This is a genomic window from Amycolatopsis sp. lyj-346, assembly GCF_046548975.1.
Taxonomy (GTDB): Bacteria; Actinomycetota; Actinomycetes; order Mycobacteriales; family Pseudonocardiaceae; genus Amycolatopsis.
Window position 1 is genome coordinate 450433 of the sequence record NZ_JAJPWT010000003.1, and the last position, 230686, is coordinate 681118.

General features: G+C 71.3%; 185 protein-coding genes, 4 tRNA genes and 1 pseudogene (2 of these 190 running past the window's edge). 50 read left to right on the forward strand and 140 right to left on the reverse strand.

What is annotated here, in order from left to right:
* The 4 genes from ACLJQE_RS13795 to ACLJQE_RS13810 all read right to left on the reverse strand — a co-directional run.
* Positions 1-389 carry the start of a WXG100 family type VII secretion target gene (locus ACLJQE_RS13795; RefSeq protein ID WP_410639577.1) on the reverse strand. 2134 nt of this gene lie to the left of the window's left edge, so only the first 389 of its 2523 coding nucleotides appear in the window; it begins with the start codon at positions 387-389; the stop codon falls past the left edge of the window.
* Positions 389-703, reverse strand: a complete 315-nt coding sequence (locus ACLJQE_RS13800; protein WP_410639578.1) for a hypothetical protein — start codon at positions 701-703, stop codon at positions 389-391. The genes ACLJQE_RS13795 and ACLJQE_RS13800 overlap by 1 nt, the downstream gene beginning before the upstream one ends.
* Positions 704-857: 154 nt before the next feature.
* Positions 858-1118, reverse strand: coding sequence for an acyl carrier protein (locus tag ACLJQE_RS13805; RefSeq protein WP_410639579.1), 261 nt, complete (start codon positions 1116-1118; stop codon positions 858-860).
* On the reverse strand, positions 1111-2652 hold the full coding sequence (locus ACLJQE_RS13810; protein WP_410639580.1) for a fatty acyl-AMP ligase: 1542 nt from the start codon (positions 2650-2652) through the stop codon (positions 1111-1113). Before ACLJQE_RS13810 ends, ACLJQE_RS13805 begins: the two co-directional genes overlap by 8 nt.
* A 30-nt stretch (positions 2653-2682) precedes the next feature.
* On the opposite strand from ACLJQE_RS13810, the gene ACLJQE_RS13815 reads away from it, so the two are divergent.
* A complete protein-coding gene (locus ACLJQE_RS13815) occupies positions 2683-3567 on the forward strand; it encodes a cytochrome P450 (RefSeq protein WP_410639581.1) in 885 nt (294 codons plus the stop codon).
* Here ACLJQE_RS13815 and glmM read toward each other — a convergent pair.
* From glmM to rplM, 3 genes are all read right to left on the reverse strand, one after another.
* Positions 3553-4887, reverse strand: a complete 1335-nt coding sequence (gene glmM, locus ACLJQE_RS13820) for a phosphoglucosamine mutase (RefSeq protein WP_410639583.1) — start codon at positions 4885-4887, stop codon at positions 3553-3555. The genes ACLJQE_RS13815 and glmM overlap by 15 nt on opposite strands.
* A gap of 176 nt (positions 4888-5063) precedes the next feature.
* Positions 5064-5606 carry a 30S ribosomal protein S9 gene (gene rpsI, locus ACLJQE_RS13825; RefSeq protein ID WP_410639584.1) on the reverse strand — a complete coding sequence of 181 codons (543 nt, stop codon included), beginning with the start codon at positions 5604-5606 and terminating at the stop codon, positions 5064-5066.
* A gap of 14 nt (positions 5607-5620) precedes the next feature.
* The gene (gene rplM, locus ACLJQE_RS13830; RefSeq protein ID WP_308669948.1) at positions 5621-6073 is read right to left on the reverse strand and encodes a 50S ribosomal protein L13; all 453 of its coding nucleotides are present in this window, start codon (positions 6071-6073) and stop codon (positions 5621-5623) included.
* A gap of 262 nt (positions 6074-6335) precedes the next feature.
* On the opposite strand from rplM, the gene ACLJQE_RS13835 reads away from it, so the two are divergent.
* Together ACLJQE_RS13835 and ACLJQE_RS13840 are read left to right on the forward strand one after the other, a co-directional pair.
* Positions 6336-7229: a hypothetical protein gene (locus ACLJQE_RS13835; RefSeq protein WP_410639585.1), complete on the forward strand. Its 894-nt coding sequence runs from the start codon at positions 6336-6338 to the stop codon at positions 7227-7229.
* Positions 7230-7258: 29 nt separating this feature from the next.
* Positions 7259-7993 carry a DUF4333 domain-containing protein gene (locus ACLJQE_RS13840; RefSeq protein ID WP_410639586.1) on the forward strand — a complete coding sequence of 245 codons (735 nt, stop codon included), beginning with the start codon at positions 7259-7261 and terminating at the stop codon, positions 7991-7993.
* A 93-nt stretch (positions 7994-8086) separates the two neighbouring features.
* On the opposite strand, the gene ACLJQE_RS13845 is transcribed toward ACLJQE_RS13840, so the two are convergent.
* The 5 genes from ACLJQE_RS13845 to eccCa form a co-directional block, all read right to left on the reverse strand.
* Positions 8087-8380 carry a WXG100 family type VII secretion target gene (locus tag ACLJQE_RS13845; protein ID WP_410639587.1) on the reverse strand — a complete coding sequence of 98 codons (294 nt, stop codon included), beginning with the start codon at positions 8378-8380 and terminating at the stop codon, positions 8087-8089.
* Between the two features lie 58 nt (positions 8381-8438).
* On the reverse strand, positions 8439-8756 hold the full coding sequence (locus tag ACLJQE_RS13850; RefSeq protein WP_410639588.1) for a WXG100 family type VII secretion target: 318 nt from the start codon (positions 8754-8756) through the stop codon (positions 8439-8441).
* Positions 8757-9013: 257 nt separating this feature from the next.
* Complete coding sequence (locus tag ACLJQE_RS13855; protein ID WP_410639589.1) at positions 9014-9361, reverse strand: hypothetical protein; 348 nt, start codon at positions 9359-9361, stop codon at positions 9014-9016.
* A gap of 14 nt (positions 9362-9375) precedes the next feature.
* A complete protein-coding gene (locus ACLJQE_RS13860) occupies positions 9376-11376 on the reverse strand; it encodes an Hsp70 family protein (RefSeq protein WP_410639590.1) in 2001 nt (666 codons plus the stop codon).
* 115 nt (positions 11377-11491) lie between these two features.
* Positions 11492-15505, reverse strand: coding sequence for a type VII secretion protein EccCa (gene eccCa / locus ACLJQE_RS13865; RefSeq protein ID WP_410639591.1), 4014 nt, complete (start codon positions 15503-15505; stop codon positions 11492-11494).
* 313 nt (positions 15506-15818) lie between these two features.
* Between eccCa and eccD the strand changes: the two genes are divergently transcribed.
* Both eccD and ACLJQE_RS13875 read left to right on the forward strand, forming a co-directional pair.
* The gene (gene eccD, locus ACLJQE_RS13870) at positions 15819-17183 is read left to right on the forward strand and encodes a type VII secretion integral membrane protein EccD (protein WP_410639593.1); all 1365 of its coding nucleotides are present in this window, start codon (positions 15819-15821) and stop codon (positions 17181-17183) included.
* Positions 17184-17203: 20 nt separating this feature from the next.
* Positions 17204-18826: a S8 family serine peptidase gene (locus tag ACLJQE_RS13875; RefSeq protein WP_410639594.1), complete on the forward strand. Its 1623-nt coding sequence runs from the start codon at positions 17204-17206 to the stop codon at positions 18824-18826.
* Between the two features lie 13 nt (positions 18827-18839).
* Here ACLJQE_RS13875 and ACLJQE_RS13880 read toward each other — a convergent pair whose 3' ends face one another.
* From ACLJQE_RS13880 to eccB, 3 genes are all read right to left on the reverse strand, one after another.
* Entirely contained in the window at positions 18840-19940 is a 1101-nt protein-coding gene (locus tag ACLJQE_RS13880) for a WXG100 family type VII secretion target (protein ID WP_410639595.1), read from the reverse strand.
* Positions 19937-20254, reverse strand: coding sequence for a hypothetical protein (locus ACLJQE_RS13885; RefSeq protein ID WP_410639596.1), 318 nt, complete (start codon positions 20252-20254; stop codon positions 19937-19939). The genes ACLJQE_RS13880 and ACLJQE_RS13885 overlap by 4 nt, the downstream gene beginning before the upstream one ends.
* Positions 20255-20318: 64 nt before the next feature.
* Positions 20319-21947: a type VII secretion protein EccB gene (gene eccB / locus ACLJQE_RS13890; protein ID WP_410639597.1), complete on the reverse strand. Its 1629-nt coding sequence runs from the start codon at positions 21945-21947 to the stop codon at positions 20319-20321.
* Between the two features lie 711 nt (positions 21948-22658).
* Between eccB and eccE the strand changes: the two genes are divergently transcribed.
* On the forward strand, positions 22659-23894 hold the full coding sequence (eccE, locus tag ACLJQE_RS13895) for a type VII secretion protein EccE (RefSeq protein ID WP_410639598.1): 1236 nt from the start codon (positions 22659-22661) through the stop codon (positions 23892-23894).
* Positions 23891-24610: a hypothetical protein gene (locus ACLJQE_RS13900; RefSeq protein ID WP_410639599.1), complete on the forward strand. Its 720-nt coding sequence runs from the start codon at positions 23891-23893 to the stop codon at positions 24608-24610. Before eccE ends, ACLJQE_RS13900 begins: the two co-directional genes overlap by 4 nt.
* Positions 24611-24671: 61 nt before the next feature.
* Here the strand turns inward: ACLJQE_RS13900 and truA are convergent, their stop codons facing one another.
* The 40 genes from truA to ACLJQE_RS14100 all read right to left on the reverse strand — a co-directional run bounded on the left by truA (position 24672) and on the right by ACLJQE_RS14100 (position 49645).
* Positions 24672-25610: a tRNA pseudouridine(38-40) synthase TruA gene (truA, locus tag ACLJQE_RS13905; protein ID WP_410639600.1), complete on the reverse strand. Its 939-nt coding sequence runs from the start codon at positions 25608-25610 to the stop codon at positions 24672-24674.
* Positions 25576-26160, reverse strand: coding sequence for a 50S ribosomal protein L17 (rplQ, locus tag ACLJQE_RS13910; RefSeq protein WP_410639601.1), 585 nt, complete (start codon positions 26158-26160; stop codon positions 25576-25578). The genes truA and rplQ overlap by 35 nt, the downstream gene beginning before the upstream one ends.
* 44 nt (positions 26161-26204) lie before the next feature.
* The gene (locus ACLJQE_RS13915) at positions 26205-27275 is read right to left on the reverse strand and encodes a DNA-directed RNA polymerase subunit alpha (protein ID WP_364723168.1); all 1071 of its coding nucleotides are present in this window, start codon (positions 27273-27275) and stop codon (positions 26205-26207) included.
* 105 nt (positions 27276-27380) lie between these two features.
* Positions 27381-27986: a 30S ribosomal protein S4 gene (gene rpsD, locus ACLJQE_RS13920; RefSeq protein ID WP_410639602.1), complete on the reverse strand. Its 606-nt coding sequence runs from the start codon at positions 27984-27986 to the stop codon at positions 27381-27383.
* A 23-nt stretch (positions 27987-28009) separates the two neighbouring features.
* Positions 28010-28417, reverse strand: a complete 408-nt coding sequence (gene rpsK / locus ACLJQE_RS13925) for a 30S ribosomal protein S11 (RefSeq protein WP_004558885.1) — start codon at positions 28415-28417, stop codon at positions 28010-28012.
* 18 nt (positions 28418-28435) lie between these two features.
* The gene (locus ACLJQE_RS13930; protein ID WP_020643221.1) at positions 28436-28621 is read right to left on the reverse strand and encodes a hypothetical protein; all 186 of its coding nucleotides are present in this window, start codon (positions 28619-28621) and stop codon (positions 28436-28438) included.
* Positions 28618-28998, reverse strand: a complete 381-nt coding sequence (gene rpsM, locus ACLJQE_RS13935) for a 30S ribosomal protein S13 (protein ID WP_034285908.1) — start codon at positions 28996-28998, stop codon at positions 28618-28620. The genes ACLJQE_RS13930 and rpsM overlap by 4 nt, the downstream gene beginning before the upstream one ends.
* A gap of 205 nt (positions 28999-29203) precedes the next feature.
* On the reverse strand, positions 29204-29317 hold the full coding sequence (rpmJ, locus tag ACLJQE_RS13940; RefSeq protein WP_004558882.1) for a 50S ribosomal protein L36: 114 nt from the start codon (positions 29315-29317) through the stop codon (positions 29204-29206).
* A gap of 37 nt (positions 29318-29354) precedes the next feature.
* Positions 29355-29576: a translation initiation factor IF-1 gene (gene infA, locus ACLJQE_RS13945; protein WP_004558881.1), complete on the reverse strand. Its 222-nt coding sequence runs from the start codon at positions 29574-29576 to the stop codon at positions 29355-29357.
* 260 nt (positions 29577-29836) lie between these two features.
* The gene (gene map, locus ACLJQE_RS13950) at positions 29837-30613 is read right to left on the reverse strand and encodes a type I methionyl aminopeptidase (RefSeq protein ID WP_410639603.1); all 777 of its coding nucleotides are present in this window, start codon (positions 30611-30613) and stop codon (positions 29837-29839) included.
* 44 nt (positions 30614-30657) lie between these two features.
* Positions 30658-31212 (reverse strand): adenylate kinase, encoded by a 555-nt coding sequence (locus ACLJQE_RS13955; RefSeq protein WP_410639604.1) that lies wholly within the window; start codon positions 31210-31212, stop codon positions 30658-30660.
* A complete protein-coding gene (gene secY / locus ACLJQE_RS13960) occupies positions 31209-32516 on the reverse strand; it encodes a preprotein translocase subunit SecY (protein ID WP_410639605.1) in 1308 nt (435 codons plus the stop codon). Before secY ends, ACLJQE_RS13955 begins: the two co-directional genes overlap by 4 nt.
* 254 nt (positions 32517-32770) lie before the next feature.
* Entirely contained in the window at positions 32771-33385 is a 615-nt protein-coding gene (locus ACLJQE_RS13965) for a LysE family translocator (RefSeq protein WP_410639606.1), read from the reverse strand.
* Positions 33386-33404: 19 nt separating this feature from the next.
* Positions 33405-34142, reverse strand: a complete 738-nt coding sequence (locus ACLJQE_RS13970; RefSeq protein WP_410639607.1) for a hypothetical protein — start codon at positions 34140-34142, stop codon at positions 33405-33407.
* A gap of 487 nt (positions 34143-34629) precedes the next feature.
* Positions 34630-35076 carry a 50S ribosomal protein L15 gene (rplO, locus tag ACLJQE_RS13975; protein WP_410639608.1) on the reverse strand — a complete coding sequence of 149 codons (447 nt, stop codon included), beginning with the start codon at positions 35074-35076 and terminating at the stop codon, positions 34630-34632.
* Entirely contained in the window at positions 35073-35258 is a 186-nt protein-coding gene (rpmD, locus tag ACLJQE_RS13980) for a 50S ribosomal protein L30 (RefSeq protein ID WP_155548877.1), read from the reverse strand. Before rpmD ends, rplO begins: the two co-directional genes overlap by 4 nt.
* A gap of 1 nt (position 35259) precedes the next feature.
* Positions 35260-35907, reverse strand: a complete 648-nt coding sequence (gene rpsE, locus ACLJQE_RS13985; protein ID WP_013222614.1) for a 30S ribosomal protein S5 — start codon at positions 35905-35907, stop codon at positions 35260-35262.
* A gap of 34 nt (positions 35908-35941) precedes the next feature.
* Complete coding sequence (rplR, locus tag ACLJQE_RS13990) at positions 35942-36340, reverse strand: 50S ribosomal protein L18 (protein WP_410639609.1); 399 nt, start codon at positions 36338-36340, stop codon at positions 35942-35944.
* A 2-nt stretch (positions 36341-36342) separates the two neighbouring features.
* Positions 36343-36882: a 50S ribosomal protein L6 gene (rplF, locus tag ACLJQE_RS13995; protein ID WP_410639610.1), complete on the reverse strand. Its 540-nt coding sequence runs from the start codon at positions 36880-36882 to the stop codon at positions 36343-36345.
* Positions 36883-36898: 16 nt separating this feature from the next.
* Positions 36899-37297 carry a 30S ribosomal protein S8 gene (gene rpsH, locus ACLJQE_RS14000; RefSeq protein WP_020643211.1) on the reverse strand — a complete coding sequence of 133 codons (399 nt, stop codon included), beginning with the start codon at positions 37295-37297 and terminating at the stop codon, positions 36899-36901.
* 84 nt (positions 37298-37381) lie between these two features.
* Positions 37382-37567: a type Z 30S ribosomal protein S14 gene (locus ACLJQE_RS14005; protein WP_004558870.1), complete on the reverse strand. Its 186-nt coding sequence runs from the start codon at positions 37565-37567 to the stop codon at positions 37382-37384.
* Positions 37568-37571: 4 nt separating this feature from the next.
* The gene (gene rplE, locus ACLJQE_RS14010; protein ID WP_410639611.1) at positions 37572-38135 is read right to left on the reverse strand and encodes a 50S ribosomal protein L5; all 564 of its coding nucleotides are present in this window, start codon (positions 38133-38135) and stop codon (positions 37572-37574) included.
* Positions 38135-38449: a 50S ribosomal protein L24 gene (gene rplX, locus ACLJQE_RS14015; RefSeq protein WP_013222610.1), complete on the reverse strand. Its 315-nt coding sequence runs from the start codon at positions 38447-38449 to the stop codon at positions 38135-38137. The genes rplE and rplX overlap by 1 nt, the downstream gene beginning before the upstream one ends.
* The gene (rplN, locus tag ACLJQE_RS14020) at positions 38449-38817 is read right to left on the reverse strand and encodes a 50S ribosomal protein L14 (protein WP_004558867.1); all 369 of its coding nucleotides are present in this window, start codon (positions 38815-38817) and stop codon (positions 38449-38451) included. Before rplN ends, rplX begins: the two co-directional genes overlap by 1 nt.
* A 90-nt stretch (positions 38818-38907) precedes the next feature.
* Positions 38908-39186 (reverse strand): 30S ribosomal protein S17, encoded by a 279-nt coding sequence (rpsQ, locus tag ACLJQE_RS14025; RefSeq protein WP_013222609.1) that lies wholly within the window; start codon positions 39184-39186, stop codon positions 38908-38910.
* Positions 39183-39431, reverse strand: a complete 249-nt coding sequence (gene rpmC, locus ACLJQE_RS14030; RefSeq protein ID WP_410639612.1) for a 50S ribosomal protein L29 — start codon at positions 39429-39431, stop codon at positions 39183-39185. The genes rpsQ and rpmC overlap by 4 nt, the downstream gene beginning before the upstream one ends.
* Entirely contained in the window at positions 39431-39850 is a 420-nt protein-coding gene (gene rplP / locus ACLJQE_RS14035; RefSeq protein ID WP_004558864.1) for a 50S ribosomal protein L16, read from the reverse strand. The genes rpmC and rplP overlap by 1 nt, the downstream gene beginning before the upstream one ends.
* Before the next feature lie 3 nt (positions 39851-39853).
* On the reverse strand, positions 39854-40681 hold the full coding sequence (gene rpsC, locus ACLJQE_RS14040) for a 30S ribosomal protein S3 (protein WP_086842942.1): 828 nt from the start codon (positions 40679-40681) through the stop codon (positions 39854-39856).
* Positions 40681-41100 (reverse strand): 50S ribosomal protein L22, encoded by a 420-nt coding sequence (rplV, locus tag ACLJQE_RS14045; protein ID WP_410639613.1) that lies wholly within the window; start codon positions 41098-41100, stop codon positions 40681-40683. The genes rpsC and rplV overlap by 1 nt, the downstream gene beginning before the upstream one ends.
* A gap of 31 nt (positions 41101-41131) precedes the next feature.
* Positions 41132-41413 (reverse strand): 30S ribosomal protein S19, encoded by a 282-nt coding sequence (gene rpsS, locus ACLJQE_RS14050; protein WP_003102083.1) that lies wholly within the window; start codon positions 41411-41413, stop codon positions 41132-41134.
* Between the two features lie 18 nt (positions 41414-41431).
* Entirely contained in the window at positions 41432-42268 is an 837-nt protein-coding gene (gene rplB, locus ACLJQE_RS14055; RefSeq protein WP_003102084.1) for a 50S ribosomal protein L2, read from the reverse strand.
* Positions 42269-42283: 15 nt separating this feature from the next.
* Complete coding sequence (gene rplW, locus ACLJQE_RS14060; protein WP_003102087.1) at positions 42284-42595, reverse strand: 50S ribosomal protein L23; 312 nt, start codon at positions 42593-42595, stop codon at positions 42284-42286.
* Complete coding sequence (gene rplD, locus ACLJQE_RS14065; protein WP_410639614.1) at positions 42592-43281, reverse strand: 50S ribosomal protein L4; 690 nt, start codon at positions 43279-43281, stop codon at positions 42592-42594. Before rplD ends, rplW begins: the two co-directional genes overlap by 4 nt.
* A complete protein-coding gene (gene rplC, locus ACLJQE_RS14070) occupies positions 43278-43934 on the reverse strand; it encodes a 50S ribosomal protein L3 (RefSeq protein WP_410639615.1) in 657 nt (218 codons plus the stop codon). Before rplC ends, rplD begins: the two co-directional genes overlap by 4 nt.
* A 33-nt stretch (positions 43935-43967) precedes the next feature.
* Complete coding sequence (gene rpsJ / locus ACLJQE_RS14075; RefSeq protein ID WP_003102098.1) at positions 43968-44273, reverse strand: 30S ribosomal protein S10; 306 nt, start codon at positions 44271-44273, stop codon at positions 43968-43970.
* Between the two features lie 406 nt (positions 44274-44679).
* Entirely contained in the window at positions 44680-45873 is a 1194-nt protein-coding gene (gene tuf, locus ACLJQE_RS14080; protein WP_360279848.1) for an elongation factor Tu, read from the reverse strand.
* Positions 45874-46006: 133 nt separating this feature from the next.
* A complete protein-coding gene (gene fusA, locus ACLJQE_RS14085) occupies positions 46007-48106 on the reverse strand; it encodes an elongation factor G (RefSeq protein ID WP_410639616.1) in 2100 nt (699 codons plus the stop codon).
* A 63-nt stretch (positions 48107-48169) separates the two neighbouring features.
* Complete coding sequence (rpsG, locus tag ACLJQE_RS14090) at positions 48170-48640, reverse strand: 30S ribosomal protein S7 (protein ID WP_003102106.1); 471 nt, start codon at positions 48638-48640, stop codon at positions 48170-48172.
* Positions 48640-49014 (reverse strand): 30S ribosomal protein S12, encoded by a 375-nt coding sequence (gene rpsL, locus ACLJQE_RS14095; protein WP_003102113.1) that lies wholly within the window; start codon positions 49012-49014, stop codon positions 48640-48642. The genes rpsG and rpsL overlap by 1 nt, the downstream gene beginning before the upstream one ends.
* A 475-nt stretch (positions 49015-49489) precedes the next feature.
* Positions 49490-49645: a hypothetical protein gene (locus ACLJQE_RS14100; RefSeq protein WP_410639617.1), complete on the reverse strand. Its 156-nt coding sequence runs from the start codon at positions 49643-49645 to the stop codon at positions 49490-49492.
* A 158-nt stretch (positions 49646-49803) separates the two neighbouring features.
* Between ACLJQE_RS14100 and ACLJQE_RS14105 the strand changes: the two genes are divergently transcribed.
* The 4 genes from ACLJQE_RS14105 to ACLJQE_RS14120 are packed head-to-tail and all read left to right on the forward strand — an operon-like array spanning position 49804 to position 52548.
* Positions 49804-50343, forward strand: a complete 540-nt coding sequence (locus ACLJQE_RS14105; protein WP_410639618.1) for a YbaB/EbfC family nucleoid-associated protein — start codon at positions 49804-49806, stop codon at positions 50341-50343.
* Positions 50343-50690: a hypothetical protein gene (locus ACLJQE_RS14110; RefSeq protein ID WP_410639619.1), complete on the forward strand. Its 348-nt coding sequence runs from the start codon at positions 50343-50345 to the stop codon at positions 50688-50690. Before ACLJQE_RS14105 ends, ACLJQE_RS14110 begins: the two co-directional genes overlap by 1 nt.
* An 11-nt stretch (positions 50691-50701) precedes the next feature.
* Positions 50702-51928 carry a hypothetical protein gene (locus ACLJQE_RS14115; protein ID WP_410639620.1) on the forward strand — a complete coding sequence of 409 codons (1227 nt, stop codon included), beginning with the start codon at positions 50702-50704 and terminating at the stop codon, positions 51926-51928.
* A gap of 2 nt (positions 51929-51930) precedes the next feature.
* The gene (locus ACLJQE_RS14120) at positions 51931-52548 is read left to right on the forward strand and encodes a hypothetical protein (protein WP_410639621.1); all 618 of its coding nucleotides are present in this window, start codon (positions 51931-51933) and stop codon (positions 52546-52548) included.
* Here the strand turns inward: ACLJQE_RS14120 and ACLJQE_RS14125 are convergent.
* The 6 genes from ACLJQE_RS14125 to ACLJQE_RS14150 form a co-directional block, all read right to left on the reverse strand.
* A complete protein-coding gene (locus ACLJQE_RS14125; RefSeq protein ID WP_410639622.1) occupies positions 52529-52753 on the reverse strand; it encodes a hypothetical protein in 225 nt (74 codons plus the stop codon). The genes ACLJQE_RS14120 and ACLJQE_RS14125 overlap by 20 nt on opposite strands.
* Before the next feature lie 73 nt (positions 52754-52826).
* Positions 52827-53057, reverse strand: coding sequence for a hypothetical protein (locus ACLJQE_RS14130; RefSeq protein ID WP_410639623.1), 231 nt, complete (start codon positions 53055-53057; stop codon positions 52827-52829).
* A 17-nt stretch (positions 53058-53074) separates the two neighbouring features.
* Entirely contained in the window at positions 53075-53281 is a 207-nt protein-coding gene (locus tag ACLJQE_RS14135; protein WP_410639624.1) for a hypothetical protein, read from the reverse strand.
* Positions 53282-53306: 25 nt separating this feature from the next.
* Positions 53307-55019, reverse strand: coding sequence for a hypothetical protein (locus tag ACLJQE_RS14140; protein ID WP_410639625.1), 1713 nt, complete (start codon positions 55017-55019; stop codon positions 53307-53309).
* 5 nt (positions 55020-55024) lie between these two features.
* Positions 55025-56872, reverse strand: a complete 1848-nt coding sequence (locus tag ACLJQE_RS14145; protein WP_410639626.1) for a hypothetical protein — start codon at positions 56870-56872, stop codon at positions 55025-55027.
* Positions 56873-57251: 379 nt separating this feature from the next.
* Positions 57252-57965, reverse strand: a complete 714-nt coding sequence (locus tag ACLJQE_RS14150; RefSeq protein WP_410639627.1) for an MFS transporter — start codon at positions 57963-57965, stop codon at positions 57252-57254.
* 555 nt (positions 57966-58520) lie between these two features.
* Between ACLJQE_RS14150 and ACLJQE_RS14155 the strand changes: the two genes are divergently transcribed.
* The gene (locus ACLJQE_RS14155) at positions 58521-59021 is read left to right on the forward strand and encodes an Lrp/AsnC family transcriptional regulator (RefSeq protein ID WP_410639628.1); all 501 of its coding nucleotides are present in this window, start codon (positions 58521-58523) and stop codon (positions 59019-59021) included.
* 81 nt (positions 59022-59102) lie between these two features.
* Here ACLJQE_RS14155 and ACLJQE_RS14160 read toward each other — a convergent pair whose 3' ends face one another.
* The 5 genes from ACLJQE_RS14160 to ACLJQE_RS14180 form a co-directional block, all read right to left on the reverse strand.
* A complete protein-coding gene (locus ACLJQE_RS14160) occupies positions 59103-60872 on the reverse strand; it encodes a hypothetical protein (RefSeq protein ID WP_410639629.1) in 1770 nt (589 codons plus the stop codon).
* Between the two features lie 167 nt (positions 60873-61039).
* Positions 61040-64951 carry a DNA-directed RNA polymerase subunit beta' gene (locus tag ACLJQE_RS14165; RefSeq protein ID WP_410639630.1) on the reverse strand — a complete coding sequence of 1304 codons (3912 nt, stop codon included), beginning with the start codon at positions 64949-64951 and terminating at the stop codon, positions 61040-61042.
* An 87-nt stretch (positions 64952-65038) separates the two neighbouring features.
* Complete coding sequence (locus ACLJQE_RS14170; protein WP_410639631.1) at positions 65039-68542, reverse strand: DNA-directed RNA polymerase subunit beta; 3504 nt, start codon at positions 68540-68542, stop codon at positions 65039-65041.
* Positions 68543-69465: 923 nt separating this feature from the next.
* Entirely contained in the window at positions 69466-70680 is a 1215-nt protein-coding gene (locus ACLJQE_RS14175) for a response regulator transcription factor (RefSeq protein WP_410639632.1), read from the reverse strand.
* A 648-nt stretch (positions 70681-71328) separates the two neighbouring features.
* Entirely contained in the window at positions 71329-71766 is a 438-nt protein-coding gene (locus ACLJQE_RS14180) for a type II 3-dehydroquinate dehydratase (RefSeq protein WP_410639633.1), read from the reverse strand.
* Positions 71767-71999: 233 nt separating this feature from the next.
* Between ACLJQE_RS14180 and ACLJQE_RS14185 the strand changes: the two genes are divergently transcribed.
* Complete coding sequence (locus ACLJQE_RS14185; protein WP_410639634.1) at positions 72000-73265, forward strand: cytochrome P450; 1266 nt, start codon at positions 72000-72002, stop codon at positions 73263-73265.
* Positions 73266-73460: 195 nt separating this feature from the next.
* Here ACLJQE_RS14185 and ACLJQE_RS14190 read toward each other — a convergent pair whose 3' ends face one another.
* The 3 genes from ACLJQE_RS14190 to ACLJQE_RS14200 are packed head-to-tail and all read right to left on the reverse strand — an operon-like array spanning position 73461 to position 75894.
* Positions 73461-74372 carry a transketolase family protein gene (locus ACLJQE_RS14190; protein ID WP_410639635.1) on the reverse strand — a complete coding sequence of 304 codons (912 nt, stop codon included), beginning with the start codon at positions 74370-74372 and terminating at the stop codon, positions 73461-73463.
* Positions 74369-75061, reverse strand: coding sequence for a thiamine pyrophosphate-dependent enzyme (locus ACLJQE_RS14195; protein WP_410639636.1), 693 nt, complete (start codon positions 75059-75061; stop codon positions 74369-74371). The genes ACLJQE_RS14190 and ACLJQE_RS14195 overlap by 4 nt, the downstream gene beginning before the upstream one ends.
* A gap of 14 nt (positions 75062-75075) precedes the next feature.
* Positions 75076-75894, reverse strand: coding sequence for a 27-O-demethylrifamycin SV methyltransferase (locus ACLJQE_RS14200; RefSeq protein ID WP_410639637.1), 819 nt, complete (start codon positions 75892-75894; stop codon positions 75076-75078).
* 280 nt (positions 75895-76174) lie between these two features.
* On the opposite strand from ACLJQE_RS14200, the gene ACLJQE_RS14205 reads away from it, so the two are divergent.
* Genes ACLJQE_RS14205 through ACLJQE_RS14220 form a run of 4 tightly spaced genes read left to right on the forward strand, consistent with a single transcriptional unit; the run spans position 76175 to position 80983 of the window.
* A complete protein-coding gene (locus ACLJQE_RS14205) occupies positions 76175-77449 on the forward strand; it encodes a cytochrome P450 family protein (RefSeq protein ID WP_410639638.1) in 1275 nt (424 codons plus the stop codon).
* A 24-nt stretch (positions 77450-77473) separates the two neighbouring features.
* Positions 77474-78253 (forward strand): thioesterase II family protein, encoded by a 780-nt coding sequence (locus ACLJQE_RS14210; protein ID WP_410639639.1) that lies wholly within the window; start codon positions 77474-77476, stop codon positions 78251-78253.
* Complete coding sequence (locus ACLJQE_RS14215) at positions 78250-79470, forward strand: phthiocerol/phthiodiolone dimycocerosyl transferase family protein (RefSeq protein WP_410639640.1); 1221 nt, start codon at positions 78250-78252, stop codon at positions 79468-79470. Before ACLJQE_RS14210 ends, ACLJQE_RS14215 begins: the two co-directional genes overlap by 4 nt.
* Positions 79471-79477: 7 nt before the next feature.
* A complete protein-coding gene (locus ACLJQE_RS14220; protein ID WP_410639641.1) occupies positions 79478-80983 on the forward strand; it encodes a bifunctional 3-(3-hydroxy-phenyl)propionate/3-hydroxycinnamic acid hydroxylase in 1506 nt (501 codons plus the stop codon).
* Between the two features lie 156 nt (positions 80984-81139).
* On the opposite strand, the gene ACLJQE_RS14225 is transcribed toward ACLJQE_RS14220, so the two are convergent.
* Positions 81140-82489 (reverse strand): NDP-hexose 2,3-dehydratase family protein, encoded by a 1350-nt coding sequence (locus tag ACLJQE_RS14225; protein ID WP_410639642.1) that lies wholly within the window; start codon positions 82487-82489, stop codon positions 81140-81142.
* A 264-nt stretch (positions 82490-82753) separates the two neighbouring features.
* On the opposite strand from ACLJQE_RS14225, the gene ACLJQE_RS14230 reads away from it, so the two are divergent.
* Positions 82754-83746 carry a Gfo/Idh/MocA family protein gene (locus ACLJQE_RS14230; protein ID WP_410639643.1) on the forward strand — a complete coding sequence of 331 codons (993 nt, stop codon included), beginning with the start codon at positions 82754-82756 and terminating at the stop codon, positions 83744-83746.
* 25 nt (positions 83747-83771) lie between these two features.
* A complete protein-coding gene (locus ACLJQE_RS14235; RefSeq protein ID WP_410639801.1) occupies positions 83772-85070 on the forward strand; it encodes an aspartate aminotransferase family protein in 1299 nt (432 codons plus the stop codon).
* A gap of 63 nt (positions 85071-85133) precedes the next feature.
* On the opposite strand, the gene ACLJQE_RS14240 is transcribed toward ACLJQE_RS14235, so the two are convergent.
* Both ACLJQE_RS14240 and ACLJQE_RS14245 read right to left on the reverse strand, forming a co-directional pair.
* Complete coding sequence (locus tag ACLJQE_RS14240) at positions 85134-85328, reverse strand: DUF397 domain-containing protein (protein ID WP_410639644.1); 195 nt, start codon at positions 85326-85328, stop codon at positions 85134-85136.
* 2 nt (positions 85329-85330) lie between these two features.
* On the reverse strand, positions 85331-86182 hold the full coding sequence (locus ACLJQE_RS14245; protein ID WP_410639645.1) for a helix-turn-helix domain-containing protein: 852 nt from the start codon (positions 86180-86182) through the stop codon (positions 85331-85333).
* 116 nt (positions 86183-86298) lie between these two features.
* Here ACLJQE_RS14245 and ACLJQE_RS14250 point away from each other — a divergent pair, with 116 nt between their 5' ends.
* Genes ACLJQE_RS14250 through ACLJQE_RS14265 form a run of 4 tightly spaced genes read left to right on the forward strand, consistent with a single transcriptional unit; the run spans position 86299 to position 87679 of the window.
* Positions 86299-86574: a hypothetical protein gene (locus ACLJQE_RS14250; protein WP_410639646.1), complete on the forward strand. Its 276-nt coding sequence runs from the start codon at positions 86299-86301 to the stop codon at positions 86572-86574.
* Complete coding sequence (locus ACLJQE_RS14255; RefSeq protein ID WP_410639647.1) at positions 86564-86851, forward strand: hypothetical protein; 288 nt, start codon at positions 86564-86566, stop codon at positions 86849-86851. The genes ACLJQE_RS14250 and ACLJQE_RS14255 overlap by 11 nt, the downstream gene beginning before the upstream one ends.
* Before the next feature lie 34 nt (positions 86852-86885).
* Positions 86886-87209 carry a helix-turn-helix domain-containing protein gene (locus tag ACLJQE_RS14260; protein ID WP_410639648.1) on the forward strand — a complete coding sequence of 108 codons (324 nt, stop codon included), beginning with the start codon at positions 86886-86888 and terminating at the stop codon, positions 87207-87209.
* A complete protein-coding gene (locus ACLJQE_RS14265) occupies positions 87206-87679 on the forward strand; it encodes a Scr1 family TA system antitoxin-like transcriptional regulator (RefSeq protein ID WP_410639649.1) in 474 nt (157 codons plus the stop codon). The genes ACLJQE_RS14260 and ACLJQE_RS14265 overlap by 4 nt, the downstream gene beginning before the upstream one ends.
* A 152-nt stretch (positions 87680-87831) precedes the next feature.
* On the opposite strand, the gene ACLJQE_RS14270 is transcribed toward ACLJQE_RS14265, so the two are convergent.
* Together ACLJQE_RS14270 and ACLJQE_RS14275 are read right to left on the reverse strand one after the other, a co-directional pair.
* Positions 87832-88455 (reverse strand): dTDP-4-dehydrorhamnose 3,5-epimerase family protein, encoded by a 624-nt coding sequence (locus ACLJQE_RS14270; RefSeq protein WP_410639650.1) that lies wholly within the window; start codon positions 88453-88455, stop codon positions 87832-87834.
* 94 nt (positions 88456-88549) lie between these two features.
* Positions 88550-89761, reverse strand: a complete 1212-nt coding sequence (locus ACLJQE_RS14275) for a glycosyltransferase (RefSeq protein WP_410639651.1) — start codon at positions 89759-89761, stop codon at positions 88550-88552.
* 136 nt (positions 89762-89897) lie between these two features.
* Here ACLJQE_RS14275 and rfbH point away from each other — a divergent pair, with 136 nt between their 5' ends.
* The 3 genes from rfbH (at position 89898) to ACLJQE_RS14290 (ending at position 92886) form a co-directional block, all read left to right on the forward strand.
* Positions 89898-91205 carry a lipopolysaccharide biosynthesis protein RfbH gene (rfbH, locus tag ACLJQE_RS14280; protein ID WP_410639652.1) on the forward strand — a complete coding sequence of 436 codons (1308 nt, stop codon included), beginning with the start codon at positions 89898-89900 and terminating at the stop codon, positions 91203-91205.
* A 74-nt stretch (positions 91206-91279) separates the two neighbouring features.
* Positions 91280-92545, forward strand: coding sequence for a cytochrome P450 family protein (locus tag ACLJQE_RS14285; protein WP_410639653.1), 1266 nt, complete (start codon positions 91280-91282; stop codon positions 92543-92545).
* An 11-nt stretch (positions 92546-92556) separates the two neighbouring features.
* Positions 92557-92886 (forward strand): non-heme iron oxygenase ferredoxin subunit, encoded by a 330-nt coding sequence (locus tag ACLJQE_RS14290; RefSeq protein ID WP_410639654.1) that lies wholly within the window; start codon positions 92557-92559, stop codon positions 92884-92886.
* 126 nt (positions 92887-93012) lie between these two features.
* On the opposite strand, the gene ACLJQE_RS14295 is transcribed toward ACLJQE_RS14290, so the two are convergent.
* The 5 genes from ACLJQE_RS14295 to ACLJQE_RS14315 form a co-directional block, all read right to left on the reverse strand.
* A complete protein-coding gene (locus ACLJQE_RS14295; protein ID WP_410639655.1) occupies positions 93013-94335 on the reverse strand; it encodes a cytochrome P450 family protein in 1323 nt (440 codons plus the stop codon).
* Positions 94336-94677: 342 nt separating this feature from the next.
* A complete protein-coding gene (locus tag ACLJQE_RS14300; protein WP_410639656.1) occupies positions 94678-95178 on the reverse strand; it encodes a nuclear transport factor 2 family protein in 501 nt (166 codons plus the stop codon).
* 233 nt (positions 95179-95411) lie between these two features.
* Positions 95412-96230 carry an SAM-dependent methyltransferase gene (locus tag ACLJQE_RS14305; RefSeq protein ID WP_410639657.1) on the reverse strand — a complete coding sequence of 273 codons (819 nt, stop codon included), beginning with the start codon at positions 96228-96230 and terminating at the stop codon, positions 95412-95414.
* 57 nt (positions 96231-96287) lie between these two features.
* Positions 96288-97469 (reverse strand): cytochrome P450, encoded by a 1182-nt coding sequence (locus ACLJQE_RS14310; RefSeq protein ID WP_410639658.1) that lies wholly within the window; start codon positions 97467-97469, stop codon positions 96288-96290.
* A gap of 151 nt (positions 97470-97620) precedes the next feature.
* Complete coding sequence (locus ACLJQE_RS14315) at positions 97621-98208, reverse strand: TetR/AcrR family transcriptional regulator (protein ID WP_410639659.1); 588 nt, start codon at positions 98206-98208, stop codon at positions 97621-97623.
* Between the two features lie 91 nt (positions 98209-98299).
* Here ACLJQE_RS14315 and ACLJQE_RS14320 point away from each other — a divergent pair, with 91 nt between their 5' ends.
* Both ACLJQE_RS14320 and ACLJQE_RS14325 read left to right on the forward strand, forming a co-directional pair.
* Positions 98300-99769 (forward strand): MDR family MFS transporter, encoded by a 1470-nt coding sequence (locus tag ACLJQE_RS14320; RefSeq protein WP_410639660.1) that lies wholly within the window; start codon positions 98300-98302, stop codon positions 99767-99769.
* 275 nt (positions 99770-100044) lie between these two features.
* Positions 100045-101253, forward strand: coding sequence for a cytochrome P450 (locus ACLJQE_RS14325; protein WP_410639661.1), 1209 nt, complete (start codon positions 100045-100047; stop codon positions 101251-101253).
* A 41-nt stretch (positions 101254-101294) separates the two neighbouring features.
* Here the strand turns inward: ACLJQE_RS14325 and rifN are convergent, their stop codons facing one another.
* The 31 genes and pseudogenes from rifN to rplJ all read right to left on the reverse strand — a co-directional run bounded on the left by rifN (position 101295) and on the right by rplJ (position 176446).
* Positions 101295-102221 (reverse strand): kanosamine kinase, encoded by a 927-nt coding sequence (gene rifN / locus ACLJQE_RS14330; protein ID WP_410639662.1) that lies wholly within the window; start codon positions 102219-102221, stop codon positions 101295-101297.
* 4 nt (positions 102222-102225) lie between these two features.
* Positions 102226-102924: an HAD-IA family hydrolase gene (locus ACLJQE_RS14335; RefSeq protein WP_410639663.1), complete on the reverse strand. Its 699-nt coding sequence runs from the start codon at positions 102922-102924 to the stop codon at positions 102226-102228.
* A gap of 14 nt (positions 102925-102938) precedes the next feature.
* The gene (locus tag ACLJQE_RS14340; RefSeq protein WP_410639664.1) at positions 102939-104015 is read right to left on the reverse strand and encodes a Gfo/Idh/MocA family protein; all 1077 of its coding nucleotides are present in this window, start codon (positions 104013-104015) and stop codon (positions 102939-102941) included.
* Positions 104012-105178 carry a 3-amino-5-hydroxybenzoate synthase gene (gene rifK, locus ACLJQE_RS14345; RefSeq protein ID WP_410639665.1) on the reverse strand — a complete coding sequence of 389 codons (1167 nt, stop codon included), beginning with the start codon at positions 105176-105178 and terminating at the stop codon, positions 104012-104014. Before rifK ends, ACLJQE_RS14340 begins: the two co-directional genes overlap by 4 nt.
* 136 nt (positions 105179-105314) lie before the next feature.
* Positions 105315-106106, reverse strand: a complete 792-nt coding sequence (locus tag ACLJQE_RS14350) for a shikimate dehydrogenase family protein (protein WP_410639666.1) — start codon at positions 106104-106106, stop codon at positions 105315-105317.
* Positions 106107-106243: 137 nt separating this feature from the next.
* The gene (locus tag ACLJQE_RS14355; protein WP_410639667.1) at positions 106244-107578 is read right to left on the reverse strand and encodes a 3-deoxy-7-phosphoheptulonate synthase class II; all 1335 of its coding nucleotides are present in this window, start codon (positions 107576-107578) and stop codon (positions 106244-106246) included.
* Positions 107575-108630 (reverse strand): 3-dehydroquinate synthase family protein, encoded by a 1056-nt coding sequence (locus ACLJQE_RS14360; RefSeq protein ID WP_410639668.1) that lies wholly within the window; start codon positions 108628-108630, stop codon positions 107575-107577. The genes ACLJQE_RS14355 and ACLJQE_RS14360 overlap by 4 nt, the downstream gene beginning before the upstream one ends.
* Positions 108627-108815 (reverse strand): hypothetical protein, encoded by a 189-nt coding sequence (locus ACLJQE_RS14365; protein WP_410639669.1) that lies wholly within the window; start codon positions 108813-108815, stop codon positions 108627-108629. Before ACLJQE_RS14365 ends, ACLJQE_RS14360 begins: the two co-directional genes overlap by 4 nt.
* Before the next feature lie 19 nt (positions 108816-108834).
* Positions 108835-109611: an arylamine N-acetyltransferase gene (locus tag ACLJQE_RS14370; protein WP_410639670.1), complete on the reverse strand. Its 777-nt coding sequence runs from the start codon at positions 109609-109611 to the stop codon at positions 108835-108837.
* A 16-nt stretch (positions 109612-109627) separates the two neighbouring features.
* A complete protein-coding gene (locus ACLJQE_RS14375; RefSeq protein ID WP_410639671.1) occupies positions 109628-119899 on the reverse strand; it encodes an SDR family NAD(P)-dependent oxidoreductase in 10272 nt (3423 codons plus the stop codon).
* A 48-nt stretch (positions 119900-119947) separates the two neighbouring features.
* Positions 119948-125206, reverse strand: a complete 5259-nt coding sequence (locus ACLJQE_RS14380; RefSeq protein WP_410639802.1) for a beta-ketoacyl synthase N-terminal-like domain-containing protein — start codon at positions 125204-125206, stop codon at positions 119948-119950.
* Positions 125207-125285: 79 nt separating this feature from the next.
* Positions 125286-130556, reverse strand: a pseudogene (locus tag ACLJQE_RS14385) (beta-ketoacyl synthase N-terminal-like domain-containing protein); the annotation flags it as partial.
* Positions 130557-130602: 46 nt separating this feature from the next.
* Positions 130603-145827, reverse strand: coding sequence for an SDR family NAD(P)-dependent oxidoreductase (locus tag ACLJQE_RS14390; RefSeq protein ID WP_410639672.1), 15225 nt, complete (start codon positions 145825-145827; stop codon positions 130603-130605).
* Between the two features lie 33 nt (positions 145828-145860).
* Positions 145861-160110 carry a type I polyketide synthase gene (locus ACLJQE_RS14395; protein ID WP_410639673.1) on the reverse strand — a complete coding sequence of 4750 codons (14250 nt, stop codon included), beginning with the start codon at positions 160108-160110 and terminating at the stop codon, positions 145861-145863.
* A 41-nt stretch (positions 160111-160151) separates the two neighbouring features.
* Positions 160152-161342 carry a cytochrome P450 gene (locus ACLJQE_RS14400; protein WP_410639674.1) on the reverse strand — a complete coding sequence of 397 codons (1191 nt, stop codon included), beginning with the start codon at positions 161340-161342 and terminating at the stop codon, positions 160152-160154.
* A 22-nt stretch (positions 161343-161364) separates the two neighbouring features.
* Positions 161365-161580: a DUF5988 family protein gene (locus tag ACLJQE_RS14405; RefSeq protein ID WP_410639675.1), complete on the reverse strand. Its 216-nt coding sequence runs from the start codon at positions 161578-161580 to the stop codon at positions 161365-161367.
* Between the two features lie 213 nt (positions 161581-161793).
* On the reverse strand, positions 161794-162576 hold the full coding sequence (locus tag ACLJQE_RS14410) for a Gfo/Idh/MocA family protein (RefSeq protein ID WP_410639676.1): 783 nt from the start codon (positions 162574-162576) through the stop codon (positions 161794-161796).
* Positions 162573-163565, reverse strand: a complete 993-nt coding sequence (locus tag ACLJQE_RS14415) for a Gfo/Idh/MocA family protein (RefSeq protein ID WP_410639678.1) — start codon at positions 163563-163565, stop codon at positions 162573-162575. The genes ACLJQE_RS14410 and ACLJQE_RS14415 overlap by 4 nt, the downstream gene beginning before the upstream one ends.
* Before the next feature lie 62 nt (positions 163566-163627).
* A complete protein-coding gene (locus tag ACLJQE_RS14420) occupies positions 163628-164599 on the reverse strand; it encodes a hypothetical protein (RefSeq protein ID WP_410639803.1) in 972 nt (323 codons plus the stop codon).
* 80 nt (positions 164600-164679) lie between these two features.
* Positions 164680-165255: a hypothetical protein gene (locus tag ACLJQE_RS14425; protein ID WP_410639679.1), complete on the reverse strand. Its 576-nt coding sequence runs from the start codon at positions 165253-165255 to the stop codon at positions 164680-164682.
* A 36-nt stretch (positions 165256-165291) separates the two neighbouring features.
* Entirely contained in the window at positions 165292-166557 is a 1266-nt protein-coding gene (locus tag ACLJQE_RS14430; RefSeq protein WP_410639680.1) for an MCE family protein, read from the reverse strand.
* Entirely contained in the window at positions 166557-167729 is a 1173-nt protein-coding gene (locus ACLJQE_RS14435) for an MCE family protein (protein ID WP_410639681.1), read from the reverse strand. The genes ACLJQE_RS14430 and ACLJQE_RS14435 overlap by 1 nt, the downstream gene beginning before the upstream one ends.
* Positions 167726-168928 carry an MCE family protein gene (locus tag ACLJQE_RS14440; protein WP_410639682.1) on the reverse strand — a complete coding sequence of 401 codons (1203 nt, stop codon included), beginning with the start codon at positions 168926-168928 and terminating at the stop codon, positions 167726-167728. The genes ACLJQE_RS14435 and ACLJQE_RS14440 overlap by 4 nt, the downstream gene beginning before the upstream one ends.
* Complete coding sequence (locus tag ACLJQE_RS14445) at positions 168925-169911, reverse strand: MCE family protein (protein WP_410639683.1); 987 nt, start codon at positions 169909-169911, stop codon at positions 168925-168927. The genes ACLJQE_RS14440 and ACLJQE_RS14445 overlap by 4 nt, the downstream gene beginning before the upstream one ends.
* Positions 169908-170936, reverse strand: a complete 1029-nt coding sequence (locus tag ACLJQE_RS14450) for an MCE family protein (protein ID WP_410639684.1) — start codon at positions 170934-170936, stop codon at positions 169908-169910. Before ACLJQE_RS14450 ends, ACLJQE_RS14445 begins: the two co-directional genes overlap by 4 nt.
* Positions 170933-172258: an MCE family protein gene (locus ACLJQE_RS14455; RefSeq protein ID WP_410639685.1), complete on the reverse strand. Its 1326-nt coding sequence runs from the start codon at positions 172256-172258 to the stop codon at positions 170933-170935. The genes ACLJQE_RS14450 and ACLJQE_RS14455 overlap by 4 nt, the downstream gene beginning before the upstream one ends.
* Entirely contained in the window at positions 172255-173091 is an 837-nt protein-coding gene (locus tag ACLJQE_RS14460; RefSeq protein WP_003060266.1) for an MlaE family ABC transporter permease, read from the reverse strand. Before ACLJQE_RS14460 ends, ACLJQE_RS14455 begins: the two co-directional genes overlap by 4 nt.
* Before the next feature lie 4 nt (positions 173092-173095).
* Entirely contained in the window at positions 173096-173848 is a 753-nt protein-coding gene (locus ACLJQE_RS14465) for an MlaE family ABC transporter permease (protein ID WP_410639804.1), read from the reverse strand.
* A 38-nt stretch (positions 173849-173886) separates the two neighbouring features.
* Entirely contained in the window at positions 173887-175056 is a 1170-nt protein-coding gene (locus ACLJQE_RS14470) for an ABC transporter ATP-binding protein (protein WP_410639686.1), read from the reverse strand.
* Between the two features lie 401 nt (positions 175057-175457).
* Positions 175458-175841, reverse strand: coding sequence for a 50S ribosomal protein L7/L12 (gene rplL / locus ACLJQE_RS14475; protein ID WP_410639687.1), 384 nt, complete (start codon positions 175839-175841; stop codon positions 175458-175460).
* Between the two features lie 50 nt (positions 175842-175891).
* Positions 175892-176446 carry a 50S ribosomal protein L10 gene (gene rplJ / locus ACLJQE_RS14480; protein WP_410639688.1) on the reverse strand — a complete coding sequence of 185 codons (555 nt, stop codon included), beginning with the start codon at positions 176444-176446 and terminating at the stop codon, positions 175892-175894.
* Between the two features lie 310 nt (positions 176447-176756).
* Here rplJ and ACLJQE_RS14485 point away from each other — a divergent pair, with 310 nt between their 5' ends.
* Positions 176757-177620 carry a hypothetical protein gene (locus ACLJQE_RS14485; RefSeq protein WP_410639689.1) on the forward strand — a complete coding sequence of 288 codons (864 nt, stop codon included), beginning with the start codon at positions 176757-176759 and terminating at the stop codon, positions 177618-177620.
* Here ACLJQE_RS14485 and ACLJQE_RS14490 read toward each other — a convergent pair.
* From ACLJQE_RS14490 to ACLJQE_RS14515, 6 genes are all read right to left on the reverse strand, one after another.
* Complete coding sequence (locus ACLJQE_RS14490) at positions 177617-178390, reverse strand: alpha/beta fold hydrolase (protein WP_410639691.1); 774 nt, start codon at positions 178388-178390, stop codon at positions 177617-177619. The genes ACLJQE_RS14485 and ACLJQE_RS14490 overlap by 4 nt on opposite strands.
* Positions 178391-178460: 70 nt before the next feature.
* Positions 178461-179180 (reverse strand): 50S ribosomal protein L1, encoded by a 720-nt coding sequence (gene rplA / locus ACLJQE_RS14495; RefSeq protein WP_086842353.1) that lies wholly within the window; start codon positions 179178-179180, stop codon positions 178461-178463.
* A gap of 81 nt (positions 179181-179261) precedes the next feature.
* Positions 179262-179699 (reverse strand): 50S ribosomal protein L11, encoded by a 438-nt coding sequence (gene rplK / locus ACLJQE_RS14500; RefSeq protein WP_043781763.1) that lies wholly within the window; start codon positions 179697-179699, stop codon positions 179262-179264.
* Between the two features lie 74 nt (positions 179700-179773).
* Positions 179774-180640 carry a transcription termination/antitermination protein NusG gene (nusG, locus tag ACLJQE_RS14505; RefSeq protein WP_410639692.1) on the reverse strand — a complete coding sequence of 289 codons (867 nt, stop codon included), beginning with the start codon at positions 180638-180640 and terminating at the stop codon, positions 179774-179776.
* Between the two features lie 74 nt (positions 180641-180714).
* A complete protein-coding gene (gene secE / locus ACLJQE_RS14510; protein ID WP_410639693.1) occupies positions 180715-181155 on the reverse strand; it encodes a preprotein translocase subunit SecE in 441 nt (146 codons plus the stop codon).
* Between the two features lie 26 nt (positions 181156-181181).
* A tRNA-Trp gene (locus ACLJQE_RS14515) sits at positions 181182-181254 on the reverse strand.
* A 206-nt stretch (positions 181255-181460) separates the two neighbouring features.
* Here ACLJQE_RS14515 and ACLJQE_RS14520 point away from each other — a divergent pair.
* Positions 181461-182387, forward strand: a complete 927-nt coding sequence (locus tag ACLJQE_RS14520) for a TIGR03619 family F420-dependent LLM class oxidoreductase (protein ID WP_410639694.1) — start codon at positions 181461-181463, stop codon at positions 182385-182387.
* A gap of 71 nt (positions 182388-182458) precedes the next feature.
* Positions 182459-183364, forward strand: coding sequence for an SGNH/GDSL hydrolase family protein (locus tag ACLJQE_RS14525; RefSeq protein WP_410639695.1), 906 nt, complete (start codon positions 182459-182461; stop codon positions 183362-183364).
* Positions 183365-183381: 17 nt separating this feature from the next.
* Here the strand turns inward: ACLJQE_RS14525 and ACLJQE_RS14530 are convergent, their stop codons facing one another.
* From ACLJQE_RS14530 to ACLJQE_RS14555, 6 genes are all read right to left on the reverse strand, one after another.
* A complete protein-coding gene (locus ACLJQE_RS14530; protein ID WP_410639805.1) occupies positions 183382-183762 on the reverse strand; it encodes a MaoC family dehydratase in 381 nt (126 codons plus the stop codon).
* A 194-nt stretch (positions 183763-183956) separates the two neighbouring features.
* A complete protein-coding gene (locus ACLJQE_RS14535; RefSeq protein ID WP_410639696.1) occupies positions 183957-184406 on the reverse strand; it encodes a MaoC family dehydratase N-terminal domain-containing protein in 450 nt (149 codons plus the stop codon).
* A 76-nt stretch (positions 184407-184482) separates the two neighbouring features.
* Complete coding sequence (rpmG, locus tag ACLJQE_RS14540) at positions 184483-184647, reverse strand: 50S ribosomal protein L33 (protein ID WP_005152047.1); 165 nt, start codon at positions 184645-184647, stop codon at positions 184483-184485.
* Positions 184648-184697: 50 nt separating this feature from the next.
* Positions 184698-184770, reverse strand: a tRNA-Met gene (locus ACLJQE_RS14545).
* A 139-nt stretch (positions 184771-184909) separates the two neighbouring features.
* Positions 184910-184982: transfer RNA gene (locus ACLJQE_RS14550), tRNA-Thr, on the reverse strand.
* Positions 184983-185062: 80 nt separating this feature from the next.
* A complete protein-coding gene (locus tag ACLJQE_RS14555) occupies positions 185063-187702 on the reverse strand; it encodes a putative bifunctional diguanylate cyclase/phosphodiesterase (protein ID WP_410639697.1) in 2640 nt (879 codons plus the stop codon).
* A 228-nt stretch (positions 187703-187930) separates the two neighbouring features.
* On the opposite strand from ACLJQE_RS14555, the gene ACLJQE_RS14560 reads away from it, so the two are divergent.
* The 3 genes from ACLJQE_RS14560 (at position 187931) to lon (ending at position 192308) form a co-directional block, all read left to right on the forward strand.
* Entirely contained in the window at positions 187931-188878 is a 948-nt protein-coding gene (locus ACLJQE_RS14560) for a GNAT family N-acetyltransferase (protein WP_410639698.1), read from the forward strand.
* A gap of 72 nt (positions 188879-188950) precedes the next feature.
* On the forward strand, positions 188951-189805 hold the full coding sequence (locus ACLJQE_RS14565) for an SAM-dependent methyltransferase (protein WP_410639699.1): 855 nt from the start codon (positions 188951-188953) through the stop codon (positions 189803-189805).
* A gap of 100 nt (positions 189806-189905) precedes the next feature.
* Positions 189906-192308 carry an endopeptidase La gene (lon, locus tag ACLJQE_RS14570; protein WP_410639700.1) on the forward strand — a complete coding sequence of 801 codons (2403 nt, stop codon included), beginning with the start codon at positions 189906-189908 and terminating at the stop codon, positions 192306-192308.
* A gap of 223 nt (positions 192309-192531) precedes the next feature.
* On the opposite strand, the gene ACLJQE_RS14575 is transcribed toward lon, so the two are convergent.
* Positions 192532-192613 (reverse strand) — tRNA-Tyr (locus ACLJQE_RS14575).
* A gap of 128 nt (positions 192614-192741) precedes the next feature.
* On the opposite strand from ACLJQE_RS14575, the gene ACLJQE_RS14580 reads away from it, so the two are divergent.
* Positions 192742-193233 (forward strand): YajQ family cyclic di-GMP-binding protein, encoded by a 492-nt coding sequence (locus ACLJQE_RS14580; protein WP_410639701.1) that lies wholly within the window; start codon positions 192742-192744, stop codon positions 193231-193233.
* 34 nt (positions 193234-193267) lie between these two features.
* Here the strand turns inward: ACLJQE_RS14580 and ACLJQE_RS14585 are convergent, their stop codons facing one another.
* Positions 193268-193921, reverse strand: a complete 654-nt coding sequence (locus ACLJQE_RS14585) for a hypothetical protein (RefSeq protein ID WP_410639702.1) — start codon at positions 193919-193921, stop codon at positions 193268-193270.
* A gap of 133 nt (positions 193922-194054) precedes the next feature.
* Here ACLJQE_RS14585 and ACLJQE_RS14590 point away from each other — a divergent pair, with 133 nt between their 5' ends.
* On the forward strand, positions 194055-195182 hold the full coding sequence (locus ACLJQE_RS14590; protein WP_410639703.1) for a sialidase family protein: 1128 nt from the start codon (positions 194055-194057) through the stop codon (positions 195180-195182).
* 52 nt (positions 195183-195234) lie between these two features.
* Positions 195235-196116, forward strand: coding sequence for a glucose-1-phosphate thymidylyltransferase RfbA (rfbA, locus tag ACLJQE_RS14595; protein WP_410639704.1), 882 nt, complete (start codon positions 195235-195237; stop codon positions 196114-196116).
* Here the strand turns inward: rfbA and htpX are convergent.
* Entirely contained in the window at positions 196113-196967 is an 855-nt protein-coding gene (htpX, locus tag ACLJQE_RS14600; RefSeq protein ID WP_410639705.1) for a zinc metalloprotease HtpX, read from the reverse strand. The genes rfbA and htpX overlap by 4 nt on opposite strands.
* A gap of 135 nt (positions 196968-197102) precedes the next feature.
* Here htpX and ACLJQE_RS14605 point away from each other — a divergent pair, with 135 nt between their 5' ends.
* From ACLJQE_RS14605 to ACLJQE_RS14660, 12 genes are all read left to right on the forward strand, one after another.
* Positions 197103-198071, forward strand: a complete 969-nt coding sequence (locus ACLJQE_RS14605) for a YncE family protein (RefSeq protein ID WP_410639806.1) — start codon at positions 197103-197105, stop codon at positions 198069-198071.
* A 259-nt stretch (positions 198072-198330) separates the two neighbouring features.
* Complete coding sequence (locus ACLJQE_RS14610; protein WP_410639706.1) at positions 198331-199563, forward strand: class I SAM-dependent methyltransferase; 1233 nt, start codon at positions 198331-198333, stop codon at positions 199561-199563.
* A 1-nt stretch (position 199564) separates the two neighbouring features.
* Positions 199565-200356 (forward strand): glucose-1-phosphate cytidylyltransferase, encoded by a 792-nt coding sequence (locus ACLJQE_RS14615; protein WP_410639707.1) that lies wholly within the window; start codon positions 199565-199567, stop codon positions 200354-200356.
* Entirely contained in the window at positions 200353-201000 is a 648-nt protein-coding gene (locus ACLJQE_RS14620; protein WP_410639708.1) for a PIG-L deacetylase family protein, read from the forward strand. Before ACLJQE_RS14615 ends, ACLJQE_RS14620 begins: the two co-directional genes overlap by 4 nt.
* Positions 201001-201005: 5 nt before the next feature.
* Entirely contained in the window at positions 201006-202025 is a 1020-nt protein-coding gene (locus tag ACLJQE_RS14625; protein ID WP_410639709.1) for an NAD-dependent epimerase/dehydratase family protein, read from the forward strand.
* Positions 202025-203299, forward strand: coding sequence for a DUF4910 domain-containing protein (locus tag ACLJQE_RS14630; RefSeq protein ID WP_410639710.1), 1275 nt, complete (start codon positions 202025-202027; stop codon positions 203297-203299). The genes ACLJQE_RS14625 and ACLJQE_RS14630 overlap by 1 nt, the downstream gene beginning before the upstream one ends.
* A gap of 5 nt (positions 203300-203304) precedes the next feature.
* A complete protein-coding gene (locus ACLJQE_RS14635; protein ID WP_410639712.1) occupies positions 203305-204630 on the forward strand; it encodes a hypothetical protein in 1326 nt (441 codons plus the stop codon).
* 7 nt (positions 204631-204637) lie between these two features.
* Positions 204638-205582, forward strand: coding sequence for a glycosyltransferase family 2 protein (locus ACLJQE_RS14640; RefSeq protein WP_410639713.1), 945 nt, complete (start codon positions 204638-204640; stop codon positions 205580-205582).
* A complete protein-coding gene (locus tag ACLJQE_RS14645; protein ID WP_410639715.1) occupies positions 205579-206763 on the forward strand; it encodes a polysaccharide pyruvyl transferase family protein in 1185 nt (394 codons plus the stop codon). The genes ACLJQE_RS14640 and ACLJQE_RS14645 overlap by 4 nt, the downstream gene beginning before the upstream one ends.
* Positions 206760-207308 carry a dTDP-4-dehydrorhamnose 3,5-epimerase family protein gene (locus ACLJQE_RS14650; protein ID WP_410639716.1) on the forward strand — a complete coding sequence of 183 codons (549 nt, stop codon included), beginning with the start codon at positions 206760-206762 and terminating at the stop codon, positions 207306-207308. The genes ACLJQE_RS14645 and ACLJQE_RS14650 overlap by 4 nt, the downstream gene beginning before the upstream one ends.
* Before the next feature lie 8 nt (positions 207309-207316).
* A complete protein-coding gene (locus tag ACLJQE_RS14655; RefSeq protein ID WP_410639717.1) occupies positions 207317-208633 on the forward strand; it encodes a glutamate-1-semialdehyde 2,1-aminomutase in 1317 nt (438 codons plus the stop codon).
* Positions 208634-208726: 93 nt separating this feature from the next.
* The gene (locus ACLJQE_RS14660) at positions 208727-210208 is read left to right on the forward strand and encodes a right-handed parallel beta-helix repeat-containing protein (protein ID WP_410639718.1); all 1482 of its coding nucleotides are present in this window, start codon (positions 208727-208729) and stop codon (positions 210206-210208) included.
* A 211-nt stretch (positions 210209-210419) separates the two neighbouring features.
* On the opposite strand, the gene ACLJQE_RS14665 is transcribed toward ACLJQE_RS14660, so the two are convergent.
* The 14 genes from ACLJQE_RS14665 to ddaH all read right to left on the reverse strand — a co-directional run bounded on the left by ACLJQE_RS14665 (position 210420) and on the right by ddaH (position 229902).
* Positions 210420-211034, reverse strand: a complete 615-nt coding sequence (locus ACLJQE_RS14665) for a maleylpyruvate isomerase family mycothiol-dependent enzyme (protein WP_410639719.1) — start codon at positions 211032-211034, stop codon at positions 210420-210422.
* A 428-nt stretch (positions 211035-211462) separates the two neighbouring features.
* On the reverse strand, positions 211463-212110 hold the full coding sequence (locus ACLJQE_RS14670; RefSeq protein ID WP_410639720.1) for a phosphatase PAP2 family protein: 648 nt from the start codon (positions 212108-212110) through the stop codon (positions 211463-211465).
* A complete protein-coding gene (locus ACLJQE_RS14675; RefSeq protein WP_410639722.1) occupies positions 212107-213276 on the reverse strand; it encodes a glycosyltransferase family 4 protein in 1170 nt (389 codons plus the stop codon). The genes ACLJQE_RS14670 and ACLJQE_RS14675 overlap by 4 nt, the downstream gene beginning before the upstream one ends.
* Positions 213273-214460: an O-antigen ligase domain-containing protein gene (locus ACLJQE_RS14680; RefSeq protein ID WP_410639807.1), complete on the reverse strand. Its 1188-nt coding sequence runs from the start codon at positions 214458-214460 to the stop codon at positions 213273-213275. Before ACLJQE_RS14680 ends, ACLJQE_RS14675 begins: the two co-directional genes overlap by 4 nt.
* An 82-nt stretch (positions 214461-214542) precedes the next feature.
* Positions 214543-216069: a right-handed parallel beta-helix repeat-containing protein gene (locus tag ACLJQE_RS14685; RefSeq protein ID WP_410639723.1), complete on the reverse strand. Its 1527-nt coding sequence runs from the start codon at positions 216067-216069 to the stop codon at positions 214543-214545.
* 9 nt (positions 216070-216078) lie between these two features.
* Positions 216079-218127, reverse strand: coding sequence for an alginate lyase family protein (locus ACLJQE_RS14690; protein WP_410639724.1), 2049 nt, complete (start codon positions 218125-218127; stop codon positions 216079-216081).
* A gap of 52 nt (positions 218128-218179) precedes the next feature.
* Positions 218180-220357, reverse strand: coding sequence for a bi-domain-containing oxidoreductase (locus ACLJQE_RS14695; protein ID WP_410639725.1), 2178 nt, complete (start codon positions 220355-220357; stop codon positions 218180-218182).
* Positions 220354-222264 (reverse strand): asparagine synthase (glutamine-hydrolyzing), encoded by a 1911-nt coding sequence (gene asnB, locus ACLJQE_RS14700; RefSeq protein WP_410639726.1) that lies wholly within the window; start codon positions 222262-222264, stop codon positions 220354-220356. The genes ACLJQE_RS14695 and asnB overlap by 4 nt, the downstream gene beginning before the upstream one ends.
* Before the next feature lie 33 nt (positions 222265-222297).
* Positions 222298-224058, reverse strand: coding sequence for a Wzz/FepE/Etk N-terminal domain-containing protein (locus tag ACLJQE_RS14705; RefSeq protein WP_410639727.1), 1761 nt, complete (start codon positions 224056-224058; stop codon positions 222298-222300).
* Entirely contained in the window at positions 224055-225413 is a 1359-nt protein-coding gene (locus ACLJQE_RS14710) for an exopolysaccharide biosynthesis protein (RefSeq protein ID WP_410639728.1), read from the reverse strand. The genes ACLJQE_RS14705 and ACLJQE_RS14710 overlap by 4 nt, the downstream gene beginning before the upstream one ends.
* Before the next feature lie 109 nt (positions 225414-225522).
* Positions 225523-226713, reverse strand: coding sequence for a glycosyltransferase family 4 protein (locus tag ACLJQE_RS14715; protein ID WP_410639729.1), 1191 nt, complete (start codon positions 226711-226713; stop codon positions 225523-225525).
* Positions 226694-228010: a nucleotide sugar dehydrogenase gene (locus ACLJQE_RS14720; RefSeq protein ID WP_410639730.1), complete on the reverse strand. Its 1317-nt coding sequence runs from the start codon at positions 228008-228010 to the stop codon at positions 226694-226696. Before ACLJQE_RS14720 ends, ACLJQE_RS14715 begins: the two co-directional genes overlap by 20 nt.
* Positions 228011-228314: 304 nt before the next feature.
* Positions 228315-228974: a polysaccharide deacetylase family protein gene (locus ACLJQE_RS14725; RefSeq protein WP_410639731.1), complete on the reverse strand. Its 660-nt coding sequence runs from the start codon at positions 228972-228974 to the stop codon at positions 228315-228317.
* An 82-nt stretch (positions 228975-229056) separates the two neighbouring features.
* A complete protein-coding gene (gene ddaH / locus ACLJQE_RS14730) occupies positions 229057-229902 on the reverse strand; it encodes a dimethylargininase (protein ID WP_410639732.1) in 846 nt (281 codons plus the stop codon).
* Between the two features lie 74 nt (positions 229903-229976).
* On the opposite strand from ddaH, the gene ACLJQE_RS14735 reads away from it, so the two are divergent.
* Positions 229977-230423 carry an Lrp/AsnC family transcriptional regulator gene (locus ACLJQE_RS14735; RefSeq protein ID WP_410639733.1) on the forward strand — a complete coding sequence of 149 codons (447 nt, stop codon included), beginning with the start codon at positions 229977-229979 and terminating at the stop codon, positions 230421-230423.
* Between the two features lie 217 nt (positions 230424-230640).
* Here the strand turns inward: ACLJQE_RS14735 and ACLJQE_RS14740 are convergent, their stop codons facing one another.
* On the reverse strand, positions 230641-230686 hold the final stretch of the coding sequence (locus ACLJQE_RS14740) for a hypothetical protein (RefSeq protein ID WP_410639734.1). Its footprint extends 344 nt past the window's final position; 46 of the gene's 390 nt are visible here — the last part of the coding sequence; its start codon lies beyond the right edge, outside the window; the stop codon is at positions 230641-230643.

Consider the following 230686-nt stretch of genomic DNA (forward strand, 5'->3'; position numbering starts at 1 on the left):
GCGAGCATGTCGACGGCGACGTTGCCCTGGTCGAGCTGTTCGTCGGAACTCTTCGCGCCGGCCCCGAGCGTCGGCGTGGCGATGCCGTCGAGGTTTTTCTTCGCCTGGTCGCGCTGGGCGGTGTCGCGATCGTGTTCCTGCTTCTTCGCCGCCGCTTCCTGCTGGGCTTCCTTCAGCGCTTCGTCGACATCGGACGACGACCCCGGCAGCCAGTCGTCGTTGATGGAGACGCTGTCGGTGTAGTTCTCGATGTACTTGGCGGCGTACGCCTCTTCTTCGTCATTGAAGTTGATCGTGTCCTCGCTGTACTCCTCCATCAGCTTGGACTTGGTTTCCATCGAGACGTTCGGGTCGTCGAGGACCTTCTTGATGTCAGCCCATTCGGCCATCAGCGGTTACCCCCGGCCTGGTTCGCCGTCGCGCCGGCGTTCGCTTCCTGCGCGGTGTACTTGGAGCCGGCCGACCCGATCCCGCTGCCGAGGTTCAGAAGGGCGTTCGACAGCCCGGTCATGCCCGCACCGATCTCGTCGAACCCGGCCTTGTACTTGCCGAAGCTCTCCTGGTGCACGCGACCGAAGTCGGCCGCGGCGATCTCGGTCGGCGCGACCTTCTTCGCTTCGTTCGCCGGGTCGTCGGCGACGTCCGCCAGGCGAACCTGCGCCCGCGTCATCGCCTCCGAACTCGCCTCATACCCGTTCGGCATGGTCGCTGCCCCCTTCGATCCCACCGTGCGCTCGCTGACGTTCCGGGACTGTGACGCGCCCGGACACCGATCGGTGCCGTCGCAGATGCACACAGAGTCTAGCGTCCGCCCGGGCGGCGGACCTGGGCTTCCGCGAAGTGCACCCGCCCGGGACCTACTCCCGGAGGCGCTGCGCCGCGACCGCCTCGGAGATCACCTCGGCAACGCCGCGGATGTCCACCAGCCGGTCGAGCTCGTCGATGTCGACCGAGACGCCGTAGGTCACCTCGACCCGCGACAGCAGCTGGATCCGCTGCCGGGACGTCAGGCCGAGGTCGTCGAACGGCGTGGTGTCGGTGAGCCGCTCGGGCGGGATCTCCAGCGTGAAGCCGATGATCCGCCGGATCTCGTCGACGTAGGTGCCCGGGTCAGCCATGCCGCTCATTCTCGCCCCACCAGCGTTCGCGGGCCGCGGTGCGGGACACCTTGCCGCTGGAGGTCCGCGGCACCTCGCCCGGCCGCACCAGCCACAGGGCACGCAGCGGCAGGTCGTGGGCCGCCGAGACCGCCCGCCGCACGGCCGTCTCGACCGACTCGTCCGGCGTGACGCACCCGGCCACGACCGCGACACCTTCGCCGTGGCCGTCCCGCACCGCGAACGCGGCGACGCGGCGGACACCCGGGTGCGCGGCCTCGACGGTGGCCTCGATGTCCTGCGGGTGGTGGTTGCGGCCGTCGACGATGATCAGGTCCTTGCGCCGTCCGGTGACGTACAGCTCGCCGTCGTGGACGAAGCCGAGGTCGCCGGTGCGCAGCCAGCCGTCCTCGGTGAACGTCTCACCGAGGTCCGGCCGGCCCCAGTAGCCGTCGGCCACGTTGGGCCCGGACACCCGGATCTCGTCGTCGACGACGCGGATCCGCTGGCCGTACGGCCGCCCCACCGACACGCGCGGCTCGCCGCCGTCGAACGTCCGCACGGTGGGGCCCTCGGCGCCCGCGCTCGTGACGAACACCGTCGCCTCGGCCAGCCCGTAACACGGCTTGTGCGCGGCCCGCGGCAATCCGAAGGGGGCGAAGGCGCGCTCGAAGGCCTCGACGGTGGCCGCGCGGATCGGCTCGCTGCCGTTGAGCACCGAGTTCACCCGCGAGAGGTCGACGGCTTCGAGGTCCCCTGCCACATCGGAAACCAGGTCGAAGGCGAAGTTGGGCGCGGCGCTGACGACACCCGGCTGCTCGGCCAGCAGCCGGATCCAGCGCAGCGGGTCGCGCACGAACTCCATCGGCGTGAAGAACACCGACCGCGACCCGAGGAAGACGGGGGTGGCGATGAGCAGGACCAGGCCCATGTCGTGGAAGAACGGGACCCAGCCGGCCAGCGGCGTCGACGCGTCGGCGCGGTAGCACCGCGTGGTCTGCCAGCAGCTGGCCACCAGGGCGCGGTGGGAGATCACCGCGCCGGCCGGGCGGCGCGTCGAGCCGGACGTGTACTGCAGGTACGCGGGATCGGTCATCGCCACGGCTGCGGGCCGTTCGGCGTCGTCGGGCTCGATGTCCTCGACGGCGAGCACGGCCGCCGGCGGGACCTTGTCCACCAGGTCCTTCGAGGTCAGGCAGGCCGCCGGGGCGGCGTCCGCGAAGGCCGACTCGATCCGGGCGCGGCCGGTGCGGCCGGTCGGGACGGACAGCGGCACCGCGATGCGTCCCGCGTAGAGCGTCCCGAGGAAGGCGGTGACGTAGCCGAGGTCCTGCCGGGCGACGATCGCCACCCGATCACCCGGCCGGGTGACGCGCCGCAGCTCGCGGGCGACACCGCGGACCCGGGCGAGCACCTGCGGCCAGGTCAGCGTGTGGTCGGCCGGTCCGGGGAAGGTGCGGCAGGTGAACGCGGGGCGGTCTTCGGCGGCGTTGCGGAGCAGGTAGTCCGTGAACGGCGTGGCCAGGACGTCATCCGGGACTGCTGCGGGCGGCACGGCCCCATCCTGCCCTACCGTGTCGAAGCGATGGACGAGTTCGAACGACACGGCATCGGCGTCGTCTCCGGCCGCGACGCGTGCGCGCGGGCCCTGCGGTCCCCCGAGCTGACGTCGGATCCCGGTGCCGGCTCGCCCAGCGTGCTGCTGCGGGACGGCGAAGAGCACACCCGGGTGCGCGCGGTGCTGCGGGAGGTCATCGCCGGGCTGGAGCCGTTCCCGCCTTCCCTGCGCGCGTCGATCGAGACGGTGGCGACCGGGCTGGGGACGTCGTTCGACCTGGTGCGCGACTTCGCGCGGCCGGTGGCGGGCGCGGTGACGTCGGCGGTGCTGGGCGTGCCCCTCGACGACGTCTTCCTGGACCACCTCGAAGCGACGACGGCGAACCTCGACGTCTTCGGCGGTACCGACCGGGCCGGGCAGGCGTCGGCGTTCCGGCTGGCCGTGCAGCTCAGCCGGACCGCGGCCGGGCCGGGCGGCCTGACGGCGCTGCGCGCGGCGCACGCGGACGGCAGGCTGGACGACGACGAGCTGATGTTCAACCCGGTCGTGCTGGCGCACGCCGCGTACGAGAACTCGCTGAACTTCCTGGCCTGTGCCGGCCTCGAACTCGCGACTTCGGGTTCGCGGAACGTGCGGGAGCTGGTGACGGCGATCTGCCCGGCCCGGTACGTCCTGCGGTTCGGCCCGGACGGCCCGGTGGCGATCTCGCTGACCGACGGCCTGCCGTTCGGCCTCGGCCGGCACGCGTGCCCCGGCTCCGGGGTCGCGGTGGCCGAGGGCGAGATCGCGCTCACGGCGCTGGCGAAGGTCCTCGGCGGCGGGTGCCGGGTGGGCGAAGTGCGCTGGAAGACCCACCCGGTGTTCCACGGCCTGGCGAAGGCCGTGGTCACCCTCGCGTCAGGAAACGGCTGAAACGACCCCGGCCAGGCGGTCGGCGGCGGCCTGGGCGGTGGACTGCGCCGTCGCCTCGACCATCACGCGGACCAGCTGCTCGGTGCCGGACGGGCGCAGCAGCACCCGGCCTTCCTCGCCCAGCTCGGCCTCGACCTCGCCGACGGCCGTGCGGACCTCGGAGGAGCCGGCGACCGCGGCCTTGTCGGCGACCGGGACGTTGACCAGCACCTGCGGCAGCCGGTTCATCACGGCCGCCAGGTCGGCGAGGGACTTGCCCGTCTCGGCCATGCGGCTCATCAGGCGCAACGCGGTCAGCAGGCCGTCGCCGGTGGTGGCGTGGGCCGGGAGCACCACGTGGCCGGACTGCTCGCCGCCCAGTGCGAAGCCGCCGGAACGCAGCTCCTCCAGGACGTAGCGGTCGCCCACCGCGGCCGTGACGACGGTGATGCCGTGCGCCTTCATGGCCAGGTGCAGCCCGAGGTTGCTCATCACGGTCGCGACCAGGGTGTCCTTGGTCAGCTCGCCGGTCTCGGCCAGCGCCAGCGCCAGGACCGCCATGATCTGGTCGCCGTCCACCAGCTCGCCGGCGGAGTCGACGGCCACGCAGCGGTCGGCGTCGCCGTCGTGCGCGATGCCGAGGTCGGCGCCGTGGGCGACGACCGCTTCGCGCAGCTTCTCCGGGTGGTTGGAGCCGCAGTGCTGGTTGATGTTGATGCCGTCCGGGTCGGCGTACAGCTCAACGACCTCGGCGCCGGCCCGGCGGTAGACCTCGGGCGCGGCGGCGAAGGCAGCGCCATTGGCGCAGTCGACGACCACCTTCAGCCCGGCGAGCGGGTGCGGCGTGGCGTCGAGCAGGTGCGCGGCGTAGCGGTCGAGGGCGTCATCGACGTCGGTGACGCGTCCCACACCGGCACCCGTCGGGCGGACGGCGTCGGCGGACAGGCCGGCTTCGATCTCGTCCTCGATGCCGTCGGGGAGCTTGTGCCCGCCCGCGGCGAAGAGCTTGATGCCGTTGTCGGGCATCGGGTTGTGCGAGGCGGAGATCATCACGCCGAGATCGGCCTCGAGCGCGCCGACCAGGTAGGCGACGGCGGGCGTGGGCAGCACCCCGACGCGGCGCACGTCGGCCCCGGCGGACGTGAGGCCCGCCACAACCGCGGCTTCCAGCATCTCACCGCTGGCGCGCGGGTCGCGGCCGACGACCGCGACCGGCCGGTGCGAGCGGTCGTGCGCGGCGAGCACGCGGGCGGCGCTGGCCGCCAGCGCCATCGCCAGCTCGGGCGTCAGCTCGGCGTTGGCCAGGCCACGGACTCCGTCGGTCCCGAACAGGCGTGCCATCGATCGACCTCCTCTGCGCGGCCACACCGGTGCGACCACCACGACAACCTAGCGATCCTGACGGACCGCGTTCCCCCGCCCCGGTGCTGCTGCTGGTTGGCAACCCGGGAAAAACGCCGGAGCGCCCATCCGATGGACGGATGGGCGCTCCGGTGGTTCGCGCCTGGAGGGCGCGATCAGCGCTTGCTGTACTGCGGGGCCTTGCGGGCCTTCTTGAGGCCGTACTTCTTCCGCTCCGTGGCGCGCGCGTCACGGGTCAGGAAGCCGGCCTTCTTGAGGGCCGGGCGGTCGTCGGCGTCGACCTCGATGAGCGCACGGGCGATCGCCAGGCGCAGCGCGCCCGCCTGACCCGAGACGCCGCCACCGTGCAGGTTGGCGAAGATGTCGAACGAGTCCGGCTTCTCGACCAGGACCAGCGGGTCCTTGATGAGCTGCTGGTGCACCTTGTTCGGGAAGTACTCCTCGAGGGTGCGGCCGTTGAGCTTGAACTGACCGGTGCCCGGGACGACCCGCACGCGGACGACGGCTTCCTTGCGGCGGCCGACGGTCTGCGCGTTGCCGCCGGCGGCCCGCGACGGGCGCGGCTCGGCAGCGGACTCGCTGGTCGCGACGGGAGTCTCGCTGGTCGCCACGGGGGTCTCGCTGGTCGCGACGGCGCCGGTCTCGGGCGCCTCGGTGGCCTCGACGACCTCGGGGGCCTCGGTCTCGGTGCTGGTCACAGACTGTTCCTCACTCACTGCGCGACCTGCGCGATCTTGGTGATCTCGCGCGCCTGCGGCTGCTGCGCGGCGTGCGGGTGCTGCGGGCCGGCGTACACCTTCAGCTTCTTCGCCTGAGCGCGGCCGAGCTTGTTCTTCGGCAGCATGCCCTTGACGACCTTCTCGAGAAGGTGCTCGGGCTTGGTGTCCAGCAGCTCGCCGAACGAGCGCTTCCGCAGGCCGCCCGGGTAACCGCTGTGCCGGTACGCGAACTTCTGCTCGCGCTTGTTTCCGGTGAGCGCGACCTTCTCGGCGTTGACGATGATGACGAAGTCACCGGTGTCCACGTGCGGGGCGTAGGTCGGCTTGTGCTTGCCGCGCAGCAGCGTGGCGACCTCGGTCGCCAGCCGTCCGAGCACGACATCCTCGGCGTCGATCACGTGCCAGGCACGAGTGACGTCGCCGGGCTTGGGGCTGTACGTGGGCAAGGGTCTACCTCGTCGTCAACATTGCGTGTGGGTTCTGTGCGGGCCTAGCGCTTACGCGCCGCAGCGCACAACGACATATGAAGATACCCCCACGGTCACCGCACCCGCGCATGGGGGGTGGTGGAAGCGCCCATAATAGGCTTCGAGCGGCCCGGGCGCAGCCGGGACCCTACCGGAATTTTCCCGCCGAAGCGCCGGCAAACGCCGCCGCGACACGCGAGGATGGGGGCCATCCGGGCGACACAGGTGAGCAGGGGACGGCATGAGCAAACGACCGAAGGCGATCTTCGTCCTGGGCGCCCTGCTGGTCCTGGTCAGCGCCTGCGGCCAGGCGAAGGCGGGCACCGCGCTGCCGAAGGGCGACGACGCGGCGGACTACGTCGGTGCCAAGTTCGAGCAGGTGATCGACAAGCTGGGCGACGCCATCACCGACACGCGCGACGTCACCAACTCGCTGGACGCCTACTTCAAGTTCGACGACAAGTGGATCCACAGCACCGTGACGTCGGCGCGCACCGGCAGCCCGGAGAGCCGGGCGGTGCGGCACCGGTCGCAGAAGCACCCGGACGAGATCATCGACACGTACACGCCCGCGGACGGCACGGTCGAGTACACCTACCTCGGCCCGGTGTACGTGCAGAAGGGCGTCTCGCCGACGGCGTGGGTGTCGATGCCGAAGCCGGAGGGCGGGCTGGTCCTGCCGTGCGCCTGGGGCGGCGTGCTGACGCCGTGCCGGATGGCGGACTCGACCGTGGACGCCTACCAGGCCGACAAGCGGGCCGTCCGCGGGGCGAAGAGCCTCGGTGACGGCAAGACCGCGCTGACGGTGAACGTGCCGTTCGAGATCTTCGTCAAGAACCGGGTCGAGATCCTGCCGCCGAGCATCACCGGCCAGATCGGACCCGAGCTGAACAAGGCCGCCGTCCCGGCCACGATCACGCTCAACCCGGACGGCAGCCTCGTCTCCTTCGCGATGGAGGCCAAGTTTGCCGGCGACGGCCACCAGCTCGAGCTCAAGTACGAGTTCCGGTTCACCGGCAAGGCGAGCCTGCAGGACATGCCGAAGCTGCCGGACGCGAGCCAGATCACGGTGCTGCCCGACCGGGCGGCGATGGACGACTTCTACCGGCGGCTCGGCGAAGCGCAGGGCAGCTGAGGCGTGACCACGACCCGAGGTGATCTCCGATGACAACGCCGACGCCACCGACGCCACCGTCCCAGCCACCCGACCCGCGGCAGCCGCAGTGGTGGCAGCCGCCGCCGAACCCGCCCGGCGCCCCCGCGGGGTGGCAGCCCGAGCAGCAGGCGACCGGCCCGCACGCCGGGCAGTGGCAGCAGCAGCAACACGCCGACCCGGCCACCGGGTCCTACACGGGCCAGTGGGACCCGGGGCAGCCGTCGGGCTCGTTCTCCGGGCCGTGGCAGCCGGGACAGCCGGGCGGCGGGCCGTGGCAGCCGCCCTCCCAGCCGACGCCGCAGCAGCCGCCGCCGACGCCCGGCCACGGTCAGCAGCAGTACCAGCAGCCGCAGCAGCAGTACGGCGGCGGGTTCCAGCCGGCGCAGTACGGCGGACTGGGCGCCTTCGCCGCCGAGCCGGAGAAGAAGCCGAAGTCGAAGAAGCCGGCGCTGATCGCCGGCGCCGCGGTCGGCGTGCTCGCGCTCGGCGTCGGTGCGGCGTGGCTGCTGGGCGCCTTCCGCGGGGACGTGCTGGACCAACAGTCCCTTCAGGACGGTGTGGTCAAGGTCCTCAACGAGAACTACGGCGAGCCCGACGTGAAGAACGCGCAGTGCCCGGCGAACGAAGCCGCGCAGAACGGCACGACGTTCGACTGCACGGTGACCATCGGCGGGCAGCCGAAGAAGGTGACCGTGCGGGTGCTCAACGACCGGCCCGAATACGAGGTCGGCGCCCCGCACTGAACTTTCGGCCGTCCGGTTTTCCTTGCTGGCCAACAGAAAACGGCGGGCCCCGCACCGGAGTGCGGGCCCGCCGTGGTTTCCGGGACTACCGGCTCAGAACAGGCCTTCGACGGCGTTGTCCGTGGCCTGGTAACCGTCGGCGATCTGCGGCAGGGCGGCGGCGATCTGCGCCAGAACCTGCTTCAGGTCCTCGAACTTCTGGTCCCAGTTGCGCTGGGCCTGGTCGTACTGCTCCTTCGCGGAACCGGTCCAGGTGGTGACCAGCGGCTTGAGGTCGTCCTTGAGGCGGTCGAACGCGGCCTGCAGCTCACCCCCGGTCTGCGTGCAGTCGTCCGCGGCCGCGCGGATGGTGGCGTAATTGACGACAATGCCGGCGCCATCAGGCATGATGTGCTCCTTTTGTGCTGAGGAAGTTCAGGTGAATGACGGGAGTTCGGGAACGAGATCAGCCGAGGGCGTCGAAGCCGCGGTTCACGGCGCCGAGGATCTCCTGCTGCTGCTGCTCGGAACGCTCGTACTTGGAGCCGGCCTCGCGGAGCAGCTCGGCGATGCGCTGCAGCGCCTGGTTCATGCCGCGGGCGTCCTCGTCGAAGCGGAGCATCACGTGGTCGAACGCCTTCTGCGCCTCACCCTGCCAGCCGGCGCGGGTGGCCTCGATGCGGTCGCGCAGCGTCGAGAGGTTCTGGTCCATCTGAGCGCGGACCTCGGTGACCTTGCCCTCGGCATCAGTGAACTGGGCGACTGTTCCCTGGAATCCAGCCATGCTGGAACCCCCTTCTTAAGAGTGGTGGTCGGCCGCAACCGTGCTTGTTCGTTCGTACGGCCCTACGACGCAGACATTGCCACGTCCGGTTCCCCCGTGTCGTGCTTTGCCCGGAAGTAGTTGCTTGCGTTAACGCCCGGACCGGGAACCGGTGGCCGCGAGTATCCGCGGAACGCCCCGAACCGGTGATGCGTCACCCGAAAAAGCGTTCTCCACCAGCGGAATTAGCACGCGCACAGCCGGCGGCCGGCGCGGCTTCACTGATCGCGCTGCATGATTCGCATCTGGGAAAAGTCTTCGTCGTCGTCACCCGATCGAGGGGGCCGGGCCGGAGGTTGCGAACGCGAAGGAACCGGATCGTGAACGGCGGGAACCACCAGCCCGCGGGCGCGGCGGAACCTTTCGGCGGCCGCGCGCAGCGTTCCCGGCGTCGGATCGCCGGACTTCGTGCCGCGCCCGCTCCGCTTCAGGAGGTCGGCGTTTTCGCTGTGGTGCCGCTGATTGCGCGCCTTCGCCGTCCCGGCGACGCGACGCGAGTGCGTCACCGCGTCCTGGCCGATGCGCTTGAAGGACGCCGCGGCGCTTTCGAATTCTTCGGACGGCACCGCGTGCCCTCCTCTCAGTTGAGGATTTCGACCGTGCGCACGGCCTGCGCGCAGGCCGCGGCGACCCGGTCCCGCAGCGGGGCCGTGGCGTACTGGCAGCCGACGTGGACGCGGATCCGGCCCTTCGCCACGACGTACCAGTCGACCTGGAGATCGGGCCGGTCCGGCTTGCTCTCGTGGTACCCGATCACCGTCTTGCCGGCGTAGGACAGGCTCGGGTTGTAGGCGCTCCAGCGCTCCGGCGCGCGTTCGGCGAGCTGCCTGAGCTCGTCGACGAGCTTCTGCGGGTCCGCGGTCGCGTCGTAGTCCATGACGTACTCCTGCGCGACCACGAGGTCGTTGCCGTCCCGGGAATCCTGCGGGTGGATCACGACCTGCTTCTGCGCCACCCGGTCGTCGGTCTGGACCCAGTCCTCCGGTGCGACGAACTTGAAGTCGTACTGCGAAAGCGTCCGGCCGCTTTCGGCCTGGTCCCCCGGGTTCTTGAACACGAAGATCCCGGCGACGACGAGGGCGGCCACGACGACCACCGCGACCGCGACGACGCCCCACAGCTTCCGGCGGCTCTTCCCGGCCGCCGGTTCGGGCGCGGGCCGGGCACCGGACGGGGGACCGGCCTGCGCGGGCTGCCCGGCGGGCGGCGTCCACGGGCGGCCCGACGGCCGGCCGTGGGGTGGAGTCGGCGGTGGCGCCTGCCGGTTCGCGTTCGGCGGGAAGCCACCCGGCGCGGGCGGGGTGCGCGGTGGTGCCGGGCGCGGGGCGACGTCGCCGGGGCGGACGATCTCCGTGCGCTGTGCCGCCGGGTTGGCGGCGCCGCCCGGCGTCGCACCCAGCCGCGCCATCGCTTCGCCGGGCAGCGCGCCGGTGCGGTCCGGGTCCACCAGCACCGCCCGCAGCGCGCCGCGCGCGACGACCGTCTCGGGCTGGTCGAGGCTCGTCGGCACGACGCCGGTGCGTTCGTGCACCAGCCGCGAGATCATCGGGATCCGGCTCGACCCGCCGACCAGGAAGATCGCCGTCAGCTGCTTCGGGCGCAGACCCGCGTCGCCGATCGCCGCGACCGTCAGTTCGACGGCCCGGCCCAGCGGGGCCGCGATCAGCCGTTCGAGGTCCTCGCGCGTGACGTGCGCGTCGGCGAACGGCGGCGGCATCGGCACGTCGGTGTAGGCGTGCCGGGACAACGTCTCCTTCGCGCCCCGCACGTCCTGGCGCAGCACGCGGCGACGCCGCCGGTCGGCCAGCGCGCGGCCTTCGACGAGCTCGCGCCAGGCACCCGGATCGGCCGCGGAGACCAGGGACCCGATGTGCTCCAGCAGCGCCTGGTCGATGTCCGCGCCGCCGAAGCCGGGATCGCCCCGGGTGGCGAGCACCTGGAAGCCGCCGCGCTGCGGACGGCCGGCACGGTCCCGTGCGGTGTCCGGCGGCAGCCGCCGCACCACGCTGACGTCGACGGTGCCGCCACCGAGGTCCAGCACCGCGAGCGCCTCGCCGGGACGGCCGCTGAACTCCACGGTGCGGTCGCTCGTCACGTCCTGCGGCGCGAACGTCGCCGCGTGGTAGACCGCCGCGGCGACCGGCTCGGGCACCAGCGCGACCTCGCGCGCCAGCCCGCCCGCGGCCTGCCGCAGCAGCCGCGTGCGGATCGCGCCCCAGTCCGCCGGGTGGGTCAGCACGAGCAGGTCGACCTCGGCGTCGCCGGCCAGGCGGCGCGCTTCGGACACCGCGCGCCCCAGCACGGCGTGCACGACGTCGGTCACCCGCAGGACGTTCTCGCCGAGCAGCAGCTCGCCCTCGTCGATCCGCCGCTTCGGGTTCGGCTCGTACCGCGACGGGTCGACCGCCGCCTGCCGCTCGGCCTCCTGGCCGACGAACAGCGTGCCGTCCGCCGCCGCGTACACCGCCGAGGACATCAGCGGCTGGCCGTCGATCACCACGACCTGGGGCTCACGCCCGTTCACCGAGGCGACGACACAGGTGCTCGATGTCCCGAAGTCCACCGCAACCCGGACCGTCACCAGCAGCTCCCGACTACCACACAGTTTTCGTCGCGTTCCCCCACGCCCCGCCGCCGGGACGCTCCCTCGGGGAGGAACCTACCCACCCCGCCGGGAGCACGTCCCGCCGCCGTCGTCAGTCGGGCTGGATCCACGACACCTGGATGAGCTGCTTGCCGTTCTTCCGGGTCAGCAGGTTGCCCCGGCCCGGCGGCATCGCGCTCGCCTTGATGTTGCCGACCAGCGCACCTTCGTCGCGCGAGCCGTTCATGACCATGCCCGGGGCCGCGATCTCCTTGAGCTTGCCGATGATCGGGTCGTACATCGCCTTGCTCGCGCCACCGGTGCGCCGCACGACGATCAGGTGCAGGCCGACGTCCTTGGCCTGCGGCAGGAAGTCGGAGATCTTCCGCAGCGGGTTGGTGGACGACGTGGCCACCAGGTCGTAGTCGTCGACGAGGATGAACAGCTCCGGGCCCTTCCACCAGGACCGCGTCTTCAGCTGTTCCTGCGTGACGTCCGGGCCCGGCAGGCGGCGCGTCATCGAGTTGAAGACGTCGCCGACCATGCTCTCCAGCTGCGCCGCCGACACCGCGTACCCGAGGAGCGAGTCGCCCTGGATGAAGCCGAGCATCGTGCGCCGGTAGTCGACCAGCAGGATGAGGGCTTCCTTGGCGGTGTAGCGCTCCGAGATGCCCCTGGCGATCTGGCGCAGCAGGTTCGTCTTGCCCGACTCGCCGTCCGCGAAGGCGTAGAAGTGCGGCTCGGCGTTGAAGTCGAGGTAGATCGGCTGCAGGTCCTCTTCGTTGACGCCGATCGGGATGAGCTTGGAGTCGCGGGCGCCGTCGAGCTTGAGCACGTCTTCGTAGCTGATCAGCTCCGGCAGCAGGCGGACCTGCGGCGCGACCCGGCCGCGCCACGCGCCCTTGATCTTCGCCACCGCGTCGGCCACGCCGGCCGCGATCGTCTCCGGGTCGCTGGAGCCGTCGATCCGCGGCAGGCCGCCCAGCATGTGCAGCTTCTCCCGGGTGAGGCCCCGGCCCGGCCGCCCGGCCGGGATGTTCACCGCGATGCGGCGGTCGATGTCCGACTCGGTCGGGTCACCGAGGCGCAGCTCGAACCGGGTGCCCAGCATGTCCTTGATCGCCGGGCGGATGTCGGCCCACCGGTTCGCGGAGATGATCACGTGCACGCCGTAGGACAGACCCTGCGTGGCGAGCCGGGTGATCGAGGTCTCGAGCTCTTCGAAGTCGTCGCGCAGGGCCCGCCAGTTGTCGACGACGAGGAACGCGTCGCCGAACGGGTCCTGGTCCGGCCGGATCTCGCCGCGGCGCTTGCGGTTGCGGAACTCGGTCATCGAGTCGATGCCCATCGCCCCGAACCGGCCTTCCCGCTCGGTGAGCAGGGTGGTCAGCTCGGCCACGATCCGGCGGGCCTTGTCCGGCTCGCGCCGGGCGACCGCGACGCCGCCGACGTGCGGCAGGTCCGCGAGGCCCGACAGCGTGCCACCACCGAGGTCGAGGCAGTAGAACTGGGCCTCTTCCGGCGTGTGGGTCAGCGCCATCGACATGATCAGCGTCCGCAGCATGGTCGACTTGCCGGTCTGCGGGCCACCGACGATCACGCCGTGCCCCGCCGCACCGGAGAAGTCGGCCCACAGCGGGTCGCGGCGCTGCTCGTACGGCCGGTCGATGATGCCCAGCGGCACCTGCAGCCGTCCGTTGCCGAAGTAGCCCACCGGGGACAGGCCGCGGTCGTCGGTCGGGTTCAGGTTGGGCAGCAGGGTGTCGAGCGAGTTCGGGTCCTTCAGCGGCGGCAGCCACACCTCGTGCGCCGGCGGGCCCTGGCCCACCAGGCGCGAGACGATCACGTCGAGCTCGCTGGGTTCGACCGCCTCTTCGGGCTGCCGCTGCTCCTCCTGCTTCGGCGCCTCGATCAGCTGCGGCTCGGGTTCCTTCGGCAGCTCGACGAAGTCCGGGACGAACAGCTGCGGCCGCTTGTCCGCGCGGACCACGGTCGCCGCCGGGCCCGCCGCCTTGAGGCCGGCCGGCCGGTACGGGCCCGAGACGTAGGACGCCTTGAACCGCACCAGGGTCGACGTGTCGTACTTGAGGTACCCGCCACCGGGGACCGAGGGCAGCTCGAACGCGTCCGGCACGCCGATCGCGGCGCGGGACTCCGCCGCCGAGAACGTCTTGAGGCCGATCCGGTACGACAGGTGGGAGTCCAGGCCGCGCAGCTTGCCTTCTTCGAGGCGCTGCGACGCGAGCAGCATGTGCATCTGCAGCGACCGGCCCAGCCGGCCGATGGCGACGAACAGGTCGATGAAGTCCGGCTTCGCCGACAGCAGTTCGGAGAACTCGTCGCAGACGATGAACAGCGCGGGCAGCGGGTCGAGGTCGGCGCCGTTTTCGCGGGCCTTCTCGTATTCCCAGACGTTCTTGAAGTTGCCGCCGTTCTTCAGCGCCTCCTGGCGCCGGTTCATCTCGCCGGCCAGCGCGTCCTTCATGCGGTCGACCAGCGTGACCTCGTCCGCGAGGTTGGTGATGACCGCGGAGACGTGCGGGGCCTTGTCCAGGCCCATGAACGTCGCGCCACCCTTGAAGTCGACGAGGACGAAGTTGAGCGTGCTCGACGAGTGCGTGGCCAGCAGGCCCAGCACCAGGGTGCGGAGGAACTCGGACTTGCCGGAACCGGTGGCGCCGATGCACAGGCCGTGCGGGCCCATGCCCTCGGCGGCGGCTTCCTTGATGTCCAGCTCGACCGGCTGCCCGTACTCGCCGACGCCGAAGGGGACGCGGTAGCGGTCGCGGATCGGCCGCGGCCGCCAGGCCTGCTGGACGTCGAAGGTCATCGGGTCGCCGGGGATGCCGAGCAGCTCCAGCAGCGACGGGTTGGACAGCAGCGGCTCTTCGTCGCCGACGTCCTGGCCCGCGGCGCCACCGACGCGGTACGGCGCGATGAGCCGGGCCAGCGACTCGGTTTCGACCAGGCTGAGCGTGTCCGGCTTGCCGAACCACTCGACGCCGCCGGCACTGCGGGCGCCCAGCCGGTCGGCCTCCACGACCAGCCGGAGGCCGCGGCGGGCGGCGAGGTTGCCGAGGGAGTCGGACAGGTCGATCAGCGTGACGCCGACCAGGCCCTCCTCCAGCACGATCTGCTCTTCGCGGGTGACCTCGGCGTCGTCGATGATGATGACGACGTGCGGCTGGTCCGGCGCCGGGGTGGCGTTGCGGGAGAAGCGCTGGCGGTCACGCAGTTCTTCGTCGAGCCAGTCTTCGATCTGGGCCAGCGAGCCGGCCATCATGCGGAGCTGGCCGATGCCGTCCGACAGCGTGGGGTGCTGGACGTGCGGCAGCCACTTCGCCCACTCCCACTCCTCCTTCGCCCGGCCCGCGGTGGCGACCGCGATCAGCACGTCGTCGGGGCTGTGGAAGGCGACGAGCTGCGCGAGCATGGCGCGGGTGAGGCCGCGGGTCAGCGCGCGGTCGCCCTGCATGCTGACCGCGGCGAACCCGCGGAGGGTGATCTGGGTCGGCAGGTCCGGCACGATCGAGTGCGCGCGCACGAACCGGCGCAGCGCGAGGGTGGCGATCGGCTCCAGCTCGTCGACCGGCCCGGTCTGCGGCGGGACCAGCCGCGTGGCGAGCCGGTGCGAGCTGCGCCCGACGCGCAGGTGCAGGAAGTCCTGGTCGTTCTGGCGGCGTTCCCACATGCGGCGGCTGGCGGCCAGCGACCAGAGGGACTGGGGGTCGGGGTGCACCCATTCCAGTGCGGCGCGCTGGTCGACCATGGCTTCGCGGGCGCGGTCGCGCATCTGGCCCAGGTAACGGAGGTAGTCCTTGCGGTCTTCGTCCATCTCGGCGCGCTTGGCGCCGCCGCCCTTGCCGCTGCCGCCCGCCATCATCCCGAGCGTCCCGACGACCATCATGCCGCCCATGGCCATCATCATCGGGTTCCGGTTGCTGGCCTGGAACATGAAGACCATCATCCCGAGCGACGCGACGATCATGACGATCGGAAGCGCCTTCATGACGACGTTGCCGGGGATGACCCGGGGCACCTCGGGCGGCGGCTCGAGGTGCACCTCGCCGCCCGGCGGCCGCGGTGCCGCCAGCCGCGGCGACTTCTTGAACTGCAGCGTGCTCATCGAAGGACCCCTCTTCAAACTCGACGATGGCGGCCACCGTTTTAGTGCGCAAGGTGCGCGGAACAACCTATCGAACGCCGCGGTGGAATTCCGGCGGATGCCGCAACACCTCGTGAGCCCGTCCTGACCTCGCCTGGCGAGTGTACGGCGGGGCACCGACAGTAATCGGTTCGTTCCGGTCGCGAGCTGCGGCCGGTGGTGAATTTCGGACGTTCGATGATGCCCGCGCTCGCGTTCGGTATAAGTTCCCCGGGAGCAGCATCGACCGAGCGGGGGCAGTGCAGTGGCTACGGGCACGACAGTATTCAGCAGGGTGACGGTCGTCGCGCCGTCCACCCGGATCGACGTGGCGCTGCCCGCCGACGTCGCGGTGGCCGATCTGCTGCCGATGCTGCTGGACATGGCCAAGGAGACCTCGCCCGACGGCGGCGCCCGCCACGGCGGCTGGGCGCTGGCCAAGCTCGGGGACGCCCCGCTCGACCCCAGCCGCACGCTCGCCTCGCTCGGGGTGGTCGACGGTGAGCTGCTCCAGCTGCGCAAGCGCAACGAGAACCCGCCGCCGCCGCTGTACGACGACGTCGTCGACGCCATCGCCGAATCGTCCCCGGACAGCTTCCGGCCGTGGACGAAGGAAACCGCCAACCGCTTCGGGCACGTCGCGGGCGGGCTGGCCTTGTTCGCCGCCGCCGTCGCGCTGTTCATGAGCGGCTCCTTCTACGGCGGCAGCGCGCTGGGCGCCGCCATCGCCGGCGGCATCGGCGCGATCGCGTGCGTCGCGATCGGTGCGACGCTCGCCAAGGGCTACCAGGCCGAGCCGACCGGGGTGCTGATCGCCGCCGCGGGCGGTCTGCCGCTGGCCTTCGTCAGTGGCTTCCACATCGTGCCCGGGCTGTCCCTGCGGGCGAACCTGCTGCTCGGCGCGGTCCTGGTGATCATCGTCGCCTCGGTCTGCATCATGGTCATCGGCGCCGGCATCACGACGTTCATCGCCGCGGCCACCGCGGGCACCTTCGGCGCGCTGGCCTTCCTCTTCGGGACGCTCGTCGCGCACCCGGCGGCCGGGATCGCGGCCGGCACCGTCGCGGTCGCCCTCGCCTGCATCTCGATCCTGCCGCGCGCCACGATCTGGCTCGCGAAGCTGCCGCTGCCGCACGTGCCGAGCAACGCCGAAGAGCTGAAGGAAGACTCCGGCTTCCCCGACTACCGGGCGATCGAGCGCCGCACGGCGGTCGCGCACAACTACATGACCGGCCTGATGGTCGGCTGCGGTGCCACGGTCGCCACCTCGGCGATCATCGCCGCGAGCGCGCCCGGGGCGTTCGGGATCATCCTCGGCGTCGTCGCGACGCTCGTCCTGCTGCTGCGCGCCCGCGCGTACGCCAACGGCAGCCAGGCGATCGCCCTGCTCACCACGGGCCTCGTCTCGGCCACCGGGATCGCCGCCGGCTGGCTGGTCTCGGCGAGCGCCCAGAACCGCCTGCTCTACGTCTTCGGCGTGCTGATCCTGCTCGCCGCGGGCGCGCTCGTCGTCGGCGTGATCTTCCCGAACCAGCGGTTCTCGCCGCCGCTGCGGCGCACGGTGGAGATCATCGAAGCGATCTGCATCGCCTCCGTGCTGCCCCTCGCCCTGGGTGTGATGGACCTCTACACCACCCTGCGGCACCTGAACTTCAAGTGACCGGATCGGGTGAATTTCCGATGGCAGCGACACGACGTCCCGGCACCACCCGGCGCACCACGACCGCCCTGCTGGCCGGCACGATCGGCCTCCTGTCGCCGCTGGCGCTCGCGGTACCGGCGTGGGCGCAGGCCGCACCGGCCGACGGCTACTTCGCGACGCCGCCGCCGGTCGACGAGGGCAAGCTGATCCCGGACTCCCGCCAGCCCGACAAGCGGTACAAGCAGACGAAGGGCTGCGTGCAGCGCAGCACCCTCGGCCAGAACATCGAGATCAAGAACCGGCCGTGGGGCCAGGAGTACCTGCAGATTTCGAAGGCGCAGGACATCGTCAAGGCGGCCACGGGCAGTGCCGGCGGCGGCGTCAAGGTCGCGGTGATCGACACCGGCGTGACGCGCCACCCGTGGTTCCAGGACCGGATCAAGTCCGGCGGCGACTACGTGGCCACGCCGACCAAGGGCCAGCCGCCGGGGCTCGAGGACTGCGACGGCCACGGCACCGAGGTCGCCGGGATCATCGGGGCGAAGCCGGACAACCCCGAAGTCGGGTTCGTCGGTGTCGCGCCCGACGCCACGATCGTGTCCTACCGCCAGCTGAGCGAGAACTACGAGCCCGACACGTCGACCCAGACGCCGCCGGCGAGCAACACCGGCGGGGGCACGCCGTCGTCGAGCACCAACCCGCCGTCCGGGTCGAACACGGAGCTGCCGCCGGGCGGTGGCGGCGGCGGTGCCGAAGGCGACGGGACGTCGCCCGGGCAGACCAACGGCGGCCGCCAGCTGGAGAAGGCGGGCACCGCGGGGACGCTGAAGACGCTGGCCGAGATCATCCGCGGCATCGCCGACCGGCGCGAGGCCGACATCATCAACATGTCGGTCGACAACTGCCGCCCGGCCACCGGGTCGATCACCGAAGGCGAGCAGCAGGTCCAGGCCGCGGTGCGGTTCGCGGCGCGGGCCGGCATCGTGATCATCGCCGCCGCCGGCAACGCGACGGACACGTGCCCGCAGAACGACCAGCCGGACGCGCGGAAGCCCAAGACGATCGTGACGCCGCCGTGGTTCGCCGACGACGTGCTGTCGGTCGGGGCGATCGACGAGTCCGGCGGCGTGGCCCCGTTCAGCGTGCACGGCCCGTGGGTCGGCGTCGCGGCCCCCGGCACGAAGATCATCTCGCTCGACCCCGCCGAGGGGTCCAGCAGCCTGGCGAACCTGACGTTCGAGAACGGCGACAAGGCCAGCGAAATCCAGGGCACCAGCTTCGCCGCACCGTACGTGGCGGGCTTGGCGGCGCTGGTCAAGGCGAAGTACCCGCAGCTCGACGCGAAGGGCATCGTCAACCGGATCAAGGAGACGGCCCAGCACCCGGCCGCCCCGGGCGGCCGCGACAACTTCGTCGGCTACGGGGTGATCGACCCGGTCGCGGCGCTGACGCAGGTCCTGCCGTCGGAGGTCGGGAACCAGGCACCGATCCCGCCCCCGCAGATGGCCCAGCTCCCCCCGGCGAACGACCACAGCTCGACGCCGATGATCGTGGCGCTGGCCGGCACCGCGGGCGGTGTCCTGGCCCTGCTGATCACGTTGTTCGTGATGCACACGATCCGCCGCAACCGCCCGGCCGAGAACCGCACCACCCGCCGCTGACGCCCGGCCGGGGTCACTTCGCGGGCGGGGCCGGTGGTTTCTTCTGCTGCGGGTTTTCGTCCTCGCCGATCACCGGGGGCGCCACCAGGCCGGGCTCGCCGAGCAGGTCCGACGACTTGGTCACCGGGCGGGCCTTCGACGGGCGGCGGGCCTGGCCGCCACCCGAGCCGAAGGCGCCGAAACCCATCATCGGCATCATCGGCACTCCGCCGGACGTGCTGTGGCCCCGTTCCGCGGGCGGGGACGGCGGCGAGGCGGCCGCGTCGGCGGGCTGGGCGGGATCCGGGGCGTCGGCGCCGGTGTGGCGGCCCTCCGCCGGACCGGCCGCCGAAGCCGGTGTCATGACCTCGTCGGCCGAAGCCGAAGCCGGTGCCGAGGCGGGTGACGCCGGTGACGCCGCCGCGTCCGTGGCCTGCTCGCCCGCGTCGTTCAGGGCGTCGTCGTGCAGCTTGAAGCGCTCCGGCGGGTACCGGTGCCGGATCTCGATGGTGCGGGACGCCGCGTCGGGGTCGTCGACGCCGTCGCACAGCCGGTCGAACGCCTCCATGACGTCGCGCGCGGTCTCGTGCAGTGCCTTCGCCGAGTCCTGCGTCTCCTGCAGCTGGGCGCGGGCTCGCTTGGTGCCGCCGCTCGGGAGCAGCATCGTCTCCGACGTCAGCTCCGCCGCGTCCACCAGTACCTCGACGAGGTCGACGACGACGTGCCGCAGGGTCGTCACCATCTCGTCCAGCGCGCCGGCCAGGGTGTCGAGCGCCTCACGGAGGTCGCCGCCCGCCGCGCCGATCGCGCGGATGTAGGCGACGAACGAATCCGCGTCCCGGCCCTCCCAGCCCGCGTCGAGCCGGCCGAGCTGGTCGTCCAGGCGCGCCGAAACCTCGGCCGCGACCGACGCCGCCTGGCGCAGGCGGTCCGCTTCGGCGCCGAGGTCGGCCCAGCGGCCGAGCAGCGGGCGGAAGTACGTCTCGACGGGGTCGAGCACGCCCAGCTGCCGCGAGAGGTCCGTGAGGTACGCCAGGTACGGCTCGGCGGCCGCCGTGATGTCCTCTCCCGCGGGCACCGGCACCGAAGCCGCCGGCGGGTGTGGAATGGACTCCGTCGAGCTCTCGGCCGTCATCCGTCGAGCCTTCCGGCCCGCTTGATCAGTTCCGCGGCTTCCTCGTCCTGGCCGCCGTGGCGGACCGTCACCTGCCGCAGCGCCTCGGCGGCCGAGCGCAGCGCCTCGGCGCCGTCGGCCAGCTGCCGCCGCAACGCCCCGGCCGCGCGGCCGTACGACTCGCCGAGGCCGAGCTGCGCCCCCAGCGTCCCGTAGGACTCCGCGGTGACGTCCCCACCGACCTCGGCCGCCGCCGCGTCCAGGTCGTCCGCGGCGGCCTCGGCCGTCTCGGCGTACCGGGCGACGACGACGCCGTCCATCTTCAAGCCGGCCACGGCACCTCCGCTCGCGAGAAAGACCTTCCGGCGTGGGACGTCCGCCGCGGGCCGCCGGTTCCGCTCAGTTCGCGGGCTGCGCGGTCGGGTACGAGCCGGCGTTCGGGTCGATCGGCACGGCGTCGAACTGCCGCAGCACGTCCTGGGTGTTCAGCGACGCCCCGGTCGGCAGCAGCCCGATGATCGACTCGGGAGCGGGCTGCCGGTTGTTCATGCCGATCGCGTCCGCGGTCTGGGCGTCCGGGACGCTGTAGCGGACGCCCCGGTCGGAGATCAGCTGGATCTGCCCCTTGCCGAAGCTGGCCTTGCCGGTGGCGGACTGGACGACCGCGGCGAACCCCGGCTTGAGGTAGAAGCCGTTGAGCGGCACCCGGTTCGGGCCCGGCGTGGTCACCGTCATCGGGGTGAACTTCTCGCCGGTGCTCTTCTGGCCGGGCAGCTGCGTGTCGACGTACACCGAGGTGTGCCCGTCCTGGTCCGGACCGGACCCGGTCAGCGACCAGCCCAGGCACGCGACCGACGAGTTCTTCGTCGCGTCGAGGACCGTCGGCACCGAGCGCGGGAAGTCGTCGACCGGGATGTAGTCCGGGTCGGTGGGCTGCAGGGTCCGCGCCCCGGCGAGCTTGTCGAGGCCCAGCGTCTGGATGCTGCTGGAGCTGCCGTTCTTCGCGACGCGGATGATGTCGGCGACGGCGCTGGACACCCGCTGGATGCCGGTCGTGGTGATCGCCCAGTAGTTCAGCTCCCGCTGACCGGCCTGCTGCGTGGCGAAGACGTCGCCGGCGGTCAGGCCGTCGAAGTCCGCCGGCGCCTGGCCGTTCTGGATCTTCGGCGGCGTCAGCTTCGCGACCTCGGGGATCGCGTTGAGCAGCCCCTGCGTGATCTTCCGCGGCGACGGCGGCAGCTGCAGCGCGGTCCGGACGGCGTCGTTCGGGTTGTCGACGTCGATCTCGGCGCGCACGGTGTTCGCGTTCGGCCGGTTCCGCGAGCTCGGCAGCCGGTAGACGAGGTAGGTCTTCCCGTTGTCGGCCTTGGCCAGCAGCGCCTCGTTCTCGCCCAGCTCGGTGCCGAGACCACTCGGCGCGATGCCGCCGAAAACGTAGGTGTTGGTCCGGCCCGTGTCGGGGTTCGGCAGCGAGGGATCGAGCTGAACCTGGTCGCAGACCGCCCAATTGGGGGAAATGCGCTGGGAATCCGTCGGGATCAGCTGCGGGCCGTCCGGAATTCCGGTCAGCTTGTCGCGCGGAATGTTCTTCAGCTGCTCGTCGGAAACGACCGTGGGATTCTTCACACTCGCCGGGCTCGCCGGTGCGGGTGCGGCGGGTGCCCCGGTCGCGCCGCCCGCGCCCGGCTGCTTCTGCTGCGCCAGCAGCAACAGCCGCGCCGACGCGAGGTTGAACGTCGGGATCAGCTTCTTCGGGTTGCCCGCCACGACGTAGACCGTGCCGGACTGCTCGCCGATCACGATGTTCCCGGCCTCGGGCACCGAGGGCGCCGGGCTGAGCAGGCCCCAGACGACGAAGACGATCATGGCGAGCGCGCCCAGCACCACCCCCACGATGGTGGCCCGCGTGTGGGTGCGCATCGGGTCGTGCAGCATCACGGCGTCCCGCCGGACCAGCGCCGACTGCATCCGCCGCAGGACGAACCGATACGCCTGGACCTGAGACTTAGTCGTGGGTGTTGATGGCATTCTCGACCTACAGCTCTCCCCGTCGCGGTACGGTTCCGCAGGATAGCCGTACGGGGACCGTCTGGTGTGGGGTTTCTACCAACTCAAGCTAGGGTCGGGCCCCCCGGGACCCGGCTTCCGGGTACGCAGCAAGCACGAGGGGAAGAGAAAGCGCGGATGTCCGTCACCACTCCTCCACGTCCGCCTGGCCCGCCCGGGCCCCCGCCCCCCGGTGGCCGCCCGCCGGGCCCGCCGCCGCGGCCGGGCAGACCCGGTGGTCCTGGCGGACCCGGTGGCGTTCCCGGTGGCCCTGGTGGCGTACCCGGTGGACCTGGCGGACCCGGTGGCGTTCCCGGCGGACCCGGTGGCGGCCCTGGTGGTCCCGGTGGTCCCGGCATGCCCCCGCGCGGTCCGGGTGGACCCGGCCCCGGTCCGGGCGGTCCCGGTCCCGGCGGCCCTGGTGGGCGTCCGGGAGGCCCCGGCGGTCCGGCTGGTCCCGGCGGCCCAGGTGGACCTGGTGGCGGCGGTCCTGGTGGACCCGGTGGACCCGGTGGCGGCGGTCCTGGCGGACCTGGCGGACCCGGTGGCGGCGGTCCTGGCGGACCTGGCGGACCCGGTGGCGGCGGTCCTGGCGGACCTGGCGGTGGCGGTCCCGGTGGCCCGGGTGGTCCCGGCGGCCCCCAGGGGCCCGACGACAGCGGCCCCGCCTCTCCCCCGCCCGGCCTGGCCCGGGTGGCTCCGCCGGCGCAACGCCGGTCCGCGAGCGTCACCCTCGGCCCGCTGCCCGTGGCCAACCTCGTCGTGCTCGAAGTCGGCCTCGCGATCGGCCTGGTGCTGCTCGCGATCGACATGTCGCTCAAGTACGTCGGCATCGGCATCCTCGCCTTCGCCCTCATCGTCGCGCTGCTGCGCTGGCGCGGCCGCTGGTTCACCCAGTGGGTCGGCCTGACGCTGCGCTACACCGCCCGCTCGCACGACCGGGTCGCGAACCCGCTGCCGCCGAGCACCGTCGAAGCCATGACCGCCGAAGAAACCACGGTCACCGGCCCCGACGACGCCCGCGTGAACCTGCTCCGCATCGCCGTGCCGGACCTCGTCGTCGCCCACGGCGTCGACCACGAACGCCAGCAGGTCGGGCTCGCCTGGAACGACGGCACGTGGACGGCGGTGCTGCTCGTCGAGCCGGCCCCGGCGTTGATCACCCAGGCGGACGGGGCACCGAGCCTGCCGCTGTCGGCGCTGGCGCCCTGCCTCGAAGACCGCGGGGTGGTCCTCGACTCCATCCAGACGATCTGGCACTGCTACCCGGGCAGCGCGGCGCTGCCGTCGGACTCACCGGCCCTGAGCTCCTACATGGAGGTTCTCGGGCCGCTGCCCGCGGCGGCGCGGCGGACGACGTGGGTGGCGATCCGGCTCGACCCGCGGCGGTGCCCGGCGGCGATCCGGGAACGCGGCGGCGGCGTCGTCGGCGCCCACCGCGCGCTGATCGGCGCGCTGTCCCGGGTGCGCAACGCGCTGGAGTCCCAAGGCGTGCCGACCCGGCCGCTGGACCCGGACGAGCTGCTGCGGGCGAGCATCTCGGCCGCGGAGCTGACCTCCGTGGCCGGTTCGCCCACCAAGGTGACGTTGCAGGAACGCTGGTCCGGCGTCACCGCGGCCGGGATCGGGCACGCGAGCTACGCCATCACCGGCTGGCCGAAGGGCAAGGTCACCAACAGCCTGAACGCGCTGACGAGCGTCCGCGCGCTGTCGGCAACGCTCGCGATGTCGATCTCCCCGGCGTCCGACGACGGCAAGATCGGGCTCCGCGGGGTGGTCCGGCTGAGCGCGCGGAACCCGCGTGAGCTCGAGGCCGCCGACCAGCGGCTGCACGGGCTGTCCGAGCGGCTCGGGGTCGACCTGACGCCGCTGCGCGGGCTGCAGGTTTCCGCGTTCGCCGCGACCTTGCCGATCGGAGGCACAGCATGACCTCGCGCGTCCGCGACGCCGGCCAGAACAGTGGCGTGGCACCGGAGTTCACGGTGGACCCGGCGATGCTCGACGCGGTCAGCCCGTCGGGTGACCGCGGGGGCATCGTGCTCGGCTCGGGCCTCAAGGGCGAGCCGCTGACGATCTCCGCGCTGCGCTCGACCCCCACCCGGATCGTGCTGGTGGGCGGGCTGTACCTGGCCCGCCAGGTCGCCATGCGCGCGATGGCGGTCGGCGCGTGGGTCGTGGTCGCGACCGGGCGCCCGACCGAGTGGCAGGTGCTGTCCCGGGCGGCAGGCAGCCGCGACGGGCGGCCGTCGCCGCTGGTGCAGATCCGCCGGCTGTCGCCGGTCGAGCTGCCGCGGCCGTCGGAGGACGCGCCGCTGCTGGTGGTGACCGACGGCGGCCCGACCCCGCAGGACCTGTTCCCGCCGCGCTCGCCGTGGCAGACGACGGTCTACGTGCTCCCGTACCTGCACCCGCAGGCAGGCGCCACGGCCAACGCGGCGGACCTGGTGCTGATGCAGCGCCTTCCGGCGGGCCAGGCCGAGCTGGCGGCCCGCATCTGGCGCCTGCCGCCCCAGATGATGCGCCAGCTGACGACGTTGAAGGACGACCAGGTGGTGGCCTTGGGCCGCAACCTCTGGCGCCCCCTTCGCCTGGTGACCACCGGCAAGGAGCAGCAGCTCCTCGGCCCGGTCCGCCGCGGCGATTGAGTCCTTTCCGGACGGCCGGAAGCGGGTGGTTCCCCTCGGGGAGCCACCCGCTTTTCGTTCGTCAGGGGGAGGTGCGGACGTTGCGGGTCTGCTCGGCGCGGGCGGCCAGTTCGGCGTCGGGTGGGTAGTCGACGCCCAGGAGCGTCAAGCCGTGGGCCGGGGCGACCGCGCTGTCGCGGATGCCGCTCTCCAGCACCTTCGACGGCCACGCGTCGGTGCGGCGGCCGTCGCCCACCAGGAGCAGGACGCCGACCAGGCTGCGGACCATCGAGTGGCAGAACGCGTCCGCCGAGACCCGGACCTCCAGCAGGTGCTCGTCCACCCGCTCCCAGACCAGGCGCTGCAGCTCGCGGATCGTCGTGCCGGTGTCGCGCTGCTTGCAGTACGCCGCGAAGTCGTGGAGCCCCAGCAGTTCGGCGGCCGCGGCGTTCATCGCGTCCGTCGACAGTGGACGGTTCCACGCCAGCGTGTCGTGGCGGCGCAGCGGGTCCACGCCCCACGGGGCGTCCGAGACCCGGTAGCGGTAGTGACGGCGGATCGCCGAGAACCGCGCGTCGAACCCCTCGGGGGCGACGCGTGCACCCAGCACCCGGACGTCACCGGGCAGCAGGCGGTTCCAGCGCCCCGCCATGCGCGTCAGATCCGGGATGCCCTCCGGAGACACCGGAACGCGGCCGGAGGCCCCCGGAGCGAGCGGGACGACGTCGGCGTGCACGACCTGGCCGGTCGCGTGCACCCCGGCGTCCGTGCGGCCCGCCACGACGACGGACTTCGGTACCGCGGCCCCCGGTGGCTGCCGCTGCAGGGCCTCCTCCAGGACGCCCTGGACCGTGCGGCGGCCCGGCTGCCGGGCCCAGCCCGAGAAGTCCGTGCCGTCGTAGGAGACGTCCAGACGCAGACGAACGAGCCCGCCCTCCCCGTGGGGAGCGGCGGGCTCGTCCGGTGTCGAATCGGCCGTCAGGACGTCAGTCCTTCTTGGCGTCCGCGTCTGCAGCCGCATCATCCTGAGCCGGAGCCCCGGATTCGGTCTCGGCGGTGGTGTCCTCGGCCTTGGCCTCGTCGGCCTTGGCCTCCTCGGCCGGAGCCTCGGGGGTCTCCTCGGTCGAGGTGGTCTCCTCGGCAACCGGAGCGGCGGCCTTCTCGTCCTTGGCGAACTTGGTCTTGCGCGCGCGCTCGGCCTCGCTCGTCACGGTCTTCTCGGCCACCAGCTCGATGACGGCCATGGCGGCGTTGTCGCCCTTGCGCGCCATCGTCTTGGTGATCCGGGTGTAACCGCCCGGCCGCTCCGCGAAGTGCGGACCGATCTCGGCGAACAGCTTGTGCACGACGTCCTTGTCACGGACGACCTTCTGCACCTGACGACGGTTGTGCAGGTCGCCCCGCTTCGCCTTCGTGATCAGCTTCTCGGCCAGCGGGCGGACCCGGCGGGCCTTCGCCTCGGTGGTCGTGATCTTGCCGTGCTCGAACAGCTGCGTGGCCAAGTTGGCCAGGATCAGCCGCTCGTGCGCGGACGACCCGCCGAGCCGGGCTCCCTTGGTAGGGGTGGGCATTGGTTCTCCTACTAGTTCAGCTCGCAGCGTCCAGGCACAGAGCCCTAGAGCTGCTCGGTCTCTGCGTAGTCCTGGCCATCGTCGTGGCCGTCCGAAATCCCGTCGGCGATGCCACCGACACCCTCCGACCAGCCTTCACCGTCGTAGCTGGCGGCAGCCGCGGTCGGGTCGAACCCGGGCGGGCTGTCCTTCAGCGCGAGGCCGAGACCGACGAGCTTGAGCTTGACCTCGTCGATCGACTTGGCGCCGAAGTTGCGGATGTCGAGCAGGTCCGCCTCGCTGCGCGAGACCAGCTCGCCCACCGTGTGGATGCCCTCGCGCTTGAGGCAGTTGTACGACCGGACGGTGAGGTCCAGGTCCTCGATCGGCATCGCGTAGGCGGCGATGGTGTCCGCTTCCTGCGGCGACGGGCCGATCTCGATGCCCTCGGCGTCGACGTTCAGCTCGCGAGCGAGGCCGAACAGCTCCACCAGCGTCTTGCCGGCCGACGCGACCGCGTCGCGCGGCGTGATCGACGGCTTGGTCTCGACGTCCAGGATCAGCTTGTCGAAGTCGGTGCGCTGCTCGACACGGGTGGCCTCGACCTTGTACGTCACCTTCAGCACCGGCGAGTAGATCGAGTCGACCGGGATCCGGCCGATCTCCGCGCCCGCCTGCTTGTTCTGCAGGGCCGGAACGTAACCGCGGCCGCGCTCGACGACGAGCTCGATCTCGAGCTTGCCCTTGCCGTTCAGCGACGCGATGTGCAGGTCCGGGTTGTGCACGGTGACACCCGCCGGCGGCACGATGTCGGCCGCCGTGACCTCACCGGGGCCCTGCTTGCGCAGGTACATGGTGACCGGCTCGTCCTCTTCCGAGGACACCACGAGCTCCTTGAGGTTCAGGATGACGTCGGTGACGTCTTCCTTCACCCCGGGAACGGTGGTGAACTCGTGCAGCACGCCGTCGATGCGGATGCTCGTCACGGCCGCGCCCGGGATGGACGACAGCAGCGTACGACGCAGCGAGTTGCCGAGCGTGTAGCCGAAGCCGGGCTCCAGCGGTTCGATGGTGAACCGGGAGCGGGTCTCGTTGACCGTCTCTTCGCCGAGAGCCGGCCGCTGGGAAATCAGCATTTCTTCCTAATTCCTTTCCAGACGACGCCCGCCATATGACGTCGAAGGGATGGCGCAGGCGGCGGCGCACCTGTTGCGCCGCCGCCCGGTCCGACCGGGGCCGGACTACTTCGAGTAGAGCTCGACGATCAGCTGTTCCTGAACCGGAACGTCGATCTGCGCACGCTCCGGCAGCTGGTGGACCAGCACGCGGAGGTTGGACTGGACGACCTGCAGCCACGCCGGGATGGGGCGCTCGCCGTAGGACTCCTTCGCCACGACGAAGGGCAGCATCGCGAACGACTTCGGCCGCACGTCGATGATGTCCCACTTCGAGACCTGGAACGACGGGACGTTCACCTTCTGGCCGTTGACCAGGAAGTGGCCGTGGCTCACCAGCTGACGCGCCTGACGGCGGGTGCGGGCGATGCCGGCGCGGTAGATCACGTTGTCCAGGCGGGACTCGAGGATCTGCAGCAGGTTCTCACCGGTCTTGCCGGGACGCCGGACGGCTTCCTTGTAGTACCGGACGAACTGACGCTCGAGAACGCCGTAGGTGTAGCGAGCCTTCTGCTTCTCCTGCGACTGCAGGAGGTACTCGGACTCCTTGATGCGCCCGCGGCCGTGCTGGCCCGGCGGGTAGGGGCGACGCTCGAAAGCCTGGTCGCCGCCGATGAGGTCAACCTTGAGGCGACGCGAGATACGCGTCGCGGGGCCGGTGTAACGAGCCATTTCTTCTTACTCCTCCCCGTTCCTCAGACCCGGCGCCGCTTGGGCGGGCGGCAGCCGTTGTGAGGCTGCGGGGTCACGTCCTGGATGGTGCCGACCTCGAGGCCGGCCGCCTGCAGCGAGCGGATCGCCGTCTCGCGGCCCGAACCCGGGCCCTTCACGAAGACGTCGACCTTCTTCATGCCGTGCTCGGCAGCCTTGCGGGCAGCGTTCTCGGCGGCCATCTGCGCGGCGAACGGGGTGGACTTACGGGAGCCCTTGAAGCCCACGTGACCACTCGACGCCCACGCGATCACGGCACCGGTGGGGTCCGTGATCGAGACGATGGTGTTGTTGAAGGTGCTCTTGATGTGCGCGTGACCGTGCGCGACATTCTTCTTTTCCTTGCGGCGGACCTTCTTGGCCCCGGCCGCAGTACGAGACTTCGGTGGCATGTTCTGAGGGTTCTCCTGTTAGCGCGCGTTTTCTTGGTGAGCGGCAACCGCTTCGGCCTGGCCGCGCCGGATGATCGATCCGGCGTCGGTGTACAGGTTGCGGAGCGCCATCGGGCGGGCGTAGAGCGCCTTGGGCGAGACACAAGCCGAGCCGCGACGCTGGGCGCCGCCCATCTGCACGACCTTCTTGCCCTGGACGCTCACTTCTTGCCAGCCTTCTTCTTGCCGGCAACCGTCTTCTTCGGACCCTTGCGGGTGCGGGCGTTCGTCTTCGTGCGCTGACCACGAACGGGAAGTCCGCGGCGCCAGCGAAGGCCCTCGTAGCACCCGATCTCGATCTTCCGACGGATGTCGGCGTTCACCTCACGGCGAAGGTCACCCTCGACCTTGAAGTTCTCTTCGATGTAGACACGCAGCTTCGCGAGGTCGTCATCGCTGAGGTCCTTGACGCGGGTGTCCGCGTTGAGCTCGGCAGCCTTGATGAGCTGCTTCGAGCGGGTACGGCCGATGCCGTAGATGTAGGTAAGCGCGATCTCCAACCGCTTTTCGCGGGGGAGGTCTACGCCAGCGAGTCGTGCCATTGGCGTTGATGCTCCTTCTTCGGTTTCATCTTCAGGTCTGCTCCCCGTCCGGTTCCGGGACCGACTCGCCTGTCGTGCCCTCGGCTTGCGCTTCGGGTGTCCCGGCCCCGGCCTGAAGCCCGGGGGTGAACCGGCCCACTCGCGTGGCCCGGCAGGTGCGGGGAGGTTGTGTTGCCGTCAATCCACTCTGGTCGAGTGCGGGAGATCAGCCCTGCCGCTGCTTGTGCCGCAGGTTCTCGCAGATCACCATGATCCGGCCGTGACGGCGGATCACCTTGCACTTGTCGCAGATCTTCTTGACGCTCGGCTGGACCTTCACGTCTTCTGCTCTCCTGCTGTTGAGCTGCTCTTCGTGATCACTTGTAGCGGTAGACGATGCGACCACGAGAGAGGTCGTAGGGCGACAGCTCCACGACAACCCTGTCCTCGGGCAGGATGCGGATGTAGTGCTGCCGCATCTTGCCGCTGATGTGTGCCAGGACCTTGTGACCGTTCTCCAACTCGACGCGGAACATCGCGTTGGGGAGCGGCTCGACTACGCGGCCTTCGACCTCGATGGCCCCGTCTTTCTTCGCCATGTCCTCCGCATTTCCTGTCGCATGTCACTACACTCTGTGACCAACCGGAGCACTAGTGCCGGGTTGGGTGGTGCGTCGGCACACCGGTGCCCGGGCCCCAAGACCGTGAATTCACGAGCGCGCAGGATCCGGGCGCGATAAGTGCGCCGACTTGACAGTGTACGCAACTCGTGTCGCGACCCCCAAACCGGGGGTGGCCATGCTAAAGGAACGTGCAGGTGGACGTGATGGCGATCACCTCGGAAGGGTGAATCCGCAGGTCAGGCGTCTTCCGCGGCAGTGAGCACCCAAGGACCGTCTTCCGTGATGGCGACGGTGTGCTCCCAGTGGGCCGCGCGGGAGCCGTCGGCCGTGACGACCGTCCAGCCGTCGTCCAGCTCGCGGGTCTCGCCGCCGCCGCCGGTGAGCATCGGCTCGATCGCCAGCGCCATGCCGGGCTTGAGCCGGGGGCCCTTGCCGGGCTTGCCGACGTTCGGCAGGAACGGGTCCATGTGCATCTGGCGGCCGATGCCGTGGCCGCCGTACTCGACGATCATCCCGTACTCGACGCCGTCGTCGCGGCCCGCGCGCTCGGCGGCGGACTGGACGGCGTAGGAGATGTCGGTGAGCCGGCCGCCGGCGCTGACCGCCTCGATGCCGGCCCACATCGCCGCCTCGGTCGCCGCGGACAGCGCGAGGTCGGCGTCGGAGACCTTGCCGATGGCCAGCGTCACGGCGGAGTCACCGTGCCAGCCGTCGAGGATGGCGCCGCAGTCGACGGAGATGATGTCGCCGTCGGCCAGCAGCTGGGTCTTCGCCGGGATGCCGTGGACGATCTGCTCGTTCACCGACGCGCAGATCGACGCCGGGAAACCGTGGTAGCCCTTGAACGACGGCACCGCGCCGGCGTCCCGGATCGTCTGCTCCGCCAGCTCGTCGAGCTCGGCGGTGCTGATGCCCGGTTTCGCCGCGTCACGGACCGCCGCGAGCGTGCGGGCGACGACGAGGCCCGCGGCCCGCATCGCCTGCAGCTCGTCCGGGGTCTTGACTTCGATCATGCGCCCACGCCGGAGCACTTGCAGAACACGCAATCCTCCGAGGTTCACGTGCGGTCGCGCAACGCTTTCAGCACGCGGCCGGAGATTTCCTCGACGCTGCCGACGCCGTCGACGGTCACCAGGATGTCGGCGTAGTACTCCAGCAGCGGCGCGGTGTCGGACACGTAGATCTGCTGACGGCGGCGGATGACCTCTTCGGTGTCGTCCGCGCGGCCGCGCGACATGAGCCGCGCGACGACGACGTCCTCCGGGACCTGCAGCTGGATCACCGCGTCGAGCGAAACGTCCGCGTCGCCGAGGATCTCGCCGAGGACCTCGGCCTGCTTGGTGTTGCGGGGAAAGCCGTCGAGCAGGAAGCCGACCTTGGCGTCCGGCTCGGCGAGCCGCTCGCGGACCATCTCGTTGGTCACCGAGTCGGGCACGAGCTCACCCGAGTCCAGGTAGCGCTTCGCCTCCTGGCCGAGCGGCGTCTCCTGGCCGACGTGGGCGCGGAACAGGTCGCCCGTGGAGATGTGCGGCACGCGCAGCTGCTCGGACAGGGCCACCGCCTGGGTGCCCTTGCCCGCACCTGGCGGACCGACGAGAACCAGGCGCGTCACTTCAAGAACCCTTCGTAGTTGCGCTGCATCAGCTGGCTTTCGATCTGCTTCACGGTGTCGAGGCCGACACCGACCATGATCAGCACAGCCGTGCCACCGAACGGGAAGTTCTGGTTGTTCCCGGTACCGGTCACCGACAGGAAGAAGTTCGGAAGGATCGCGATGATGCCCAGGTACAGCGAACCCGGCAGGGTGATCCGGCCGAGCACGAAGCTCAGGTACTCCGCGGTGGGACGACCCGGGCGGATGCCCGGGATGAAGCCACCGAACTTCTTCATCTCTTCCGCACGCTCGTCCACGTTGAACGTGATCGTGATGTAGAAGTACGTGAAGAAGATGATCAAGCCGAAGTACAGCAGGATGTGCACCCAGCTGGACTGGTTCACGATGTAGTTCTTGATGAACACCTGCCAGCCGGAGTTGGCGTTCTGGTCGCCGACGAGGCGGCTGATCAGGTCCGGCAGGTACAGCAGGGACGACGCGAAGATGACCGGGATGACACCGGCCTGGTTGACCTTGATCGGCAGGTAGGTCGACGTGCCGCCGTACATCCGGCGGCCGATCATGCGCTTGGCGTACTGCACCGGGATCCGGCGCTGCCCCTGCTCGACGAAGATGACGCTGGCGATGATCACCAGGCCGAAGACGCAGACGATCGCCAGGCCGACGCCACCGGCGTTGCTGAGGATGCTGCCGCCCTCGATCGGGATGCGCGCGGCGATGTTCAGGAAGATCAGGACCGACATGCCGTTGCCGACGCCGCGCTCGGTGATCAGCTCGCCCAGCCACATCATGACGGCGGTGCCGGCGGTCATGGTGATGACGATGATCGTCAGCGAGTAGACGCTGTTGTCCGGGATGACCGGCTGGTCGCAGTCGGGGAAGAGCTGCTTGCGGTCCGCGAGCGCGACCACACCGGTGGCCTGCAGGATCGCCAGCGCGATCGTCAGGTACCGGGTGTACTGGGTCAGCTTGCCCTGGCCGGACTGCCCTTCCTTCTTCAGCTCCTCGAACCGCGGGATGACCACGGTGAGCAGCTGGATGATGATGCTCGCCGTGATGTACGGCATGATGCCGGTCGAGAAGAGCGACAGCTGCAGCAGCGCACCACCGCTGAACAGGTTCAGCAGCTGGTAGACGCCCTCCTGCTGCGCCTGGGAGCTACAGGCCTGTACGGCACCGTATGAGATGCCGGGCGCCGGAATGGTCGCACCGATTCGGTAAACCGCGACGATGGCTAGCGTGAACAGGATCTTCTTGCGTAGATCCGGCGTCGCGAGAGCCGAGCGGAAGGCGCTGAGCACGCGGGGGACCTCCTCGGCGTCGTCGGCTGTCCTAACCGACGATCGGCTTGGCCGGCACGAGGCCGGCAGGAACACACAGCACTACTGGCACGCAAGCCAGGAACGCTTCGGGGCACACTCGTCCCGAAGCGTGTCGCCGACTCTAACAGCTTCACAGGGCGTGTCCGCAGTCCGTGTGCGTTTTCCGTACCAAGGTTGCTCCGGCGGGTTGATCCACATCGCCGCGTTGGCCGAATTCCTTGACAGGTTGTGGATCAAGCGTTCGACGTCGCGAGCACGCCGGCCAGGCCGACGAGCACCACACCGGTCCCCCGGTCGACGTTGCGCCGGGCCCGCCGGGACAGCTCGATCGTCTTCACCGCGGCGCCGACGCCGACGTAGACCGAGCCGGCCAGGAACTCGGCCAGCAGGTAGACCGCGCCGAGCACCGCGATCTGCCCCGAGAACGAGCCTTGACCTGCGTCGATGAACTGCGGGACGAAGGCGGTGAAGATCAGGATCGCCTTGGGGTTGGTGATCGCGACGCCGAACTCCTTGCGGGTGACGCGCCACGCCGTCGTGGGGGTCGAAGGCAGCTGCGTGCTGCCACTGGTGCCCCGGAAGGTGGACCGGAGCAGGCGGAGGCCGAGGTAGAGCAGGTAGGCGACGCCGGCCCACTTGATGATCGTCAGCGCGGTCTCGGAGGCGGCCAGCAGCTGCCCGAGCCCGGCCGCGACGGCGGCGATCAACAGGGTGAAGGCGGCCAGCCGGCCACCGAGCCCGGCGAGGCCGTGGCGAACACCGTGCGTCATCCCGTGGTGGAGACCGAGCAGGTTGTTCGCCCCCGGCGTAAGGGCGACGAGCACGGAGGCGCCGAAGAAGACCCACACGTGTTCACCGTAGCGGCGCTCAGGGGCGTTCGTCGTCCGGCGGCAGCACGGTGATGGCGATTCCGGACGGCGGCGTCGGGGTGTCGGCGTAGGCGGCGGCCGGATCGGCCCAGCCGGGTTTCCGGCGGGGCAGGTGGGCGAGCACCGCCGCGGCGGCGGCCAGTGCGGCGGCCACGATCAGCAGCCACATGCCGGGCTCGGTGGTGACCTCCACGTCCACTTCTCGGCCGGCGATGGCGGCCAGCTCGAACCGGCTCATGCCGACGGTGGTGACGACGCCGGCGGTGAAGACCGCCCCGGCCGAGAGCAGCCACCGGGTGAGGCCGCGGCCGGGCCGCGAGAAGCCCGCGAACGCGGCGACGGCCAGCACCACGACCGCGATGAACACGGGGATGCCGACGGGCGCCCCGGGCCGGTCGGTGACTTCCTGGCCGGAGACTTCGACGCGGTTGCCCCACGCGCTCTCGGTGATGGTCAGCCGGGCGCTGATGAACCCCTGGCGGAGATCGAGCTCCTGGGACATCTCGAACAGCGGCAGGAAGCACCCGACGGCGGCCAGCAGGGCGGCAGCACCGGCAAGCACCACCGGGCCGCGGTGGAGCAGCCGGGCCGCGGCCGGCGTGCCGAGGGGCGCGGGCTCGGGTTCGGGTTCGGCCACCGGAACGGGTCCGGGGACGGCGGCAACACCCGGCAGCTCGGCAACCGGGAACGGCAACGACTGCGGCGGCGCGGGCGGCAGGGCGGCGGCCGGCTCCACGGGAAAGAGCGGCGCACCAGCAAACGGCGACGCCGCAGGCGACGAGGCAGCCGCCGGCTCCACGGGAAAGAGCGGCGCACCAGCAAACGGCGACGCCGCAGGCGACGAGGCAGCCGCCGGCTCCACGGGAAAGAGCGGCGCACCAGCGAGCGGAAGAGCCGGCGTCGCCTCCGCGGGGAAAGCCAACGGGCCCGCCTGCCGGGGCACCGGGGCCTCCGCCGGGGAGCGCGCGGGCGCCCCCGCGCCTGGCTCGACGTCTGCGAGCTTCGGCGCTTCGACCGGGAAGCTCAGCGGCGAGTCCGCGGCGCCGGCCGGCTCGGGTGACTCCTGTGCGGGTCTGTCCACCTTGCGATCCTGCGCCCGGATCCGGCGTTCCGGCAAGGAAGTTCGGCGAGCATGTTCCGGCGGTCCCACCGCCACGACAAGGGCCACGCACGCCGAAGGCCCGCCTGGCGGAGCCAGACGGGCCTTCGAACGTGGTACGAGCTCAGTTGGTGGTGGCGGAGCCACCGGCCGCTTCGAGCTTCTCCTTGGCGGAGCCGGAGAACGCGTCGGCGGTGACGTTCAGCTTGACGCCGTTCACGTCGCCGTTGCCGAGGACCTTCACCAGCTTGCCCTTGCGGACCAGACCGCCCTTGACGAGCTCCTCGGCACCGATGGTGCCGCCGTCCGGGAAGACGCGGGCGATGTCGCCCACGTTCACCGGCTGGTACTCGGTGCGGAAGCGGTTCTTGAAGCCGCGCAGCTTCGGGAGCCGCATCTGGATGGGCATCTGCCCACCCTCGAACCGGGCCGGCACGTTCTTCCGGGCCTTGGTGCCCTTCGTACCGCGACCGGCCGTCTTGCCCTTCGAACCCTCACCACGACCGACGCGCATCTTCTCGCGCTTCGAGCCCGGAGCCGGGCGCAGGTGGTGGATCTTGATGGCCGTCATGCCTTGACCTCCTCGACCTCCACCAGGTGGCGGACGGTGTGGATCAGGCCGCGCACCTGGGGGGTGTCTTCACGCACGACGCTCTGGCGGATCTTGCGCAGCCCGAGGGTGCGCAGCGACTCGCGGTGAGCGTGCTTCGTGCCGATCTTGCTCTTGACCTGGGTGACCTTGAGCTCAGCCATGTCAGACTCCCTGGCCGGCACGCTGGCGCAGCATCCGGGCCGGAGCGACGTCCTCGAGCGGCAGGCCACGGCGGGCCGCCACCTCTTCGGGACGCTGCAGACCCTTCAGGGCCGCCACGGTGGCGTGCACGATGTTGATCGCGTTGTCGGAGCCGAGCGACTTCGACAGCACGTCGTGGACACCCGCGCACTCCAGCACGGCACGCACCGGGCCACCGGCGATGACGCCGGTACCGGCGGAAGCCGGGCGGAGCAGGACGACACCAGCGGCTTCCTCACCCGTGATCGGGTGGGGAATGGTGCCGCCGACGCGCGGGACGCGGAAGAAGTTCTTCTTCGCTTCCTCGACGCCCTTGGCGATGGCCGCGGGAACTTCCTTGGCCTTGCCGTAGCCGACGCCGACCTGACCGTCGCCGTCGCCGACGACCACCAGGGCGGTGAAGCTGAAGCGACGACCACCCTTGACGACCTTGGCGACGCGGTTGATCGTCACGACCTTCTCGAGGTGCGGGGTCTTGTCCTGGCCGGCCCCGCCACGGCCGCTGTCGCGCCGGTCCCGGCCGCCACCACGACGTTCATTGCGGTCGTTGCCGCCCTGCCCGCCGGGTCCGCCCTGGCCGCCGCCGAATTGCCGTGTACGTCCCGGCATCAGGCTTTCCTTCCGTTAACAAGCTTCTGCATCGTCAGAACTCCAACCCCGCCTCACGGGCGGCGTCGGCGAGCGCGGCGATGCGGCCGTGGTAGGCGTTGCCCCCACGGTCGAACACCACAGCCGAGATCCCGGCGTTCTTGGCCCGCGCGGCGACGAGTTCCCCGACCTTGGCGGCCTTGGCCTTCTTGTCGCCGTCGACCGACCGGACGTCCGCCTCGAGGGTGGACGCCGACACCAGCGTGCGGCCGGCGAGGTCGTCGATCACCTGCACGGCGATGTGCCGCGAGGACCGCTTGACGACCAGGCGCGGACGCTGGTCGGTGCCCGAGACCTTCTTGCGGAGCCGGAAGTGCCGACGGGCCTTCGCGACGCGGCGGCGGGTCGAGATGTCCTTGCCCACCGGCTTGCGCTTCGTAGTCGTGTCGCTCATGATCACTTACCCGTCTTTCCGACCTTGCGGCGGATCTTCTCACCCTCGTAGCGCAGGCCCTTGCCCTTGTACGGGTCCGGGCGCCGCAGCTTGCGGATGACGGCCGAGATCTGGCCGACCTTCTGCTTGTCGATGCCCGAGACCGAGAACCGGGTGGGGGTCTCCACCTTGAAGGTGATGCCCTCCGGGGCCTCGATCTTGACCGGGTGCGAGAAACCGAGAGCGAACTCGAGGTCCGACCCCTTGGCCTGCACGCGGTAACCCACGCCGTGGATTTCCATCTTCTTCTCGTAGCCGGCGGTGACGCCGACGACGAGGTTGTTCACCAGCGTGCGGGTGAGCCCGTGCAGCGCCTTGCTGGTGCGCTCGTCATCCGGGCGCTTGACCAGCAGCGTGCCGCTCTCGTCGCGCTCGACGGTGATCGGCTCGGCGACGGTGTGCTCGAGGGTGCCCTTGGGCCCCTTGACCTTGATGTGCTGACCGTCGATGGTCACCTCGACCCCGGAGGGGACGGCGACCGGCAGCTTTCCGATGCGTGACATGTCTGTGCCCCCTTCCTTACCAGACGTAGGCGAGGACTTCGCCGCCCACGCTGTTGCGCTTGGCCTGACGGTCGGTCTGGAGGCCGGAGGACGTCGAGATGATCGCGACGCCGAGGCCACCGAGAACGGACGGCAGTTCGGTCGATTTTGCGTAGACCCGCAGACCGGGCTTGGAGACGCGCCGCAGGCCGGCGATGCTCCGCTCACGGTTGGGGCCGTACTTGAGCTCGACGACGAGGTTCTTGTGCTTCTCGCCCGGCTCGTCGTGGTAACCCGCGATGTAACCCTCGCGCTTGAGGATCTCGGCGATGTTCGCCTTGAGCTTCGAGTGCGGGAGCTTGACCTCGTCGTGGTACGCCGAGTTCGCGTTACGCAGACGCGTCAAGAAGTCTGCGATGGGGTCGGTCATCGTCATGGTGACCTGTCAACCTTTCTCACCTGGTTCCCCGCTCCCAGAAGGAGCGGGGCCTGTGGCGAAGTGGGAGTTAAAAAGAAGCTCTTACCAGCTGGACTTGCGGACGCCGGGCAGCTCGCCCGCGTGCGCCATCTCGCGAAGGCAGATCCGGCAGAGCCCGAACTTGCGGAACACGGCGTGCGGGCGGCCGCACCGCTGGCAGCGGGTGTAGGCGCGCACGGCGAACTTCGGCTTCTTCGCGGCCTTGTGGACCAGTGCTTTCTTGGCCATCGGCTCAGTTCTCCTTGAACGGGAAGCCGAGCTTGCGCAGCAGCGCCCGGCCCTCGTCGTCGTTCGTGGCGGTCGTGACGACGGTGACGTCCATGCCGCGCGGGCGGTCGATGGAGTCGGGGTCGATCTCGTGGAACATCGACTGCTCGTTGAGACCGAACGTGTAGTTGCCGTGGCCGTCGAACTGCTTCGGCGAAAGCCCGCGGAAGTCGCGGATACGCGGCAGCGCGATGGTCAGCAGCCGGTCGAGGAACTCCCACATCCGGTCGCCGCGCAGCGTGACGCGCGCGCCGATCGGCTGGCCCTCGCGCAGCTTGAACTGCGCGATGGACTTGCGGGCCTTCCGGACCTCCGGCTTCTGGCCGGTGATCAGCGCGAGGTCCTTGACCGCGCCCTCGATCAGCTTGCTGTCGCGGGCGGCGTCGCCGACGCCCATGTTCACGACGACCTTCGTCACGCCCGGGATCTGGTGGACGTTGACGAAGGAGAACTCAGCCTGCAGCTGGCCCTTGATTTCCTCGCGGTACCGCACCTTGAGGCGCGGCGAGGTCTTCTCTGCGGTGGTCATCAGATGTCCTTACCGTTCCGGCGCGAGATCCGGACCTTCTTGCCGTCCTCGCCGATGCGGTAACCCACCCGGGCCGGCTTGCCGTCCGAGTCGACGACCATCACGTTCGAGACGTGGATGGGCGCCTCCTGCGTGACGATGCCGCCGGACTGCGCGCCGCGCTGGGTCTGGCTGATCCGCGTGTGCTTCTTGATCCGGTTCACGCCCTCGACCAGCACGCGCTCGCGCTCGGGGTAAGCCTGGATGACCTTGCCCTTGGCGCCCTTGTCCTTGCCGGCGATGACGACGACCGTGTCGCCCTTCTTCACCTTCATCACAGCACCTCCGGCGCGAGCGAAATGATCTTCATGAACTTTCGGTCGCGCAGCTCGCGGCCCACCGGACCGAAGATGCGGGTGCCGCGGGGCTCGTTGTCGTTCTTGATGAGCACGGCGGCGTTCTCGTCGAACCGGATGTAGGAACCGTCCGGACGACGGCGCTCCTTGACCGTGCGGACGATGACGGCCTTGACGACGTCGCCCTTCTTCACCCCGGCAGCCGGGATGGCGTCCTTCACGGTGGCGACGATGATGTCGCCGATGCCGGCGTAGCGCCGCCCGGAGCCACCGAGAACCCGGATGCAGAGGATTTCCTTTGCACCCGTGTTGTCGGCTACCCGAAGCCGCGACTCCTGCTGGATCACGTCAACTCCTGTATGTCGCGCCGGTTCTCGCCCGCTTGTGAGGTCCACATTGGCGAGCCTTGCGGAACTAAAGACTCCGAAGAGCCCTGCTTACTTGGCCTTCTCCACGATCTGCACCAGGCGCCACCGCTTCGTCGCCGACAGCGGGCGGGTCTCCATCAAGGTGACCCGGTCGCCCACGCCCGCCTCGTTGTTCTCGTCGTGCACCTTCACCTTGGTGGTGGAGCGGACGACCTTCGAGTAACGGGGGTGCTTCTTGCGGTCCTCGAGCTCGACCACGATCGTCTTGTTCATCTTGTCCGAGACGACGTAGCCCTCGCGGACCTTACGGTCGTTCCGGGCCGGCGTCTCGGTGGTGGGCTCGCTCATGCGGCACCTTCACTCTCGGCGTCGGGGGCAACGGACAGGCCGAGTTCGCGCTCGCGCATGACCGTGTAGATCCGCGCGATGTCCGTGCGGACGGTGCGCAGACGGCGGTTGTTGTCAAGCTGCCCGGTCGCCATCTGGAAGCGGAGGTTGAACAGCTCCTCCTTGTATTCCTTCAGACGCAGGACGAGCTCTTCCGCGGTGAGCTCACGCAGCTCCGATGCCTCAGCGGCACCTGCCTTCGCCATCAGAACTCACCACCTTCACGGGTCACGATGCGGCACTTCATGGGCAGCTTGTGGATCGCGCGGCGCAGCGCCTCGCGAGCCGTCTCCTCGTTCGGGAACGAGATCTCGAACATCACGCGGCCCGGCTTCACGTTGGCGATCCACCACTCGGGCGAACCCTTACCGGAACCCATCCGGGTCTCGGCCGGCTTCTTGGTCAGCGGGCGGTCCGGGTAGATGGTCGTCCACACCTTGCCACCACGCTTGATGTGACGGGTCATGGCGATACGAGCGGACTCGATCTGCCGGTTCGTCACGTAGCTGTGCTCAAGCGCCTGGATGCCGTACTCGCCGAAGCTGACCTTCGTGCCACCCTTGGCGGCGCCGTGGCGCTTCGGGGAGTGCTGCTTCCGGTGCTTGACCCTGCGCGGGATGAGCACGTCTCAGCCCTCCGTCTTTTCTGCGGTCTCGGTGGCCGGGGCCGCCTCGGTCGTGGCGGCAGCGGCAGCGCGACCGGCTTCGGTCGAGGTGGCGGTCGTGCCCGAGGCGCCGGAACGACGCGGGCGGGACGGCCGGTCGCTGCGGTCACGATCGCGACGCGGCGCGCGCTCGGCGGCGTCGCGGGCTTCGCGGGCCTTCAGGCCACCGACGAGCTCACCCTTGTAGATCCACACCTTGACGCCGATGCGACCGAACGTCGTCTTGGCCTCGAAGAAGCCGTAGTCGATGTCGGCGCGCAGCGTGTGCAGCGGGACGCGGCCATCGCGGTAGTGCTCGGAGCGGGACATCTCGGCACCGCCGAGACGACCGCCGCACTGCACGCGGATGCCCTTGACCTGCGGCGAGCGCATGGAGGTCTGGATCGCCTTCCGCATCGCGCGGCGGAACGCCACGCGGTTGGAGAGCTGCTCCGCGACCGCCTGGGCGACCAGCTGGGCGTCGGCCTCGGGGTTCTTGACCTCGAGGATGTTCAGCTGGACCTGCTTCTTGGTCAGCTTCTCCAGCGCGCCGCGGATCCGGTCGGCCTCCGCGCCGCGGCGGCCGATGACGATGCCCGGCCGGGCGGTGTGGATGTCCACGCGGACCCGGTCACGGGTGCGCTCGATCTCGACCTTGGAGATCCCGGCGCGCTCCATGCCCGTGGCGAGGAGCTTGCGGATCTTGACGTCCTCGGCCACGTACTCGGCGTACTGCTTGTCGGCGTACCAGCGCGACTTCCAGTCCGTGGTGATACCCAGGCGGAAACCGTGCGGGTTGATCTTCTGGCCCACTACCGGCCACCTGCCTTCTTCTTGCTCTGAGCCTTCTGCGCGACGGCCGGACGCGACTCCACCTCGACGGTGATGTGGCTGGTCCGCTTGCGGATCCGGTACGCGCGGCCCTGGGCCCGCGGACGGATGCGCTTGAGGGTGGGGCCCTCGTCGGCGTACGCGTTCTTGATCCAGAGCGTGTCCGGGTCAAGCTGAAGGTTGTTCTCGGCGTTGGCCACGGCGCTGGCGAGCACCTTCGCGACCGGCTCGCTGGCCGCCTGCGGGGCGAACCGGAGCACGGCCAAGGCGTCGGCGGCGCTACGTCCCTTGATGAGCTCGATCACCCGGCGCACCTTGGTCGGCGAGTCCCGGACGAAGCGAGCCCGCGCGTACGCCGTAGGCAGTTCAGCCTCGGTCGTCGCGTCGTTCTGGGCGTTCATCGCTACTTCCCTTGTTCTCTCTCGTGCCCGCTCAGCGGCGGCGCGACTTGCGGTCGTCCTTGATGTGGCCCTTGAAGGTCCGCGTCGGGGCGAATTCCCCCAGCTTGTGACCCACCATCGCCTCGGTGACGAACACCGGGACGTGCTTGCGGCCGTCGTGCACCGCGATCGTGTGACCCAGGAAATCCGGGATGATCGTCGAGCGGCGCGACCAGGTCTTGATGACCGTCTTCTTGCCCGATTCGTTCAGCGCGTCCACCTTCTTGAGCAGGTGGTCGTCCACGAAGGGGCCCTTCTTGAGGCTACGTGGCATGTTGTTCTACCTCCCTGCTCAGCGCTTGTTCTTGCCGGTGCGACGGCGGCGGACGATGAGGGCGTCGGACGCCTTGCGGCGACGCGTGCGACCCTCGGGCTTACCGTTCGGGTTGACCGGGTGGCGACCACCGGAGGTCTTACCCTCACCACCACCGTGCGGGTGGTCGACCGGGTTCATGACGACACCGCGGACCGTGGGGCGCTTGCCGCGCCAGCGGTTGCGGCCGGCCTTGCCCCAGTTGATGTTGGCGTGCTCGGAGTTGCCGACCTCGCCGACCGTGGCGCGGTTGCGCACGTCCACGTTGCGGATCTCGCCCGAGGGGAGACGCAGCTGGGCGTACGGACCGTCCTTGGCGACGAGCTGCACCTTCGCGCCCGCGGACCGCGCCATCTTCGCGCCGCCACCGGGGCGGAGCTCGATCGCGTGGATCACGGTGCCGACCGGGATGTTGCGCAGCGGCAGGTTGTTGCCCGGCTTGATGTCGGCCCGGGGGCCGTTCTCGACGGTGTCGCCCTGCTTCAGCTTCTCCGGCGCGATGATGTAGCGCTTCTCGCCGTCGGCGTAGTGCAGCAGCGCAATGCGAGCGGACCGGTTGGGGTCGTACTCGATGTGCGCAACCTTGGCGGGGATGCCGTCCTTGTCATTGCGACGGAAGTCGATGACGCGGTAAGCACGCTTGTGGCCGCCACCCTTGTGCCGGGTGGTGATCTTGCCGGACGAGTTGCGACCGCCCGAACCGCTCAGCGGACGAAGCAGCGACTTCTCCGGAGTGGAGCGGGTGATCTCGGCGAAGTCCGAGACGCTCGAACCGCGACGACCGGGGGTCGTCGGCTTGTACTTGCGGATGCCCATTGTCAGCTCAGTCCTTTACGCGGTGGGTCCGCCGAAGATCTCGATCGCCTTGCTCTCGGGCGAAAGAGTCACGATGGCGCGCTTGGTGTCCTTGCGCTTGCCGAAGCCGGCGCGAGTCCGCTTCCGCTTGCCCTGGCGGTTGGCCGTGTTGACACTGACCACCTTGACGCCGAACACCTTCTCGACCGCGATCTTGATCTGGGTCTTGTTGGCGTCCGGGCGGACGATGAACGTGTACTTGTGGTCCTCGAGCAGCCCGTAGGACTTCTCGGAGATGACCGGCGCGAGCAGGATGTCGCGGGGGTCCGGAATGGCGACCGAACTCACTTCTCGTCACTCCCTTCCGTGACCTCGCCCGACCGCGCGGAAGCCTTGACGGACTTACCGCGGACGGGGCCGGCGACGAACGCGTCGTACGCGGCCTTGGTGAACACGACGTCGTCGTTGACCAGCACGTCGTAGGTGTTGAGCTGGTCGGCCCAGAGGATGTGCACCTCGGGCAGGTTCCGCAGGGAAACCCAGCTCAGCTCGTCGGCCCGGTCCAGCACCACGAGCACGCGCTTCGCGGCCGTGACGGCGGCGAGGGCGACCTTGGCGGCCTTGGTCGACGGCTTCTCGCCGGTCACCAGCTCGGTGACGACGTGCAGCTGGCCGGCGCGCGCCCGGTCGGAGAGGGCGCCACGCAGAGCGGCGGCCTTCATCTTCTTCGGGGTGCGCTGGGAGTAGTCACGCGGCGTGGGGCCGTGGACGACGCCACCACCGGCGAACTGCGGCGCGCGGGTCGAACCCTGGCGGGCACGGCCGGTGCCCTTCTGCCGGTACGGCTTCTTGCCGCCACCGCGAACTTCGCCACGGGTCTTCGTGTCGTGCGTGCCCTGGCGCGCGGCGGCCTGCTGGGCCACCACGACCTGGTGCATCAGCGCGACATTGGCCTGCACGTCGAAGATCTCCCCGGGGAGGTCCACGGTGCCGTCGGCTTTACCGGCCGGGGTCTTCAGCTCGACGCTTGTCATTCGGAGTTACCACCCTTCGCGGCGCTGCGCACGAACAGCAGGCCGCCCTTGGGACCGGGCACGGCGCCCTTGATCAGCAGCAGGCCGTCCTCGGCACGCACGGCGTGCACGGTCAGGTTCTGCGTGGTGACCCGGTCGTTGCCCATCCGGCCCGCCATGCGCAGGCCCTTGAAGACGCGGCCGGGGGTGGCACAGCCACCGATGGAACCCGGCTTGCGGTGCACGGCCTGGGCACCGTGGCTTGCGCCCTGGCCCTTGAAACCGTGGCGCTTCATGACACCCGCGTAGCCCTTGCCCTTGCTGGTCCCGGTCACGTCGACCTCGGTACCGGCAGCGAACACCTCGGCGGTGATCTCCTGGCCGACCTCGTAGGTCTCGGCGTCGGTGGTGCGCAGCTCGGCGAGGAACCGGCGCGGCGTCACGCCCGCCTTGTCGTAGTGGCCGGTGCGCGGCTTGTTCACCTTGCGCGGGTCGACCGCGCCGAACGCCAGCTGCACGGCCTTGTAGCCGTCCTTCTCCTGGGTCCGAACCTGGGTGACCACGTTCGGACCGGCCTTGACGACGGTGACCGGGACAACCCGGTTCTGGTCGTCGAAGACCTGGGTCATGCCGAGCTTGGTGCCCAGGATGCCCTTCATCTGCCTGTCAGACATGAGTCTCTTATCTCCGCCGCTCGCCCGCCGCTACTACTGGATGTTGACGTCGACGCTCGCCGGCAGGTCGATGCGCATGAGCGCGTCGACCGTCTTCGGCGTCGGGTCGAGGATGTCGATCAGACGCTTGTGCGTGCGCATCTCGAAGTGCTCGCGCGAGTCCTTGTACTTGTGCGGCGAGCGGATGACGCAGTAAACGTTCTTCTCGGTGGGCAGCGGCACCGGCCCGACAACCCGGGCGCCGGTGCGCGTGACCGTCTCCACGATCTTGCGCGCCGAGGTGTCGATCGCCTCGTGGTCGTAGGCCTTGAGCCGGATGCGGATCTTCTGTCCCGCCATGGTGGCTGCTCGTTCCTTGTCGTCTCGTGCCGCTATCTCACAAACCCCGGCCGGATGTCCCCATCTGGCCCGGGTTTCCGCAGTTCAACGGCCCTGTCCCCGGTCCACGCGGTCGGGCGTGTCGCGCCCGACGCACAGACGGATCCCGTGGGATCGTCGTCTTGCCTGGTCTTCCTCAACGTGAGGAGGCTGTGAGCCGGCCCGCTTTTCCAAGCAATGTCGTCTCACCGCCCTTGCCCGCTCGCCTCACCCGAAGGAAAGAGCTCCGCGGACCGTGGCCACTCGCACCGGAGCGGCCGGATCCCCGAAGGGATCGGCCGCCCCAGGACGAGCAACCTGAATAGTGTCGCACACGTGATTTGACGCCCCGAACCCGGGGGTGTATTGCCCCCGATGGGCGCCTAAATCACTTGATGATCTTGGTAACCTGGCCCGCGCCGACGGTCCGGCCACCCTCGCGGATGGCGAAGCGCAGACCCTCGTCCATCGCGACCGGCTGGATCAGCGCGACCGTGATGTCGGTGTTGTCGCCCGGCATGACCATCTCGGTGCCCTCGGGGAGGGTCACGACGCCGGTCACGTCGGTGGTGCGGAAGTAGAACTGCGGGCGGTAGTTGTTGAAGAACGGGGTGTGACGGCCACCCTCGTCCTTCGACAGGATGTAGACCCGGCCCTCGAAGTCGGTGTGCGGGGTGGTGGTGCCCGGCTTCACGACGACCTGGCCGCGCTCGACGTCCTCGCGCTTGATACCGCGGACCAGCAGGCCCACGTTGTCGCCCGCCTGGCCCGAGTCGAGCAGCTTGCGGAACATCTCGACACCGGTGACAGTCGTCTTGGTCGACTTCTCCTTGATGCCGACGATTTCGACCTCTTCGTTGACGTTGATCTGGCCGCGCTCGACGCGACCGGTCACCACGGTGCCACGACCGGTGATGGTGAAGACGTCTTCGATCGGCATCAGGAACGGCTTGTCGAGCTCGCGCACCGGGTCCGGCACGCTGTCGTCGACGGCCGCCATGAGCTCGAGAACGGCCTCGGCCCACTTCTCGTCGCCCTCGAGGGCCTTGAGGCCGGACACGCGCACGACCGGCGCGTCGTCCCCGGGGAACTCCTGCGAGGACAGCAGCTCGCGGACCTCCAGCTCGACGAGCTCGAGGATCTCCTCGTCGTCGACCATGTCGGCCTTGTTCAGCGCGACCACGATGTAGGGCACGCCGACCTGGCGGGCGAGCAGCACGTGCTCACGGGTCTGCGGCATCGGGCCGTCGGTGGCGGCCACGACCAGGATCGCGCCGTCCATCTGGGCGGCACCGGTGATCATGTTCTTGATGTAGTCCGCGTGACCCGGGGCGTCCACGTGCGCGTAGTGGCGCTTCTCGGTCTGGTACTCGACGTGCGAGATGTTGATCGTGATGCCGCGCTGCTTCTCTTCCGGCGCGTTGTCGATCTGGTCGAACGCCCGCGACTCGTTCAGCTCCGGGTACTTGTCGTGCAGCACCTTGGTGATAGCCGCGGTCAGAGTCGTCTTGCCGTGGTCAACGTGACCGATGGTGCCGATGTTGACGTGCGGCTTGGTCCGCTCGAATTTCGCCTTCGCCACTGGAATGTCCTCCTGGACTGATTTCGCTTTGTGCTCGTGGGGCGGCGTGGCTGCCGCCCCACGATTGTTCCTTCGTCGGTGCTGCGGACGTTCAGGAGAGTCCCTTAATGCCCGCGAGCGCTGGGGGGAGGAGTTACTCCCCCGTCGCCTTCGCGATGATTTCCTTCGCGACGTTCGCGGGAACCTCGGCGTAGGAGTCGAACAACATGGAGTAGTTCGCCCGGCCCTGGGTGCGGGACCGGAGGTCACCGACGTAGCCAAACATCTCCGACAGCGGGACCAGCGCCTTCACGACGCGGATGCCCGCCCGCTCCTCCATGGCCTGGATCTGACCACGACGGGAGTTGAGGTCACCGATGACGTCACCCATGTAGTCCTCGGGCGTGGTCACCTCGACCGCCATCATCGGCTCCAGGATCACCGGGCCGGCCTTCTTCGCGGCTTCCTTCATCGCCATGGAACCGGCGATCTTGAACGCCATCTCCGAAGAGTCGACCTCGTGGTAAGCACCGTCCAACAGGGTGAACTTCAACCCGACGAGCGGGTAGCCGGCCAGGACGCCGTACTGCATCGCGTCCTGCGCGCCCGCGTCCACCGACGGGATGTACTCCCGCGGCACGCGACCACCGGTCACCTTGTTGTCGAACTCGTAGAGCGCGCCGTCGGTGCGCTCGAGCGGCTCCAGCTTCACGATGACCTTCGCGAACTGGCCGGAACCACCGGTCTGCTTCTTGTGGACGTAGTCGAGCTTCTCGACCGTCTTCTTGATCGTCTCACGGTAGGCGACCTGCGGCTTGCCGATGTTCGCCTCGACCTTGTAGTCGGACTTCATCCGGTTCACCAGCACCTCGAGGTGCAGCTCGCCCATGCCCGCGATGATCGTCTGGCCGGTGTCCTCGTCCAGCTTGACCTGGAACGTCGGGTCCTCTTCGGCCAGCTTCTGGATCGCCAGGGACAGCTTCTCCTGGTCGGCCTTCGTCTTCGGCTCGATCGCGACCCGGATGACCGGCTCGGGGAACGTCATCGACTCCAGCACGATCGGGTTCTGCGGGTCCGCCAGGGTGTCACCCGTGGTGGTGTCCTTCAGCCCGATGACCGCGTAGATGTGGCCGACCTGGGCGTCGTCGACCGGGTTCTCCTTGTTGGAGTGCATCTGGAAGATCTTCCCGATGCGCTCCTTGCGCTCCTTGGTCGCGTTGATGACCTGCGCGCCGGCCGCGACCTTGCCCGAGTACACCCGGATGTAGGTCAGCTTGCCGAAGAACGGGTGCGCGGCGATCTTGAACGCGAGCGCGGCGAACGGCTCGTCGACGGACGCCTTGCGGGAGGCCACGGTCTCGCCGTCGGACAGCAGGCCCTCGACGGCCGGGACGTCCAGCGGAGTCGGCAGGTAGTCGATGACCGCGTCGAGCATGGGCTGCACGCCCTTGTTCTTGAACGCGGAACCGGCCAGCACCGGGAAGACCTGGCTGGTGATGGTGAGCTTCCGGATGCCGGCCTTGATCTCGGCCTCCGTCAGCTCCTCACCCTCGAGGAACTTCTCCATCAGCGCGTCGTCCGCCTCGGCGACGGTCTCGACGAGCTTCTCGCGGTACTCCGCGGCCTTCTCGGCCAGCTCGGCCGGGATGTCCTCGACCGAGTAGTCCTCGCCCTTCTGGACCTCGCCGCGCCAGGTCAGCGCCTTCATGCGGACCAGGTCGACGACGCCTTCGAAGTCGTTCTCGGCGCCGATCGGCAGCTGGATGACCAGCGGGCGGACGCCGAGGCGGTCCACGATGGTCTTCACGGTGTAGTAGAAGTCCGCGCCCAGCTTGTCCATCTTGTTGACGAAGCAGATGCGCGGGACGTCGTACTTGTCCGCCTGCCGCCAGACCTGCTCGGACTGCGGCTCGACGCCTTCCTTGCCGTCGAAGACGGCGACCGCACCGTCGAGCACCCGCAGGTTGCGCTCCACCTCGACGGTGAAGTCGACGTGCCCGGGGGTGTCGATGATGTTGATCTGGTGGTCGTCCCAGAAGGTGGTGGTGGCAGCCGAGGTGATGGTGATACCCCGCTTCTGCTCCTCCTCCATCCAGTCCATGGTGGCGGCGCCGTCGTGGACTTCACCGATCTTGTAGTTGACCCCGGTGTAGAACAGGATCCGCTCGGTGGTGGTCGTCTTGCCGGCGTCGATGTGGGCCATGATGCCGATGTTGCGGACCTTGTTCAGGTCGGTCAGCACTTCACGTGCCACGAGAGTGTTCCCCTGTTCTCAAGCTTGGGGCCCGGCATGGCTTGGTCGACAGCCGGGCAGAAATCACCAGCGGTAGTGCGCGAAGGCCCGGTTGGACTCGGCCATCTTGTGCGTGTCCTCGCGACGCTTCACCGAGGCACCGAGGCCGTTGGAAGCGTCCAGGAGCTCGTTCTGCAGGCGCTCGATCATCGTCTTCTCGCGGCGGGCCTGCGAGAAGGAGACCAGCCAGCGCAGCGCCAGCGTCGTGGAGCGGCCCGGCTTGACCTCGATCGGCACCTGGTAGGTGGCACCACCGACGCGGCGGCTCTTCACCTCGATGGTGGGCTTCACGTTGTCGAGGGCGCGCTTCAGCGTGACGACCGGGTCGGTGCCCGTCTTCTCGCGAGCGCCTTCGAGCGCGCCGTACACGATGCGCTCGGCCAGGGACCGCTTCCCGTCCTTCAGCACCTTGTTCACCAGCTGGGTGACCAGCGGGGAGGCGTAGACGGGGTCGGAGATCAGCGGCCGCTTGGGGGCCGGACCCTTGCGGGGCATTAGCTCTTCTCCTTCTTCGCGCCGTACCGGCTGCGCGCCTGCTTGCGGTTCTTGACACCCTGGGTGTCGAGCGAACCGCGGATGATCTTGTAACGGACACCCGGAAGGTCCTTCACACGACCACCACGCACGAGCACCATCGAGTGCTCCTGCAGGTTGTGGCCCTCACCGGGGATGTAGGCGGTGACCTCGATGCCGCTGGTCAGCTTCACACGCGCGACCTTGCGCAGCGCCGAGTTCGGCTTCTTCGGGGTCGTGGTGTACACGCGAGTGCACACGCCACGCCGCTGCGGGCTCCCCTTGAGGGCCGCGGTCTTCTGCTTGGCAGCCTTGTCCTGGCGGCCCTTGCGGACCAGCTGCTGGATCGTGGGCAATGGACCAGCTTCCTGTCGTGATCTGCTTCTTCGTGTCTTCACCGGCCCCCGCGGTCGGGCGTGTCGGCCCGCGTCACGGTCTCGCGACCGGTAACTTCCCGGAGGGATTTCCGTCGGAACCCCGACCTGCCGAAGCCGGTGACCAGGTGCCGGAGCACCCCGTCCATGCGCACGGCACGCGGAGCGGCCCGACGCATGCCGGGCACGGTCTCCAAAGATACCCGCCCGGGTCCGGGAGGAACGCGGCGGGGGGTGCGAAGGTCGGAGAACCCCCAGCGTACCTCTCAACGCCCCGGGCCTGCGGGACATTCCAAACCTCGGGTCGCGGGGCCGGACGCCCGGCGCCGGGTGCGACCGGCGGTGGCGCGGCTTCGTCGTCGCGAATGACCCATCCGGCACGCCCGGAGGCCCGGGTGACTCACCCGCGACACCCGGCTCCGCGGCCGGGGATCCGGCCGTCCGGGACGCGCCGGGCTCAGTCCTCGTCCGGCTTGGCGTGGTCCGGCCGGCCCGGGTTCGGGTCGCGGGACAGGTCGATCAGCGGGTGCACGCCGGCGCCCTCCGGGGCGGCGTGGCTGCCCGTCGGCCGGGGTTCTTCGTCCGGGCGCCGGGCCCCTTCGGTGCTGGTCATCACACACTCCTCGCGCGTCGTCCCCTGCTTCCCTCTCGGCCGCAACCTACCCATTACCCGGTCGGGTGACGCAGTGGGATCGGATCGGCCGTTCCGTGCGTCACAGTGCGGTCGGCGGGTCACGATGGGTGCACCACGAAACGAACGGGAGCGAAGGCATGTCGGGCGAGTTCGAGCACCTGGTGGCCGAGTTCGAGCGGTTCCAGGCGGGCATCCGCAGCGCCGATGACCGGTTCGCCGGGCTGGGGGCCATGCAGCAGCAGCTGACCGAGCTGCGGGCGAGCGCGGCGTCGCCGGACGGGGGCGTCACCGTGGTCACCGGGCCCGGCGGGGCCGTCCTGGACGTCGAGTTCACCGAGGCCGCGCTGGCCAAGGGCCCGCGGGCGCTGTCGGCCACGCTCCTCACCACGCTGCGGGAGGCCGTCGGCGAGGCGGCGCGGCGGCAGGCCGTGATCGTCGAGGAGAACATGGGCGACGACCTCGGCCTGGTCGACCAGGTCCTGGAAACCCAGGCCGTGGCGTTCGGAACCACCGTCGAAGAACTGCGGTCGAAGCTCCCGGAAGCAGCACAGCCGCCGTCCGAGGACTTCCCGGAGCAGCGGGTGCTCCGCCCGGCCGACCCGCCGCCCGCACCACCGGCGAGCGGCCCTTCGGCGGGCGACCGCTTCCTGCGCACCCTGTTCGACGAGGAGGACTGATGCCCGACGGAGCCGGCGGTTACCGGGTTCGGGTCGACGCGCTGCACAAGTACGTCGGTGACCTGGAGAAATATCGCGACCAGGGCACGAAGATCACCGAGAAGGCCGCCCAGGCCGACGTCGGCGACAAGTCGTGGGGCGTGGTCGGCCTCTTCACCAAGAGCGGCTACGACGACACCCTCCGCGAGCTGCAGTCGCTGCTGACGTCCATCGCCGACGGGCTGGCCTCGGCGCAGGCGAAGCTGACCGACGCGGCGAACGTCTACCAAGGCGTCGAGGAGGACCACAAGACCTTCTTCGGCCAGGTCGAGGTCCTGCTCGACGGCCCGCCCGAGCCGAAGCACTGAAGGGGGACGCCGTGGCAGAGGTCGAAGACGTCGCGAGCGGGATCACCGTCAAGCCCGACGCCCCGAAGACGGTGCTCGGGGTCAACGTCGGCAACGCGGTCAAGGCGACGCCGTTCGCCGGGAGCGCGGTCACCGTCGGCAAGGACGCGGTCTCGGTGACGAAGGCCGTCTTCGCGCCGCAGCCCGACGGCGCGGACATCACCCTCGCGCTCGGCACGATCGCGACCGACACCGCGAGCTTCATCCAGTCGAGCTCGAGCACGATCACCGACATCGCCACCGACCCGCTCGGCTGGCTGGTCGGGCAGGGGCTGAACTTCCTGGTCAACGCCGTTCAGCCGATCCAGGACGCGATCCACTTCGTCAGCGGCGACGGCCCGGCGCTCGGCGTCGCGGCGGAGAACTTCGGCGCGATCGCCACCGGCCTGGACCGGCTGGCCAAGAACTTCGCCGAGGTCGCCGACGAGTCCCTCAAGGACTGGGAGGGCGACGCGGGCAACGCGGCGAAGACGGCGCTGGGCGAGTTCGCGCACGGCATCGAGGGCGTCGCCGGGAAGTCCGGTGACCTGGCCCGGATGCTGCAGCTCAACAGCATGCTCATGAGCTTCGTCGAGGACCTGGTCAAGGCCATCCTCACCGAGTTCGTCACCTGGCTGATCCTGCTGTGGGTGCCGGCGCTGGCCGCCGCGGTGCCGACCTGCGGCGCTTCGCTGTCCGCCGCCGCCCCGGTGACCGAGGTCAAGGCGGCCCAGACGACCGCGAAGACCACCCAGAAGGTGAACAAGCTGCGCGAGCTCCTGCAGAAGGTGCTCGACTGGCTCCGGAAGCTGCAGCAGAAGTTCGCCTCGACGACGCTGGGCAAGTCGCTGACGAAGATCGCGGAGGAGAACGAGGGCAAGGACCTCCTCCAGAAGGCCGCCGGCGACAAGGGCATGATCGGCAAGCGCTGGGCGAAGGCCTTCGAGAACCCGGTGCTCGACGCCGCCGGCAAGGTCGACTACCAGAAGACGATGCTCAAGGCCGGCGCCACCGAAGCGCTGAAGAAGGGCGGCGAGGCGGCGATCAAGGGCGTTCTCGGCTTCAACCCGGCCAACCCCGGCGACAACCCCGCCAAGACGGTGAACGACCACCTCGGCAAGCTCAACAGCCACGTCAAGAACGCGAAGAAGACGAGCGGCTACGACGGGACGGGCCGGGACCAGTCCGTCGAAGAAACCCGCGAAGACCTGGACTTCTGACGATGCAGACGCTCTTCACGATCGGCGTCCTCGTGGTCGTGGCCGCGGTGGCCGCGGCGATCTGGTGGCGGTCGCAGCGGAAGTCCGCCGCGAGCCGCGAGAGCCACTGGTTCAAGGCGTTCGCGGCGGAACGAGGAGGCACGTTCGGCAGCGGCGACGGCGGCCCGGGCCCGTCCTTCGGCGTGTTCCACCCGACCGGGCGGCCGCTGGCGGGCGCGCCGGAAGAGCCGTGGGTCGAGTTCCGCCTCGGCGACCGGCCGGTGCTCGGGATCGACACGCACGAGTCCTACCGGAACTTCGACGACCACATCCGCTTCCGCGACCTCCACGTCACCCAGGTGCGCGTGCCGCCGGGCCCGGAGCTGCGGATCGTCCCGGGCCGTCCGCTGTCCATGCCGACGCTGCCACCGGACTCCACGCTCGACGCCGAGCTGGCCCGGTGGCTGGCGGCGAACCCGCGGTTCGGGCAGCGGGAGGTCGTGATCGAGAACGGCGCCGCACGGACCTGGGGCCAGGGCTGCGCGACCCGGCAGAACCTCACCACGGAGGCCCAGTACCTCGCCGACTTGGCCGACCACCTGCCGCCGGCGCTGTGGAACCTCAGCGGCGGCGCGTCGTGAGGTGGGTCAACCCCGCCGACAGCGCGAAGACCAGGCCGAGGCCGACGACGTAGGGCCCGGCCAGCAGGGCGATCCCGGCGCCGATGTTGGCGTCGGGCCGGTCCGACGTCGCCCGGAAGCCGATCGCACCCAGCGAGAGCAGGATCGCGCCCGCGGTGATCAGCAGGACGGCGACCACCGTGAGGGTTTTGGTGACGGGCTTCATCCCTTCATGGTGCCCGTGACCGCCCGGATCCGCCGGACGGCGGCCGGGAGCACCGCCCCCGGCCGCCGTCGGGTCAGAACGAGGGCAGGAGCTTCCCGGGCACGCCGTTGATCGACTGGATCAGGCCGAGCACCGGGACCCCCAGCGGGGCGAACGTCCAGATGTTGTTCAGACCGCTCGTGTCCGGCTCGTCGACCACCACGACGCCGGGCGCGTCGGCCGCCAGTGCCGGGGCCGCCGCGGTGAACAGGGCCGCTCCGGCGAGGACCGCCGCGCCGGCCGCGCGGGCGAGGTTGTTCTTCATGGTGTGCACCTTTCTTCTCAGGAAACCGCGGTGATGAGGCCGAACACGGGGGCGAGCAGGCCGACCGGCTGGCCGAGCGGCCCCAGGACGCCGCCGAGGTCGATGCCGGGCACCAGCCAGACGGGACCGTTCGTCGGGTCGGCGCTCGCGACGCCGCCGGCCAGGCCGGTGAACGCCGTCGCCGCGGCGAGCGGCAGCAGGACGCGGGCAGCAATGCGTTTCATGGATTTTCCTTTCCTGGCAAGGGTTTCAGCGGAGAACCGCCGTGATCGGCACGACGGTTCCGTCGGGGACCCACTGGCCCGCGTAGTCGCGGTCCACCACCATTCCGGCGGCGTGGGGTTCGGTGGGGTCCATCGGCATGGCGTTGACCTGGGCGGCGGCGAAGATCTGGACGTCGCCGGCCGGGCGATCGGCGCCCAGCCAGGCCCGGAAGCCGCCGAGGGTGGGGCTTTCGCCGCCGAAGCGGTCGCCGGCCGCGACGGCGTACCCGACCGCGGCCGCTTCCCGCGGGTCGAACCGCAGCGGCAGCGACGCACTGGCGACGGCGTTGACGATCGGCCCGTTCAGCAGCCACGGCGCCAGGTACAGCCCGCACTGGTGGGTGGGTTCGAGGCGCTGCAGCTCGGCCGCCCGCGTCATCGCCGTGTACCCGGGACCCCACCCGGAGACGACGACGAGCGCGGTGCCGGGCCCGGCGTCCGGCCGCACCGCCAACCCCGTGCGCGCCGCGGTTTCCCGCACCAGCTTCGCCGCCGCGACGCCGCGCGGGGAGCTGTCCCCGACGAGCGTGAGCGCGGACGGCTTGCGCCCGGCGAGGAACTCGACCAGCTTGACCAGCGCTCCGGCGTCCTCCGGCACCAGCGCGTCGGACGGGCACGTGATCAGCACGTCGGCGCGGCCGGCGACCAGGCCGCCGAGCGCCGCCGACGCGCACTCCGGGGCGTCCGCGCCGTCGATCGGCGGCCCGGGCGCGGTGCCCGCGTCGACCTCGACGACCGTCGTCGTGCCGCCGCGGCGGATCTCCAGGTCGCTGCGCCCGGGCGGCAGCTCGACGTCGGCCCAGGTGCCCTCGGCGCCGGGGCGCGCGAAGGCCTTGGTGATCAGGCTGCCGCGGACGCCGGCGGAGAGGTCGTCGCCCGCGCTCGCCGGGAAGTGGACGACGTTGTGCCCCGGCCGTTGCGGGCTGACCAGCACGGGGAACCCCGGCTCGTCGGCCAGCAGCGGCACCCCCGGCACGGGCAGCGGCGGTGGTGCCGGGATCGCGCCGAGCGCACCCCACGCGAGGAACGCGACGGCCACCCCGGCCGCCCCGACGCGGTAGGCGCGGGCCCGCAGCACCGCCGCGAGCCCGCTGACCACGAGCGGGACCACCACGACCGCCAGCACCGCGAGCCCGCCGGGCGTGCCGACGAGCCGCCGGTCGAACCCCAGGCCGGAAAGGCCGAACCGCACCACACCGGCCAGGACCAGCAGGCCGCCGAGGGTGATCGCCAGCGGCCCGGGCCGCACCGCCGCCGTCGCCGGCACCGCCGGGCCGAACAGCGCGAAGCCGAACCACACCGCGGTGCCGGCGACGAACACGGTGCCGGCCGCGAACTCGGCCCCGGCACCGCCGAGCGCGGTCTCCAGCACCAGCAGCGCCAGCAGCGCGACCGACGCCCAGCGAGCGGCCGGCGGCCACCGCAGCAGCACCGGCACGGCCACCGCGAGCACGACGTGCGCGGTCAGGGCGACGACGTTGACGTCGGCCGCGACCGCCGAACCCACGGCGAGCAGGGCGGAACACCCGCCGAGGACGGACAGGGCGAGCTTCGTCCGGCGTGGTACCTCGGTCACCGACGGGCGCAGCAGGCCGCCGCCCGCGAGCAACGCCGTGGAAAGCAGCAGCGCCAGCCGGATGACCAGGGCCAGAACGTCCACTGTGGACGAGCCGGTGGCCGGCGTGTCGTGGTGGTCCATCGGCCCTACCTCAGGTCCGCGTCCGCGACCACGAACAGCTCGGAGTGCGGCTTGGCGTTGCCGAAGGCTCCGTGCGGCCAGGACTTGCGGTTGAAGTTGATGCCGACCTGACCGGTGAACTCGTCCCGGAAGTTCCAGTCGACCGAGATCTTCCCGTCCGGCCCGAGGTTCAGCAGGTTGACCTTGTGGTCACCGTCGAGCCCGGACCGCGCGACGAAGTAGTTCGACACCGCGAGGTGCTGCGGCGACGTCGTTTCGTGGTAGAAACCGTCGCTGCCGAGCGCGAAGTTGTCGTAGGCGCCCCAGTGCGGGCCCGCGCCCGGCGTGCCGGGGTTGACCGGGGCCGCGCCGACGACGGTCGGCAGGTCGCCGCCCCCGCCTTGCTGGGCCTTCGCCTTGGTGTCGATCCGGCCCTCGATGTCCTCGATCCGGTCGCCGGCGTTGACCAGCTTCTGGATGTCGAGGACGTAGACGCCACCGGTGGTGCCGGGATCGTCCGCCGACAGCGTGCCCTTCTGGCGTCCCTGGATGGCCCGGTAGAGGTACTTGTCGTCCGGGCTGGTCTGGATCCAGCCGCCGTTGGAGCTGCCGCCGTTGGAGTCGTTGTCCGGGTAGATCGCCTTGCCCGCGGCGCCGTCGTCGAACACCTCGATCCAGTGCGGCTCGGCCGCGGTGATGTCCGGGGTGTAGAACACCGCGCCGCCCTGCATGGTCTGGGCGAAGGCGCCCTTGTGGCCCGGCAGGTTGGTCACCGTGGTCTCCATGACCGCGCGGCTCTCGGCGTGCAGCGGGTCGGCCGGATCGGCGCGCGGGCCGTCCTGCAGGTACGACACCGACTTCAGCTTCGGGTGGTTGCGATCGGAGATGTCCCAGGTCCGCACGGTCGGACGGCGCAGGTACGGCGACGGCTGCTTCACCGGGTCGAGGATGATGTTGCGCGGCTCGGCGTAGTCGCTGGTGACGAGCGTGTTCAGGTCCTCGCGGGCCTGGATGCCGTGCGGGTTGGCGCAGGTCGGCTTGCCCAGCTGCGGCAGGTTGTCGCAGAGCTTCCGGTTGTCGCCCTGCGGGGTCGCCGCCGGGGACTCCGAAAGGACCTCGGCGTTCGGTCCGAAGTGGACAACCTCGCCGGGGCTGCCGGCGAAGCCGTTGCCGATCTGGGTGGAACCGTCGGCGTAGGTGTGCGGGCCGGGCACGACCGGGCCGCCCATGTACGTGCCGTAGGCCGTGCCGTCCTTGAGCACCCAGTAGGCGTCCGGGACGCTCCCGCCGAGCGTGTTCGTCGGCAGGCTGACGCCCTTGAGCTTCAGCTGCGGCAACGCGCTGACGTCGAAGGCGTACGTCGCGGCCGCGAACAGCGCCCCGGCGTAGATGGTGTCGCCCTTGTGCCACACGTACTGCATGTGGTGCGGCTCGTTCTCGACCAGCGGGCCGACGGTGGCGGTGTTGACGACCTTGCCGTAGGTCGGCGACCCCTGCGTCGCGTCGATCACGGCGAGGAAGTCCGGGCCGGGCAGGGCGTTCTTCAGCTTGTTGAGCCCGCCGCCGAGCGTGCCCGGCAGGTTCTTGACGTCCTTGACCAGCGTGTCGGCGATGTTCTCGTCGCCGGCCCAGACGAGCAGCCACTTCTTGGGCGTGCCGCTCTCCGCACGCGCGAGGTCCTTGGACACCAGGTGGTTCTGCACCCAGTACTGCTTGCCGTCGGACGCGGTCTTCGCGTCGGTGACGGTCTGGACGTCGGCGTAGGCGCCGGTGGCGGAACCGGTGTAGGTGACGGCGCCGGCCGCGAGCGCGAGGGCCGCGGCGCCGGTCACCACCTTCCGCCACCGGCCCGGGCGCAACGGGGTTGATCGCATGGTTCTCCCTGTTCTTCTTCCACGGGCGGGCTGTTGCTCGGACAAAAGGGCGCGCTGAACCGCCGGTTCACCAAGGAACCGTTGGGACACAACGGATGGCGTGGTCAGGGGCGGCCGGCGGGCACAGCGGAATGTTCGCCCCGACCGGACACAGCGTCCAGCAGTGATCAAAGAATGAGACGTGACCCGAGCGGGTGAATTTCCCACGACCCGGACCGAGTTGCCGAGGCCGATTGGGCCGAACAGGTGAGGAGCATGCCCCAGTGGCGGCTAGACCACTCGGTGGCGTGACGGTTGGTCACAATGACGCAGCCCCGGCGTCCGGACGCTGGGGCCCGCTCGTTACTCAGTCGTTATGAAATGCCGGGAACTCGCACCGCTACCGGCCGTCCCGCGGCACGAGCAGCACCAGCGGACACAGGGCCAGTACCCCGCCGACGACCGCGACGAGCGCGTACCCGCCGCCCGCGAACAGCTGACCGGACCCCAGGCCGGCCAGCGCGGACGCCGACCACACGACCGCGTCGACCGTGCCCTGCACCCGGCTGCGCGTCTCCGGGGCGAGGTCGCGGCTCAGCTGCGCGCTGCCGCCGACGAACACCAGGTTCCAGCCGTAGCCGAGCAAGAACAGCGCCGCCGGCAGACCGGACGTGTGCGCGGTCGGCGCCGCGAGTGCGGTCGCCGCCGCCAGTGCCAGCACGCCGAGCCCCGCGTTGACCGTCACCGCCGGGCCCCAGCGGTCGGCGATCCGGCCGGACAGCGGTGCCAGCGCGAACATGCCGATCATGTGCGCGCTCAGCACCCAGCCGACGGCGTCGAGGCCGTGCCCGTGGCTCTGCAGCTGCAACGGCGTCATGGTCATCACCGCGACCATGGCCAGCTGCGCGGAGACCATCGCGATCAGCGGCCGCACGACGGCGGGCGAGCGGACCGGGCCGCGGACCGCGGTCACCGGCGGCCGCGGCGGCGGGGTGTCCCGCGGCAGGACGGCCGCCGCCGACACCGCCGCCGCCGTGGCCACCACCGCGACCGCGACCGGCCCCGACAGCGGCGGCCAGCCGAAGCCGGTCGCGACGTGCGCCGCCGGTGCCATGAGCGCCGGGCCGGCGAGCGCACCGACCGTCCCGGCCCAGACGACGGTGGCGCGCGGCCGCGGCGCTGGGGCGGGTACAGGTCCGCGGCGAGGTAGCGGGACAGCTGGGCGCCGCCGTTGCCGACGCCGACCAGCAGAATCCCCAGCAGCAGCGGCAGCACCGACGTCACCAGCGCGGCGGCGAACGCGACCAGCGCGCCGAGCGCCGCGAAGCCGTACCCGGACACCAGGACGCGGCGGCGGCCGTGGACCGGCAGCAGCAGTCCCGCGGCGAGCGCGCCGCCCGCGGTGCCGAGCACGCTCGCGACGCTCGGCAGCCCGCTCCAGGCCGCGCCGCTGCCCTCGGCGACGATCAGCGTGGCCGCGGTGGTCGACCCGGCCATGGCCGTGTTGAGCAGTGCGACGCCGGCGAACAGTGCCCCCATGGACCGGGTCCGCCCGGTCACCGTCGAAATCCCCATGACCGGCAACACTAAGGATTTCCGGCCACGGTCCGAAGGCACGATGAACGGGATTTCGCTCGCCCCGCGCCCGCTTCGGAAGGAGGATGGGCGCATGACCTTTCGTTCGGAAAAGGCGCTGGACGACGTCGACTGGCGGTTGCTGGACCTGCTGCAGGCCGACGGGAGACTTTCGTTCAAGGAGCTCGGCCGCCGGATCAACCTGTCGGCGCCGGCGGTGGCCGAACGGGTGCGGCGGCTCGAAGAGACGGGCGTGATCACCGGGTACCGCGCCCAGGTCGACGCGCGGCGCGCGGGCCAGCCGCTGCAGGCGTTCGTCGAGATGCGGTGCGCGCTGAGCAGCTGCCTGCTGAAGACGTCGAAGTCCGAGGACTACCCGGAGGTCGTGGAGATCCACCGGCTCAGCGGCGACCACTGCACGATGCTGAAGATCCGGGCGGCCTCGCTCGAGCACTTCGAGGGCCTGCTGGAGCGGCTGGGCAAGCACGGCGAGCTGCGGTCGTCGGTGGTGCTTTCGACGCAGTTCCAGGGGCGGCCGGTGCAACCGCCATCGGACGACTTCCTGCGTGCGACGACGCCCGAAGGCTGGGCGTGACCGAAGTGCGGCCCGGCAGGTCTCCGCTGAACACAAAGCGCCCCCGGTCCACAGTGGACCGGGGGCGCTTTGCCGGTGACGTCAGGCGGTGGGACGGCGACGGCGGGCGCCGAACACCAGGCCACCGCCGAGCGCGAGGGCAAGCAGCGCCAGTGCGCCGAGACCGAGCGCGTCGACGCCGGTGCTGGCCAGCCCGGAGCTGCCGCTCTGGCCGCCGCCGGTGCCGCCGGCCGCGCCGGTCGTCGACGTCGGGACGCCGGCCGTGCAGTCCGCGGGGTTGGCGGGCACCGACGGGGTCGGTCCGGCACCCTCCTCGGCCTCGATCCGCCACGGGTAGTGGTTCTCCGGCGGGCCCTGGACGTCGATTTCCATCGGGTTTTCGTACTTGGTCTTCCAGCTCTTCGGCAGCAGGAAGTACAGCCGGTAACGCGGTCCGGGAGCCACGTCCTCGAACTTGAAGTGGCCCTTCGCGTCGGTCGTGCGCTCGCCGGTGACCGGGCAGTGCTGGTCGGAGACGAGCACGACCTTGGCCCCGGCGAGGGCCTGCTTCACGTCGCCCTGGTTGTCGAAGACACCGAGGGTGCCCTCGACAACGGCCTTGGCGCCGGGCACCCAGGCCTGGGCACCGGCCTCCGCGTGGTGGTCGATGTCGACCTCGGGGTAGCCGAAGTCGCAGGAGGCGGCGACGTAACCGCGGTTGAAGGCGGCCTCCGGCACCGTTTCGGTGACGTCGAACGTGCGCGTCTCCCCGGGAGCGATCGTCACGCCGGCGCCGGCCAGGTCACCCCAGCCCTGGCCGCGGCCGCTCAGGAGGTGACCGTCCCCGATGCGGTTGCACGCGGCCACGATGCCGGTGAGCGGGATCGGGCCGGAGTTCGACAGCGTGACGGTGACGTGGGCGAGCTCGCCGACCTGGTAGCTGTTCTTGGTGAACGCCATCGACGCCGTGAGCGCGCCGTTCAGGGGCGGTACGCCGCGAACGGTGAGGTCGGTGTCCGCGCCGATCCGGACGGTCCGCCACGGGATCAGCCAGCCGTCGACCACCTCGCCGCCGAGGTAGTACTCCGCGGCCGGGACGTCGGAGGAGTCGAGCCTCCCCTGGGCATCGCTCGTGATCGAGTACGTGATGTCACTGTGGACGTACCGAAGGGTCAGCTTGGCGCCGGGCAGCTCTTCACCGGTTTCCCGCGTGCCGTTGCCGTTCTTGTCGCCGTACACGACTCCCGTCAGGTGAGCGGGCGCCCGGACGACGGCCGCCGACGCCGTGAACTCGCCGACGCCGAAGCCGGTCGCGTCGAACACGACTCCGCGCAGGACCGTGGTGGCCTGCCTGATGTCCCGGATCTTCCCGGTGATCTCGAGCTTGAAGGCCGCGCCCGGCTCGAGGTCGAGCCCCGGCTCGGACGACGGCCTGAGCGGACCCCAGCCCGGGTCGTACGGGACCACCAGGTCGGTCGGCGCGGTGATGTCCTGGGCGACCGAGAGGCCGACCGCGCGGGTCGGGCCGATGTTCGTCAGCTCGAACGTGGCGTGGACGTCCTCGTCGGACGCATAGGCGGTTTTGCCGAGGACGGCCGACACCTTGATCTGCGCGCGCTCCGCGGGTTGCGCCGCGGCGGGCTTGCTCTCGGGCGCGGGGGAAACCGGCGCGGGAGGCGTCGAGACCGGAGGATCAGCCGGTACCTCCGATGTCGACGGCGCGGTGGACGGCGCTGCGGACGTGACCGGCGCCGGGGCCTCCGGCGCCGGGTCCGCGGTCGCCGGGCCGGCGAACACGCTGGTCAGCACGGCTGCGGCGGTCAGCGCGGCGAAACCGCGCGCGATGGATCTCGCGCTTCTGGATATGTTCACGAACAGTCACCCCTGATTACCCCGTTGGAACGCGCAAAGCCCCCGAACCGCGTGAACCGGATCACTCTAGCGGGATTCCAGCCGGGTGAATACCCGGTCGGGTGACGCCCGGGAAACGGGAAAGGCCCCCGCCGGAACCCGGCGAGGGCCTTTCCGTCAACTCAGCTTCAGCGGAAGTCGCGGCCGAAGTCGTAGTCGTCCAGCGGAACCGCGGCACCGGTACCCGTACCGAACACGTCCGGGGTGTAGTAGCCGTCGTCGTAGGACGGGATCGCGTACGCCGCGACCCGGGCCTCCTCGGTCGGCTGCACCTGGATGTTGCGGTACCGGTTGATGCCGGTACCGGCCGGGATCAGCTTACCGATGATCACGTTCTCCTTGAGGCCGACGAGCTTGTCCGAGCGGCCGTTGATGGCCGCGTCGGTCAGGACTCGCGTGGTCTCCTGGAACGAGGCCGCCGACAGCCACGAGTCCGTGGTCAGCGACGCCTTCGTGATACCCATCAGCACCGGACGGCCCGAAGCCGGCTCGCCGCCTTCGGCGACCGCGGCCCGGTTCGTCGCCTCGAACTTGGTCCGCTCGGGCAGCTCGCCCGGCAGGAAGTCCGTGCCTCCGGAGTCGATGACCGTCACCCGGCGCAGCATCTGCCGGACGATGACCTCGATGTGCTTGTCGTGGATCGACACACCCTGCGCCCGGTACACCTTCTGGACCTCGTCCACCAGGTGGATCTGCGCCTCGCGCGGCCCCATGACCCGCAGGACCTCGTGCGGGTCCGGCGTGCCCTCGAGCAGCTGCTGACCGACGTGGACGTGGTCACCGTCGCCCAGCGGGCCGTTCGGGGTGTTCGCGAGCCGCTGCCGCTTGGACAGCTTGTCGAAGACGATCTCCTCGCCCCCGTCGTCCGGGATGAGGGTGATCTTCCAGAACCGCTCGCTCTCCTCGATCCGCACGCGGCCGTCGACGTCGGCGATGGGCGCCTTGCCCTTCGGGACGCGGGCCTCGAACAGCTCCTGGACACGCGGCAGACCGGTCGTGATGTCGTCACCGGCGACACCACCCTGGTGGAACGTACGCATCGTCAGCTGCGTACCCGGCTCACCGATCGACTGGGCCGCGACGATACCCACGGCCTCGCCGACGTCGACGAGCAGACCGGTCGCCATCGAGCGGCCGTAGCAGGTCGCGCAGATACCGACGACCGACTCGCAGGTCAGCACCGAGCGGACCTTGACCTTCGCGATGCCGCTGGAGATCAGCTTGTCGATGGCCGGGTCGCCGATGTCGTCGCCGGCGTTCAGCACGACGTTGCCCTTGGCGTCCACCGCGTCCGTCGCGAGGTTCCGCGCGTACACGCTGGTCTCGACGTGCTGGTCGCGCAGCACCTTGCCGTCGCCGATGTCCTCGCCGATCGGCATCATGATGCCGCGGGTGGTGCCGCAGTCGGTCTCGCGGACGATGACGTCCTGCGAGACGTCCACCAGACGCCGGGTCAGGTAACCCGAGTCGGCGGTACGCAGTGCCGTGTCCGCCAGACCCTTCCGGGCACCGTGCGTCGCGATGAAGTACTCCGCCACCGACAGGCCCTCACGGAAGTTGGCCTTGATCGGACGCGGGATGTACTCACCCTTCGGGTTCGACACCAGGCCACGCATGCCGGCCAGCGACCGGACCTGCGTCATGTTGCCCGCCGCGCCGGACTTCACGATCATCGCGATCGGGTTGTCGTCCGGCAGCGCCGTCTCCATGATCTTGTGGACCTCTTCGGTGGCCTGCGTCCACACCTTGACGAGCTCGTTGTTCCGCTCGGCGTGCGACAGCTGACCACGCTGGTAGCGCTTCTCCACCTGGGAGGCCTTGCCCTCGTACTCGTCGAGGATGGCCTTCTTGCCCACCGGGGTGAGCACGTCCGAGATGGCGACGGTGACGCCCGACCGGGTCGCCCAGTAGAAGCCGGCGTCCTTCAGCCGGTCCAGGGTCTGCGCGACCTGGGTCATCGAGTACCGCTCGGCGAGGTCGTTCACGATCGCGGCCTGCCGCTTCTTCGGCATCGGCTCGTTGATGAACGGGTAGTCCGCCGGCAGCAGCTCGTTGAACAGCACGCGGCCCAGGGTCGTCTCGGCCAGCCACGCCTTGCCCGGCTCCCAGCCCTTCTCCGCGAGCCGCGCCTCGTCGGCCTTCGCCGGCTGACGGTCGGTGATGCGGATCTTGACCGGAGCGTGCAGGCTCAGCGCCTTGCGGTCGTACGCCATGATGGCCTCGGCCGTCGACGAGTACGCGTTGCCCGCGCCCTCGGCCGTCTCGGTGAGGCGGGTCAGGTGGAACAGACCCGTCACCATGTCCAGCCGCGGCATGGCGAGCGGACGGCCCGACGCCGGCGACAGGATGTTGTTCGCCGACAGCATCAGGATCCGGGCCTCGGCCTGCGCCTCGGCCGACAGCGGCAGGTGCACCGCCATCTGGTCACCGTCGAAGTCCGCGTTGAACGCCTCGCAGACCAGCGGGTGCAGCTGGATGGCCTTGCCCTCGACCAGCTGCGGCTCGAAGGCCTGGATGCCGAGGCGGTGCAGGGTCGGCGCACGGTTCAGCATCACCGGGTGGCCGGTGATGACCTCTTCCAGCACGTCCCACACCTGCGGCCGCGAGCGCTCCACCATCCGCTTGGCGGACTTGATGTTCTGCGCGTGGTTCAGGTCGACCAGCCGCTTCATGACGAACGGCTTGAACAGCTCGAGTGCCATGTCCTTCGGCAGACCGCACTGGTGCAGCTTCAGCTGCGGGCCGACGATGATGACCGAACGGCCCGAGTAGTCGACGCGCTTGCCGAGCAGGTTCTGGCGGAACCGGCCCTGCTTGCCCTTGAGCAGGTCGGACAGCGACTTCAGCGGCCGGTTGCCCGGGCCGGTGACCGGACGCCCGCGGCGGCCGTTGTCGAACAGCGCGTCGACGGCCTCCTGCAGCATCCGCTTCTCGTTGTTGACGATGATCTCGGGCGCGCCGAGGTCGATCAGCCGCTTGAGGCGGTTGTTCCGGTTGATGACCCGGCGGTACAGGTCGTTCAGGTCGGAGGTCGCGAAGCGGCCACCGTCCAGCTGCACCATCGGGCGCAGGTCCGGCGGGATCACCGGGACGGCGTCGAGCACCATGCCGCGCGGGTCGTTGCCGGTGGCCTGGAAGGCCGCGACGACCTTGAGCCGCTTCAGCGCGCGGAGCTTCTTCTGCCCCTTGCCGTTGCGGATGGTGTCGCGCAGGTTGTCGGCCTCGGCGCTGACGTCGAACTCGGTGGCCAGCTTCTGGATGGCCTCCGCGCCCATGCCGCCGGTGAAGTACTCGCCGTAGCGGTCGACGAGCTCGCGGTAGAGCAGCTCGTCGGCGATCAGCTGGCGGGTGTCGAGCTTCGTGAAGGTCGTCCAGACCTCCTCGAGGCGGTCCAGCTCGCGGCCGGCGCGGTCGCGCAGCTGGCGCATCTCGCGCTCGCCGCCCTCCTTGACCTTGCGGCGGACGTCGGACTTGGCGCCCTCCGCCTCCAGCGCGGCCAGGTCGGCTTCGAGCTTCTGCGCCCGGGCCTCGATGTCGGCGTCACGCTTGGTCTCGAGGTTCTTGCGCTCGACGCCGATCTCGTTCTCGAGGGTCGGCAGGTCGTTGTGGCGCAGCTCCGTGTTCACGCCGGTGATGACGTAAGCAGCGAAGTAGATGATCTTCTCGAGGTCCTTCGGCGCCAGGTCCAGCAGGTAGCCCAGGCGGGACGGAACACCCTTGAAGTACCAGATGTGGGTGACCGGGGCGGCCAGCTCGATGTGGCCCATCCGCTCGCGGCGCACCTTGGCGCGGGTCACCTCGACGCCGCAGCGCTCACAGATGATGCCCTTGAAGCGGACGCGCTTGTACTTGCCGCAGTAGCACTCCCAGTCCCGGGTCGGGCCGAAGATCTTCTCGCAGAAGAGGCCGTCCTTCTCGGGCTTGAGCGTCCGGTAGTTGATGGTCTCCGGCTTCTTGACCTCGCCGTACGACCACTGACGGATGTCGTCGGCCGTGGCGAGACCAATGCGGAGCTCATCGAAGAAGTTGACGTCCAGCACGTCTAGATCCCCTTGGGGTTGTTTCGGCTAGAGGGGTTGGCGGGCGAGCGGGGACCCACGGGAGGCAGGTCCCCGCTCAGCTCGCGATCAGTGCACGACGTCGTCCACCGAGGGCGACTCGTTGCGGGACAGGTTGATGCCGAGGTTGGCCGCGGCGCGCTCGAGGTCTTCGTCGTCGGAGTCGCGCATCTCGATCGCCGCACCGTCGCTGGAGAGCACCTCGACGTTGAGGCACAGCGACTGGAGCTCCTTGAGGAGCACCTTGAACGACTCCGGGATGCCCGGCTCGGGGATGTTCTCCCCCTTGACGATGGCCTCGTACACCTTGACGCGGCCGACCACGTCGTCCGACTTGATCGTCAGCAGCTCCTGCAGCGTGTAGGCGGCGCCGTACGCCTGCATCGCCCAGCACTCCATCTCACCGAAGCGCTGGCCACCGAACTGCGCCTTACCACCCAGCGGCTGCTGCGTGATCATCGAGTACGGACCGGTGGAGCGGGCGTGGATCTTGTCGTCGACCAGGTGGTGCAGCTTCAGGATGTACATGTAGCCGACCGCGACCGGGTACGGGTACGGCTCGCCGGAGCGGCCGTCCAGCAGCGTGGCCTTGCCGTTCTCCTTGACCATGCGCTCGCCGTCACGGTTCGGCTTGGTCGCGCTGAGCAGCCCGGTGAGCTCCTCTTCCTTCGCGCCGTCGAACACCGGGGTGGCGGTGTTCGTGCCGGGCGCGACGTCGCGGAGTTCCTCGTTGAGGTTCTTCGCCCAGTCGGGGTTGCCCTCGATCGTCCAGCCCTGCGACGCCAGCCAGCCCAGGTGCAGCTCGAGGATCTGGCCGATGTTCATCCGTCGCGGGACACCGTGGGTGTTCAGGATGATGTCGACGGGCGTGCCGTCCTCCATGAACGGCATGTCCTCGACCGGCAGGATCTTGCCGATGACACCCTTGTTCCCGTGCCGGCCGGCGAGCTTGTCGCCCGGCTGGATCTTGCGCTTCTGGGCCACGTAGACGCGGACCAGCTCGTTGACGCCCGGGGGCAGCTCGTCGTCGTCCTCGCGCGAGAACACGCGGATGCCGATGACCTTGCCGGTCTCGCCGTGCGGCACCTTCAGCGAGGTGTCGCGGACTTCGCGGGCCTTCTCGCCGAAGATCGCGCGGAGCAGACGCTCCTCCGGGGTCAGCTCGGTCTCGCCCTTCGGCGTGACCTTGCCGACCAGGATGTCGCCGTCGCGGACCTCGGCACCGATCCGGATGATGCCGCGCTCGTCGAGGTCGGCCAGGACCTCCTCGGAGACGTTCGGGATGTCCCGGGTGATCTCCTCGGCGCCCAGCTTGGTGTCGCGGGCGTCGATCTCGTGCTCCTCGATGTGGATCGACGTCAGCACGTCGTCCTGCACCAGGCGCTCCGAGAGGATGATCGCGTCCTCGTAGTTGTGGCCCTCCCACGGCATGACCGCGACCAGCAGGTTCTTGCCGAGCGCCACCTCACCGTTTTCGGTGGACGGGCCGTCGGCGATGACCTGGCCGGCTTCGACCCGGTCGCCCTCGTTGACGATCGGGCGGTGGTTGAAGCAGGTGCCGTGGTTCGAGCGGCGGAACTTGTAGAGGCTGTAGGCCTTCCGCGTCCCGTCGTCGTGCATGACCGTGATCAGGTCGGCGGAGAGCTCCTCCACCACGCCCGACTGCTCGGCGACCAGCATGTCGCCGGAGTCGATCGCGGCGCGCAGCTCCACGCCGGTGCCGACGTACGGCGCCTGGCTGCGGAGCAGCGGCACGGCCTGACGCTGCATGTTCGCGCCCATCAGCGCGCGGTTCGCGTCGTCGTGCTCGAGGAACGGGATCATCGCCGTCGCGATCGAGACCATCTGCCGCGGCGACACGTCCATGTAGTCGATGTCGAGCGGGTCGATCAGCTCGACCTCGCCGCCCTTGCGGCGGGCCATGACCCGGTCTTCGACGAAGGTGCCGTCGTCCGAGATCGGCGCGTTGGCCTGGGCCTTGACGAACCGGTCCTCTTCGTCCGCGGTCAGGTAGTCGACCTGGTCGGTGACCCGGCCCTCGACGACCTTGCGGTACGGCGTCTCGATGAAGCCGAACGGGTTGACCCGCGCGTACGAGCAGAGCGAGCCGATCAGGCCGATGTTCGGGCCTTCCGGCGTCTCGATCGGGCACATCCGGCCGTAGTGCGACGGGTGGACGTCGCGGACCTCCATGCCGGCGCGCTCACGCGACAGACCACCCGGGCCCAGCGCGTTGAGGCGGCGCTTGTGGGTCAGGCCGTCGATCGGGTTCGTCTGCTGCATGAACTGCGACAGCTGCGAGGTGCCGAAGAACTCCTTGATCGCCGCGCCGATCGGGCGGATGTTGATCAGGGTCTGCGGGGTGATCGCCTCGACGTCCTGCGTGGTCATGCGCTCGCGGACGACGCGCTCGGTGCGCGACAGGCCGACCCGGATCTGGTTCTGGATCAGCTCGCCGACGGTCCGGATGCGGCGGTTGCCGAAGTGGTCGATGTCGTCGGTCTCGACCGGGATCTCGGTGTTGTTCGCGGCGGTCATCTTGTCCTCGCCGGCGTGCAGCCGGACCAGGTACTCGATGATCGTGACGATGTCCTCTTCGGTCAGCGTCCCGTTGTCGATCGGCGTCGACAGGCCCAGCTTCTTGTTGACCTTGTAGCGGCCGACCTTGGCCAGGTCGTAGCGCTTCGCCTTGAAGAACAGGTTCTCCAGCAGGGTCTGCGCGCTCTCCTTCGTGGGCGGTTCGCCCGGGCGCAGCTTGCGGTAGATGTCGAGCAGCGCCTCGTCGGTGCCGGCGGTGTGGTCCTTCTCGAGGGTGGCGAGCAGCGTCTCCGAGAAGGAGAAGCGCTCGCGGATCGCCTCGGTGGTCCAGCCGAGCGCCTTCAGCAGCACAGTGACGGGCTGGCGGCGCTTGCGGTCGATGCGGACGCCGACGGTGTCGCGCTTGTCGACGTCGAACTCCAGCCAGGCACCCCGGCTCGGGATGACCCGGACGCTGAAGACGTCCTTGTCGCTCGTCTTGTCGATGTCCTTGGAGTAGTAGACGCCCGGCGAGCGGACCAGCTGGGACACCACGACACGCTCGGTGCCGTTGATGACGAAGGTGCCCTTGTCGGTCATCACCGGGAAGTCGCCGAGGAAGACCGTCTGGCTCTTGATCTCGCCCGTGTTGTTGTTGACGAACTCCGCCGTGACGAACAGCGGGGCCGCGTACGTCATGTCCTTGTCCTTGCACTCCTCGATCGAGGCCTTGACCTCGTCGAAGCGCGGAGCGGAGAAGGACAGGGACATCGAACCGGAGAAGTCTTCGATCGGGGAGATCTCGTTGAGGACCTCTTCGAGGCCACCGACCGGGTTCTCTTCACCTTCCTCGACACGGCGCTGGAACCACGCTTCGTCCCCGGTGAACCACTGGAACGACTGGATCTGGACGTCGAGCAGGTTGGGGGTGTTCAGGGGTTCGCGAATCTTTGCGAAGGAAACCCGCTTGGGCGCGCCGGGGATTCCCGTGGCCTCCGAGCGAGATTCAGCCGAGGTGGTCGCAGCAGTGGCCTGGTTCGCGGGAGAGACTGCCAAGATGCGTCCTTCCGGGGACAATGAGCGGTGACGGCCGCCATAGCAACAGCTATCAGCGACTGTCAAGGGTGCCGTGTGCCCACTATCCTAACTACCGGCTCCGGGCAGCCTGAAAGAGGGCAGCGCAAAGAGACAGTCTAGCCCGAACGTCGCAGCCTGTCCAGGGGGCACTCCCGATGGGGCCCAGCCTGCTTCGCAACGTCTTCAGGTATGCCTCCAGGCGACCCGGCCGACCCTCCCGCAAGGGCTTCCGGTTTCGCCGTCGGGAGTAAGCGTGAACCCAGCGGCGCTTCCAGTCAAGATGCCACACGGGGGTCCCGCCGGTTGGCGCAGCGTGGAAGAGGGTCAGCGGAGCGTGAGCGGCCGAATATCATTCCAGCTACCGGCCGGTAATGCCACCTTGCGGGCTCTACCTGGGGTTTCTTGGCCGCGGCGAGGGGTATGGCGAAGGCCACGAGGGCCCACGGAAGCCGGGCGTGTCGGGAGTGGCCGCCCGGGAACCGGGCCCGGCGGAAAGCGCTTGCGGACGGGCCCGCGGCGGGGTATCGCACCGCGGCGCGCAAGGCAAGCGGGAGCGCTCCATGGCACCCGCCGGAGCGACTGCGCCCGCACCGGGCGGCGAGACCGCTCCACGGGACCTGCCGGGACGACAGCACCCGCGCCGGGGCGTGCCGGGCCGGTGGGGCGCACAGCACCGGCACCAGCCGCCACGCACCACCACCTCACCGCGCCGGGAGGGTCAGGAGGGCCGGGCGCGCGGCAGGAGGCCGGTCAGCGCCTTTGCCGACCGGCCATCCCGCCACGCACGCCACCGCCTCCTCAGGGCAGCCGACACCAGCCCCTCAGGGGCCCACACCCGCCCTCTACTTGCGGCATGACCGCGCTTCGCGTCCGCCCGGGGATCACCGGCCCCTGCGATCCGCCTACGAAAACACCTTCCAGGCTGCCGCCAGCTCGACGCGGGAGGTGATGTGCATCTTCTGGAACACCTTCTTCAGGTGGAACGCCACCGTGTGCCTGGAGATGAACAGCTGCCTGCCCACCTCGTTGTTGGTGTGACCCTGGCTCACCAGCTCGGCGACCGCGAACTCCGTGTTCGTCAGCCCGTGCGGTGCCGCGCCTTCGCGCTCCACGACGCGGGTCGTGCCGCGGCGGACCCCGTGCTCGCGGAGCTTGTTCACCACCCTGGCCGCGTCACGGGTGGCACCCACCGCCGTGTACGCGTCCAGCGCCGACTCGAGGAAGCGGACCGTGCGCTCGCGCTCGGAGTACCGCTTCGCCAGCAGGTCGCCCAGGTCCTCCAGCGCCGACGCCCGGCACCACCGATCCGGGTGGATGTCGGCCGCCTCGTGGAGCTTGCCCGGGTCCTGCGTCGACAGGCCCGCCGCGTGCAGGGCCGATCCGCGGATCACGCTGAACTCCGACTGCTCGGCGCCCGCCGCCGAAGCCGCCGACACCACGACCTCCGCCAGGTCGTGCGCGCCCAGCTTGCCGCAGACGCGGACCAGCCACGGCGCCGCCGCCGGCTCCGACACCAGCAGCTGCCGGAGCACCAGCGGGTTCGTCACGATGCCGGCGATGAGGCTCGCCGCGCTCTCCACCCCGCTGCGGGCTTCGACGGCCTGCGCAGCCACCCACGCGCCCGGCGCCTGCCCGAAGTAGCCCAACAGGGCCTCGTCGGCCAGCTTGTCCACGAAGTGCCGGCACGCCCGCATGTCCGCCCGGCGCAGCGCGCCGAGCGCCAGCACGACGTAGCTGGGTGGCCGCAGGGAACGGTCGCCGCACCCTTCGGCGATCCGCAGCCCCGTGCCCACCTCTTCCATGGCCTCGTCGACGTTGCCCATCGCGAACAGCAGGTTGCCGCGGACGTTGTGCGACACGGCGGTCATACGCTCGGAAGCGGAGCCCTCCCGGCTGTTTTCGACCGCGTCGAGCACCCGGCGGCCCGCTTCGAGGTCACGGGCCTTGATCAGGAGACCGACATACCAGAATTGAGCCATTTCGTAGAGTTCGCGGGATTCCTGGCGGCCACCTGCCGCAGCCGCCTTGGCGCACTGCAGCCCCGTGTCGAGCCGCCCGTTGAACCACGAGTACGCGGACCGCCGGAGGAACCCGGCAGTGTCACCCGCCTCCTGCATGAAATCATCACCGAATCCGGTGAACGGATTTTCCGGTAGTCGAAAAGTAGGTACGTCGAGCATCTTTCGGCTATCCCCCAGGCATAGACGAAACGAAATACAATCCACGGCACGCCGCTCTTCGGCGAATTCACGCAACCCGGACCGGCACGGCACAGCCGGGCGCGAACGCCCGGCCATTGTTGATCACACCGCACTGAACAGCGCTGTCCACTGGGACCCGGTGACCTCGGTCAGCGCATGGCGCACACCGACCGAGGAAAAGCGCACGTAACAACAACCTCCCCAGGCAGGCTTGTTAATGATTAACAGCTTGCAACCCTGACGATAGCTCCGCCCCGAGCCTCCGTCATCGCCCCTGTGACTCAGGTCACAGGGGGGTGGAATACGTGGGGATTTCGACTTTCACCTGGTCAAGCGGTGATTTAACACGGTCCTGACGCCCGAATCAGCCAGCTAGCCTAACGAGCGTCCTGTTAGCGTTCAACTAACTACCCAGCGCCCGCGATGCGCCCCGAAGAATGACAGCGCGTCGAACCGAGCCGCGCCCCACGTGCGGCCGTCACCCGGTTGGCTGCGACCCGATCGGGCACACACTGCGCCCGGTCACCCAGGCGACGCGCCCGATTCGGACAATACGGAACTAACTCACGCCGGGGATAAATGCAGCAGCGCCTGCGCCGCGAGGCGGTAGCCGAAAGCGCCAAGGCCGACCACGACACCACTCGCCAGTGGCGCAATGACCGACTCGTGCCGGAACTGCTCACGCGCCCACACGTTGCTGAGGTGCACTTCGATCCAGGGCGGCGCGTAGCTCGCCAACGCGTCGCGCAGGCTCCAGCCGGCGATCATCAGTGCGCCGGGGTTGACGATGGCGCCGACCGTGGTGTCGCGGTGCTCGTGGACCGCACCGACCAGCTCACCCTCGCCGTCACGCTGGATCGACACGACTTCCCAGCCCCGGCCGGCCACCTCGTCGGCGACCGCCTTCTCGATGTCGGCGAGCGTGTCGGTGCCGTAGATCTCCGGCTCGCGATAGCCCAGCGCACCCAGGTTGGGACCGTTCAACAGGAGGACAACGCTCAACGGGACACACCTCATTCACCCGGCAACCACTTCGGCTCACCCATGGTCTTCACGCCGCGCGGCAGGCACCACCCCAACTTTGATAGTCGGGCGGAGTCCTATCAGACCGAGGGATGCCCGGCCCGCCGCAGCGCTCCTACGCTCCGAGGCGACCAGGCAAGTCGCGGGATCGGCACCTGTCCCCCATCGATCGCCGTTCGGCCCCGCGCGATTCGAATGGAGCTGGCGCCGCAGTGACGACCAACGCGACCGAGAACCCGCCGAGCAACGCAGCGCTGCGGTCACCCCTCCCCCAGGAGTTCGTCCAGCGCGACGACCCGTTCACCGTGCCGCCCGCCCTGCTGGCGGTGTCCGCGCGCGGCCCGATCGCCAAGGCGACGCTGGCGTCGGGCGATCCGTTCTGGCTGGTGTCCGGGTACGAGGAGGCCCGTGTGGTGCTGACGGACTCGCGGTTCTCCTCCGACCGGTTCCGCTACCACCCCAGGTTCAAGGAGCTGCCCGCGGAGTTCCGGGAACGGCTGCGGGACGACAAGGCGCGCGCCGGGTCGTTCATCAACATGGACCCCCCGGAGCACACCCGGTACCGCAAGCTGCTCACCGGGCAGTTCACCGTCCGCCGGATCCGCGACCTCGGCGCGCAGATCGAAAAGATCATCGGCGGGTTGCTGGACGCCATGCTGGCCAAGGGCAACAGCGCCGACCTGATGACCGACTTCGCGTTCCCGGCCCCCTCGCTGGTCATTTGCGAGCTGCTCGGCGTGCGCTACGCCGACCGGGCGGAGTTCCAGCAGCGCGCGGCGGCCCTGCTGCAGCTGGACGCCCCGGTCAAGGAGGCGGTGGAGAACGCCGACGCCCTGCGCGAGTTCATGCAGCGGCTGATCACGGACAAGCGCGCACACCCCGCCGACGACCTCATCTCCGGCCTGATCCACCACGCCGGCGCCGACCCCGCGCTCACCGACGACGAGCTCATCAACATCGCCAACCTGCTGCTCATCGCCGGCTACGACACCACCGCAAGCATGTTCGGGCTGGGCATGTTCGTGCTGCTGCAGCGCCCCGAGCAGCTCGCCGCGGTGCGCGACGACCCCGCCCGCATCGGTGATGCCGTCGAGGAGCTGCTGCGCTTCCTGGCCGTGATCAACCCGGGCCTCTTCCGGTTCGCCAAGGAGGACCTGGAGCTCGGCGGCGAGCACATCCCGGCCGGCTCGACCGTCGTGGTCTCCGTGGTGGCCACCAACCGGGACGCACGGCAGTGGGCGGACCCGGAGACGCTGGACGTGACGCGGGCCCGCGGCCCGCACCTGGCCTTCGGCCACGGCGTCCACCAGTGCCTCGGGCAGCAGCTGGCCCGCGTGGAGATGCAGGTCGGCTACGCCGAGCTGCTGCGCCGCCTGCCCGGCGTCCGTCTCGCGGTGCCGCCGGAGGAGGTCCCCCTGCGCAACGACATGCTCACCTACGGCGTGCACTCGCTGCCGATCACCTGGGACACCCCCTAGGACGCAGAGACAAAGGCCCGGACCGGCGATGGCGTCCGGGCCTTTGCGTGTGGGCGAGCCCTCCGGGAAGGCACTACGCGTGATTGGAGAGACGACACGCGTGATTGGAGGGGCGGCACGACGGAAACCGGCTCCACACTGCACCGCCTGGGGGTACGCGGTGCGGCGTGGAGCCGGTGGGTTCCGCCTCCGGCGTCAGCCGACGAAGCGGGCGATCGAATCCGCCAGCGACTCGGCGTCCACGCCGAACAGGCGGTCGTGTTCCTCGGCCGTGCCGTAGACACGGGCCTCGCGGTCGCGCCACGTGCCGAACGACCTCAGGCGGTGCGGCACGTCGGCCAGCGCTTCGGTCACCTCGAACGCCGACGTCCCGCGCAGGTACGGCTCGACCAGCACCACGTTCGGGGCGGCCGCGTGCACCGCCGCCCGGAGGCCCTCGTGGTCGAACGGGCGGATCGTCGACGCGTACAGCACCGTCACGTCCGCCGTGGCCGTGGCCGCCAGCACCTGGTCCAGCACCGGGCCGACCGCGACCACCACGCCCGCGCTGCCCTGGCGCAGCACCGTGAACTTGTCCGAGACCGGCACCGCTTCGCTGTTGGCGCGCTCGGACAGCCGGACGTAGACCCGGTTGTCGCCGGCGATGGCCTGGCTCAGCAGCGGGGCGACCTCGTCCTCGTGGCCCGGGACGTGCACGGTCCAGCCGGGCAGCGTGTCCAGCAGGGCCACGTCGCCGGGTGCCTGGTGGGTGCGGCCCCACGACGGGTCGTCGTAGGACGCGCCGACGCTGACCAGCACCGCGCCGACGTCCTGGTGGCCGAGGCCGATCTTGAGCTGCTCGAACGGGCGCTCGATCAGGAACGGCGCGTAGGTGTGCACCACCGGCCGCTGGCCGGCCAGCGCGAAGCCGCCGGCGATGTCGATCATCGCCTGCTCGCGGATGCCGAAGTTGTGCACGCGCTCCGGGAAGTCCTTCTTCACCTCCCAGAAGAACCACGACGAGATGTCGGCGGTCAGCATGACCACCCTCGGGTCCGTGGCCAGCGACTCGATCACCGTCTCGGCGAAGACGGTCCGCATCTGCTTCCTGGTCACCTGGGCGGTCATGCGGTGCCCCCTTCCTCGATCGGGAGGATCTCCGCGACGACGGCACGCGGCCGCCCGTCGGTCTCCGCGGTCAGCGCCTTCTCCAGCGCGTCGTGGTCGCGGCCGTCGACCGTGGTCGCGGCCCAGCCCTCCAGCTCGAAGCGCCCGGCGATGCCGCCCGGCCAGCCGAGGCTCGCCGTCTTGTTGTCGATGACGATCGCGGTGAGCCGGTCCAGCCCGAGCCGTCCGGCGATCGCCATCGTCTCGTGGTTGCTGCCCTCGTCGAACTCGCCGTCGCCCATCAGGACGAACACCCGGGCGTCGCGGCCCTGGGCACGCAGCCCGAGCGCGGTGCCGACGCCGAGCGGGAGCCCGTGGCCGAGCGAGCCGCTGCTGATCTCCACGCCGGGCGCCAGGTTGCGGTCCGGGTGCATGCCGAGCGGCGAACCCCACTCCCGCCAGGTGTCCAGCGTCTCCGGCTCCAGGAAGCCCTTCGCGGCGAGGACCGCGTAGTAGGCCATCGGACCGTGCCCCTTGGAGAGGTAGAACCGGTCCCGGTCGGGGTCGTCGATGTTCGACGGCGACACGTTGAGCACGCGTTCGTAGAGCACCCAGATCGCGTGCAGCGTCGACGCCGCGGCCCAGCCGTGCTTCTCGTCCCCCGTCATCCGGCCGAACAGGCCGCGGAGGTTCTCTTCGGTCATCTGCATGGTTTCGGGCTTCCTCAGTCGGGCTTGCGCGCGGTCAGGAGGACGTATCCCAGCGACGGTTCCTCGCTGAACGCGCGGAACCGGCCCAGCGTGACCTCGAACTGCGCGGCCTCGATGTGCTGGAGGGCCTGTTCGCGCAGTTCCTCGAACCGCTCCGCCGCCTTGGCCCACGACGGCCGGGTGTACTGGCTGACGTCTTCGGCGGATTCGGGCTCGAGACCGGCCTCGCGGAGGTGGGCCTGGTACTCGTCGAGCGAGACGACCGACACCACGCCCTTGCCGACCTCGCGGACGCGCTCGCGGTCGGCTTCCAGCCCGGCGGGGCCGGGCACGAGCAGGAAGTCGCCCAGTGCCAAGCGCCCACCCGGCCGCAGCACGCGGGCCGCCTGGCGGATCACGTGCCAGCGGTCCGGCATGTGGTGCAGGGACTCCAGCGCCCAGACGAGGTCGAACGAGCCGTCCTCGTAGGGCAGTTCCATCGCGTCGGCGTACTCGAAGACGACCCGGTCGTCCACGTCGGCCTTGTACGCGCGGTCGTTCGCGCGCTCGACCTGCTTCTCGCTGATCGAGATGCCGGTGACCATGACGTCGTTCGCCACGGCCATCCGGATGGCCGGCTCACCGTTGCCGCAGCCGATGTCGAGCAGCCGGTCGCCCGCACGCAGCGGCAGCATCGCGGCCAGCCGGTCGGTCAGCCGGGTGGTGGCCTCTTCGAGCGTCGCGGACTCGTCGTCCCAGTAGCCGTGGTGCAGATTTTCGCCCCAGAGCTGGTCGAGCAGGTCCGCGAAAGCGTCGTAGCCCTTACCAATCTCGTTCGGAGTCGGCTTCGTCACCAGTACCCCTAAGCATCGTTTCGCGTGACCGCGTGTCGATCAACGCCTGGCCTGCAAGGTCTTTCGGAGACTAGGTCAGGCCCGCCCGGCCGGGCATCCCCCGTTCTGATAGCGCCGGTGCCGGACCGTCCACAAGGGACATAGCAGCGGCCCGGCCGGGGCGAGCACTGTCAGGTTGGGGGATGGCCCACCGGCCCGCCCTTCCCTACCGTCCGAACCCGGGGGCCGCGGCGTGCCCGCCCCACGCGAGCGGAACCGCCCGCGTCGGCACCAGGAAGGGATGGCCATGACCGCCACCGCCAAGCCTTCGGCCAAGCCGGTCGACCTGTTCTCACCGGAAGTGGTCGCCGATCCGTTCGGCTGGTACGCGCGGCTGCGAGAGGAGCCGTCGCCGGGCACCGGGACGCTGAACATCGGCACCATGATGGGCGGGCCGGACATGTGGCTGGCCACCCGCTACGAGGACGTGCTCACCGTCCTGACCGACCCGCGGTTCCTCACCAACCCGCCGGCCGACTCGCCGCTGGCGGACATCCGCGACGGCGTCTTCAAGGCGATGAACTTCCCCGAAGACCTCATCCCGTGGATGGCCAACAAGCTCAACACCGCCGACGGCGAAGACCACACGCGGCTGCGGAAGCTGGTTTCGTACGCGCTGACCGCACGCCGCGTCAACGCGCTGCGGCCCCGCGTCGAAAAGATCACCGAGGACCTGCTCGACCGGATGGCGGAGCTGGGTGCCGACGGCTCGCCGGTCGACATCGTCGAGGAGTTCTGCTTCCCGCTGCCGGTCACGGTCATCTGCGAGCTGGTCGGCATCGACGAGCCCGACCGCGCGGCCTGGCACGCCTGGGGCAACGCGATGGCGACGATGGACGGCCCCAGCATCCCGCCCGCCCTGCGCAAGTGCATCGAGCTGTCGCGCGAGCTGATGGCCCGGCGGCGCGTCGAGCCGAAGGACGACCTGGTCACCGCGCTCGTGCAGGCCCAGGCCGAGGACCCGAGCCGGGTGTCCGACGACGAGATCGTCGGGATCCTGTTCAGCCTCGTCACGGCCGGGCACCAGACGACGACCTACCTGATCGGCAACTCGGTGCTCTTCCTGCTGGAGCACCCCGACCAGCTCGCGCGGCTGAAGGCCGAGCCGTCGCTGTGGGTGCAGGCCGTGCGGGAGCTGCAGCGGCTGGGCCCGCTCCAGTTCACGCAGGCACGCTTCCCGTCGGAGGACGTCGAACTGGGCGGCGTCACGATCCCGCGCGGGACGCCGGTCGCGCCGCTGCTGCTGGCCGCCAACACCGACCCGCGCAAGTTCTCCGAGCCGGACAAGCTGATCATCGACCGGCTGTCCGTCGCCAACGAGATGCACCTGTCCTTCGGCAAGGGCATCCACCGCTGCCTGGGCCAGCACCTCGCCTACCAGGAGGCCGAGGTGGCGCTGCACGGGTTGTTCACCCGGTTCCCGGACCTGGCGCTGGCCGTGCCGCGGGATGAGATCCCGTGGATCCTGCGCCCGGCGTTCACCCGGACCAAGACGCTCCCCCTGAAGCTCGTTTAAGCCCCACCCGAAAGGCAGCCCGCCGTGCACCGACCAGACGCCGAGAAGTGGTTACGCCGTTTCGAGCGGGCACCGGACGCGCGGGCCCGGCTCGTGTGCCTGCCGCACGCCGGTGGCTCGGCCAGTTTCTTCTTCCCGCTGGCCAAGGCCCTCGCCCCCGCGGTGGAGGTCTTGGCGGTCCAGTACCCGGGCCGCCAGGACCGGCGCCACGAGCCGCTCGTCGACAGCATCGGCGGGCTGACGAACCGGCTGCTGGAGGTGCTGCGCCAGTTCGACGACCGGCCGCTGGCGCTGTTCGGGCACAGCATGGGCGCGATCATCGGCTACGAAGTGGCCTTGCGGATGACCGAGGCCGGGCTGCCCGCGCCGGTGCACCTGTTCGCGTCCGGGCGGCGGGCGCCCTCGCGCTACCGCGACGACGACGTGCGCGGTGTGTCGGACGAACGGCTCGTCGCCGAGCTGCGGAAACTGGGTGGTTCCGACGCGGCCATGCTGGCCGACCCGGAACTGCTGGCCATGGTCCTGCCCGCGATCCGCAGCGACTACCGCGCGGTGGAGACGTACCGGCACGAACCCGGACGGCGGCTGGACTGCCCGGTCACGGTGTTCACCGGCGACCGCGATCCGCGGGTGTCGGCCGACGAGGCCCGCGCCTGGGCGGAGCACACCACCGGGCCGTCCGAGCTGCGGGTGCTGCCGGGCGGGCACTTCTTCCTGGTCGACCAGTCCGCCCCGATCATCGCGACGATCACCGACAAGCTGGCCGGCGTGGCGCTGACCGGATCCACGGGAGGGAACTCGTGACGCGAGCCGCTGTCCGGCGGGCGCTGGCGCCCAGCGAAAGCATCCACGCCGGCAAAGAGGCCTACATCGGCTACACCGTGCGCGCCGAGGGCCGGCTCGATCCCGAGGCGCTGACCACGGCGTTCGAGGCGCTCTACCGCGCCTACCCCCACCTCGCGGCCCGGGTGGAGTTCACCGGCGAGGGCGCGGTGCTCACCGAGTCCGAAAACCCCGCGGCGCGGCCGGAGATCCGGTTCGCCGACGGCGACCTCGAACGGCCTCTCGCCGGGCTGGACCTCGACCAGAGCCGGGCGTTGAGCGCGCTCAACGTCGTCCGGGACGGCGACGAAGCCAGTGTCTGCCTGGCGATCCAGCACAGCGTCGCCGACGCCCACCACGCCACCGCGATCCTCTCGGCACTGTGGTCCTGCTACACCGACGTCGTCGAGGGCGTGCCGCTCGACCTGGGCCGGCACCCGTACCCGCGGTCGCTGGAGGACCTGCTGGCCGAACGCGGCATCCACGCGAACGCCCCGGCGACACCCGCGGCACCACCACCGGCCACGCCATCGGCTTCGCGACCGGATCCGGTGATCCGCCACGTGGTCCAGCACCGGCTGACCGAGGCCGAAACCACGGCGCTGGCGAACCTCGGCCACCGCGAGAAGGTGACGATCAACGGCCTGGTGTCGGGCGCGGTCCTGCTCGCCGAGGCCGAAATCCGCGACATGCCGCTGACCGAGCTCGTCTACCGGTACTCGGTGAACCTGCGCAGCCGGCTGACACCCCCGGTCGGCGCGACCGAAGGCACGAACGTGCTCGGCGGCGTGGGCTTCAAGGTCACCGGCGAGCTCGCGCACGACGCCGTCGCGATCGGCCGGGCCATCGGGGAGCAGCTGCGGGCCGGCCTGTCCGACGGCTCCGTGCAGCGCAGCATCCTCGACATGTTCTCGCGGCCCGCCGCCGCGAAGCCGTGGGACCCGAAGCTCGCCCTCGCCGTGGTCAGCATCATGAACTGGGGCGCCGCCCCGCCGATGCGCACCCCGGACGGCCTGCGGCTGACCAACCTCCACTCGGCCTCCCGGATGCGGGAGACCATCGCGCTCGGCGGCTACGTGCTGAGCAGCTTCGGCGGCCGGGTGGGCATCGACCTGGGCTGGCCCGAGGGCGACCCGTCGCTGCCGCGGCGCCTCGGCTGCCTGCGCGAACAGCTGACCCGCCTGACTCGTGACCTGTGAGGTTCCCTTGACGGACACGGACGTCGTCGTCGTCGGCAACGGCCCGATCGGCGCCACGCTCTCGGTGCTGCTGGCCCAGCGCGGCTGGCGGGTGACGGTGCTCGAACGCCGTCCCCGGCCGTACAAGCTGCCGCGCGCGACCAGCTTCGACGGCGAGACCGCGCGGCTGCTGGCCGCCACCGGCATCGGCCCGGACCTCGGGCGGATCACCGCACCCGCCAACGGCTACCAGTGGCAGACCGCCGACGGGCGGACGCTGCTGGACATCGCCTTCACCACCGAAGGCCCGTACGGCTGGCCGGACGCCAACACCATGCACCAGCCGGCGCTCGAAGAACTGCTCGCGGCCCGGGCCGGCGAACTGCCGGAGATCACCGTGCTGCGCGGGCACGAGGTCGTGGCCATCGCCGACGGCGACTCACTGGCCGAGGTGACCGCCGTCGACTCCGACGACGTGACCCGGACGCTTTCGGCGCGGTGGGTCGTGGGCTGCGACGGCGCGAACAGCTTCGTGCGCGAGCACCTCGACGTGCCGGTGACCGACCTCGGCTTCTCGTACGAGTGGCTGCTCTGCGACGTCCGGCTGAACGAGCCGCGCGAGTTCGTGCCGACGAACGTGCAGATCTGCGACCCCGCGCGGCCCACGACGCTGGTGGGCAGCGGGCCCGGCCGCCGTCGCTGGGAGTTCATGCGCCTGCCGGGGGAAAACGCGGCGGAGCTGAACTCCGACGAGACGGCGTGGCGGCTGATGGCCCCCTTCGGCGTCACCCCCGAAACCGCCACCCTCCTGCGCAGCACCACCTACATCTTCCAGGCCCGGTGGGCCGACCGGTGGCGGGTGGGGCACGTCCTGCTGGCCGGCGACGCGGCGCACCTGATGCCGCCGTTCGCCGGGCAGGGCATGTGCTCCGGCATCCGCGACGTCACCAACCTGGCGTGGAAACTGGACCTCACGCTCCGCGGCCTGGCCGCCGAGTCCATTTTGGACACCTATGGGGACGAACGCCGGGAGCAGGCGAAGGAGGCCATCCTCGCGTCGGTCCAGCTGGGCCGGGTGATCTGCGTGACGGACCCGGCGGCCGCCGCCGAGCGGGACGCCACCGTGCTGGCCAACCGCCGCGGCAAGCCGGCGGGCCGTCCGGAACCGGCGAAACCGCTCACCGGCGGGCTGCTCCACGAAAGCCCGGGCGCGGGCGTGGTCGTGCCGCAGGGCCGGGTGCGGCTGGGCGGCACCACCGGGCTCTTCGACGACGTCGCCGGCCGCGGTTTCGTCCTGCTCACCACCGAGGAGCCGGACCCGGATTTCCTCACGGAGCTCGGAACCCACGTCGTCCGGCTGGCCGACGGCGTGGACGTCGACGACGTCTACCGGCCGTTCCTGGCGCGCTTCGGGGCGGCTTCGGTGCTCGTCCGCCCGGACTACCACGTCTTCGGCACCGCCGGCCCGGGCGGCCTCAACGCCCTGGCGGACGCCCTACGGAACCGCCTGCGCACCGCGGTGCCCACCGCCTAGCGCCCCAATGTGGCCTTCGGTGCGCCCAACGCACCCAATGTGGCCTTCGGTGCGCCCAACGCACCCAATGTGGCCTTCGGTGCGCCCAACGCACCCAATGTGGCCTTCGGTGCGCTCAACGCACCGAAGGCCACATTGGGGCGCTTGAGGCGGGGCTCAGAAGCTGCGCATGCCGGCCATCAGGCTGCGCAGTTCGACCGTCAGGTAGTTGCTGTGCGACAGCAGCGACAGCAGCTGGCTCAGGGTCGTCCAGAGGAACCGGTCGTCGGGCTCGGCATCGAATTCGTCCTCGACCTCGATCACCAGGTAGCGGTTCTGCGCGTGGTAGAAGCGGCCGCCTTCCTCGGAATGCACGACGTCCAGGCGTACGCGTCCGGTCGGCGCGGCGAGCGCGTAGTCGAGGTAGGGCGGGCGGTGCTCCGCCGGCGCGTCGGCGTAGTTGCCGGGCTGGCAGTGCACGGTGGCGGTCAGCTCGGCGATGTTGAGCGTGCCCGCGTCGCTGCGGGCCTGCACCAGCGCGTGCAGCGTGCCGTTGATCCGCTTGACCAGCAACGCGAGCAGGCCGGACTGCCGGGGCGCCACCAGCGGCTGGGTCCACGCGGTGACCTCGCGGTTGCTGGCGGCCACGGCCACCGCGACGACGTCGAAGTACTTGCCGTCGCGGTGGTCGATGACGTCGTGGCCGAGGCGCCAGCCGTCCTCGGCGATCTCCTTGAGCGGCACCCGGCGCTGCACCAGCTCCTGGCGGGCGCGCACCTCGGTGAGCCAGCTGAGGATGTGGCCCGGCTCGTGCACGGCCCGGCCGCGGCCGGACAGCGAGCGGTGGACCGCTTCGGCGAACGAGCCGTCGCCGGCGGTCCGGTCGTCCGGCCGCGCCAATGCGGGCGGAACGCACGCGAGGACCGTCCGGGAGTCCATGTTCACCATGTGGTCCAGCCGCAGCAGCCGCCGGATCTGGTCGAGCGACAGCCAGCAGAAGTCCTCGTCCAGCGCGACGTCGTCGTCGGTCTCGACGACGATGTTGCGGTTGCGCTTGTGCAGGAACCACGACCCCTGCTCGGACTGCAGCCCGTCGAACAGCACGCGGCCGCGGGAGCCGGGCCGGAAGTACTCCAGGTACTTCGTGGCCGCGCCGCCGTGGACCTTCATGTAGTTGCTGCGGGTGGCCTGCACGGTCGGCGAGATCTGCAGGCCGTTGATGTTGCCCGGCTCCATCTTCGCCTGCATCAGGCAGTGCGGGACACCGTCGAACCGCTTGACGAGGATGCCGAGCACGCCGATTTCCGGCTGCACGATGATCGGCTGGGCCCACTCGCTCACCCAGGGCCGGTCGGTCCGGACGCGCAGGCCTTCGACCGAGAAGAACCGGCCGCTGGCGTGCACCAGGTTGCCCGTGTCCGGCTCGAAGTCCCAGCCGGACAGGTCCGCGAACGGGATCCGGTCCACCCGGAAGCTGTTCGCGCGGGCCCGCGCGTTGAACCAGGAGTGGAAGTCCGCCATGGACATGACCGCGTCGTCGGAGCGTCCGTCACGGGCCGTGTCCTCGTGTATCGCGCTGTGGACCACGTCACTCCCTTCCTCGGCTCCGGCGAGCGTAGGACGGCCACGGCGGGCCGGGCATCCCCCGACCTGATAGCAGCCGGGTGTGCGCGGAACGCGGGCGTGACCTCGGCCGACCGCTATCAGGTCGGGGGATGCCCGGATCGGCGCCGCTGTCCTAGCGTGAACGGCGAACCGTGCCGGAATCGCGCTCGCCGTGAAGGAGATCCTGTGGCCCCACTGCGCATCGGGATCATGGGATGCGCAAGCATCGCCCTGCGGAAGATGCTCCCCGCCATGGCGGCGCTGCCCCGGACGGAAATCGCGGCGATCGCCAGCCGGAACGCCGGCAAGGCCGCGGAAATCGCGCGAGGCTACGGCTGCCGCGCGGTCGAAGGCTACGCGGCGCTGCTGGACCTCGACGACGTCGAGGCCGTCTACCTCCCGTTGCCGAACTCCGCGCACGCCGGCTGGATCGAGCACGCGCTGGCCGCCGGCAAGCACGTGCTGGCCGAGAAACCGTTGACCACCAGCGTTTCCCGCACCCGCGAGCTGATCGACGCGGCGCGCTCGGCCGGGCTGGTGCTGATGGAGAACGTCATGTTCCTCCACCACAGCCAGCACGTGGCGGTCCGTGACCTGCTGGACGACGGCGCGATCGGCGAGCTGCGCGCGTTCCACGCCGCGTTCGCCGTGCCGGCCCGCCCGCCCGGCGACATCCGCCACCGCGCCGACCTCGGCGGCGGCGCCCTGCTGGACACCGGCGTCTACCCGGTGCGCGCGGCGATGTCCTTCCTGGGCAGCGAACTCGACGTCGTCGCGGCGGTGCTCACCCGCCGCCACGGCCACCCCGTCGACTCCGCCGGGCAGGCGCTGCTGTGCACCGGCGACGGCGTGAGCGCGTCGGCGACCTTCGGGATCGACCACGGCTACCGGTCCGGTTACGAGCTCTGGGGCAGTGCCGGGCGGATCGTCCTCGACCACGCCTTCACCCCGCCCGCCGGCCACCTTCCGGTGCTCCGCCTGGAACGGCGGCCGGGCGTCGAAGAGATCCCGCTGCCGCCCGACGACCAGGTGGCGAACACCCTGGACGCGTTCGCGGCCGCCGTCCGCTCGGGACGGCTCCCCGACAACGACGACGTGCTGCGGCAGGCCGTGCTCGTCGACGACATCCGCACCAAGGCGAGGCTTTACGTCGATCACGCCACCGAGCCGGTGGGCTGAGGCCAGGAGGAACCCGATCGTGACGATGACCGTGCAGAAAGCGCCGTCCCAGCTGCTGGCGGCCCGGCTGCAGATACCCCCGATCCCCTACAGCCACGCCGCCGGGTCGTGGGTGTACGCCTCCGACGGCACGCGTTACCTCGACGGCGCCAGCGGGATCGTCAACGTGAACATCGGCCACGCCCACCCCACGGTGGTCGAGGCGCTGCGGGACCAGGTCGGCACCTGCACCTACGCCAGCCCCGGCACGTTCGCGCCCGACCTGATGGAGCAGCTGGCCGCGGCCACCGCGCGGGCGGTGCACCGGCCGGACGACCGGGTCATGTTCACCCCCACCGGCACGCACGCGACGGAATCCGCGATCGCGCTGGCCCGGCTGGTGCAGCGGGCCCGCGGCGAAGAGGGACGGCACAAGATCCTGACGTCGACGCTCGGCTACCACGGCAACAGCGCGTTCGTGCTCGCGCTGTCCGGCCACCGGTCGCGGCGGCCGCACGAGGACGACAGCTTCGGCCTCGCCCCCGCGTTCAACCCGCCCTACCCCGGCCAGCACCTCGACTGCCCGTTCCCCGCCTGCCGCGTCGAATGCGTGCGGGCGGTGCGCGACGCGATCGTCGCGGCCGGGCCGGAGACCGTCGCCGCGGTGCTGATGGAACCGGTCAACGGCACGACCGGCGGCGGGTACGTGCCGCCGGCCGGGTACCTGAAAGCGCTGCGCGAGGTCTGCGACGAGTTCGGCGTCCTCGTCATCCACGACGAGGTCCTCACCGGGCTGGGCCGCACCGGGCTCCCGCTGGCCTCGCACCACACGCCGGGCTCGGCGGCGGACATCGTCACGCTGTCGAAGGGCCTCGGCGCGGGGTACGTCCCGCTGGCGGCCACGATGATCTCGCCGAACCTGGCCGAGGACATCATGACGAGCGGCAAGTGGCTGCCGCTGATGGGCACGATGTCGGCGACGCCGCTGCAGGGCCGGGCCGGGCTGGCGGTGCTGTCGGTGCTGGAGGACCTCGGCGCCCTCGAGCGCGACGAAGTCCGCGGCGCGGCCCTCGGGCGGCTGGTGGCCGACGCGGTGCGCGGCCAGTCGGTGGTGACGGACGTCCGCGGGCTCGGTTACTTCTACGGGATCGAGCTGGCGCCCGGGACCGTCGGCGACGTCATGCGGATCACCCGCGCCCAGGGCCTGCTGCTGTACCCCTACGTCGGGTTCCGCCCCGACCGCACGGGTGAAGGCCTGCTGGTGGCGCCGCCGCTGAACGCGACCGACTCCGACCTGGACTTCCTCGGCGAGACGCTGCGCTCGGCGCTGCACCAGCTGAGCTGACCGGCCCGGATTCGCGCAAGGGCCCCGGCGTTCACGCATCGCCGGGGCCCCGCTGTCAGCCGGTCACTTCGCGGCGACGCTCGCGCGGAACGCGGACCAGGTGGCCGGCGTGACCACGAGGGTCCCGCCGTCGCGGTCCTTGGTGTCCCTGATGCCCACGACCGGGGCACCGAAAGCCACCTCCACGCAGGTGCTCTCGCCGCCACTAGACCAGCTGGACTTGCGCCACACGGCGCCCGACAGCTCGTCGTAGCTCACTGTCATCCTCCTGCCACCAGAGCGTCTATACGTTGCTCCAGCAGCGCGATCGTCTCACGCTCGCCAGCGGCGTTGATGGCCAGGGAGTCGAATGTCAGGCGGTAGACCTCGAGGACGTTCGCGCCGGACAGACAGTCCGTTCGGGTGAGATCTTCGATATTTACCCAGTGGGTGGCGGCGCCGCCGAGGTCGAGCGTCAAGTACGTGAAGCCGACGCCCAGCGACGCGTGCTCACCCGCGCTGAACGGGAAGATCTGCATCGTCACGTTGTCGAGGTCGGCGAGTTCCCGCAGGTGCCTGAGCTGCTCGAGCATTGCCTTCGGACCACCGGCCATGATGTGGAGCGCGGCTTCGCCGAGTACAAGGTGGACCCGCGGCGGGTTCTCGCGGTAAAGCAGGCTGCGCCGCCGCATCCGCGCTTCGACGACCTTCTCGACGTCGGCCGCCGCAACCACAGGTGACCGCGAAATCAACCGCCGGGCGTACTCCTCCGTCTGGAACAGGCCGGGGATCAGCTCGCCCTGGAAGATCTCCAGCTTGGCCGCGTCCTGTTCGAGGCCGAGAAATGGCCTGGACCACTCCGGAACCTTGCCGTAGCTCCCGCGCCTGCGTGCCTGCTGGCCGATCTCGCGCAGCTCGACCGCGGTCGCCTCGTCGGCACCGAAGAGGTCGAGCAGCTTGTCGACCTCGGCGACCTTGAGCGTGGCCTGCCCGTTGTCCACCCGGCTCAGCTTCGAGAGATCCCAGCCCATCTCGCGCGCGACCGCCTCGCGGTCCATCCCGGACGCCTCGCGCAGCGCCTTGAACTTGCGTCCCAGTGATACGCGGTACGCCGCCGGACCGGTTCCACTCATGGCGCGAAGGGTTACCGGGCGTGAACTTCGCGGCGCGCTCAGGTTGCGTAAGTCGCATATGCAGGTTTGCCGTGTGACCTACATCAACCACGTTAGATGCAGGTAGAGGGCCGATGATGAGCGACCAGGTGCGGGGCAAGGCGACGGACCGGATCGAGTACGCGGGCGCGCACTGGTACGCCCGGCGGCTGGCGCCGTCCGGCGAAATCCACTGGTTCTACGGGCCCCGGCTTCGTCCCGGTGTCGAGAAGGCGCTGGCCTGGTGCGGCCTCCGCGAGAACCGCGCGCCGGAGTTCGTCGCAGCGGAACAGGTGGGCACGACGCCCGGGAACGCCCCGCCCTGTGCGACGTGCTCGCACCTCGCGCCGCTCCCGGCCGGAGGTGCCCGGTGACCACGCTCGACGAACGACCCCGGACACCCCGGCCCGCCCCCGGTGGGAGTGGCACCTCTTCGAGGCCGACGGCTGGGCCCACCTGTACTCGGTCGCCGAGCTGGCCGATTCGCGGCTGGAACTGCTGCGCCCACGGTGCCTGCAGGATGCGCCCTTCCCGCTCGAACACGACCGGCCGAGCATCGATCGGCGGCGCCTGCGGGCACCGGGACGCGGCTGGACCTGCCCGGCGTGCGCGCCCACGCCTCATCGAGCCTGCGCCGCCAAAGCCCCGTGAGCACGCCCATCGAACGAAGGGAGCGGTCCGAACCGTGACCGACGCAGCACCCTTGCCAGCTCTCATCGTCCTCGCGAGCGGGCTCCGCGAAGCCCGCACCCGGCGCGGCATCAAATTACGCCGGCTCGCCGACATGCTCGACCTCCACCCGGGCGTGCTGTCGGCCTTCGAACTCGGCAGACGCACTCCCCCGGCCACCACCGTGGCGCACATCCTCGGTGTGCTGAGGTCGCCGAACACCGTGCGCGACCACCTCGTCGACCTGGCCGCCGGGCTCACGAACGCGACTTCATCGACCACACCGGACACGACGAAGACCTGCTGCGCGCCACGTACGAACAGCGGGCGACCCACGTGACCGAGTGGTCGCCGTCGTTGATCCCGCAGTCACTGCAAACCGTCGGCTACGCCCAAGCGTTGCGGGAGACCGGGCTGCTCGACCCCGACACCGCCGACCTGCGATCCCTCGCCCGGACGGTGCAGCAGACCACTGCGCCGAACGAGCCGGGGCCGCGGCACACGTTCCTGATCGGCGAAGCCGCCACCCGCGCCGAAGCCGGTTCCCCCGCCGTGCTGCGCGACCAGCTCGACGCGGTGACCGCCTTGACCCGGCACCCGCGCATGTCCGTGCGGTTCGTCCCGGCGACCGGCTGTCCGTCCGGCCTGGTCGAACCGTTCACCTTGTACGAAGACCGCGCCGGCGCCTTCGCGATCGCCGTGCGGCATCACCAGGGCGCCGTGTTCCTGACCCACGACGCCGCATTGGCGACCTACCGGAAGACCGCCCGATCACTGCAACGCCGCGCCACGGAAAACGGGTGGCCGTGAAAGAGCTCCCGGCCGGCGGGTCCTGCCTCCCCAGGCGGCCCGTCGGCCGGGGTCCCACCTCCCCGCCGCGGGGAGGACGGTGCCCCCGGCGGCTCACGCAGCCGGGGGCACTGTGGCTCAGGAAGCAGCGGGGCTCAGGGAAGCAGCGGGGCTCAGGAAGCGGCGGCCGCCTCGCTCAGCCGCACGCGGGCGGCCCGCAGGGCCAGGCACTCCTCGTACCGCGGCAGCAGGCCCAGCTCACCGGCCTCCCGCAGGGTCGGCGCGGCCGCGTCACGCTCGGACAGGATCGGCTCGCCCGGCAGGTTCAGCGGCAGGCCGATCTCGGGGTCCAGCGGCTGCACGGTGAGCACCTCCGCCGGCCGGTAGAGGTCGGACAGCAGGTACTGGACGCACGTGTCGTCCTCCAGTGCCACGAACGCGTGGCCGAGGCCCTCCTCCACGTACACCGCCGTGCCGCCGTACTGGTTGAGCACGATCATGTCCCACTGGCCGAACGTCGGCGAGCCCGTCCGCACGTCGACGACGAAGTCGAGCAGCGAACCACGCAGGCACGTCACGAACTTGGCGAGGCCGGGCGGGGTCATCGCCCCGTGCACGCCGCGGACGACGTTGCGGCACGACGTCGAGACGTTGGTCTGCAGGAATCGCGGCCGGTAGCCGAGCGCCTCGCTCAGCACGTCTTCGCGGTAGACCTCGAAGAAGTCGCCGCGGTCGTCGCCGAAGGACTTCGACGAAACGAGGTGTGCGCCGTCGATGCCGAGCGGCCGTACGGTCATGCTGCGGGTGCTGACACTGCCCATGGCCATCTCCGGGGGATGCGGGTCCGGCCCGCGCCCTCGGCTGGACGCGGGCCGGAACTCGGGTGTCCGCTTAGGACGCTTCCTGGACGAGCCGCTCGATGCGCAGCGCCACCTCGTTCGGCGAGGGCAGGGCGGCGATCTCCCGGGCGAGCCCGCCCGCGGCCGCGGCGAAGGCCGGGTCGGCGACCAGCTCGCCGCAGGTCTTCGCGATGACCTCGCTCGTGGCTTCCTCCGGCGAAAGCACGACCGCGGCGCCGGCTTCGGCGAGCCGGCGGGCCATGTCGCCGGCGCGGTAGAGGTTGGGGTCGGGGATCAGCACCTGGGGCACCCCGAAGGACAGGCCCGTCATCATGGTGCTGCCGCCGGTCTGGTGCACCAGGACGTCGCAGGTGGGCGCGACGACGTCCAGCGGGATCCAGCCCGCGCGCACGTTCTTCAACCGCTCGCGCAGTTCCGGCGCGGCGTCCTCGGTGACGGCGACGACGACTTCGGCGTCCAGCGTGGCGATCTGCTCGACGACGCCCTGCAGGAAGTCGTACTGGTTGTAGTTCGCGACCCCGGTGCCGACGGTGACGCCGATCCGGGTGCCGGCGCCCTTCGTGTACATCCACGGTTCCAGCACGGCCTGCGAGTTGCCCGGGATCCACCGCATCGGCTGCGCGGAGGCGGCTTCCGGCGGCAGCAGGCTCGGCGGCGCGATTTCGATCGTCATGGCGGGCTCGGGCAGACCGGTCAGGCCGAGCTCCGTCAGCTGGTCGCGCAGCTGCTCCTCGGCGCCGGAGTCCATCAGCCGCGGGCTGTGGATGTCCCAGGCGTGCCGCACGTACGGCACGCCCAAGTGAGCGGACAGCAGCGGGCCGGCGTAGGAGGTGACACCGCTGATGATGACGTCCGGGCGCCAGTCCTTGCTGAACGCCAGCAGCGCGTCGAGGGTCACGTACTCCATGTGCGCGTACCAGCGGCCCGCCATGACTTCGCGTTCTCTGGGGTCTTCCGGCACGTGCGTCAGGCCGCTCTCGGCGATGACCTGCCGCGGGGACACCCCTTCGGCGGTGGTGCGCACGGCGGACAGCCCGACGCCGGCGATCGTGTCGAGCATCTCGTCGACCGACGCGGTCGTCATGACCTGGTGCCCGGCGTTGCGCAGGGCGTTCGCGAGCGGGACGTGGCTGAACACGGTCGACGGGGCGACCCCGGCGAGATTAAGAACCTTCACAAGATCGTCCTCCCAGGGGTGGCTCGTGGTCGGCTCCAGCTTGCCCACGCGGGGGCCCGGGGCCATCACCAACGCGGGTAGTCTCCGCCGCTCGCCGGGCACGGCCCTACCACGTTGGGGGATGTCGCTCGACCCCGGCGCTTCTAGCGTCACTAGAGCGTTAGGTCCGCAACCGCACTCGACCGCAGGGGATCGATACGACATGGTCGACTCAGACCGATCGGACCTGCTGGCGCAGGTCCGCGACTACCACGACGCCCAGTCCCCCGGGCCGGCACCGTTCATCCCGGGGCAGACGCCGATCCTGTCGTCCGGGGCGGTGCTGGACGCCGCCGACCGCGAAGCCCTGGTGGCCGCCGCGCTCGACCTGCGCATCGCCTCCGGCACCATCGCGACGAAGTTCGAGTCGGCCTTCGCCCGGAAACTGAAGCGGCGCAAGGCGGTGCTGACGAACTCCGGCTCGTCGGCGAACCTGCTGGCGCTGAGCACCCTGACGTCGCCGACGCTGGGCGACGAGCAGCTCAAGCCGGGCGACGAGGTCGTCACGGTCGCGGCCGGCTTCCCGACCACGGTGAACCCGATCCTGCAGAACGGCATGATCCCGGTGTTCGTCGACATCGAGCTCGGCACGTACAACACGACGGCCGAGCGGGTCGAGGCGGCGATCTCCCCGCGCACCCGGGCCATCATGATCGCGCACACGCTGGGAAACCCCTTCCCCGTCGCGGAAATCGCCGAGATCGCGAAGCGCCACGGCTGCCACCTCATCGAGGACAACTGCGACGCCGTCGGCTCCACCTACAACGGGCAGCTCACCGGCACGTTCGGCCGGTTCTCCACGGTGTCCTTCTACCCCGCCCACCACCTGACCATGGGTGAGGGCGGCATGCTGCTGTCCTCGGACATCAAGCTGGCCAAGCTGGCGAAGTCGTTCCGCGACTGGGGCCGCGACTGCTGGTGCGAACCGGGCGAGGACGACCGCTGCCTGAAGCGGTTCGAACTGCACCTCGGCACGCTGCCGGAGGCCTACGACCACAAGTACGTCTTCTCCGAGGTCGGCTACAACCTCAAGAGCACCGACATCCACGCCGCGCTCGGGCTGAGCCAGCTGGCCAAGCTGCCGGACTTCATCGACGCGCGCAAGCGCAACTGGCGTCAGCTGCGCGAAGGCCTGGACGGCCTGCCCGGGCTGATCCTGCCGGAGGCGACGCCGGGCAGCGACCCGAGCTGGTTCGGGTTCATCATCACGGTGAAACCGGACGCGGGCTTCGACGTCCCGGAGGTCGTCGACTACCTCGAGGCGCGCAACATCCGCACCCGGCGGCTGTTCGCGGGCAACCTCACCCGTCACCCGGCCTACATCGGCAAGCCGCAGCGCATCGCCGGCCCGCTGACCAACAGCGACATCGTCACCGAGCGGACGTTCTGGATCGGCGTCTACCCGGGGATCACCACCGAGATGATCGAGTACGTGATCGGCACGCTCAAGGAGTTCGTCGCCACGCACTGACCGCGCGCGTGTCCACAAGGGACTGTGTCACGAGAAACCGTGCGCTGCCGGATCCAACACGAAAGGAAGAACCCATGACCACCACTGCCGAGACTTCGGCCGAACCGGTCGACCTGTTCTCCCCGGAAGTGGTCGCCGACCCGTGGGGAGCGCACGCCGCGGTGCGTGAGGCGCCGACGCTGCAGATCGGCGGCTTCATGGGCGGGCCGCCCATGTACCTGGCCGCCCGCTACGAGGACGTGCGCCAGGTCCTGATGGACCAGCGGTTCCAGTGCAACCCGCTGGCCGACTCGCCCGCCGAGGACATCCGGAACGGCGTGTTCCGGCACCTGGACATGCCGGAGGAGCTGATCCCCTGGCTGAAGAACCTCATCAACGCTTCCGACGGCGAGGAGCACGCCCGGCTGCGCAAGCTGGTCTCCTACGCGCTGACCGCGCACCGGGTCGGCAAGTTCCGCCCCCGCGTCGAGGCACTCACCGCCGAGCTGCTCGACAAGCTGGAAGCGGCCGGTGGCGACGGCACGCCGGTCGACCTCGTCGAGTCCTACTGCTACCCGCTGCCGGTCACGGTGATCTGCGAGCTGGTCGGTGTCGACGCGGAAGACCGGCCGCAGTGGCGCGCGTGGAGTGACGCGATGGCCACCCTGGACGGCAAGCGGCTGCCGGAAGAGGTCCGCAAGACGCTGATCGCCGCGCGCGGGATGATCGAGCGGCGGCGGGCCGAGCCGAAGGACGACATGGTCACCGCGCTCGTCGAGGCGCAGGCCAAGAACCCGGGCATCGCCACCGACGACGAGCTGGTCGGCGTCCTGTTCAGCCTGGTCACCGCCGGGCACCAGACCACGACCTACCTGATCGGCAACTCGGTGCTGGCCCTGCACGAGCACCCCGACCAGCTCGCCCGGCTGAAGGCGGACCCGACGCTGTGGCCGCAGGCCGTGCGCGAACTGCAGCGCCTGGGCCCGATCCAGTTCGGCCAGCCGCGGTTCGCGACCGAGGACATCGAGGTGGGCGGCACGGTGATCCCGCGCGGGATGCCCGTCGTGCCGCTGATCATGGCGGCCAACAGCGACCCGCGGAAGTTCCCCGAGCCGGAGAAGCTGAAGATCGACCGGCTCGCCGTCGGCAGCGAGAGCCACCTCGGCTTCGGCAAGGGCATCCACCGGTGCCTCGGCCAGCACGTCGCCTACCTGGAGGCGGAGGTGGCGCTGCGCGGGCTGTACACGCGGTTCCCGGACATGACGCTGGCGGTGCCGCGCAAGGAGATCCCCTGGATCCTGCGGCCCGGCTTCACCCGGACCAAGGACCTCCCGGTGCGGCTCGTCCCGCCGGCGTCCTGAACGGAGAAACCATGGGTACGCCGAAGGTGACCAAGGTGTGCACGCTGTCCGAGCTCGACGACCGGAAGCCGTTCGCCGTCAAGGTGGGGGACGTCCCCGTCGTGCTGGTGCGCGACGGGGACGAGGTGCACGCCCTGCGGGACGAGTGCTCGCACGCTTTCCAGCGCCTGTCCGACGGCGAGGTGACCGACCAGGGCATCGAGTGCTGGATGCACGGTGCGTGCTTCGACCTGCGGACCGGTGAGCCGTCCGTCGCGCCGGGCACCGACCCGGTGGACGTCTACCGGGTCCACGTGGAAGGTGACGACGTGTTCGTGGACGCCGGCACCGCCGTCAACTGATCGTCCGGGAAAGGCCGTTCACGGTTTCCTGCCGGGAACGGCCTTTTCGCGCGCCGTGCGTGCGCCACGAGAAGTGGCCGGCGAGCAAGCTCGCCGGCCGCTTCGGGCTGGGTCGGTGCCGCGGTGCTAGGCCCCGGCCGTGCCCTTCAAGCGCACGGGCAGGCGCTTCAGCCGCCACGAGCCGGGCATGTTGCCGCGGTCCAGCTCCTCCGGGGGACCGGTCAGCTCCATGTCGGGGAAGCGGTTGATCAGGCCGGTGAACGCCACCTCGAACTCCTGCTTGGCCAGGTGCGCGCCCAGGCAGTAGTGCAGGCCGGCGCCGAACCCGACGTGCAGTTCGCGCTGCCCGTCGGTCTGGCGGCGGATGTCCAGCCGCATGGGGTCCTCGAAATGGCGCGGGTCGTAGTTGGCCGCGACGAGCATGCCCATCGTCTTCTCGCCCTGCTTGATCTTCGCGCCGGCGATCTCGACGTCCTCGACCGCGTGCCGGAACTGCGTGCTGTGCAGCGCGCCGCACCAGCGAAGCAGCTCGTGGACCGCCCCCGGCATGAGCTCGGGCTCGGCGCGCAGGGCGGCCAGCTGGTCGGGGTGGGTGAGCAGGGCGATCATGCCGTTGCCGATCGTCTGCGCCGTGTTCTCGGTGCCGGCCAGCACCAGCGTCAGCACCATCGTGATCAGCTCGTTCTCGGTGAGCCTGCCACCCTCGTCGTCGTGCGCGTTGATCAGCCCGGTCAGCAGGTCGTCGGCGGGCTCGGCGCGGCGCAGCGCGACCAGTTCGGTGATCTGGTCGACCATGCCGCGCATCGGCTCGTTCTGCGCGCCCGGAACGAGCGAGAACGCGTCCTTGCCCCACTGCCGCCACTGGGGCCAGTAGCGCTCGGGAATGCCGATCAGCTGGCAGATGACGTTGATCGGCAGCTTGTAGGTGAAGTACTCCAGGAGGTCGACGACGCCGATGCCGTCCTCGTCGTCCACGGCCGCCTGGCGCTCCAGGTCGTCCAGCAGGCGCGCGGTGATCTCCTCCACCCGCGGCCGCAGGTCGTTGACGCGCCGCGCGGTGAAGGCCCGCGAGACCAGCCGGCGCAACCGGACGTGGTCCTCGCCGTCGGCGTCGAGCAGGCTGCTGGTGAAGATCTTGATGTACTTCTCTTCGAGCCCGAGCGCCTCGACCAGTTCTTGGTGGACCTTGTCGACGTCCGCACCGGGCACACTGCCCGGGTTGTTCGCGAACCGCTTGTCCGCCAGCATTTCCTTGACGTCGTCGTAGCGGGTGAACAGCCACAGCGGAGTGGTCGAGCCGGGCCACATGGCGCGGAAGACGCGGGCTTCCTCGCGCAGCCGCGAGTACCCCCCGAACGGATCTCGGAGCAGCTCCGGGGCGTTCATGTCGAGGGGGCAGCTCCCGCTGCTGCCGGTGTCCACGGGGCAGGTCTCGCTGCTGGTATCCATGTTTCCCCTCCCGAGGGGCGGTCAGGTGAAGTGTTGCTGCGCAAGGAAAGTCCAGCCAAGATTCGCCCAGCCGTGACGCCGGAACCATTACCCACGTGGGTAGTTCGAGGCGCCTTTGGCCTGGTAGAGGCCGCAAATCGGGATCTTGGTCGGGGTTTTGCGCGAGATGTCCGAAGTGTCCTTTTCGGAGAGAGGGACTCTCCACTCCGGACTGCCGGGAAAGTTTCCGGAAACGAGTCGGCCGCGAACCACGCCTCTCGCGAGAGACACGATTCGCGGCCGATTCAAATCCGGGCCCCCAGTCGGTGGGTCAAGCCACCGGCTGTGCTCAGAACCTCTTCGTCACTGCCCGGCGGGTGCCGGGGCCTGCGCGGCCCAGAGGACTTCGCCTTCGACGTTCGACAGGCGCCAGCCCTCCGGCGTGCGGACGGCTTCGTAACGCATCAGCGAATTGACCGTCGTCGTGGGCTCGGGGCCCATTTTGCCCTGCGGCGTCTTGCTGCTGCCGATGAGCTGGTCCACGAACGCGCGCACGGTGGCCTTGTCGCCGTTCACGTCGACGAGGACGTTGGTCACGACGTGCTGGGCACGGTCTTCCTGCTTGGCCGCTTCCGCCGTCTGGGCGATCACCTTGTCGCGCCCCGTGGTGACACCGAAGGGGGTCTTGACGACGACGCCCTCGGCGAGCACCGAGTTGAGCTTGTCGAACTGCCGGTCCTCCATCGTGGCGTAGAACCGGTAGATCTGCTGGGTGATCTCACCGCGGTCGTCGGCCTTGGGGGTGTCCGCGCCGGAAGCGCTGCCGGCACCGCAACCCGCGGTGACGAGGGCGGCGAACAGCACCGCCAGCAGCCCGCCCGCACGGAGGGACCCACGCCTGGTCCGACCGACTCTGCCTGAATTCATTGTCTTGCCGTCTCCTGCCTTGTTGCGGTCATTGCTCTTCTGGTGGGATGGGGAAACTCCGCCTTTGACGGAAAGCAAAGGCGAGGACGACGAACGCTAGCAGAGGCAGCCGGGCGCCCACCGGGGAATGCGCAAATCGACCCCGTCCCGCAACGGAAAACCGGCAGGGCTCACGCTTTGCGGGCAGTCAGCAGGACGTACCCCACCGCCGGCTCGTCGTCGAACTGGCGGAACCGCGAGAGCGTGGTTTCGTACTGCTGCAACCCGATGTGCTGCAGCGCCTGCTCACGCAGCGCCTCGAACCGCTCCGCCGCCTTGCCCCACGACGGCCGGGTGCGCTCGCTGACGTCCTCGACGGCCTCGGGCACCAGCCCGGCCGCCCGGAGCCGGGACCGGTACTCGTCGAGTTCGACGAGCTTCAGCGCACCCATCTTGACCAGGTCCACACTGGAGGCGTCGGCCGTCTTCCCGCCGGTGCTCCGGAGCATGAAGTCGCCGATGGCGATCCGGCCGCCCGGCCGCAGCACCCGGGCCGCCTGCCGGACCACGTGCCACCGGTCCGGCATGTGGTGCAACGATTCCAGCGCCCAGACCACGTCGAACGACTCGTCCGGGAACGGCAGCTCCATCGCGTCGGCGAGCTCGAACGACAGCCGCCCGGCCAGCCCGGCGGCGGCCGCGCGGTCGTTCGCCCGGGCGATCTGCCCCGCGGCGATCGAGATCCCCACCCCGGTGATGTCGTGGGCCGCGGCCAGCCGGATGGCGGGTTCGCCGATGCCGCAGCCGATGTCGAGCAGCCGGTCGCCCGGCTCGATGGTCAGCAGGCCGGCCAGCTCGTCGGTCAGCCGGGTGGTGGCGTCCTCGAGCGTCATGTCGCCGGCAGAATCGTCCCAGTAGCCGTGGTGCAGGTTGTCACCCCACAGCTGGTCGAGCAGATCCGCGAAACTGTCGTAGGCCTCGCCGACCTTGAACGGCGCCGGATTCGTCACCAGTACTCCTCAGCAGAAGTTCCTCGGGCGGGTGTTGCACGCGACCACGGGCGCCGCTCAGCCGGGGAAACCGGTCAGCAGCGGGAGTTTGTCGATCCCGGTCATGATCGGGATGGTCTTGAACACCGGGCGGTCCTCCGGATCGGTGCGCAGCCGCGGGAAGCGGTCCAGCAGGGTGTTCAGCGCGATGCGGCCTTCGAGCCGCGCCAGGGGCGCGCCCATGCAGAAGTGGACCCCACGCCCGAAGGAAAGGTGGTTGTTGGGGTCGCGGGCCGGGTCGAAGGTTTCGGGTGCGGGGAACGCGCTCTCGTCCCGGTTGGCCGCCGCGAGCCACACCATCAGCAGCTCGTCGGCGGGAATCCGCTGCCCGCTCAGCACCACCTCTTCGTTGGTGAGCCGGGAAACGGCGGCGAACGGCGGGAGCAGCCGCAGGGACTCTTCGATCACCGCCGGTACGAGCGAGCGGTCGGCGCGCACCCGGTCCTGCCACTCCGGGTAGGTGTCCAGGCAGAGCACCGCGTTGCCCAGCAGCATGGTCGTGGTGATGTGCCCGGTGAGCAGCAGCACGAAGCCGAAGTTCACCACTTCCGCGTCGCTGAGGCGCTCCCCGTCGACTTCGGCTTCGACGAGCTTGGAGAGCAGGTCGGTGCCGGGGTTCGACCGGCGCCGCTCGACGTGCTCGGCGATGTAGCGGAGGACTTCCTCGGCGCCGTCCATGACGACCTTCTCGTCGCCGTCCGCCTCGATGAAGATTTCTTCGCGGCCGCGGAACATCATGTCCACCCACTGCTTGAACAGCGGGTGGTCCTCGGTGGGCACCCCGAGCAGCTCGGCGATGACGATGACCGGCAGCGGGTAGGCCAGCTGCTCGACCAGCTCGAACCGGTCGCGCTCGCCGACCGTGGCGAGCAGTTCGTTCGTCAGCTCGGTGATCCTCGGTTCGAGCCCCGCCACCACCTTCGGGGTGAAGACCCGGCTCACGATCTTGCGGAGCTTGGCGTGCGGCACGCCGTCCATGCGCAGCAGGTTGCCCTCGTTGACCCGGTCGTCGATGGGGATCTTGCGCTGGACCGCCGAGGAGAACGTCGCCGGCTCGTTGAGGATCCGCAGCGCGTCGGCGTGGCGGTAGACGTTCCACACCTTGGTGGCCGGGTCGAAGGCGACCGGTTCGGCAGGCCGTCCCCCGTGCAGCCAGAACAGCGACTGCGGGGCTCCCCAGGTGTCGGCGACTGCGACCATGACGTTCCCTTCGGTGGAACGGATCTTCGGTGGGTTGACCGGCCGGCGGCCGCGGGGCGCGGCCGGCCGGTGACGGCACCCCAGCCTGCCCGCCCCGCCCGGGACCGGGCCATCCTCAGTCCTGGTGGAATTGGTGCGCCGCACGACGGGGTCAGCCCGCGCCGGCCGGGCGGAACAGCGGCAGGACGATCGTGTCGAGGATTTCTTCCAGCGCCGCGACGGGCACGGGCTTGAGGGTGGTGAGCAGTTCCAGCTGCAGCAGGGTGAACGGCAGCGCCCGGACCCGGGCGGAGACCCGGGAGAGGTCGGCTTCACCCCGCGCCGCGGCGCGCTCGTACACGAGGTCCAGCGCATGGGGCCGGTCGTGCCCGATGACCTCGCGCAGGGCCGCGGGGTCGGTGCCGGTCTCCTCGAAGTACCCGGCGAGGTGGACGCTCATCACGGTGACGAACTCGGCCCGCGTCCGGCTGATCTCCGACATCAGGGACAGCAGGTCGCCGCGCAGGGAGCCGGTGTCCTCGGGCGCCCGGACGCGGTTGCGCTGCAGGGCGTGGACGATCGTCGCGCGCAGCAGCTCGGACCGGTCGCTCCAGCGGCGGTACAGCACCGGGCGGCTGGTGCCGGCGCGCGCGGCGACGGCGTCCATGGTGAACCGCGCGTAACCGCCCTCCGCGAGCTCCTGCCAGGACGCGTCCAGCAGCGCCTGCTCCAGGACCGCGCCCCGTCGCCGCTCACCCATGCCCACCTCCGCAAGAAACACTTGCGCATCTTATTCACGCAAGCTTACGATGGCGCAAATAAGAAACACAGACGTATCTTAGGAGGTGTTCGTGTCCTCGTCCAGCGAGTCCGACCCCCTTGCGCCGGCCGATCCCGACCGCGTCGACCCCGCGGTGTGGCGGCTGGCGTTCACCATCATCGTCGGCGCGCTGGCGGCGATGTTCGACACCACGATCGTCAGCGTCGCCATCAACGACCTGGCCCGCGAGCTGCACGCCCCGATCGCCACGATCCAGTGGGTGAGCACCGGCTACCTGCTGGCCATGTTCGCCACCATCCCGATCGTCCGGTGGGCCCAGTCGGCGCTCGGCGGGAAGCGGCTGTGGCTCGGCTCGCTCGGGCTCTTCCTCACCGGCTCGGTGCTCTGCGCGGTGGCGTGGGACGCCACCAGCCTCATCGTGTTCCGGACCGTCCAGGGCGTCAGCGGCGGCCTGATGATGCCGCTGATGATGACCCTGATCATGCAGGCCGCCAAGGGCCGCAACACCGGCCGCGTCATGGCGACCATCTCCCTGCCCATCGCGCTCGGCCCCATCCTCGGGCCCGTGCTGGGCGGCCTCCTGCTGGCCACCGGCGACTGGCGGCTGCTGTTCCTGGTCAACATCCCGCTCTGCGTCACCGGCCTCTGGCTCGCGTACCGGAACCTGCCCGACGACCGGCCCAGCGGCGACCGGGACCGCCTCGACGTCGTCGGTCTGCTCCTGCTGTCGCCGGGCGCCGTCGCCGTCGTCTACGGCCTGTCCCGGACCGGCAGCGCCGGCTTCGGCAGCGCCGAAGTGCTGGTCCCGCTCCTGGCCGGGCTCGCACTGGTCGCCGGCTTCGTCGCCTGGGCCCTGCCGCGGGGCGCCGGGGCGCTGGTGAACGTCCGGCTGTTCGGCCACCGTTCGATCGCCTCGTCGTCGGTGCTGTACTTCCTGAGCGGCGCGACCCTGTACGGCGCGATGCTGCTGCTCCCCCTGTTCTGGCAGCAGGCCCGGGGCGTGGACGCGCTCGGCGCGGGGCTGCTGCTGATCCCGCAGGGCGTCGGCACCCTGCTGTCCCGGTGGGTCGCCGGTCGCTACACCGACAAGATCGGCCCCCGCGCGGTCGCGCTCGTCGGGTTCGCCGCCGTGGTCCTGACCACCGTGCCGTTCGCGTTCGTCACCGCCGGCACCCCCGACCTGCTGCTGATGGCCTTCCTGCTGGTGCGCGGCCTCGGCATGGGCGTCGCCACCATCCCGCTCGGCAGCTCCGCCTACATCGGGCTCGACCACGCCCAGATCCCCAACGCCACCATCCTCGTCCTCATCGTCCAGCAGATCGGCGGCTCGCTGGGGATCGCAGTCCTCGCCATGATCCTCGAGCACGCCTCGGCCGGCGCGAAGACGCCGGACGAGCTCATCCACGCCTACGGCACCACCTTCTGGTGGTCGATCGGCTTCACCGCGCTGGCGGTGCCGCTGTGCCTGCTCCTCCCGGGCCGCCCCAAACCCGCGCCCGCCCCCGGCAAGGCGGAAGCCGGCGTGGCCGCCGAAGCCTGAGCTGTCAGCCTCCCCCCACGTTGGCGGCTCAGTCGAGAGGCCTCTTCAGTCCGGCCGGCCGGACTGAAGAGGCCCTCCTCTTTTGGGGGTGGGCCACGGAACTCCGGATCACCGCGGCACCGGGTCCGGTCAGTCCTGTCAGTCCTATCAGGATGGGGGATCCTCGGCCGGGCCCGCGTTCCTATCGTTCTCCGGCGGGGTCGCGACGAGCCGGCCCCGCGCCGGCGGAGTCGTTCCCGGTGAGGCGGCTCCTTGCGCTGAGGAGTGGCCCCCTGATGACCGATCCCGTTGCCTTCCCGCAGAACCGGACCTGCCCCTACCGGCCGGCGCCGGGCTACCGGCCGCTGGCCGAGCGGCGTCCGCTCTCGCGGATCACCCTCTACGACGGCCGCGAAGCCTGGGCCGTCACCGGCTACGCGCTGACCCGGCGGCTGCTGGCCGATCCCCGGATTTCCAGCGACCACAGCGATCCCGCGTGGCCGGTGGCCAACGCGGCGGCGGCCGCGGCCCAGAAGTTCGGCGAAGACCAGAAGAAGGTCATCGGCAGGCTCACCGCGCTCGTCGGCGTCGACGACCCGGAGCACCGCGCCCGGCGGGAAGTGGCGGAAGCGGGCTTCAGGGCCGGGCTGATCGACGCCGTGCGGCCGAAGCTGCAGGAGGTCGTCGACCGGCAGCTGGCCGACATGGTCGCCCACGGTGCGCCCGCGGACCTGGTCTCGGCGTTCGCGTCGCCCGCGGCTTTGGGGTCGCTGTACGCGGCACTGGGTATTCCGCGCGAAGACCAGGAGTACTTCAAGCAGAAGACGCAGCAGCTGTTCGGCCCGGCCGCGGCCGGGGCCTACGACGAGCTCGTGGCGTACGTGGCCAAGCAGGCCGGGCAGCATCCCGCCGACGGCCTGCTCGGCGCCTACCTCGCCGCCGTCGCGGACCGCGGCACCCCGGCGGACGCGGCGCCCGCGGAGGTCCTCCAGCTGTTGCTGATCATGCTGGTGAGCGGTCACCACACCACGTCGAGCTCGATCGCGATCGGCGCCAGCGCACTGCTGCAGCACCCCGAGCAGCTCGCCGAGCTGCGTGCCGACCCGTCGCTGCTGCCCGCGGCCGTCGACGAGCTGAGCCGGCTCGTGGCGGTCACCGACGGCGTGCAGCGGGTCGCCGTGGCCGACATCGAGGTCGGCGGAACCACCATCGCCAAGGGCGACGGCGTCTTCTTCGTGCTCTCCCTGATCAACCGGGACGAGGAGCACTACCGGCAGCCGGACGCCCTGGACTGGCACCGCCCCGACCCCGGTGACCACCTGAGCTACGGGTCCGGCCCCCACCGGTGCCTGGGACTGGACCTGGCGCGCACCATCATGGAGATCGCCTTCGGCACCCTGCTCGAGCGGCTGCCCGGCCTGCGCCTCGCGGAGGCGGCGGCGGAAATCCCGGTCCAGCCCGGCGAGTCCTTCCAGGGCCTGGTCGAGCTGCCGGTCACCTGGTGACCACTGCCCCCGCCGGCCGTGAGCGGGGACGCGGTGCCCGCTCACGACGGCTGGGGACGTTCTCCGCTCTCGCCGGGTCCGCCGGCGATCAGGCGGGCGAGCGACACCGCGCCGCGCAGGGAGGACAGGCCGCCCAGTGCGGCCGGGGCCAGCGGCAGCGGGGCTTGGCCGGGGCGGGCCAGGCCGTGGAGGTGCTCGGCCACCCGGCCGACGAGCTCCGGGATCCCGGCCGCGAAGCCGCCGCCGATCAGCGCGCGCTCCGGGTGGACGAGCTCCTGGACGCCGGTCACCGCGGCGGCCAGTGCCCGGGCCGTTCCGTCGATCGCGCCGGTCGCCCAGGGCTCTTCGCCGCGCAACGCCTCGCGCAGGTCGTCGAACGTGACGTCCGCGCCGCGCAACGATCCCGCGCGGCGCAGGGTCGCCGGCCCCGACGCGAGGGCCTGCAGGCAGCCGCGGCGGCCGCAAACACACGGCTCGCCGCCCAGCTCGACGATCACGTGCCCGATTTCGAACGAGCCGCGGCCGAGGCCGGGGCACGGCACGCCGCCAAGGACCAGACCGCCGCCGATGCCGGTGCCGACCCCGAGGTACAGCAGGTTTTCGCAGCCCGACGCCCGCGCCTCGGCGAGGGCGCCGAGGTCGCCGTCGTCCGCCCAGGCGACGGCCGCTTCGGGAAACAGCGTGCGCAACGCCGGTCCCAGGTCGAACCCGGTCCACTCCGGACGGCTGGGCCAGGCGGCGACCCGGCCGTCCGGGCCGACCGTGCCGGGCATCGCGACCCCGACCGCTTCCAGTGGCGCGCCGAGCCGGTCCCGCAGCCCCGCCACGTGCCCGGCCAGCCGGGCGAAGTCCTCCTCGGCGCTGTGCCGGGGTCCCCAGCGGAACGTGGACTCCTCGACGCACTCGGAGCCCGTCTCGACGCGGAAGGCGACCTTGGTGCCGCCGACGTCAATGCCGAGGTGGTACACGCGGTCAGCTGCTGGGCACCGACGGGCAGAGCGCGAGCAGGTCGGCCGGCTGCTGCAGCACCACGTCGGGACCGGCGGCGAGCAGCTCGCCGATGTCGTCCGGGGGCGCCCACAGCGCGGCGGCCGAGGCGACGCCGGCGCCGCGCGCGCTGGCCAGGTCGGTCGGCGCGTCGCCGATCATGATGGCCCGCTCGGGCGGGACGTCCAGCAGGTTCAGCGCGTGCCGCACGATGTCGGGTGCCGGTTTGGGGCGGGCGACCTCGTCCGAGCCGATGACGTGCTCGAAGAACGGGAGCAGGCCGAGGTTGTCCAGCAGGGACCGCGCCCGCGGCCCGCTCTTGCCGGTGGCGATGGCCAGCCGCAGGCCACGCGCCCGCAGCGTCAGCAGCAGCTCGGTGACCCCGTCGAAGACCTCCACCTCGCCGGCGAGGCGGTAGCTCTCGCGGACGAAGGGTTCCTCCATCTCCAGCGGCAGGTCCATGATCCGCATGATATCCGGAAAATAGCGGCCGAGGTGGCGCCGGTATTCCTCGAAGGGCGCGGGCCCGTCACCGACCACTTCCGCGTAGGCGATGGCGAAGGCCTCGCTCATCACCGCGAAGCTGTCGACGACGACCCCGTCGAGGTCGAAGATGACCGCGTGCCGGACCGGGACCGAGGGATCGGCCCCGGCGCCCGGTCGGTCGACGATCGGGAATGTCATGGAGCGCTCCTTCATCACTGATACGCCGGAACCGCACCCCGGCCACGCGCCGAGCCCGCAGAGGCGTAGAAGTTCTCGATCATCGAGACGATCGGCCGCGCCTCGGCGACGGCCCGGCCACGGTTGGCGGGGTCGGCCAGCATCGCGGCGAGGTCGCTCACCTGGCGCGTGTATTCGACGCCGATGCGTTCGAGCGGCACGGGAAGCCGGGTCGTGGTGCCCTCGCGGGTCACCGTCAGCACGGGTTCGGGCTCCCGGTTGGGGCTGAAGCCGAAGGTGCACCGCAGGTCCGCGGTGCCGGCACTGCCCTCGACGTGGATCACCGAGACGTCCCGCGCCTGGTGCGACGCCCAGCTCGCCCGCAGCGAGACCGAGACGCCGTCTTCGCGGACCAGGAAGCCGCGCGCGGTGTCCTCGACGTCGGCGGCATCGGCGCCGAGCTGGTCCTGCCGCCACGCCGCGCGCCAGGCGCCGGCGTTGACGAAGTCGTCCGACGTCACGCCGATGACCTGGGTGAAGGCGGCCGGGCCGAGCAGGAACGCGAGCGTGTCGAGCAGGTGCCAGCCGAGGTCGTACAGCGCGCCCCCGCCGGCCTTCTCGCGCTGGGTGAACCAGCCACCCGCGCGGGGCACGCCCCGCGCCCGGATCCAGCCCATCGCGACGTGCCGGATCTCGCCCAGCTCCGGCAGGAGCTGCCGCAGCGCCCCGACGTCACCGCGGTAGCGGGCGGCGCTGCCGGCCAGCAGCATCCCGCCGCTGCGTTCGGCGGCTGCCAGGACGTCGATCTCGGCCGAGGTCAGGCACACCGGCTTCTCGAGGAAGACGGAGATCCCGGTGGCGAGCAGCGCGCCCGCCACCTCGGTGTGCAGGTAGTTCGGCACCGCGACGACGGCGAGGCCGACCTCGCGCGCGGTCAGCGCGGACACCGCGGGGTGCGTGGGGATGCCGGTCGCCTTCGTGAACGCCTGGCGTGACGCCGGGTCGGCGTCGACGGCGGCGACCACCTCGAAGTCCGCGTGCTCGCGCAGCAGGGGCAGCCACAGCTCCCGGCCCGCCCAGCCGAGGCCGACCACCGCGGCCCGGACGCTCATGCCCCGGCCACGGCGTCGGCGATGATCTCGGCGGTCGCGTGCAGCTCCGGCTCACCGGCGAGCAGGACCCGGTGGTGCAGCCAGACGCAGTCCCGGCTGATCGCGTCGGTGTTCGGGCAGCGCTCGGCGATCGCGTCCACGCTCTCGTCGGGGGCACCGAGCTCCCAGAACGCGTCGGTGCGGTAGATCGCGCGGAACGCGGCGAAGGCGGGCAGGCCGGCTTCGACGAGCCGGTCGACCAGGGCGTTGCGCTTCTCCTCGGTGAGCCCGGGGATGCGGAACATGGCCATGTAGTGGGAGTTGCGGTCGGCGCGCACGTCGCCGCCCTGCGGCACGACGCCGTCGATCGCGCCGAGCAGCCGGGACAGCAGCGCCCAGCGCTCGTCGCGCACGGCGATCTGCTCGTCGAGGCGGGCCAGCTGCGCACGCAGCACGGACGCGGAGAACTCGTTGAGCCGCATGTTGGAGCCGGCGATCTTGTGCATGTACCGGCGGTCGTCGCGGGGACGGCCGCAGCTGTGCCGGAGGAACGCCGTCTCGTACTTTTCGGTCTCGCCTTCGGGGAAGACGACCGCGCCGCCTTCGCCTGCCGTCATCAGCTTGCCGTTCTGGAAGCTGAAGGTGGCGATGCTGTCCAGCTCGCCGACGCGCTTGCCCTGCCAGCGCGCGCCGTGCGCGTGCGCGGCGTCCTGCAGCAGCGCCACCCCGGTGTCGGCGGAGATCTTGGCCAGTGCGTCCATGTCGGCCATCAGCCCGGCCATGTGCACCGGCATGATCACCTTGGTGCGCGGGGTGACGGCGGCCGCGACCGCCTCCGGGTCGAGGTTGTAGGTGGCCGCGTCGACGTCGACCGGGACGGTGACCGCGCCGAGCCGCTGGGCCGCCTGCGACGAGGAAATGAAGGTGAAGGCCGGCACGATGACCTCGGTGCCCGGGCCGACGCCCATCACCTGCAGGGCGAGTTCCAGCGCGTGGGTGCCGTTCGTGACCGCCAGCGCGTGCGCGGCGCCGTGGTGGGCGGCGAACTCGCGCTCGAAGGAGTTCACCTCGTCCCCGCCCATGCGCCACCACTGACCCTGTTCGAGCGCGCGGACCAGGCCGTCCCGCTCGGCGTCGTCGTACTGCGGCCACGCAGGGAATTCCGGTGCCTTTCGCGCGTTCATGGTTCTCCGAATCTCCGCTGGGGTTCGAATTGAAGAAAAGCCCGTGCCGTGTCCGGAATGCCTCGGAATCAGCGTCGTCACCAGGCTAGGTCGGCCCCGGGTGGCTCACATCCCCCGGCTTGGTAGTGGCCGATCTTCAACCCAGGCCGAAGAAAGCGCGGTAGGAGTCCAATTGCCCGTCGAGCATGTGGATTCCGTAATGGACGTCGTGGCCGAGAGCCGCCGCTTCGCGGAGAAGGCGGGTTTCGCGGGGTTTCATGATGATGTCGGCGACCACGCTGCGCGGGGCCAGCCGGTCCGGCCGGAACGGCAGCGGGTCGTCGGGGCGCAGCCCGAGCGGCGTCGCGTTCACGGCGATCTCGGCGCCCGCGGTGTCCGGTTCGGCCGAGACCACGGTCCGGCCCGGCCAGTGCGCGTCCAGGCGGGCTTGGAGGGCGGTCAGTTTCGCGGTGTCCGGATCGCACACCGCGAGCCGGCCGGCGCCCGCCGCCAGCAGGGCGGCCGCGATGGCGCTGCCCGCACCGCCGGCCCCGACGAGGGCCACCTGCCGGGCCTTCGGGTCGTGGCCGGCCGCGACCAGCCCGGCCACGAAGCCGGTGCCGTCGAAGTTCTCGGCGTACCACCGGCCGTCGGCTTCGCGCCGCAAGGCGTTGGCACTGCCGGTGATCGTCACCATCGGGCTGCACCGGTCGGCGAGCCCGGTCACGGCCACCTTGTGCGGCACGGTGACGAAGATGCCGTCGAGGTTGCCGACGCACTTCAGCCCGGCGACGATCCGCTCGAGGTCCGGCACCGGCGCGTGCACCGGGACGAGCACCGCGTCAACGCCCAGTTCCGCGAACAGCGGGTTCAGCAGCCCCGGCGACTGGACCTGGCCGACCGGATCGCCCAGCACGACGAACAGGCGAGTGGTCCCGCTGATGGTCATCTCGGCCTCTCCTCAAGCGCCCCAATGTGGCCTTCGGTGCGTCCAACGCACCCAAGGTGGCCTTCGGTGCGCTCAACGCACCCAAGGCGGCCTTCGGTGCGTTGAACGCAACCAAGGCCACATTGGGGCGGTTCGGGCTAGTGGAGCATCTTCGCGATCGTGTACGCGAGTTCGACCGACTGGTCGGCGTTGAGCCGCGGGTCGCAGGCGGTCAGGTAGCGGTCGGGCAGGTCGGCCTCGCCGATGCCCGTGGCACCGCCGAGGCATTCGGTCACGTCTTCGCCGGTGACCTCGACGTGGATGCCGCCGGGGTGGGTGCCGAGCCGGCGGTGCACGGCGAAGAAGCCGGCGAGCTCGTCGACGACGTGGCCGAAGTGCCGGGTCTTGTAGCCGTTGCCGGAGGTCCGGGTGTTGCCGTGCATCGGGTCGCACTGCCAGATCACCTCGTGCCCGGAGGCGGTGACCTTCTCCACGATCGGCGGGAGGAGCTCGCGGACCTGGGCGTGTCCCATCCGGCTGACCAGCGTCAGCCGGCCCGGCGTGCGGTGCGGGTCGAGCCGTCGCACGTACTCGACGACCTCCTCCGGGGTGCAGCTCGGCCCGAGCTTCAGGCCGATCGGGTTGGACAGCAGCTCCGCGAACGCGATGTGGGCACCGTCGAGCTGCCGGGTGCGTTCCCCGATCCACAGGAAGTGCGCCAGCCCGCTGGACAGCCGCGGTTCCGGCCCACTGGAATCCGCCCACAGGACGGCCCGCTCGTAGTCGAGCAGGAGCATTTCGTGGCTGACGTAGATCTCGGCCGGGTGCGCCGTCCGGACGGCGTCCGGGAACGGCCGTCCGGCCGCCGAGGACGCGCGGCGGGCGCCGGCCAGCACCACCTGCGCCACCAGGGGTTCCTCGAGGCCTTCGACGCCGAACTTGCGGACCAGGTCCATCGTGCCGGCGGCGTGGGCATAGGCCATCAGCATCCGGTGCGGGTCGGGGGTCCGGGCGGCGGGTGTGCACTCCGGGGAGTTCACGATGTCGCCCCGGTACACCGGCAGGCCCAGCGCGTCGACGGTGTTCGACCGCGGCTTGGCGAACTGCCCGGCCATGCGGGCGATCTTGACCACCGGCAGGCCGGCCGCCTCGGCCAGCACCTCGGCCATCCGGGCCAGCACGCCCAGGTTGGCCCGCACGTGCGGTTCGGTGTTGCCGTCGAACGTCTCCGCGCAGTCCCCGCCCTGCAGCAGGAACGCCTCGCCGCGGGCGACCGACGCGAGCCGGGTGTGCAGCCGCGCCGTCTCCTCCGGCGCCACGATCGGCTCGGCGTTGTGCAGCAGCTCGACCACCGCCGCCGCGCGCTCGGCGTCCGGCCAGCACGGCTGCTGCGCGGCCGGCCGGGCCAGCGCCGCGCTCAGCCGCCCGGCCAGCACCAGGTCGACCGCCCGGCCGTGGGCGGCGAGGTCCGGCTCCGCAGGCAGCCGCTTCATGTCGCCGCCGCTTCCGTCGCCCCGACCAGGTTTTCCAGGCTGTCCCGCGGCATCCGGTCCAGCACGTCCGTGACGACCTGCGGCGGCACGTCGCTCACCAGCTCCGCGCCCCGTGGGCCGGCGAGGACGAAGGCGAGCCCGGTGATCGCCTTCTTGTCCCGGCGCATCTGGCGGACGAGCACGGCCGGGTCGACGCCGTCGGGCAGCGCGGCGGGCAGGCCGTAGTGGCGGACGACGTCGAGGTGTTCGTCCACTCCGGACTGGTCGATGCGGCCCAGCGCGCCCGCCAGCCGGCCGGCGAAGACGGTGCCGATGGCCACCGCCTCGCCGTGGCGCAGGGCGAAGTCCGTCGCGATCTCCAGCGCGTGCCCGAGGGTGTGGCCGTAGTTGAGCAGGTGCCGCAGCCCGGTGTCCCGCTCGTCCTGCGCGACGATGCCCGCCTTCAGGGTGACGCTGGCGGCGATCTGCGCCGGCAGCGGAAGTCCCCGCAGGTCCGGCGCGCCGATGAAGTGGCAGCGGGCGATCTCGCCGAGGCCGTTCAGCAGCTCCCGCCGCGGCAGGGTGGTCAGGTAGTCGGTGTCGCACAGCACCGCGCTGGGCTGCCAGTACGCGCCGACGAGGTTCTTGCCCGACGGCAGGTTCACCGCGGTCTTCCCGCCGACACTGGCGTCCACCTGGGCGAGCAGGGACGTCGGCAGGTGGACCACGGCGACGCCCCGGTGGTACAGCGCGGCCGCGAGCCCGACGACGTCCGTGGTGGTGCCGCCGCCGCACGAGACGACGACGTCGGAGCGGGTGAGCCCGAACCGCGCGAACTCACCGCACAGGTCCTCCACTGTGGACAGCCGCTTGTCCGGCTCGCCGTCGCGCGCCGGGAGCAGCAGCGTCTCGACGCCCGTGCCGGGCACCCAGTCCGCCGGGCGGGCCGAGACGACCACGGCCCGCCGGGCGCCGAGCCGGTGGACGACCTCGGGCAGCGCCGTCCGCACCCCGGGGCCGACGAGCACGTCGTAGGACCGCTCACCCAGGCGAACCGGAATCGTCGTCCTCACGGCGCCTTCTTCCGCTGCTCCGGCACGGTCACGTACGGCAGGTCCACGATCCTGGACACCGGCTCGCTGCCGTGGTGGAGGTACTCGCCGCCGTAGAAGAAGTTGAGGTACGGGATGTAGTGGTGCTCGTACGCGGTCTTGCAGAGGCCGGCGAACTTCGCCAGCAGACCCGCCTTTTCCCTCATGGTGGTGCCTTTCGCCAGTTCAGCCAAGGTCGCCGGACAGCACGTGGGCGACCAGTGCCCGGTGCTCGCCGTCGTCGGTGATCGTGCGCACCTGCTCGCGGCCGTCCTCGACCGTCAGGTACCGGCGCTGCCGCAGGAAGACCTGGCCGTTCGCGAACGCCCGGCCGCACAGGGTTTCCTGGGTGTCGGTGCGGGTGGTGTCCCCCACGAGCGCCCGGAAGTTGTCCTCCAGTTCCTTCCAGTCACTCCACTGCCGCGGTTGCGTCGTGAACGTGTAGAGGGTGCTCCAGCGGGTGACCGCACCCCGGCGTTGCAGCGCGTACCCGGATTCGTGGTCCACCACCCGGAACTGGTTGCCGTACTGGGTCTGCACCGCGGGCGACACCGGCAGCGGCTCGACGTAGGTCGGGCCGGGGTAGCCGACGTCGACCAGCCAGTCGCCGCCGTCCAGGGTGACGAGGTTGAACATGTGCTCGACCTCGGTGCCGAAGGTTTCCCGGCCTTCGGCGGTGCTGCCCGCCAGGGGCGTGACGTCGTAGCCCAGTTCGGTCAGGAGCCGGTGGAACAGCCGGTTCAGGTGGTAGCAGGCCCCGCCGTTCCCTTCGGCGATGCTGGTCACGAAGACGTCGTCCTCGTCGAGGTCCACGACGTTCACGGCGTCACGGAGTTCGTAGGCGAGGCTGTTGTACGGGATCGCCATCAGGTGGCGCTTCTGCAGCTTCGCGAGCGTCTCGAGGTCCACGCCGGTTTCCCCGCCGCAGCCGATCCGCTGGAGATAGGTCTCCACGTCGAACACGGTTCACCACCTTCTTTCAGAGCAGCTCGTTGAGGTGCGCGGCGAGCAGGGCCGGCGTCGGGTGGTCGAAGACGACACTGGGCGAGATCTTCCGTTCGGTGCGGGCACGCAGCCGGTTGCGGAGCTCGATCGCGGTGAGCGAATCGAACCCGATCTCGAAGAGCCCCTGGTCCGCGTCGACCTGGTGGGCGGCGCGGTAGCCCAGTACCGCGGCCACCTGGGCGCGCACCAGGTCGAGCAGGACCTTCACCCGCTCGTCCGGCTCGAGCCCGGCCAGCCGGCCGGTCCAGTTCTCGTCCACAGTGGACGCTGAGCGGGCCTGCTGGCGGCCCGCGCGGATCAGGTCGCGCAGCAGGTGCGGCACGTCCGCGCCGCCCGCCGCCTCGGCACGCAGGCCGCGGAGGTCGAGCTGGGCGGGCACCAGCAGCGCGTCCCCGGCTCCGACGGCGGCGTCGAAGAGGGCCAGGCCTTCCGCGGGTTCCATGGCGATCAGCCCGCCGCGGCGGGTCATCCGGGCCCGGCCCGCCTCGTCGGTGCCGGCCGCCATGCCGCCGGTGGCCTGGTCCCACAGCCCCCACGCCAGCGACTGGCCTGGCAGGCCGGCCGCTCGCCGGTGGGCCACCAGCCCGTCCAGGTACGCGTTGGCCGCGGCGTAGCTGCCGCTGCCGGCGCCCATGAACACCGCGGAGACCGAGGAGTAGACGACGAACGCGTCGAGGTCCAGGTCGCGGGTCAGCTCGTCGAGGTGCCGGGCGGCGGCGACTTTGGCCGCGAAGACCTCGGCCAGCCGGCCCGGTGTCACCGTCCCGATCACCCCGGCGTCGGCGATGCCCGCCGTGTGGATCACCGCCGTCGGCCGGTGCTGCCGGAGCAGCGAGGCCACCTGGTTCCGGTCGGAGACGTCGCAGGCGGCGACCGAGACGTCGGCGCCGAGCCCGGTCAGATCGGTGACCAGGTCCTTGGCGCCCTCGGCGTCCAGGCCCCGGCGGCTGGCCAGCACCAGCTGCCGGACGCCGTGCCGCTCGACCAGGTGCCGGGCGGCCAGGCCGCCGAGCGACCCGGTCCCGCCGGTGATCAGGACCGGCCCGCGGGTCTCGAACCCGGCGGGCGCGTCCGGCCGGGCGGCGCGGGCGAGCCGCGGGATGGACAGGGTCGTGCCCCGCACCGCGACCTGGGGCTCGCCGTCGGCGAGCACCGAACCCAGCAGTGGCGGCACTTCGGCGGCGGGCTCGACGTCGAGCAGGACGATCCGGTCGGGGTTTTCCGCCTGCGCGGCCCGGACCAGGCCCCACACGGCCGCCCCGGCCGGGTCGGTGACCACGCCGTCGCCGGCGGGCACCGCGCCGCGCGTCACGATCGCGAGCTTGGTGCTCTCCAGCCCGCCGCCGGCCAGCCAGCACTGGACCACGTCCAGCACCCGGACGGTCAGCGCCAGCACCGGCTCCTCGTCGGTGGCGTCGGCGACGGCGTCCATGACGGCCACCGCCGGGGCTTCGGCCACGCCGGTCAGCACGTCGTCGGCCAGCGTCGCCACCTGTTCCGCGGTCGCCACCGGCACCCAGGACGGCGCGGGCTTCGACGTATCCACTGAGGACAGTGGTGTCCAGTCCACCCGGAACAGCGCGCCGGCGCCCGCGGCACCCGCCGCCGTCGTCAGCTGGTCGTTCGTCACCGGGCGGCCGACCAGGGAATCCAGCGTCACGACCAGGCCGCCGGTCTCGTCCACGGCCTCCAGCGACAGGCTGTCCCGCTCGGGCTTGGCGACCCGCACCCGCAGCACCGAGGCACCGGCCGCGTGCAGCCGCAGCCCGTTCCACGCGAACGGCAGCCGCACCTCGTCGCCGTAGGACTCGGTGTCCGCCGCGGCACTGACCATCGTCGAGTGCAGGGCCGCGTCCAGCAGCGCCGGGTGGATGCCGAACCGGGCGGCTTCGGCGCGGTGCTCGTCGGGCAGGGCGACCTCGGCGAAGGTCTCCTCGCCGCGGCGCCACACCGCGCGCACGGCCCGGAACGTGGGTCCGTACCCGTAGCCGACGTCCGCGAGCACGTCGTAGGCACCGGTGATGTCCACGGCCGTCGCGCCGGGCGGCGGCCAGGCGGCGAAGTCGTACCCGGCGGTCGTGCGCTCGCCCGGGACCACCACGCCGGTGGCGTGCCGGACCCAGTCCTCGGCGTCTTCGCGCAGGGAGTAGACGTCCACCGTGCGCGAGCCGTCGCCACCGGGGCCGCCGAGCGCGACCTGCACGCGGACCCCGCCGCGGCGGGGCACCACGAGCGGCGCCTCGATCACCAGCTCGTCGAGCACCGAGCAGCCGGCTTCGTCACCGGCCCGCACGGCCAGCTCGACCAGCCCGGTGCCGGGGACGATCACGACGTCCCGGACCGCGTGGTCGGCCAGCCAGGGGTGCGACCGCAGTGACAGCCGCGAGGTGAAGACGAGGCCGTCGGACTGCGGGAGCTGGACGACCGCGCCGAGCAGCGGGTGGTCGGCGCCGGCGAGCCCCAGCGAGACGGCGTCGGAGCCCACGGTGCCGACGGCGCGCAGCCAGTAGTGCTCGTGGTCGAAGGCGTACGCCGGGAGGTCGGCCCGCGCGGGCGGCACCAGCGACGTCCAGTCCAGTTCGACCCCGCGGACGAACAGCCCCGCCATCGACGTCAGCAGCCGGCGCAGGCCGCCGTCGTCGCGGCGCAGGGTTCCGGTGACGACGTCGTCGGTGAGCTCGGTGATCGGCTGGACGAGCACCGGGTGGGCGCTGATCTCGACGAACACGCCGTGGCCCTGCCCGAGCAGCGTTTCCACGGCCGGGCCGAACCGCACCTGGCCGCGCAGGTTCCGGTACCAGTAGCCGCCGTCCACGACTCCGTCGCCGGTGATCCACTCGCCGGTCAGGGTGGAGAGGAACGGCACCAGCGGGGCCCGGGCGTCGATCCCGGCCAGCGCTTCGGCCAGCGTCTCCTCGATGTCTTCGACGTGCCGGGTGTGCGAGGCGTAGTCCACCGCGATCTGCCGGACGCGGACGCCTTCGCCGGACAGCGTTTCGAGGGCTTCGGCGAGCGCTTCGGCGTCCCCGGCGACCACCACCGACGTCGGGCTGTTGACGGCCGCGACTTCCACGCGGTCCGCCCACGGCGCCAAGCGCGTGACGGCGGCTTCTTCGCTCAACGCGACCGACGCCATGCCGCCGCGGCCGGAGAGCTTCGCGGCGATGGCCTGGCTGCGCAGCGCGACCACCTTCGCCGCGTCTTCGAGCGACAACGCCCCCGACACGCACGCCGCGGCGATCTCGCCCTGGGAGTGGCCGACCACCGCGTCGGGGACCACACCCGCGGCGGACCACACGGCGGCCAGGCCGACCATCATCGCGAAGCTCGCGGGCTGGAGCACGTCCACCCGGTACAGCAGCCCCGGGCCTTCGCCGCGCAGGACGTCGAGCAGCGACCAGTCGACCCACGGCTCCAGCGCGGCCGCGCACTCGGCGATCCGCTCGGCGAAGACCGGCGAGGAGTCCAGGAGTTCGCGGCCCATGCCCGCCCACTGCGTTCCCTGGCCGGGGAACACCCAGACGAGCTTGCCCGGCAGGCCGGACGCGGGCACCCGGCCGGTGACCAGGCCCGGGTCGTCCTCGCCGCGGGCCAGCGCCGCCAGCCCGGCCGTCGCTCCCTCGCGCGTCTCCGCCACCACGACGGCCCGGTCGCCGAACACGGCGCGGCCGGACACCAGCGCCCCGGCGACGTCGGCCAGCGGCGCGCCGGACGCGCCGAGGAACGCGGCCAGCCGGCCGGCCTGACCGGCCAGTGACCCGGCGCTGCGGGCCGAGACGACCAGCGGCACCACGCCACCGTCGCGTGGTTCGGCGGCCGGCTCCGGCTCGGCCGGGGCTTCTTCGATGATCAGGTGGGCGTTCGTGCCGCTGATGCCGAACGAGGAGACCCCGGCCCGGCGGGGACGGCCGTTGCGCGGCCACTCCCGCGCCTCGGTCAGCAGCGAGACCGCTCCGGCGGACCAGTCCACCTGGCTGGTGGGCCGGTCGACGTGCAGGGTGGGCGGCATGACGCCGTGGCGCAGCGCCTGGACCATCTTGATCACCCCGGCCACGCCCGCGGCCGACTGCGTGTGCCCGAAGTTCGACTTCACCGAACCCAGCCAGAGCGGTGTTTCCGGGTCGCGGTCCTTGCCGTAGGTGGCCAGCAGGGCCTGCGCCTCGATCGGGTCGCCCAGCGCCGTCCCGGTGCCGTGACCCTCCACGATGTCCACATCGGACGGTGCGAGCCCGGCACCGGCGAGGGCCCGGCGGATCACCCGCTGCTGCGAGGGCCCGTTCGGCGCGGTCAAGCCGTTGGACGCGCCGTCGGAGTTGACCGCGCTGCCGCGCAGCACGGCCAGCACCCGGTGCCCGCGCTCACGCGCCACCGAAAGCCGTTCCAGCACGACGACGCCGACGCCCTCGGCCCAGCCCGTGCCGTCCGCGCCGTCGGCGTAGGCCTTGCACCGGCCGTCACCGGCCAGGCCGCGCTGCTTCGAGAACTCCACGAAGGTGCCGGGCGTCCCCATCACCGTGACGCCGCCGGCCAGTGCCATCGAGCACTCGCCCTGCCGCAGCGCCTGTCCGGCCAGGTGCATCGCGACCAGCGAAGACGAACACGCCGTGTCGATCGTGACCGCCGGGCCTTCGAACCCGAAGACGTAGGACACCCGGCCCGACACGACGCTCGACGCGCCCGCGGTGCTCGCGTAGCCCTCCATTTCGGCCGGGTCCGCGCCCATCCCGTAGCCCTGGTTGGACACACCGGCGAACACGCCGACATCGGCGCCCTTCAACGAGCCCGGGTCGACGCCGACGCCCTCCAAGGCCTCCCAGGACGCCTCCAGCAGCAACCGCTGCTGCGGGTCCATGGCCAAGGCCTCCCGCGGCGAGATCCCGAAGAAGCCCGCGTCGAACAGCCCGGCGCCTTCGAGGAAACCACCCTGGCTGGTGTAGGTCGTGCCGGAGCTGTCGGGGTCGTCGTCGAACAGGTTCTCCAGGTCCCAGCCCCGGTCCTCCGGGAACGGGGACAGCCCTTCGAGACCCTCGCGCACCAGGCGCCACAGGCCGTCGGGATCGGTGACACCGCCCGGCAGCCGGCACGCCATCCCGACGATGGCGATCGGCTCCCCGGCGTCCGCGGCCGCCGGGGCCACGACCGTCCCGCTCGCGACCGTGTCACCGAGTTCGTCACGCAGGTAGCGGGCCAGCGCGACCGGCGTCGGGTAGTCGAAGACCAGCGTGGCGGGCAGCTTCAGCCCGCTCGCCTCGCGCAGCCGGTTCCGCAGTTCCACCGACGTCAGCGAGTCGAAGCCGGTGTCCTTGAACGCGGTGTCCGCGCGGACGGCCTCCGGCCCGGCGTGCCCGAGCACCAGCGCGACCTGCGTGCGGACGACGTCGAGCAGCAGCGCCTCCTGTTCGGCCGGGGCCAGCCCGGCGAGCCGCCCGGCCAGTCCCTTGTCCACAGCAGACGCCGGCCGCGCCTGCTGCCTGCCGGGCCGGACCAGGCCGCGCAGCAGGTGCGGCACCGTTCCGCCGGCCCGGGTCTTGCGCAGGTCCAGCTTGACCGGGACGACCAGCGCGTCCGGTGCGCCGACCGCGGCGTCGAACAGGTCCATGCCCTCCGCGGGCGAGATGGCCAGGACGCCACCGCGGCTCGCCCGCGCCTGGTCGGCGCCGCCGAGGTGCGCGGTCATGCCGTCGGTCTGCTCCCACAGGCCCCACGCCAGCGACGTGCCGGGCAGGCCGGCGGCCCGGCGGTTCGCCACCACGGCGTCCAGGTAGGCGTTGGCGGCGGCGTAGTTGCCCTGCCCGGCGGAGCCGAAGACCCCGGAGGCGGAGGAGAACACGACGAAGGCGCCGAGGTCCAGGTCCCGGGTCAGCTCGTCGAGGTGGCGGACCGCATCGACCTTCGGCGCGAACACCTTGGCCAGCCGCTCCCGCGTCAGCGATTCGAAGACGCCGTCGTCGAGGACGCCCGCCGTGTGCACGACGGCGGCCGGACGGTGTTCGGCCAGCAGCGCGGCCACCCGGTCCCGGTCGGCCAGGTCGGCCGCGACCACGGACACCTCGGCGCCCTGGGCGGTGAGTTCCGCGGTCAGCTCGGCCATGCCCGCGGCGTCCGGGCCCCGCCGGCTGACGAGCACCAGCCGCCGGACCCCGTGCCGGGCCACCAGGTGCCGGGCGGTGAGCACGCCCAGCGAGCCGGCGCCCGAGATCAGGACCGTCCCGTCCGGGCCGGCCACGACCGGCTCCGCCACGGCCTCGGCGCGGGCGAGCCGGGGCGCCGTCAGCGTGGTGCCCCGCACGGCGACCTGGGGCTCGCCGGAGGCCAGCACCGGGCCGAGCGGGACGTCCCCGTCGGTGTCCAGCAGCACGATCCGGCCGGGGTTCTCCGCCTGAGCCGCCCGGATCAGGCCCCACACGGCCGCCCCGGCGGGATCGCGCACCACGCCGTCACCGGCGGGCACCGCACCACGGGTCACCACGACCAGGCGGGCTTCGTCCGCCGCGCCGTCGAGCCAGGTCTGCACGGCTTCCAGCACCCGGCCGGTCAGTTCCAGGGGGTCCTCGCCGGTGGCTTCGAGCACCTCGACGTCGTCCGCGGGCGCCGCCTCCCCGGCCGGGGAGATCTCGGCCCAGTCCAGGCGGAACAGCGCGTCGCGGTTCGCCGCCGCGCCCAGCTGCTCGGCCGACACCGGCCGGGAGACCAGCGAGTCCGCCGTCACGACGAGACCGCCGGCTTCGTCCGCGGCTTCGACCGACAGGGCGTCCGGGCCGCTCGGGGCGAGCCGGACCCGCAGCGCCGACGCCCCGGCGGCGTGCAGGACCAGGCCGTTCCAGGCGAACGGCAGCACCGGGCGGCCGGGCTCGTCCGTCGTGGCGGCCCCGGCCATGCCCGCGTGCAGGGCGGCGTCCAGCAGCCCGGGGTGGATGCCGAACCGGGCCGCATCGGCGCGGTCGTCCTCGGCCAGCGCGACCTCGGCGAAGACCTCGTCACCGCGCCGCCACACCGCCCGCAGGCCCCGGAACGACGGCCCGTAGGCGTACCCGCGCTCGACGAGGCCGTCGTAGAAGTCCTCGACGTCGACGCGCTGCCCACCGGGCGGCGGCCAGGCGGTGAAGTCGAACGGCCGGGCCGGCGGCGGCGTCGCGGCCAGGAACCCGGTCGCGTGCCGGGCCCACACCTCCGCACCGGCGTCCTCGCGCAGGGAGTACACCTCGACCGTGCGCGCACCGGTCTCCCCCGGCGCGCCCACGACGACCTGGATCCGGACCCCGCCGTGGTCGGGGACGACCAGCGGGGCCTCGATGACGAGCTCCTCGAGGACCGGGCAGCCCGCCTCGTCCCCGGCCCGGACGGCCAGCTCGACGAGCCCGGTGCCCGCGACGAGCACCACCCCGCCGATGACGTGGTCGGCCAGCCAGGGGTGCGACTTCAGCGACAGCCGGGCGGTGCACACCAGGCCGTCCGACTGCGGCAGCCGCACCACCGCGCCCAGCAGCGGGTGGTCGGCCGCGACCTGTCCGAGCGAAGCCGCGTCGGTGGCCTGCGCGGCGGGCTGGAGCCAGTAGTGCTGCTGGTCGAAGGCGTACTTCGGCAGGTCGATCCAGCCGGTCGCCGTCGGCAGCAACGCGGCCCAGTCGACGCCCGTCCCGCGGACGAACAGCTCGGCGGCCGCGGTGATCAGGGCCGTCGCTTCCGGCCGGTCGTCCCGCAGCGCGGCCACGCACGTGACGTCGGCCGTCTCTTCGACGAGGGCGGTCAGGGCCGCGCCCGGGCCCAGCTCCACGAACAGGGTGGCGCCGAACTCCGTTGCGGCCGCGACGCCTTCGGCGAACCGCACCGGCCGCCGCACGTGTTCGGCCCAGTACCGCGGTTCGGTGAGCTCGCCGGGCCCGGCGAGCCGGCCGGTCACGTTGGAGACCACCGGGATCTCCGGCTCCCGCCACGTCACGCCGGCCAGCTCGGCGGCGAAGTCCGCCAGCATCGGTTCCATCCGCGCGGAGTGGAACGCGTGGGAAACCTTGAGCTGCTTGGTCTTGTGCCCGCGCTCGCGCATGCGGGCGGCGGCCGCGAGGACCGCGTCTTCGTCGCCGGAGAGGACGACCGCCGAGGGGCCGTTGACGGCGGCGAGTTCCACGCCGTCACCGAGCAGCTCGGCCACTTCCGCTTCGGACGCAGCGACGGCGGCCATCGCCCCGCCCGGCGCCAGGGCCTGCATCAGCCGTCCCCGCGCCGCGACGATCCGGGCCGCGTCCGGCAGCGAGAAGACACCCGCGGCGTACGCGGCGGTGATCTCCCCGATGGAGTGGCCGATCACCACGTCCGGCCGGAGCCCCCACGACTCCGCGAGCCGGAACAGCGCGCTCTCCACCGCGAACAGCCCGGCCTGCGTGAACACCGTCTGGTCCAGCAGCCCGGTTTCGGCGGGCACCTTGCCGAGCACGACGTCCCGCACGCGGTGGCCGGCCCGCCCGGCCAGGCAGGTGTCCAGCTGTTCGCAGGCCTCGTCGAACGCCGTCGCGAACACGGGGTACCGGTCGTGGAGCTCCCGGCCCATCCCGAGCCGCTGCGATCCCTGGCCGGGGAAGACGTAGCCGATCTTGCCCGGCTTGCCGGACCCGGTCACCACCCCCGGTGCGCGTTCCCCGCGGGCCAGCGCGCGCAGCCCGGCCACCGCTTCCTCGTCCGTTCCCGCGACCACGACCGCGCGGTCACCGAGCAGCGCCCGGCCCGAGAGCAGCGCACCCGCCACGCGTGCCCGTGCCGTGCCGGCCTCCAGGACGTCGGCGAGACGGTCGGCCTGTGCCGCCACGGAGGCGGGGCTGCCCGCCGAGACGACCAGCGGCACCGGCCCCTCGACCAGGGGTTCTTCCGGAACAGCGGCGGCCGGGGGCGCTTCCTCCAGGATCAGGTGCGCGTTCGTCCCGCTGATCCCGAACGCCGACACCCCGGCCCGGCGCGGCCGGTCCCCGCCCGGCCACGCGCGCGGCTCGGTCAGCAGTTCCACCGCACCGGCCGACCAGTCGACCTCCGGCGTCGGCTCGGCCACGTGCAGGGTCGGCGGCATGGCCTCGTGCCGCAGCGCCTGCACCATCTTGATCACGCCGGCGACCCCGGCGGCCGCCTGCGTGTGCCCGAAGTTCGACTTGACCGACCCCAGCCACAGCGGCCGGTCCGGCTCGCGGCCCTGCCCGTAGGTCGCCAGCAGTGCTTGCGCTTCGATCGGGTCGCCGAGCGCGGTGCCCGTCCCGTGCGCCTCGACGATGTCCACATCGGACGCGACCAGCCCGGCCCCGGACAGGGCCTTGCGGATCACCCGCTGCTGCGACGGCCCGTTCGGGGCGGTCAGGCCGTTGGAGGCGCCGTCCTGGTTGACCGCGCTGCCGCGCACGACCGCGAGGATCCGGTGCCCGCGTTCCTGCGCCACCGAAAGCCGTTCGAGGACGAGCACCCCGGCGCCCTCGGCCCAGCCGGTGCCGTCCGCGGTCGAGGAGAAGGCCTTGGACCGGCCGTCGGCGGCCAGCACCCGCTGCCGGGAGAAGGCGACGAAGGTGCCGGGGGTCGGCATCACCGTCGCGCCGCCGGCGAGCGCCATCGAGCACTCGCCCGCGCGCAGCGCCTGTGCGGCGAGGTGGATGGCCACCAGCGAAGACGAGCACGCCGTGTCGATCGTGACGGCCGGGCCTTCGAGCCCGAAGGTGTAGGACACCCGGCCCGACGCCACGCTCGACGCCGCGCCGATGCCCGCGAAGGCCTCCAGTTCCGGGGTGATCGCCCCGGCGCCGTAGCCCTGGGTGAACACGCCGGAGAACACCCCGACGTCGCTGCCCTTCAGCGAAAGCGGGTCGACGCCGGCGTCCTCCAGGGCCTCCCACGACGTCTCCAGCAGCACCCGCTGCTGCGGGTCCATGACGAGGGCTTCCCGCGGCGAGATGCCGAACAGGCCCGCGTCGAACAGCCCGGCCCCGCGCAGGAAGCCGCCCTGGCTGGTGTACGACGTCCCCGGGTGGTCGGGGTCCGGGTCGAACAGGCCGTCCAGGTCCCAGCCCCGGTCGTCGGGGAACTCGGAGAGGGCGTCGACGCCGCCGGCCACCAGCCGCCACAGGTCTTCGGGCGAGGACACCCCACCGGGGAACCGGCAGGCCATCCCGACGACGGCGAGCGGCTCGTCGGCGTGCCGGGCGCCCTGCTTGCGCAGGCTGTGCAGTTCCGCCGTGACGCGCTTGAGGTACTTGAGGAGTTTCTCGTCCGTGGCCATTCCTGTGTCCTCACAAAGGTTTGCTGGAGCGTCGGTCTCGAACCGGGATCAGGTGAGGCCCAGCTCCTCGTCGATGAAGTCGAGGACTTCGTCGGCGGACGCGGCTTCGAGCCGGTCCGCCAGCGTGGCGTCGTCCGCCTGGTCGAGCACTCCGTTGCACCGGGCCACCAGGCCCTGCAGCCGGAGCGTGAGCCCGGTCTTCGTGGATTCGTCGAGGCGCAGCCCGCCGAGCAGCGCCTCGACGTCTTCGAGACGGGCGTGCACCAGGGACAGTGCGTCGTCGCCGGTCCCGAGCTCGTCGCGCAGGTGCCGGGCGAGGACCAGCGGGGTCGGGTAGTCGAAGGCGAGCGTCGCGGGCAGCTTCAGCCCGGTGCTCTCCCGCAGCCGGTTGCGCAGGTCCACCGAGGTGAGCGAGTCGAACCCGGTGTCCTTGAACGCGGTGTCGGCGCGGACCGCGTCCGGCCCGGCGTGCCCGAGCACCGCCGCGACCTGGCTGCGCACGAGGTCGACGAGCAGGGCCTCCTGCTCCGGCTCGGCCAGCCCGGCCAGCCGCCGCAGCAGCTGGTTGTCCTCTGTGGACGTCGCATGCGCCTGCCGCCGCCCGGTCCGGACCAGCCCGCGCAGCAGGTGCGGCACGGCCCCGCCGGCCCGCACCTCCCGCAGGTCGAGCTTGACCGGCACGAGCAGCGCGGGCTGCGCGCCGAGCGCCGTATGGGAAAGTGCCGTGTCGAACAGGGCCATGCCCTCCGCCGCCGTGATCGGCCGGACCCCGCCCCGGCTCATCCGGGCCTGGTCGGTGCCGCCGAGGTGCGCGGTCATGCCGGTGGCCTGCGCCCACAGGCCCCAGGCCAGCGACAGGCCGGGCAGGCCCGCCGCCCGGCGGCTCGCCATCGCCGCGTCCAGGAACGCGTTCGCCGCCGCGTAGTTGCCCTGCCCAGGTGAGCCGAAGACGCCGGAGCCGGAGGAGAACACGACGAACGCGTCGAGGTCCCGGCCGCGGGTCAGCTCGTCGAGGTGGCGGACCGCGTCGACCTTGGGTGCGAACACCTTGGCCAGCCGCTCGGGTGTCAGCGTCCCGATGACGCCGTCGTCCAGCACGCCCGCCGTGTGGATGACGCTCGCCGGGGCGTGGTCGGCCAGCAGGGCGGCCACCTGGTCCCGGTCGGCGAGGTCGCAGGCGACGACGGACACGTCCGCGCCCTCGCCGGTGAGGTCGGTGACGAGGTCCTTCGCGCCGTCGGCGTCCAGGCCGCGCCGGCTGGCGAGCACCAGCTTCCGCACGCCGTGGTGGGTGACCAGGTGCCGCGCCACGATTTCCCCGAGCACACCGGCGCCGGAGACGAGGACCGTCCCTTGTGGACCGAACACCGGGGCCGCGGCCGCGTCGGCGCGAGCCAGCCGCGGGACGTGCAGGGCCGTGCCGCGCACGGCGACCTGCGGCTCGCCGGTGGCCAGCACCGCACCGAGCGGGACTTCGCCGTCGGTGTCCAGCAGGACGATCCGGTCCGGGTTCTCCGCCTGCGCGGACCGGACCAGGCCCCAGACCGCGGCCGCGGCCAGGTCGGTCACCGGGGTGTCCCCGGCGGGCACGGCGCCGCGCGTCACCACGACCAGGCGCTCCGCCTCGGGCTCGGTCAGCCACGCCTGGAGCCGCTCCAGCACGCGGGAGGTCGCCGCCAGCGGGGACTCGCCCCCGGCGACCTCCAGCACCTCGGTGTCGCCGTCGACGGCGGCCACCTGGCCGGCCGGAAGTTCGATCCAGTTCACCTGGAACAGCGAGTCGCGGTCTTCGGTGGTGGTGCTCAGCTGCCTGGCGTCGACCGGGCGCAGGGCCACCTCGTTCGCCGTGACGACCAGGGTGCCGGTGCCGTCGGCCGCTTCCAGGGCCCCGCCGGGCACCAGCCGGACCCGCAGCGCCGACGCTCCCGTGGCGTGCAGCGTCAGGCCACGCCACTCCAGGGGCTGCGGCAGACCGGCTCCGCCGGGCAAGGCCGGGTGCAGGGCCGCGTCCAGCAAGGCCGGGTGGATGCCGAACGCGCCGGCGTCGGTGCCCTCGGGCAGGGTGACTTCGGCGAAGAGTTCGTCGCCGGCCTGCCAGGCCGCTCGCACGCCCTGGAACACCGGCCCGTAGCCGAAGCCGCGCGCGGCCAGGTCGTCGTAGCAGTCGCCGAGCTGCCGGGCGCCCGGGGGCGGCCAGGCCGTGAAGTCGAATCCGCTGCCGCCGGACGGCGTCGCCGAGAGCGTGCCGGTGGCGTGCCGGGTCCACTCGTCGGTGGCGTCTTCGGGCTGGGAGTGCACTTCCAGGGTCCGCACGCCGGTGGCACCCGGTCCGCTCACGGTGACCTGCACCCGGATCGCGCCGCGGTCCGGCACCACCAGCGGCGTGTCGATGACGAGTTCGTCCAGCACCGGGGTGCCGGCCTCGTCGCCGGCCCGCACGGCCAGCTCGACCAGCCCGCTGCCGGGCACGACGGCCACGTCTTCCAGGGTGTGCTCGGCCAGCCACGGCTGCGACTTCAGCGACCACCGCGAGGTGAAGACCAGGCCGCCGGTCTGGGGCAGCCGGACCACCGGGCCGGTCCCCGCGTCGGTGGCGGTCTCGACGTACTGCAGCCAGTAGTGGCGGTGGTCGAAGGCGTAGGTCGGCAGGTCGACCCGCGCGGGCGGCACCAGCGTGGCCCAGTCGACGTCGACCCCGCGGACGAACAGTTCGGCCATCGACGTCAGCAGCCGGCGGAGGCCGCCGTCGTCGCGCCGCAGCGAACCGCTCACGACCACATCGGCGGCCTCGCTGATCGGCTGCATCAGCACCGGGTGCGCGCTGACCTCGACGAACACCCGGTGGCCCAGGCGGATCAGCTCGGCCACCGCCGGACCGAACCCGACCTGGTTGCGCAGGTTCCGGTACCAGTAGCCGCCGTCCACGACTCCCGCGTCGCGGATCCAGTCACCGGTGAGGGTGGAGAAGAACGGCAGGGCCGGCGCCTGGGCCTCGATCCCGGCCAGCGCCTCGGCGAGCGGCTCCTGGATGTCTTCGACGTGCCGGGTGTGCGAGGCGTAGTCCACCGCGACCCGCCGGACGCGGATTTCCTGTGCGGACAACGCTTCGAGGGCCTGGTCGAGCGCTTCGGCGTCCCCGGCGACGACGACCGACGACGGGCTGTTGACGGCCGCTACTTCCACGCGGTCCGCCCAGGGCCGCAATTGCGTGACCGCGTCCTCTTCGCTCAGCGCGACCGAGGCCATGCCGCCGCGACCGGCGAGCTTCGCGGCGATGGCCTGGCTGCGCAGCGCGACCACCTTCGCCGCGTCCTGCAGCGACAACGCCCCCGACACGCACGCCGCGGCGATCTCACCTTGCGAATGGCCGAGCACCGCGTCGGGAACCACCCCGGCCGAAGACCACACCGCGGCCAAGCCCACCATCATCGCGAAACTCGCGGGCTGCACGACATCGACCCGGTCCAGCAGGTCACTTTCCCCGCGCAGCACGTCGAGCAGCGACCAGTCGATCCACGGTTCGAGGGCGGCCGCGCATTCGGCGATCCGCTCGGCGAACACCGGCGACGCATCGAGGAGCTCCCGGCCCATCCCGGCCCACTGCGAGCCCTGGCCGGGAAACACCCACACGACCTTGCCGGGCGCACCCACCCGGCCGGTGACCACTGCAGCCGTGTTTTCCCCGCGAGCCAGCGCTTCCAGGCCGGTCACGGCCTCGTCCCGGGTGCCCGCCACCACGACGGCCCGGTCGTCGAACCGGGAGCGGCCGGACACCAGCGCACCGGCGACGTCGGCGAGGGGTGCGTCCGACTCGCCGAGGAAAGCGGCCAGCCGCCCGGCCTGACCCGCGAGGGCCCCGCGAGCCGACACCACCAAGGGCACCACACCGGCGGAGGGCGTCTCGGCGGCCGGCGTCTCCTCTTCGGGCGCCTCCTCCAGGATGAGGTGCGCGTTGGTGCCGCTGATGCCGAAGGAGGACACCCCGGCCCGGCGCGGACGGCCTTCGCGCGGCCACTCCCGAGCCTCCGTCAGCAGCGAGACCGCCCCGGCCGACCAGTCGACCTCGGTGGACGGCCGGTCGACGTGCAGCGTCGGGGGCAGCACGCCGTGGCGCAGTGCCTGCACCATCTTGATCACGCTGGCCACGCCCGCGGCCGCCTGCGTGTGCCCGACGTTCGACTTCACCGAACCCAGCCACAGCGGCTTCTCCGGGTCGCGGCCCTTGCCGTAGGTGGCCAGCAGGGCCTGCGCCTCGATCGGGTCGCCGAGCGTGGTACCCGTGCCGTGGCCTTCGACGGCGTCCACATCGGACGGTGCCAGGCCGGCTTCGGCCAGCGCGGCGCGGATCACCCGCTGCTGCGACGGGCCGTTCGGCGCGGTCAGGCCGTTCGACGCGCCGTCTTGGTTCACCGCGATGCCGCGGAGCACGGCCAGGACCCGGTGCCCGCGCTCGCGGGCCACCGAAAGCCGCTCCAGCGCGACGACGCCGACGCCTTCGGCCAGCCCCATCCCGTCCGCGCGGTCCGAGAAGGCCTTGCAGCGCCCGTCCGTGGCGAGCCCGCGCTGCCGGGAGAAGGACACGAAGGAACCGGGCTGGGCCATCACCATCGCGCCGCCGGCCAGCGCCATCGAGCACTCGCCCCGCCGCAGGGCCTGCGCGGCGAGGTGCATCGCCACCAGCGAAGACGAGCAGCCGGTGTCGACGGTGACCGCCGGGCCCTCGAAGCCGAGGACGTACGACACCCGGCCGGACGCGATGCACGGCGCCGCGCCGGTGCCGACGAAACCCTCCAGCTCCGGCGCGACCACGCCGCCGCCGGCGCCGTAGCCCATGCTCGCGACGCCGGTGAACACGCCGACGTCGCTGCCCTTCAGCGAAAGCGGGTCGGTGCCGGTCCGCTCGATGGCCTCCCAGGAGGTTTCCAGCAGCAGCCGCTGCTGCGGGTCCATCGCGACGGCCTCACGCGGCGAGATCCCGAAGAACCCCGCGTCGAACTGGCCCGCGTCGTGCAGGAACCCGCCCTGGTCGGTGTACGTCGTGCCCGGGCGGTCGGGGTCGGGGTCGACGAGCCCGTCGACGTCCCAGCCCCGGTCACCGGGGAACGCCGAGACGGCGTCGGTCCCTTCGGCCACCAGCCGCCACAGGTCCTCGGGCGAGGACACCCCGCCCGGGTACCGGCATGCCATGGCGACGATGGCGATCGGCTCCCGCGCCTGCTCCTCGACCTCGCGCAACCGCGTGCGGGCGTCGCGGGCGTCGGCGATGGCCCGCTTGAGGTAGTCGCGGAGTTGTCCCTCGTCAGCCACTGAACTCAACTCCCAGAAGTCTCACGTGTGCTTGCTTTTCGGCGGTCGGAGTGGCGAAGCCCCGGATGTCACGGCGGTTTCAGTCGAGCCCGTCGACGAGGGCGAACAGCTCCTCGTCGCTGGCGGTGTCGAGATCGTCGGCGGTGCCCGGCCGGGCTTCGGCCGCCTCGGCGGCCTTGAGCAGTTCCCGGAGCCGAGCGGTGATCCGGTCGCCGTCCGGCCCGGTGGCGGCGGCCGCGATGGCCGCCTCCAGCCCGGCGAGACCGGTGAGCACCGTGTCGGCGGGGGACGCCTCGTCGACGGCGAGTTCCGCACGCAGGTGCCGGGCCAGTGCCGCCGGGTTCGGGTGGTCGAAGACCAGCGTCGCGGGCAGTTTCAGGCCGGTCGTCTCGCGCAGCCGGTTGCGCAGCTCCACCGACGTCAGCGAGTCGAACCCGGCGTCCTTGAACGCCGCGTCCGCGCGGACGCCGGAGCTGTCGGCGTGCCCGAGCACGACGGCGACCTGACCCCGGACGAGGTCGAGCAGCACTGCTTCCTGCTCGGCCACGGTGAGCCCGGCCAGCCGGCGGGCCAGGCCGCCGTCGTCGCCCGGCGCCGTGCGTGCCGCCTGCCTGCCCGCCCGGACCAGTCCGCGCAGCAGGTGCGGCACGGTGCCGCCGCCGGCCGCGTCGGCCCGCACCTCGCGCAGGTCGAGCTCGATCGGCACGAGCAGTGCCTGCCCGGCGGACAGGGCGGCGTCGAACAGCGCCATGCCTTCGGCGGACCCGAGTGCCCGGACGCCGCCGCGGCCCTCGCGCCGGCTCATCCGGGCGAGGGTGAGGTCGTCGATGGTGTCCGCCATGCCGGTGAGCTGCTCCCACGGGCCCCAGGCCAGGGAGAGCCCGGGCAGGCCCGCCGCGCGGCGGGCGGCCATCAGGCCGTCGAGGAAGGCGTTCGCCGCCGCGTACCCGCCGCTGCCCGCGCCCATGAAGATCGAGGAGGCGGACGAGTAGACGATGAACGCGTCGAGGTCGAGGTCGCGGGTCAGCTCGTCGAGGTGAGTGGCGGCCGTGACTTTGGGCGCGAACACCTTGGCGAGCCGCTCCCGGTTCAGTGCTCCGGTGACGCCGGCGTCGAACACGCCCGCCGTGTGCACCACCGCGGTCACCGGGTGTTCCTCGAGGAGCGCGGCCACCTGGTCCCGGTCGGAGACGTCGCAGGCGGCGACCGCCACCTCGGCGCCGTGCCCGGTCAGCTCGGCGACGAGGTCCTCGACGCCCTCGGCGGCCCGGCCGCGCCGGCTGGCCAGCACGAGCCGTCGCACACCGTGCCGGGTGACCAGGTCGCGGGCGGCGAGGGCACCCAGCGTCCCGGCTCCGGAGACCAGGACCGTTCCGTCCGGACGGAACGCCAGTGGCGCTTCCGCCGGTTCGGTGACGCGGGCGAGCCGTGGCACCGAGAACGTCGTGCCGCGCAGCGCGAGCTGGGGCTCACCGGTCGCCAGTACGGCGTCCAGCGGCACCTCGCCGTCGGTGTCGAGCAGGACGATCCGGTCGGGGTTCTCCGACTGGGCGGCCCGGACGAGGCCCCACACCGCGGCACCGGCCGGGTCGGTCACCACGCCGTCGCCGGCGGGCACCGCACCGCGGGTCACCACGACCAGGCGGGCTTCGTCGGCCGCCTCGGCGAGGAACGTCTGGACGGCTTCCAGCACCCGGCAAGCCAGGTCCAGTGGCTCCCCGCTGGCGGCTTCCAGCACCTCGGCCCGGTTCGACGATGCCGCACTGTCCACAGTGGGCAGTGCGGTCCAGTCGACCCGGTACAGCGAGCTGGTGCGCGCGGTGTCCAGCTGGTCGAGGGCCACTTCGCGCAGGATCAGCGAGTCCATGGTCAGCACCGGGGCACCGGTCTCGTCGGCGGCCTCGACGGTCAGCGCGTCCGGCCCGCCGGGCGCGACCCGGACCCGCAGGCCCGCGGCACCCACGGCGTGCAGGGCCAGCCGGTTCCAGGAGAACGGCATCACCGCCTTCCCGGGCCGGCCGGACGCGGCCGCGGCGATCGTGCCGGTCTGCAGGGCCGCGTCGAGCAACGCCGGGTGCAGGCCGAAGCCGGCCGCCTGCTCCCGCCGGTCGCCGGGCAGGGCGACCTCGGCGAACACCTCGGCGTTGTCGTCACCGCCGCGCTGCCACACCGCCCGCACGCCCTGGAACACCGGCCCGTACGCGTACCCGCGCTCGCTGAGGTCGGCGTAGAAGTCGCCGATCTCGACGCGCTGGGCGCCCGGCGGCGGCCACGCGGTGAAGTCGAATCCGGGGCCGGCGCCCGGCGTCGCCGAAACCGTGCCGGTCGCGTGCCGCGTCCACACGTCGTCGCGCCGGGAGTGGACCTCCACGGTGCGCGAGCCGTTCTGGTCCGGGCCGCTCACCGTGACCTGGAGACTCACGCCGCCCTGCGCGGGCACCACGAGCGGCGCCTCGGTCACGAGTTCGTCCAGCACCGGGCAGCCGGCCTCGTCACCGGCCCGCACGGCCAGCTCGACCAGGCCGGTGCCGGGGAAGAGCACCACGCCGCCGATCGTGTGGTCGGCCAGCCACGGGTGCGTCCGCAGCGAAAGCCGCGAGGTGAACACCAGGCTGTCGGACTTCGGCAGCGAAACGACCGCACCCAGCAGCGGGTGCCCGGCGGGTGCCTGGCCGAGCGACACGGCGTCCGCCTGCTCGGCCGGCTGGAGCCAGAAGTGCTGGTGGTCGAAGGCGTACGCCGGGAGGTCGGCCCGCGCGGGCGGCACCAGCGTGGCCCAGTCCACCCGGACACCGTGGACGAACAGCCCGGCCATCGACGTCAGCAGCCGGCGCAGGCCGCCGTCGTCGCGGCGCAGGGTCCCGGTGACGACCGCGTCGGTGAGCTCGCTGATCGGCTGCACCAGCACCGGGTGCGCGCTGACCTCGACGAACACGCCGTGGCCCTGCTCGATCAGCGCCGTCGCGGCCGCGCCGAACCGGACCTGGTTGCGCAGATTCCGGTACCAGTAGCCACCGTCCAGGACCCCGGGGTCACGCACCCACTCACTCGTGACGGTCGAGTAGAACGGCACCGCCGGTGCCTGCGCGGTGATCCCGGCCAGGGTCTCGGCGAGAGTGTCGCGGATGTCTTCGACGTGCCGGGTGTGCGAGGCGTAATCCACCGCGACCTGGCGAACCCGGACGCCGTCCCCGGCCAGCACCTCCAGTGCCTCGTTCAGGGCCTGGGCGTCGCCGGCGATCACCACCGAGGCGGGGCCGTTGACCGCGGCCACCTCGATCCGGCCGTCCCACAGCGCCAGCCGCGCGCTCGCCTCGTCCTCGCTCAGCGCGACCGACGCCATCCCGCCGCGGCCGGACAGCCGCGCCGCAATGGCCTGGCTGCGCAACGCAACCACCTTCGCGGCGTCGTCGAGGGTGAGCGCCCCGGAGACGCAGGCCGCGGCGATCTCGCCCTGCGAGTGGCCGACGACGGCGTCCGGGTGGACACCCACGGATTCCCACACCGCCGCCAGCCCCACCATCACCGCGAAGCAGGCGGGCTGCAGCACGTCGACGCGGTCCAGGTCGCCCTCGCCACGGAGAACGTCGAGCAGCGACCAGTCGGTCCACTGGTCCAGCGCGGCCGCGCACTCCTTGATCCGCTCGGCGAACACCGGGGACGCTTCCAGCAGCTCCCGGCCCATGCCGGCCCACTGCGTTCCCTGTCCCGGGAACACCCAGACGAGCTTGCCCCGCTTGCCCGCGCTCCCGGTCACGACGCCGGGCGCGGCCTCACCGCGGGCCAGCGCACCGAGCCCCGTGCGAGCTTCTTCGTCCGAACCGGCCACCACGACCGCGCGTTCCTCGAGCACCGCGCGCCCGGACACCAGCGCACCGGCGAGGTGCGCCAGGGGCACGTCCACCCCGGTCAGCCGTTCGGCCTGCCCGGCCAGGGAACCCGCACTCCGCGCGGAGATCACCAGCGGCACCACGGCCGCGGAAACCGGCACGGCCGCAGCGGGCTCCTCGGGCGCTTCCTCGATGATGAGGTGCACGTTGGTCCCGCTGACACCGAAGGACGAGACTCCGGCCCGGCGCGGCCGGTCGCCGCGCGGCCAGTCCCGTGCCTCCGTCAGCAGTTCCACCGCGCCTTCGGACCAATCCACCTGCGCGGTGGGCTCGTCGACGTGCAGGGTCGGCGGCATGACGCCGTGCCGCAGCGCCTGGACGACCTTGATCACGCTGGCCACGCCCGCGGCCGCCTGCGTGTGCCCGATGTTCGACTTCAGCGAGCCGAGCCACAACGGCTTCTCCCGCGCCTGCCCGTAGGTGGCCAGCAGCGCCTGCGCCTCGATGGGGTCGCCGAGACTCGTCCCGGTCCCGTGCGCCTCGACGAGGTCCACATCGGACGGTTCGAGCCCGGCGTTCGCCAGTGCCGCGCGGATCACGCGCTGCTGCGAAGGGCCGTTGGGCGCGGTCAGGCCGTTGGACGCGCCGTCCTGGTTGACCGCGCTGCCGCGCAGCACGGCCAGCACCCGGTGGCCGCGCTCGCGCGCCACCGACAGCCGCTCCAGCACGAGCACGCTGATGCCCTCGGCGAGCACCATGCCGTCGGCGCCGGAGGCGAAGGCCTTGCAGCGCCCGTCGGTGGCGAGCCCCCGCTGCCGGGAGAAGACGACGAAGGAGTCGGGGCCCGACATCACCATCGCGCCGCCGGCCAGTGCCATCGAGCAGTCGCCCTGGCGGAGGGCCTGGGCGGCGAGGTGCATCGCGACCAGCGAAGACGAACACGCCGTGTCGATCGTGACCGCCGGGCCTTCGAACCCGAAGACGTAGGACACCCGGCCCGACGCGACGCTCGACGCCAGCCCGGTGCCCGCGAAGCTCTGCATCTCCGGCGCGGTCAGTCCGCCGCCGTAGCCCGAGCCGCCGGCGCCGGTGAACACGCCGACGTCGGTGCCCTGCAACGACGTCGGGTCGAGGCCGACGCCTTCCAGCGCCTCCCAGGACGCTTCCAGCAGCAACCGCTGCTGCGGGTCCATGGCGAGGGCCTCGCGCGGCGAAATCCCGAAGAAGCCGGGGTCGAACAGGGCCGCGTCGCGGAGGAAGCCGCCCCGGTCGGTGTACGACGTCCCCAGGTGGTCCGGGTCCGGGTCGAACAGGTTGTCCAGGTCCCAGCCGCGGTCGGCGGGGAACCCCGACACGGCGTCGCCGCCCTCGGCCACCAGCCGCCAGAGCTCGTCGGGCCCGGTGACACCACCGGGCAGCCGGCACGCCATGCCGACGATCGCGATCGGCTCCCCGGCCGCGTCGGCGAGCTGCCGGTTCCGCTTCTTCAGCGTGCCGACCTCTTCGAGCGACTTCCGCAGCGCCTCGACGACCTTTTCATACGACGCACTCACCAGATGCTCCCCATCACTCGTCGCCGAAAGCCAGTTGCACGAGGTCGTCGACGCCCAGTTCGGCGATCGACCGCTCCTCGCCCGCGTCCTCGGCCGCGATCGACGCGAGCGCGTGCCGCAGCCGGTCGCCGTGCCCGTTGCCATTCCCGTTGCCGTTCCCGTTCGCGGCACCTTCCGGGACCAGCCGGGCGCCCAGGTAGCGGGCCACCGCCAGGGGGTTCGGGTAGTCGAAGACGAGCGTGGCCGGCAGTTTGAGTCCGGTCGCCTCGCGCAGCCGGTTGCGCAGTTCCACCGACGTCAGCGAGTCGAACCCGGTGTCCTTGAACGCCGTGTCCGGGCGGACCGCCTCCGGCCCGTCGTACCCGAGCACGACCGCGACCTGCCCGCGCACCAGGTCGACCAGCACCGCCTCCCGCTCGGCCGCGGGGAGCCCGGCGAGCCGCCCGGTCAGCCCACGGTCCACAGTGGACGCCGTCCGCGCCTGGGTCCGGCCCCGCCGGACCAGACCGCGGAACAGGTCCGGGACCGTGCTCGCCCGCATCGCGGCGAGGTCGAGCTTGATCGGCACGAGCAGGGACTCGTCCATCCGCAGCGCGAGGTCGAACAACGCCAGGCCCTCGGCCCGGGTCAGCTCCAGGACGCCGTTGCGGCCGGCCCGCGCGTGGTCGACGTCGCTGAGGTGGGCGGCCATGCCGCTGCTGCGTTCCCAGAGGCCCCAGGCCAGGGACAGGCCCGGCAGGCCCGCCGCCCGGCGATGGGCCATCGCCGCGTCCAGGAAGGCGTTCGCCGCCGCGTACGGGCCCTGACCGCCGCCGCCCAGCACACCCGCGACGGACGAGAAGACGACGAACGCGCCGAGGTCCCGGCCGCGGGTGAGCTCGTCGAGGTGCCGGACCGCGTCGACCTTCGCCGCGTACACGTTCGCCAGCTGCTCGGGGGTCAGCGCCTCGATCACGCCGTCCTCGAAGACACCGGCGGTGTGCACCACCCCGGTGAGCTCGGGCAGGTCCGCCAGGAGGGCGGCCACTTGGCCGCGATCCGAGACGTCACAGGTCACGACGGACACGTCCGCGCCTTCGCCGGTGAGCTCGGTGACCAGGTCCTGCGCGCCTTCGGCGTCCGGTCCCTGCCGGCTCGCGAGCACCAGCTTCCGCACGCCGTGCCGGGTGGCCAGGTGCCGGGCGACCAGCATGCCCAGCGATCCGGCGCCCGAGACCAGCACCGTGCCGTCCGGGTCGAACGCGGCGGGCGTGTCCGCGATCCGGGTGGCCCGGGCCAGCCGGGGCACGAGGAAGGTCGTCCCGCGGACCGCGAGCTGCGGTTCGCCGGAGGCCAGCACGGCACCGAGCGGGACGTCGCCGTCGGTGTCCAGCAGGACGATCCGGTCCGGGTGCTCCGCCTGCGCGGACCGGACCAGGCCCCACACCGCGGCCGCGGCCGGGTCGATCAGCGTGTGGTCGCCACCCGCGGGCACCGCCCCGCGGGTCGTCACGACCAGCCGCGCCTCCTCGAACGCGGGCGCGGCCAGCCACGCCTGCACGACTTCGAGCGCCCGGGAGCTGACGGCCAGCGCCGTGTCTCCCCCGGCGGCTTCCCAGACCACCACCGGTGGCGTGTCCGCCTTCTCCGCCAAGGCCGTCACGTCGTCGGCGGTGTCGACCGGCACCCACGGCGGCAGTTCCGCGCGGGGCACGGCAGGCAGCTCGGTCCAGCCGACGCGGAACATCGCGTCGTGGCCCGTGTCGGCCGCGGCACCCAGCTGCTCGGCCGAGACCGGCCGGGACACCAGCGACTCCATCGTCAGCACCAGGCCGCCGGTTTCGTCGGCGGCCTCGACGGACAGCGCGTCCGGGCCGCTCGGCGAAAGCCGGACCCGCAGGGCCGAAGCACCCGCGGCGTGCAGGACCAGGCCGTTCCAGGCGAACGCGAGCACCGGCTCGCCCGGCTCGTCCCCGCCGACGGCCGTCGCGGCCTGCAGGGCCGCGTCGAGCAGCGCCGGGTGGACGCCGAACCGGCCGGCGTCCTTGCGCAGGTCCTCGGGCAGGGCGACCTCGGCGTAGACGTCGCCGTCACGCCGCCAGACCGCCCGCAGCCCCTGGAACGCCGGCCCGTACCCGTACCCGCGGCCGGCCAGGTCGGCGTAGAAGGTCTCGACGTCGACGCGCTCGGCATCCGCGGGCGGCCAGGCGTGGAAGTCGAACGCGGTGTCCTGGGCGGGGGCCGTCGACAGCACGCCGGTGGCGTGCCGCGTCCAGGTCCCCGCGCCGCCGTCGCGCTGGGAGTAGACGTCCACCGTGCGCGAGCCGGTCTCGTCCGGGCCGCTCAGCGCGACCTGGACCCGGACGCCGCCCTGGGCGGGCACGACCAGCGGGGCCTCGATGATCAGCTCGTCGAGCGCCGTGCACCCGGCTTCGTCACCGGCCCGCACGGCCAGCTCGGCCAGCCCGGAACCCGGCAGGATCACCACGCCGCCGACCGCGTGGTCGGCCAGCCACGGGTGCGTCCGCACCGACAGCCGCGAGGTGAACACCAGGCCGTCGGACTGCGGCAGCTCGACGACCGCACCCAGCAGCGGGTGGTCGGCCGCCGCCTGGCCCAGCGAGGCCGCGTCGGTCGCGGACCCGGCGGGCCGGAGCCAGTAGTGGCGGTGCTCGAAGGCGTACTTCGGCAGGTCGACCCGGGCGGCCTGCGGCAGGACCGCGGTCCAGTCGAGCGGGACACCTCGCACGAACAGCTCGGCCATCGACGTCAGCAGGCGGCGCAGGCCACCGTCCTCCCGCCGCAGCGAACCGGTCACCACCGCGTCGTCGCTGATTTCACTGAGCGGCTGGACCAGCACCGGGTGCGCGCTGACCTCGACGAACACGTCGTGGCCCTGGCGAACTAGCTCCGCCACCGCCGGGCCGAAGCCGACCTGGTTGCGCAGGTTCCGGTACCAGTAGCCGCCGTCCACGACCCCGGCGTCGGTGATCCAGCCGCCGGTCAGCGTCGAGAAGAACGGCACCGCCGGTGCCTGCGCCTCGATCCCGGCCAGGGTTTCGGCCAGGAGGTCCTGGATGGCTTCGACCTGGTTGGTGTGCGAGCCGTAGTCCACGGCCACCCGCCGGACGCGGACTTCCTGCCCGGACAACGCTTCGACGACCTCGTCGAGGGCCTTGGCCTCCCCGGCGATCACCACGGAGGTGGGGCTGTTGACCGCGGCCACCTGGACCCGGTCGGCCCACGGCGCCAGCCACGCGGTCGCGTCTTCTTCGCTCAACGCGACCGAGGCCATGCCACCACGGCCGGCCAGCCGGGTGGCGATCGCCTGGCTGCGCAACGCGACCACCTTCGCCGCGTCCTGCAACGACAACGCACCCGACACACACGCCGCCGCGATCTCGCCCTGCGAGTGCCCGACCACGGCATCCGGCCGCACGCCCGCGGACCGCCACACCGCGGCGAGGCCGACCATCACCGCGAAGCTCGCGGGCTGCACGACATCGACCCGATCCAGCAGATCGGACTCCCCGCGCAGCACCTCGAGCAGCGACCAGCCGACCCACGGTTCCAGCGCGGCCGCGCACTCGGCCACCCGCTCGGCGAACACCGGCGAGGACTCCAGGAGCTCCCGGCCCATCCCGGCCCACTGCGAACCCTGCCCCGGGAAGACCCAGACGAGCTTGCCCGGCGAACCGGCGCGGCCGGTGACCACCGTGGCGGTGTCTTCTCCGCGGGCCAGCGCTTCCAGGCCCGTCACGGTCTCTTCGCGGGAGCCCGCGACGACGACCGCGCGTTCGGTCAGTGCGGCCCGGTTCGTCACCAGCGCCCTGGCCACGCCGGCCAGGGGCGCGTCACCCGCCACGAATCCGGCGAGGCGACCGGCCTGACCGGCCAGTGACGTCCGGCTCCGCGCGGAAACCACGACCGGCACCACCGGAACCTCCGGCGTGGGCACCGGCTCTTCGGCGGGTGCCTCTTCCAGGATCAGGTGCGCGTTCGTGCCGCTGACCCCGAACGCGGACACCCCGGCCCGGCGCGGACGGCCGTTGCGCGGCCACTCACGAGCCTCCGTCAGCAGCTCGACCGCACCGGCCGACCAGTCCACCTCGGGAGTCGGCTTGTCGACGTGCAGCGTCGGCGGCAGCACCTCGTGCCGCAGCGCCTGCACCATCTTGATCACGCCCGCGACACCCGCGGCGGCCTGTGCGTGGCCGATGTTCGACTTCAGCGAACCCAGCCACAGCGGCTGCTCCGGAGCACGGTCCTTGCCGTAGGTGGCCAGCAACGCCTGCGCCTCGATCGGGTCACCCAGCGTGGTGCCGGTCCCGTGCGCCTCGACGGCGTCCACATCGGACGGAGCCAGCCCGGCGTTCCCCAGCGCGCGGCGGATCACCCGCTGCTGCGACGGGCCGTTCGGCGCGGTCAGGCCGTTCGACGCGCCGTCCTGGTTGACCGCGCTGCCGCGCAGCACGGCCAGGATCCGGTGGCCGCGTTCGCGGGCCACCGACAGCCGCTCCAGCACGAGCACGCCGACGCCTTCGGCCCAGCCGGTGCCGTCGGCCGCGGCGGCGAACGCCTTGCAGCGCCCGTCGACGGCGAGGCCGCGCTGCCGCGAGAACTCCACGAACGCGCCGGGGTTCGCCATCACGGTCGCGCCGCCGGCCAGCGCCATCGAGCACTCGCCCTGCCGCAGCGACTGCGCGGCGAGGTGCATGGCGACCAGCGAGGACGAGCAGGCCGAGTCGATCGTCACCGCCGGGCCTTCGAACCCGAACACGTACGACACGCGGCCGGACGCCACGCTCGACGAGCCGCCCGTGCCCGCGAAGCCTTCCAGCTCCGGGGTCACGACGCTGTCCCCCGGGGCGACGTAGCCCTGGCCGAACATGCCGGTGAACACGCCGACGTCGTTGCCCTTCAGTGAAAGCGGGTCGACCCCGGCATCTTCCATCGCCTCCCACGAGGTCTCCAGCAGCAGCCGCTGCTGCGGGTCCATCGCGACGGCCTCACGCGGCGAGATCCCGAAGAAGCCCGCGTCGAAGAGCGCCGCCTCGTGCAGGAACCCGCCGTGGCGCGTGTAGGTCTTGCCCGGGGTCGCCGGGTCCGGGTCGTACAGGCTGTCCATGTCCCAGCCGCGGTCGGTGGGGAAGCCCGACACCGCGTCCCGGCCCTCGGCCACCAGCCGCCAGAGGTCCTCGGGCCCGGCGACCCCGCCCGGCAGCCGGCACGCCATCCCGACGATGGCGATCGGCTCGTCGAGGTCGGCCTTCGCGGCCGTCGTGGTCACCGGCGTCTCCGCCGCACCACCGAGTTCCTCGCGCAGGAACCGGGCCAGTGCCTGCGGGTTCGGGTAGTCGAAGACCAGCGTCGCGGGCAGCTTCAGCCCGGTGGCGGTCCGCATCCGGTTGCGCAGCTCGACCGCGGTCAGCGAGTCGAAGCCGGCGTCCTTGAACGCGGTGTCCACCCGGACGGCGCTCGCGTCGGCGTGCCCGAGCACGGCCGCCACCTGCGCCCGGACCAGGTCCAGGAGCAGGGTGAGCTGGTCGGCCGGGGTGAGCCCGGCCAGCCGCCCGGTCAGCGCGCTGTCCACAGTGGACGCTGTACGGGCCTGCTGACGGCCCGCCCGGACCAGGCCGCGCAGCATGTGCGGCACGGCCCCGCCCGCGGCGACGTCGGCACGCACCCCGCGCAGGTCCAGCTTGGCGGGCACCAGCAGCGACTCGTCCGACGCCAGGGCGGCGTCGAACAGGTCCATGCCCTCGTCCTGCGTCATGATCTGCAGGCCGCCGCGGCGGCTCATCCGGGCCCGGGTGGCCTCGTCGGTGTTGGCGGCCATGCCGGTGCTCTGGTCCCACAGGCCCCACGCCAGCGACAGGCCCGGCAGGCCGGCCGCCCGGCGGTTCGCCATCAAGCCGTCCAGGAAGGCGTTCGCCGCGGCGTAGCTGCCGCTGCCCGCGCCCATGAACACGGCTGAGACCGAGGAGTAGACGACGAACGCGTCCAGGTCCCGGTCGCGAGTGAGTTCGTCGAGGTGCGTGGCGGCCGTGACTTTGGGTGCGAACACCGTGGCCAGCCGCTCCCGGTCCAGCGTGCCGATCACGCCCGCGTCGAGGACACCGGCCGTGTGCACGACCGCGGTCGGCTGGTGCTCGTCGAGCATTGCGGCCACCTGAGCGCGGTCGGAGACGTCACAGGCGACGACGGACACGTCCGCGTCCAGCTCGGCGGCGAGGTCCGCCACGCCCTCGGCGTCCCGGCCGCGCCGGGAAGCCAGCACCAGCTTCCGCACGCCGTGGCGTTCGACCAGGCGCCGGGCCACCAGGCCACCGAGCGCGCCGGCGCCCGAGATCAGGACGGTCCCGTCCGGGCGGAACACGGGCTCCCCGCTCTGCTCCGCGCGGGCGATGCGGGGCACGAAGTACTTCCCGCCGCGCACCGCGACCTGCGGCTCGTCAGTCGCCAGGGCCGGGATCTCGCCGTCGGTGTCGATCAGGAAGATGCGGTCCGGGTTTTCCGCCTGCGCGGCCCGGACGAGGCCCCACACCGCGGCACCGGCCGGGTCGGTCACCACGCCGTCACCGGCGGGCACCGCACCGCGGGTCACCACGACCAGCCGAGCTTCGTCAGCCGCGTCGACGAGGAACGTCTGCACGGCTTCCAGCACCCGGGCGGTCAAGTCCAGTGGCTCCGCGCCGAAGGCCTCGACCACCTCGACCTGGTCCGGCACCACACCGTCCGCAATGGGCAGTTCGGTCCAGTCCACGCGGTACAGCGATCCGGCGCGGGTCTTGCCGGCCGAGAACTCCCGGCCCACCACCGGACCCGCGGTGACGACCAGGCCACCCGTTTCGTCGGCCGCTTCGAGGGAGACGCCGGGCACCAGCCGCACCCGCAGCGCCGAGGCGCCCGAGGCGTGCAGGACCAGGCCGTGCCACTCCGCCGGTTGCTCGTCGTCCGCGAGAGCCGGACGCAGGGCCGCGTCCAGCAGCGTGGGGTGGATGCCGAACGCGCCGGGGTCCAGCTCATCGGGCACGGCGACCTCGGCGAAGATCTCCTCACCGCGCCGCCAGAAGCCGTCGGCCTCCTGGGCACCGGCGGGCGGCCAGACGGTGAAGTCGAACGGCTCGTGCGCCGGGGCCGTCGCCGACAGGTGCCCGGTGGCGTTCCGGGTCCAGTCCTCGTCGCCTTCGCGCTGCGAATACACCTCGACCGTGCGCTCGCCGCTCACGGTGACCTGCACCCGCAAGCCACCGCTTTCGGGCAGGACCAGCGGAGATTCGACGGTCAGGTCGTCGAGGACCGGGCAGCCGGCTTCGTCGCCGGCCCGCACGGCCAGCTCCACCAGGGCGGCGCTCGGGACGCCGTCGGCCAGCCACGGGTGCGTCCGCACCGACAGCCGCGCGGTGAACACGAGCCCGTCCGACTGCGGCAGCGGCACGACCGCGCCCAGCAGCGGGTGATCGGCACCGGCGAGGCCGAGCGCGGGCGCGTCGGCCGCGGCGGGCGGGCTGAGCCAGAAGTGCTGGTGGTCGAACGCGTAGGTCGGCAGCTCGACGCGCGCGGGCGGCGCCATCGTGGCCCAGTCGACCGGGACACCCCGGACGAACAGTTCGGCCATCGAGGTCAGCAGCCGCCGCGGGCCGCCGTCCTGGCGCCGCAGCGTCCCGGTGACCACGGCGTCGTCGCCGATTCCACTGATCGGCTGGACCAGCACCGGGTGGGCGCTGACCTCGACGAAAACGCCGTGCCCCTGCTCGAGCAGCGCGGCCACGGCCGGGCCGAAGCCGACCTGGTTGCGCAGGTTCCGGTACCAGTACCCGCCGTCGACGACCCCGGCTTCGGTGATCCACTCGCCGGTGACGGTCGAATAGAACGGCACCATCGGCGTCTGCGCGGTGATCCCGGTCAGGGTCTCGGCGAGGGTGTCCTGGATGTCCTCGACGTGCCGGGTGTGGGACGCGTAGTCCACCGCCACCCGCCGTGCTCCGAGTGCTTCCACGGCCTCCGTCAAAGCTTCGGCGTCGCCCGCGATCACGACCGAGGACGGGCCGTTGACCGCGGCGATCTCGACGCGGCCGTCCCACGGCGCGAGCCGCGCGGCCACCTCGTCGTGGCTCAGCTGGACCGACGCCATGCCACCGCGACCGGACAGCCGTGCCGCGATCGCCTGGCTGCGCAACGCGACCACCTTGGCGGCGTCCTCGAGGGACAGTGCCCCCGACACGCAGGCCGCCGCGATCTCGCCCTGGGAGTGCCCCAGCACCGCGTCCGGCACGACCCCCACCGACGCCCACACGGCGGCGAGACCGACCATCACGGCGAAACTCGCGGGCTGAAGCACGTCGACGCGCTCGATCAGCGCCGGGTCGCCCTCGCCCCGCAGGACGTCGAGCAGGGACCAGTCGATCCACGGTTCCAGCGCGGCCGCGCACTCGCCGATCCGCTCGGCGAACACCGGGGACGCTTCGAGGAGCTCCCGGCCCATGCCCGCCCACTGCGTGCCCTGGCCCGGGAACACCCAGACGGTCTTGCCCGGCATCCCGGCGCTGCCGGTCACCAGACCGGTCGCGCTCTCGCCGCGGGCCAGCGCGGTCAGCCCCGCCCGGGCCTCCTCGGCCGAGCCGGCCACGACGACGGCCCGGTCGGTCAGCGTCGCCCGGGTCGACAGCAGGGCACCCGCCACGCGGGTCAGCGAGACGTCCCCGTCGAGGAACGCGGCCAGCCGGCCGGCCTGGCCCGCGAGGGACCCGGTGCTGCGCGCGGACACCACCACGGGCACCACGCCGTCGGGCAGGTCCGCCTCGGGGGTCTCCTCGGCGGGCGCCTCCTCCAGGATGAGGTGCGCGTTGGTGCCGCTGATCCCGAACGACGAGACGCCGGCCCGGCGCGGGTGGCCGTTGCGCGCCCACTCGCGGCCCTCGGTCAGCAGCTCGACCGCGCCCGCGGACCAGTCCACCTGCTTGGTGGGCTCCTGCACGTGGAGGGTCGGCGGCAGGGCGTCGTGCCGCAGCGCCTGGACCATCTTGATGACGGCCGCCACGCCCGCGGCCGCCTGGGTGTGCCCGACGTTCGACTTCAGCGAACCCAGCCACAGCGGCCGCTCCGGGTCGCGGCCCTTGCCGTAGGTGGCCAGCAGCGCCTGTGCCTCGATGGGGTCGCCCAGCGCGGTCCCGGTGCCGTGCGCCTCGACGACGTCCACTTCGGACGGTTGCAGGCCGGCGACGGCCAGCGCGCTGCGGATCACCCGCTGCTGCGAAGGACCGTTCGGTGCGGTCAGGCCGTTGGACGCGCCGTCCTGGTTGACCGCGCTGCCGCGGAGCACGGCCAGCACCCGGTGCCCGCGTTCGCGGGCCACCGAAAGCCGTTCGAGGACGACGATGCCGACACCCTCGGACAGGACGGTGCCGTCCGCGCCGTCCGCGAAGGCCTTGACCCGGCCGTCCTCGGCCATGCCGCGCTGCCGCGACATGCCGATCACGCCGATCGGCGAGCCCATCACGGCGACGCCACCGGCCAGCGCCATCGAGCACTCGCCCGCCCGCAGTGCCTGCGCGGCGAGGTGGATGGCCACCAGCGAAGACGAGCACGCCGTGTCCACCGTGACCGCCGGGCCCTCGAACCCGAAGGTGTAGGACACCCGGCCCGAGGCCACGCTGCCCGCGGTGGCCGTGGTGACGAAGCCTTCGAGCTCCGCGGGCATGTTGCTCAGGGATTCGAGGTAGTCGTGGATGGAGACGCCGGAGAAGACGCCGACGGCGTCGCCGCGGGCCTTGGTCGGGTCGATGCCCGCGCGCTCCAGCGCTTCCCAGGACGCTTCCAGCAGCAGCCGCTGCTGCGGGTCCATGGCCAGGGCTTCACGTGGCGAGATGCCGAAGAAGCCCGGGTCGAACAGCGCGGCCTCGTGCAGGAAGCCGCCCTGGCGGATGTACGCCGTGCCCGGGCGCTCCGGGTCCGAGTCGAACAGGCCCTCCAGGTCCCAGCCGCGGTCTTCGGGGAAGGCCGACATGCCGTCACGGCCCTCGGCGACCATCCGCCACAGGTCGTCGGGGTTCAGCACCCCGCCCGGCAGCCGGCACGCCATGCCGACGATGGCGATCGGCTCGCCCGCGTCCGCGGGAGCCGCCGTCACCGTGGCGGGCGCGCCCGCCACGGTCTCGCCCAGTTCCTCGCGCAGGTGCCGGGCGAGCGCCACCGGCGTCGGGTAGTCGAAGACGAGCGTGGCGGGCAGCTTGACGCCGGTCGCCGCGCTCAGCCGGTTGCGCAGCTCGACGGCGGTCAGCGAGTCGAAGCCGAGGTCGCTGAACCCGTGGGTGCCCTGGGCCAGCTCGGGGGCGGCGAAGCCGAGCACCGCGGCCGCCTCGGTCTGGACGATGCCCAGCAGGATCGTTTCCTGGTCCTCGGCGGGCAGCCCGGCGAGCTTCCGGACCAGGCCGCCACCGCCGCTCGCGGCCGCCGTCCGCGCCACCCGGCGGCTCGCGCGGACCAGGCCGCGCAGCAGGTGCGGGACCTCGCCGCCGGCCGTGGCCTGGCTGCGCAGCGTCCGCAGGTCGAGCTTGATCGGCACCAGCAAGGCCTGCTCGGCCTGCAGGCCGAGGTCGAAGATGTCGAGGGCTTCGGCGGGCGTCATGGCCAGCACGCCGCCGCGGCTCATCCGGGCCTGGTCGGTGGCACTGAGGTGGGCGGTCAGGCCGTCGGCCTGCTCCCACAGGCCCCACGCCAGTGACACGCCCGGCAGGCCCGCCGCCCGGCGCACGGCCATCAAGCCGTCGAGGAAGGCGTTCGCCGCCGCGTAGTTGCCCTGGCCGGCCGAGCCCATGAGCGCGGCCGCGGAGGAGAACACGACGAAGGCGTCGAGGTCGAGGTCGCGTGTGAGCTCGTCGAGGTGGCGGACCGCGTCGACCTTGGGCGCGAACACCCCGGCCAGCCGCTCCCGGGTCAGCGCCCCGATGACGCCGTCGTCCAGCAGGCCCGCGAGGTGCACGATGCCGGTCGGGCGGTGCTCGGCCAGCAGCGCGGCCACCTGGTCGCGGTCGGAGACGTCGCAGGCCACCACGGCCACTTCCGCGCCCTGCTCGGTCAGTTTGGCGACGAGGTCTTCCGCGGCCACCCCTCGACGGCTCGCGAGCACCAGGCGCCGGACGCCGTGCCGGGCGACCAGGTGCCGGGCGACCAGACCACCCAGCGAGCCGGTGCCGCCGGTGAGCAGCACCGTCCCTTCCGGACTGAACACCGCGGGGACTCCGGGCGCCTCGCCAGTGGCGCGGGCCAGCCGCGGGACGGAGAATGCGTTGCCGCGCAAGGCGATCTGCGGCTCACCGGTGGCGAGCACCGCTCCCAGGGGCACCTCGCCATCGGTGTCGACGAGGATGATCCGGCCCGGGTTCTCCGCCTGCGCGGCCCGCACCAGACCCCACACCGCGGCACCGGCCGGGTCGGTCACCTCGCGCACGGCACCGCGGGTCACCACGACCAGCCGGGCCTCCTCAGCCGCGCCGTCGAGCCAGGTCTGCACCGCTTCCAGCACCCGGCTGGTCAGGTCCAGGGGCTCCCCGCCGACGGCTTCGAGCACCTCGGCGTGGTCTGCGGACAGGCTCTCGGTCGCGGGCAGCTCGATCCAGTCCACCTGGAACAGCGAGTCGCGCTCTTCGCCCGCCGCCGTCTCCAGCTGCGCGGCGGACACCTCGCGGGACACCAGCGAGTCCATGGTGACGACCAGGCCACCGGCCTCGTCGGCGGCCTGGAACGTCAGCGCGTCCGGACCGCCCGGCGCGACCCGCACCCGCAGCGCCGAGGCCCCCACGGCGTGCAGGACCAGGCCGTTCCAGGCGAACGGCAGCACGTTGCGGTCGTCGTCCGGGTTGGCGAAGGCGTTCGTGTGCAGGGCGGCGTCGAGCAGGGCGGGGTGCAGGCCGAACTTCCCGGCGTCTTCCTTGTGGTCGTCGGGCAGCGCGACCTCGGCGAAGACCTCTTCGCCACGCCGCCAGACCGCCCGCATGCCCTGGAACGCGCCGCCGTAGGCGTACCCGCGTTCGGTGAGGTCGGTGTAGAAGTTCTCGACGTCGATCGGCTGCGCCCCGGCGGGCGGCCAGGCGGCGAAGTCGAAGCCGGCGCCCGGTTCCCGGGTCGTCGACGCGCCGAGGAGACCGGTGGCGTGCCGGGTCCACTCGTCGGCGTCCTCCCGCATGGAGAACACGTCCACCGCACGCGAGCCGGTTTCGGTCGGCCCGCTCACCGCGACCTGGACGCGGACGCCGCCGCGCTCGCCCAGCACCAGCGGTGCCTCGATGACGAGCTCCTCCAGGACGCCGAAGCCGAGCTCGTCACCCGCGCGCAGCGCGAGGTCGACGTACACCGTGCCCGGGATCAGCACGACCCCGCCGATCGCGTGCCCGGCCAGCCACGGGTGCGACTTCAGCGACAGCCGGGAGGTGAAGACCAGCCCGTCGGACTGCGGCAGCGGCACGACCGCACCCAGCAGCGGGTGGTCGGCACCGGCCAGGCCCAGCGACACGGCGTCGGTCGCCGCCTCGCCCATCCGGAGCCAGTAGTGCTGGTGGTCGAAGGCGTAGGTCGGCAGCTCGACCCGGCGGAACGGCGGCAGCACGCCGGTCCAGTCCACGGTCACGCCGCGCACGAACAGCTCGGCCGCCGAGGCCAGCAGGCGCCGGAGCCCGCCGTCCTCGCGCCGGAGCGTGCCCGTCACCACGGCTTCGGTGTCGTCGACGAGCTCGTTGATCGGCTGGACCAGCACGGGGTGCGCGCTGACCTCCACGAACACCCGGTGGCCCTGCTCGATCAGCTCGGTCACGGCCGGGCCGAACCGCACCTGACGGCGGAGGTTCCGGTACCAGTAGCCGCCGTCGAGCACGTCGGCGTCTTCGACCCAGCTGCCGGTCACGGTCGAGTAGAACGGGATTTCCGGCGCCTGCGCGCGGATCCCGCCGAGCATCTCGGCCAGTGCGTCGCGCGCGGCTTCGACGTGCCGGGTGTGGGAGGCGTAGTCCACCGCCACCCGCCGGATCCGGACGCCCTGGTCGTCGAGCGCGTCGAGGGCCTCGTCCAGCGCCTCGGCGTCGCCGGCGATCACCACGGAGGACGGCCCGTTGACGGCCGCGACCTCAACGCGGCCCGCCCACGGCGCCAGCCGCGCGGCCGCGTCCTCTTCGCTCAACGCGACCGAGGCCATGCCGCCGCGACCGGCCAGCGAGGCGGCGATCGCCTGGCTGCGCAGCGCAACCACCTTCGCGGCGTCGTCCAGCGACAGGGCGCCCGACACGCACGCGGCCGCGATCTCACCCTGCGAGTGACCCACGACCGCCTCGGGCTCGACGCCGAGCGAAGCCCAGACCGCCGCGAGCCCGACCATCACGGCGAAGCTCGCCGGCTGCACCACGTCGACCCGGTCCAGCAGGCCGGCCTCGCCGCGCAGCACGTCGGTCAGCGACCAGTCGACCCACCGGCCCAGCGCGGTCTCGCACTCGGCGATCCGCGCGGCGAACACCGGAGAGGCTTCGAGGAGCTCCCGGCCCATCCCGGCCCACTGCGTCCCCTGGCCGGGGAAGACCCAGACGACCTTGCCCGGCGCACCCGTGCCGCGGCCGGCCAGCAGGCCGGGCGCGCTTTCCCCGCGGGCCAGCGCCTGCAGCCCGGTCACGGCTTCTTCGTTCGAACCGGCCACGACGACCGCGCGTTCGCTCAGCACCGCGCGGCCGGTCACCAGCGTCCCGGCCACGTCCGCCAGGGAAACCTCGCCGTCGGCGAAGCCCGCCAGGCGACCGGCCTGTGCGGCCAGCGAGGCCGCGGTCGCCGCCGACACGACCAGCGGCACCACACCCGCGGGCGCCGGCTCTTCGGCCACCGGCTCTTCTTCGGGTGCCTCTTCCAGGATCATGTGCGCGTTGGTGCCGCTGGCGCCGAACGCGGAGATCGCGCCGCGGCGCGGGCGGCCGTTGCGCGGCCACTCCCGGCCCTCGGTCAGCAGCTCGATCGAGCCCGCCGACCAGTCCACCTGGGGGGTGGGAGCGTCGACGTGCATGGTCGCCGGGAGCTGCCCGTGCCGCAGCGACTGGACCATCTTGATCACGCCGGCCACGCCGGACGCCGCCTGCGTGTGCCCGACGATCGACTTGACCGAGCCCAGCCACAGCGGCTGCTGCGGGTCGCGGCCCTGGCCGTAGGTGGCCAGCAGCGCCTGCACCTCGATCGGGTCGCCGAGGACGGTGCCGGTGCCGTGCCCCTCCACCGTGTCCACATCGGACGGTGACAGCCCGGCGCCGGCCAGCGCCTTGCGGATGACCCGCTGCTGCGCCGGGCCGTTCGGCGCGGTCAGGCCGTTCGACGCGCCGTCCTGGTTGACCGCGCTGCCGCGGATGACGGCGAGGACCTGGTGCCCGCGCTCGCGCGCCACCGAAAGCCGTTCCAGCAGCAGGACGCCGACGCCCTCGGCCCAGCCGGAGCCGTCGGCGGCCGCGGCGTAGGACTTGCAGCGCCCGTCGAAGGCCAGGGCCCGCTGGCGCGCGAAGCCGACGAACCCGCCCGGCGTGGCCATCACGGTCGAGCCGCCGGCCAGGGCCATCGAGCACTCACCGCGGCGAAGGGCCTGCGCGGCGAGGTGGATCGCCACGAGCGAGGACGAGCACATCGTGTCGACGGTGACCGCGGGGCCCTCGAGCCCGAGCGTGTAGGCGACCCGGCCGGAGGCGACGCCGCCCGCGGTGCCCAGTGCGCGCTCCAGGCTCATGAAGCCCTCGAACCCGCTGAGGTCCGGGGCGTAGTCCTGGTGGACGATCCCGGCGTACACGCCGATGTCGCTGCCCCGCACCGAATGCGGGTCGATCCCGGCCCGCTCGAGGGTCTCCCAGGACACTTCCAGCAGCTGCCGCTGCTGGGGGTCCATGGCGAGGGCCTCGCGCGGCGAGATGCCGAAGAACCCGGCGTCGAACTGGGCCGCGTCCTGCAGGAAAGCGCCCTCCCGCACGTACGTCGTCCCCGGGTTGTCGGGGTCGGGGTGGTAGAGGCCTTCGACGTCCCAGCCGCGGTCCTCGGGGAAGCCGGTGTAGACGTCGGCGCCTTCCGAAACCACGCGCCAGAAGTCCTCCGGGCCGCGGATCCCGCCGGCGTAGCGGCAGGCCATGGAGACGATCGCGACGGGCTCCGCGGCGGCCGCGGCGAGGGCGGCGTTCTCCTGCTGGAGGCGGACGTTCTCCTTCAGCGAAGCACGCAGTGCGTCAACGATCTGCTCGTTCGGCGCGGACATGTTCTTCCTCCACGATTGGTTCGCCATCGGCGGTCAGCTCGTCTGCCCGAGGGCCCGTTGCACGAGACCGGAGATGTCCAGTGCGTCGATCAGTTCTGTGTCGTCCGAGAGCGGCGCGGCCGGAGCCGCTTCGGCGGTGCCGGTGCCGGTGTCCGTGTCCGCGAGGCCGAGCAGGGTGTCCAGCACGCCCGCCTCCTTGAACCGGGCGAACGGCACGGACGCCAGCACCCGCCGGAGGTCGTCTTCCCGGCCCTCCAGGCCGTCGTCGGCCTCCCGGAGGAGTTCGACGCGCAGGTAGCCGACCAGCGCCTCCGGGGTGGGGTAGTCGAAGATCAGCGTCGCGGGCAGGCGCAGCCCGGTGGCCGCGTGCAGGCTGTTGCGGAGGTTGACCGCGGCCAGTGAGTCGAAGCCGACCTCCTGGAACGCCTGCCGCGGGCCGATGCCTTCGGCACCGCTGTGGCCGAGGACCGTCGAGGCGTGCCCGCGGACCAGCTTCAGCAGGATGCGGTTCTGCTCGGCGTCCGGGACCGCCCGCAGGGACTCCGCCAGCGAGGAGGCGGTGTCGCCGTCTTCGCCGTCGTCCTGCGTGGCCTGGAGGATCGCCTTCGCCTCGGGCAGGTCGGCGAACAGCGGGCTGGGCCGGACCGACGTGAAGGCGGGGATGAAGGCACCCCAGTCCATGTCGGCCACCGCCACGGCCTTCTCGTTGCCGGCGACCGCCTGCACCATCGCGGTGACCGCGAGCTGCGGGGCCATCGGGATGACACCGCGGCGGCGGAGCTGGGCGAGGGCGGCCTCGTCCATGCCGATGCCGATCTGGTCCAGCGCGCCCCAGGCGATCGACGTCGCCTTCAGGCCGCGGGCCCGGCGCCACTCGACCAGTGCGTCGAGGACGGCGTTCGCCGCACCGGCCGGGCCCTGCCCGCCACCGCCCCAGATGCCGGCGATCGAGGAGAACACGACGAAGGCGTCGAGCGGGGTGTCTTCGAACAGCTGGTCCAGCCACACCGCGGTGGCCACCTTGGCGGTGAACACCCCGTCGAGGTCGGCCGGCCCGGTGTCGTCGACGGAGCTGGTCTGCGCGATGTCCGCGGCGTGCACCACGGCGGTGACCGGCTGCTCCGGGTCCGCCACCAGCCGCGCGATCGCGTCCCGGTCGGTGTCGGCGCAGAACTGGACCGTGGTGCCGAACCCGGCCAGCTCGGCCCGCAGTTCTTCGGCGCCGCCGGTGCCGGTGACGATGAGCCGTTCGGCGCCGGACTGTGCGAGCCAGACCGAGGCGTGCCTGCCGAGCCCTTCGGCGCCGCCGGTCACCAGGACCGTGCCGCGGGGTTCCCACCGGCTCGTCGCGGATTCCGGCACCGGCTTGCGGACCAGCCGCCTGCGGTAGACGCCCGACCGCCGGATCGCCAGCTGGTCCTCCCCGCCGGCGCCGTTCAGGACACCGAGCAGGGCCTGGGCCGTGCGCGCGTCGGTCGTGGCGGGCAGGTCGACCAGGCCGCCCCACCGGTCGAGGCGCTCCAGCGCGACGGCGCGGCCGAGGCCCCACACGGCCGCCTGGGCCGGTGCGGTCACGGCGTCCTGGATGCCGATGTTCACCGCGCCGGAGGTGAGGCACCACAGCGGCGCGGCGGCGTTGGTGTCGCCAAGGGCCTGGACCAGCGCGAGCGTCGAAGCGGTGGTCTCGGTCGCGTCCGCGGGCCCGCCGTCGAGAGCGAGCAGCGACAGCACGCCGGTGACGTCGTTCTCCGCCAGGACACCCCGCAACCGCCCGGCAAGCTGTTCCCGGGAAGCTCCCTCGACCTCCAGCCGGACGATGTCGAGCCCCTGGCCGGTCAGCTCCTCCAGGAGCGCGTCGGTGGTGCCGGCCGGGACGACGACCAGCCAGCGGCCGCCCGGTACCCCGGTGGCTTCGCGTTCCAGGGGTTGCCAGGTGACCTGGTACCGCAGTTTCTCCGCGGTCGAGCGCTCACGCCGCCGGTCGCGCCACCCGGCCAGCACGGGCACGACGGTGCTCAGCGCGCCGCGCTGGTCCGGGGCCAGTTCGAGCAGCTCGGCCAGGTTGTCCACATCGGACTTTTCGATGGCGGTCCAGAACTCGGCGTCGGCGCCTTCACCGGCCTCGGTTGCGGCGGTTTCGGCCTCGTGCAGCCAGAAGTGCCGTCGGTCGAAGGCGTAGGTCGGCAGGTCCACCCGGCCGGACGCGGGCACGGCGGCCGTCCAGTCCACGGCCACGCCACGGACGTACAGCTCGGCCGCCGACGCCAGCAGGCGGCGGAGACCGCCGTCGTCGCGCCGCAGCGACCCGGCCACCACCGCGTCGTCGGTGATTTCGCTCAGCGGCTGGACCAGCACCGGGTGGGCACTGATCTCCACGAACACCGTGTGCCCCAGCCCGGCCAGCTCCGCCACCGACGGGCCGAACCGCACCTGCTGCCGCAGGTTCCGGTACCAGTAGCCGCCGTCGACGACCGCCTGCTCGATCCACGCGCCGAGGACGGTGGAATAGAACGGGATCGCCGGAGCCTGCGCGCTGATCCCGTCCAGGGACTTCTCCAGGGTTTCGGCGATGGCCTCGACGTGCCGGCTGTGCGAGGCGTAGTCCACCGCGACCCGCCGCACCCGGACGCCTTCGCCGGACAACGCGTCCAACGCTTCGTCGAGGGCCTGCGCGTCGCCCGCGATGACGACCGAAGACGGGCTGTTGACGGCCGCGACCTCCACGCGGTCCGCCCACGGCGCCAGCCGCGCGGCTGCGTCTTCCTCGCTCAGCGCGACCGAGGCCATGCCGCCGCGGCCGGCCAGTTCCGCCGCGATCGCCTGGCTGCGCAACGCGACCACCTTCGCCGCGTCGTCCAGCGACAACGCTCCCGACACGCACGCGGCGGCGATCTCGCCCTGGGAGTGGCCCATTACCGCGTCGGGCACCACGCCGAAGGAAGACCACACCGCGGCGAGGCCGACCATCATCGCGAAGCTCGCGGGCTGCACCACGTCGACCCGGTCGAGGAGGTCCGCGTCGCCGCGCAGCACGTCGAGCAGCGACCAGCCGGTCCACGGCTCCAGCGCGGCCGCGCACTCCTTGATCCGCTCGGCGAACACCGGCGACGCTTCGAGGAGCTCCCGGCCCATGCCCAGCCACTGCGAGCCCTGGCCGGGGAACACCCACACGACCTTGCCCGGCTTGCCCGCGGTCCCGGTCACGACGCCGGGTGCCTGCTCGCCGCGGGCCAGTGCCCGCAAGCCGTCCCGGGCCTCGGCGCCGGAACCGGCGATGACGACCGCACGCTCGTTCAGCGTCGCCCGCCCCGTCACCAGGGCCCCGGCCACCCCGGCCGGCGGGACATCGCCCTCGAAGAGGGTGGCGAGCCGGCCGGCCTGCCCGGCCAGTGACCCGGTGCTGCGCGCGGACACCACCAGCGGCACCACGGCCGCCGCCGCTTCCGCCACGGGTTCTTCGTCGGGACCTTCTTCGATGATCAGGTGCGCGTTCGTGCCGCTGGCCCCGAAGGAGGACACCCCCGCCCGGCGCGGGCGGCCGTTGCGCGGCCACTCCCGTGCCTCGGTGAGCACCTCGATCGCGCCCGCGGACCAGTCGACCTGGCTGGTGCGCTCGTCGGCGTGCAGGGTGGCGGGCATGACGCCGTTGCGCATGGCCATGACCATCTTGATCACGCCGACGACACCCGCGGCGGCCTGCGTGTGCCCGATGTTCGACTTCAGCGACCCCAGGTACAACGGCTGGTCCCGCTCCTGCCCGTAGGTGGCCAGCAGCGCCTGCACCTCGATCGGGTCACCCAGCGCGGTCCCGGTGCCGTGGCCCTCGACGACGTCCACATCGGACGGTGCCAGCCCGGCCGTGGCGAGCGCGCCGCGGATCACCCGCTGCTGCGAAGGACCGTTCGGCGCGGTCAGGCCGTTCGACGCGCCGTCCTGGTTCACCGCACTGCCGCGCAGCACGGCCAGCACCCGGTGGCCGCGCTCGCGCGCCACCGACAGCCGCTCCAGAACCACCACGCCGACGCCCTCGGCCCAGCCCGTGCCATCCGCGCCCTCCGCGTACGCCTTGCAGCGCCCGTCGGCGGACAGGCCGCGCTGGCGTGAGAACTCCAGGAAGGCGTCCGGGCTGGCCATCACGGTCGCGCCGCCGGCCAGCGCCATCGAGCACTCGCCCTGCCGCAGCGCCTGCGCCGCCAGGTGGATGGCCACCAGCGACGACGAGCACGCCGTGTCCACCGTGACCGCCGGGCCCTCGAACCCGAAGGTGTAGGACACCCGGCCCGACGCCACGCTCGAAGCCGTCCCGGTCATCGTGTAGCCCTGGACGTCTTCGGGCACTTCGCGCAGCCGCGTCACGTAGTCGTGGTGGACGATCCCGGTGAAGACGCCGACGTCGCTGCCGCGGGCGGACAGGGGGTCGACACCCGCGCGTTCCAGCGCCTCCCACGACGTCTCCAGCAGCAGCCGCTGCTGCGGGTCCATGGCCAGTGCCTCACGCGGCGAGATCCCGAAGAGCCCGGCGTCGAACTGGGCCGCGTCGTGCAGGAAACCGCCCGTGCGCGTGTAGCTCGTGCCGGGGTGGGCCGGGTCCGGGTGGTAGAGGCCGTCCAGGTCCCAGCCGCGGTCGACGGGGAAGCCGGAAATCGCGTCCCGGCCTTCGGCGACGAGCTTCCACAGCTCTTCGGGGCTGTCCGCACCGCCGGGCAGCCGGGTGCTCATGCCGACGATCGCGATCGGCTCGTCGGAGACGTCCCGCACCACCGGGACCGGCGCCGCCGGGCGCTCGCCGAGGAGCTCGGCTCGCAGGTGTTCCGCGAGGACGGCGGGGTTCGGGTAGTCGAAGATCAGCGTGCTGGGCAGCTCCACGCCGGTGAAGTCGCGCAGGCGGTTGCGCAGCTTGATCGCGCTGAGGGAGTCGAACCCGTGGTCCTTGAAGGACCGGTCGAGGTCGAACGCGTCCGCCTCGCGGTGCCCGAGCACCACGGCGGCGCTCTCCCGGACCAGGGCCAGCAAGTCGTGCGGCGGCTCGGCCGGCCGTCCCACGATCGGCTCCGCGGGGGGCGGGGTGACGCTGACCGGCACCGTTTCGCCGGTGTCGACCCAGAAGCGCTGGTGCTGGAAGGCGTAGGTGGGCAGGACGGTCCCGACCGCCGTGCCCGGCCGGTCGAGCACCGCCGTCCAGTCCACGGCCACGCCGCGGACGTGCAGTTCGGCGAGCGCGGTGAGGACGTCGGGGACCTCGGCGCCGTTCTTGCGGAGGGTGGCGACGCAGCTCTGCTCCGGGCCGCCGAGCGTGCCGAGCGCCATGGCCGCCAGGGCCCCGCCCGGACCGAGCTCGAGGTACGTCGTCGCGCCCTGACCGCTCAGCGTGGTGACGGCATCGCCGAACCGCACGGCGTTGCGCACCTGCTCGACCCAGTAGCCCGGCGTGTCGAGTGCCGCGGGTTCCCCGGTCAGCGTCGAGACGACGGGCAGCGAGCCGGCCCGGTAGGTCAGGCGCTCCGCGACCGCGCGGAAGTCGTCGAGCATCGGCTCCATGAGCGGCGAGTGGAAGGCGTGGCTGACCGCCAGCCGCCGCGTCTTGCGGCCGCGACCCGCCAGTTCGGCCGCCACCGCGAGCACCGCGGCTTCGGCGCCCGAGAGCACGACGGAGTCCGGGCCGTTGACCGCGGCCACGCAGACGGCGTCGTCGAGCAGCGGCGCGACCTCGTCCTCGGTCGCCTGCACGGCGACCATCGCACCGCCGCCGGGCAGGGCCTGCATCAGCCGGCCGCGCGCGGCGACCAGTTCGCCCGCCTCGGCCAGGTCCAGCACCCCGGACACGTGCGCGGCGGCAATCTCGCCGATGGAGTGGCCGGCCAGGAGATCCGGCCGCACGCCCCACGACTCGAAGAGCCGGAACAACGCGGTCTCCACGGCGAACAGCGCGCCCTGGGTGTACATCGTCTGGTCCAGCAGCGCGCTGCCGGTGAAAACGACCTCGCGCACCGGGCGCTCACGCAGGTGTGCGTCCACGGCGTCGCACGCGGCCTCGAAGGCGTCGCGGAAGACCGGGAAGGTCCCGGCGAGCTCGCGGCCCATGCCGGCCCACTGACTGCCCTGGCCGGTGAAGAGGACGGCCAGCTTGCCGTCGACCGGCGTCCCGGACACGACACCGGGGCCGAAGGCGGCAAGGTCCGCGCGGAGCTGCTCCCGGTCGGAGGCCAGGACAACGGCCCGGTGGTCGAGCTGGGCACGCGTGGTGGCGAGCGCGTGGGCGGCGTCGACGACCCGGACATCGGGCCGGTCGCCGAGGAAGCCGGCGAGCCGGGCGGCCTGACCACGGAGGCCGGTCGCGGTCCGCGCGGAGACGAGCACCGGCACGAGGAACCCGGCGGGCTCCGGCTCCGGCGTCCCGACCTGCTCGGGCACCTCTTCGAGGACGACGTGCGCGTTGGTGCCGCCGATGCCGAACGAGGACACGCCCGCCCGGCGCGGGTGACCGTTGCTCGCCCAAGCACGGTTCTCGGTCAGCAGTTCCACCGCGCCCGCCGACCATTCCACGTGGGACGACGGCCGGTCGACGTGCAGCGTCTTGGGCAGGACGCCGTGGCGCATGGCCATCACCATCTTGATCACGCCGGCGACGCCCGCGGCCGCCTGGGTGTGCCCGAGGTTCGACTTCACCGAGCCGAGCCACAGGGGCTGGTCCGGCGCACGGTCCCGGCCGTACGTGGCCAGCAGTGCCTCCGCCTCGATCGGGTCGCCGAGGGTGGTTCCGGTGCCGTGCGCCTCCACCGCGTCGACGTCCGATGTGGACAGTCCGGCGGCGGCCAGCGCCTTGCGGATCACCCGCTGCTGGGAGGGGCCGTTCGGGGCGGTCAGGCCGTTCGACGCGCCGTCGGAGTTGACCGCCGACCCGCGGACCACGGCCAGCACCTGGTGGCCCTTCCGCCGGGCTTCGGACAACCGCTCCACGAGGAGCAGCCCGACACCCTCGGACCAGCCGGTGCCATCGGCGCCGTCGGCGAACGCCTTGCAGCGGCCGTCGGGCGCCAGCCCGCGCTGCCGCGAGAACTCGACGAAGGTCTCCACCGTGCCCATCACCATCACGCCACCCGCGAGCGCCATCGAGCACTCGCCGCGCTGCAGCGCCTGCACCGCCATGTGCAGGGCCACCAGCGAGGAGGAGCAGGCCGTGTCGACCGTGATGGCCGGGCCCTCGACGCCGTAGTGGTAGGCGACGCGGCCGGAGAGGAGGCTCGCCGAACCGCCGGTGAGCCGGAAGCCCTCGACGCCGGCGGCCTGGTGCATCCGCATGCTGTAGTCGTGGCTGTTGACGCCGGCGAAGACGCCGATGTCCTGCCCGGCCAGGGTGGTCGGGTCGATCGCGGCCCGCTCGAACAGCTCCCAGGACGTCTCCAGCAGCAGCCGCTGCTGCGGGTCCATGGCGAGTGCCTCGTTCGGCGAGATGCCGAAGAAGGCGGCGTCGAACCCGGCGGCGTCGTCGAGGAAGGCGCCGTGCCGCACGTAGGTGGTGCCCTCGTGGTCGGGGTCTTCGTGGTAGAGCCGGTCGGTGTCCCAGCCGCGGTCGGCGGGGAACTCGGTGACCGCGTCGACGCCGTCGGCGACCAGCCGCCACAGGTCCTCCGGGCTGTGCACGCCGCCGGGGAACCGGCACGCCATCGCGACGATCGCGATCGGCTCGTCGGCCGCGGCGGTGCCGATCTCGGCCGGGCGGGGCGCCCGGTCGCCGAAGAGCTTGGCGCGCAGGTGTTCCGCGAGTGCCGGGGGCTTCGGGTAGTCGAAGATCATCGCCGGGGACAGGGTGAGCCCGGTCGCGGCGGCGAGGCGGTTCCGCAGTTCCACCGCGGTCAGCGAGTCGAAGCCGGCGTCCTTGAACGTCCGTCCGGAATGGACGGAGCCGGCCCCGGCGTGGCCGAGCACCTCGGCGGCGTGCCGCCGCACCAGGTCGAGCAGGGCCGCGGCCTGCTCGGCCTCGCCGAGCCCGGCGAGGCGTTCGGTCAGCGACGCGGTCTTGGCCGCCGTCCGGCGCGGCAGCGGAGCCAGGCCGCGCAGCAGCGGCGGCACCGGACCCCCGGACTTCGCCGTCGCCCGCAGCGCCGCGACGTCGAGCTTGGCCGCGACCAGCGCGCCACCGGTGCCGATGGCCGCGTCCAGCAGCGCCATGCCCTCGTCGGCGGGGAGGCCGGACATGCCGATCCGCTCGTTGCGGCGCAGGTCGGCGGCGCCGAGGTGCGCGGTCATGCCGCTGACGGTCGCCCAGTAGCCCCAGGCGATGGACACCGCGGGCAGGCCGAGGCTGTTCCGCTTGCACGCCAACGCATCCAGCTCGGCGTTGGCCGCCGCGTACCCGGCCTGGCCGGGGTTGCCCAGCACGCCCGCCGCCGAGGAGAACAGCACGAACGCGGCGAGGCCGGCGTCCCGGGTGAGCTCGTCCAGGAGCAGGGCGGCGTCGACCTTCGGCCGCCGCACGGTCTCGAGCCGCTCCGGGGTCAGCTCGGTGACGACGCCGTCGCCGAGGACACCGGCGGTGTGCACGACGGCGGTGAGCGGGTGCTCGGCCGGGATCGCCCGCAGGACGGCTTCGAGCTGCGCCCGGTCCGCCACGTCGCAGGCGGCGATGGTGATGGAGGCGCCCAGCGCGGTCAGCTCGTCGTGGAGTTCGGGGGCCTCGCCGCGGCGGCTGACCAGGACCAGGTGCCGGATGCCGTGCGCGGTGACGAGGTGCCGCGCGGTCAGCGCGCCGAGCGTGCCGGTGCCGCCGGTGATCAGCACGGTGCCGTGCGTGTCGAGCGGCCGAGCGTCCTGCGTCGGCGACAACCGGGTCAGGCGCGGCACCGACGCGACGTCGTCGCGCACCCGCACCTGGGGTTCGCCGCTGGCCACCACGGCGGGCAGCAGGGCGCGGTCGTCGAGGTCGGCCAGGACGATCCGGTCCGGGTGCTCCGACTGCGCCGAGCGCACCAGGCCCCAGATCGCGGCCGCGCCGGGCTCGGTGCAGTCCCCGGTGAGCACGGCCAGCCGGGTTTCCGCGGGGTCGGCCAGCCAGTCCTGAAGCGCCGTCAGTGCCGCTTCGACCGACGTGACTTCGCAGGTCACGACGTCGGCTTCGACCGCAGCGGGCAGCGGGATTTCCGTCCACTCGACGCGGAACAGCGAGTCGGTGCTCCCCTGTTCGGGCGTGAACGGCGTGCCTCGCACGGCTTCGACGGTCAGGACGGGCTGCCCGGCCGGGTCGGTCAGCCGCAGACCGGTCGCCGTCGGCGTCACGGTCACCGTCGTGGCCCCGGAAGCCAGCAGGGACACGCCGGTCCAGACGGACGGGAGCAGGCCCTCGCCGACGACCGTGCGGACGGCGGCGTCCAGCAGCGCGGGGTGGATCCCGTACCGGTCCGCGTCCCGCAGGCCGGCCACGGTGACGTCGGTGGCGTCTCCCGCCGCCACCGGGCCCGTCACCTCGGTGGCGGCGGGAGGAGCAAGGGTGCCGTGGGCGTGCCGCGTCCACGGCTCGTCCGCCGCACGGGAAAAGACCTCGATCGGACGGCGCCGCCGCTCGTCGGGGTCGCCGACGAGCAACTGGACCTCGCGGCCACCGCGTGGCGGAAGCACCACCGGCGCGTCGACGGTCAGTTCGGCGAGGAAGGGGGTGGCGGCCAGGTCGCCGAGGCGGATGGCCGCCTCGACCAGTGCCGCGTTCGGGACCAGGCCGTCCGCCGCCCAGTGGTGCGTCCGGCGCGACCACCGGGCCACGGCCGTGAGCCGGTCCGAGCCGGGCGTGCCGACGATCGTGCCCAGGAACGGGTCGCCGGCCGCTGCCGGTTCGGCCGGTTCGAGCCAGTAGTGCCGGTGCTCGAAGGCATACGTCGGCAGGTCCACCCAACCGGACGCGGGCACCATCGCCGTCCAGTCCACGTCGATGCCGCGGACGAACAGTTCGCCCATCGAGGTCAGGAGCCGCCGCAGGCCGCCGTCTTCACGGCGCAGTGTCCCCACGACGACGGTGTCGCCGGTGAGCTCGCTCAGCGGCTGGACCGTCACCGGGTGCGCGCTGACCTCGACGAACACAGCGTGGCCCTGCTCGATCAGGGCGGCCGCGGCCGCGCCGAACCGGACCTGGTTGCGCAGGTTGCGGTACCAGTACCCGCCGTCCAGCACACCGGCGTCCCGGATCCACTCGCCGGTGACGGTCGAGTAGAACGGCACCGCCGGTGCCTGCGCGGTGATCCCGGCGAGCGTTTCGGCGAGGGTGCCGCGGACGTCTTCGACGTGCCGGGTGTGCGAGGCGTAGTCCACGGCCACCCGTCGCACGCGGATTCCGTCGCGGGACAGAGCTTCCAGCGTCTCGTCGAGGGCGTTGGCGTCCCCGGCGATCACGACCGACGTAGGCCCGTTGACGGCGGCCACCTCGACCCCGGCCGCCAGCCGCGAGGCCACCTCGTCCTCGCCCAAGGCGACCGACGCCATCCCGCCCCGGCCGGAGAGTTCCGCCGCGATGGCCCGACTGCGCAGAGCCACCACCTTCGCCGCGTCTTCAAGCGACAACGCACCCGAGACGCACGCGGCCGCGATTTCACCCTGCGAGTGCCCGACGACGGCGTCCGGCCGGACCCCCACGGACTCCCAGACGGCGGCCAGCCCGACCATCACCGCGAAGCACGCGGGCTGCAGCACATCGACCCGGTCCAGGTCGCCCTCGCCCCGCAGGACGTCGAGGAGCGACCAGTCGATCCACGGCTCCAGCGCGGCCGCGCATTCGGCGATCCGCGCGGCGAACACCGGCGACGCCTCGAGCAGCTCCCGGCCCATCCCGGCCCACTGCGTCCCCTGGCCCGGGAACACCCACACGACCTTGCCCGGCGCCGCCGAACCAGCCGCGTTCAGCGTCCGCAGCCCGGCCACGGCTTCCTCGCACGAACCGGCCACGACGACCGCGCGTTCGTCCAGCACCGCGCGACGCGACACGAGCGCGGCCGCCACCTCGGTCAGCGAGACGTCACCTGCCAGGACGGACGCCAGCCGCTCGGCCTGCCGGGAGAGCGACTCCTTGCTGCGTGCCGACACGACCAGGGGCACCACCGGGGCCTCCGGGGTGTGCACCGGCTCTTCGGCGGGTGCTTCTTCGATGATCAGGTGCGCGTTGGTCCCGCTGACCCCGAACGACGACACGCCGGCCCGGCGCGGACGGCCGTTGCGCGGCCACTCACGGGATTCCGTCAGCAGCTCGACCGCGCCGGCCGACCAGTCGACCTCGGCGGTCGGTTTGTCGACGTGCAGCGTCGTCGGCAGCACTTCGTGCCGCAACGCCTGGACCATCTTGATGACACCCGCGACACCCGCGGCGGCCTGCGCGTGCCCGATGTTCGACTTCAGCGAGCCGAGCCAGAGCGGCTGTGCTCGCTCTTGGCCATAGGTCGCCAGCAGTGCTTGCGCCTCGATCGGGTCGCCCAGGGTCGTCCCGGTCCCGTGCGCCTCGACGGCGTCCACATCGGACGGTTCGAGCCCGGCCGCGGCCAGCGCGCGGCGGATGACCCGCTGCTGCGAGAGGCCGTTCGGTGCGGTGAGCCCGTTCGAGGCACCGTCCTGGTTCACCGCGCTGCCACGCAGGACGGCGAGAACCCGGTGCCCGCGCTCCCGCGCCACCGACAGCCGCTCGAGGACGACCACACCGACGCCTTCGGACCAGCCGGTCCCGTCGGCCGCCGCCGCGAAGGCCTTGCACCGCCCGTCGGGCGCCAGGGCCCGCTGCCGGGAGAACTCGACGAACGAGCCCGGCGTCGCCATCACCGTCACCCCGCCGGCGAGCGCCATCGAACACTCGCCCTGCCGCAACGCCTGCGCGGCGAGGTGCATGGCGACCAGCGACGACGAACACGCCGTGTCGACGGTGACCGCCGGGCCTTCCAGCCCCAGCACGTACGACACCCGGCCCGAAGCCACGCTCGACGCAACCCCGGTCGTGACGAAACCTTCGAGCTCCGGCGACACCGCGCCGGATCCGTAACCCTGGCCCATCAGGCCGGTGAACACGCCGGTGTCGGTGCCCTTCAACGCGATCGGGTCGACCCCGGCGTTTTCGAGGGCCTCCCAGGAGGTCTCCAGCAGCAGCCGCTGCTGCGGGTCCATCGCGACGGCCTCACGCGGCGAGATCCCGAAGAACCCCGCGTCGAACTGGCCCGCGTCGTGCAGGAACCCGCCCTGGCCGGTGTACGACGTCCCGGCGCGTTCCCGGTCCGGGTCGATCAGGCTTTCGAGGTCCCAGCCGCGGTCCTCCGGGAAGCCGGAGACGGCGTCGGCGCCGGTGGACACCAGCCGCCACAGGTCTTCGGGGGAAGCCACGCCACCGGGCAGCCGGCACGCCATCCCCACGATCGCGATCGGCTCGTCCGGGTCGGCGGCCGCCACCGGCTCGGCGACGGCCTGCGTGATCCCGAGCAGCTCGGCCCGGACGCGGGCGGCCAGCGCCGACGGCGTGGGGTGGTCGAAGACGGCGCTGGTGGGCAGCCACCGGCCGGTGTGCTCGGTCAGCCGGTTGCGCAGCTCGACGATGGCCAGCGACGTGAAGCCGAGGTCGCGGAACGCGCGCCCGGCCGGGACCGGCTGCCCCAGCACGTCGGCGGCCTGGGCGCGGACGAGGTCTTCCAGCAGCTCGTGCTGGGCGCGTTCGTCCAAACCGGACAGCCGCGCCCGCAGCGCCGAAGCGACGGCCTCGTCGGGCTCGCTCCCCCGGGCCGCTTCCTCGTGCTCGGCCGCGGCGTACCGCAGCACTCCGGGCTCGTCGGCCAGCAGGCCCCGCCGGATCTTGCCGGACGCGGTCCGCGGGAGGTGGGTGACTTCGAGGATCCGCTCCGGCACCTTGTAGGCGGACAGCCGTTCGCGGCACTCCTCGATCAGCGCGCCCGCGTCGAAGCCGGACGGCCCGGGGATCACGTAGGCGACCGGCACCTCGCCGAGCGTGTCGTGCGGGGCGCCGCCGACCGCCGCGTCGGCGACGCCGTCGACGGTGCGCAGCACCGCCTCGACCTCGCCCGGGTGGATGTTCGCGCCGCCCCGGATGATCAGTTCCTTGATCCGGCCGCAGATGGTCAGGTAGCCGGCGTCGTCGCGCCGGGCCAGGTCACCGGTCCGGAACCAGCCGTCCCGCATCGCCGCGGCGGTCGCCTCCGGGCTGTTGTGGTAGCCGAGCATGACGTTCGGCCCGCTGACCCAGACCTCGCCCTCCTCGCCGGCGGGGACGTCGAGCCCGGTGTCCGGGTCGACGACCCGGACCCCGACGCCGGGCACGGGCAGGCCGCACGAGCCGTCGACCCGGGCGCCGTCCGGCGGGTTCATGGCGATGGCTCCGCAGGTTTCGGTGCTGCCGTAGGCGTCGATCAGCGGGACGCCGAAGGTCTCTTCGAACTCACTCCGCAGCCCGGCACCGAGCACCGCGCCGCCGGCCAGGCCGATCCGCAGGCTCGGGGCCGAGAACCCGCGCTGCCGGGCGGCCCGCACCAGGTGGTGGTAGGTGGTCGGCACCCCGGCCAGGAACGTCGAGTCCTCCGCGCGGAGCAGCCGCATCACGTCGTCGGCGGAACTGCCGTCCATGATCCGGACGGACGCGCCGACCACGGTGGCGGACAGGACGCAGGCGATGTGCGAAAGGCTGTGGAACAGCGGGAGCGGCCAGAGCACCCGGTCCCGGTCGGTCAGTCCCGGGATCGGCACGTAGCAGGAGGCCACCGACCAGAGGCAGTTGCGCTGGGTCGACACCACGCCCTTGGGCAGGCCCGTCGTCCCCGACGTGTAGAACATCCAGGCCGGCTCGTCGAGGCCGAGGTCGTCCGCGGCGGGCTCGGCCGGTTCGCGGACGGCGAGTTCGTCGTACGAGCCGGCGCCCGCTGGGACGTCGTCGCCGGTCACCAGCAGCTTGACGGACGGGGCGAGCCGGAGCCGGGCCGCTTGGGTGGCGTCGGTGATGACCACCGTGGCGCCGCTGTCGGTCAGCGGGTGCTCGAGCTCGGCCGTCGCCGACCCGGGGTTGAGCGGCACGGCGACGGCGCCCGCCCGCAGGACCGCGAAGTAGCTCTCCACAGTGGACACGCGGTTGCCGAGGCAGATCGCCACCCGGTCCCCGTGCCGGACGCCGAGGCCGGCCAGGTGCCCGGCCAGCCGGCGCGTCCGCGCCTCGAGGTCGCCGTAGGTGACCGACCGGTGGTCGTCGGCGAAGGCCGGCTTGCCGGCGAAGCGGGTCGCGTTCTCCAGGAGTGCGACGGAAAGTGGCTTGATGAGATCGGTGCGCACTGTGCCGCAGATCCTTTCGGGCAATTCGGGGGGAAGGCCGCTCACCAGGAGACGGGCAGCTTCTTCACCGAGAAGACGGAACCCTTCAGCCGCAACGGCACGTCGTCGGCCGGGATGGCCAGCCGGAGCCCGGGGAACGCCTGCAGGAGCGCCGTGAAGCCGGCGCGGAGTTCGATGCGCGCCAGGTTCTGGCCGAGGCACTGGTGGATGCCGAAGCCGAACGCGACGTGGCCGGCGGTGTCGCGTTCGATGTCCAGCTTCGCCGGGCAGCCGAACTTGGCCGGGTCGCGGTTGGCCGCGGGCAGCGACACCGTCACCGTGTCGCCCTTCTTGACCAGCTCGCCCTCCAGCTTCACGTCCTCCAGCGCGGTGCGGTAGGTGTGGTACTGGTTGACGGTCAGGTAGCGCAGCAGTTCCTCGATCGCGGCGTCGAGCTTCTCCGGCTTCGCGCGCAGCGCCGCCAGCTGGTCGGTGTGGTGCAGCAGCGCGAAGACGCCGGTGGCCAGCGCGCCCTCCGTCGTCTCGTACCCCGCGAACAGCAGCAGGGTGACGATGTTGCGCAGTTCCTCCTGGGTCAGGTCCTCGTTGACGAGCGAGCTGATCAGGTCGTCCTGGGGCTGACGGCGCCGCCGCTCGATGACCTCGTCGAAGAACTTCCCGGCCACCTCGTAGGCGGCCGCGGCCTCGGCCGGGTCCGCGTCCGCGTCGTGCAGGAGGTTCACCGCGGGCACGTACCGGTCGCGTTCTTCGTAGGGCAGGCCGACCAGCTCGCCCAGCATCCGCAGGACGAGCGGCTTGGCGAAGTCCGCCACCACGTCGGCGGGGGCGCCCTTCGCCCGCATGACCTCGATCTGCTCGGCGGCCACGGCCTCGACGCGCGGGATCAGCCTGCTGGTGCGGCGGACGGTGAACTCGCCCGTCAGCAGCTTGCGGTACCGCGTGTGCTCGGGCGGGTCCATGTGGATGAACATGCCGGGGATCAGCGGGTGGGTCGGGATCACCTGGCCCTGGTGCGTCACCGGGAAGTGGCCGATTTCGCAGCTGTGGCTGAACCGCGGGTCGCTGAGGACCTCGCGGACCAGGTCGTAGCTGGAAACGATCCAGCCGACGTGTCCATCCGGGTAAACCATCTTCGCGAGCGGACGTTCTTCGCGCAGAGAGTCGAATATCGCGGGCGGATCGAACTTGTCGATCCGCGCCCACGGTACCTCGAAGGAGATTGCGTCGGTCATGGAAGCCTTTCCCGGGGGAGATTTATTCGGCGATCTTCGTGCGGTGCGACCAGCGGAAGACCGCGATGTCGCAGCCGTCGACGGCCTGGAATTCCCCGCCGTGCACGAAATGCTCGTAACCGGCCCCGTGGCGGATCTTGAGCGTGTTCTCCAGCGCGGCGGCGTCCACACTGCGGTGCGACAGCGCCAGTTCGGCCGGCCCACCGCTCAACGCGATTTTCACCTGCGTAGCACTCATCGCGGCCTCCACCTCTCGACGATCTCGGTCAGTCGACCTATTTCGGGGATCTCCCAGCACAGACCAGTCTTTTCATTCTCGATTCAGGCTAGGCGAGCCACCGCAAGGCGACATCCCTCACCCTGGTAGGGCCTTTCCGGGCCGCTACGGGCACCACGAAAAGAGGCTTCCTCCTGCGGTGCAGGAGAAAGCCCCTTCGCGGTCAAAGCCGTTTCAGCCGCCGGACGGCAGATCGACGGGCTGCCCGGTGTGCGCCGATTCGTAGGCCGCCTGGATGATCCGGAACGTCCGCAGGGCGGCCTGACCGTCCGGCCCGCGAACCTCGCCCCCACCGAGGAAATCCTTGAGCAGCAGGGCATCCAGGTCTTCGCCGCCTGGTTCCGCCTGGTCGCCGCCGAGCAGCCGTGGACCGGCGTCGTACTGCACGCTGCCCTTGTCCCCGATGAAGGTGACGACCGGACGGCCCGTCGCGGACCGGCTGCGAGAGCAGTCGAACGAGGCGACCTTCCCGCCGCGGTACCGGACCGTGAGAATCGCCGCGCTTTCCGCACCGTGTCCACTGAGGACAGTGTTGGTCTGTGCGTACACCTGTTGCGCGGGAGCGCCGTCGAGGACGGCGTCGGCCAGGTCGAGCAGGTACGGCACGGTGACACCCAGGACCCCGCCGTCCGCACTCGTGGTCAGCGAGCCGAGGATCGTCGTGAGCTCTCCGATGCCGCCACCGGCGATTCCCTTGCGCACCACGGCGAACGCCTCGCCGTGGCAGGCCGGGGACGCGAAGGTGAGCCGGTCGCCACCGGCGTCGACCATGGCTTTCAGGTCGGCTTCCTTGGCCGCGGGCGGGTATTCGCACAGCACCCGCGCGCCGGCCTCGGCCGCCAGCCGGACCGGCTCGAACGCGTCCCAGCTCGCCGTGGCGACGATTTCGACGTCCGGCAGGCCACGCAGCGCGCCGGCGTAGGCCTCGGGCGCGGACGACAGGATGGCGACCTTCACACTGCTCCCCTCACCGGCAGTTCGACGGCCCGCCCGGTCCACGCGGACTCGGCCGCGGCGTGGATGATCCGCACGGCGGCCAGCGCGTCGTTCGCCCCGATGCGCGGCTCGGGGCCGCCCGCGAACGCCGTGGCGAACTCGCGCATCTCGGTGGTGAACACCGACGGCCCGCCGTACGCGAAGTTCTCGGCGCCACCGTCGACGACCCGGACTTCCTGGGGCCACTCGGAGTCGTAGCTCACCGCGCCACCGGTCCCCGAGACGTGGAAGGCCACCCGCACCGGTGGCCGCGGCGTGGCCGTCCACCGGCTCACGACCTGGCTGATGGCGCCGTTGGCGTGGGTGAGCACGGCGGTCCCGGTGGCGACGGCCCCTTCGGGCGCCGGGGTGGCGATGTCGCCCTGGTAGCAGGCGTGCACGCGGACGACGTCCCCGAACACCCAGTGGGCGAGGTCGGCGCCGTGCAGCAGCTGGTCGGTGAGGATGCCACCCGACCGCGCGGAGGCGGTTCCGGTCCAGGGCCGCGGGTGGTAGGCGGAGAAGGAGAACCGGCCGATCGCGCCCTCCCCCAGCTTCCCGCTCGCGACGAGCTCGTGCAGCCGCGCGTACGGCGCGGCGAACCGCACGTCGTGGGCGGCGTACAGCCGCACTCCCGCCTTTTCGGCGGCGGCGACGATCTCTTCGGCCTCTTCGGCACTGGCGGCCAGTGGCTTCTCGCACACGACACCGACGCCGGCGGCGATGGCGGTCATGGCGATCCCGTGGTGGCTCGCGGTCGGCGTGCAGATGTCGACGGCGTCGGCTCCGTCGAGCGCCTCGGCCAGCGACCCGGCGGCCGTGGCCCCGAACTCCTCGGCCAGCTCGACGCTCCGGCCGTCGTCGGAGTACACCCGCACGGCGGCCCCGGCACCGAGCCACGCTTCCAGGTGCAGCCGGGCGATGAGCCCCGCACCGAGCAGGGCCACCTCGAGCTGCCGTGTCGTCTTCACGTACCGAGACTCGCCCACACCACCGGTGGGAGCCATTACCAACGTGGGTAGTTCGAAAAGCGCTACTTCGTCGGTGACGGGGAAGCCGGCGCCGGCGAAGGTGCCTGCGACGCCGCCGGGACCTTCGGGGCGTTGTAGGTGTCCATGTCGGTGATCTTCCACTTGTCGCCCTGCAGCTGGGCGTTCAGGTGGAGCTGGGCCGTGCCCGCCGTCGTCTTCTTCGTGTCCGTGCGGGTCGAGGTCTGGTCGACGAAGACCATCACCTTCGCCAGGTCGCCGTTGAGCATGATCACCGCCGCGCGCGTCACCTTGCACGTCACGATCATCTTCTGCTGCGGCGCCAGCCGTTTCACCTCGCCCATCAGCGAGTTGTACTTGTTCTTGACGTCGTCGTTGGCGAGCAGGTCGTTCGCCGCGTCCTCGGTCTTCTTGATGTTGTTGAAGTCGTAGGAGAACAGCGCCTCGGCCGCCTTCGACACCGCGTCCTTGACCTGGGCGGTCTTCGCGACGTCCAGCAGGGCCGTGTTGCTCGTCGCCGAGGAGACCTTGACCTCCTCGGACTTGAACCAGAACGCCAGCCCGCCCAGGATCAGCGCGACGAGCACCAGCGCGCCCGCCACCAGGTACGGCTTCGGCACCTTCGAGCCCGCGGGTTTCGCCGGCTCGTCCGCGTCGGTGACCGGAACCTCGGATTCCTCGGTCGGCTTCGCGATCCCGGTGTCCCGCTTCTTCCGCCGCGGCGCCGGCCGCTCGGAGACCTCTTCGTCCGCCGGTGGCTCACCGGTGAGCGCGTCGGCCTGCGGTTCCTCTTCGGCAGCGGCCTCGGTTCCGACCGCCGCGAACACCTGCGTGTCCTCCGCCGACGCGGTGTCGCGCTGCCCGCTGGTGGACTCGGCCTGCTCGGGGGCCGGCCGGGGCACCGGACGCGGGGCCGGTCGCGGCCGCGGCTTGGCGCCCGCGGGCGGGACGGCGGGCAGCTGGCCGGTCCGCTCCGCGGCGGACTCGTCCGCCGCGGGCTTGCGCAGACCGGCCACGCGCGGCCGGCGCGACGGCGGAGTGCTGCTGCTGCGAGGCGGCTGGCGGCGGGAGGGGGGCACTACGGGCTCCTTCTGTGCTACTGGCCGGCCGCGACGAGCGGGACGCTGTCGATGCCGGACAGCTTCCACTCCTCGCCCACCCGGGTCATCGAGACTTCGAGGCGCAGCGGCTTCGCGCTGCTCTTGTCGCCCTGGGTGACGGTGGTGGCGATGGCGGCGAGGAAGCTGGCCTTGCCTTCGTGGTCGTCCAGCTCCTCGACGGCGATGTCCTGGACGTCCGTGGTGACCTTCGTCTTGGCGTCGGAGAGCGCCTTGCGGAACGTCGGCGCCGACTGGTCGATCTGCTGCGCCATCTTGTCGTCCGACACGGACTTCTGCCGGGCGAAGAAGCCGTCGAGGTCGGTGTAGTCGACCTCGGTGTAGGCCTTCAGCGCGTTGGTGCCCGCCTTGACGACGGCCTCGCGCGAAGCCGCCAAACCGGCGTTGTCGTCGTTCTCGGCCACCCACCACTGGATGCCGAAGATCGCCGCCGCGATCAGGGCGGCCAGCGCCAGCGCCCCGGCGCCGAGCACCAGGATCCGCGAGGAGTCCTTCGACGGCGTCGGGGAGGATTCGTCCTCCCCCGCCGTGGCGGCCGGCTCGTCCGTGCTCATGACACTCCAGAGTAGGTAACGGTCATCAAATCCACGTCAGGACAGGCCGAGCAGCGAGCCCAGGCTGTTCAGGCTGACGCCGGGGCTGCCGACGATGCCCGGAACGCCCCGGGTGTTCCGCTCCTCGGCCAGCTCTTCGGCCGGCCGGTTCTTGTTGGCCGCGACGTCGCTGTCCGACGGCGCGACCGGCACCCCGCCGTACGGCGCGTTCTGCGCACCGCGGACGTTGATCGGGCTGCCCTTCGGTTCGGCACAGTACGCGTCTTCCTTCGCCGGTTTCGCCGAGAGGTCGTTGCCGGTGCGGTACTGCGAGTACGGCAGGTAGCCCTTCGTGCAGGACGGCGGGTTGAACAGGTTGAGCACCAGGCCGAGGTGCGCGGTGCCGTCGCCGGGTGCCACGCTGCTCGCCGCGCCGGCCAGCGCCGGGTAGGTGACCAGGCCCTGCTCGATCCCGTCGAGGCGGGTGACCGTCAGGTTGGCCGTGGTGAGCAGGTTCGCCGTCAGCGCGCCGAGGCCGGGGCCGGACTCCTGCAGGACCTGGCTGATCTGCGACGCCACCTGCGGGGTGATGCCGATGAGCTTGCGCAGGTCGCCGTCGGAGTTCTTCAGCGTGCCGGTGAGCTCGTTGAGGCTCTTGCTGAACGAGGCGAAGTTCGCCGCCTCGGCGTTCTGCGTGTCCAGCACCTGACCACCGGCGTCCAGGAGCTGGATCGTCTGCGGCAGGTACTGCTGCGCCGTCGTGGTGAAGCTGCGCGCGGTGTCCAGCAGCTTCTGCAGGTCGCCGCCGGTGCCGCGGAAGGCGTCGTAGGACTCGTCGACGACCGTGCGCAGCGAGTCGACCGGGACCGACGCGGCGAGCGAGTCGAGGCCGCCGATCAGCCGGTCGGTGCTGACCGGCGTGGTCGTCTTGTCCGCCGGGATCACCGAGCCGGCCGCCAGGTACGGGCCCTGGTCGGCCTTGGGCCGCAGGTCGACGTACTGCTCGCCGACCGCGGACCGGTTGGCGACGACGGCGTCGAGGTCCGCGGGCACCTGCGGCGCCGACGGGTCGATGTTCAGGTCGGCCTCGAGCCCGGTCTGGGTGAGCCGCATTTCGCCGACCCGGCCGATGTTGTAGCCGCGGTAGGTGACTTCGGCGTTGGTGAAGATGCCGCCCGATTCGTTGAGCTGCAGCTTCACCGTGTAGCCGTCGTTGCCGAACACGCTGCCGAGCCCGGCGAACCGGACCAGCGCGTACACGATCGCGACGACCGAGATCACCACGAAGGCGATCAGCTGGATCTTCGTCCGGCGGATCAGCATCAGCCCGCACCTCCCGACAGGAGCCCGAAGAGGTTGCCCAGGCCCGGCTTGGACGACTGCGTCCCGGCACCGGGGATCGGCAGCGGCGGCGGCTGGTTGGCCTGCGTGCCCTGGACCCCGCCGGTCAGCCCGGCCAGCGGCAGCTGCCCGGACAGGGCGTTCTGCCTGCTGTTGCCCAGGTTCTCGACGATGGTCTTCAGGTTCAGGTCCACCTTCGCGTACAGGTTGAAGTAGTCGCCCTTGACGCCGTTGACGGCCTGGTCGCTGAACGGGAACGTCAGCAGGATCTCCAGGGCCTTCGGCAGGTCGTTGCCCGCCTCGCCGAGCTTCTGCAACGTCGGCGTCAGCGCCTTGAGGTCGGCGACGAGGTCCTTCTGCGACTTGTTCACCGTGTCGGTGGCGACGCCGGACAGGTTGTCCAGCGCCTGCAGCATGGTCACCAGCTGACCGCGCTGCTGCTCCAGCACGCCGAGCCCGGGCCCGAGGTTGTCGACCGCGCCGACCAGCTTGTCCTTCTGGTCGTCGAGGGTCGAGGAGAGCCGGTTCAGCCCGTCGATGGCCCGGGTGATGTTCTTCGACTGCCGGTCGAGGTTCGTCACCAGCTGGTTCGCGTTGTCCAGCAGCGCCTTGATGTCCGGCTCGCGGCCGGACGTGGCGTTGTTGAGCTCCTTGGTGATGGTGTTGAGCTGGTCGACCCCACCGCCGTTGAGCAGCAGCGACAGCGCGCCGAGCAGTTCTTCGACCTCGACGCTGCGGTTCGTCCGCGCCAGCGGGATGGTCGCGTTGTCGGCGAGCTTGCCGCGGGCCTGGTCGTCGCCGGGCGAAGCCAGCTCGACGTACTTCTCGCCGAGCAGGCTGGACTGCTTGACGTTGGCGATCGCGTTGGCGGGCAGCTTGATGTCGCCGTTGACCCGCAGGGTGACCAGTGCGTGCCAGCCGTCCTTGGTGAGCCCGACGTTCTCCACCCGGCCGACCGGGACCTCGTTGACCTTCACCCCGGCCTGCGGGGTCAGGTCGAGCACGTCCCGGAACTCGACGTTCACCGTGTACGGGTGGTCGCCGAGGTCGGCGCCACCGGGCAGCGGCAGGTCGTAGATGCCCTTGAAGGCGCACCCGGACAGCGTCAGCGCGGACGCCGTCACCAGTACTCCGGCGGTCAGGAGCTTCTTCACTTGCCACCTCCCGAGCCGTAGAGCTGCCCGGCGATGGGCAGGGGCAGCGGCGGCAGCTGGCCCGACTGCAGTGCCTGGACGGTCTGCGCCACCGACGGCAGCGGGATCAGCCCGTCGACCACGCCGGCGATGCCCTCGCAAGCGTTGCCCAGCACGTCGGGGATGCCGTTGCCGGCCTGCTTGAGCAGCCGGCAGATCATCACCAGCGGCGGCTGGGTCAGCTCGTTGAGGTTCGGCCGGGCGTCGAGCGTGCCCGCCGAGCCGTTGTAGGTGTTGACCAGGTTGCTCAGGCCGACCGGGGCGACGTCCAGGATCTCGGCGAGCGAGCTGCGCTGGTCGACGAGCACCTTCGTGATGCCGGCCAGTTTGTCCACATTGGACTTCAACCGGTCGTGGTTGGCGTCGATGAACGCCTGCACCGCGGTGAGCGTCGTGCCCAGCTGCTGCACGGTCGCGGCCAGGTTGTCCTTTTCGGACGCCAGGTAGCCGCTGACGTCGGCGAGCCGCCCTTCGAAGGTGCGAACCTGCTTGTCGGAATCGGCCAGCGTCTGGGAGAACTTGCCGAGGTTCTCGACGGTGGAGAACAGGTCGTCCTTGTTGCCGGACAACGTCCCGGCCGCCTGGCCGAGCTTGGTGATCGTGTCGTGCAGGGCCTGGCCGTTGCCGTCGACGTTGGCCGCCGCGGTGTTCAGCAGGTTCGACAGCGACCCTTCCTTGTTGGCGCCGTTCGGGCCGAGGGTCTCGCTGACCCGGGCCAGGCTGGCCGCCAGCTGGTCGACCTCCAGGGGCACCTCGGTGCGGTCGAGGCCGATGACCGCGCCGTCGGAGATCCGCGGGCCGCCGGTGTAGGCCGGGGCCAGCTGGACGTAGCGGTCCGACACCAGCGACGGCGCCACGATGAGCGCCTTCGCGTCGGCCGGGACGGCGACCGAGCGGTCGTACTCGAGCTCGACCTTCACCTGGTTGCCCATGGGCTGGATCTTGGTGACCGTGCCCATGTCGACGCCGAGCATCCGCACGCTGTTGCCCTCGTACAGGCCGACGGCGCCGGCGAAGTACGCGGTCACGTGGTTGCGGCCGGCGTCCTTGAGGGTCCACCAGATCCCGCCGGCGACGACGAGCGCGAGCACGATCGCGATGGCGAAGCCCCTGGTCAGGGCCTGTCCGAATGGACTGACACCAGAGCGGGTGTCACTCATTTCGTGTAGCACCCCTCTTCGTTGATCGGGCCCATCGACGGCAGCAGCAGGCCGCAGATGTAGTTGTCGAACCAGCGGCCGTTGCCGATGGTGTTGGTGAAGACGCGGATGAAGGGCGCGAACTTCTTCAGCCCCTCGGCCAGCGAGTCCTGGTTGCGCTGCAGCATCGACGTCAGCTGGTCGAGCTGGGTCAGCACCGGGTCGAGCTGCTTGTCGTTGTCGTCGATCAGGCCCTGCAGCTGCGTAGCCAGCGCCCGGGAGCCGTCGAGCAGCGCGGTGATCGCGTCCTCGCGCTTGGCCAGCTCGGCGAGCAGGTCGTTGCCGTCGTCGAGCAGCTTCTGCACCTCGGCGTCGCGGTCGACCAGCGTCTGCGACACCTCGCGGGTGTTGGCCAGCAGGTTCGCCAGCTGCTGGTCGCGCGAGGCGATCGTGTCCGACAGCTTCGACAGCCCCGACAGCGCGCCCCGCACGTCCTCCGGGGTGTTGGCGAAGGTCTGCGAGATCGTGTCGAAGCTCTGCGCCAGCTGCTTGGTGTCGATGTTGTCGACCGTCTGGGACAGCCCGCGGAAGGCGTCGAGCACGTCGTAGGGCGCCATCGTGCGGTCCCGCGGGATGCCGGTGCCCGGGTTCAGCGCGTTCTCGCCCTGCGGGTCCAGCGACAGGTACTTCTGCCCAAGCAGCGTCTTGATCTTGATCGCGGCGCTGGTCCGGTCGCCCAGCCAGGCGTCCTTGACCTTGAACGACACCTTCACCGAAGCGCCGTCGAGTTCGATGTCGCTGACCTTGCCGACCTTGACGCCGGCGATCCGGACGTCGTTGTCCTTCTGCAGCCCGGACGCCTCGCTGAACTCGGCGCTGTAGGTGGTGCCGCCGCCGATCAGCGGCAGGTCGTCGGAGTTGAGCGCGGCGGTGAAGCCGAGCGCGAGCACGACGATCCCGACCAGGGCGATCGGCACGGGGTTGCGCTTCTGGAACGACTTCATCCCTTGCACCTCGCCCGGTTCGCCGGCAGCAGGGGCAGCGGGACGTCGTTGATCAGTGGCGGCAAGCTCACGCTCCCGGAGAACTCGCAGGCGTAGAAGTTGAACCAGGAGCCGTAGTCCGCGGTGCGGGTCAGCGTGCTCACCTTGGTCGGCAGGAACTGGATGAAGTGCTCCAGCTCCGGCTCGTTCTTGTTGAGCGCGCTGGTGAGGTTCCCGAGCGCGCTGATGTCGTTCTTCAGGGGTTCGCGGACCTCGCCGAGCAGCCCGGACGTCGTCTGGGCCAGGGTGCCGAGGCTCTCGATCGCGTCGCCGATCGGCTTGCGGTCGGCGGCGAGGCCGGACACCAGCTGCTGCAGCTTCACGATCAGGTCGTTGAGCTGCGGGGTGTGCGCGTTGACCGTGTCGAGCACCGAGTTGAGGTTGTCGATGACCTCGCCGATCACCTGGTCCTTGTCGGCGATCGTGGTGGCCAGCGACGCCGTGTGCGACAGCAGGCTCTCCACGGTGCCGCCCTCGCCCTGCAGGACCTGGATGACCTCGTAGGACAGCTTGTTGACGTCCTCGGGGTTGAGCGCGGTGAACAGCGGCTTGAAGCCGTTGAACAGCTCGGTCAGGTCCAGCGCCGGCGTGGTCCGCTCCAGCGGGATGGTGCCGCCGGGCTGCAGGGTCTCGCCGGAGCCGGCGTCGCCCTCGCCGAGGGAGACGTAGCGCTGGCCGACCAGGTTGCGGAACTTGATCTGCGCGGTCACCCCGGCCGGCAACGTCCGCCCGGCGTCGACCTCGAACTCGACCTCGGCCTGGCGCTTGTCGACGATGTGCACGTCCTTGACCTGCCCGACCCGGACACCGGCGATGCGGACGTCGTCGTTGGGCAGCAGCAGTGTCGCGTCGGTGAAGCGCGCCTTGTAAGCGTTGGTGCTGGTGGTGTTGATGTTGGCGATGCTGATCCCGAGGATCGTCGTGAACAGCACGGTGACCACCACGAAGACGCCGAGCTTGATCAGCGGCGCGAGCAGGCCCCTCACTTGACCGTCACCTCCGCACCCCGGTACAGCGGGCCGACGAGCAGCGAGCTCCAGCCCGGGACGTCGGCCGCGTTCATGCCCAGCTGCGGGCCGAGGAGATCGGCCAGGAAGCCCTGCTCAGCCGTCGAGTACGCCAGGTCACCACCGGACCCGCCGCTGCCGGCGGCGTCGGCCTTGAACTTGGCCGGGTTGAGGCCCTCGCCGGCGCTCTTCGGCGCGGTCTGGTGCAGCGTGCCGTCCTTGAACGCGCCGTCCGGCGGCTCCGACGGGAACGGCTTCGGGATGTCCTTGATGTCGTAGCAGCGCGGGCCGCGCTTGTCGTCGAACCGCGGTTCTTCCTTGCCCGCCTGGTACGGCGCGCGCGGCACGATGATTTCGATCGTCGCGTGCAGGCCGGGCTGGTCGGTGCCCTTGCCGAGCGCCTGGTCGATCAGCGGCACGTTCTTGGCCATCTGGGAGATCACGCAGGGGTACTCCGGCGCGTACTTCGCCAGCAGCTCGGCCGTCGGCCGGGCGGTGTCGACGAGGGAGATGATGTTGTCCTTGTTGTTCTGCAGGAACGTCTGCAGGTCCACCGAGGCCTGCGTCAGGCTGCCGTAGAGGCTCGCCAGGTTCTGCCGCTCGTCGACCACCGTCCGGGTCGTCGTGCTCAGGTTGTCCAGGCTCTGCACCAGGTCCGGGGCCGCGTCCTTGAGGTGGTCGGAGAACTCCGCGAGGGCCTTGAGGTTGTGCTGCAGCTCCGGCTCGTGCGGGTTCAGCTCGCCGATGTAGGTGCCCAGCTGCGAAAGCGTGTCGCCGAGCTGGTCGCCGCGGCCCTGCAGCGCCGTCGAGATCGCGGTGAGCGTCGCCGAGAGCTTCTGCGGCTGCACCGCCTGGAGCACCGGCATCAGGTGGGAGAACGCCTGCTCCAGCTCGACCGCGCTCGACGTCCGGTCCTGCGGGATGACGTCGCCGCTGGTCAGCGTCTTCGCCGACGGGTCCTTCGGGATCTCCAGCGAGACGAACCGCTCGCCGAAGAGCGTCTTGGGCAGGAACCGGGCCGAGACGTTCTCCGGGATGAGCTTCGCGGACTCCGGCTGGAGCGCCAGCGTCAGCTCGGCGCCCTTGTCGGTGGCGACGATGTCCTGGACGGACCCGACGATCAGCCCGCGCACCTTGACGTCGGACTGCCTGATCAGCTGGTTGCCGATCTTGTCGGCCTGCAGCTTGACCGTGACGACCGGCGTGAACGCCTTGTCGTAGAGCGCGATGGACAGCGCCACCCCGCCGACCATCACGGCGATGAGCAGCAGGCCGAGCAGCCTGCGCCGGAGCACCCTCATCCCGCGATCCTTACCGTGACGTCGGTTCCCCAGATGGCGAACCCGATGAAGAAGTTCATGATCGACACCGTAACGATGGACAGCCGCACGGCCTTGCCGACCGCGACGCCGACACCGGCCGGGCCACCGGTCGCCCGGTACCCGAAGTAGCAGTGCGACAGGATGATCAGGACGCTGAACAACAGCACCTTGATGAACGAATAGAGCACGTCCTGCGGCGGTAAGAACAGGTCGAAGTAGTGGTCGTAGGTCCCCGCCGACTGGTTGTAGATGTAGATCACGACCAGTCTCGACGCGAGGTACGAGCTCAGCAGGCCGATGATGTAGAGCGGGATGACCGCGACGAACCCGGCGATGATCCGGGTCGTGACCAGGTACGGCAGGCTCGGCACGCCCATGACTTCGAGCGCGTCGATCTCCTCGGAGATCCGCATCGCGCCGAGCTGCGCGGTGAACCCGGCGCCGACGGTGGCGCTCAGGGCGAGCCCGGCGACCAGCGGGGCGATCTCGCGCGTGTTGAAGAACGCCGTCAGGAAGCCGGTGAACGCCGACGTGCCGATCGAGTTCAGCGCGGAGTAGCCCTGGAGGCCGACGAGGACACCGGTGAACAGGGTCAGGCCGACCATCACGCCGACCGTGCCGCCGATGACCGCCAGCGAGCCGGAGCCGAAGCTGACCTCGGCCAGCAGCCGGAGCACCTCTTTGGTGTAGCGGCGCAGCGTCCGCGGCGTCCACAGCAGCGCGCGGCCGTAGAACGACATCTGGTCACCGAGGGTGTCCAGCGTCTGCAGGGGTCGATTGGCGACGCGTTTCGCGCCCTGGAGGAACGTCATGGCGCTAGTCCAGCTTTCCGGGCACGATCTGCAGGTAGATCAGGGTGATCACGAAGTTCACGACGAACAGCAGCAGGAACGTGATGACCACCGACTGGTTCACCGCGTCCCCGACGCCCTTCGGGCCGCCGGACGGGTTCAAGCCCCGGTAGGACGCGACGACGGCGGCGATGAACCCGAAGATCAGCGCCTTGAACTCACCGACCCAGAGGTCGGGCAGCTGCGCGAGGGCCGAGAAGCTCGCCAGGTACGCACCCGGCGTCCCGCCCTGCAGCACGACGTTGAAGAAGTAGCCGCCGAGCACGCCGATCACGCTGACCATGCCGTTGAGCAGGAGCGCGACCAGCATCATCGCGAGGGTGCGCGGCACGATCAGCCGCTGGACCGCGGAGACGCCGAGCACCTCCATCGCGGCGATCTCTTCGCGGATGGTCCGCGCACCGATGTCGGCACAGACGGCGGAGCCGCCCGCGCCCGCCACCAGCAGCGCGGTGACCAGCGGACTGGCCTGCTGCACGGTGGCGAGCACGGAGCCCGCGCCGGTGTAGGACTGCGCGCCCAGCTGGCGGGCGAGCGAGCCGAACTGCAGCGAGATGACCGCGCCGAACGGGATGGCCACCAGGGCCGTCGGCAGGATGGTCACGCTCGCGATGAACCACGACTGCTGGATGAACTCCCGCAGCTGGAACGGGCGCTGGAACATGCCACGAACGATGTCGAGGCCGAGGGCGAACAGGTTCCCGGTTTCGCGGAGCATGCCGATTCCGGGGATCTTCGCCTGTGAAGCGGGAGAACTCACCTGCCACCTGGCCCGTTGTCTTGTGGTGGCATTCGGTGCGTGCCGGGTCTCGGCAGCTGGCCGCCGGGGATGCGCGCCACCTGGTCGGCGGGCAGCTGCCCCTGGTGCTGGTTCGGGAAGCCGTCACCCTGCGGACGCGCGCCGACCGGCTGCCCGCGGTGCGGCCGCACACCGTAGTGGCGCTGCTCCTCCGGGCTCAGCGACTCGATGATGCTCTCCTGCGCGGCCGGCGGCAGCCGGTGCATGATCTCCATGACACGGTCCTTGCGGCGGACGGCACCCATCCGGGTGGGCACGCCCGGCGTCGGCTGCATCTGCGGCGGCACCCCGGAGACGTCCTCGACGCCACCCGCGTGGTGACCGGCTTCGAACATCGCCTGCTCGGCGGCCATCTGGGCGCTGTCCTTCTCCTCGGACATGCCGATCGGCCCCTGCATCTTGCCGTTGAGGAACTGCTTGACGACCGGCTCTTCGCTGGTCAGCAACACCTCGCGCGGGCCGAACATGACCAGTTCCTTGCGGAAGAGCATGCCCAGGTTGTCCGGCACCGTGCGGGCCAGGTTGATGTTGTGCGTGACGATCAGGAACGTCGCGTCGATCTGCGCGTTGACGTCGAGGAACAGCTGCGAGATGTAGGTGGTGCGGACCGGGTCGAGGCCCGAGTCCGGCTCGTCGACCAGGATGATCTCGGGGTCGAGCACCAGGGCGCGGGCCAGGCCGGCGCGCTTGCGCATCCCGCCGGAGATCTCGCCCGGCAGCTTCTTGTCGGCGCCGTTCAGGCCGGTCATGTCGAGCTTCTCGAGCACGATCCGGCGGATTTCCGTCTCGGACTTCTTCGTGTGCTCGCGCAGCGGGAAGGCGACGTTGTCGTAGAGGTTCATCGAGCCGAACAGCGCGCCGTCCTGGAAGAGGACGCCGAAGAGCTTCCGGATCTCGTACAGCTTGTGCTCGGAGCAGGTGACGATGTCGACTCCGTTGATCATGCAGCGGCCGCGGTCGGGCTTGAGCAGCCCGATCATCGACTTGAGGAAGACCGACTTGCCGGTCCCCGACGGGCCGAGCATGGCCGACACTTCGCCCGGGGGGAGCGTCAACGTGACGTCCCGCCAGATGGCCTGCTTACCGAAGGACTTCGTCAGACCTTCGATGACCACCTCGGCACCCATCGCACCTCCAGGAGCTGTTCCGCGTCATTGCGCCCGCTGCCACACCCTGCCACCCACGCCGGCGGCGGGTGCGGGCCTGTGGCGCCCACGAACCCGCGTCAACCAGGTGCAACGAGCTGAGTGCGAACAGGTTACTCACCAGTTTTCTTTTCTGGCCAGCCCCGGCTCCATCGTCACCCCGCCGTGATCGGCAATGGGCAGCACGGTAGCCCATTCGGGGCAACCACGCAGGCCTGCGCGGCCCCGTACTGCAGATTTGGGGGCCCGGGGCCATTCGGACACCGCTCCTAGGGGGTCGGAGGGCTCCGCAGCTCAGGAAGTCGTAGACGCGGAAGGGGCGGGCATCCGCGTGGATGCCCGCCCCTTCTCGAGGTGGTGCACAGGCGCTTGCGCGCCCGGGATCACTTGATGGAGATCTTGGCGCCCGCAGCCTCGAGCTTCTCCTTGGCGGCCTCGGCGGCCTCCTTGTCGACCTTCTCCAGGAGGGCCTTGGGAGCGGCCTCGACCAGCTCCTTGGCCTCCTTCAGGCCCAGGCCCGAGACGACCTCGCGGACGACCTTGATGACCTGGATCTTCTTGTCGCCGGCGCCCTCGAGGACGACGTCGAACTCGTCCTGCTCCTCGGGGGCCTCGGCGGCGGCGGCCGGGCCGGCGGCGGCAACGGCGACCGGCGCGGCGGCGGTGACGTCGAAGGTCTCCTCGAACTCCTTCACGAACTCGGACAGCTCGAGGAGGGTCAGCTCCTTGAAGGCGTCGATCAGCTCGGCGGTGCTCAGCTTCGCCATGATGGCTTCCTCTCAGAAAAACGAACTAGACGTTCGGGGGTGGGGGTGGTTCAGCTCTCGGCGGGTGCTTCGGCTGCTTCGGTACCGGCGGCGTTGCGCTGCTTTTCCTCCAGCGCGGCAGCCAGGCGGGCGACCTGGGACGCCGGCGCCTGGAACAGCGCGGCGGCCTGGGACAGCTTCGCCTTGAACGCGCCCGCCGCCTTGGCGAGCAGGACCTCACGGCTGTCGAGATCGGCGATCCGGTTGATCTCGTCCACGGACAGCGGCTTGCCGTCCATGTAGCCGCCCTTGATCACAAGCGCGTTGTTGTCCTTCGCGAAATCGCGAAGCGCCTTGGCGGCGTCGACAGCTTCACCCTCGACGAAGGCGATGGCGGTCGCGCCGACAAACAGGTCCTCGAGACCCTGAACGCCGGCGTCCTCGGCGGCACGCTTGACGAGGGTGTTCTTCGCGACCCGGTACTTGGCACTGGTGCCGAGAGCGCGGCGCAGCTGAGACAGCTGGGACACGGAGAGGCCGGTGTACTGGGTAACGACGGTGGCCGAGCTGGTGCGGAAGCTCTCCGCGATCTCGGCGACGGCCGCCACCTTGTCGGGCTTCGCCATGGTCGCCTCCTCTCTTGGCTAGTGTTTCCACTGGCACCGAGGGGCCCCCGAAACGACGAAACGCCCTCGCGCAAGCAGGCGCGGGGCGTCATTCCGGCAAAACGTGCCGGAGCCTCGTTCCTCCTGCGCGGGCCGCCCGGCGAGTGCGGGACCTTCGTTCCCCGGTTTGGCGGGGAAAACCAGCGGTCTTCGGTAGAACCGTGGTCAAGTGTACGTGACGGGTTCCGGGGCTTGTTCTCACCCCCTGTCCTGACCTGCGTTTAGGGCGCCTGGGGGTTCCCCGGGACGCCGCGGGGGGCATCATGGTGACGTGGCGGAGCAGCGCGATGACGGAAAGCCGGGCTCGGAAATCGAACCGGCGGGCCCGAACGCGCCCGCCGCCGTGCCGCCCCCGCAGCCACCGGGACAGCCGCCGGTCGACCCGGCGGAGGTCGAGCAGTTCCGCCAGTTCCAGGACTACCTGCGCTTCACCCAGGCCCAGCAGGGCAACCCGCCGGCCCCCGCGCCCGACGCGGGCGTCGTCCAGGCGCCGCCGTCCCAGCCTGCTCCCCAGCAGGGTGGTCAGCCCCCGATGATCCCGCCGGGCTACCAGCTGGTCCCGGTCGAGCGCCGTCGCGCACCCCGGTGGCTCGCCTGGCTGGGCAAGAAGGTCATCGCCTGGGTACTGGCCTTCATCCTCCTCGCGGTCGCGGGCACGTGGCTGTACAACCACTTCTTCCCCAACAACTCCGGTAAGACCTCCGCCCAGCTCGCCGACGAAGGCGGCGGGACCTACCACACGAACCACATCCTTTCGACCAGCCCGTACGAGGCGGTCCGGCAGGTCTACGACGCCGTCGCGCAGAACCTCGTCCCGCAGGCCTGCGGGCGAATGCGGGAAGACGTGCAGCAGAAGTTCGCCCAGGACCTCGGGTACGCGGACTGCCAGGTCGCCGTCCACGAACTGAACCGGCAGGTCAAGAGCAAGAACGACTACGCCGAGTCGATGCCGTCGTACGTCTCGCAGCCGATCCCGGGCGACACCTTCACGATCAGCTCGTGCCAGTTCGGCATTCGCGGTGGCCCCGCTCTCGGCGCCTTCACCGTGCAGAAGGTCGAGAAGGGCCAATGGCTCATCACGGCGCACACCAACGAGCCCACGCCCTGCCCGCCGCCGACGCCGACCAGCCGTTAGCGCGGGTGCGGCGCCGACAGGAACGACACCAGGGCCTCCGCGAACGCCGGTGACATCACCGCCGTCATGTGGTCGCCCGGGATTCGGACCAGCCTCGCCCCCGCGATCGCCGCCGCCAGTCTCTCCGGCTCGGCGGCCAGCTGGTCCTGCTCGCCCGCCAGGACCAGCGTGGGCACGCCGATCGCCGACAGGTCCAAGTGTCCCTCCCGGGAAGCCAGCGCCACCGCCGCCAGGGCCCGGCGGTCTCCGCCCACCGCGTCGGCCAGCAGCCGGAACGGAATCCCCGACGGCGGGACCAAAGCAGGGTCCTCCGCCAGCAGTGCCGAAGCGATGTCGGCCGGCTTCAGCACGCGCCGGTCGACGCCGCCGAAGTCGACGATGCCCGAGCCCACGCCGCCTGTGGCCAGGCAGCGGATGCGCTTGTCCGCCGCCGTTGCCGTGAGGGCGATGATCGCGCCCATCGAGTAGCCAACCATCGAGACCTCGTCGAGGCCCAGTTCGTCGAGCAGGGCCGAGACGTCCCGCGCCATGCTGTCTTCGGTGTAGCGGGCTTCGTCGTGCGGCTTCTCGGATCGGCCGTGGCCGCGCGCGTCCAGGGAGATCACCGTGAGGCCCGCCGACCGCAGGGCCGCGACGACGCCGGTGGAGATCCAGTTCGCGTTCGTGTCCGCGGCGAAACCGTGCTGCAGCAGCACCGGGCGGTGGGCGCCGTCGCCCTCCCACACCGTGTAGTTCAACCGGAGGCCGTCGAACGACGCGAAAGTCGGCATGCCGTCAATAAGACACGAAAAAAGGGCGCCCCCGCAGCACGCGGGGACGCCCTTTCTGGTGATGTCCGACTCAGACGGCCGCTTCCTCCGAGAGGAGGTTGCGGGTCCGCAGCGGGTCGACCGGGATGCCCGGGCCCATCGTGGTGGTGAAGGTGACCTTCTTCAGGTAACGGCCCTTCGCCGACGACGGCTTGGCGCGGAGGATCTCGTCCAGCGCGGCGGCGTAGTTCTCGACCAGCTTCTCGGTGTCGAAGGAAGCCTTGCCGATCACCAGGTGCAGGTTGGCCTGCTTGTCGACGCGGAAGTTGATCTTACCGCCCTTGATGTCCTTCACGGCCTTCTCGACCGCGGGGGTCACCGTGCCGGTCTTCGGGTTCGGCATCAGGCCGCGCGGGCCGAGGATGCGGGCGATGCGGCCCACCTTGGCCATCTGGTCCGGCGTCGCGATCGCGGCGTCGAAGTCGAGCCAGCCACCCTGGATGCGCTCGATCAGTTCGTCGGTGCCGACCGCGTCCGCGCCGGCGGCTTCGGCCTCGGCGGCCTTGTCGCCGACGGCGAAGACGATGACACGGGCGGTCTTACCGGTGCCGTGCGGCAGGTTCACGGTGCCGCGGACCATCTGGTCGGCCTTGCGGGGGTCCACACCGAGACGCATCGCAACCTCGACGGTCGCGTCCATCTTGGTCTTGGAAGTCTCCTTCGCCAGCTTCGCAGCCTCGAGCGGCGCGTACAGGCGCGCCTTGTCGATGAGCTCCGCAGCCTGGCGGTAAGCCTTGCTGTGCTTGGTCATGCTTTGTCCCTATTATTTCGTATTATTTTGGACATTGTGGTAGGAGCCAGCACGGGCTCTCCCACGGGTAAAGCTGCAGACTCAGGCGTCGACGACCGTGATGCCCATCGAACGAGCAGTGCCGGCGATGATCTTCGCGGCCTGGTCGATGTCGTGGGCGTTGAGGTCGGTCTCCTTGGTCTTGGCGATCTCGCGGACCTGGTCCCAGGTGACCTTGGCGACCTTGGTCTTGTGCGGCTCGCCGGAGCCCTTCTCCACGCCCGCGGCCTTCAGCAGCAGCTTCGCGGCCGGCGGCGTCTTCAGCTTGAAGTCGAACGACCGGTCCTCGTACACGGAGATCTCGACCGGGACGACGTCCCCGCGCTGCGACTCGGTCGCGGCGTTGTAGGCCTTGCAGAACTCCATGATGTTGACGCCGTGCTGACCCAGCGCGGGGCCGACCGGCGGCGCGGGGTTGGCCGCACCCGCCTTGATCTGCAGCTTGATGATCGCCGCAAGCTTCTTCTTCTTGGGTGGCATTTCTTTTCCTGTCCTGTACTACGTCCCCCGCGTACCTGCCGTGGACGCGGGAACTGCGGCCGAGCGAGCGGCCGTCAGATCTTGGAGACCTGGTTGAACGACAGCTCGACCGGGGTCTCCCGGCCGAAGATCGACACCAGGACCTTCAGCTTCTGCCCGTCGATATTGACCTCGGAGATCGTCGCCGGCAGCGTGGCGAACGGGCCGTCCATGACCGTGACCGACTCGCCGATTTCGAAGTCGACCTCGACGGCCGGGCCGCCGAGCGGGGCCGCGGTCGCGGTGGACTCGCCCTTGCCCGCCTTCGCCGGGGCTTCGTTCTCGACCTTGGGCGCGAGGAACTTCAGCACCTCGTCCACGGTCAGCGGCGACGGCCGCGAAGTGGCGCCGACGAACCCGGTGACACCCGGCGTGTTGCGCACCGCGCTCCACGAGGCGTCGTTCAGGTCCATCCGGACCAGGATGTAGCCGGGCAGCACCTTGCGCTGCACCTGCTTGCGCTGGCCGTTCTTGATCTCGGTGACCTCTTCGGTCGGGACCTCGATCTGGAAGATGTAGTCCTCGACGTCCAGGGTCTGGGTCCGGGTCTCGAGGTTGGTCTTCACCTTGTTCTCGTACCCGGCGTAGGAGTGCACGACGTACCACTCGCCGGGCGCGGCGAGCAGCTCGGAGCGCAGCTTGGCGACCGGGTCCTCGTCGGCCGCGGGCTCGTCCTCTTCGGCCACCGCAACGTCGGCCTCGTCGGCCGCGGCGTCGCCGTCCTCATCGACAGAGGCTTCAGAGGCGTCGGCTTCGTCGTCGGAAGCGTCGTCGACCTCGGAGTCCGACACGTCGACGGGCTCGAGGTGCGCGGACTCCTCGTCACCGAGTGCCGCGTGCACCTGCTCGTCGGAAAGCTCGGTCAGGTCGTGACCGGCTGCTGTGCCGTTGTCGGAGGTCACGTTCCGTCCTCTCAGTTGATCATTGCGGGCCAAGGCCGGGACCTGGGCCCCAATCGGCGCGCGCCGGGGGCGCGTCAGCCGAAGATCTTGCCGATGCCCCACTTGAATGCCAGGTCGAGCACGCTCACCAGGCCCACCATGAACACCACGAAAGCGAGCACGACCACCGTGTAGGTGACCATCTGCTTGCGGTTGGGCCAGATGACCTTGCGCAGTTCCGCCCAGACCTCGCGGATGAAGCGCACCAGCCGCGCGAACACGGAAGCCTTCTTCGGCTTCTGGTCGCGCTTCGGAGTCGGAGCGCCCTTCGCGTCCGGGGCGGCCTTCTCCCCCGACTTCCCGGCCGGACGGGTCTTGTCGTCCGCACGTGCCGCGGACTTCCCCGCCGGACGAGCGGTCGCACGGCGTTCACGCCGGGCGGCGGCTGTGACGGGACGGGACTGGCTCTCGGGCTTCTGCCCGGTGCCGTCCTGCTCCTGCTCGCCGCCGCTGGCGTCGCTGTCGCTCACGACCACTCCTCCGCTCCACCAGTTCCGTTACGCAGGGGTGACAGGACTTGAACCTGCAACCTGCGGTTTTGGAGACCGCTGCTCTGCCAATTGAGCTACACCCCTGTGGAGCCCCGATCTCTCGGAGCCCCGGAGGACGCATTCCAGCATCCCCACCATCCAGGCGGGGATGACCGTAGTGCGTTCCAAGTCCCGAAGTCTACGGCAAGCCTCGCGGGAGCCCGCAACCGCGCCCCCCGATCGACCACCGCACCCCGGCCGGCCAGCGGAAAACTCCCCGCCGGCCACCTGATCATGCCAGGATGTCCGCCATGACGACCACCCCCCGTCCGGCGGGGGATCCGATGCGGCTCGGGCTCGCACTCCCCCAGTACGGCGCCCTCGCCGAACCCGCCGCTGTGGCGCGCTTCGCGACGGCGGCGGAGGACCTCGGCTACACCTCGCTCTGGGTGGGCGACCGGATCCTGGCGCCGCTGGAGCCGTCGGACCTGTACCCGGGCGGTGGGACGCCGGAACACCCGTACCCCCAGGAGTTCGAGACCTTCGCCGACCCGTTCACGACCCTGGCGACCGCCGCCGCGGTGACCCGCACGGCCCGGCTGGGGACGAGCGCGCTGACCGGCCCGGTCTATTCCCCGGTGCTGCTGGCCAGGGCGCTGACCTCGCTCGACCTGGCCAGCTCGGGGCGGCTGGACGTCGGTTTCGGGCTCGGCTGGCTGCGCGAGGAGTACTTCGCCACCGGGGTGCCGTGGGACGGCCGGGGCAAGCGGCTCGAAGAGCTGCTCGACGCGCTCGACGCGCTGTGGACCGGCGATCCGGCGGAGCACGAAGGCTCGCAATGGCGGATCGCGCCGTCGACGGTGGGCCTGCGCCCCGCGCAGGACCCGCGCCCGCCGGTGCTGCTCGGCGGGTTCTCGCCGCCGGCACTGGCCCGGGTGGGGCGCCGCGCGGACGGCTGGCTCGCCGGCTGGATGCCGGAGCGGTACCTGACCGGCCTCTGGTCGGTGGCGCTCGAAGCGGCCGGGAAGGCCGGACGCGACCCGGGCGCGCTGCGCCGCGTCCTGCGCATCAACCCGCGGCGGGGCACCACCGTCGAGACGGCCCCCGACGTCCTCCCCTGCCTCGACGTGGCCCGGCGGCTGGGCATTTCGGAGGTGCTCGTCGACCTGCACTACGTCGCGAAGGACGTCGACCACGCCCTGGACCTCGCCGCCGAACTGATCACGAGCGCGAACTGACCCCGTCCGGCGTACCGCATCACCCGGATTGACTAGGTCGGTGGCGCGGCGGCTTCGGTAGAAACGAACAAGTGGCGAAGAAGAGCGGTGGCGGCGGGTGCCTGGTGGTCGTGCTCGTGGTCGGGCTGCTGGCCTTCGGGTACTACAAGTGGCAGCACGGCTCGTCGTCGGCGCCACCGGAGGGCGTCGACACCGGGGGCGGCTCGGGCCGCTACGTCGCACTCGGTGACTCGTACACCTCGTCGCCGCGGACCGGACGGCAGGCGGGGACCCCGGCCGGCTGCGACCGCTCGGACGACAACTACCCGCACCTGGTGTCGGCGAAGCTGAAGCCGGCCCAGTTCGCCGACGTCAGCTGCAGTGGCGCGACGACGGCGCACCTGACCGGGGCGCAGAAGACGGGGAACGGGACGAATCCCCCGCAGCTGGACGCGGTGACGGCGGCAACGACGCTGGTGACCGTGGGCATCGGCGGCAACGACGTCGGCTTCTTCTCGTACGCGTCGGGCTGCGCGACGACGCGTCAGGACGCCTCGCCGTGCCGGGACCGGCTGACGGCAGGCGGCCGCGACCAGCTGGCCGAGCGCATCGACGCGACGGCCCCGAAGATCGCCGCGATCCTCGACCGGATCCACAAGCAGGCCCCGAAGGCCAAGGTGGTGGTGGTCGGCTACCCGGCCGTCCTGCCCGACGGCGCCGGCTGCTGGCCGTCCCTGCCGTTCGGCGCGGGGGACATCGAGTACTTCCGCGGCGCGCTGGGCAAGCTGAACAAGATGCTGGAGGACCAGGCGGACGCGCACCGGGCGGGGTACGCGGACACGGCCACACCCGGGAAGGGGCACGACGTGTGCTCGGCGCCGGACGAGCGCTGGGTGGAGGGCCTGCTGCCGGCCGCGCCGGCCGCCCCTCTCCACCCGAACGCCCGGGGAGAGCAGGGCATGGCCGACGCGGTGCTGGCCGTCCTGAAGCTGCCGTAGCGGGGACAGCCGCCGCCTCAGAAGCGGACCAGGGCCTGGGGCTTCCCGAGCACCGTCTTCCCGTCGAACTTCACCACGAGGTCGATCCGCGCGATGCCGTCGTCCTTGACGTCGGCGACCTTGCCGGTGATCTCCACCAGCGCGCCCTCGGCCGTGTTCGGCACCACGACCGGCCGGGTGAAGCGGGCGCTGAAGTCGACCAGCCGGGCCGGGTCGCCGAGCCAGTCGGTGACCACGCGCCCGGCGACCGCCATGGTCAGCATCCCGTGCGCGATGACGTCCGGCAGGCCGACGTCCTTCGCGAACGCCTCGTTCCAGTGGATCGGGTTGAAGTCCAGTGCCGCCCCGGCGTAGCGGACCAGCTGCTCGCGGGTGATCCGGACTTCGAGGGCGGGCAGCTCGTCGCCGGCTGTGACATGCGGGGCTTCGCCCCGGCCGGGGGCTCCGCCACCCGGACCCCCGTAAGCGGCTGTGACATGCGGGGCTTCGCCCCGGCCGGGGGCTCCGCCACCCGGACCCCCGTAAGCGGCTGTGACATGCGGGGCTTCGCCCCGGCCGGGGGCTCCGCCACCCGGACCCCCGTAAGCTGTGTTCACGCGTTCTCCCCTCGGACCACCAGCTGCGCGCGGGTGGTGCAGACCTTCTGGCCGGCGGCGTCGGTGATGTCGGCGCGCAGGGTGATGAAGTCGTTCCCGGCGCGGTTCATGATGCCGTCGATGTGGGTGGTCACCTCGAGCACGTCGCCGGCGAACACCGGGCGCGTGTAGGTGAAGCCCTGGTCGCCGTGCACCATCCGCGAGTAGTCGAGGCCGAGCTCGGGGTCGGCGACGATCGCGTTGATCGAGGCGAGGTTGATGATCGTGAGGAAGGTCGGCGGGGCGATCACGTCGGGGTGACCGGCTTCGCGGGCCGCCTCCGGGTCGCGGTAGACCGGGTTGGCGTCGCCGATCGCGTCGGCGAACTCCCGGATCTTCTCCCGGCTCACTTCGTAACTGGTCTGCGGCGGATAACTCCGCCCGGCGAACGACTGGTCCAAGGGCACGGCGACGAGGCTACCAACAGCAAGAAGCCGCCCTGGTGATCCAGGGCGGCTTCTTGAAGCTGGTGAACGCGCTACGTCAGCGGGTTTCCTTGTGCGTCCGGTGCGTACCGCAGTTCGGGCAGAACTTCTTCATCTCCAGGCGATCCGGGTTGTTGCGCCGGTTCTTCTTGGTGATGTAGTTGCGGTGCTTGCACTCTTCGCACGCCAGCGTGATCTTGGGTCGCACGTCGGTGGCAGCCACAGCGTTTCCTTCTCTCTCAGGTCCCGGGGGCCAGCCCCGTCGTTACCGCGTAGCGGTGGCCGGACTTGAACCGGCGACACAGCGATTATGAGCCGCTTGCTCTGCCAACTGAGCTACACCGCCCTAACATGCCTAGCATGCCCACCCCGGGGGTCCAGGGGGCGAAGCCCCTTGGCGGGGGTCTGGGGGCTCGGCCCCCAGATGGACACCGCGAAGCGAGCTATGCTTGCGCTTTCTGCAAGCATAGCTCGCCCACTCGCGGAGCCCCTTTACGGAATCGAACCGTAGACCTTCTCCTTACCATGGAGACGCTCTGCCGACTGAGCTAAAGGGGCCTGGCCTCTCGCGAGGACTTGGAAAGATTACCAACCCCCGTCACCCGGCCGTGCAACCGGGGTCCCCTTAGCACAAAACCTCAGGTCAGCAGGGTCAACACGGTCTCGGAGTGGCGTCCGGGCGAGCGCGCGGTCCGGGCCTGCAGCCACGCCTCCAGGCGGTCCTCCGGCAGCGGCCGCGAGATCAGGTAGCCCTGGGCGACGTCACACCCCATCGCCTCGAGCTGGTCGCGGGCCACGTCTTCCTCGACGCCCTCGGCCACCACCGTCAGCCCGAGCGAGTGCCCCAGCTCGACGATCGACCGGACCACCGCGAGGTCGCCGAGGTCGGTGCCCATGCCGAGGACGAAGCTCTTGTCGATCTTGACCTGGTCGACCGGCAGCTGCCGCAGGTACGCCAGCGACGAATAACCCGTCCCGAAGTCGTCGACGGCGAGGGTGATGCCCAGCGAGTGCAGCTCGCGCAGGATCGGCAGCGCCTTCTGCGGGTCGGACATCACGCCGGACTCGGTCAGCTCGAACGTCAGCAGCTCCGGCGGGATGCCGAAGTGCTCCAGCTCGCGGGCGACCTTGGCCGGGAAGTCCTCGTCGGCCAGGTTGCGCACCGACAGGTTGACCGCCACCGAGATCCGCAGGCCCTCGTCGAGCCACTTGCGGCACCGCTTGAGCGCCTCGCCGAGCACGAACGACGTCAGCACGCCGATCAGGCCGGCCGCCTCGATGGCCGGGACGAACTCGTCCGGGCCGAGCCTGCCGAACTCCGGGTGCACCCAGCGGACCAGTGCCTCGACGCCTTGGACCTGCCGGTTCGGCAGGGTGATCTTCGGCTGGTAGTGCACGCTGACCTGGCCGTCTTCGAGGGACTGCCGGAACTGCGTCACCATCTGGAAGCGGCGCAGGAAGATCTGGCCCATGCTCGGCACGTAGCCGCGGACCTCTTCGCCGCCCTTCGTCGCGCGGACGGCGACGTCGGCGCGCTGCAGCAGGCCTTCGATGTCGACGACGTCGCCGGGTTCCTCCGCGGAGGTCGTCGCGTAGCCGATCATCGCGTTCGCCTCGACCGAGAGCCGGTCGACCGGGTAGGGCGCCGACAGCTCTTCGCGCAGCCGTTCCGCCGCGTGGTGGGCGTCCTCCGGCGGGCAGCCGACGAGCAGCGCCGCGAAGGACGCGCCTTCGAGCCGGGCGAGCGGGACGTCGGGGCCGAGCGCGTCGCGGATGCGACGGCCGGCGGCGACGACCATCCGGTCGGCCCAGGCGTAGCCGAGCGCGTCGCTGACCGTCGAGAAGACGTCGAGGTCGATCCGCAGCACGACGGCGTTGGCGAAGTCCCGCAGCGGTTCCTTCGCCACCTGCCGGAAGCCCGGCCGGTTGAGGTGCCCGGTGAGCGGGTCGTGGTAGGCGTCGTGGCGCAGCGTCGCCAGCAGGCGCCGGTTGTCCAGCGACGTCGCGAGGTGGCTGGCCATCGTGCCGAGCAGCTGGACGTCGTACTTGCCGAAGCCGCGCCAGCGGGACAGCCGGTCGTGCGCCTCGACGACGCCGAGCAGCCGGTTCGCGCTGCGCAGCGGGACGACGAGCGCCTCCTGCGCGCCGCGGTCCAGCAGTGCCGCGCGGACGTCGGGGTTGGCCTCGGTGATCCGGAAGTGGCGGACGTGCGCGCCGGGCAGCCGCAGCAGCGGGTCGTCGGCGGCGGGGTCGGCGGCCGGCAGGTCGTCGCCCGCGACCACGACCCGCATGGTGTCCTTCGGTTCGAGCCGGAGTCTCAGCACGACGCGGCCGGCGGCGAGCTGGTCCTTGATGCGCTCGGCGATCGTCGCCCACTCGCGGACGTCGACGCCGCCGACGAGCTCGTCGGCGCGGCTGGCCGGGCGCGCCGCGGCCTGCTGGCCCGAGCGGGCCACCATCAGGCTGACGTCCGAGAGCGCCTCCATGTCCCGCTGCTCGCGCAGCAGGTCGGAGTACGCCCAGTACAGCGCGGTGAGGCCGAGGAAGACGGCGAGCACCAGCGGCCACGCCTGCGGCGTGCTGGAGATGACGAGGTAGCCGGAGAGGCCGACGGACGCGTTGACGAAGCCGACGACCAGGATCCGCCCGGTGAGCCGGACGGCGGTGCTGACCCGCATGCGGCGCCGCAGCACGCGGACCGCGGCCAGTGCGAGCAGGGTGCTCACGAGCGGCGCGGTCAGCGTGCCGGCCAGCGCCGCGACCCACGGGATCCCGTCGCCGGTCCCGACGGCGTGCTTCACCAGCCCGGCGACCGCGAAGGCGCCGGTGATCTCGAGCAGGAACGCGCCCGCGTTGTAGAGCACGCGGCCGGCGACCTTGCGCGCGAGCAGCGTGCCGATGCCGGCGATCAGGTGCGCGGCCAGCACGACCTCGAACGGCGCGATGAAGAACCCGATGACGAGCGGGATCTCGGTGAAGGAGATCGTCCACGAGATGCCGCTGCGGACGTCGACGTTGATGCCGAGCTGTTCGGCGAGCAGGAAGGCGACCGCGAGCACGGGCCCGATCCACAGCAGCCGGTCGTCCCAGTGGAACGGCAGCCACGAGCCGACCGCGAACGCGGCGGCGAGCCCGAGGCTCAGGACGGCGAAGGTGTAGACGCGGAAGCGGCGTTCGTCGGTGCGGGCTTCGGCGGAGACGGGTGGTGTCCCGGAAGCGGCTCCCGGCCCGGGCTGCGCCTGCGCGACGGCGTCACCGTGGGCGTTGGTGTCCGGCATCCGACCTTCCCTCCAGGCTTGTCCACCGGTGCTGATCCGTGACTTCGGGTGTGGACAAGGGCCATACCGTACCCCGTAGGGCGTACCCGCGTCCCTTTCGAGACAGTAGGAGATCACCCCAGGGTTAACAATGCCTCGAACGCGCTGACCTGCGTGGACCAAGGGGTGAAACGGCGGATGTCGAAACCGGGGCAGTTCTCTACGCACGCCGGCCCGGGTAGCGCTTCAATGGGCCCCATGCACAGCGATGTGATTGCCACCGAGCACGCGGCGCGGCTCGCGGCGGTGGATTCCCTCCTCCCCGGCTCGGCCCCCTTCGAAGCGGCGGAAAACGCGGTGGTCCTGGAGGTCGCGACGGGCAGCTCCGCGGCGTCCGGGCTGGCTTCCCGCGTCCAGGTCGACCGCGACGCCCCCAACGCGCCGTGGCGCGCGCTGACCGAACACCGGCTCGACGTCCAGCTGGCCGGCCCGGAGCCGGCGGCCGTGCTGGACGCCCTCCTCACCCGATGGGATGAACATCTGCGCGCGGTCGCCGAGCGCGGCGACACGGAGACGGCGGCGATCGTGCCGCGCGCGAGCCGCGACGCCGCCGGTGCGCGCGAAATGCTGCACCACGGCTTCGCGCCGCTGCGGGTGATCGCGGTCCGTCCCGCGCAGCGGCTGATCCCGGCGACCCCGCTGGGAACGCCGGGGGTCAAGATCCGCCGTGCCGAGCCCGGCGACCTCGAGACGGCGGTGGCGCTCGGCATGGAACTGCACTCCTACGACGCCCAGTACGGCACGGTGAACTGGCGCACCGGCGTCGAGGAGATCCTCGCCAAGGACCTCGCCGAGCAGCTGAAGCGGCCGGAGCCGCCGTTGTGGATCGCCGAGCTGTACGGCCGTCCGCTCGGCATGGTGAGCGTCCAGCACCCTGGCGAGACCGGCTGGATCAGCAGCCGCGTCGCCGCTTCCCGCGTGGGCTACCTGTCGTCGCTGGCCGTGGCGGAGGCCGCGCGGTCGTCCGGCGTCGGCACCGCCCTGGCCACGCACGCCCACCACGTCCTCGACGAGGAAGGCGCCGACGCCGTCCTGCTGCACCACGCGGCGGCGAACCCGCTGTCGACGCCGTTCTGGTACGCGCAGGGGTACCGCCCGCTGTGGACGTACTGGCAGCGTCGACCGGCCGTTAGGTGAACTGTCTGGTGGATTACCGCCGGTGCGCAGGACTTATAGGCTGAACTCCGCCACCAGCGAGGGGAGCCTGAAGTGACCGACCAGCGGGATTCCGCGCCGAGAGCGCCCGAGGGCGTCGACACCGAGAAGCCGTCCGCGGCCCGGATCTACGACTGGTACCTGGGCGGTACCCAGAACTGGGCCGTGGACCGCGAGTTCGGCAGGCGCATGGAGCAGCAGTGGCCGCTGGTGCGCCCGGGCTCGAAGCAGAACCGCGAGTTCATGAACCGCGCGGTCCGGGCGGCGCTGCGGGCCGGGGTCCGGCAGTTCATCGACCTCGGCTCGGGGGTGCCGACGGCGGGCAACGTGCACGAGGTCGTCGAGGCGGAACTGTCCGACGACCACGACGCGAAGGTCGTCTACGTCGACTACGAGCCGGTCGCCGTCGCCCACGCGACGCTCATCCTCGAAGAGGGCGTGGCGACCGACTGGGCCGGCATCGTCCAGGCCGACATGCGGGACGCGAAGTCCGTGCTGCGTGCCTCGGAAACGCAGCGCCTCATCGACTTCTCCCAGCCGGTCTGCCTGATCATGGCGGCGGTCCTGCACTTCGTCGGGCCCGACGACGACCCGGAAGGCCTGCTGGCGACGTACCGCGACGCGCTCGCGCCGGGCAGCTGGCTGGCGATTTCGCAGATGAGCGAAGGCGACGGGACCGGCGAAATGCTCGACGGGCTGCGCTGGTTCGTCGAGCAGTACCGGAAGACGAGCAACCCGGTCTGGTTGCGCAACCGCGAAGAGATCGAGCCGCTCTTCGGCGACTGGCCGCTGCTCGAGCCGGGCATCGTGCACCTGCCGGACTGGCGGCCCGATCGCAAGATCAACGCCCTGGAGGCGGAGGCCCGCCCGTTCGCGTGGTGCGCAGTCGGGGTGAAGCCAGGGGCCTGACCTGCGGTTTCCCCGATCGCTGTGGGCGAACGCACCATCGGAAACAAACGCACCCATCGGAGAGTTGAGCTAGGCAGACTCAACTACACGAGGAGTGCACATGTCCGACACCCGCCTCCTGCCCGTGCTCCCGCTCGATGACGACGTCGTGCTGCCGGGCATGGTCGTCCCGCTCGACCTGACCGACACCGAGACGCGGGCCGCGGTGGAGTCCGCACAGGCCAAGGCGCCGGCCCAGGCGTCCTTCCCCGGCATCCGCTCGTCCGCGGCCACCAAGGCCGAAGTCCTCATCGTCCCGCGCGCCCACGGCGAGTACGCCGGCTTCGGCACCGTCGCCACCGTCGAGCGCATCGGCCGCGTGCCCGGTGGCAAGGCCGCCGTCCTGCTGCGCGGCACGGCCCGCGCGGTCGTCGGCCGGATCGCCGACGGCCCCGGCGCCGCCCGCTGGGTGCACGCCGAGGACGCCCCCGAGACCACGGACGACCAGACCGCCAAGCTCGCGGCCGAGTACAAGGCCGTCGTCATCTCGATACTCCAGCAGCGCGGCGGCTGGCAGCTGATCGACGCCGTCCAGCAGGTCGAGGACGCCTCCGCGGTCGCCGACCTGTCCGGGAACGCGCCGTACCTGTCGACCGAGCAGAAGCTCGAGCTGCTCGGCGCCCTGGACGTCTCCGCACGCCTGGAGAAGGCCCTGGAGTGGAGCAAGGAGCACCTGGCCGAGCTCGAGGTGACCGACACGATCCGCAAGGACGTCGCCGAGGGCATGGAGAAGCAGCAGAAGGAGTTCCTGCTGCGCCGCCAGCTCGAAGCCATCCGCAAGGAGCTCGGCGAGCTCGACGGCACGGCGCAGGACGACGACTACCGCGCCCGCGTCGAGGCCGCCGAACTGCCCGGCACCGTCAAGAAGGCCGCACTGGCCGAAGTGGACAAACTGGACCGCACGTCCGAGCAGTCCCCCGAAGGCGGCTGGATCCGCACCTGGCTGGACACCGTCCTGGAGCTGCCCTGGAACGAGCGCACCGAGGACGTCTACGACATCGCCGCCGCGCGGGCCGTTCTGGACGCCGACCACGCCGGCCTCGACGACGTGAAGGAACGCATCATCGAGTACCTGGCCGTGCGCAAGCGTCGTGCGGAATCGGGCTTCGGCCCGGTCGGCGGACGTCGGTCCGGAGCCGTGCTCGCCCTCGCGGGCCCTCCCGGGGTCGGCAAGACGTCGCTGGGCGAGTCCGTCGCGAAGGCCATGGGCCGTAAGTTCGTCCGCGTGGCGCTGGGCGGCATCCGCGACGAGGCGGAGATCCGCGGCCACCGCCGCACCTACGTCGGCGCGCTGCCGGGCCGGATCGTCCGCGCCGTCAAGGAAGCCGGCTCGATGAACCCGGTCGTGCTGCTCGACGAAATCGACAAGGTGGGCGCCGACTACCGCGGCGACCCGACCGCGGCGCTGCTCGAAGTGCTGGACCCGGAGCAGAACCACACGTTCCGCGACCACTACCTCGAGGTCGAGCTGGACCTGTCCGACGTCGTGTTCCTGGCCACGGCCAACGCGCTGGAGACGATCCCCGGCCCGCTGCTGGACCGCATGGAGCTCGTCACGCTGGACGGCTACACCGAGCACGAGAAGGTCACCATCGCCCGCGACCACCTGCTCCCCCGCGAGCTGGAGCGCGCCGGGCTGGGTGCCGCGGACGTCGTCCTGACGGACGCGGCGTTCAGCCGGATCGCCGCCGAGTACACCCGCGAGGCGGGCGTGCGCGACGCGAACCGGACCATCGCCAAGGTGCTGCGGAAGATCGCGACCAAGGTGGCCCTGGACGAGGTTTCCTTGCCGCTGACCGTGGACGCCTCTTCTCTGGAGACGTACCTCGGCCGCCCGCGGCACCTGCCGGAGTCGTCACTCCCGGCGTCGACCCAGCGCACGGCGACCCCGGGCGTGGCGACGGGCCTGGCGGTGACGGGTGCGGGCGGTGACGTCCTCTACGTCGAGGCGTCGCTGGCGGACAAGGAGTCCGGCGCATCCGGCCTGCAGCTGACCGGCCAGCTCGGCGACGTGATGAAGGAGTCGGTGCAGATCGCGCTGTCCTACCTGCGCTCGCACGGCGCGGAGCTGGAGCTCCCGGTGGGCGACCTCCGCGAGCGCGGCATCCACGTCCACGTCCCGGCGGGCGCGGTCCCGAAGGACGGCCCGTCGGCGGGCATCACGATGACGACGGCGCTGGCGTCCCTGCTGTCCGGCCGCGTGGTCCGCGCGGACGTGGCGATGACGGGCGAGGTGTCCCTGACCGGCCGCGTCCTCCCGATCGGCGGCGTGAAGCAGAAGCTGCTGGCAGCCCACCGGGCGGGGATGAAGACGGTGATCATCCCCCAGCGCAACGAGCCGGACCTGGACGACGTCCCGGCCGAGGTGCTCGCCCAGCTGGACGTCCACCCGGTGGCGAACGTCCGCGAGGTCCTGGACCTGGCCCTGACCCCGGCTTCAACGCCGGTTTCCCAGGCGGCGTAACCCCGAGCGCCGCCGCCCCGAACGGCCGGTTCCCCTTCCCGCGGGGAACCGGCCGTTCGTCACCTCTTCCACGGGGACGGCACCGAACTCGAAAGGTGACCCCGGCCGGGGGTCCAGGGGGCGGAGCCCCTTGGCGGGGGTTTGGGGGTTCGACCCCAAGGGACACAACGGAAGAGAGCCCCGTCTGCGCATTCTGCAGACAGGGCTCTCTCACGAACGAACGTGGCGGGTGAGGGATTCGAACCCCCGTAGGCAATGCCAACTGGTTTACAGCCAGTCCCCTTTGGCCACTCGGGTAACCCGCCCAGGCCGGTCGCACCGGCCTCGGAAAGCTTACCCAACGCCTCCCCGTAGGGGTCAACCGGGATACCCCTCCCCCGGTGGGGGCTAGGCTGGGTGGCCCCTGACAAGCGAGTACGAGGTGTGAGGACACGTGGCGGATCCCTCTTTCGACGTCGTGAGCAAGGTCGACCGCCAGGAGGTGGACAACGCGCTGAACCAGGCGAGCAAGGAACTCGGCACCCGGTTCGACTTCCGCGGCACCGGCACGACGATCAACTGGGCCGGCGAGGAGGCCATCACGATCGAGTCCGAGACCGAGGAGCGCGCGCTGGCCGCGGTCGAGGTGTTCAGGGAGAAGCTGATCAAGCGCAGCATCTCCCTGAAGGCCTTCGAAGCCGGCGAGCCGGCGCTGTCGGGCAGGATCTACAAGATCTCCGGCAAGATCCTGCAGGGCATCGCCTCCGACAAGGCGAAGCAGATCGCCAAGTTCATCCGCGACGAAGGTCCCAAGGGCGTCCAGGCCCAGATCCAGGGCGACCAGCTGCGGGTGTCGGGCAAGAAGAAGGACCAGCTGCAGGAGATCATCGCCCTGCTGAAGGGCAAGGACTTCGAGATCGCACTGCAGTTCACCAACTACCGGTGACGCCGCCGCGGGCACCCGGTTGCCGGGTGCCCGCTCAGGACGGGGTCAGCGTCCAGCTCGCCTCGTACCCCTCCACCTGCAGGTACGCCGGTCCGCGGACGTCCCGCTCCACCTGCAGGTCGCCGATCTGGTTGAGGATCAGGTCGCGGTCCTCCGGGGACATCACCCACAGCCCGACGTTGCCGCGCGTCTTCGCCGTGAAGTGGATGCGCGTCACCCCCGCCGGCAGTCTCAGCACCGCGTCGCCCTTGCCCGAGGTCCCGGTCTCCGCCGTCACGACGCTTCGGTGATCCGCGATCGTCGCCGTCCAGGGGGCGTTCGCGTGGACCGTCACCCGCCGCACCGGGCGGTCCGGGTCCGTGTTCAGCCACTTCGTGCCCTTGTACGCGCCGATCGCGTTGACCAGGCCGTGCTCGCCGCCGTCGGTGTCGATGATCACGTTGGCCGCGCACTTCGGGCAGTCGAACGTGAAGAAACCCAGCTGGTCCGCCGGCCACGTCGTGCGGAACTCGCCGCTGCCCGTGCCCGTGTGCGTCTCCGTCGGCACGTCACGCGGAACAGCCGGTGCAGGCGCGGCCGAAGTGGGCACCGAGCTGGGATCCGCGACGATCTCGCCGTAGCCGATCGGTGGCGGCGCGCACGCCGATGCCAGCACCACCAGCAGCAAGCCACCCAGCCGGATCTTCATGTTTCCCCCTCAAGGCCCTCCGTGATCCTTTCGGCTCCGGCCGCGACGGCGTTACCCGAACGCGTGAATGCGCCCCGTGACCGGTCGCCAACCGTGTTGTAATCGCGCGGTCACCGTGTGGAAGGGGGCCGAGGTGCGCCGTTCGCTGGTCTTCGTGCTGACGCTCGCCGCCGTCGCCTCGCTGCTGACACCGGCGAGCGCGGCCGAACGCAAGCAGCTCATCCCCGGCTTCGGCGCCTACGCGCGTTTGATTCGGCTGGAGCACGGCCGCGGACGCATCATCGCCACCCTGACCAGCGAAGACGCCCACGGCAAGTTCACGCCCGTGCTGGAGAGCACCGACGAAGGCGAGTCGTTCCACGAGATCGGCGCGATCCGCGACCCCGACGGCCGGTCCGGCATGTGCTGCGGCACCGTCTACGAACTGCCCGAACGCGTCGGCAAGCTGCGCGCGGGCACGCTGCTGTGGGCCGCGTCCTACCGGCAGGACGCCGGGCCGCGGCGCCGCATCGGGATCCGCGTCTGGGCCAGCAGGGACGCCGGCCGCTCGTGGAGCTTCCTGTCCGAGGCCGCGCGGTCGCACAACATCGACGGCGTCTGGGAGCCCGAGTTCACCGTCGACGCCGGCGGCACGCTCTGGCTCCACTTCGCCGACGAGACGCAGGCGCCGAAGTACGCGCAGGTGCTCAACCGGGTCGCCTCGACCGACGGCGTGAACTGGGGCACCAAGCAGCTCACCATGGCGATCTCGCCGGACCGCGTCCGGCCGGGCATGCCGATCATCCGGCGGCTGCCCGACGGCCGCTACTTCTTCACCTACGAGATCTGCAACTTCCGCGACCGCTACTGCGACCCGTACTTCAAGATCTCCGCCGACGGCGCCAACTGGGGCGACCCCGCCGACCCCGGCACCCGCGTCGACACCGCCACCGGCAACTACTTCCAGCACGCGCAGACGATCACGCTGTTCCCCGGCGGCCCGAACGGCGTGCGGATCGTCATGGTCGGGCAGATCTACACCGACGCGAAGGGCGTGCCGCAGCCGCGGAACGGCCAGGTCCTGCTCGCGAACGACGACTTCGGCAGCGGCCACTGGTACGAACTGCCCGCGCCCGTGCACATCACCGGCATCCGGAACCACTTCTGCCCCAACTACTCCTCGACGCTGCTGCCGGTCGACGACGGCCGGAACGTGCTGGAGATCGCCACCGAGGACAACGCCGGCTGCAAGGCCTACTTCGGTAAAGGATCCGCCTTCTAGCGACGGCCCGTAGGGTGGGCGGGTCGCGGCCACGGGAACAGGGAGGCAGTCCATGAAGGGGATCGTGCTGGCCGGAGGCAGCGGGACACGCCTGCACCCGATCACCCAGGCGGTGTCCAAGCAGCTGCTGCCGGTTTACGACAAGCCGATGGTCTACTACCCGATCTCGGTGCTGATGCTGGCCGGGATCCGCGAGATCCTGCTCATCTCCACCCCCACCGACCTGCCGATGTTCCGCAGGCTGCTGGGCAACGGCGACCAGTTCGGCGTCTCGTTCTCCTACGCCGAGCAGCCGAGCCCGAACGGGCTGGCCGAGGCCTTCGTGATCGGCGCGGACTTCATCGGCGACGACGACGTGGCGCTCGTCCTCGGCGACAACATCTTCTACGGCCAGGGCTTCTCCGGCCGGCTGCAGCAGGCGGTGCGCGAACTCGACGGCTGTGTCCTGTTCGGCTACCCGGTCAAGGACCCCGAGCGCTACGGCGTCGGCGAGGTCGACGACGCGGGCAAGCTGATCACCATCGAGGAGAAGCCGCTGAAGCCGCGCTCCAACAAGGCGATCACCGGTCTGTACTTCTACGACAACCAGGTCGTCGACATCGCCCGCGCGCTGCAGCCGTCGGGGCGCGGTGAGCTCGAGATCACCGACGTCAACCTGACCTACCTGCGCCAGGACCGCGCCACGCTGGTCGAGCTCAGCCGCGGGTTCGCCTGGCTCGACACCGGCACGCACGACTCGCTGCTCGAAGCCGGCCAGTTCGTGCAGGTGCTGGAGCACCGCACCGGCGTGCGCATCGCCTGCCTCGAGGAGATCGCGCTGCGCATGGGCTTCATCGACGCCGACGAGTGCTACGCGCTGGGCGCGAAGCTGGCGAAGTCCGGCTACGGCGACTACGTGAAGGCGGTCGCCGTGGCGGCGGGAGCGTCGGCCTAGAACTCTCGGCGGCGCGCCAGCTCTTCGAGCCGGGCGATGCGGTCGGAGATCGGCGGGTGGGTCGAGAACAGCTTGCTCAGGCCCTCGCCGGGGCGGAACGGGTTCGCGATCATCAGGTGGGACTGCGACACCAGCTGCGGCTCGGCGGCCAGCGGCCGCGCCCGCGTGCCGGCTTCCAGCTTCCGCAGCGCCGAAGCCAGGCCCAGCGGGTCGCCGGTCAGCTCCGCGCCGGACGCGTCGGCCTGGTACTCCCGCGACCGGCTGACGCCCATCCGGATGACGGCGGCCGCGATCGGCCCGACGAAGATCAGCAGCAGGCTGAGCAGCGGGTTTCCGTCGCGGTTGCTGCCGCCGAAGAACAACGCGATGTTCGCGAGCACGCTGATCACGCTGGCCAGCGCGCCGGCCACGCACGAGATGAGGATGTCGCGGTTGTAGACGTGCGACAGCTCGTGGCCGAGCACGGCCCGCAGCTCGCGCTCGTCGAGCAGGGCGAGGATGCCGGTGGTGCAGCACACGGCGGCGTGCCGCGGGCTGCGGCCGGTCGCGAACGCGTTGGGCGCGACCGTCGGGCTGATGTACAGCTGCGGCATCGGCTGCCGGGCGACCTGCGCGAGCTCGCGCACGATCCGGTACATCGCGGGCTGCTCGACCTCGGACACCGGCCGCGCCCGCATCGCGCGCAACGCCAGCTTGCCGGAATCGAAGTAGGCGAACGCGTTCATCCCGAGGGCGACGACCAGCCCGATGACCAGCGCGCCCCGGCCGAAGAGCCCGCTGAGCGCGACGATGATCGCCGACAGCAGACCGAGCAGCAAGGCCGTCTTGAGTCCGTTCTGGTGCCCGTGCACGCGCGCTCGCCTCCGTCCGCTGTCCCGAGTGGGTTTACCCAGTGGAAACAACGCGATCGGGGGACGCGAAGTTCCTTCAGGTGGGCATGGCGCGGGTTACGCTCGGGCGGCGGATGATCAGGATCGGAGGTGCCGATGCGAGGTGGCCTGCTCCCCCGGCGCACCCTGTTCGCCCTGGTCACGGCGGGCGTCGGCGCGCTCGTCCTGCCCGGGACGGCGCGCGCGGCGGACGTCCGGTCGATCGACCTCGGCGGGGCACCGGCCGGGGTCGCGGTGAACCCCGTCACCGGGTTCGGGTACGTCACCGACGCCCAGGCCGGGACCGTTTCCGCGGTGGATCCGCGCAGCGCGTCGGTCGCCGACGTGGTCCACGTCGGCGGCGAACCCGGCGACGTCGCGGTCGACCCGAAGGCCGGCCGGATCTACGTGGCGAACCCGCCGGCGGGCACGGTGGTGGTGCTGGACGGCCGGACCCACGACCTGGTGAGCGTGATCGGCGCGGGCGACGGCGCCTCGGCGCTGGCGGTCGACGAAGGGGCGAACCGCGTCTACGTGGCCAGCAGCACGACCGGGACGCTCGCCGTGCTCGACGGCGTGAGCTGCACGCTGGCGGCGCTCGTGCCGGGCCCGGAACCGGGGTTCGCCGGGATCGGCGTCGACCCCGGCCGCAAGCTGGCCTACTGCGCGAGCACCACCACCGATTCGGTCGAGGTGTTCTCGATCGACGGCGGGAAGTTCGTCGCCTCGGTGAAGGTCGGCCGCAACCCGACCGGCGTCGCGGTGCACCACGCGAGCGGCACGGTGTACGTCGCGAATTCCGGCATCCACCACATGTCCATTGTGGACGCGGCGACGCGCACCGAACGCAAGACCGTCTTGCTGCGCAGCGAATCCTCCGCGCTGGCGGTGCACCAGGGCACGAACACGGTGTACACCAACGGCGGCCAGAACGGGCTCGCCCGCGTCGACGGCACGGCGGGCACGCTGAGTGGCGACCTGTCACTGGGCGTCAACCCCGGCGACGTCGCCGTCGACCAGCGCTCGCGCACGGTCTGGGTCACCGATCCCCTGCACGGCCGCGTCTTCCTCGTCCGCGATTTCTGACCCCGCGGCCGCGGGCAAGCTCACCTGAACCCCCGTCGAAGGAGCCCCTCTCCGCCGGACGGCGGGCGGCCCCGTAGCGCGTCCACTGTGGACGTTACGGGTCCGGGAGAGCATGGTTGGTGATTCCCGACACAGTTAGCCCATTCAGGTTGCGGTTGCGAATCGGTCCACCAGTGGCTCCCGCGTCGCTGTAACGACCTCCCGGCGCCGGTCGACGTGTCTGGTGCACATCGCGACCGCGAGCCAAGGAGCCTGGTAGATGACCACATGTCGACTCTGCGGTTCGACAAGCACGGCCAGCGTCGTCGACCTCGGCGCGACTCCCCCGTGTGAGCGATTTTTGACGGCCGAGCAGCTCGACGAGCCGGAAGCCACCTTCCCGCTCCACCTGAAGGTGTGCACCGACTGCTGGCTCGCCCAGATCCCGCCGCTGATCGACCCCGACGACACCTTCACCGAGTACGCGTACTTCTCGTCCTTCTCGACGTCGTGGGTCGAGCACGCGAAGCGCTTCGTCGACGGCTCGGTGGAACGGCTCGGGCTCGGCGAAAAGTCCTTCGTCGTCGAGGTGGCGAGCAACGACGGTTACCTGCTCAAGCACGTCGTCGGGCACGGGATCCGGTGTCTGGGCGTCGAACCTTCGGTGAACGTCGGGCAGGCGGCGCGCGACGCCGGCGTGCCCACCCTGACGGCCTTCCTCTCCGAGGAAACCGGCCTGAAAGTCCGCGAGGAGCACGGGCCCGCGGACCTCGTCGCCGCGAACAACGTCTACGCGCACATCCCCGACGTCCTCGGCTTCACCAAGGGCCTCCGGGCGCTGGTCGCGGACGACGGGTGGGTCTCGATCGAGGTCCAGCACCTGCTCACGCTGATCGAGAAGAACCAGTACGACACGATCTACCACGAGCACTTCCAGTACTACACCGTCGAATCCGCCCGCCGGGCGCTGGCGACCGGCGGGCTGACCGTGGTCGACGTCGAACTCGTGCCCACGCACGGCGGGTCGATCCGGCTGTGGGCACGTCCGGCAGAGGTGGCGGGCGAGCCCAGCGAGCGGATGACCGACGTCCTGGAGCGCGAAAAGGCCGCCGGGCTGCACGAGCTGTCCGGGTACACCGAGTTCGCCGAGCGCGTCACCCGCGTGCGGCTTGACCTGCTGAAGTTCCTCATCGAGGCGCGCAACGACGGGAAGACCGTCGTCGGCTACGGCGCCCCGGGCAAGGGCAACACCCTGCTGAACCACTGCGGCATCCGGACGGACCTGCTGCAGTACACGGTCGACCGCAACCCGTACAAGCACGGCCGGTTCACGCCGGGCACGCGCATCCCGGTGCTGCCCCCCGAGCGGATCGAAGCGGACCGGCCCGACTACGTGCTCGTCCTCCCGTGGAACCTCCGGGAGGAACTGACCGAACAACTCTCCTCCATCGGGGCCTGGGGCGGAAAGCTCGTGTTCCCGATCCCCCACTTGGAAATCGTCGAGGTGCAGTGAAGTGAAGGTCGTCCTCTTCTGCGGTGGCTACGGGATGCGGATGCGCAACGGCGCGGCCGACGACGTCCCGAAGCCGATGGCGATGGTCGGTCCGAGACCGCTCATCTGGCACGTGATGCGCTACTACGCGCATTTCGGCCACACCGAATTCATCCTGTGCCTCGGCTACGGCGCGGCACACATCAAGAACTTCTTCCTGTCGTACGAAGAAACGATTTCGAACGACTTCGTCCTCCGCAACGGCAAGGCCGAGCTGCTCTCGACCGACATCGCCGACTGGACGATCACGTTCGTGCAGACCGGGATCGAGTCCCCGATCGGCGAGCGCCTCCGCCGCGTCCGCGAGCACCTCGACGGCGAGGAAATGTTCCTCGCGAACTACGCCGACGTCCTGTCCGACGTTCCGCTGCCCGACATGATCGAGCGGTTCTCGAACACCGACGCGGGCGCGTCGATGATGGTCGTGCCGCCGCAGTCGTCGTTCCACTGCGTGGAAATGGACGAAGGCGGCAAGGTCGGTTCCATCACCGCGGTGAGCGAAATGCCGCTGTGGGAGAACGGCGGGTACTTCGTGCTGCGGCAGGAAGTGTTCGACCACATCCCGGAGAACGGCGACCTGGTCGCCGACGGCTGCGGCGAACTCGCCAAGCGCGGCCGCCTGCTGGCCTACCCGTACCGCGGTTTCTGGAAGCCGACGGACACGGTGAAGGAACGGGCGGCCCTCGACAACGCCTACACGCACGGCGACCGGCCATGGGCGCTCTGGGAGCGCGCGGCCGTGAGCACCGCGTGATCGGGCTTCGACCGGACCGGCTCGGCAGCGTCGTCGCACTCGGCGCGCACTGCGACGACATCGCGATCGGCGCCGGTGGCACGCTGCTGGCGCTGTGCGCGTCCCGGCCCGGCCTGCGGGTCGACGCCCTGGTCCTCACCGGCGGCGGCACGCCCCGCGAGGACGAGGAGCGGGCGGCGCTGGCGGCGTTCTGCCCGGGCGCGGACGTCGAGGTCACGGTGCTGAAGCTGCGGGACGGACGCTTCCCGACCCACTGGGAAGAGGCCAAGGACGCGCTGGAAGACCTGCGGCGGCGGACCGACCCGGACGTCATCCTGGCCCCGCGCACCGACGACGCCCACCAGGACCACCGCGGGCTGGCGAAGCTGGTGCCGACGACGTTCCGCAACCACCTCACCCTGGGCTACGAGATCGTCAAGTGGGACGGCGACCTCGGCCGCCCGTCGGTGTACCAGCCGCTGACCGACGAACTGGCGGAAGCGAAGGTCCGGCTGCTGCAGGAGCACTACGCCTCGCAGCGGCACCGGCCCTGGTACGACCGCGAGGCCTTCCTCGGGCTGGCCCGGATCCGCGGGATCGAAGCCGCCGCGAAGTACGCCGAAGCGTTTTTCGTCAAGAAACTCACTCTCGATCTGAAGGGCTGAATCCGATGCGGGTGTTGCTGACGGGGCACAAGGGCTACCTGGGGACGGTGATGGCCCCGGTGCTCGCCGCCGCCGGCCACGATGTCACCGGCCTGGACTCCGGGCTGTTCGAGGACTGCCTGCTCGGGCCCGCCCCCGCCGACCCGGCCGGGCACGTCGTCGACCTGCGGGACGTGGAGGCCAAGCACGTCGAGGGCTTCGACGCGGTCATCCACCTGGCCGCGCTGTCGAACGACCCGCTGGGCTCGCTCGCGCCGGAGCTGACCTACGACATCAACCACCACGCTTCGGTGAAGCTCGCGAAGCTGGCGAAGGACGCCGGCGTGCAGCGGTACATCTACGCGTCGACCTGCTCGGTGTACGGCGCCGGCGGCGACCACCTCGTCGACGAGGACGCGCCGCTGCGGCCGGTGACGCCGTACGCGGAGTCGAAGGTGCGCGTCGAAGCCGACGTCCACGAGCTCGCCGACGACGACTTCACGCCGGTGTACATGCGCAACGCGACCGCGTTCGGCTACTCGCCCCGCCTGCGCGGCGACATCGTGCTGAACAACCTGACCGCGCACGCCCACCTGTCCGGCGAGGTGCTGGTGCTCTCCGACGGCACGCCGTGGCGGCCGCTGGTGCACGCCCAGGACATCGCGCGCGCGTTTGCGGCGGCGTTGACGGCGCCGAAGGAAGCCGTGCACGACAAGGCCTTCAACATCGGCACCGAGGAGAACAACGTCACCGTCGCGGAGATCGCCCAGGAGGTCGTCGAGGCCGTGCCGGGCTCGAAGCTGAACATCACCGGCGAGGCGGGTGCCGACCCGCGCTCGTACCGGGTCGACTTCTCGCGCTTCCGCGCCGCGATCCCCGGCTTCACCTGCGACTGGTCGGTCAAGGACGGCGCCGTCGAGCTCATCGAGGCCTACCGCCGGTTCGGGCTCACCCGTGAGTCGTTCGAGCAGCTGTTCACCCGGCTGGCCTGGCTGAAGAGCGAGGGCGAAGCCGGCCGCGTCGACACCACCATGCGGCGGAAGTAGTGGCGGGCCCGCAGCTGCGGACCGGGGCGGACCTGCACGCCCTGGTCGAGCGGCTGTACCCGCTCTGCCGCAGCATCACCGGCGACGGCGTGCGGCGAACGTTGGACATCATCGGCGAGCACATCGAGCTGGAGCGGCACGAGGTCCCGACCGGGACGGCGGTGCTGGACTGGACCATTCCGCAGGAGTGGAACATCCGGGACGCCTACGTCGCCGCTCCTGACGGCTCGCGCGTCATCGATTTCCAGGAGCTGAACCTGCACGTCGTCGGGTACAGCGTCCCGGTGTCGCGGCGGATGCCGCTGAGCGAGCTCCGGGAGCACCTGCACACGCTGCCCGACCAGCCGTCGTGGGTGCCCTACCGGACCAGCTACTACGCCCCGGCCTGGGGATTCTGCCTGGCCCAGGAGAAGCTCGACGCGCTGCCCGACGGCGACTACGACGTCGTCATCGACTCGACCCTTTCCGACGGCTCGCTGACCTACGGCGAGCACGTCGTGCCCGGCCGCGTCACCGACGAGGTCATCGTGTCCTGCCACGTGTGCCACCCGTCGCTGGCCAACGACAACCTCGCCGGCATCGCGGTGGCGATCTCGCTGGCCCAGCAGCTGGTCGATCCCCACTACACGTACCGGTTCCTGTTCATGCCCGGGACGATCGGCTCGATCACCTGGCTGGCCCGCAACGCGGACCGCATCGAAAGGGTCAAGCACGGCCTGGTGCTGGCGTGCGCGGGCGACCCGGGCCCGTTGACGTACAAGAAGTCCCGCCGCGACGACGCCGAGATCGACCGGGTCGTCCAGCACGTGCTGCGCTCGCGCGAACACCGTGTCGTCGACTTCTCGCCGTACGGCTACGACGAGCGCCAGTTCTGCTCGCCGGGCTTCAACCTCGGCGTCGGCTCGCTGACGCGCACGCCGTACGCGGGCTACCCCGAGTACCACACCTCCGCGGACAACCCGGGCTTCGTGTCGCCCGCGGCCATGGCGGACACGCTGGGCGCGCTTCGCGACACGTTCGGCGTCCTGGACCGCAACCGCCGGTACGTCAACCTCAGCCCGTACGGCGAGCCGCAACTCGGCAAGCGCGGGCTGTACGACTCGCTCGGCGGCCGCAGCGACGCCAAGCAGGCCCAGATGGCGATGCTGTGGGTGCTCAACCTCTCCGACGGCGAGCACTCGCTCCTGGACATCGCCGAGCGCGCCGGGCTGCCCTTCGACATCGTCGACGTCGCGGCCCGTGCCCTGCACGACGCCGGCCTGGTCAAGGAGTGAGCGACGTGGCCAACCATCGCCGTGCACCGCGCTCGATCTTCCGGTCGGGCGCGGTGCGGGCGATGGCCGGACGGTTGAGCTGGGGCCTCGGCGACCAGGCCGTGTCCAGCCTGACGAACTTCGCCGTCGGGCTGTACGTGGCCCGCTCGCTCGGCACGTTCGCGTTCGGCATCTTCAGCCTCGCCTGGGTCACCTATGGCGTGGTGCTCAACATCTCGCGCGGCCTCGCCACCGACCCGCTGATGGTGCGGTTCAGCGCGGTGCCGGAGGACCGCTGGCGGTCGGGCGTGGCGAGCGCGTCCGGCACCGCGATCGGCGTCGGCTGCGTGACCGGGCTGGTCAGTCTCGCGGCCGGGCTGGCCGCGGGCGGCCCGCTCGGCAACGCGTTCGTCGCGCTCGCCGTCGTCCTGCCGGGCCTGCTCCTGCAGGACGCCTGGCGTTTCGCGTTCTTCGCGCGCGGCGCGGGCAAGAAAGCGTTCGTCAACGACTGCGTGTGGGGCGTGGCCCTGCTCCCGGCGCTCTACGTCGCCGCGCAGCTCCACACGGTGGTCGCGTTCGTGCTGGCCTGGGGCCTTTCCGGCGCGGTCGCGGCCCTGTACGGCGGGTTCCAGACGGGCATCCTGCCGCACCCGCGGGAGATGCTCGGCTGGCTCCGGACCCAGCGCGACCTCAGCGTCCGGTACCTCGTCGAGAACGTCAGCAACAGCGGCGCGTCGCAGCTGCGCGCGTACGGCCTCGGCGCCATCACCGGCATCACCGCCGTCGGCGCGGTCCGCGGGGCCGAGCAGCTCCTCGGGCCGTTCCTGGCCCTGCTCATGGGACTGTCCCTGGTCACCGTGGCCGAGGGCGCACGGGTGCTCCGGCGGGCACCGCACCGGCTGAAGCACTTCTGCGTGATCCTCGGCGGCGGGCAGGCCGCCGCCGCGCTGTGCTGGGGCCTCGGCCTGCTGCTGCTCGTGCCCGACGGCGCCGGCCGCTGGGTGATGGGCTCGGTCTGGGACTCGTCGTCCCCGCTCATCCTCCCGGTCACCCTCGCCGTGGTCGGCGCGAGCTTCGCCACGGGCGCGGCGGCCGGCCTGCGCGCCCTCGGCGCGGCCAAGCGGAGCCTGCGCTCGCAGCTGGTCGCGTCCCTGTTCTACGTCACCTTCGGCATCACCGGCGCGTTCCTCGGCGGCGCGGCCGGGTCCGCGTGGGGCGTCGCGACGGCCACCCTCGGCGGGTCCGTTGTCTGGTGGTTCCAGCTGCGGGCCGGGCTGCGCGAGTACGTGCCGCCGGGTGCCGACGAGCCCACCGTGGTGTTCGAGCCGATCAAAGAGCCGATCAAGGAATGAGGACTCCATGACCACCGTCCCGCGGCTGAGCCTCGGCCTCCCGGTGTACAACGGCGAGGAGTACCTCGCCGAGTCGCTGGACGCCCTGCTCGGCCAGACCTACGAAGACTTCGAGCTGATCATCTCGGACAACGCCTCCACCGACGGCACCGACGAGATCTGCCGCCGCTACGCCGAGAAGGACTCCCGGATCCGCTACGTCCGGCAGCCGAAGAACATCGGCGCGACGCCGAACCACAACTTCGTGTTCGACGTCTCCCGCACCGAGCTGTTCAAGTGGGTTTCCCACGACGACCTGTACGCCCGCGACCTGCTCAAGCGGTGCATCGAGGCCCTCGACGAGCGTCCGGACATCATCCTCGCCCACTGCGACCAGGCGATCATCGACGGCGACGGCCGCATCGTCCAGCCGCTGGAGTACACCCTGAACACCGCCTCCCGGCACGCCCCGGACCGCTTCCGCAGCATCCTGTTCGAGCCGGGCGGCGACGACTTCTACGGCGTCATCCGCGCCGACGTCCTCCGCCGCGTCAAGCCGCTCGACAGCTACCACCACGCCGACCGGACGTACTCGGCCGAGATGGCCCTGCACGGCCCGTTCCACCAGGTGCCCGAGCTGCTCTACTTCCGCCGCGACCACCCCGGCCGCGCGGAACGGGCCAACCCGACCATCCGGAGCCGGTGCGCGAATCTGGACCCGCGGCGCGCGAACCGGCTCCGGAACCCGACCGTCCGCCTGCTTGGCGAGTACGTCTTCGGGTTCGCGGACCTGATCCGCCGCGCGCCCATCTCGGCCGCTGACAAGCGCGAGTGCTTCGGCCACCTCGGCGCCTGGCTGACCAACCGGGCCCGCTCCGGCCACGGCGAGCGCGTCGAGGACCGCGCGCCGACCGCCTCGGACGTCACCACGGTCAACGAGATTGTGGCCGGCCGGGAAGGCAGGCTCGCGTGAGGCGTCCGCCCCGCGTCGGCGTGTTCGGCCTGCTCGGCTCGGGGAACCTCGGCAACGACGGTTCCCTCGAAGCCGTGCTCGGCTACCTGCGCGCCGAGTACCCGGACGCGGTGCTGAGCGCCCTGGTCGGCGGCCCGGAGCTCGTCCGCGAGCGCTACGGCCTCGACGCGACGCCACTGCACTGGAACCAGGCCGAGTACGAGACGGCGTCCGGCCTGCGCTCGGTCGCCCTCAAGGGCTTCGGCAAGCTGGCCGACATCGCGCGCACCGCGGCCTGGGTCCGGAAGCAGGACGTCGTCATCGTGCCCGGCATGGGCGTGCTCGAAGCGACGCTTCCGCTGCGGCCATGGGGTTTCCCGTATTCGCTGTTCCTCCTCTCCGCCACCGGGCGCCTCTTCGGCACCAAGGTGGCGCTCGTCTGCGTCGGCGCCAACGAGATCAGCGCCCGGGCGACGCGGGCGCTGGTCCGCTGGTCCGGCCGGTTCGCCGCCTACCGCTCCTACCGCGACGACATCTCACGCGACGCCATGCGCGCCATGGGCGTCGACACGAGTGCCGACCAGGTCTATCCCGACCTCGCGTTCTCCCTCCCCACCCCGGCCGCCGCCGGCAAGCCGGGCACCGTCGGCATCGGCGTGATGGCCTACTACGGCGGCAACGACGACCGCGCCGACGCGGAACGCATCTACCGCCACTACGTGGACACGATGAGCCGTTTCGTCGCGTGGCTCGTCGACCAGGGCAGAGGAGTCCGGCTGTTCATCGGCGACCGGATCGACCGGCAGGTCGTCGACGAAATCATCGAGAAGACCGCATCCCCGTTGGTGACGGCGGCTCCGGCGGAGACCCTGGACGAGCTGATGCACGAGATGGCCGCGGTGGACAGCGTGGTGGCCACGCGCTACCACAACGTGCTCTGCGCCCTGAAGGTCGCGAAACCGACCGTGGCGATCGGGTACGCGCCGAAGAACGACGTGCTCATGGCGGAGATGGGCCTCGATGGCTTCACCCAGCGCGCGAAGACCGTCGGCTTCGACCGGCTCGTCGAGCAGTTCACCGAGCTCGAGAACCGCTCGGCCGAACTGCGCCAGATCCTCCTGGAACGGAACGAGATGAACGCGCAACGGCTCAAGGACCAGTTCGCCGCCCTTTCGGCGGCCCTCTTCGGGGGTGGGCGATGAAGGCCATTCCGGTGCCCGAGATCGACGGCGCGTACCTGTTCGAACCCACCCCGCACGCGGACCAGCGCGGATTCTTCAGCCGGACGTTCGACCGCGACGTCGTCGCGTCGGCCGGCATCGACCCGGACGGCTTCGTCCAGGACAGTCTTTCCCGCTCCCGCAAGGGGGTCATCCGCGGGATGCACCTGCGCGGCGGGGCCGGCGAGGCGAAGCTGGTGCGGTGTTCGCACGGCGCGATCTTCGACGTGGTCGTGGATCTCCGACCGGATTCGCCGACATTCCGGAATGTGAAAACATTCGAACTTTCCGGTGAGACCCAGGTATCCGTGTACATCCCGGCGGGGTGCGCCCACGGATTCCAGTCACTCACGGATCCCTCGGACGTTTCGTACCGGATCGATCGGGCCCACGATCCCGCAGAAGACATTACAATTTCGTACAAGGACCCCGAATTGGACATTTCCTGGCCACTGTCGGTCACACTGGTCAGTGACCGGGACGAACGCGCGCCGTCTCTCGGAGAGGCGTTGAAATCAACGAGGTGAGCCACGACATGGGAACGAACCTGCCCCGCTCCACCACGGCGGACGAGCGGCTGCACCGGGTCATCCCCGGTGGTGCGCACACCTACGCCAAGGGCTCGGACCAGTATCCGGCCGGGATGGCTCCGGTCATCTCGCACGGCCGCGGCGGGCACGTCTGGGACGTCGACGGCAACGAGTACATCGAGTACGGCGCGGGGCTGAGAGCCGTCAGCCTCGGCCACGCCCACCCGCGGGTCCTCGAGGCGGTGCGCGGCGAGCTGGAGAAGGGCAGCAACTTCATCCGCCCGTCGATCATCGAGGCCGAGGCCGCCGAGCGGTTCCTCGAGAACGTCCCGACGGCCGACATGGTGAAGTTCACCAAGAACGGCTCGGACGCGACGACCGCCGCGGTCCGGCTGGCGCGCGCCGCCACCGGCCGCAAGCTCGTCGCCAAGTGCGCCGACCACGCGTTCTTCTCCACCGACGACTGGTTCATCGGCACCACGCCGATGAACGCGGGCATCCCCGACGAGACGACCGAAGCGGTCGTGTCCTTCCCGTACGGCGACCTGCAGGCCGCGGAGGAGCTGCTGCAGCGCCACGACGGCGAAATCGCGTGCCTGATCCTGGAGCCGGCCGCCGCGGTGGAACCGCCGCCGGGCTACCTGCAGGGTCTGCGCGAACTCACCACCCGGCACGGCGTCGTCCTGATCTTCGACGAAATGATCACCGGCTTCCGGTGGTCCGCCCACGGCGCGCAGGGCCTCTACGGCGTCACGCCCGATCTCTCGACGTTCGGCAAGGCCCTCGGCAACGGCTTCGCGGTGTCGGCGCTGGCGGGCAAGCGGGAGCTGATGGAGATCGGCGGCCTGCGCACCGTTCGCGAGCGGGTGTTCCTGCTCTCGACCACCCATGGCGCGGAGACCCACTCGCTGGCCGCCGCGATGGCGGTCATGGACGTCTACCGCGACGAGGACGTCATCGGCCGCCTGCACGCCCTCGGCGACCGGCTCGCCGCCGGCGTCCGCGACGTGGCGGCCGGGCTGGGGGTCGGGGACCACGTGGTCGTCCGCGGCCGGGCCAGCAACCTGGTCTTCGGCACGCTCGACGCGCACGGCAGGCCGTCGCAGCCGTACCGGACGCTGTTCCTGCGCGAGCTGGTCGGCGGCGGGGTGCTCGGACCGTCCTTCGTGGTCAGCGCCGCGCTCACCGAGGCGGACATCGACAAGACCGTCGACGTCGTCGCGCAGGCCTGCACGGTGTACCGGAAGGCCCTCGACGCGAACGATCCGGCGCCGTGGATGGGCGGGCGCCCGGTGCAGCCCGTGTTCCGCAAGTTCGCCTGATCCCCGCACGGGCGGGCCGGATTCACCCGTTGGGTCCGATGAGGACACTTGGGGGTGACTGTTTTCCGGCCCGTTCGTGCGTAACTTCCTGCCATGGGCAGATCTCGTGCGGTTCTCGTCGCTGCTTGCTCGCTCCTGATCGCCGTGGCGTGCCCGGCGGTCGCGGGCGCCGCCGGCGGGCCCGGGCCGGTGTGCGGCCACCAACCCGCCGAGCACGGGCAACCGCCCTCCGGAGCCGTCACCGTCGATCCGGCCGTCGACGGCGACCTCACGGCCAAGACGGCGGCGAACCCGGCGGGCACGACGTTCTGGCTCCGGCCCGGCACCCACACGCTCGGCGAGGACGAGTTCGGCCAGGTCGCCCCCAAGGACGGCAACGTGTACCTCGGCGCGCCGGGCGCGGTCGTCGACGGCCGCGGCATCAACCGGGCGGCCTTCACCCAGCGCGCCCGCAACGTGCAGCTCCGCGGCCTCACCGTCCGCGGGTTCGCCGCGCAGCAGGACCAGGGCGTGGTCAACCACGACTCCGGCGACGGCTGGCTCATCGAGAACACCACGATCGAGGAAAACGCGGGCGCGGGCATGATGGCAGGCGCCGGCCAGGTCGTGCGGCACAGCTGCCTGCGCAATAACGGGCAGTACGGGCTCAACGCGTACCAGGCGGGCGACGGCATCACCGGGCTCGTGCTGGAGGGCAACGAGATCACCGGCAACAACACCGGCGACTGGGAGGCCAAGGTACCGGGCTGCGGCTGCAGCGGCGGCGCCAAGTTCTGGGCCGTCAACGGCGCCGACATCCGCGGCAACTGGGTCCACGGCAACCACGGCGCCGGGCTGTGGGCCGACACGAACAACAACGACTTCCTCGTCGAACACAACCTGTTCGAGGCCAACGACGCCGAGGCGCTGTTCTACGAAACCAGCTACAACCTGGTGCTGCGCGGCAACACGTTCCGCGGCAACACCCTCGTCCAGGGCCGCGCGTTCGCGGCGCGCGGCGACAACTTCCCGGTGGCCACGGTGTACCTGTCGGAATCGGGCGGCGATCCGCGCGTGCCGGCCCGGACGTCGGCCGTCGACATCAGCGGGAACACGTTCGAGGACAACTGGGCCGGGATCACGTTGTGGGAGAACGCCGACCGCTTCTGCAACAGCCCGGCGAACACCTCGACGGGCTACTGCACCAAGACGGCGGCAAAGTCTTCGTGCACCGCGGGCACTATCGAGAAGGCACCGGCGTACGACGACTGCCGCTGGAAGACGCAGCGGGTGGAGATCCACGGGAACACCTTCCGGTTCGACGCCGGCCGCGTCGGCTGCACGAGCCTGTGCGGGCGGATGGCCCTGCTGTCCAACTTCGGGACGTTCCCGGATTGGTCGCCCTACAAGGGAACGGTGATCGAGGAGGCCATCACGTTCCGCCAGGCCAACCGGTGGCACGGCAACTCCTACCTCGGGCCGTGGACTTTCGTGGTGCATGACACCTCCATGACGGTCGACGCTGCGGGCTGGCGGGCGAAGCCCTACTCGCAGGACGAGTGCTCTTCGTTCGGCGGTGAGCCCGCCGGCTGCTGATCGAGAGCTTGCCGGCGGGGTCCGACAGTTTTCGACCGCCTCTGCGCCGATGATCGGCCTTTCCCTTGGAATCAAAGGAAAAAGTCGCGAACGGAGAATTTCGGACAGCACCGGGTTCACCCGTTCCAGCGATGGCGTTCGCACGCATGTTCGGTACCGTCGGAGACATGACCGTTTCGACTACCTCATCCGTCCAAAGTGGACGAATCGCTCAGACCATGGTGAAGCGAATACTCGGTTCACCCCGAAGACGCCCGGCGGGCAACCGCCGATTGCAGAGGACAAGGAGCAGATCCTGCGCCGCCCCGGTGAGCGGCGTACCGGCGCCGTACGACCAGTCGAGATCATCAGCCCGCAAGGCAACACCGGTCAGGTCGGCGCCGAAGTACTTGGCCTGCTTCGGTTTCATCGCGGCGAAGATGACTTCCAGTCGTTCGAGGGGAACCTGGCGGTCCAGCTGCAGGGCGGTCGTGATGTCGAGGCCGTGGATCACGTCGTGGCTCAGTGCGCCTGCCGGGCCACCGCCCGGCGGCCGCCACGGGTGGCCGGCGTTGTCGCGCAGCGAAGCGACCAGCGCCTCACGGGAGAGCGTGGCGGCTTCGCGCCGGGCGACGCGATCGGCCATGACGTTGAAGCGCCCACCGGACTTGACTAGTTCCCGCACGAACCGCCCGCCGGAGAACCGGAAGGGCATGGTCATGTGGGCCACCACCTCGGCCACCCGCCAGCCGGCGCACAAGGTGGGCGAGCTCCAGCCCGACGGCGCCAGATCCTCGAGCAAGGCGGCCAGCTCCCGCCGCTCGGCGGCAATCAGGTCTTGGATCATGGGGATCTCCTTCACAGGTCGGTCCCCCACCGACGAACGGCATCCCCCGGAACCGACACCCACCTGGAATCGAATCTCCGGTCAAGACTCACCGGCCGGACCGGCCGGTGCGGCAGAAAGCCCGGCCCGAGCCAGTCGCCCCAGCACACAACGGCCCCCGGTCCGAGCGTCGTTCGGTGGTGCCGTCGCCCCCGGCGCTCCGACCCATCTCACATCCAGCCGTACTTTCACCCTTGGCGCTCCGGCTCACCCCGGCGCCCGCGCCACATCCGGCGTCGGTGCCGTTCAGTGCCCAGGCCCCCGGCACGGCCGCCGCCCACCGTCACCGGCCGGCGACTCCGCCACGCATCTCCATAGGCGTCGGCCAGCCGTTCCAGGGGGCAACACCGCCCGGCAAGGCAGGTCAGCCCCTTCGGCAGGCGCCCAGTTCAGAGCCGGTCAGCCACGCGGTCCAGCGCCCAGGCGGTCGCCGGGACCGCCGCCAGCGCCGCGCAGAACCCGCCGACCGCATCCGTCGGGTAGTGCGCACCCAGCGCCACCTCGGCCCACCCCATTGCCACTCCGGCCAGCAGCGCCAACCCCAACGCGAGCACCGCCGCGGCCGGCCGGCCCAGCCCCAGCCGGTCGGTCAGCAACAGCGCGATGATCAGTGCGAGCGCCGTCGCCATGGCCGTGTGCCCGCTCGGGTACGACAGGAACTCGCCGTGGATGGTGCGGCCGACCAGCGGCTTCAGCAGCGTCGTCACCGCCACCGTCACCGCGACACCCAGCACCGTCAGCACGGCTGTCCGGATGCGGTGGACCAGCCAGCACACGCCCGAAAGGAGAGCGAGCAGGATCACCGCCCCCACCGGTTCGCCGCCGAAGTCGATGACCAGGGCGACGTACCGCCACGGCGGCCGTACCCCGTCGATCGAAGGGAGGATTGCCGCGTCGATGCCGGTCAGGCCCGAGTCGCGGAAGTGCAGGATGCCGACCGCGACGAGCACCGCCGTCGCCAGGGCGGCCGACATCGCCAGCGGGGCGCGCAGCACGGCCGGCAGGGCCGCGGGCGCCGTCCGGACCAGCTGCCTCACGCCTCGATCGCCGCCTCGTACCCGGCGATCAAGCGGTCCAGACCGACCGCGGGGGTGAAGTCCTTCTCGTACCGGACGCGGGCCGCGTCGCCCATGTCGCCGTTGCGGTTGCCGACGACCGCGCGGAGGCGGTCAGCCAGGGAAGCGGGGTCGTTCGGGACGTGCAGGAGGCCCGTCACACCGTCGTCGATCAGCTCGGAGAACGCGCCGTGCGCGGACGCGACCGTCGGCACGCCGGCGGCCATCGCCTCGACCACGACCAGGCCGAACGCCTCCAGCCACGTCGACGGCGCGACCACGGCCACCGCGTCGGCGGTCAGGGCACGGCATTCCGCCTTGTTCTGGAGGCCGACGTACGAGACGTCGGGGCGGCCGGCCGCCCAGGCCGCGACCTCGTCCTGCATCGGGCCGGTGCCGGCGACGACCAGCGGCACGCCCAGGGCACCGTCGAGCCGCTCCCAGGCGCGCATCAGCAGGCCGACCCCCTTCTCTTCGGTGACACGGCCGAGGAACAGCACGTGCTTGCCGGCGCCGGTGCGGCGGACGCCGGGGTCGGTGACGAAGTTGTGCTTCACCGCCATCCGCTCGCCGGGCATCCCGGCCGACACCAGGAGGTCACGTTGGGCCGCCGAAATGCAGAAGAACCGGGAAACGCCCGTCCACCACCGGCGCCGGTTCGCGATCATGCTCGCCGCCATCGGGAGCGTGGCCGCGCTCGAACCGCGGTAGCAGCCGTGCTTCACCGCCGGCAGCGGTGAGCCGCCGACGCACTCGGTGCAGATGCGGCCGTCGCGGTGGAGGGTGCCGGGTGGGCAGACCATCGTGTAGTTGTGCAGCGTCGCGACCGCGGGCACCCCCGCGTCCGCGCACGCGGCGACCACCGAAGGCGACAGCAGCGGGAACGTGTTGTGGATGTGCACGACGTCCGGGCGCGATGCCCGCAGCCGGGCGGCGAGCTCCTTCCGCACCGCCGGGTTCCACGGCACCATCAGCGGCACCGCGGCCTTGCGGGGCAGCGGCATCTCCGCGATGTCGTCGCTGCGGCGTTCGAACAACGACACCTGGTGACCGCCCTCGGCGAGGAGCGTCACCTCGGCGTCGACGACGTTGTTCTCGCCGCTCGGCTGCTCGGACCGGTACCGGTTGTGCACCACGAGCACCTTCACGCGCCTGCACCTCGCACGTCTGCCCCCTTCGCCGGGATGAATGCTTGTTCGTCGGACTGCGGCACCCCGCGGACCAGCAGCGACGCGGCGACCGCCAGGTGCAGCAGGTACGGCGACGCGTCGCCGAGACCCGCTTCGGTGTAGGAGGCCGAAATGCAGTAGGTGATCAGGAAGATCGCGCACGCGCGAGCCAGTGACGGCGGCCGCAGCACGGCCACCACGACCAACGTGAGGAGGAACCCGCCGACCAGCGCGATCCCGACGAAGCCCTGCTCGTGGTAGATGGCGAGCCAGCTGTTGTCGATCGGGAGGCCGTCGTAGGACTTGTCCGTCAGGCCGACCCCGAAGATGTACTCCGCCGTCGTCCGCGGGGCCTCCAGCAGCGCGTCCCACACCTTCGCACGGCCGGTCAGGCTGGAGAAGTTGTCGGCGCTCTGCCCGCGGAGGAACCAGGCCTGCAGCACACCCGCGAGCACCACGCCGGCGATGCCGCCGACGCCGACCGTCCACGCGAACACCCTCCGGGCGCGGGCGCTGGTCAGCACCATCGACAGGAAGGCCACCGCCAGGCCGGCGACGAGACCGAGCGTCGCCGTGCGGGTGTGCGTGAGCAGCAGCAGCCCCAGCACCGGCACCACGATCGCCAGCGCGCTGCGCCAGGTCGTGCGGCGCCCGAACCAGAGGAGGAGCGTGAGCCCGGAAATGACGGCCGCGTACTGGCCGATCTGCGGCGGGGTCAGCGGCCAGATCGCGCCCGAGAGCCGGCCGCCGTACTCCTCCGGCAACGCGTTGCCGGGCGAGATCGCCAAGCCGACCGCCACTGACGCGAGCACGACCGCGTACGTGCGGATGTGGGACCGGACGAAGCTGAAGCCGCCGTCCCACCAGCGGGTCAGCAACCAGAGCGTGGAGACGAACACCGTGAGCCGGAAGCACCGGAACAGCGCGCCGAAGCCCTCCTGCAGGTCGGCGCTGGAGAGGATGCTGGTGCCCAGCAGCGCCGTCAGCAGCGTCAGGTACGCGCTCGGGCGGATCCGCAGGTGCTTGTTCAGGGCCAGCGCGATCACGAACGCCGTCATCAGCGAACCCATGGTGACCAGCTGGCTGACCGACCGCGGCAGCGGGAGGACCGTCTTCGCGCCGGTCGAGCCGAGCGTGTTGAGGATCAGCAGCGCCCACGCCACGCCCGCCCACTTCGGCGCCGAGGACTCGGGCTCCGGCGCGGCGTCGCCGCGGAAGCCGGCCAGTCCGGTGTACGCGGTCACGTCAGCCCCCGCCCTGCCCGGTGAAGGTGCTTCCGCTGTCCTGCGAATACGGTGCACCTTGCCATTCGCCGATCTGGAGAACGCGGTCGGCCGAGTAGGTGATGAACGTCCACGGACCGGTGTAGCTGTTGTCGTGCCAGCGGTTGTCCTGCTTGAACGTGATCACTTCCTGGACCGCCTCGCCGCGGTACGGCGACCAGTCCGGGTAGCTGCCGAAGTTCGACAGCAGGCCCATCCGGCCGCACGAGGCCTGGCAGCCGACGACCGCCGGGTCGAGGACGAACTTGTTGTCGTGGATGTCGACGTGCTGGGTCTTCCAGCGGCAGTCGGCCAGCAGCGTGCCGCTGGTGATCGCCGGGGCCGCGCACTGCTTGACGGACGGCACCAGCCGGGTGCAGTCGCCCGAGGAGGTGTTGGCCGGGCTGTTGCAGAACCGGTCGGCGTTCTCCCACAGTGTGATCCCGGACCAGTTGTTCTCCAGGTAGTTGCGGGAGATGTCGATCTTCGCGGTGCGGGCCTTGACCCGCGGTTCGCCGCCGGACTCGGAGATGTAGATCGCCGACGTCGGGAAGTTGTCGCCCTTGTCGGCGTACCGGCGGCCGTCGGCCCAGTTGTTCTTGCGGATCGTGTTGTCGCGGATGATCGCGTTGTAGCTGATCTCGTAGATCAGCGCGGCGCTGTCGTTGTTCTCGATGAGGTTGCCCTCGATGAGGAAGTCGTTGTTGTTCGTGTCGGCCCAGAGCCCGGTGCCGCGGTTGTCGTGCACCCAGTTGCCGCGCACGTCGGCGCCGTCTACCTCCCAGAACTTGACGCCGCCGCTGCAGCCGCAGCCGTCGATCTTCGCTTCCCAGTCGCCGGTGTTGTTGCCGGCGATCTCGTTGCCCTCGACGACGAGTCCGGTGATCGGCGTGCTGCCGGAGTAGGCGTTCATGCCGTACTGCCCGTTGCGGCGCAGGCAGTTGCCGCGCACCTGCTGGCGCGCGCCCGCCATGAGCCCGGCGCCCTCGTTGTCCTGGATGGTCGAGTGCTCGATCAGCCAGCCGTCACCGGAGTCGTGGTTGACCACGCCTTCGTCGTGCGGAGCCACGAAGCCCTGCACGGTCACGTAGGTGATCTTGACGTTGACCGCGTGACCGGTGAAGGCGTACTGGTTGATCTTCCGGCCGTCGACGACCGCGCCCGGGGCGCCGATGTAGACGTCACCGTCCTTGGGGGAAACCTGGTCGTACTTGTCGTCGCCGAGGATGTGCTTGCCGGGCTTGAGCCAGAACGTCGTGCCGGGGCCGGCCGAGCGCGTCTTCGCCGCCAGGTCCCCCGGCACGGCGGGATCGACGACGACGGCCCCCGCCGGTGCGGCGGCCGGCCCGGCCGGCTGCTTGTCGCACACGGCGGCGACCGACCCGCTGGGAGCCGGGGTGGCCTGGCCCGGGCCACCGTCGGGGTCCGGCCCGCCCGAGCACGCCGCGACCGTGAGCAGGACGCCGAGCAGCGGAGCTGCACGGCCGAGTCGGAAGCGGCGGGCTGTCACGGGCGGGTCCTAACTGAAGCGGAGCAGGGTGGTGAGGAGTCCGGGCGACCCGGAGCCGACAAGAGTGGTGGCGGGTTCCTTGCGCCCGAACCCCGCGGAGTACCAGCCCAGCGGCGGCTCGGTATCGCCCCGGTGCACGGTCCACGAGAGTTCGGACGGCAACTCCATCACGGCGGTCCGCACGCCTCCGGTGAGCGAACCGGAAACCCGCCCGACGAGCGGGTCGGCGGCCGCGGCGGAACCGGCCGCACGTTCACCGCCGACGGCAGCGGGGCCGGGCTCGCCGTCGACCGGCGAACCGGAAACGACCGTCCAGCGGAGGCGGGCCGTGGTGCCGTCCAGCATCACCGTCACCGACGGGCCGAAGTGGAACACCAAGCGCGCGGCTTCCGGCAAACCTTCGCCCAGTACCTCGTCGACGATCTTCAGCACGTCGCCGTCCAGCTCGGCCGTGCGGCGGTGGACCGCCGGGGCGTAGCCGTCGTGCGCCGCCGACCAGCGGGACGGGCCGTCGGCCGGGGTGTGGACCGCCAAGACCTTCGTCACCGCGTGGCGGGTCCACAGGAACGGGCCGCCCGATACCGACTGGTCGCGGCCAGCCAGCTCCAGGGTGTTGTGCCCCAGCGTCGACCGGAAGTACGACCGCCACTGCGGCTCGCCGTGGTAGCAGAACGTGCCCGGGTCGGCCAGGACGTCGACGCCGTCGTGGCGGACCTCCAGCGACAGCGCGTCCGCGTGGGCGTGCGCCGCGATCGACAGGAATCCGTGCGGGCCACCGTCGCAGCGGACCCACACCGGGCCCGAACGCAGGATCGTCATCCCCGCGTCCCGCAGGTGCGCCGGACGGCGGGCGGGGCGGACGCCGGACGCTCTCGGCGTCCGCGACACCAGGGAGGCCAGCAGCGGTGTCCGTACGTCGTCGGCCGGGATCGCCGGCCACCAGTCCAGGCGGCCGAACAGCGCTTCCCCCGAAGCCAGCAGCGACGCCCAGCGGTCCGTTTCCGAGCCGTCGACGATCAGGCCGAAGCCGTCGTCGGCGTCGCCCTGGCGGGGCGGACGCAGCCTGTTGTCCACAATGGACGCCAGGGCGTCGGTCATCCGGAGCAGGACGTCCCACGTCGAAGCCGGCACCGGCGTGCCCGCGGCGTCGGCCTCGACCGCCGCCGCCAGGCCCAGCTCCAGCACCAGACCGTGGTACTCGGACGCCAGTTCCGCGTTGAGGCCACTGGCGAACGTGTTGCGGCCCAGCTGGACGTCCAGCGAGCGCATCGCCTCGGCTCGCCAGCCCGCCGACTCGGGGAACCAGCCGAACGCGCAGGCCGCGGCCAGCAGCCCGGCGTCCTCGGCGATCACGTGGTTGTTCGCCGACGAACCGTGGCTGCGCAGCGTCGCGAGCCAGTTCTGGTGGTGCCACAGCTGGAGCTGGAAGTCCGGGTTTTCCTCGAACAGCTCCGCCACTCCCGGCCAGCCGTCGAGCAACCGGCGCGTCCAGACCCACGACAGGAGCCGGATGCCCAGCTCGATGCCGCTCACCCAGTGCGGCCCCTGCAGCGGCGGGTTCGCGGCCCACCACGACCGGAGGTGCTCGGCCACGCGCGAGGCGTACGCCGAAGAGCCGGTCACCGCGTAAGCCGCGGCGAGCACGGTGAGGTGCTGGTGCCGCGACGGCTCCCAGATCTGCTTGATGTCGCCGACCGTGTCCTCCGACCGGTACGGGACGTCGAAGGCGTACACGTCCGAGGGAGCGCGGCGCCCGGTCTTGGGGTCGAGGAACCAGTCGGGCGCCTCGAAATCCACGCGCTCGACGCCGAAGTACTCCGCGCGGCCGGCCATCAGCTCGTCGGCCGTGGCCAGCAGCCGCTTGGCCGCTTCGCCGGACACCTTGTCCAGCGCCCCGGAAGGCAGGGCGGCGGTGAAGCGGGGGTGCGACGGCCAATCGGGCGGAACCGGCAGCGCGGACCGCCACTGCCGCTGGACAACGGCATGCCGCGCGCGCCCGACAACCTCCGCCGGCCCCATCCGGGACAACCGGCGCAGGTACCACCCGGGACCCATCATGGCCGGGCACCCGCCTTCGACAGCGGCCCCGGCCGGCTCGGCGCGACGGTCGTCATGCCGGGGCGCCCGTCTTGACCGGGAGCTCGATCCGCACCGGTGCCGCGTTCGCGACGCTCGTCTGCGCGGCCAGGGTCGCCAGCGTGGTCGCGGCCAGCGACGCGATCGAGATCGGCATCGGCGAGCCCGTCCGTGCCGCCGACAGGAATGCGTCGACCTCGGCGGCCTGGCCCTTGTCGCGGCCCTTCGGGAGGCGTGAGCTGGCCCACTTCTTCCGCGAGTACACCGATGCGCGGACGAAGTCGTCGAACTTGAGGACCTTGCCGTCCGCGGTGAGGTCCAGGGTCTCCTTCGGGAAGCCCGACGAGCCGGTCTCGGCGTAGGTGATGACCGCCGTCGAACCGTCCGGGTAGCCGAGGGTCACCTGGAGGTCGCCGGTGGCGTACACCGAGACCGGGTCGGCGTCGAGCAGCCAGCTCACCGTGTCGATGAAGTGGCCGCCCTCGCCGGCGAAGCGGGAGCCCTCGGAGTCGGTCTGGTTGTACCAGCTGCCGTGGTCGAGGCGGCCGGCGTTGACCAGGTACCGCACGCTCGCCGGGCCGACGCGCGGGCCGAACTGCTCGCGGGCCTCGTGCAGCAGCGGCGCGAACCGGCGGTTGAAACCGACCTGCAGGCGGTCGTTGCCGGACTCCTCGATCGCGTCGAGGACCTTCTGCAGCTCTTCGGGCGACAGCGCCAGGGGCTTCTCGACGAACACCGTCTTGCCGGCCAGCAGCGCCTGGCGGGTCAGCTCGGCGTGCGAGCTGTGCCGCGTCACGACGAAGACGGCGTCGATCGACGAGTCGCCGAGGACGTTGTCGATGTCGGTCGACGCCGCGGCGAAGCCGAACTTGCGCCGCGCGTTGGCGCCGGACAGCGCCGACGTCGTCGCGACGTGCTTGAGCTCGACGTCGGCCCGCTCGGCCAGGTGCGGCAGCAGCATCGACGACGCGTAGTTCCCCGCCCCGATGAAGCCCAGCCGCACCGGCTGTCCCGCCGGGAGCGCGGCGGCCGGCGACGACGCCACCGCGACCCGCGCGGACGTCACCACGGGCTCCGTCCGAGCGACCGCCTCCGGGTAGCGGAACAGCACCGCCACCGCCTTGAGCGACCCCTCGTTCAGCGACTGGTACGTCGAAACCGCGTCAGAGAAGTCCGAGACGTGCGTGATCAGCGGCTCGACGTCGAGGCGGTCGCGCGCGATCAGGTCGAGGACGCACTCGAGGTTGCGGCGCTCGGTCCAGCGGACCTGGCCGATCGGGTAGTCACGGCCTTCCAGCTCGTACGACGGGTCGTAGCGGCCCGGCCCGTACGAACGGGAGAACCGGACGTCCAGTTCCTTCTCGTAGTAGGCGTTCCACGGCAGGTCGAGCTTGCACTTGCCGATATCGATGACGCGGCCGCGGTCGCGGGACAGCTTCGCGGCCAGCTCCACCGGGTCGTTCGTGTTGCCGCCCGCCGCGAGGTAGGTCTGGTCGACGCCCGCGCCGTGGGTCAGCTCGTCCACCGCCGTGTCGACGATGCCGGACGCCGGGTGCGCGCAGGTCAGCGCGCCGAGGCTCTCCGCGAGCTTGCAGCGCTCCGGGTCGGGGTCGACGCCGACGACGCGCACGCCGGACGACGCCAGCAGCTGCACGACGAGCTGGCCGATCAGGCCGAGCCCGATGACCAGGGCGACGTCGCCGATCTGCGGCTCGCCGCGGCGGACGCCCTGCATCGCGATCGAGCCGACCGTGCCGAACGCCGCGTGCCGCGGGTCGACGCCGGCCGGCACGCGCGAGTAGAGGTTCTTGGGCACCCAGTTCAGCTCGGAGTGCAGTGCGTGCTCGTTGCCCGCGCAGGCCACCAGGTCGCCGACCGAGACGTCAGTGATGCCGTCGCCGACCTGCTCGACGATGCCGCACAGCGAGTAGCCGAGCGGGGTGTAGGAGTCCAGTTTGGACGTCACCTTGCGGTAGGTGGCCGAAAGGCCGTTGGTGGCCACGCTCTGCATGACCTTCGCGACCTGGTCGGGCCGCGCCTTCGCCTTGCCCACCAGTGACAGGCTGGCCTCGGACACCTTCATCATCTCGGTGCCGGTCGAGATCAGCGAGTACACCGTCCGCACCAGCACGCCGCCCGGCTTGCAGGCCGGCTCGGGCACGTCGAGGAGTGCCAGTTCCCCGCTCTTGTAGTTCTGGACTACCTGCTTCACTTCGCTCCCGCTCCAGACATCGCGTTCCGGTACCAGTATTCGAGGGTCAAGACGTGCCAGAGGTGCTTGCCGCGGTCTTCCTGACCGGCGGCGTCCTCGGCGACCATGCGCTGCAACGCCTCGCGCTGCAGGAAGCCGGATTCGACGAGCACGCCTTCGTTGACGACTTCGCGCACCAGAGGCGCCAGGTCGCGGCTCATCCAGGCCCGCAGCGGCGCGCTGAACAGGCCCTTCGGCCGGTGCACGATCTCGCTGGGCAGGATGTTCAGCGCCGCGTTCTTCAACGCCATCTTCCCGGCGCGGCCGACGATCTTCTTGTTGCCGGGGATCTTGAACGCCGCCCGGACGACCTCGACGTCGACGAACGGCGTCCGCACCTCGGTGGACGCCGCCATCGTCGACCGGTCGGTGTAGGTCAGGTTCAGCCCGGGCAGGAACAGCCGCGAGTCTGCCAGGCACATCCGGTTGACGAAGTCGTCGAGCGACTGGTCGTGGTAGGTGTCCGCGTGCTCGGTCAGGACGTCGTCGACCAGCGGGGCGAAGTCCGGGTTCAGCAGCGAAACCAGTTCGGCGCGGTCGTACATCGTGTAGCTGCGCCGGAACGCCGTCTCCTCGGGCAGCCCCGCGAACGACAGGAACCGCTTGGCGAACCGCACGGACCGGTAGCCGCGCTTGGCCGACGCCACCGGCAGTCTGTCCACAAGGGACTCGACCGGTTTCCGGACCGCACCCGGCACCTTGTGGTAGCGCAGGGCGATGAGGTTCGCGAGGTGTTTGCGGTACCCGGCGAACAACTCGTCGGCGCCCATCCCGGACAGCATCACCTTGACGCCGGCGTCGCGCGCGGCCGAGCAGATCAGGAACGAGTTGATCGCCGCCGGGTCGCCGATCGGCTCGTCGAGGTGGTAGGTCATCTTCGGCAGCAGGTCGAGCACCTGCGGCGCGATCTCGATCTCGTGCAGGTCGACGCCGAACTTCCCGGCCACGATCCGCGCATAGTGAAGGTCGTCGGGCATCGCTTCGAACTTGGCGTCTTCGGCGCGGAACCCGATGGTGTAGGCGGAGATCCCGGGCTGCGACCGCGCGGCCAGCGCCGTCAGGTAGCTGGAGTCCAGCCCGCCCGAGAGGAACGTCGCCACCGGGACGTCCGAGAGCAGGTGCTTGGCCGTCGACTCGGCGATCACGGCGTGCAGGTCGACCTCGCCGTCGAAGGCCGCGCCCTCTTCGGCGACCTCGCGCAGCGACCAGAACCGGCCGCGGTCGACCTGGCCGTCCGGCCGGCAGCGCAGCCAGGTGCCCGGCTGCAGCTTCTCCGCGCCCTGGTAGGCGCACCGGCTGTCCGGCACCCAGTAGTAGAGCAGTGACGCGATCAGCGCCGCGTTGTCGATCTGCAGCGACCCGCCCAGCTCGCCGGCGAGGGCCTTCAGCTCGGACGCGAACGCGACCCCGCCGCCCCGCCGCACGAAGAACAGCGGCTTGATGCCCAGCTGGTCGCGGACCAGGAACAGCTCGCCGGTGCCCTCTTCGAACAGCGCGAAGGCGAACATGCCGCGCAGCTTGGGCAGGCAGTCCGTGCCCCAGCGCCGCCACGCCTGCAGCAGCACCTCGGTGTCGGACGTGCCGCGGAAGCGCACGCCGGCCGCGGACAGCTCGGCCCGCAGCTCGGGCGCGTTGTACAGCTCGCCGTTGTAGCTGAGCGCCAGCCCGTCGAGAACCATGGGCTGGGCGCCGGTCTCGGACAGGTCGATGATCGAGAGCCGCCGGTGTCCCAAGTGGACTTCACCCGGCCCGGCGCGGTGGTCGTAGCGGCCGGAGCCGTCCGGCCCGCGGTGGGCCAGCGTCTTGGTCAGCCGGTCGGTGAGCGGCCCGCCGTCCGGCCAGAGGTAGGTGCCTGCGATGCCGCACATCTGGAGTGCGTTCCCCTTCGGTTGCGGCGCGGGTCAGGAGACCTCCGCGCTCTTTTCGGGCTCGAGGTCGGCGTCGAGTTCGCCCTGGTGCTTCGGCTCGCCTTGGTCGCGTTTGAACGGCGTCGGCCGCTTCGTGGGCTTGACCGGGGCGAATTTCTTCGTCGGCGCGTTCAGGTGGTCCGGGACGCTCACGCTCCCCGGTGGCGGCGGCGAGGCCGGCGGCCGCGGCGTGGCGAGCGCGGCTGGGAGCACCGGCCGGACTGGGGTGATCCGGCGCGTCGGCGGCTCGGTCGTGGCGACGCGCTCGGCGACGCGGGCGACCAGCTCGTCCAGCCGGTCTTCGCGCTCGGCAGGCTTCGCCGCGGCGGCCGGGCGGGCGCGCCCGCGCAGGGCCGTGTGCAGGCCGTCCCACAGCGTGCCGTCGGACTTGTCGCGTGGATCCGGGTCGACCAGCACGACGCCGATGATCGGGATCTCCTGGTCGGCCAGCTGCCGCGCGACGGTGTGCAGCCACAGCGTGTTCGCGTGCCCGGCCTTCACGACCAGCACGGTTTCCTGGCCGAGGTGCGCCAGGTCGGTCCACGCCGTGCCCGGCGACACCGAGCCGACGCCGACGCGGCGTTCCGCCGCCGTCGCGGGCGGGTCGGCGGCGCCGGCCACGGAGACCTCGCTCTTGGTCTCCCGCGCCAGCTTGCGGACGTCCTCGCCCGGCAGGTCGTCGACGACGCTCGCGGCGCCCCCGGCGGCCAGCTCCTCGGCGATGTCCAGGCCGAGCGCGGCGGCGACCCCCGGTGCACCGAGTTCCAGCAACGACACCTCGCGCGGATCCTGCTTGATCAGGCGGACCAGCGTCGTGGCAACACGCTTGCGTTCGGAGACGGCGCGCGAGCGCCGCCACAGCCGGGCGGGCCCGCGCAGCTTCGACGGCAGCTGTGCGATCACGGACGCGCCGAGGTGCGTCGAGATCTCGCGGCGCAGCACCGGCCGGTCGCGCGAGACCGCGCCGACGGCGACGAGCGCGAGCCCGAGGGCCAGGCCGAGCGCGAACCCGATGCCGGCGTTGGTCGCGATGGTCTTGAGGAACGCCTTGGGCAGCACGCGGGCCGCGTCGACGACCTGGGTGCCCGCGGCGACCTGCGGGCTGCCGATGCCGGCCTGCTGGGCGCGCGAGGTGAAGTCCGTGATCTGCGCGGTGAGCGCGGCGCGGCGGCTGTAGAGGTTCTCGAGAGCGGGCTGGCTGGCCTGGCGGCCCTTGCCTTCCTCGTCGACGATCTGCTGCTCGACCCTGGCCAGCTCGTCCTGGGCGTTCTTGCGCTGGTCGAGGATGGCCTGCGACTGCGCGGCCGCGGCCGCCTGGCTGCGCCTGACGTGGTCGGCGATGAACGTCTCGGCCAGCGCCTGTGCCCGGGCCGCGGCCTCCGCGTCGCTCTTGGCCTTGACGGTGATCTGCAGGACGTTGTTCGTCAGCCCGAGGCCCGCGTAGTTCTTCATGAAGTCTTCGGGCGAATCGGTGCTGCCCAGCTTCTTCAGCGCGGCTTCGGCGATCTGGGTCGTCTGCAGCACGGCGACGTCGGTGCGCATCAGCGTGCCGCTGTCGGTCGGCGAGTCGTCCTGGTGAACCACGATGACCTTCGCGACCGCGGTCGGCGGCGCGGGCAGCACGATCGCGAGCGCGGTGCCGGCGATGAGCCCGAGCAGCGCGGTGGCCAGCCAGATCCGCTTGCGGCGGCGGATCGCGATGAACAGCCGCTGGAGGTCGACGAGCGGAGCCGCCGGGGTTTGGGGAGTCGTCACGCCGAACCTGCCAGGGCTTTCTCGGGGGCTTCCGCCGCGGGTCCGGACTTCTCCGGCTCGATCGGCCGGACGGGGTGGGTGAGGACCGCGCCGACGATCTCCTGGCGGCCGTCGGCGCAGGCCTCGGCGAGCCGGACGAGCTGCCACGCGGTGCGCGTGCCGGCGCCGAGCACGACCAGGACCCCGGAGCCGGCCGTGGCGTCCGGCACCGTCGGCCGGTCGGGCGAGAACTCGAAGATCCGCAGCGGCACGGACAGCCGGTCGGCCAGCTCGGCGAGCTGCCAGGCGGCCAGGCGGCCGGTTTCGTCGTCTTCGGCCACCAGCAGCAGGACGTCGGCGGGGCCGGTGGCCAGCCGGGCCAGCACCCGGCGGTAGCGGATGTCGCGGTTGACCTCGTCGGCCGAGGTCGCCACCGGCGGCAGCACCCACGGCCGGTCACTGCCGAGCAGGTGCCGCACCCTGCCGAGGAAGCCGTCGGCCGGGACGCGGTCGCCCTGCGGGGTGGCGACGTCGACGCCGGCCAGGATCGGCGCGCCGAGCGCGGAGGCGATCTGCGGCTCGCCCCGCAGCCTGTGGTCGGTGCGGGCGGTGAACAGGTGGCCGAACACGCCGGCGAGGAAGAACAGCACCGCGCCCCCGGCGACGAACTGCGTCATGGTGGGGGCCGCCGGCGACGTCGGGCGCTGCGACGGCCCGAGCACCACGGTGTTGCCGACGCCGGTCGCGAGGTCGGCCTCGTTCAGGTCGTTGATCGCCTGCTCCAGCGACGACTTGAGGCCCTCGAGCTGGGTGCGGACCTGCACGCTCTCCACGGTCAGGTCGCCGCCGACGTTCTTGGCGAGGTCGCTGATCTTCTCCGTGGTCAGCTTGACCTGCTGGCGCAGCGACTCGCGCTGCTCCTGCGCGAGCTGCACGGAGGCGTCGGCTGAGTTGCTCGCCAGCTGCCCGGAGTACTTGACGAACTGCTGGGCGACCTGGTCGGCGAGCTGCTGGGCGTGCTCGGCGGTGTCGGCCGAGGCCGTGATCGTCACGACGTTGCCCTGCGCGACCGTCGCGCCGACCTGCTTCTTCAGGTCGGCGCCGGTGGGGTGCCACGGCAGCATGGCCGCGGCCCGGTCGAGGACGACCGATGCGGTGGCGATCTCGGCCTGGGTCAGCAGTTCGTCGGCCTGGCGCGGGCCCTGGAGCAGCACGCTGGACGTCGTCTTGTAGCCGGGCGAGAACAGGATCGACGCTCCGGCGCCGACCAGCGCGCCCAGTACGGCGATGGCGGCCAGAAGCCGCCAACGCCGCCGCAGAACCTGCCCGATCAGGGCCAGGCGCACCGTGTCTTCAGTCAACGGCGGGATCTCCATTCCTGAGACGGATACGCCGAACGGATCCACTTGATCGGCCGGTTACCCCAACCGTCGTCCGACCGGGAGCATTGGTTACACGTCCGGTGAGTTCTTGACCTAACGGCGATCAGGACTTCACAGCGTGCTCATACGCGGCTAGCAGGTTCCTCGCCGAGTTCTCCCACGAGAGCGGGCCCGCCACCCTGGCCTGGCCCAGCTTGCCCATCCGGATCCGCTCCTCCGGGTCGTCGAGCAGCCGCGACACCAGCGCCGCGAACGCCGCCTCGTCGTTCGCCGGGGCGTAGACCGCCGCGTCGCCCGCGGACACCCGCGCCTCCCGCAGCTCGAACGAGACGATCGGCTTGCTCATCGCCATGTACTCCATGACCTTGTTCATCGTGGAGACGTCGTTGAGCGGGTTCAGCGGGTCCGGCGACAGGCAGACGTCGGCGGTGGACAGGTAGCGGACCAGGTCCTCGTCGGAGATCCGGCCGGTGAACTCCACCTGGTTGGCCAGCCCGAGCTTCGCCGACAGCGCGACCATGTCGTCGAACGCGTCGCCGGAGCCGACGAACACCGCGTGCCAGTCGGTGCGGCCGATTTCGTCACGCAGCTTCGCGAGCGCGCGCAGGGCGTAGTCGACCCCGTCCTGCGGGCCCATCACGCCGAGGTAGGCCAGCAGGTACGGCTTGCCCTTCTTCAGCTCGGGCTCGGCAGGCACCTCGTGGAACCGCTCGACGACCGGGGCGCTGCGCACCACGAAGACGTCCTCGGGCCGCTTGCCGCCGCGGATCCGGGCGACCTGCTGGTAGCTCTCGTTCGTGGAGATCACGACGTCGGCGGCGCGGTAGGTGGCGCGTTCGAGCGCGCAGACCCCGCGGTAAAGGAGGTCTTGCCCGCGGTCGAACCGGGAGAGGTACAGCTCGGGGCACAGGTCGTGCTGGTCGAAGACGAACTTCGCGCCCTGGCGCTTGAGCAGCTTCGCGACCAGGTACAGCAGGTCCGGCGGGTTGCAGGCGTGCACGACGTCGACCGGCCCGACCTTGCGGGCCAGCCGCAGTGTGTGCCACAGCGCGGTGCCGTACTCCTGGAGGTAGCCGGCGGGCCCGCCGGTCGCCGCCTTCAGCGGATAGCGGTGGATGTGGACGCCGTCGACGACGGCTTCGGCTTCGGTGTCGCGTTTCGTGCCCTGCGGGCAGATCACGTGGACTTCCCACCCGGCGTCGCGCAGGGTCGTGGACTCCTGCCAGACCCGCCGGTCGAAGGGAACGGACAGGTTTTCGACGAGGATGAGCGCTTTACCAGGCAAGGCCGGCATATCCCTCTTCAAGGCGACGCGTCTCGGCGTCGGGCAGGCGGACGAGGTCGACGATCTCCCGGTCGCCACCGTGCGGCAGCGCCGCCAGCACGTCCGGGTCCTTGGTGCCGACGAGCAGGACGTCGGCGTGGTCCATCACTTCTTCGACGGACCCGGCCAGCAGCTGGCCGAGGTGCGGCAGCCTGCTCTCGATGTACTCGCGGTTGGCGCCCATCAGCCGCGAGAGGCTGACGTTGGCGTCGTAGATCTTCAGGTCGTAGCCCTTGCCGAGCAGCTTCTCGGCCAGCTCCACCAGCGGCGACTCGCGCAGGTCGTCGGTACCCGGTTTGAACGACAGGCCGAACAGCCCGACCTTGCGCTTGCCGGTGCGCGCGACCAGGTCGAACGCCCGCTGCAGGTGGTCGTCGTTCGACGCGAGCACGTGCGACAGGATCGGCACGCTGACGTCGGCGCGGTGCGCGGCGTAGACGAGCCCGCGCAGGTCCTTCGGCAGGCACGAGCCACCGAAGGCGAACCCGGGCTTGAGGTAGGCGGGGCTGATGTTGAGCTTGGTGTCGGCGAGGAAGACGTCGATCACCTGGTGCGAGTCGAGGCCGAGCGCCCGGCAGATCGAGCCGAGCTCGTTCGCGAAGCCGATCTTCAGGCCGTGGAAGGAGTTGTCGGCGTACTTCGTCATTTCCGCGACCGGGATCGGTACCCGGAAAACCGGACCGGGCAGGCCCTCGTACAACGCCGCGACGGCGTCCCCGCTGGCCGCGTCGATCTCGCCGATCACGGTCTTCGGCGGGTCGAAGAAATCGCGGACGCTGGTGCCCTCGCGCAGGAATTCGGGGTTCACCGCGACGCCGAAATCGACCCCGGCCGTGCGGCCCGAGGCCTTCTCCAGGATCGGAACCAGCAGGTCGAGGCAGGTGCCGGGCAGCATCGTGCTGCGGAAGACGACCGTGTGCCGCTCGCTCTTCCTGGCGAGCGCTTCGCCGATTTCCTCGGCCACGCGCTCGAGGTAGACCGTGGAAAGACTGCCGTTCGGCGCCGACGGCGTACCGACGCAGACCAGCGAAATCTCGCTGTCGGCGACGGCTTCGGCGACGTCGGTCGTGGCTCTCAGCGCGCCGCTCGCGACCACCTCCGCGGTCAGCTCGCCGATCCGCTCCTCGACCACCGGGGCGTTGCCCTGCGTGATGAGGTCGATCTTCACCGGGTTGACGTCCACGCCGACCACCCGGTGTCCCTGCCCCGCCAGGCACGCGGCGGAGACACAGCCGACATAACCGAGCCCGAAGACACTGATCTTCACGCCAAAACCTCCGCTTTTCCACGCGACCCTCAAGTTGGTCGGCGGCCACCCCTGGATCGTTACCGCGGGTGTGGCGAACGGGGGACAGCGTGAGACTGCGGTGAGACGCAAGGGATTCGGGTGAAAATTGCGTCTCGATCCGGTACGCGGGCCGTCGGCGGACCGTGGCCGAGAACCACGGTTCGCCGCCGGGCGGTAAAAAAATGTCAGCGGCCCTCTGGTTAGGAAACTTTCCTTATGACGGCGGAAGGCGGCGACCTGTTGGCCGGAACACGACCGGCCGGCCGGCTCCGGCGGGTGACACCTAACGGGCAGCGCAGCGGAAGAAGCGGCTCACCCAGTGCGCGGCCCGCCGCCGGGAGCCGGCGAGAACGCCGTCGAGCCAGTCGCCGTCGAGGTCGTGCGGGAGCTCGGTGCGCGCCTGCAGCCAGCCGTCGCGGCGGGTCGCCCCGCCGTCGCTGGAGTAGACGCGAGTGGCGCCCGCCTGCCGCAGCCGAGCGAGCACGCGCCGGTCGTAGGCGCCGAACGGCAGCGAGTAGCGCCGCACCGGCCGGCCGCACAGGTCGCCGAGCAGCTTCGGCGCGTCCTTCAGCTCGCGGTCGGCGTGCCGGTCGTCGAGCCGCCGCCAGTCGCGGGGTTCCCAGCCGTGCGAGCCGATCTCCATCCCGGCGCGCACGAGCTCGCGCAGCCCGTCGCGGTCGAGGTACCCGCGCTGCCCGAGCCGGCCGGCCAGGGGGAAGAACTCCGCCTTGAGCCCGCGGTCGGCCAGCCGCGGCAGCACGATCTCGACGTCGGAGTCGTTGCCGTCGTCGAAGGTCAGGTGGACGTCTTCGCGCTCGGCCGCGACGTCGAGGACGCGCTCGAACTGGCCGATGGTCAGCCAGCGCTCGTCCTCACCCGGATCGAGCGGGCGCGCCGGCCGGCCCACCCCGTGCACGGCAAGGATCACCGTCACCACTCCCACCGCCTGCCACCGCGAGTAGTCGATTTGTTACTTCGATTAATCGCGATGGCAAACGGGTGAGTTACACTTTTTCGCCCGCCGGTTATCCCTTCCGGATTTCCAGCGTGCAGCACTTCGGGCCACCGCCGGCTTTCCGCAGCTCGGAGATGTCGACGTAGACCGGCTCGTACCCCCGTGCGACGAGAAGTTCACCCAGACGGGTGGCCTCGACGGGCAGGACGACGTTGCGGCCGTCGGACACGCCGTTGAGGCCGAAGCACTCGGCGTCTTCCCTCGTCGCGAGCACCGCGTCCGGGAACATCCGCGCCAGCACGCGGCGCGAGCCGGCGGAGAAGGCGTCCGGGTAGTAGACGATCTGGGCGCGGGTCGTGTCCGTCGTCTCGGCGAGCACGAACAGCGCGGTGTCGAGGTGGTAGTAGCGCGGGTCGACCAGCTGCAGCGAGACGACCGGGACGCCGAGGACCTCCTGCGCCTCGGCGTGCGCGGCCGGGTCGGTGCGGAAGCCGGTGCCGGCGAGCAGCACGGAACCGGTCCAGGCGAAGTCGCCTTCGGCCTCGTTGATCTTCTCCGGCATGGTGATGTCGCGGTAGCCGTGCTCGACGAACCAGCGGCGGAAGTGCTCGGCCTCGGCGGCGCGCTGCGGCGCGCGGAACCGCGAGCCGAGCACGCGGCCGTCGACGACGGTGCCGGAGTTGGCGGCGAAGACCATGTCGGGCAGGCCGGGCTGGGGCTCGATCTCCTCGACGGTGTGGCCGAGGCGGCGGTAGGTGTCGCGCAGCTCGGTCCACTGCGCGACGGCGACGTCGGCGCTGACCGGCTGGGTCGGGTCCATCCAGGGGTTGATCACGTAGTCCACCGCGAAGAAGCGCGGCGGGCACATCAGGTATCGGCGGGTGGTCGGTACGCGCGTGGCCAGTGATCCCTGCATGATTGCAGGGTAAGGCGCGCCTAATATCGCAATCAATCGCTGTTCGCTGCGCGTATCTGTGCTAAGTGTTGCGTGTGAACACCATCGACCAGCGAATCGTTTCGTGCCTCGTGGCGAACGCCCGCTCCAGCTACGCGGAGATCGGCAAGGTGGTCGGCCTGTCCGCGCCGGCGGTGAAGCGGCGGGTCGACCGGCTGCTGGAAACCGGCATCTTGCGGGGCTTCACGGCGGTGGTCGACCCGGAGGCCCTCGGCTGGGGAACGGAGGCGTTCGTCGAGGTCACGTGCCAGGGCAACATCACGCCGGCCCGGATCCGCGCCCGCCTCGAACCGTTGCCCGAGGTACTGGCGGCGTACACGGTCTCGGGCGCGGCGGACGCCATCGTCCACCTGAGGGCGGCGGACATCCACCACCTCGAGACGGCGCTGGAGCGGCTGCGCGGGCTGGAGATCGTGGACCGGACGGTGTCGACGGTGGTGCTTTCGAAGCTGCTGGAGCGGCCGCCGACGCCGGAGCAGTAAGCGGCACGGCCGGGCGATCGGCAGCCGCCGGGGCGAGGGCGGGCCTCCGCCCCCCGGTCTCCAGCTTACCGGCGGGGACCGACAGTTCCGGGTGAGTGCGCGGCGCCGGTGCACAGGTCAGCGACCCTGTGCACAAGTCCGCGTCCCGAGCCGACGAGATCGCGAAACCGTCGGACCTCGCCGATACGCTGGACACCGGGGGCCGGAGGCGCGAGCGTCAGCCGCCCAGGGCGCGCAGCACTGCCGGTGCCTCGTCCGGGTGG

What these genes read in the sequence shown, in the direction of transcription:
- ACLJQE_RS13800 (WP_410639578.1), bottom strand. Translation starts at nt 703, where the DNA reads ATGCCGAACGGGTATGAGGCGAGTTCGGAGGCGATGACGCGGGCGCAG.
- ACLJQE_RS13805 (WP_410639579.1), bottom strand. Translation starts at nt 1,118, where the DNA reads ATGGCTGACCCGGGCACCTACGTCGACGAGATCCGGCGGATCATCGGC.
- ACLJQE_RS13815 (WP_410639581.1), top strand. Translation starts at nt 2,683, where the DNA reads ATGGACGAGTTCGAACGACACGGCATCGGCGTCGTCTCCGGCCGCGAC.
- glmM (WP_410639583.1), bottom strand. Translation starts at nt 4,887, where the DNA reads ATGGCACGCCTGTTCGGGACCGACGGAGTCCGTGGCCTGGCCAACGCC.
- ACLJQE_RS13835 (WP_410639585.1), top strand. Translation starts at nt 6,336, where the DNA reads ATGAGCAAACGACCGAAGGCGATCTTCGTCCTGGGCGCCCTGCTGGTC.
- ACLJQE_RS13840 (WP_410639586.1), top strand. Translation starts at nt 7,259, where the DNA reads ATGACAACGCCGACGCCACCGACGCCACCGTCCCAGCCACCCGACCCG.
- ACLJQE_RS13845 (WP_410639587.1), bottom strand. Translation starts at nt 8,380, where the DNA reads ATGCCTGATGGCGCCGGCATTGTCGTCAATTACGCCACCATCCGCGCG.
- ACLJQE_RS13850 (WP_410639588.1), bottom strand. Translation starts at nt 8,756, where the DNA reads ATGGCTGGATTCCAGGGAACAGTCGCCCAGTTCACTGATGCCGAGGGC.
- eccCa (WP_410639591.1), bottom strand. Translation starts at nt 15,505, where the DNA reads ATGAGCACGCTGCAGTTCAAGAAGTCGCCGCGGCTGGCGGCACCGCGG.
- ACLJQE_RS13875 (WP_410639594.1), top strand. Translation starts at nt 17,204, where the DNA reads ATGGCAGCGACACGACGTCCCGGCACCACCCGGCGCACCACGACCGCC.
- ACLJQE_RS13880 (WP_410639595.1), bottom strand. Translation starts at nt 19,940, where the DNA reads ATGACGGCCGAGAGCTCGACGGAGTCCATTCCACACCCGCCGGCGGCT.
- eccB (WP_410639597.1), bottom strand. Translation starts at nt 21,947, where the DNA reads ATGCCATCAACACCCACGACTAAGTCTCAGGTCCAGGCGTATCGGTTC.
- ACLJQE_RS13900 (WP_410639599.1), top strand. Translation starts at nt 23,891, where the DNA reads ATGACCTCGCGCGTCCGCGACGCCGGCCAGAACAGTGGCGTGGCACCG.
- truA (WP_410639600.1), bottom strand. Translation starts at nt 25,610, where the DNA reads ATGCGGCTGCAGACGCGGACGCCAAGAAGGACTGACGTCCTGACGGCC.
- rplQ (WP_410639601.1), bottom strand. Translation starts at nt 26,160, where the DNA reads ATGCCCACCCCTACCAAGGGAGCCCGGCTCGGCGGGTCGTCCGCGCAC.
- ACLJQE_RS13915 (WP_364723168.1), bottom strand. Translation starts at nt 27,275, where the DNA reads ATGCTGATTTCCCAGCGGCCGGCTCTCGGCGAAGAGACGGTCAACGAG.
- rpsD (WP_410639602.1), bottom strand. Translation starts at nt 27,986, where the DNA reads ATGGCTCGTTACACCGGCCCCGCGACGCGTATCTCGCGTCGCCTCAAG.
- rpsK (WP_004558885.1), bottom strand. Translation starts at nt 28,417, where the DNA reads ATGCCACCGAAGTCTCGTACTGCGGCCGGGGCCAAGAAGGTCCGCCGC.
- rpsM (WP_034285908.1), bottom strand. Translation starts at nt 28,998, where the DNA reads ATGGCACGACTCGCTGGCGTAGACCTCCCCCGCGAAAAGCGGTTGGAG.
- infA (WP_004558881.1), bottom strand. Translation starts at nt 29,576, where the DNA reads ATGGCGAAGAAAGACGGGGCCATCGAGGTCGAAGGCCGCGTAGTCGAG.
- map (WP_410639603.1), bottom strand. Translation starts at nt 30,613, where the DNA reads ATGATCGAAGTCAAGACCCCGGACGAGCTGCAGGCGATGCGGGCCGCG.
- rplO (WP_410639608.1), bottom strand. Translation starts at nt 35,076, where the DNA reads ATGACGGCCATCAAGATCCACCACCTGCGCCCGGCTCCGGGCTCGAAG.
- rpmD (WP_155548877.1), bottom strand. Translation starts at nt 35,258, where the DNA reads ATGGCTGAGCTCAAGGTCACCCAGGTCAAGAGCAAGATCGGCACGAAG.
- rpsE (WP_013222614.1), bottom strand. Translation starts at nt 35,907, where the DNA reads ATGCCGGGACGTACACGGCAATTCGGCGGCGGCCAGGGCGGACCCGGC.
- rplR (WP_410639609.1), bottom strand. Translation starts at nt 36,340, where the DNA reads ATGAGCGACACGACTACGAAGCGCAAGCCGGTGGGCAAGGACATCTCG.
- rplF (WP_410639610.1), bottom strand. Translation starts at nt 36,882, where the DNA reads ATGTCACGCATCGGAAAGCTGCCGGTCGCCGTCCCCTCCGGGGTCGAG.
- rpsH (WP_020643211.1), bottom strand. Translation starts at nt 37,297, where the DNA reads ATGACGATGACCGACCCCATCGCAGACTTCTTGACGCGTCTGCGTAAC.
- ACLJQE_RS14005 (WP_004558870.1), bottom strand. Translation starts at nt 37,567, where the DNA reads ATGGCCAAGAAAGCACTGGTCCACAAGGCCGCGAAGAAGCCGAAGTTC.
- rplE (WP_410639611.1), bottom strand. Translation starts at nt 38,135, where the DNA reads ATGACCACCGCAGAGAAGACCTCGCCGCGCCTCAAGGTGCGGTACCGC.
- rplX (WP_013222610.1), bottom strand. Translation starts at nt 38,449, where the DNA reads ATGAAGGTGAAGAAGGGCGACACGGTCGTCGTCATCGCCGGCAAGGAC.
- rpsQ (WP_013222609.1), bottom strand. Translation starts at nt 39,186, where the DNA reads ATGAGCGAGCCCACCACCGAGACGCCGGCCCGGAACGACCGTAAGGTC.
- rpmC (WP_410639612.1), bottom strand. Translation starts at nt 39,431, where the DNA reads ATGGCGAAGGCAGGTGCCGCTGAGGCATCGGAGCTGCGTGAGCTCACC.
- rplV (WP_410639613.1), bottom strand. Translation starts at nt 41,100, where the DNA reads ATGAACGCCCAGAACGACGCGACGACCGAGGCTGAACTGCCTACGGCG.
- rpsS (WP_003102083.1), bottom strand. Translation starts at nt 41,413, where the DNA reads ATGCCACGTAGCCTCAAGAAGGGCCCCTTCGTGGACGACCACCTGCTC.
- rplB (WP_003102084.1), bottom strand. Translation starts at nt 42,268, where the DNA reads ATGGGCATCCGCAAGTACAAGCCGACGACCCCCGGTCGTCGCGGTTCG.
- rplD (WP_410639614.1), bottom strand. Translation starts at nt 43,281, where the DNA reads ATGACAAGCGTCGAGCTGAAGACCCCGGCCGGTAAAGCCGACGGCACC.
- rplC (WP_410639615.1), bottom strand. Translation starts at nt 43,934, where the DNA reads ATGTCTGACAGGCAGATGAAGGGCATCCTGGGCACCAAGCTCGGCATG.
- rpsJ (WP_003102098.1), bottom strand. Translation starts at nt 44,273, where the DNA reads ATGGCGGGACAGAAGATCCGCATCCGGCTCAAGGCCTACGACCACGAG.
- rpsG (WP_003102106.1), bottom strand. Translation starts at nt 48,640, where the DNA reads ATGCCCCGCAAGGGTCCGGCCCCCAAGCGGCCGCTGATCTCCGACCCC.
- ACLJQE_RS14100 (WP_410639617.1), bottom strand. Translation starts at nt 49,645, where the DNA reads ATGACCAGCACCGAAGGGGCCCGGCGCCCGGACGAAGAACCCCGGCCG.
- ACLJQE_RS14105 (WP_410639618.1), top strand. Translation starts at nt 49,804, where the DNA reads ATGTCGGGCGAGTTCGAGCACCTGGTGGCCGAGTTCGAGCGGTTCCAG.
- ACLJQE_RS14110 (WP_410639619.1), top strand. Translation starts at nt 50,343, where the DNA reads ATGCCCGACGGAGCCGGCGGTTACCGGGTTCGGGTCGACGCGCTGCAC.
- ACLJQE_RS14120 (WP_410639621.1), top strand. Translation starts at nt 51,931, where the DNA reads ATGCAGACGCTCTTCACGATCGGCGTCCTCGTGGTCGTGGCCGCGGTG.
- ACLJQE_RS14125 (WP_410639622.1), bottom strand. Translation starts at nt 52,753, where the DNA reads ATGAAGCCCGTCACCAAAACCCTCACGGTGGTCGCCGTCCTGCTGATC.
- ACLJQE_RS14130 (WP_410639623.1), bottom strand. Translation starts at nt 53,057, where the DNA reads ATGAAGAACAACCTCGCCCGCGCGGCCGGCGCGGCGGTCCTCGCCGGA.
- ACLJQE_RS14135 (WP_410639624.1), bottom strand. Translation starts at nt 53,281, where the DNA reads ATGAAACGCATTGCTGCCCGCGTCCTGCTGCCGCTCGCCGCGGCGACG.
- ACLJQE_RS14140 (WP_410639625.1), bottom strand. Translation starts at nt 55,019, where the DNA reads ATGGACCACCACGACACGCCGGCCACCGGCTCGTCCACAGTGGACGTT.
- ACLJQE_RS14145 (WP_410639626.1), bottom strand. Translation starts at nt 56,872, where the DNA reads ATGCGATCAACCCCGTTGCGCCCGGGCCGGTGGCGGAAGGTGGTGACC.
- ACLJQE_RS14150 (WP_410639627.1), bottom strand. Translation starts at nt 57,965, where the DNA reads ATGGCACCGGCGGCGCACGTCGCGACCGGCTTCGGCTGGCCGCCGCTG.
- ACLJQE_RS14155 (WP_410639628.1), top strand. Translation starts at nt 58,521, where the DNA reads ATGACCTTTCGTTCGGAAAAGGCGCTGGACGACGTCGACTGGCGGTTG.
- ACLJQE_RS14175 (WP_410639632.1), bottom strand. Translation starts at nt 70,680, where the DNA reads ATGCAGGAGGCGGGTGACACTGCCGGGTTCCTCCGGCGGTCCGCGTAC.
- ACLJQE_RS14190 (WP_410639635.1), bottom strand. Translation starts at nt 74,372, where the DNA reads ATGACCGCCCAGGTGACCAGGAAGCAGATGCGGACCGTCTTCGCCGAG.
- ACLJQE_RS14195 (WP_410639636.1), bottom strand. Translation starts at nt 75,061, where the DNA reads ATGCAGATGACCGAAGAGAACCTCCGCGGCCTGTTCGGCCGGATGACG.
- ACLJQE_RS14205 (WP_410639638.1), top strand. Translation starts at nt 76,175, where the DNA reads ATGGCCATGACCGCCACCGCCAAGCCTTCGGCCAAGCCGGTCGACCTG.
- ACLJQE_RS14225 (WP_410639642.1), bottom strand. Translation starts at nt 82,489, where the DNA reads ATGTCCATGGCGGACTTCCACTCCTGGTTCAACGCGCGGGCCCGCGCG.
- ACLJQE_RS14235 (WP_410639801.1), top strand. Translation starts at nt 83,772, where the DNA reads ATGACCGTGCAGAAAGCGCCGTCCCAGCTGCTGGCGGCCCGGCTGCAG.
- ACLJQE_RS14245 (WP_410639645.1), bottom strand. Translation starts at nt 86,182, where the DNA reads ATGAGTGGAACCGGTCCGGCGGCGTACCGCGTATCACTGGGACGCAAG.
- ACLJQE_RS14250 (WP_410639646.1), top strand. Translation starts at nt 86,299, where the DNA reads ATGAGCGACCAGGTGCGGGGCAAGGCGACGGACCGGATCGAGTACGCG.
- ACLJQE_RS14270 (WP_410639650.1), bottom strand. Translation starts at nt 88,455, where the DNA reads ATGACCGTACGGCCGCTCGGCATCGACGGCGCACACCTCGTTTCGTCG.
- ACLJQE_RS14275 (WP_410639651.1), bottom strand. Translation starts at nt 89,761, where the DNA reads ATGGCCCCGGGCCCCCGCGTGGGCAAGCTGGAGCCGACCACGAGCCAC.
- rfbH (WP_410639652.1), top strand. Translation starts at nt 89,898, where the DNA reads ATGGTCGACTCAGACCGATCGGACCTGCTGGCGCAGGTCCGCGACTAC.
- ACLJQE_RS14285 (WP_410639653.1), top strand. Translation starts at nt 91,280, where the DNA reads ATGACCACCACTGCCGAGACTTCGGCCGAACCGGTCGACCTGTTCTCC.
- ACLJQE_RS14290 (WP_410639654.1), top strand. Translation starts at nt 92,557, where the DNA reads ATGGGTACGCCGAAGGTGACCAAGGTGTGCACGCTGTCCGAGCTCGAC.
- ACLJQE_RS14295 (WP_410639655.1), bottom strand. Translation starts at nt 94,335, where the DNA reads ATGGATACCAGCAGCGAGACCTGCCCCGTGGACACCGGCAGCAGCGGG.
- ACLJQE_RS14310 (WP_410639658.1), bottom strand. Translation starts at nt 97,469, where the DNA reads ATGGTCGCAGTCGCCGACACCTGGGGAGCCCCGCAGTCGCTGTTCTGG.
- ACLJQE_RS14315 (WP_410639659.1), bottom strand. Translation starts at nt 98,208, where the DNA reads ATGGGTGAGCGGCGACGGGGCGCGGTCCTGGAGCAGGCGCTGCTGGAC.
- ACLJQE_RS14325 (WP_410639661.1), top strand. Translation starts at nt 100,045, where the DNA reads ATGACCGATCCCGTTGCCTTCCCGCAGAACCGGACCTGCCCCTACCGG.
- ACLJQE_RS14335 (WP_410639663.1), bottom strand. Translation starts at nt 102,924, where the DNA reads ATGACATTCCCGATCGTCGACCGACCGGGCGCCGGGGCCGATCCCTCG.
- ACLJQE_RS14340 (WP_410639664.1), bottom strand. Translation starts at nt 104,015, where the DNA reads ATGAGCGTCCGGGCCGCGGTGGTCGGCCTCGGCTGGGCGGGCCGGGAG.
- rifK (WP_410639665.1), bottom strand. Translation starts at nt 105,178, where the DNA reads ATGAACGCGCGAAAGGCACCGGAATTCCCTGCGTGGCCGCAGTACGAC.
- ACLJQE_RS14350 (WP_410639666.1), bottom strand. Translation starts at nt 106,106, where the DNA reads ATGACCATCAGCGGGACCACTCGCCTGTTCGTCGTGCTGGGCGATCCG.
- ACLJQE_RS14355 (WP_410639667.1), bottom strand. Translation starts at nt 107,578, where the DNA reads ATGAAGCGGCTGCCTGCGGAGCCGGACCTCGCCGCCCACGGCCGGGCG.
- ACLJQE_RS14365 (WP_410639669.1), bottom strand. Translation starts at nt 108,815, where the DNA reads ATGAGGGAAAAGGCGGGTCTGCTGGCGAAGTTCGCCGGCCTCTGCAAG.
- ACLJQE_RS14375 (WP_410639671.1), bottom strand. Translation starts at nt 119,899, where the DNA reads ATGGCCACGGACGAGAAACTCCTCAAGTACCTCAAGCGCGTCACGGCG.
- ACLJQE_RS14390 (WP_410639672.1), bottom strand. Translation starts at nt 145,827, where the DNA reads ATGTCCGCGCCGAACGAGCAGATCGTTGACGCACTGCGTGCTTCGCTG.
- ACLJQE_RS14400 (WP_410639674.1), bottom strand. Translation starts at nt 161,342, where the DNA reads ATGACCGACGCAATCTCCTTCGAGGTACCGTGGGCGCGGATCGACAAG.
- ACLJQE_RS14405 (WP_410639675.1), bottom strand. Translation starts at nt 161,580, where the DNA reads ATGAGTGCTACGCAGGTGAAAATCGCGTTGAGCGGTGGGCCGGCCGAA.
- ACLJQE_RS14425 (WP_410639679.1), bottom strand. Translation starts at nt 165,255, where the DNA reads ATGAGCACGGACGAGCCGGCCGCCACGGCGGGGGAGGACGAATCCTCC.
- ACLJQE_RS14430 (WP_410639680.1), bottom strand. Translation starts at nt 166,557, where the DNA reads ATGCTGATCCGCCGGACGAAGATCCAGCTGATCGCCTTCGTGGTGATC.
- ACLJQE_RS14440 (WP_410639682.1), bottom strand. Translation starts at nt 168,928, where the DNA reads ATGAGTGACACCCGCTCTGGTGTCAGTCCATTCGGACAGGCCCTGACC.
- ACLJQE_RS14445 (WP_410639683.1), bottom strand. Translation starts at nt 169,911, where the DNA reads ATGAAGTCGTTCCAGAAGCGCAACCCCGTGCCGATCGCCCTGGTCGGG.
- ACLJQE_RS14455 (WP_410639685.1), bottom strand. Translation starts at nt 172,258, where the DNA reads ATGAGGGTGCTCCGGCGCAGGCTGCTCGGCCTGCTGCTCATCGCCGTG.
- ACLJQE_RS14460 (WP_003060266.1), bottom strand. Translation starts at nt 173,091, where the DNA reads ATGACGTTCCTCCAGGGCGCGAAACGCGTCGCCAATCGACCCCTGCAG.
- ACLJQE_RS14465 (WP_410639804.1), bottom strand. Translation starts at nt 173,848, where the DNA reads ATGCTCCGCGAAACCGGGAACCTGTTCGCCCTCGGCCTCGACATCGTT.
- ACLJQE_RS14470 (WP_410639686.1), bottom strand. Translation starts at nt 175,056, where the DNA reads ATGGGTGCCGAGGTGGTCATCGAAGGTCTGACGAAGTCCTTCGGTAAG.
- rplL (WP_410639687.1), bottom strand. Translation starts at nt 175,841, where the DNA reads ATGGCGAAGCTGAGCACCGCCGAGCTGATCGACGCCTTCAAGGAGCTG.
- rplJ (WP_410639688.1), bottom strand. Translation starts at nt 176,446, where the DNA reads ATGGCGAAGCCCGACAAGGTGGCGGCCGTCGCCGAGATCGCGGAGAGC.
- ACLJQE_RS14490 (WP_410639691.1), bottom strand. Translation starts at nt 178,390, where the DNA reads ATGCCGACTTTCGCGTCGTTCGACGGCCTCCGGTTGAACTACACGGTG.
- rplA (WP_086842353.1), bottom strand. Translation starts at nt 179,180, where the DNA reads ATGACCAAGCACAGCAAGGCTTACCGCCAGGCTGCGGAGCTCATCGAC.
- rplK (WP_043781763.1), bottom strand. Translation starts at nt 179,699, where the DNA reads ATGCCACCCAAGAAGAAGAAGCTTGCGGCGATCATCAAGCTGCAGATC.
- ACLJQE_RS14520 (WP_410639694.1), top strand. Translation starts at nt 181,461, where the DNA reads ATGACGACCACCCCCCGTCCGGCGGGGGATCCGATGCGGCTCGGGCTC.
- ACLJQE_RS14555 (WP_410639697.1), bottom strand. Translation starts at nt 187,702, where the DNA reads ATGCCGGACACCAACGCCCACGGTGACGCCGTCGCGCAGGCGCAGCCC.
- ACLJQE_RS14560 (WP_410639698.1), top strand. Translation starts at nt 187,931, where the DNA reads ATGGGCCCCATGCACAGCGATGTGATTGCCACCGAGCACGCGGCGCGG.
- lon (WP_410639700.1), top strand. Translation starts at nt 189,906, where the DNA reads ATGTCCGACACCCGCCTCCTGCCCGTGCTCCCGCTCGATGACGACGTC.
- ACLJQE_RS14585 (WP_410639702.1), bottom strand. Translation starts at nt 193,921, where the DNA reads ATGAAGATCCGGCTGGGTGGCTTGCTGCTGGTGGTGCTGGCATCGGCG.
- rfbA (WP_410639704.1), top strand. Translation starts at nt 195,235, where the DNA reads ATGAAGGGGATCGTGCTGGCCGGAGGCAGCGGGACACGCCTGCACCCG.
- ACLJQE_RS14605 (WP_410639806.1), top strand. Translation starts at nt 197,103, where the DNA reads ATGCGAGGTGGCCTGCTCCCCCGGCGCACCCTGTTCGCCCTGGTCACG.
- ACLJQE_RS14610 (WP_410639706.1), top strand. Translation starts at nt 198,331, where the DNA reads ATGACCACATGTCGACTCTGCGGTTCGACAAGCACGGCCAGCGTCGTC.
- ACLJQE_RS14625 (WP_410639709.1), top strand. Translation starts at nt 201,006, where the DNA reads ATGCGGGTGTTGCTGACGGGGCACAAGGGCTACCTGGGGACGGTGATG.
- ACLJQE_RS14640 (WP_410639713.1), top strand. Translation starts at nt 204,638, where the DNA reads ATGACCACCGTCCCGCGGCTGAGCCTCGGCCTCCCGGTGTACAACGGC.
- ACLJQE_RS14650 (WP_410639716.1), top strand. Translation starts at nt 206,760, where the DNA reads ATGAAGGCCATTCCGGTGCCCGAGATCGACGGCGCGTACCTGTTCGAA.
- ACLJQE_RS14655 (WP_410639717.1), top strand. Translation starts at nt 207,317, where the DNA reads ATGGGAACGAACCTGCCCCGCTCCACCACGGCGGACGAGCGGCTGCAC.
- ACLJQE_RS14660 (WP_410639718.1), top strand. Translation starts at nt 208,727, where the DNA reads ATGGGCAGATCTCGTGCGGTTCTCGTCGCTGCTTGCTCGCTCCTGATC.
- ACLJQE_RS14665 (WP_410639719.1), bottom strand. Translation starts at nt 211,034, where the DNA reads ATGATCCAAGACCTGATTGCCGCCGAGCGGCGGGAGCTGGCCGCCTTG.
- ACLJQE_RS14690 (WP_410639724.1), bottom strand. Translation starts at nt 218,127, where the DNA reads ATGATGGGTCCCGGGTGGTACCTGCGCCGGTTGTCCCGGATGGGGCCG.
- asnB (WP_410639726.1), bottom strand. Translation starts at nt 222,264, where the DNA reads ATGTGCGGCATCGCAGGCACCTACCTCTGGCCGGACGGCGGGCCGCTC.
- ACLJQE_RS14710 (WP_410639728.1), bottom strand. Translation starts at nt 225,413, where the DNA reads ATGGAGATCCCGCCGTTGACTGAAGACACGGTGCGCCTGGCCCTGATC.
- ACLJQE_RS14715 (WP_410639729.1), bottom strand. Translation starts at nt 226,713, where the DNA reads ATGCCGGCCTTGCCTGGTAAAGCGCTCATCCTCGTCGAAAACCTGTCC.
- ddaH (WP_410639732.1), bottom strand. Translation starts at nt 229,902, where the DNA reads ATGCAGGGATCACTGGCCACGCGCGTACCGACCACCCGCCGATACCTG.